Genomic DNA, 188,507 nt, shown 5'->3' with positions numbered 1-188,507 from the left:
AAACAGATTTTGCGGCGGTCATGGCCCGGGGGAGACGCCCGGTCCCATTCCGAACCCGGAAGCTAAGACCCGGCACGGCGATGGTACTGCACCCGACAGGGTGTGGGAGAGTAGCACACCGCCGCAACACACGTTACGAAAACCCCAAACCAATGGTTTGGGGTTTTCCCATATCCAGACAACAATGCACGGCCAGACTCCGATACGTCGGGGAGGCTGTTCTATCATGGCGGTCATGCACTTCTTCACGCCAAAGCGTTGCGCCACCTCATCCAAAATCATGTATCACGACAAGGCGCAGGCCGAGCATGCGGCGGAACAAAGCTTCATCGAACGCGGCGCACAACTCTGGGTATACCGCTGCCAATACTGCGGAACATGGCACCTCACCAGCCATTCACCCGAAAACTCATGGGTGCATGTGCCGCTGAACCAGCAGATCAAGCCGCATTCACGCAAGAAAGGCTACAAGCCACGGCGCCGCTGACTGTCATAGCTGGCGCGTAGGCGAGAGGCCGGTACAGGTTTCTCGACACACTCAAGGCCGTTCGGCCTCACTCCGGCACCTGCTTGGCAAGCCTAGCAGGTGCCTTCGCTGCTTACGGTCTGGAAACACATATCGCTCCTCCCGCTAGGTGGAGGCTATGGAGGGGCGGCTACTGGTGTGATAGCGGAAGCGTGGGCTCCCTTTGTCAGGGGAACTGGCCTGGGCTGGTCGGGCTGAGGCTCGAACCCTCGGCTCCCCTTGTCAGGGGAGCTGGTGCCGAAGGCAGACTGAGGGGTAGCGATTACTACACAGCCGGATTCACCTGTCCAAGCGGAACCCCTGACGGGCGGCCGGTTCTCCAACCGTGCGGCCGGTCATATCGGCCACGGCGTTCTTCGCAATCTGGTCGCTGAACGCATCCACCGGACGCTCAGTGTTCCGCAAATCATAGTACTGATGCACATCCGCGTCGAAATCAGCGATGGTTGTCAACACATCATCGAAACTCTGGGGATATTCATTTTCGAAGAACTGCACACTCTTCGGCATACGCGGCTTCAACGCCGGCTCCTGCGCCGGCTTGCCAATCGCCAAACCCAGCACCGGATACGTGTACTTCGGCAGCTTCAGCACATCAATCAACGCGTCCACATCATTCAGCAACGAACCCAGAATCACACAACCCAAGCCCAGCGAATATGCCGCGGTCTCCATCGCATGCAACGCCAGGACGGCATCGTTCTGCGCCTGCGAGAAGCGGTAGCTGCCGTTCAGCGTAAACGCATCGGAATCCACGTCCACGCCCTTCGCCGCGGCGATCTGCGCATTGCGATGCTCGTCCAGCACGAAAACATACAGCAACGGCGCCTGTGCGATATACGGCTGTTTGCCAATCTCAGCCAGTTTCGCAGCAGTCTTCGAATCGGAGATGCGAATAGCAGACCAGTCATTGAGATACTGGCTTGACGCCGCATGCTGCGCCACGGATTCCAACGTATCGACGACATCGTCCGGAATCGCCTCATCGGCGAACGCACGAATGGAACGACGATTCAGCAGCGTCTCGATGGTCGGATTATGAAGATCATATGAGGTATTTGCCATATATCGATTCTGGCACCGATAGCGGCCAAGCCGGAGGGGCATTTCATCATCGGTGAAGTGACGGGATACGGCAGACCGGTTTCAGTATTGTTGAATAGTTAGGGCGCACGTCACCAGTCATATGGTGATTATCGGAACAACTTTGGGGATACAGCCGGAATCAACGGTTCTTACGGTGACGACGATTCACCAGCGCTTGGGAACCATGCTCACTGGCCTGCGAGACCATTGCGCCCACGGCGGCCGAAATCCCCGCGAACACGGCCGAATTGACCATGCCGCGCACGACGCCGATCTTCGGCGCATGCTTGGGCGTCCCGTGGTTCCACATCATCTCCAACGCCTTGCTCGCCACAAAACCGGCGACCGCGGGAAAAGCGAGCTTGACGAGCTTGTCGATCGCATCATCGGGATCGGCTTCGAAATTCTTACGCATGTCGGTCACTTTCTCATTGAAGGCATCGATGCCCTCCACGATGTCGCGCGCGGTAGGGCTTAGTGCATCTTCACGGGAATCAGTCATACGCACCATTATCCCATGATTCCAATTTGCGGGTCTATCAGGTCGCGAAAAATGAAAGTGGGTCTATGCGTTCGCGAGGAAGGTGTTTTTGGCTTCCTCATGTATGTCGTAGACCCACAAACCCGTTAATGAACGGATAGACCCACGGTTATTGAATGGGCTAGGCCCACAAATCCCGCAGCGCAATCCGATAGACCCACAAGACCATTTCTTTAGACCCACAAAACCGGATAGGGAACGGGTGAGCCCACGAATCCGTTCCGTTGGACCCACGAATCCGTTTCATTAGGCCCACAAACCGATTAATGAACGGAGAGACCCACAAAACGGATAGTGACACAAAACGGAGAGGACCACAAAACGAATAGAGCCGCAACGCGGATAGTGACACAAAACGGATAGGGCTACAACGTTGGGAGAAGGGACGGCTATAGTTCGGCGAGACGCTCCTTGATGGCGTCGACGATGACCGGATCATCCTCCATCGTCGGCAGGAACACCGTATCGTCGTTCAACGCCTCCACACGGGCCTTGATCTTATTCGCCAAACGACCATCCGTCAGGAACAGACGCTCCACAATCAACGGACCCTGCGCCTCCGGATGCGCCAACGTATCCTCGATACGCGGCGAACCGATATGATTCGTGCAGATGATCGGCACACCGATACGGCGTTCGATATCCTCCGCCAGCGAGGTCAGCTGCTCGAACGGTTCCGGGAAATGCGGCGTGCCATGCGCCACCAGCAGCACCTTGCGCTCCGGATGCTCCTTCACCGCCCTGCCCAGCAAATCCAGCAGATAATCATGCACGGCCTTCGTCGTGGCCAACGGCTCCGTCACCTCAAGCGATACATTCGGATCGATGACCTCACGCGTACGCTGCGGAATGTCCCAGCGCATATGCGTCGCCGAATACAACAGCACCGGCACGATGACCAGATGGTCGTTTCCGGCCTGCAACACACGGATGCCATCCTCCAACGTCTGCTCCTCGCCCTCTAGGAACGCGATACGACCGTTCTGGCCGGCGTCCTTGATGAAATCGCCCAGCAGTTCGAGATTCGACTCGGGAATCTTGCCGCGGCGTCCATGCAGGACGTAGAGGTAGCCGGTGGTCATGGGGTGCTCCTTTGGACTGGTGAATAATGACGCGTTTGGGTGGTGCGAGGGCGCCGGTGGGACATATGGTGCCCGACACACTCAAGGCCGTTCGGCCGCCGTTCCGACGTCTGCTTGGCAAGCCTAGCAGACGCCTTCACTAGCTTACGGTCGGGCACCATATGCCCCATCGGCACTAGGGAGTACTTAAAACGCCGGCAGTCACGAGGATGTCATGACCGCCGGCTCTCGTACTTAGGGTTGGGGTGGGTGGCCTCCCCTCAGTCGGCTGTGCCGACAGCTCCCCTCCAAGAGGGGAGCCAAGAAGAGGCGCGTCGCATATCGCCCATCCCAGCGGACAGAGAGTAGATGCTCAGTCGGCGAGGGTCTTGGCGAGGGCCTTGATCTTCTCGATGGCGTCGTCATCGGGAGCGAGCTCGATCTTCAGCGGCTCGGCCACGAGTTCGGCGCCGTCCTCCTTGAGGAGCTTCTCGAAGATGTCCACCGCCGCGCAGAAGTGTGGGTAGCTGGTGTCGCCGGTGCCCAGCACCGCGACCTTCTTGCCGGACAGGTCGTAGCCGTCAAGGTCGTCGTAGAAGTCCACGATGCCGCCGGGGACCTCGCCGTTGTCGCCGTCGCTCCAGCTGGCCACGACGTAGTTGTCGGCGTCATCGAAGAACTCGTCGACTTCCACGCCGTCCTCGGCATCGAACACCTCAACGTCCTGATCGAGGTCCTGAAGGGCTTCCTCCAGAAGCTCGACGGCCTCCTTGGTGTTGCCAGTCGCGCTGGTGAAGATGATCTTGGTGCTCATTATCTCAGTACCTCCGTTGCGGGAATGGTTGCGGTGTAATTGTTCAAAACTTCCTGGAAGTGGTCCGTGCCGGTACGCGAGTAGTACTCGTAGAACGTCTCGGACCCCTCATGGTTGTCGCGGTAGTCGGCCAGCAGCGCCGAAATGGAATCGGCCAGCTGAGCCTGGGAGAACGTGCCCTTCAACTGCTCGTTGAAATGGCCGCCGTTCACCAGGCTGCCGCCCACCGACAGCTTGAAGCCCGGCACATGCTGACGGTCGGGCGTACGGGCGTGCACGCCCTCCACGCCGATGTCGGCGATGGAACGGTGCGCGCAGTTGTTGCCGCAGCCGGTCATCGTCACGTTCAACGGGCTGTCGAACGAGAAGCGGCTGTCAAGCTCCTCGACCAGCGGCTTGAAGATGGACTTCGTCAGCGTGTTGGCGAGATTGCAGTATTCGGCGCCCGTGCACGTGTTGCCGTAGTCGGCGATGAGATGCGGGTGCAGCGAGAACTTCTCGAAGATCGGCAGCGCCTCGACCTCCTTGATCCTGTCCGCGGGAATCCACGGGATGATCATGTTCTGGCAGTGGTCGAAACGGATCTCATCCTTGCCGTACTCACGGGCCACGTCCACCAGCGCCTTGAAATCATCGGCCGAAATACGGCCCGACGGCACGGAGACGCCGACATAATAGAAGTCCTTCTGCAGCTGGCGGTGCACGCCGAGCGCGTTGCCGTTGTTCCAACCCTTGGTCCGGTCGCGGCCCTTGGTCTGCAGGTCGGGCATGTACTCGCGCACCTTGTCCTCGAACTTCTCCGCACCCCAATCCTTGACCAGGAACTTGAGGCGGGCCTTCGAGCGGCTGCGACGATAGCCGTAGTCACGGTAGATGCGGCAGACCACCTCGGCCACGTCGGCCACACGATCCGGCGTCACGAAGATGTTGAGCTGCTGCGCCAGATACGGCTTCATGCCAAGGCCGCCGCCCACCTTCACGTTGAAGCCCTTGACCGTATGGCGGCCGATGCGCTTCGTCGCCGGCACAAACGCCAGGTCGTTGATCTCGGCGTCGGCGGCGTTGTACAGGTTGCTGCTGATGGAGATTTTGAACTTGCGCGGCAGGTTGGAATAGTCGTAGTTGCCCTGGAAGCGACGGTACACGTCAAGCACGGTCTGACGGGTGTCGAACAGTTCGTTCGGATCGATGCCCGACAGCGTGTTGTCGATGACGTTACGCGTGATATCGCCCTCGGCGCCGACCGTCGTCAGACCCACGTTCTCGATGCCGGCGAAGATATCGACCAGCTCGGCGAACGGAATCCAATGATATTGCACCGCCTGACGGGTCGTCAGGTCGATGACGCCATGGCCGTAATGCTCGCCGATCCATGCGATATGGTCGGCCTGCTTGATGTTGATGCGGCCACCGGGAATCTTGATGCGCATCATGAAGTAGCCCTCGTCCTGCGGCTTCTGCACCGTAAGACCGGCGTACTTGAAGTACATGAAGTAGCTTTTATCGACTTCCGAGAACGGCTTCTTCACCAGTTCGGGAAGGTCCTTGAACACGTCAAGGCCGTCCTCCTTGAGCTTGCTGATCTCGTTGGCGTTCAGTTTCTGATCCGCCCAGGTTGCGGTGTAACTCATGGCCCCGGCTCGTCCCCTTCCAACGCGTCGTCGATGTCGGTGTCGATGGCAGCGACGACTGGCCCTGTAATGTCTTGTAACAAGACGGAAGCGTACAAATCCGCGAGGGTGGCTGTCAAAACGGGCGAAGGGTGCCAAAAACGCGTCAAATCGTTGGAATTGCAACGATTATATGACGTCGGTCGTGTTACGTGGGCGTCGAATGCGGTGACGGTTCTATTTGTGAGTCGTTATCAATCGTTGGAATTCCAACGATTCGCGGGAATGTGGCATCGTTTCGCGGACGGGGATGAATCCGTATACTGACGCGTATCGTCAACCGTTTTCTTATGATTCATGGGGGATTTTCGATTATGAGCGATACCGATAACGTGACCGCGGACGGTGGAACGACCGACGTCGTGGTGATCGGCGGCGGCCCGGTCGGCATGTTCACGGCGTTCTACTCGGCCATGCGCAATCTCAGCGTGCAGCTCATCGACAGTCTGCCGCAGCTGGGCGGCCAGGTGGCGGCATTGTATCCGGAGAAGCCGATCCACGACATCGCCGGCTTCGTCTCCGGCACCGGCGCCGAACTCATCGCCAACCTGCAGCGGCAGATCGACTCATTCGGCGACCGCATCGGCGTACACGTGAACGAAGAGGTGCAGGGACTGGAACGGCTCGACGACGGCACGTTCGTATTGACGACGAAAACCCGTTCCGTGCACACGCGCAGCGTGATCGTGGCCATCGGCAGCGGCGCGTTCGCACCCCGACCGCTCGCCATCGACTACGACCGAGACGGACTCGACGGCAACAAGGTGTTCTACTTCGTCAAGAGGCTGGCCGACTTCGAAGGCAAGAACGTGGTCGTGGCCGGCGGCGGCGACGCGGCCATCGACTGGGCTCTCGAACTCGAGAAGATCGCGGCCCACGTGACGCTCATCCACCGACGCGACAACTTCCGTGCGCTGGAGTCCAGCGTCGCACAGCTCAAGGAATCCTCCGTGGAGATCCTGACCCCGTACAAGTTCGTGGACGTGGTGGACGAGAACGAGGGATTGCGCGTCGACCTGGCGCAGGTGAAGGGCGACGACCAGCCGTCGCTGCACGTCGACGCCCTGCTGGTGAACTACGGGTTCACGTCCGACAACCATCTGCTGCGCGACTGGGGACTGCCGGTCAAGCGCGGCGACCTGCAGGTGAACGAGTTCCTGGAGACGTCGGTGCCGGGCATCTACGGCGTGGGCGACGCGGTGAACTATCCGGGTAAGGTGAAGCTCATCTCCGCGGGCTTCGGCGAGGTGCCGCGCGCGGTGAACCACCTTTCGGAGGAACTGTATCCCGACCGCAAGCAGCCGCTGCACAGCTGACGGGGGCTTCGGCAGAACGGAAAAGGCCCGCGCGATGCATATTGCACCACGCGGGCCTTTTCGTACTCACTGCTGTCATCCTGAGCGAGCGGAGCGAGGCGAAGGATCTTTGCGTTGATTGAAGATCCTTCGACTCCGGCCTACGGCCTCCGCTCAGGATGACAAGGGTGAAGGGGGGCGCTCGCTCAGGATGACAGGGAGGGGCGCTCGCTCAGGATGACAGGGAGGGGCGCTCGCTCAGGATGACAGGGAGGGGCGCTCGCTCAGGATGACATGGGGCTATTCGCAGAATTCGTGGTCGGCCCAGGTGAGGACCTCGTCGAGGATATCGAGCTGCTCGTTGAGCTCGTCCTCGGTGATGATGAGCGGCGGGCAGACGTTGAGGTTCGACTCGCGGCCGAACGTGTAGAAGCCACGCTTCTTCAGTTCGGCGAAGATGGCGGGCATGCGGCCGTTCGCGGTGTGATACGGGGCCAACAGCTCACGGGTCGTCTTGTCCTTCACCAGCGTCAGCGCGGCGAACAGGCCGATGCAGCGGGCCTCGCCCACGCAGGCGTGACGCTCGGCGAACTCCTCAAGACGCGGCTTGAGCACGCCTTCGAGCTGCTTCACGTGGGCGCAGATGTCGTGGTCGAGGTAGTACTGCGTGGCGGCGACGCCGGCCGCGCACGCCAGCGGGTGCCCCGAATACGTCAGTCCGCAGGGCAACGGATGGCTTTCGAAGAACTTCGAGATTTCCTTGCTGGCAATCACGCCGCCGAGCGGGACCATCGCGCCGGTCACACCCTTGGCGAACGTGATGAGATCGGGCACGAGATCGAAGTTCTGCCACGTGAACATCTTCCCCGAACGCGCGAACCCGGCCATCACCTCGTCGCAGATCAGCAGGATGCCATGCTTGCGGCACAGTTCCGCAACGCCCTCCATATAGCCCTTCGGCGGAATCAGCACGCCGTTCGCGCCCACGATCGACTCCATGAGCACTGCGGCGATCGTCTCCGGGCCCTCATAGTCAATCTGCTGCTCCAGCTGGCGAAGATACTGCCGCGTGCAACGGGCCTCATCCTCCGGCGTACGGTCGAAACCGTCCTCATACACGCTCGGATTGAGAAAATGCACGAACGACGGGGCGGCGCCGCCCGTCTCATAGGCGAAACGACGCCAGTCGCCGCTGGCGAACGCCGAACCCAGCGTGGAACCGTGGTACGACCGGTAGCAGGAGAGAATCTTCGGACGTCCCGTATAGAACCGCGCGATTTCGATGGCGTTCTCATTGGAATCCGAACCACCCAGCGTGAAGAACACCCGCTGGAAATGCTCGGCGCCGGCGATGTCGACCAGCAACTTGGCCAGCCTGCCACGCGGTTCGACCGCGAAGCTCGGCGCGATATAGCACAGTTCGTCGGCCTGCTTCTTGATGGCGTCGACGACCACCTGGTTCTGATGGCCAAGGTTCGAGCACACCATCTGCGAACTCATATCGGCATAGCGTTTGCCGTCATAATCCCAGAAGTAGATGCCTTCCGCGCGCTTGACCGGCGTGGCCGGGGCACCTTGCTTGGCCCATGGTTGCAGCACGTATTCCTCATGCAGGCGCGCGACTTCCTCGCCGGACAGACTACTCATATGGACATCCCCCTCGTATGAAATAACGATTGCAAACACTACGATTGTCGTAGGCTGATTGGCAGTATACGCAGAAAACGATTTACGGAAAAAGACGACAACGACCTGTGTTTTACTAGGGAAATCAACGATTGGGAATACGTCATAGCGAAAGCCTATAAGCGTTTTCGCCATATCGGGCCTCGGGCCCATGCGGCGGGATTAATGTGGGGAGCAAGCTTTCCGGTTGGTTGGGGAAGCTGAAGATTTCAGGATGTCATGGGGATTCCGACTGCTCGCCTCCTCGTGATGCAACATCATGGGTCGCCGAATACGGGACGTCGGCGGAACGACGGCGGGACGCAATCGGAAACGCAGAAGGGGACGAACGACTATGACCGCAGTAAGCATACCTGCCGGCAAGGTGAAGGAGCGTATCAGCTCCATTGCGCCGGAACCTGGAAACAATGCCGTCGCGCGGAGAAAATTGCCGGTCGGCAAGGCGCAGGGATTGGTATCGCTGCTGGTATTCGTGGCGGCATGGTGGGCCGTGACGGCGGCGAAGCTCGTCAACCCGCTGTATCTGCCCAGCCCGGGCGCCGTGTGGAACGCGTTCGTGCGCGCCAACACGTGCAATCCCATTGCGGCGGGCTCCACGCGCATCGTCTGCGGTGTACAGCAGTACTTCCTCTGGCAGCATCTGCTCATGAGCCTCGAACGCATCGGCGTGGGACTTGCGTTGTCCATCGTCGTCGGCGTGGTGTTGGGATTCGTGCTGTCCGGCGTGCGCTGGCTGAACCGGCTCATCATGCCGTACATCAACTTCGTTCGTGCGCTGCCGCCGCTCGGCTACATCGGCCTGCTCATCGTCTGGTTCGGCATCGGCGACACCACGAAGATCTGGCTGCTGTTCCTCGCCGCGTTCCCGCCGATCGTGCTCGCCACCATCGACGGACTGAAAAGCGTGAACCGCGACCGCATCAACTCGGCGTTGTCGCTCGGCGCCAACCGGGCCCAGCTCGTGGCCCTGGTCATGTTCCCGAGCGCACTGCCGTCGGTGTTGAACGGCATCCGTCTGGCCGTCGGATTCGCATGGACGACCGTCGTGGCCGCCGAACTCAACAACGGCATCCCCGGCATCGGCGCGTTGGCGTACCTTTCCGGCACCGAGATGAACACGCCGCTGACCATCGCGTGCATCCTCGTGATCGGCGTGGCCGCGCTGGTGCTCGACGGCATCATCCAGCTCGTCATCCGCGTGCTCACGCCGTGGGTCGGCAAGGAGTAGGGCCGCGAGACGGGATGCGTGCCCGGCAGGGGCTCCCCTTGTCAGGGGAGCTGGCCGACGCATGTCGGGCTGAGGGGTGGTGAACGGTCTGGCGAGGCAACGTGTCTTCTCTCCCTCAGACCGCCTTCGGCGGCCAGCTCCCTCGTCAGAGGGAGCCGAGGTGGAATGCGTGGACGTGGCTCGCGTCTCTCCCTCAGTCAGGCGTCGCCTGACAGCTCCCTCGTCAGAGGGAGCCAGGGGTATGTGGAATGTAGGAATAACTAGGGGGATAACTATGTCTATCGGATTGAACAAGACTCTGACACGCAAGGCGCTGTCGTTGCTGGCCGTGGGGGCGGCCGTACTGTCGATGGCGGCCTGCGGGCAGATGAAGACCGCCGATCAGATAGCCGGCAACACGGGGGATTCCGGCGCGTCATCGGCCGCCGGCAAGTGCCCGACCGACGTGAACAACGACTTCACCGGCACGCTGCGGGTCGGCTGGCAGGCCATTCCGAACGCCGACCTGGTCGTCAAGGACCAGAAGCTGCTCGAGAACTGCCTGCCCAAGGCGAAAATCCAATGGAGCCAGTTCAACTCGGGAGCGGACGTATTGCAGGCGTTCGGCGCGAAGTCGCTGGATATCGCGCTGCTGGGCTCCAGCCCGTCGGTCAAGGCCGTGAGCAAGCCTCTCGACCTGCCGGTGCAGGTCGTATGGATCAACGATGTGATCGGTGATGCCGAATCGTTGGTCACCCGCGACTCCGGGGTGTCGTCCATCAAGGACCTCAAAGGCAAGACGATCGCCGTGCCGTTCGGATCGACGTCGCACTTCTCGCTGCTGTCGGCATTGTCCGACGCGGGACTGAACGATTCCGACGTGAAGCTCGTCAACCTCGACCCGGACAAGATGCCCGCAGCCTGGCAGCGCGGTGAAATCGACGCCGCCTGGGTGTGGGATCCGGTGCTCAGCGAACTCAAATCCAACGGCGGCAAAACCGTGACGTCGAGCGCCGAAACCGCGAAGACCGGCGCCCCGACCTATGATCTCGAACTCGCGACCAGCGCGTTCGTCAAGGCCAATCCGGGCGTGCTCAAGACCTGGACCGCCGTGGAGAACCATGCCGTCGGACAGGTGCGCGACGGTGACGCCGCCGCCATCGACTCCATCGCCGTGCAACTGAACGAAAAGCCTGATCAGGTGAAGCAGCAGCTCAAGGGGTATTCGTACCTCGCCGCCGCCGACCAGGAGAAGAGCTTCGCGCAGTTGCCGGACGTGTTCGCCAAAACCGCCAAGTTCCTCAAATCGCAGGGCGGCGTGGACTCGGTGAACAGCAGCTACGATTCGGCGTTCTATGCCGACGCCATAAAGGAGGTCTCCGCCAAGTGAGCGACAGCGACAACATCGCATCCGGAAGTACGACGGGCGATAATACGGTAGGTGCGGCAAACGACGTGGCCGTCGACATCCGGCACGTCGTCAAACGGTTCCACACCGACCGTGGCGAGGACGTGACCGCGCTGAACGACATCAACTTCGCCATCCGCCGGCACGACTTCATCACCGTTGTCGGACGTTCCGGCTGCGGCAAGACCACGCTGCTCAACATGCTCGCCGGATTCGAGAAGCCCACCGAAGGCGAGATTCTCATCGGCGGCGAGAAGATCGCCGGACCGAGTCCCAAACGCGGCGTGGTGTTCCAGAAGCCGCAACTGTATCCGTGGCTGAACGTTCAGCGCAACGTGGAGTTCGGTATGAAGGTCCAGGGCGTCGATGCGGCGTCGCGTGCGCGGACGGCCAAGGAATACCTGCATATCGTGGGGCTATCCGACGCCGCGGACCGTAAGCCGTACGAGCTTTCCGGCGGCATGCAGCAGCGTGCGCAGATCGCGCGCGTGCTGGCCGCCGACCCTGACCTCGTGCTGATGGACGAGCCGTTCGGCGCCCTGGACGCGCTGACCCGCGAAAATCTTCAGGTGGAACTGCGGCGCATCTGGCAGGAGAAACGCAAAACCGTGTTCTTCATCACGCACAGCGTCGACGAGGCGATATTCCTCGGCACACGCGTGATTGTGCTCAGCTCGCATCCCGGCACCGTGCTCATGGACATCCCCGTCGACATCCCGCGCGATCCGGAGCGTCCCGAGGACATCGAAGCGGTGCGGTCGACGCGCGAATACCGCGAACTGGTCACGCGCGTCGACGCGGCGATTCACCAGTAGGGGAGGGTGTGACCGGGTGCGGGGCATCGTGACCGGGTGCAGGTGTACCCGGTCATGCCAATATCAGATTGTTGCAATTTCAACGTTTTTCAATGACCGTGACCGGGTGCAGGTGTACCCGGTCACGCATGATATGCACCTGGTCACACGGACGTGCACCCGGTCACGCATACGCGCGGAAAACGACATGCAAAACAAAAAAGCCGTGATGGTTGTCGTCACAATCATCACGGCTTTTATATGACTTGGCTTGTTTCCTCGCCGGTCCGTCAATCTAGTCCGCGTAGAGAACGTAGGGCGGAGACGGCGACGGAACAATCCAAGCATCAACCGGGGCTCGTCAACCATGCGATGTGCACAATCGACGAAACTCTGGGGATAACGTTCGTGTCGTCGGGGAGAAAATCAGCCCTCGATGGCAATCTGGTGCTTGGCCTCGACCTGCGGCTTCGCCTCGATCTTCGGAACCTCGAGGCACAGCGTGCCGTTCTTGTACGAGGCGTGGATGTCGGACTCCTTCACGTCCTCGCCGACGTAGAAGCTACGAGAGCAGGTGCCGACGTAGCGCTCGCGACGCAGCCACTTGCCGGCGTCGTCCTTGTCGCCGTGGTCCTCGTCCTTGTGGGCGGAAACGGTCAGGTAGCCGTTGTTGAGCTCAACGTTGATGTCGTCCTTATCGAAGCCAGGCATATCGATATCGACGTCGTACGCCTTGTCGGTCTCACGAACATCCGTGCTCATCATCGTGGTGGGCATAGCGGCCGCGGCGTTGTTACCCGCGGAGCGCCAGCCCTCGAAGAACGGGTCGTCAAACAGATCCGAGAACATCGTGTCATTCATCAAAGCCGGAAACATAGCCATAATCAATACTCCTTGAATTGAAATCTTGGAGTAGGGCGGGTTGGCTTCCCAAGCTCCCTCGCGGGCGCTCGGTTTATCGTGGCCGTCCTCGGAACCCCTTCCGGAGCTCCTGCCTTGTCCTTTCACTTCACCCAACCGGTATTCCCGGATAGTGTTCCCGAATTTTGCTGGGAGTGAAAAAGTTGAGTGATGATGACTCAAGTTTTGGGTAGTCGGTCGTCGTCGTGGTAGAGGGCGTCGGCGGCGAGGCCGGAGGCGAGCACGTCGTCGCGGATCTCGTTGAACAGATCGTCGCTGAGTTTGACGGAGCCCATGGGGTATTCGCGGCCCAAGGCATGATACTTGCCCTCGCCGAAACGATGGTATTTCAACGGCTGATACGTGATGTTCGCATCGCGACCGCCAAGACCATGCAGAAAATCGATGATCGCGGCGATGTCCTCGCGCGAATCGTTGAAACCGGGAATCACGGGCGTACGGACCAGCTTCGGCATCTCGGGATGGTCGACGCACAGACGGGAGAAATTATCAAGGATGCGTTCGTTGCCGAAACCGGTCCATTCACGATGCACGGACGAATCCATCGACTTGATGTCGAACAGGATGGTGTCGAGATGCTCGGCGGCGCTCGCCAACGACGCGTAGGGCGCATAGCCGCAGGTCTCGATGGCCGTTGTGATGCCGCGCTCGTGGGCGCCGGCGAGCAGATTCGTCAGGAACGTGCGGTGTGCGAGCGGTTCGCCGCCCGAGACCGTGAGACCGCCGCCGGAACGGTCGAAGAAGACCTCGTCGCGTTCCACGACGTCGAGGACCTCGTCGACGGTCATCGGCTTGCCTTCGAGGGTGAGCGCCTTGGACGGGCAGGATTTGGCGAACGACGTGAGTTCGGTGAGGTCGAGACGGTCGAGAGTGGGGCGGTTGAGGGTGATGGGAGAAGTGGTGCTGTTGGGCGGGTTGACCCCCTCAGTCGGCTTCGCCGACAGCTCCCCCTGGGAGGGGGAGCCAGAAGGAATATTGGGTGTGACGGCGGAGGGGCAGGCGAGGGCGCAGCGGTCGCAGCCCATGGCGGCGATGCACTTGTCGGCCACATAGCTGACCTCGGGGCCGAACCGTTGCGATTCGGGATTGCTGCACCACGGGCAGCGTAGTGGGCAGCCCTTGAGGAATACGATGGTGCGGATTCCCGGACCATCATGCAGCGAATAATGCTGGATGTTGAACACCAGGGCCGAATCCTTGGGCATCAGGCGGCGCCATTCGCCGGTGGGGCGTGACGACTGCTCGCGGTCCGCGAGGATTCGGCTGGTGAGGGATTGCTGCATGATGGGTTTCTGTGGGGTGATGGGATGGAATCGGAATGTGGAATCGGCCTGTGGCCGATGGATGTTTTTTGCGGCTGTCGCCGCGGTCTCTCCCTCAGTCAGGCTTCGCCTGACAGCTCCCTCGTCAGAGGGAGCCGAGGCAAGAGGGGTGTCCTCGCGCTCGATGCTTCGCGCTCGCATCGCCTACGGGCAGTCCACTGGACCGCCCGCTTGACGGCTCAGCCCTCAGTCAGGCTTCGCCTGACAGCTCCCTCGTCAGAGGGAGCCGAGGCGGAATTGCTTTTTCGGTCATGCTGCGCATGGCGGCTTCCTCGTCGGAGGAAGCCGGGGGTTAGAAGGTTTCCTGCTCGTTGCGGGAGATGAGCTCGTCCTGCAGGTCCTTCGACAACTCGGTGAAGAACGCGGAGTAGCCTGCGATGCGCACGATGAGGTTGCGGTACAGCTCCGGATGCTTCTGGGCCTCACGCAGCGTATCGTTGTTCATCACGTTGAACTGCACGTGCCACAGCTTGAGGTCGCGCCAGGTCTCGATGAATTCCACGAGCTTCTCGGTGCCTTCCTTGCCGGCCACGCAGCCCGGGGAGAGCTTGATGTTCAGCAGACGGCCCGCGTGCTCGTTGTGGTCGAAGTTCTTGGTCAGGTAGTTCGACAGCAGGATGGCGGTCGGGCCCTCATGGTCGGCGCCCTGCGCGGCGGACGAGCCGTCGGAGAGCGGCGTGAACGCCTGACGTCCGTCGGGCGTGGCCGAAACGACCTTGCCGAAGGGCACATGGCTGGTGAACGGCACCAGACGGATGTCCATGTGCACGCCGATCTGCTCGGAGTACTTGGCGGTGAACTCCTGCGCCGTACGGTCGAGAATCTTGCCGATCTCGTCCGCGTACGGGTCGTCGTTGCCGTAGGCCGGGGCGTTCTTCAGCAGCTGGCGAATCACCTCGTAGCCTTCGAAGTTGTGCTCGCATGCCTCCTTGAGCTCGTGCAGGCTGAGCACATGCTCCTCGAACACCAGTTTCTTGATGGCGGCCAGCGAATCAATGACGGTGGCATAGCCCATGTACTCGAGATAGCCGAGGTCGATGCCTCCCGGGATCTTCGGCTGGTGCAGGTCGATGCACGAGTCGCGGCACAGCTTCTGCAGCATCGAGCCCAGCGGCGTGGCGAAGTGCTCGGCGCGCAGGCGGATGATCTCATGCTGCTGGATGAACGCGTGCTTGAGCAGGTTGTTCTGCTGCTTGAGGAACGCGGCGAACAGGTCGTCGAAGCTCGTGAAGTCCTCGAACTCGCCGGTCTGGAGACCCAGCACCTCGTCGCCGTACTTGAGCATGCGGCCGTTGTACATCACCATCTCCAGCGCGGCGGCGAAGTTGATGTACGCGTTCGGGCTGGTGTAGGTGTCGCGGTTCGGCATGCGGCATTCGGCGCAGCCGGAGACCGAGTAGTCGAGCGCTTCGTCGAACTTCGCGCCCTTGCTCAGCAGCAGCGGCACCACGTCCTCGTCGTTGAGCAGCTTCGGGAAGCCTTCGCCGCTCTTGATGGTCAGCGCCACCTCGCGCAGATAGCGCTTCGGGGAGCGCGTGTGGATGCGCGCGGCCAGATCGGGGTAGTTCAGCGGGAACTCGCGCTTCGACTTGAGCAGGATGTACGTCAGCTCGTTCGTCGCGTCATAGCCCTCCGGGGTCTGGCCTCCGATGGTCACGGCCTCCCAGTGCGCGTAGCCCTCGTTGAAGGCGCCGCCCGCGTCGGACAGGTAGAGGTCGATGTACTGGGCCATGTCGACCCACATGCATTCGAACAGCTCCTGCGCCTCGTCGGCGGTGATGCGGCCCGCCTCCTTGTCGGCCTTGTAGAACGGGTAGAGGTACTGGTCCATGCGGCCGTTGGAGATAATCGTGCCGGTCTTCTGCTCGATGCGGCTGAACAACTGCGTGAACCACTGGCTCTGCATGGCCTCGTAGAACGTGCGGGCCGGATGCTCCGGCACCCAGCGGCAGGTCTCGGCGATGCGGCGCAGCTCGGCGACGCGCTTCGGATCGGTCTCCTCGGCGGCCTGACGTTCGGCCAGGTCGGCGTGACGGTTGGCCCACAGGATGATCGCGTCGGCGGTCAAAATTTCCGCCTCGAGGAACGGGCGCTTCTCGCAGTTGTCGATTGGCGAGAACTCGTCCAATTCGGCCAGACGGGCCTCGGCCTCGGCCTTCAGGCCGCCGAACCCCTTCTTCAGCACGATGTCGTAGTCATGCACCCACTGGAGGCTGGAACGGAACGACGCGGTCTCGTTGACCACGTAACGGGAGGTCAGCGCCTCGTCGGGATTGTACGTGAGCTTCATGGTCTCGGGGCCGAGCGCCTTGGCCAGATCCTCGTGGAAGGTCTTGCCCTTCCAGTACGGGGCGATCTCCTCGACGATGATCTTCGCGTCGGCCGGGTCGATGTCGAACGGCGAGCTTTCGCGCGTCGGCAGCTTCTTGATGGCCAGGTCGAGCGTATCGCCGTCGAGTTCCGGATACAGCAGGCCGTAACGGCCCTCGCCGCCGCCGCGGCCGACGATCAGCTGGTCCTTGTCCACGTAGACGGTGGCCTTCTCGGCGTAGTGGTACAGCGCCTTCGCCCAGCGCAGCACGAGCGGCTCGCCTTCGGTCTCGCGGAAGCTTTCGGTGAACAGCAGGCCGCGTTCCACATCGACGTGCGGCTTCTCGGCGCGGATGCGGGCGAGGATATCGTTCGCGCGCGTATGATGTTCGAGCTTGACCGGCTTGTGCTCGATCTGCTCCTTGATTCGCGTTTCCTGCGGTGAAAGTACTGCTGTGGTCATCGGTGTTGGTCTCCCATCAATTATTTGGCGTCGTATCCGACATCCCAGCGAATACGACAATGATTTCAGCCTAACGGCGGCGACCGTATTGACGGGCCGTTTTATGCCGAATGCTGTATAGGAGTTGCTTATGATGCCTCATAAATCGTTGGGATTATTGGGGTTTGTGGGATTTGAGTGGGGGACTTATATCATCCTGGGTTATAGCGGGACTTATGTCATCCTGAGCGAGCCTTCCCCCTCCTGTCATCCTGAGCGAGCGTAGCGAGTCGCAGGATCTGTTGGGTGTGGTTGAGATCCTTCGACTCCGGCCTTCGGCCTCCGCTCAGGATGACAGTGGGAGGTACGGCGTCGCGCAGGATGACAGTGGGAGGTACGGCGCCGCGCGGGATGACAGTGGGAGGTGCGGCGCCGCGCGGGATGACAGTGGGAGGTGCGGCGTTGTGCGGGATGACAGTGGGAGGTGTGGCGTCGCGCAGGATGACAGTGGGGCGGTGTTGCTTGGGATGGCGAGGGCGGCTCCGCTTGGGGTGACGGTGGCTCGGCTCCCGCTGGCGGGAGCTGTCGGCGAAGCCGACTGAGGGTGGTTGGTGCATTACTGAGGTGGTGTCAGGCCACCCCCAGTCTGCCTGACGGCAGCCAGCCCCCGCCGGCGGGGGGCGGAGACATTTGCCCAGTCGGCCCTCTGTCGGCGGGGCTTGTGACGGCGGGGTCAGCGGGGCCAGATCTGGGTGCCGGATTTGTAGGTGCGCAGTACGCGAAGCCGGCGCAGCGATTCGTCGGGAACGCCGTCCGCATCGAGCGGCACGGCGAGCGGATTATGTTCCAGCACGCACAGGTCGGCCAGCTTGCCGACCTCCAGCGTGCCCTTGTCATGCTCCTCCCCGTACTGATACGCGGCGTTGGCCGTGATGGCGCGCAGGCCGTCTACCACGTCGACCCGTTGCGCCGGATTGAGTTCCACGCCCGACTTCGTCCGTCGGGCGGCCGCGCACCAGACCGCTTCCAGCAGGTTCGGCCGGATGATCGGCGAATCCGTATGGAACGTGTACGGCAGGGCGAAATCCGCCGCGTCGCGCACCGCGGAGATACGACGTCCGCGCTCCTCGCCGAAGTTCTTCAGATGCACGTCCCCCCAGTACCAGCAGTGCGATACAAAGAACGAAGGAATCATATGATAGTCGTTAAAACGTGAAAGCTGGTCGCGGCGCGTCAGCTGGCAGTGAATCATCACCGGACGCAGTTCGTCCTTGCGTGCGTTCGTCGACTCGTCGTACGCGCGGCCGTATTCGTCAAGGAACTGTTCGTTCGCCGCGTCGCCGTTGCAATGCGCCATCACCTGCAGACCATCGTCGATGGCCCATTTGGCGAACGCACGAACGTTGGCATCGTCAAGCGCCTGATTGCCGTGGAAGTCATCGCCCTCCGGACCGGGCGCATACGGTTCGCTCACCCAGGCGGTCCGTCCTTGCGGCGAACCGTCAAGAATCAGCTTGACGCCGCCGAACCGCAGATGATTGACGTAATGCGATCCCACATACCCGCGGTGACGGTCGAAAATGCCGTCGATGTCCTGACCATGCATCGGATACGCGACCGCGTCCAGACGCAGCCGACGTGCCGACGCCAGCAACGCGAGATTGTCGGCCCAGCCGGCCGTCGTCGCGCCATCCTGCGCGGTGGTGATGCCATGCGACAGATACTCGTCCTGCATGGCATCGGCCAAGACCAGCGGATTGATCTTCATACGGGAGTCGAGCGCACGATAGACGGCGAACATGGCGGCCGGCTCCTGGCACAGGCCGTCCGGCGTGCCGTCGGGCTCACGGCCGAAGCGCGCGCCCGCCGGGTCCGGCGTATCTCGCGTGATGCCGGCCATCGCCAACGCCTTGGAATTGGCGACGATCATATGGCTGGAGACGTGCACGGCCAGCACCGGCACATCCGTCGTCACCTTGTCGAGATCATGACGGGTGGGATGCCGATGCCCGGCAAGCGTGGTGTTGTCGTATCCGACGCCCAGAATCACGCCGTTGTCGAGCGGAATGTCGCTATGCGTGGCGAAGTCCTGCAGCCGGGTGACGATGTCGTCGACGGACGTGGCGTCGGTCAGGTCGGCGGCCGTGAAATACTGCGATATTCCCGAAAAATGACTATGCGCGTCGATGAGTCCCGGCAGCAGCGCGGCACCCCGCAGATCGACCTCGCGAACATGCGCCTCCATACGTGCGGCGCGCGTGCGGGCGTCGTCGAGCGAACCGACGAACGCGATGCGGCCGTCGGTGTCGGTGAGCAACGCTTCTGGAAGCGGACGATGCTCGAACCCCGGCGTCATCGTAAGGATGGCGCCGTTGCGGAAGAGCTGTGGAGTGTGGCTTGGCATATCAGTTTTTACGCTCCTCGGCCTCTTTGAACTTGGTGATGCCGCGGGTGGTGAACAGGCCGAACGCGACGATGACGGCGGCCACGATATACGCGACCCTCGTGACGTTGTAGCGTTCCCGGGCGTTGATCTTCACCAGTTCGGCCTTCTCCGCGGGCGTGGCGTCCACGTCGGCGATCTCCTGCTCGAACTGCCGGTCGCCGACCAGCGTGATGCTCTTGCTCGTCACCGCATTCGCGACCTCGGGCGAGATGACATCGGAACCGCGCACGGCATTACCCACGTTCGCGGTGATGCCGAACAGCAGCACCGCGCCGAGAATACCCACGCCCAACGCCTGGCCGATATTGCGGGCCACGCCCTGCACGCCGCCCGACTGCGAGGCGTCACGCTCGTTCACCGCCAACGCCACCACATTCGACGCCTGGGAATTGATCAGGCCGACGCCGATGCCGGTGATGATCGTGCCAAGAAACACTAGCCAACCAATCGCACTATGCAACGTGATCGAGAACGAGCGGATGATCAGCGCCGCAATCATGACGACATATCCCAACTGAATCACCCGCTTCGGATTCGCATCCGGCAACAGCTTCGGCAGACCAATCGCCACAAGAATCGTCGGCAGACCGGACAACACCGAAATCACGCCGACCTTGGCCGGCGACCATCCGGCCACCAACTGCAGATACGGTCCCATCAGAATGCCCTGCACACCAAGGAACAGGAACGTGATCAGCCACGCATACAGGCCGGCAAGCACCTGCGGCGTCTTCAAAAACGACTGCGGCAGCAAGGCCACGCCATTACGCTCCTCCACGCCCTTCTCCACGAAACCAAGCACGACCAGCACAACGGCGCCAAGCACGACCAACGGAATCGCCGGAGACAACCCAAACACCGTGAACGGCGCCTGCGGGAACGCCTTCGCCAGACCCCACGCCGAAATACGCGACAATCCGAACAACACCAGGAAGAACCCGATGGCAGCCAACGTAACGCCCGGCACATCGAACCGGTGATTGACCTCCGTCTTCGTGATCGGCGGCAGACGGAACGACAACAGCAGCAGCAGCACGATGAAATACGCGGCCAGCACGCCATACACCACGCGGAAACCGCTCACGCCCATGATGATGCCGAGCGCCAGCGGCAGAAACGACGAGAAACCGCCCGCGGCCGCGCCCACGCAACCAAACGCAAGCGTGCGCTGCGAGCCCTTGTAGATCTTCGGAATCAGACCGAGCACGGACGGAATCAGCAGACTCGCGCCAAGACCGACGAACGTACGCCCGCCCCAATTGAACACGTCGATGTTCGGCGAAATCGCGGAAATCAGCTCGCCGATCGCGCACAGAACGGCACCCGTGCGGAACGTGCGCTTCCAACCGAACAACGTGCCGATGAAGCCGCCGGCCACCATGAACGAGCCGGCGATCAGCGGATACATCATGTTCGACAATTGGATGCTCGCCATGTTCGCATGAAGTTGCGTCGTCAACGCCGACGTGGCGATGGCCAGGGCGCCGTTGTCTCCCGACGTGCCCATCTGCGCGAGAATCAGCGTGACGACCGGGAACACCAGGAATCTCGTGGCGGCCTTCGATTGCGATATCGGTTGCGATTGCGCGGCCGACGCATCGGCCTCGAGTGTGGTTGATCGTGTAATCGACGTCATATGACGTCCTTTCGTTGGGAACGTCGGCGGTTCCCCCGAACCGCCACGCGTTCAATTCATCCTCCGTCCGTTACCGGCCGGTCCCTTCGCCAACCACCGTAACGGACGTCGTCGGGTCGACAGGCCGCCCCGCTATAGCGGCTGCTTATGAAATCATGCAAAACCGCGGAATCGTGCCGGTTAATAAACCGCTCAAGATTTTTGGACTACCCCAATATGCCGATTTTCGTGGTCGCCGACATATTGCGCAGGAATAATGAAATCAAGCCGCAACGCATACGGTTCCCATCGAGGAACGCCGTACGCGGCGGTATATGACGGGGAAGCTCCAAAGTCCGAAACATCTTCGGCACAGGCGGTAAGGGGAACACATGCGGTCACGAATCGGCGGTGCGATCACACGCATCACGGCGGTCATACTGGCCGGCGTGATGGCCGTGGCGCTGGCCGGCTGCGCATGGCCCAGCGAATACATCGCCGACGCCGGCAGCAAGGCGATACGTAACGCCGGCTCCGACGGCAGCACCACGACCCTGCGCATCGCCGCCCAGCCTTACCCGCTTTACTCCGACGTCTGGGTGGCCCACGAGCTCGGCTACCTCAAGGAGGAGCTCGCCAAGGAGCACGCCTCCTACACGTGGGATTCGTTCAAAAGCGGCCCGCTCGTGAACGAGGCCATGGCCGCCGGCAACGACGACGTCGGATACGCCGCCGACCTGCCCGCCGTCATCGCGAAATCCACCGGACAGGACGTCACCATCGTCTCCAACGTGGCCTACGGCGAGAAGGCGCTCGCCATCATGGTCCCCAAAGACTCTCCAATCAAAACGGTCGCCGACCTGCGCGGCAAGAAGGTTGGCTACGCCACGGGTTCGTACGCGCAGCATCTGCTCGCGCTGCTGCTCGCCAAACAGGGCATGACCCTCAACGACGTGGACACCGCCAACCTCTCCGCCGAGGATCAGGTGGCCGCCATCCAGGCCCATAACGTCGACGCCATCGTCATCTGGGAGCAGTACGTCACCAAGCTCGAAACCGAGGGCACGGCCCGCGTGCTGGCCGACGGCACGGGCGTCAAGCGCGGCAACATGGTCTCCTACTTCACGACCAGCTACGCCAAGGCGCATCCCGACATCGTGCGCGCCTACAACCGCGCCGTGCAGCGCGGCGCCGACGAAATCAACAGCGACCCCGACAAGGCCGCCAACGCCGTGGCCAAGGACTTCGGCGTCAGCGCCGACCTGCTCAAGAAGATCTGGAAGCACTTCACGTTCACCACGGAGCTCAAGCCCGACGACATCGCCGCCATCCGCGAGGTCGCCGACTTCGCGTGGAAGAACGGCATTCTCAAATCCCAGGTGGACGTCGACAAACTCATCGACACCGGCTACCTGACCGCAAACGTCAACTCGAAAACCACGAATACGAACGATACGACTAAGGGGCAATGATCGCACATGGTGGAAAAGGTGCTGACAGGAATCTCATCGTTTACCGTCGCGGCGTCGAAGGCGGCCTCGGGCGTGACGACCGTCGTCAAGCCGAAGAAAACCGTTGACGCCGCCGTGAAGACCGGCGCCGCGGCGGGTGCCGCTGCAAAGCCCGTCGCCGTTCGCAAGACGGCGGCCGGGAACGGCGTCGTCGGCAAGGTCTCCGCCAAGGCCGGCAAATGGGCGCTGTACCTCGCGCTGCCCGTCATCCTCGTGGCCGTATGGGCGTTCGTCGGCGCACGCAGCGCCTCCTACGCCATGGCCACGCCGCAGCAGATCGTCTCGGCCACCATCGAATACGCGGGCAGCGGCGAGCTGTGGCTCAACATCGCCGTCAGCATCGCACGCGTGCTCGAAGGATTCCTCGTCGCGTTCGTCGCGGCCGCCGTGCTCGGCGTCGCCGCCGGCGTCTCGCGACGATTCGAACGCTTCATCGACCTGGTCATGCAGGTGCTGCGCCCCATCCCCGGCATCGCATGGATTCCGCTGGCCATCCTGTGGTTCGGCATCGGCGAGAACTCCAAGGTCTACATCATCTTCATCGGCGCGTTCTTCCCCATGTTCGTCAACTTCGTCGACGGCATCAAGGGCATCGACAAGCGCTACTTCGAACTCGGCCGCGTCTATGAGATTCCCAAGTGGCGGTTCATCCGCCAGGTCGTCGTGCCGGCCGCGCTGCCGCAGATGCTCACCGGCATCCGCCTCGGCCTCTCCGGCGCATGGATCTGCGTGGTCGCCGCCGAAATGATCGGCGCGACCAGCGGCGTCGGCTTCATGCTCTCCGACGGCCGTTCGATGTCCCGCCCCGACGTGGTCATCCTCGCCATGCTCATCATCGGCATCGTCGGCAAGCTCATGGACGACGTCGTCGAATGGCAGCGCCGCCGCATCGTCAACTGGCTGTGAGGCGCGCGGCATAACGCCGACGGCGCGCAAGACGCCGACCAAGGCACCGACCCGGAAAACGACTGGAAGCGTGGCATGAGCGACAACAACGACAACATCGACGGCGGCAACGCCGACAACATCATCGACATCAGACATCTGACCAAGGTGTTCCCCTCGGAACACGGGCCGGTCGAGGCGTTGCACGACGTTTCGATCTCGCTGCCGCGCGGAGGATTCACCTCCATCATCGGACCATCCGGCTGCGGAAAATCCACGCTGCTGCGCATCATCGGCGGCCTCGACACCGAATACGACGGCGAGGCCCTGATGGACGGCCGGCCGATTCCCGGCCCCGGCCGCGACAAGGGCTTCGTCTTCCAGGACCATCGCCTGCTGCCATGGTTCTCCGTGCGCGAGAACATCCGGTTCGCGCTGCCCGACTCGGAGAAGCACAACGACGAGCTGATCCAGGAGAACATCGATCTCGTCGGATTGAACGGATTCGAGGATGCGCTGCCCAAGCAGCTCTCCGGCGGCATGTCGCAGCGCGTGGCCATCGCCCGCGCGCTCGCCAACCGGCCGAAGGTCCTGCTGCTCGACGAGCCGTTCGGCGCGCTCGACGCGATTACGAAAATCAAGCTTCAGGACCAGTTGCTGCGCATCTGGCAGTCCGAAGGCATCACGATGGTGATCGTGACGCACGACATCGACGAGGCCGTGTATCTGGGCGAGACCGTCGTGGTGATGAAGCCACATCCCGGCGAGATCAAGCGCGTGGAGCACGTCGACCTGGGAACGCCGCGCACTCGCGTCGGCGAACGGTTCAACCGCGCCAAGGACTCGATATACCAGGAGTTCTTCGCGCAGGAGTAGGCGTCGTCGCGACCGGCTGTCGGGTGGGACGGTCGTCGCATCAACTGGGAAACTACGTAATAATGCGAATCTATCGCCGTATATAACAAAGTGCCGCTATCGGATTTTTCGATAGCGGCACGCTGTTTTTTCCACTAATTCCAAGCTTGCGCGCGGCCGATCCGCCCCGTTAGCATCGAAGACGAACACCGGATGACGGCCTGATATCGGGGGATGTCGATCGTCGTTCGGCGGGATTCGAATCAAGGGAAATCATCGGACCGACGCCGGAACCGGCGTCGCACCAACAAGGGGAGAGAGCATCGTGACTACATCCATCACGCCTTCCGCCGCTGCGGCGGCGAAGGCCAAGACCAAGGCCAAGGAGACCGTTCCGGCGGCCGCCGAAGGCAACAAGATCCTCGGCAGCGAGGACTGGTGGGCCGTGTTCATCGGCCTCGGCATCGTCGTGCTGGCGTTCGTGCTGTGGGCGGCCGGCAGCTCGCTGAACATCTTCGCCGCGAAGATCCCCAGCTGGGGATCCTGGTCGTTCCTGTTCGAGGGCGGCGACGTCGTGAAGAACGGCGCGACCACCCATGCGGCCGGTCTCGCGCAGCGCTGGCCGAACATCCTTGCGCTGTTCGCGCTGTTCGCCGTCGTGTTCGGCGTGGCCGCACGCTTCCTCAGGCTCAGGGTGCCGGCGTTCCTCGGCGGATTCGTGGCGCTGTTCGTGCTGAGCTTCGCCGTCAACGTGTTCAGCACCTCGAAGTTCGCCAACTCCTACAATCTCGAGGCGCCGCTGGTCGCGCTCGTCGTGGGCCTGCTGCTCGGCAACATCCTCAACCTCGAAGGATTCTTCGGCGGCAGCCTGCGTACCGAGCTTTATGTGAAGGTCGGCATCGTGCTGCTCGGCGCCACGCTGCCGTTCACCACCATCATCTCGGCCGGTCCGGTCGCGTTCCTGCAGGCAACGTTCATCGCCGTCTCCACGTTCCTCGTGATCTACTTCGCCGCCACCCGTCTGTTCGGCCTCGACAAGCGCTTCGCCGCGACGCTCGGCGCCGGCGGCTCCATCTGCGGCGTCTCCGCCGGCATCGCCGTGGGCAGCGCCGTCAAGACCCGCAAGGAGCACGTCTCCGCGGTGATCTCCATCGTGGTGGTGTGGGCCATCATCTCCATCTTCCTGCTTACGGGCCTCGGCAAGGCGCTCGGTCTGGCGGACGGCGTGGCCGGCGCCTGGGTCGGCACCTCCGAATTCGCCGACGCGGCCGGCATCACCGCGGCCGCCAGCTTCGGAGATCAGGGCATCGCGGCGTTCACCCTCATGAAGGTCGTCGGCCGCGACATCTTCATCGGCGTGTGGTGCCTCATCCTCGCGTTCGTGGCCATCACCTACTGGGACCGTCAGGACCGCGTGGCCGAGGCCAAGGCCGCCGGCAAGGACGTGACGAAGCTGCCGAAGCAGAAGCTCGACGTGGCGCAGATCTGGCACCGCTTCCCGAAGTTCGTCATCGGCTTCTTCGTGGCGTCGATCTTCCTCACCATCGTGATCGCCACTGCCGGCGCCTCGGCCTCGGCGGGCATCACAAGCGACCTGATCACGCCGGTCAAGGAGCTGCGTACGTGGGCCTTCACGTTCACGTTCCTCTCCATCGGTCTGACGACTCGCTTCAAGCAGCTGTCGTCGCTCGGGTGGAAGCCCATCGCCGCGTTCAGCATCGGCGCGGTCGTCAACATCATCCTCGGATTCGTGCTCTCGGCCGTGCTGCTGCCCGGCTTCTGGGCCAATATTCCGGTCGCCTGATCTTGCCGGCCTCGCAACCCAGGTTTTCGTCACGATACGAGTGTTCGTATCGTGACGAAAACCCGGGTTGCGAGGCCTTGATTCTTTGATAAAGAGAACCCCATGAATCTACCGGTCGTCTGGCATGTCATCGTCGATATCCCATTTACGGGCAGGCCGTTCCGCAGCACGGGACTGAGCATCGACGACGCGACGAACGACTTGCAGGAGCGTATCGACCGCGCGAAGATCGCGCAGCGCGTATTGGCGAAATTACGGGAATTGAGCCCTGCCGACGAGGACGGCGACTGGCAGCTGGCGCTCTCGTGGAAGGGGCTGCGCGCGGAACGCGACGGCGCCGCGTTCGAGCAGCTGGAACAGCAGCTGTACGACGCGGGGTTCACCGCCGATGATTTCGCCGTGCGCGTGGAATACGCGCGTTCGTGGGGAATGCTGTAAATTCCGTTTCTTCCTTGTACACGAATCGTCGGATGCCACGCGAAAAAAGGTTTTCGCGGCCGGTATCCGACGATTCGTGTACCTAGCGGTTGCCGATAATGAGCTCCACGGCCCGCCTCAGCACATCATTCGATTCGGGCACGATGACGATTCCGCCGTCTTCGCGGATGATATCCGCCGTACTCGGGCCCAACGCATAATACGTGGGATTCTCCGCGAAACGATGAGGGATTTTTCCGATGATCGCCCGCAGCCGCCGATACGACGACGGGCTCGTCACCAGAATGCGGTCGATGGGATGGGCCGCTCCGGCACCGTCGGCAATCGTCTCGATCGCCGACTGCTCCAATTCATCGTTCCACATATTCTCGTAGATGCGAATCCGCGGGATTTCCTCGGGGATATGGTCGTGCGGCACGCGCAGGTCGCCGCCGAGCATCGCCATGCGGGCGTGCGGCAGCGTCGCCAGCAGACGCGCCAGTCCCCGCTGGTTCTCCTCGTCGGGCGTCAATACGTGCGGCAGGCCGTATCGTTCGGCCTGCGTCGCCATCTTGCGGCTCAGCACCACGACCGTGGCCAGCCAGTTGAGATGCCGGTAACGCTCCAGATACAGCGTGAGTGCGAAATTGCTCGTGATGATCAGATAATCGCTGCTCGCGATCGCGCGCAGATCGGATTCGCTCGGCACGGTGGCCTGCAGCCTGCGCAGCGGGCAGTACACGACGCCTCCGGCAGGGCGCGCGGCGTCGTCGAGCCGCCGACGCAGTGCTTCGCCGATATGGTCCTGCGGATACGTGATCAGCACGGTCATGTCATCCTCCTTGCCGGTAGCATTCTCTCATTGCCGTATGTCGTTGTCGTGATGCCGTTGTCGGGATGCCGGTCGACGTCACCATTCATCGCGGTCGATGCGTGCGGCCACGTCCTTGGCGAAGTACGTGATGATGAGGTCGGCGCCGGCGCGTTTGATGCCGGTCAGCGTCTCCCTCACGATGCGTGCCTCGTCTATCCAGCCGTTCGCCGCGGCCGCCTTGATCATGGCGTATTCGCCCGAGACGTTGTACGCGACCAGCGGCAGATTGCTGGCGTTGCGTATGTCGCGGACGATGTCGAGGAACGCCATCGCCGGCTTGACCATGAGGAAGTCGGCGCCCTCGCGCTCGTCGCTGGCCGCCTCGCGCATGGCCTCGAGCCGGTTCGCGGGGTCCATCTGGTAGCCGCTGCGGTCGCCGAACTGCGGCGCCCCATCGGCGGCGTCGCGGAACGGTCCGTAGAAACTCGATGCATATTTAACCGAATACGACATGATTGGAACGTTGATATATCCGGCCTTATCAAGGCCTTGACGAATCGCCGCGACATAACCGTCCATGGCGTTCGACGGAGCGATGATATCGGCGCCCGCCTTCGCCTGACTGACGGCGATGCGAACGATGTATTCCAATGATTCGTCGTTGACGACCTCGCCGTCGCGCACGATGCCGCAATGGCCGGTGGACGTGTATTCGCACATGCAGTCGTCGGCGATCACCACCAGACCGGGGCAGACGGCCTTGATGACGCGGATGCCGCATTGCACGATGCCGTCGTCGCTCCAAGCGTCGGACCCGACGTCGTCCTTATGGTCGGGGATGCCGAACACGATGACCGACGTGATGCCCAGATCCTCGATGGCCCTGATCTCGTCGGGCAGCGCATCGAGCCCGTAGCGGTTGATGCCGGGCATCGAGGGAATCGGCGCGACGCCGTCGATCGTCGCGTCGACGAACACCGGCATGATGAGGTCGTTCTTGGTGACGGTCGTTTCGCGTACCAGACCGCGCATCGCCGCGCTGGTGCGCAGGCGACGATGACGGTCGAAAACCAATGACATGATGAATCCCCCTGATGTTTCCGACTTTCAAGAATATGCGGTGGATGGCGTGTTCGCCGGGCCGGGAAGGGTATAGCCTATATCGGTTAGTTATGACGGGCGATACATCGCCGGATTTGCGGTGTTGCGGTGCGTTGCGCGTGTGCGGAGGCCATGCCCGGCATGGTTGACAATAGATGGTTGAGATACGTCGAGTCATGGTGCGGAAGGAGATGTCATGAGTGAGCGGCAGGGTCTCGTGTCGTTGGTGGGAGCCGGACCGGGCGATCCGGAGCTGTTGACGCTGCACGGCAAGCGTCGGCTGGAGGAGGCCGATGCCGTCGTGTACGACCGGCTGGTGAATCCGGAGCTGCTGGAATTCGCGCGTGAGGACGCCGAACGCATCGACGTGGGCAAGTCCGCGCATCATCATCCCGTCAAGCAGCGGGAAATCAACGACCTGCTGGCGCGGCTCGCGCTCGACGGCAAGCGTGTGGTCCGGTTGAAGTCCGGCGACCCGTTCGTGTTCGGCCGCGGCGGCGAGGAACAGCAGTATCTGCGCGGCCTCGGCGTGCAGGTGGAGGTGGTGCCGGGCATCACCAGCGCCATCGCCGGACCGGCGTCGGTGGGCATTCCGGTGACGCATCGCGACTATGCGTCGAGCTTCCATGTGATCGCCGGCCATCGCAAGCGCGCGGGGCATGAGCTCGACTGGAACAACATCGCGCATATGGAGGGCACGCTCGTGTTCCTCATGGGCATGGAGTCGCTGGGGCGCATCGTCGGCGAGCTGCTGGCCAACGGCAAGCCTGCCGATACGCCGATCGCCGTGATCCAGTGGGCCACTCGCGAGAACCAGCGCGCCGTGAAATCCGATTTGCAGGGTATTGAGGCGACCGTTGAGAAGGCGGGATTGGGTGCTCCGGCGTTGATCGTGGTCGGCGGCGTGGCCTCGCTGCTGGAGGATGGGGCCGCCGGCGGCGACGCGGCCTCGTCATCGGACTCGGCCGGGTCGGGACGGTCGTGAGCGGCGTGGCATCGGGGCTTCCCGAGCATCCCTACCCCGTGAACATCGACATGCGCGGCCGGCTTGCCTTCGTGGTCGGCGGCGGTGCCGTGGCCGCACGCAAGGTCGGTACGCTGCTGCATTGCGGCGCGAAGGTGGTCGTCATCAGTCCCGCATTGGATCCGCGCATCGACCGGTCGCGTGTGGATTGGCGGGAAAAGTCCTACAAGTCTGGGGATATCCTCGCGGCCGGCGATGGGATGGCGGCCGACGTGCCGTTCGTCGTGCTGGCGTGCACCGACGACGCCAACGTGAACGCACAGGTCGTGCGTGACGCCCAGGCCGCCGGCGTTCCGTTGACCAACAACGTCGGCGACCCCGCGCAGTCGGATTTCTATAACGTTGCGAAAATCGAAACCGACGACTGCCTGCTCACCGTCTCCACCAAAGGACGTGACCCCGCCCGCGCGCGACGCCTCAAGCAGGAGTTGTGTGAATGGGTCGGGGGAATGATGTGATTTTGCAGTCTGTGTCAACTCCCCTCAGTCGGCTTTGCCGACGGCTCCCCTCAATCTTGAGGGGAGCCGGGGCTGAATGGTTCGGGGTGAAATGGCTACTGTAAATAGGTGAGGGCGCCGGCGGAGATCAGTGATTCGGCGGCCTGCTTGCCGAGATGGTCGGCCGCCGTTCCCGTGAGATGGCGGGTGAAGCAATGGCGGCCGTCGGCGGACGCCACCAGGCCGTCAAATGTGAGTTGATTGCTTTCGTAACGTGCGTATGCGCCGATGGGGAACGTGCAGCTTCCGCCGAGCGCGGTCATGAACTCGCGTTCGGCATGTACGGCGGCGCGGGTGGCATCATCGTCGACGGAGGCGAGCATCGTCAGTGTATCGGCGTCGTCGGCTCGGCATTCCACGGTCATCGCGCCCTGGCCTGCCGCCGGCAGAATCACATCGCGCAGCGACAGACGGTGATATCCGCTCAGATCCGGGCGCAGACGGTTCAATCCGGCTTCGGCGAGAATAACGCCGTCAAGATGCTCGGTTTCGATTTTGTGCAGACGGGTCTCCACATTGCCGCGAATCGGCACGATGACGATATCGGGCCGCAGCCGCAGAATCTGCGCCTGACGTCGCAGGCTGTTCGTGCCGATGCGGGCGCCCTGCGGCAAATCATCGATGCCGGAGAACGGCCGTGCGGAAATCAGACAGTCGAACGGGGAGTCACGCTTGGGAAAACAGCCGAGCGTCAACGATTCCGGCAGCACGGGCTGCACGTCCTTGAGGCTGTGGGCGGCGAAATCGATGGTGCCGTCAAGCAGTTCGCGTTCGATCTCCTTGACGAACACGCCCTTGCCGCCGATCTTCTGCAGACTGGAATTCAGGTCGCGGTCGCCCTGGGTGACGATCGGCCTGACGATGAACTCGCATTCGGGATGACGCTCGCGCAGGGCGTCGATGATGAGCTCGGTCTGGCGCAGCGCCAACCGGCTTTTGCGGGTACCGACCCGAAATACGTGTGTCATGCAAGCTCCTCGTCCAAGCGAGCCCCACTATAACATTTGGGCGATGGACGAGGAGCCGTGCGGCTATAGGGAAAAGTTATGCCTACTCCAGCAGGAGCCAGGCGGTGGCGTCCTGCGGCAGACGGCCATCCACCAGCGGGGCGGACGCGAGCTTCACCTCGCCTGCCGGCAGCGCGAGCGGTTCGGCGGCGAAGTTGGTGATGCTGGCGAACCGGCGGCCGTCCGTGGTCGGGCGCGAATAGGCGATCGCCGTGCGCGCGGCCGCATCCGCACCGGCGCCCACCTCGTCATCCAGCCATGCGAGGCCGATGTCGCCGGTCGGGGTGAGCAGCTCCTGGCGCAGCGCCAATGCCGCACGATACAGGTTCAGCATGGAATCGGCGTCGGCGTCCTCCGTGTCGGCCGCGAAATCCTTGAACCACAGCGGCTGCGGCAGATGCGGCTCCGCCTTCGAGCCGGCCGGCGAGAACCCGAACGTACCGGTCCGGCCGTCGCCGAACTTCCACAGGCTCGCGTTGCGGCCGTCCGCGTTGCTGTCGTCACTGCTGCCGATCTTCTCGTCGCTCCACGCGGCCAGCGACGGCTCGTCCGACGCCGTCCACGGCAGCGGCACACGGCAGCCGTCGCGTCCCTTCACCGCGAACTGATGGCGGCTCGTGCGCGAATACGGGTCCTCCAGACGGTCCCACGGAATATTCGCCACCTCGAACAGGCCCAGCTCCTCGCCCTGATAGATATAGGCCGCACCCGGCAGGCCAAGCTCCATCAGCGCCGCCGCGCGCGCACGACGCGTGCCCAGCTCGCGGTCCTCGTCGAACAGGTCGCCGTTGCGCAGCAGCCACGCCTGCGCCATCTGGTGATACACGTGCGTCTTCACCTGCGGCAGTGCGTAGCGGCTCGCCGAACGTGGCACATCATGATTGTTCATCACCCACGTGGTCGTAGATCCGGAACGGTCCGCCGAAGCCAGGCCCTCCTCGATGGCCGCGCGCATCGCAGCGCAATCCCAATCCGCCTTCGCGAACTCGAAATTGAACACCTGGCCCAATTCGTCCGGCGAGGCGTACAGCGCCTGATGCTCCGGCGCGATCCACGCCTCGGCGACCGCAAAGCGCGGCGGATCGTACTCGTTGAACACCTTGCGCCACTCGCGATAGATGTCGTGCACCTCGGCGCGGTCGAACAGCGGATTGTCGCCGTTCGGATTGAACTGGTCCAGCGTGGACCAATGGCCAAGCTCCTCCAGCGGCTTCGACTCCAGGTCCTTCGCCATGCCATGCGCCACGTCCACGCGGAAGCCGTCCGTGCCATGGTCCGACCAGAAGCGCAGCGTCTTGAGGAACTCCTCGTGCACCTCCGGGTTCTTCCAGTTGAGGTCCGGCTGCTGCTTGGCGAACAGATGCAGATACCACTGGCCGTCATCCACGCGCTCCCACGCCGGTCCGCCGAAGATCGACTCCCAGTCGTTCGGCGGGATCTCGCCGTGCTCGCCGCGGCCCTCGCGGAAGATATAGCGCTCGCGGGCGGCCGAGCCGCGTCCTGCGGCCAGCGCCTCCTGGAACCATACGTGCTTGTCGGCCGTATGGTTCGGCACGATGTCGACGACGACCTTGATGCCGGCCGTATGCGCGGCGGCGACCATCGCGTCGAAATCGTCCATCGTGCCGAGGCGCGGGTCGACGTTGCGATAGTCGATGACGTCGTAGCCGCCGTCATGCAGTTCGGACGGGTAGAACGGCGACAGCCAGATGGCGTCGACGCCGAGCTCCCTGAGATAGTCCATGCGGTCGGTCACACCGGCGATGTCGCCGAGGCCGTCGCCGTTCATGTCCTTGAAGCTGCGGGGGTAGACCTGATAGACCACCGCCTGCTTCCACCAGTCGTCATGCTCGTTGTTCGCCGTCATTGACGTCCCCTTTCATCATCGATTCGTGTGTTCGTCGCGCAATCCAATACTGACGTCGGTGTCGCAAGTGTTGGTCGCGATAGTGGAACGCATATTCGTCATGTCGATTTGAACGTTCTAACAGTACCTCGCAAGATGGACGGTTTATAGCCGGCGGCGATATCGGAAGACGGTATGGTATTTTGTCCGAATCGCTGAATTGTAATTTTTCGCAGAATATATACGAGGGGAATATCGAGGCAATGTCAGACATCGCACTCAACTGGGTGGCGCTCGGCGTCACCGTCGTCCTGTTCGCGGGACTTGGACTGCTGAGCGTGAAGAAGAAGGCCGGATTCACCGCGCGTGTGCTGCTCGCCACCGCGCTGGGCATCGGCATGGGCGTGCTGTTCAAGGGGCACACCGACTACGTGGCCGCGTTCGGCACCGTGTGGTCCAACGTGATCTCCGCCATCGTGGTGCCGCTGCTGCTGTTCAGCATCATCGCCAGCATCACCAACCTCGGGGAATCCATCCGACTGAAGAACATCGGCATCAAGGCCGTGTTCCTGCTGCTGCTCAACACGTTCACGGCGGCGGCGATCACGCTCGCCCTGTCGCTTGCGTTCGGCATCGGCAAGGGGTTCCAGTACACGCTGCCCACCGATTACCAGCAGCGCGAGGTGCCGGCCGTGCTCGACACCATCGTGAACCTGTTCCCCACGAACCTGGCCGCGAACTGGTCCGAGAACCAGGTGGTTCCCGTGGTGATCTTCGCCATCCTGGTGGCCGTGGCCTATAACGCCGCCGGCGCCACCGACAAGGCCCGCGCGGCCATCGCGCCGTTCAAGGCGTTCATCGACGCTGGCAACGTGGTGCTTTCACGCGCCACGCAGATCGTGGTCGGCTTCACGCCCTACGCCGTGCTCTCGCTCATCGCCGCGGCCGTGAGCGGCAGCGACGTGGCGGCCCTGCTGCCGTTGCTCGTGGTGCTGCTGGTGGCGTACATCGCCATGGCGCTGCAGCTGTTCGTGGTGCAGCCGCTCGTGCTGGCCGGCGTGACCCGCCTCAACCCGGTGTACTTCTTCAAGACGTTCTGGACCGCCGGCGTGGTGGCGTTCACCTCCGAAAGCAGCATCGGCACGATTCCGGTGACCGTGCGTCAGCTGCGCAGTGCGGGCGTGCCCGGCGACATCGCGTCGTTCGTGGCCGGCATCGGCGCCAACCTCGGCATGCCCGGCTGCGCCGGTGTGTGGCCCGTGCTGCTCGCCGTGTTCGCCGTGAACGCGCAGGGCCTGGATTACTCGCCCGCGCAGTACGGCTTCCTCGTGGTGCTGGCGCTGCTCGTATCCATCGGCACGGTGGGCGTGCCCGGTACCGCCACCATCACCGCCACCTCGCTGTTCGCCGCGGCCGGCCTGCCGGTGCCGTTCATCGCCATCACGCAGCCGATCTCGCAAATCGTGGACATGGGCCGCACCGCGCTCAACGTGGCCGGCGCCGCCAACACGGCCGTGGCCGTGGCGGCGAGCGAGAACCAGCTGGACGAGGACCTCTACTACCAGCGCAAGGAGTTCGTGGAGACCGAGGAGGATGCGATCGAGGCCGCCCGTGGCGCCGCCGCACTCGAATCCGAATCCGCGAACGCATCCGCCGCATCCACGTCCGCCGCGTCCGTGTTCGCCGCCACGTCGTCGAACCCGCTTGAGCTCACGCCGGGCGCGGTGCTCGCCGGCCAGGGCGAGGACCTGTGCGGCGTGCGTCTGCCGTCCAAGGCGGGTTCGTCCAAAAACGCCGAATAAATCATCGACGTAGCGGCCGAAACCAATAGCAATCGCAACGTCCCGTCCGGACTCAACATTCCGGACGGGACGTTGCGTATATATGGAGTCTGCGTCACACTCTGTAACCTGCCCGTCATCTTCGAGACGGAATCGAAATAATCGGGCAACACGTTCGATGCCGAACGTTGCCATGCTGTTCCCTGTTGCATTCATAGGGTAAAGGGGAGAGGAACGCATGGGCAGAACATCACTAGCGTTGCGCGCCGGAGCGGCGGCCCTCGCGGTCGCCGCGATCATGGGCCTCGGCGGCTGCGGATGGGGACGCACCGTCGCCGAAAAGGAGGCCCTCGACAAGAGCTCGGCGTCGAACGCCTCGGCCACGTCGTGCGTGGACACGTCGGGCAACACCATCAAGGTCGGTTTCGTGAACTCGCTTTCCGGAACGATGGCCATCTCCGAGAAAACCGTCAGCGATTCGCTGCACATGGCCGTCGACGAGATAAACGCGGACGGCGGTGTGCTCGGCAAGCAGATCCAGATCGAACAGCAGGACGGCAAGTCCGAGCCCGCCACGTTCGCCGAAAAGGCCCGCACGCTCATCGAAAAGCAGTGCGTCGCCGCCGTGTTCGGCGGCTGGACGTCCAGCTCGCGCAAGGCCATGCTGCCGGTCTTCGAGGAGGACAACGCGCTGCTGTTCTATCCGCTGCAATACGAGGGCATGGAATCCTCGCCGAACATCTTCTACTCCGGCGCCGCCCCGAACCAGCAGATCGTTCCCGCGCTCGACTACCTCAAGGAGCAGGGCCATAAAAAGCTGTTCCTCGTCGGATCCGACTACGTGTTCCCACAGACCGCCAACCGCGTGGTCAAGGCCTACGCCGAAGGCAACGGCATGGAGGTCGTCGGCGAGGAATACACCCCGATGGGATCGACCGACTTCACCACCATCGTCAACAAGCTCAAGTTCTCCGGTGCCGACGCCGTCGTGAACACGCTGAACGGCGACTCCAACGTCGCGTTCTTCAAGGAATACAAGGCCTCCGGCCTTTCCGCCGACAAGGTGCCGGTCATCTCGATGTCCATCGCCGAGGAGGAGGTCGCCTCGATCGGCGTCGACAACGTCAAGGACCAGCTGACCGCCTGGAACTACTATCAGACGCTCGACAACCCCGAGAACAAGAAGTTCGTGAAGAACTTCAAGGCCAAGTACGGCGAAAGCCGACCGACCTCCGACCCAATGGAATCCGCGTACACGTCCGTGTACCTGTGGAAGAAGATGGTCGAGAAGGCCAAGTCGTTCGACGTGGACAAGGTCAAGGCCGCGGCCGACGGCGTCACGTTCGACGCCCCCGAAGGCCAGGTGAAGGTCGACGGCAAGAACCACCACATCTACAAGACGTCGTACATCGGCAAGATCGGCTCCGACAAGCTGATCCACACCGTATGGAAGTCCGACGGGCCCATCGCGCCCGACCCGTATCTGAAGACCTATGACTGGGCGAAGAGCCTCAGCGCCAGCACGTCCGGTTCGGACGGGTCCGGCGAGTGATCGGGAGCCAAGGAGAGGAACCGCTATGAATATGTTGTTTCCGCAGATAGTCGCGGGATTGTCGAACGGATCGATTCTGCTGCTGGCCGCGCTCGGCCTGTCGCTGACCTTCGGCCAGATGGGCGTCATCAACAACGCCCACGGCGAGTTCATGATGGCCGGCGCCTACACGGCCTACGTGATGAGCTCGCTCATCGGTGGCAACGCGGCGTCGCTGGCGCTCGCGCTGGTCGTCGGATTCGTGGTGGCCGGCCTGCTGGGCCTGCTGCTCGATGTGCTGCTGCTCGAACGCATGCGCACCAGGCCGTTGGACACGCTGCTCGTGACGTTCGGCGTCTCGCTGGTATTGCAGCAAGTCGCGCGTGACATCTTCGGCTCGACCGGCGTGTATGCGCAGGCCCCCGAGGCGCTGACCAAGCCGGTGACCATCTTCGGCTACAGCTTCCCGGCCGCCCGACTGTTCATCTTCATCCTGGCCATCGTGTGCGTGGCGGCGTTGTACGCAGTGCTGAAGCTCACGCCGCTGGGACGCCAGATTCGCGCGACCTCCGAGAACCGCGACCTCGCCGAGGTGTCGGGCATCTCCACCAAGGCCGTCGACCATGTGACGTTCTTCATCGGCTCGGGCATCGCCGGCGTGGCCGGCGTGGCACTGAGCCTGCTGAACTCCATCAGCTACAACTTCGGAACCTCGTTCATCGTGCAGGCGTTCCTCGTGGTCGTCGCCGGCGGCGTCGGCCAGCTCAAGGGCGCCGTGATCGCGTCGTTTGTGCTCGGCCTGTGCCAGTCGGCCGTCGAACTGCCCACGTCGTCGTCCATCGCGCAGATGTCGGTGTTCCTCATCGTGGTCATCTTCCTGCAGTTCCGCCCGCAGGGCCTTGTGGCCATCCGTTCTAGGAATCTGGCGTAAGGGAAGGGGATTGCAATGAGCAACGGTATCGTTCAGGGCATCGGCAGCGACAAGTCGGCTGGCGCCGTATTCGAAAAATATCGTGTATGGGTGGGAATCGTCGTCACCGTGGCGTTGATCTTCCTCATGCCGGCCGTGTTGAGCGGCTACAGCCTCGGTCTGCTGTCGAAGTACCTGTGCTATGCGATGGTGGCCGTCGGCATCGGACTGGCCTGGGGCCAGGGCGGCATGCTGACGCTGGGACAGGGCCTGTTCTTCGGCCTCGGCGCATACGTGATGGCCATTCATCTGAAACTCGAGGAGCTTGGCCCCGGCCAGGTGCCCGACTTCATGGCGCAGTACGGCATCACCGACCTGCCGGGATTCTGGGACCTGTTCCGCAATCCCGTCGTCGCCGTGATCGGCGTGGCCGTCGTCCCCGGCGCGGTCGCCGCCGTGCTTGGCATCCTCGTGTTCGGACGCGGCGTGCGCGGCGCCTACTTCGCGATTCTTTCGCAGGCGCTGGTCGCGGCGTTCTCCGTGCTGCTCGTCGGACAGTCCAAGACCACCGGCGGCGCCAACGGCCTCAGTGACTTCTCCGGATTCTTCGGCTACGACCTCACCGACCCCGCCAACAAGCAGATGATCTACTACATCTGCGCGTTCCTCGTGCTGGCCATGGTGCTCATCGTGCGCTGGATCCGCAGGTCGTTCATGGGCGAGCTCATCATCGGCGTGCGCGACCAGGAGAACCGCATGAAGTTCCTTGGCTACAACCCCGCGTCCATCAAGGTTTTCGCGTTCTCGCTGGCAGCCATGTTCGCCGGCATCGGCGGCGCGATGTTCGTGCCCGTCGTCGGCATCATCTCGCCGTCCGACATCGGCGTGACGCCGTCTATCCTGATGCTCGCCGGCGTGGTGATCGGCGGACGAACCACGCTGCTCGGCCCGGTCGTCGGCACGCTGCTCATCCGCTTCGCCGAAACGCAGCTGTCGGACGCCTATCCGTCCGCCTGGACGTACATCGAAGGCCTCATCTTCATCCTCGTCATCGCGTTCGCACCGTACGGACTCGGCCAGGCCAAGGACCTGTGGCCGTGGCTGAAGGAGAGGTTCGGCGGAGGTGCCGGCTCGACCGTCGGTGACGTGGCGGTCGTGGCCTCCGAGGCGAAAGCGGTGGAAGCATGAGCGGAATCGACGGAACCGACGGAATCGATACGAGGGAAGAGGTGAGCGACGTGACCGAGAAGAACAACGAGGCCGGGAAGAACGACGTCTCCGATGCCGCGCAGCTTCGCGCCGAGGCACAGCAGCTGCGCGACGAGGCCCGACAGATGCGCGACGAAGTCAGCCGCATGAAGGACGAGATCGTCTCCGAACGCAAGCGCATGCAGGATTTGAAGGACGAGCTTTCCGTGCTCGACGACCGTGGCGGCCAGTGGAGCGACTATCTCGAAATCCAGGGCCTGCATGTGGAATTCGACGGATTCGTCGCCGTCAAGGACTTGAACCTTACGGTGCAGCATGGCGATCTGCGATTCCTCATCGGCCCGAACGGCGCCGGCAAGACCACCATCATCGACGCGATCACCGGCCTGACGCCGGCGACCGGCTCCGCCAAATTCCGCGGCGAGCAGCTGCTGGGCAGGAAGCCCAACGACATCGTCAAGCTCGGTGTCGGACGAACCTTCCAGACCGCATCGGTCGTGGAAGAGCTGTCGGTGCTGGAGAACCTGCAGCTGGCCGAAGGGTTCCGCAAGAAGACGCGCGACCTGTTCCGGCCGGTCAAGGGCGTCTCGCAGAACATCCAGTACATGATGGACGTCACCGGCCTGACCTCCGACGCCTACAAGCCGGCCGGCATCCTGCCGCACGGCAAGAAGCAGTGGCTCGAGATCGGCATGCTGCTCGTGCAGGACGCCCATCTGCTGCTGCTCGACGAGCCCGTCGCCGGCATGACCCCCGAGGAACGGCAGCAGACCGGCGAGCTGCTCAAGCGATGCAGCCGCAACCGCACGGTCATCATCGTCGAACACGACATGGAATTCATGCGCAAGTTCGCCGACTCCGTCACCGTGCTCAATCAAGGCGAGATCCTCGCCGAAGGCAGCGTTGAAGAGATTCAGAACAACGACGAAGTCGTAAGCATTTACCTGGGCGGAGGCGAAAACTAATGGCAATGTTGGAAGTGAACGGGCTGAGCACCGGCTACGGCAAGGTGACCGTGGTCAACGACATCAGCTTCGACGTGTCCGAAGGCAAATGGGTCAGCATCATCGGCAACAACGGCGCCGGCAAGACCTCGCTGCTCAAGGCGATTCTCGGTCTGCTGCCCGCCACCGGCGGCTCGGTGAAGTTCGACGGCAAGGACGTGACCAAGGCCGCGCCGAACCAGCGCATCCGCGCGGGCATGGCGTTCGTGCCGCAGGGGCAGCAGTCGTTCGGCACCATGACCGTCGACGAGAACCTGCATGTGGTCGCCGACCGCTACGGTTCCGAGGCGCAGGCCCGCTACGACGAGGCCGTGGAGGCGTTCCCCGTGCTGAAGGAGTTTGCCGGTCGTCGCGCCGGCCTGCTCTCCGGCGGCCAGCGTCAGCAGCTCTCGATTGCTAGGGCCTTGATTACGCGGCCGAAGCTCATGATTCTCGACGAGCCGACCGAAGGCATCCAGCCGAACATCGTGGCCGACATCCAGCGTTCGATCCGTTCGATGGTGGAGGACCGCGGCATCGGCGTTGTGCTGGTCGAGCAGAAGGTGCAGTTCGCCGTCGAACGCTGCGACACGTACCATGTGCTCGCATCCGGCCGGTTCATCGCCTCCGGCAAGGGCGGCGCCGACCAGGTCGAGACCGCGAAGGAAGCCATGCGCGTGTAGGTGCGGTGTGCGGTCGCGCGGCATGGCGGGGCGTGCGTCATACGGTCTGCTCGTTCCGCATGTCCCTCGACCCGTGCGATGCGCCGCATCTCGTGTGGCGCGCCTTTCAATGCTCCTTCCCTGACGCCGGCATCGAAGCCCGTCGGGGAAGGTCTGTTCCGGCGGGACGGCCGTTGCTGTAACTGTCCGTGGCAGCGACCGCCCCGCCTTTTTCTGTGTTGCCTGAAATCACATTATTCTATGATGTAAAATGTGATTGAATATTGCGGCTCAAGTGATTGCAGTCGGCGGTGATGACGGCCGGAGTAGGGTAAGTGCGGTGGAAGGCGGTATGCGATGACGGATATCAAGGAGCGTGCGAAGGCGTTGCGCGAGGCGGCAGCACCTGGTTCTCGCATCGGACTGACGGAATTGGCGCGGTCGAACGCGTGGCGTAAATCGTTGGTGGAGCAGGGCATCATGGAGATCGTGGATCGTTCCGATACGACGGGATATCTGGTGTCGGTCGATGCGATGAACGAACTGCTGGATTCCATCAACGTGCTGGAGTCTGAGGTGGAGCGCGTCGCCGTACAGCAGATGTTCATTGCTCGTGGAGCCAGAGAGGATTGGAAGTCCGGCGAAGCACTTGCGGCGGCCGCACAGGAGAGCCTTCTTCGACGCGGCAACAAGGTGCGTGAGTTCCTTGATGGGGTCGATGGGGATTCTTCGACCGGTGATGTTGGTGATACTGGTGATGCCCAGTCGGATGATGCGCGCGGGGTGGGCGAAGGTAAATCCGGCGAAGTTGGTGCCTGATGGCTATTCCCAATGCGTTGCTTACCGATGCCATTGCCATTCTCGCCGGAGTTGATGGTGTGGAAATGGATCCGGAATCGTTGTCCGATGACGTGATTCTGCTGGCATATGTGTGGCCGGACGAAGCCGAATTCAAGACCGCAGTCGTCAGTGTGCATGATGCACTCGCCAAACTCGTCGCCGGCCGCGTGGAAGGCGCTGCGTTGAAGTATGGTCTCGCGCAATGGCGGTCCTACCATTTTCAGCATCACCGCTTCCAGGGGGCTCGCGCCGACATGCGCATCGTGTATCGGCGTACGGACTTCGGCATCCGAGTGCGCGGCTTCGGAAACCGGCACCTGCCATCGGATATCTACCGACGCTTGGCTGAGGCGACTCGGTGATCTGAGAAAAGGGTAGTTAAAAGGTCTATTTAGGGGTCACAACGGGGATTGGTGTCGTTGTGGCAGAAACGTTGGAATATCAACGTTTATTCGGGTTTATGCCTTCCAACTTATAAAAGATATAAAACTTATAAAAAGATATAAAAGGGTGGATGTGTGGTTGGTGTTTGCGGCGGCCGCATACTGTTGCGGTATTGGACCAGCGGCGCCACTGCCGAGGTGGATTTCATCATGCAGATGAACGACAGTGTCGCCGGTGTGCCGGTGGGGTGAAGTCGTCCCGATAACACCAGATTGCGGAGTCTGTCGGTGTACCTAGGCAAATATGAGCCTGATAAGGTGTTGCGTCTTTCGGCCAAGAATTTCGGAGTCGACAACGGCATCCGCAGCGTACCGCTATATGCGGCGTTTTGTGTTGGGGAGTAGGGGATTGTGGGTGGTGAAAGTTGTTGATATGGATGAAAGATGATATGAAGGAAGATGAATATTTGCGGTGTGACGATACGCAAATATTCATCCTCACGTCAAACATTATTTAGTCCAATGAGTTTATTGGGGATTTTTAAATAGTCAGTTAGATGTTTCCGGGCTCCTGTAATGTGGTTTTCCCTCACAGATTGGTGTGCTAATTTCTGTGCTTGCGATGGGGAAACATTGTTATTTTGAGTGTAAGTATGAGTAAGAATGGTTCCTGTTTCCCCCGCCAATGACCGTAAATATTGGTTATTGAATATAGATTCTGGTGTGTTGATATACACGGCAAAATTTCCCGATGCAGTCATAGCCATTGCGGTTAATGCTTTGGCTGTTTCATCGACTTTCTTCTTATTGAGATTCTTGCGTATGAGTTGTATCTTTTTATCCTTACGTCTTGAAAAAGAAAGAACCATGGTGGTCCCGCGAATTGGAAAAATACATAAATGCATATCCTGAGTCGCTTGATCAAAAGCAAATAAGTTGTTTATATGATTGCCCCAGCAATCGTATTCAATAGTGATTTTCCCTTGAAAAGCTAAGGGGAAAAGACGATTATATTGATGGTAGAAATCTACTGTATAAAGTATCGTAGATGGCTTAGATTGTAATTTGGCTCTAATACTGCATGTGTTCTTGAATCCTTGAAAGCTGTCCTTGGCATTAGCTGTTTCTGCATCAAGCTGTTGGTTTAAGATTTGAATTCGACGGTTCAATTCTTTCCTTGATGTAAAGGAAGAGGTTTCCTCCTGCCGCAACTCTTTTTCTATTCGGGCAATCGTCTTTTTTGCGTCATAGTACGAATATAGGTAGTTTTTCATTGCAATTTCGTTGAGAATTGTTTGCAGGTTAGCGTTGCCAAGCAATGACTTTGTATAGATATCAGCGCGTTCGTAGTTTTGGAAACAGCTGCCATCGCATTTTTTGCATAATAGCGAAAAAGTGCCGGTGTTATTGCGGCCGTTAACTTTATTTACCCACGGAATTTGAAGAAACGAGTTAAGTGGATAAAATTGCCCTGACTTATCGTTGCCAGACGCGCCATTGTTAAGGCTCTTTAATACAAATTGCGGAATTGAATGTGAGTTGCATGGCCGTTGGTCCTGAAATGTTGTTCCGCAAATCATGCATTTTTCTGGGCGGTAAGAACCATAGGAACTTAAGCGTTGTCGTTGTTTGATTTCTTCGTCTTTGGACATTTTAATGTTGTGATCACTTAGATTGAAATCCGAGTGACTTTGGTAGATGTAATTGCTAGACACATGCTGTATTTTACTTTTTTATCAGGATTCTTCAGGAAACCTCCCGTTCTCATAGTCGCCATACAATATCCCCGAATTCGTGGCGGTGGCGGGGCTTGCGCGCTAATGCGCGGCGCCCCGCCACCGACGAAACAGGCATATCGAGCGATGGGGGTCTGATGAGACTTACTCCTAGGGAGATCGACAAGCTGCTGCTGCATCAGGCGGGCGAGCTTGCCAAGGAACGGAAAAACCGCGGCGTGAAGCTCAACTATCCGGAGGCTGTGGCGCTCATCAGCTCCGAATGCGTGGAACGCGCGCGCGAGGGCGCGACCGTCGCCGAGCTCATGCAGTACGGCCGCACGCTCCTCAAGCCTGAAGACGTGATGGACGGCGTGGCCGAGATGATCGACGTCGTTGAGGTCGAGGCCACGTTCCCCGACGGCACCAAGCTCGTCTCCGTGCACAACCCCATCGAGACCACCGAAAAGCTCAAGCCGGGCGAATACTTCTTCGCCGACGGCGACCTCACCATCAACGCCGGTCGTGAAAGCATCGAACTCGACGTGGTCAACACCGCCGACCGTCCGATTCAGATCGGCTCGCACTTCCACTTCTTCGAAGTCAACAAATACCTCAAGTTCGACCGCAAAGCCGCCTACGGCAAGCGACTCGACATCCCCGCCGGCACGGCCGTGCGCTTCGAACCGGGCGAATCGCACCGCGTGCAGCTCATCGACATCGCCGGCACGCGCGAAGTGCACGGCTTCAGCGCCCTCGTCGACGGCAGGCTCGACGACCCGACCGTACGCGAAGCCGCATTCGCCAAGGCCAAGGAACAAGGATTTTTGGGGATTTAAGGACTTGAAATCATGAGCAAGACGATTACACGCAGCGACTACGCCGGCATGTTCGGCCCGACGACGGGCGACCGCGTACGCCTCGGCGACACCGACCTCATCATCGAAGTCGAAAAGGACTACACGAACTACGGCGACGAACTCAAGTTCGGCGGCGGCAAGTCATTCCGCGACGGCATGGGCCAAAGCTCCGTGCAGCTCGACGCCGAATCGCCCGACACCGTCATCACCAACGCCCTCATCGTCGACTACACCGGCATCTACAAGGCCGACATCGGCATCAAGAACGGCAAGATCTCGGCCATCGGCAAGGCCGGCAACCCGCAGACCATGGACGGCGTCACGCCCGGCCTGGCCGTCGGCTCAGGCACCGAGGCTCTCGCCGGCGAAGGCATGATCGTAACGGCCGGCGGACTCGACACCCACATCCACTTCATCTCGCCGCAGCAGGTGCGCACCGCGCTCGCCGGCGGCGTGACCACCATGGTCGGCGGCGGCACCGGTCCGGCCGACGGCACCAACGCCACCACCTGCAACCCCGGCGCCTTCCACCTGGCCCGCATGATCGAAGCGGCCGAGGCGCTGCCCGTCAACATCGCCTACCTCGGCAAGGGCAACGACTCCTCGCCCGAACCGCTGCGCGAGCAGATCCGCGCCGGCGCCGCAGGCCTGAAGATCCACGAGGACTGGGGCTCCACGCCCGCCGTCATCGACACCTGCCTCGGCGTCGCCGACGAGATGGACGTGCAGGTGGCCATCCACACCGACACCCTGAACGAGGGCGGCTGCGTGGAGGACACCATCGCCGCGTTCAAGGGCCGCGCCATCCACACGTACCACACCGAGGGCGCGGGCGGCGGCCATGCGCCCGACATCATCCGCGCGGCCGGCTTCCCCAACGTGCTGCCGAGCTCCACGAACCCGACCATGCCGTTCACGCGCAACACCGTCGACGAGCATCTCGACATGATGATGGTCTGCCATCACCTCGACCGCAACGTTCCCGAGGACATCTCGTTCGCCGACTCGCGAATCCGCCCCGAGACCATCGGCGCGGAGGACGTGCTGCACGACATGGGCATCATCTCCATGATGAGCTCCGACTCGCAGGCCATGGGTCGTGTGGGCGAGGTCATCACCCGCACCATCCAGACCGCCGACAAGATGAAGAAGCAGCGTGGCCCGCTCCCCGAAGACGAGCACGACAACAACCGCAACGACAACTTCCGTGTGAAGCGCTACGTCTCGAAGTTCACCATCAACCCGGCCATCACGCACGGCATTTCGGATTACGTCGGCTCCGTGGAGGTCGGCAAGATGGCGGACCTCGTGCTGTGGCAGCCGGCCATGTTCGGCGCCAAGCCCGAGATGGTCATCAAGGGCGGGTCCATCGCCTACTCGCGCATGGGCGACGCGAACGCCTCCATCCCGACGCCGGAACCCGTGTACTACCGCGACATGTTCGGCGCTCTGGGACGGGCGTTGGGCAGCTCCTGCGCGACGTTCGTCTCGCAGGCCGCCATCGACGACGACATCAAGGGCAAGCTCGGCCTGCAGCGTCAGGTGCTGCCGGTGCACGGCTGCCGCACGGTCGGCAAGAAGGACCTCAAGTTCAACGACACGTTGGCCGATATCCAGGTGAACCCCGAGACGTTCCAGGTGACGGTCGACGGCGAGCTCATCCACTCCGATCCGGCGAACGAGCTGCCGCTCACGCAGCGCTACTTCCTGTTCTGAGACCGGCTGGGGCTGGTCTGGGGCTGGTTGAGATTGATTTGAGCCAGCCCCAGACCGGGAAATCGAAAAAGAAGAATATCGCCTTACGCGGCGATGATGCCGGCGGCCGACTTGATGAAATCGAAGGCGTCGTCGCCGCGCCTGGTGAGGATGCGGATGCAGATGCCGTTCGTGACGCGGCTTGCGCCGAATTCGCCCTCGAAGTTCGTTTCCTCGGCGAATGTTCGGATGCGTTCGATCAGCGCATCCTCGGCGGCCACGCGTGCGGCGGCGATGCGCTGGCGGGTATCGGGAATCAGCCTCGGGTCCTTCGAGCCGGTCGCCGCACCCGACGACGCGGCGTACGGTGAATGCTCGGCGTCGGACAGCGCGTCGGGGTCGTAGCCGGGGTCGGTTTCGGGAATGTGGGCGTACAGCACGCCGCAATGCGTGTACTCGCGCCACATGCCCATCTCCTCGTAATCGAAGTGCTCGGGTTCGAGCAGCAGCCGGTCGGCGAACACGAGCTGCGAACGATGCTCCGGCTTGCGGGGACGGCCGCGCTTCGGTTGGGGCTTCGACGCTGAATCCGCGGCGTGCAATGCCTCCCGATACTCCTCCGACGCCAGCGACTCGTCAAGCGTCACGCGCAGCCGGTTCGTGAAACGTCGCATCTGCCAGCGCTCGCCCATGCCCACGCGTCCGCATGTGACTACGTCCGCATATACGAACGTCGACTCGGGACTGATATGTGCCTTGGTTACATTCGTAAACGTGCTGTTATGGAACGGAATCACCGGGAACGGCAGGAACACGGCCTTCGCGTCGCCTCGCGCGGTCAGGTCGATGGTGCGGTTCGCCTCGCCGTCGGCCGTGTCCAGCACCTTCTCGTAGCTCTGCGTCTTCATCGTGGAATCGGTGCCGGGGCCGAAATCACATACGATATGCGCGTCGTCGCCCTTGAGGAAACCGGGCGAGGCGAGCATCACGATGAAGTCGGCATGACGGCCGTTCACGAACGGCGTCATGAGCTTGAACGGCGCCTCGAAATACACGTCGTCGATTTTGGTCCGGCCGTTGCGGAACGCGGTGGCGAGACGGAAGGTGCTGCTGGGCATGGTGATCCTCGAAACCTAAGGCATGGGCTATGGCGTGGAATGAACGGTTACTTGCCTTCGAAGAGGACGTCCTTCTTTATCCAATTGATGACGTCGTCCACGCCGGCGCCGCCCATCAGATCGGTGAAGATGTACGGGCGATCGCCGCGCATCTTCTTGCTGTCGCGGGCCATCACGTCGAGGTCGGCGTGCACGAGCGGCGCGAGGTCGGCCTTGTTGATGACCAGCAGGTCGGAGCGGGTGACGCCGGGGCCGCCCTTGCGCGGGATCTTGTCGCCCTCGTCCGTGGCGATCACATAGATCGTGGCGTCGGCGAGGTCGGGGCTGAACGTGGCGGAAAGGTTGTCGCCGCCCGATTCCACGAAGATGATGTCGACGTCCGGGTGCGCCTCGGCCATGGCCTCGCACGCCTCGAGGTTCATCGAGCAGTCCTCACGGATGGCGGTGTGCGGGCAGCCGCCCGTCTCCACGCCGACGATGCGGTCTTCGGGCAGGCGCGAGTTCGCGATGAGGAACTCGGCGTCCTCCTTGGTGTAGATGTCGTTCGTGACGACGCAGATGCTGTATTCGTCGGCCATCTTGCGGGTCAGGCGTTCGATGAGGGCGGTCTTGCCGGAACCGACCGGGCCGGCGACGCCGATGCGTACGTAGGACATGGGATTCTCCTTTGTGTTGTTTGATGCGGTGCGGCGTGGTGCCGTCAGCTCATATAGAGCCTCGAATACAGGGTCTCGTGCTGCATGGCGGCGATGTCGAGATAGGCGCCCGAGATGCCGAGGTCGTCGGGTCTGAGCGTGAACGCCACGTCGACCGCATGCACGAGGTTCGGGAACGAGTCGTGCAATGCCACCTGACCGGCGAACTGGCTGAGCGGAATCGCCTTCGCCGCGCACATGGTGAGCGCGCTGATGAGCGAATAGCCATACGTGACCGCCGCGCTGCGCAGACTCGCCGCATGGTCGGCCGCATACAGGCCCATCGCGATGGAGTGCAGGCCGCGGCAACGCCCGGCGGCGATCAGCGAGCGGTACGTCGACAGATGCGGGCTGCGCGAGTCGATGTCGGCATTGCCGACGCCCTGTCCCGCATCCATCTTGTCGACGAGCTTGATGAGCCGGGCGCACATGCGCTCGCTGCCCTCGCGAATCTCGCGTGCGGACTGCAGCGCCGACGCCAGCTCGTCCAATTCGGTGATCTTGCGTTCCAGTCCTTTCGCGGAGAGCCGCGCGTCCTGCGCGTACTTGCCGGCGATGACCATCTGGCCGATTTCCTTGTAGGGCGCGACCTCGAGATAGTTCTTGAGATACTGCTCGAAATCAGGGCCCTTGCGAAGGAAGTCGCGCTGCACGAACGTCTCCATGCCGTTCGACAAGGCGAACGCACCGATGGGGAACACGCTGTCGCACACCTGCAACATGGCGAGATGACGCGATTCGATCTCGTCGTCGCTCATGGTCGCGGTTGCCGCTTGCGCCATTGCTCCTCCTTTCGCGGAATCGGAAGTGCGGATGGATGATGGATGGGGTTGTGGCCGGTCAGTGCCTGTGCCAGGTGTGGCCGCCGTCGTGGCTGTGCGTGCCGTCGGGGCGATGCAGCACGCCGTTGACCTCGTATTCGCCGGCGACGTGCTCGTGCTCGCCATGCTCGTGATGATGTTCGCCGTGCGAGTGGTCACCGTGCTCGTGCCCGCCGTCATGCTCGCTCTTCCACGCCTCGTCGGCCGCGGCCTCCTGCTCCTCCTCGGCCACGTCGCCCGTGGTCTTGTTCGTGCCGGGGATGATGGTGCCCGAGCCGGCGTGCGCCTTGACGATGAGGAATCCGTCGAATCCGCCTTCGATGATGTGCGGCTCGAAGCCGATCTTCTTCGTGTATTCCATCGTCGGATGGTCGTACGGCACGAGCACGCGGTCGTCCTCCACCTTCAGACTCAGGTGGCGGTTGCCGAGCTCGAAGCAGAGGCGCCCCATCTCCTTCATCGATGAGACGGGGATCTCGATGAGCTGCGCGGTGTTGATCTTCGCGTAGTAGCGCTTGTCGTCGGTCTCGGCGAGCACGTCGCCGTCCTTGATGGTCCGGCCGACCATCACGCCGAACTCGGTGCCGTCCTCGGCAACCTTGGCCATGCGCTTCTTGTCGGTCTCGAACCAGTCGAACGTGATGGGCACGCTCAGCTTGCCGTCCTTCGGCGGGTTCTCGATGATGTTGCCGCTGATGTGGTCAGCTATCATGTGAATTCCTTTCGCGAGCATCGCCATGAAAATCTGCCGCCAAGAATAATGCCGAAAAAAACCGCTTATGTAACGGGAAAATCACCGACGGCGACCGTTGCCCCGCCGGCGTGTCCCATATGCCGGTATGCCTGATTTTCATTGGAATCGCAACGAAACAACGCATTGGATATGTGGCGTTTACACGCGTGAAATCGGCTTGTCTACCATATTTCTCGGGTCTTTGGGCCCGAAATCCTGAAGGAAAGGGCCGAAAATGACCACGTTCGACAACACCGCCACCCTGGCGATGCATATTCCCGATAATTATCTGTCGCCGTCGACGGGGCTGGTGTTCTTCCTCATCATGATTCCGGTGTGGGCATTGTGCCTGAAATATGTGATGACGCACGCAAACCACGAGAAGATGGCGTATCTCGGCGCCGGTGCGGCGTTCTCGTTCCTCATCATGATGTTCAACGTGCCGTGCCCCGGAGGCACGACGGCGCATGCGGTCGGAGGGTCGCTCATCGCCATCCTGCTCGGACCGCAGTACGCGACGGTCGCCGTTTCGGTGGCGCTGCTGCTGCAGGCGCTGCTGTTCGGCGACGGCGGGCTGATCACCTATGGCGCGAACTGCTTCAACATGGCGTTCGTGCTGCCGTTCGTGGCCTATGGCGTATACGCGTTATTGCATAAGATACTTGATGACGGATGGAAGACCCGCGTGGCGGTGTTCGCCGGCGCATACATCGGTCTTACGGCGGCGGCGCTGATGGTGGCGCTTGAGCTCGGCGTGCAGCCGGTGCTGTTCCATGATGCCGCCGGTCAGGCGCTGTACTTCCCGTATCCGATGGCGATTGCGGTGCCGGCCATGCTGATTCCGCACCTGCTCATGGCGAGCATCGTCGAGGGAATCGTGACCGTGGCGGTCGTGGAATTCGTGCGTCGTGCGGCGCCGGAGATTGTGGCCGATGCCGTTACGGAACGTGGGGGAGTCGCGACTCATGGTGCAGGCGGTCTGAAGACGCCGGTGTGGATTGGCCTGGGAGCGCTGACCGTCATCTCACCCATCGGACTGCTGGCCACCGGCACCGCGTACGGCGAATGGGGGGCCGAGGAGTTCAAGGCCGCGACCGGACTGGCATATGTGCCCGACCGGATCGCCAACGGATTCTCGTGGAACGCCTTGCTGCCGGACTACTCCATGCAGGGGCTTCCCGACTGGGCCGGCTATATACTCTGCGCCGTCATCGGCATCGCCGTGATGACCATTGTGTTCCGTCTGCTGGGTGCTGCGGTCGGCGGCGCGAACGGCAAGAAGACGGCGTGACCGGAGTGGATGGCGAACCGACGTCGTTCCCCGATTGGCTGGGCGTCTCCGAATCCTATGAGCCGGCCGATGACCGGTCGACGTTCGTGGAAAGGAACCTGGGCGTATTCGGCAGGACGCTGGCCGCCGTCGCCGATGGCGGCCAGCCCGAGCTGGTCGCCGGTCCGATCGACAGGGCGCTCGGAAACGTCTCCACGTCGTTGCGTCTGCTGGGATTGGTCATTGCCATCGTCTGCACCAATCTGACCAGCAATATGATATTCGATTACATATTGTTGGCCGTGGTGCTGGCCGTGCTGGCCGTGCGGCCGGTGCGTCTGATGCGAACCGTGGTGTTCGCCGGCCTGGGCATCGCCGCACTGAGCTCGCTGGTCGCCTTGCCGGCGATATTTCTCGGGCAATACAATTCGCCGATGCGGCTGTTCATCAGGGCGTTCATTACCGTGTCGCTGACCGTCGGGTTGGCGAGGACGGTGCCATGGAACCGGCTGATCGCGGGACTTCGCGGGCTGCATGTGCCGAACTCGGTGGTGTACGTCTGCGACGTGACCATCCAGTTCATCGACATTCTCGGCCGGTCGATGCTGTCGCTGCTCGACTCGTTGAGCCTGCGCAGCGTCGGCCGCGACCGGCGCAAGATGGCCTCGGCCGGGCATGTGCTCGGCGCCGTGTTCCTGCTGGCGAACCGGCGCGCCAGGGAGATGGGCGAATCCATGCTCTGCCGCGGGTTCGAAGGCGAATACCGCATACCGAAGCAACGCTGGCTGACCGCGCCGAACGCGGCCTACGCGGCCATGATTGCCGCGATGATTGCGGCGGCGGTATATTTCGGGTAGCGTCGGCCGTCATCGGCAACGGCGTTCCGTTGGCAACGTCAGCGGTAAGGCAGGCAATCGGCGTGGTCGAAGTCGGATTCGGGATTCAGGACCAAAGGAGCGATGGTGAGCACAGTGCGCGAGGCGGAACGGCCCTTGGCGGAGCTGCGCGGGGCATGCTTCGCGTATCCGGGGGTGGAGGGAGACCCGCCGCGTGTGGTGCTGCGCGACTTCGACATGACCATCGGCCGTGGTGAATCCGTGGCATTGCTCGGCCCCAACGGCAGCGGCAAGACCACCATCATGCGCATCCTCAACGGTCTGGAATTCCTCGACTCCGGCGAATACCGATTCGACGGCGAGGCCATCACCAAAGCCGCCCTCGCCGACAAGACGTTCGCCAGGCGTCTGCATCAGCGCATCGGCTTCGTGTTCCAGAACTCCGAAACCCAGTTGTTCTGCCCGTCGGTGGGGGAGGAGATCGCGTTCGGGCCCGCGCAGATGGGATTGCCGGACGATGAGATCCGGCGGCGGACCCGCGACGTCCTGCGGCTGTTCGAGCTCGAACGCTTCGCCGACCGCGCGTCGTACCGGCTGAGCGGCGGCGAGAAGAAGCGTGTCGCCATCGCCTGCTGCATGTCGCTCAACCCCGACCTGCTGGTGCTCGACGAGCCCACCGACGGTCTTGACGAACGCAACACCGCCCTCGTCGTGCGTGTGCTCAACCGGTTCGTCGCCGCCGGCAAGACCATCCTCGTCTCCACCCATCATCACGACATCGTCGAGGCGCTGCATTCCCGTCGCATCGCCGTCCGTCCCATCGAAGACTGACGGGAGGGCCGGAGGGAGACCGATGGAGGCCGGCAGAGGCCCGATAGGGGACTGACGCTGAATTCCGCGGCTTGATAAGCGTTGATAAGCAACGTCTATACGGCGGTTGGCGATTTTGGGGGTTTCGGCCCATGCGCGGGCGCCATAATGGCGATAGCCATGACGCACGCCGGGGGAGGCGTGCGCCGAAACCGCCGAACGCATCCCCGGTGAACGATGCCGCGAGGATGCCGCCATGAAAGGACGTCGCAGTGGGGACCAACGCCGCCAGCACCGAATCGAACGCAGCCAAACGACAGATTCATTTCAACGGATTCGTCAAGGACTGCGTGGGCCATCAGTCGTCCGGCATGTGGCGCTACCCCGGCGACCGTTCCGCCGACTACACCGACATCAACCACTGGGTCGAACTGGCGAAGCTGTTCGAACGCGGCAAGTTCGACTCGATGTTCATCGCCGACCTCGTCGGATACTTCGACGTCTACGGCGGCAACGTGGACTCCGCGCTGCGCACCGCCTCGCAGCTGCCCATCAACGACCCGACCACGCTGGTCTCGGCCATGTCGGTGGCCACCGAGAACCTCGGCTTCGGCGTGACGGCCGGCGTCTTCTACGAGCACCCGTACACGTTCGCCCGCCGCATGAGCTCGCTCGACCATCTGACGAACGGCCGCGTGGGCTGGAACGTGGTGACCGGCTACCTGCCGTCCGCTCTGCGCAACATGGGCCAGCAGGACATCCCGCACGACAAGCGCTACGACTACGCCGACGAATACCTCGAGGTGCTCTACAAGCTCTGGGAAGGCTCGTGGGAGGACGACGCCGTCGTGAAGGACAAGGCGAACGACGTGTACGCCGACCCCACGAAGGTGCATGAGATCAACCACCACGGCGAATACTTCGACGTGCCGGGCATCCACCTGTGCGAGCCGTCGCCGCAGCGCACGCCCGTGATCTTCCAGGCCGGTACCTCGCCGCGCGGCATCAAGTTCGCGGCCGAGAACGCCGAGGCCATCTTCGTCACCGGCCCGACGCCCGAACTCGTCGCCCCGCAGGTGAAGAAGGTGCGCGACGCGCTGGAGGCCGCCGGCCGCGGCCGTTACGACGCCCGAATCTTCATGATGCTCACCGCCATCACCGCGAACACCAAGCAGGAGGCGTGGGACAAGTACCACGACTATGAACGCTACGCCTCAACCGAGGGCGCGCTCACGCTCTACTCCGGCTGGATCGGCACCGACCTTTCGAAGTACGACCTCGACCAGCCGCTCGACGGCATCGACTCCAACGCCATCCAGTCCACGGCCGCGAACATGCAGAAGGTGACCGGCGACGACGGCAGGCGCTGGACGGTGCGCGACATCGCCGTGCGCCGCGCCATCGGCGGCAACAGCCCGGTCGTCGTCGGCTCCGGCGAGCAGGTGGCCGACGAGCTGCAGCGCATCGCCGAACTCACCGACGTGGACGGCTTCAACCTCGCCTACGTGACCAACCCCGGCACGTTCGAGGACATCATCGACTACGTGGTGCCGATCCTGCAGGAGCGCGGCGTCTACCAGACCGAATACACGCCCGGCACGCTGCGCAACAAGCTCTTCGGCAAGGGCGACTACCTCAACCCCAACCACCGCGGCTACCGGTACAAGGTGTCGAAGTAGGCAAGGTGTCGAAGTAGGAGGTCTTTGCCCCTGCTGGTAGATTGCTGTGTGGAAGCGATGTGCCAACGGGGGTGCGAGATGAGTGTTTCGGGTATTCCGGCGATTGACGATTTGCAGCCGTACGACGGCGACGATCTGGGGGCGATTCCCGACGGCGAACGAGCGGCGAGCAAAGGCGGCCGAGGCGGGGAAACGGAAGGCGCCGATCGCGATGGCACCACGTTCCGCGTATGGGCGCCGACCACCAGCCGCGTGGAATTGCGGTTGTTCCATGACGGCGGCGACTGCTGCGGCAGCGGCTGCGGCGTCGCCGGCACCACGGGCGTGCACGCCGAGTCGGCCCTGCCGCCGAGCACCAGCACCGGCGAGGAAGGCGACGCGGACGTCTCCCGCCAGCCATACGCCACCTATGCGATGGCGCCCGGCATGGGCGCCGACGGCCGGCCCGACGGCACATGGGTCGTGCATATCGACGGCGCCGGCCACGGCACGTTCTACGACTACGTGGCGTATTTCCCCGACGGTCACGTATCCCGCACGGCCGACCCATGGGCGCGCGCGGCCGGCGCGAACGGCCGCCGCAGCATGGTCGTCGACCTGCGACGGACCGACCCCGAGGGATGGGCCGACGACAAGGCCCCGACCATCCCGCTGAGCGAACTCGTCGTATGGGAGACGCACGTCGGCGACTTCAGCAACGACCCTCACAGCGGCATCCCCGCCGAACACCGAGGCACCTACCTGGCGTTCACCCACGACGAGACGAGGGTGGACGACACCAGCGAATTCCCCACATGCATGGCGTACCTGCGGCGCCTGGGCGTCACCGCCGTGCAGCTGATGCCGATATTCGACTTCGGCTCGGTGGACGAGGCCGCCGCGCGTGAGGCCTCCAGGCCGGATGCCGATCCCGCGCACAAGCCCTTCAACTGGGGCTACGACCCGGTCAACTACAACGTTCCCGAAGGCTCCTACAGCACCGACCCGTTCGACGGCGCCGTGCGCATCCGCGAATGCAAGCGGATGATCCAGTCGCTGCACAGAAACGGCTTCAAGGTCATCATGGACGTGGTCTACAACCACATGTATGGCGCCGACAACTGGCTGGAACGCATGGTGCCCGGCTACTTCTGCCGCCGGTACGCCGGCGGCGCGCTCTCCAACGGCTCCGGCTGCGGCAACGACATGGCCTCCGAACGGCCGATGATGCGCAAATACATCGTCGATTCCGTGGAATACTGGGCCCGCGAATACCATATCGACGGCTTCCGATTCGACCTGATGGGATTGATGGACGTCGACACCATGAACGCGATACGCGACCGGTTGGACGCGCTGCCGGGCGGCGCCGCGAAGATCATGTACGGCGAGCCGTGGGCCGCCGACATGACCGCCGTCTCGCCCGACGTCGTGCTCGCCGGCAAACGCGGCCTCTCTCGGCTCGACCCGCGCATCGGATTCTTCAGCGACGATTCGCGCGACTCCATCCGCGGCAACATCTTCCATCATCACAAGCCCGGCTACGTCTCCGGCGCGGCGCGCGAATTCGCGCCGGCCGTCCGCCACGCCGTCGACGCGTGGCGCGGCACCGAGGTCGAGGTGGCCAGTGTCGGCCAGTTCGTGCAATACGTCTCCTCCCACGACGACCTGACGCTATGGGACAAGCTGTGCATGGCCATGCGTTCGGTCGCGTTCGGTCATGTGGGGGAGTTCGGCGGCGGTTCGGGCGTCGATTCCGGCAGCGGCGTCTGGTCGGCCGAATCCGGCCCGACCGACGCCGAATACGACGCCGACCCCAGCCTGAGCGGCGACATCATGGAGGCGAACCGCATGGCCGCCGGCATCGTGATGATGTCGGCCGGCGTGCCGTTCATGCTCTCCGGCGAGGAATTCGCGCGCACCAAGCACGGCTGCGACAACTCATACAACCAGTCGGCCGCGCTGAACTGGCTGGACTGGCGTCGCGCCCGCCGACTCGCCGGCCTGGTCGACTATTACTCCGCGCTGATTCGATGGCGGCGGCGGAATCCGTCGGTGTTCGGCGGGTCGCGCATCGTGCCGCAACGCGACGACTCCGTGGTCGTGTTCCGCGTGGGCGGCGACTGCGTGACGGTCAACCCCACGAAGCAGATGGCATGGCAGAACGTCTCGGCGCTGCGGGCCATGAACGACTGGGGGCAGTTCGCGCCGCTCGACGACTCGGCATGGCAGTGCGTGTTCAGCTCTCGCGGGGCCGAGGCGTGCGGCGAGGCGAACTGGGAAAGCTATTCGCGTGGCCATGAGCGGCAGATCGCCATTCCGTCGCGTTCGTTCTGCATCTGGCGGTGCGAGTAGCGCGCGGTGTTCCCCGATTGTTCATGCGCCGTTTGCGGGGGTTCATCTCCCCGTCGTCCCCCGTCCGTGTTGCGGATGCTTTGGCCGGTTAGCGTGCCGGATAGGGAGCGATGCTCCCTCGACGCGGTGCGCGAGTCGGAATCCAGCAGCGTCCGGTGGTTTCGGCCGTCGTGCTCCGAACGTTCACTTCGCCGTATGAGACGGAAACGAGGTATGGAAGTGAACACTCGCAAAGCTTTGAAGGGGACGGTCGCCGCGCTTGTCGCGTCGGCCACGCTGTTCGGCTTCGCCGGTCTGGCCAACGCGGCCGACGGGCAGGGCGTCGAGCAGCTCAAGGAACACGGCGCCGCGCAGCGCATCGCCGGCATCTACGGCAACGCCACGGCCAAGAACGTCATCCTGTTCATCGGCGACGGCATGGGAGACTCCGAGATCACCGTGGCCCGCAACTACCTGCACGGCGTGAACGGCAGCTTCGACGGACTCGACAAGATCGGCCAGCCGAACCTGAACAAGGGCGTGGAGACCGGCACCGGCCAGTACACCACGTTCTCGCTGGGCAACAGCTCCAACGATTCGCTGATGGCCAAGGACAAGAACGGCCAGCTCACCGGCAGCAAGACCGCCGGCGTGATCACCCCGGTAACCGACTCCTCCGCCTCCGGCTCGGGCTGGTCCACCGGAACCAAGACCTACAACAACGCCGTCGACGTGGACGTCGAAGGCAACCCGCAGCTCAACCTCATCGAGCTCGCCAAGGCCGCCGGCAAGGCAACGGGCAACGTGACCACCGCCGAGATCCAGGACGCCACCCCGGCCGTGCTGGAATCCCATTCCTCCGAGCGCGCCTGCTACGGACCGCAGGGCAAGTGGGACGGCACCGACAAGAACGGCGACGGCAAGGTCGACCTCGAGGACGCCAAGGCGGCCGGCATCGGCAGCTGTCTCGCCAACCAGCTCAAGGCCAACGGCGGCATCGGCTCCATCTCCGAGCAGCTGCTCGACACCCGCGCCGACGTGACCATCGGCGGTGGCGCCAAGTACTTCAACCAGCTCGACCAGTCCGGCAAGACCCTGTGGCAGGACGCCGCGGACAAGGGCTTCCAGACCGTGAAGTCCGGTGACGTGGACGGCTTCAGGAACCTCGGCGAGGCCAACCAGGACAAGCCGGTCCTCGCCCTGCTCGGCGACGGCAACCTGCCCACGCAGTTCAACCCGTCCGTGGCCACCAAGCAGGATCCCGCCAAGGACGCCAACCCCACCGAGTGCAGCGTGAACGACAAGTGGCTCGGCAAGAAGGGCGCCTCCCTGGCCGACTTCACCAGCAAGGCCATCGACCTGCTGCGGAACAACAAGAACGGCAAGGACAACGGCTACTTCCTGCAGGTCGAGGGCGCGTCCATCGACAAGCAGGACCACAACGCCAACGCCTGCGGCCAGATCGGCGAGACCGACGACCTCGACAAGGCCATCTCCGCCGCGCTGAACAAGATCGACCTGAGCAACACCCTCGTGATCGTGACCGCCGACCACGCCCACACCTCCCAGATCGTGGAGTCCCAGCCGATCTACGCGCTGAGCACCGTGCTGAAGAACCGTGACGGCTCCAAGACCACCATCTCCTACGGCACCTCCGAGGAGGACCTGTACGGCAACGGCTCCGACACCAGCGGCGACGTCGAGGGCAAGGCCGACCCGAGCAAGGCCCAGGGCAACATGAGCCACACCGGCACCCAGCTGCGCATCGCGGCCTCCGGCCCCGGCGCCTCCCGCGTCGACGGCCTGACCGACCAGACCGACAACTTCTACACCATCGGCCACGCGCTCGGCCTCGCCACCGACAAGGCCGGCCAGAACGAGCTCTCCAAGGGCGCCGAGGTGAAGGCTCAGGACAACAAGAACCAGGTGTTCGACATCACCGGATTCAACGGCGACGCCGTGCTGCGCTACGAGCTCAAGGACAAGGACGGCAAGGTCGTCTCCGCATCCGACGCCTCCACGCCGCTTTCCGGCCTGCGCGTGCAGACCGCCGGCACCACCGTGCTCGACCTGAGCAAGTTCATCACCTCCGATGCCCAGTACAGCCTGACCGTCACCGGCCAGCAGTCCGGCAAGAGCGTGGAGATCAAGTCCTTCAACGGTCCGAACGGCACCGAGGGCAGCGGCAGCGCCCAGGTCACCCCGAACGCCGGCAACAACAGCAAGCCGGCCTCCGGCAAGGTGAACGAGGCCAGCCAGAACGGCCCGCTCGGCAAGACCGGCGCCACCGTGCTCGGCGTGCTGCTGTTCGCCCTGGCCCTGGTGGCCGGCGGCATGGCCGTCAAGTTCGCTCGTTCCCGCAACTGATCGACTGATGGACGGTCGGTCGATTGACTGACCGATCGACCGACCGTCATCATCCGGTCATCCGCTGAAATCCCCGAAATCCGCGATTGATGGTGCACAAAGGTCGTTTTCCGTCGGGAAAACGACCGGAAGGCATCGTGATTCGCGGATTTCGGCGTCTTGGGCCTGCATTGCCGGCGGTTTTCCGATAGCCCTCACCGGGCCGGCAAAAAATTTCCTGAATATCTGGAATAAAAGTTGGACTTCCAAAGTTGAGTGGTGTAGGCTCAAGTTTTGGAAAGCGAAAAAGCCTACCGGGCTTCGACGATCGACGCAGTCGGTCGCGGGGGTCGCCGAGGCCGGAAGCTTGAGCGATAAACGTAGAACGAACCTAGACCATAGGAGGACATTATGGGACGCGCAGTTGGTATTGATTTGGGAACCACGAATTCCTGCATCGCCACTCTTGAAGGTGGCCAGCCCACCGTTATCGTGAACGCCGAGGGCGCTCGCACCACGCCGTCGGTCGTGGCTTTCAGCAAGTCCGGCGAGATCCTGGTCGGCGAGGTCGCCAAGCGCCAGGCCGTGACGAACGTCGACCGCACCATCAGCTCGGTCAAGCGTCACATGGGCACCGACTGGACGGTCGAGATCGACGGCAAGAAGTGGACGCCGCAGGAGATCTCCGCCCAGGTGCTGATGAAGCTCAAGAGGGACGCCGAGGCCTACCTTGGCGAGCCCGTGACCGACGCCGTCATCACCTGCCCGGCATACTTCAACGATGCCCAGCGTCAGGCCACCAAGGACGCCGGCAAGATCGCAGGCCTGAACGTGCTGCGTATCATCAACGAGCCGACGGCCGCCGCTCTGGCCTACGGCCTTGAGAAGGGCAAGGAGGACGAGCGCATCCTGGTCTTCGACCTCGGTGGCGGCACCTTCGATGTGTCCCTGCTGGAGATCGGCAAGGACGACGACGGCTTCTCCACCATTCAGGTGCAGGCCACGAACGGCGACAACCGCCTCGGCGGCGACGACTGGGATCAGAAGATCATCGACTGGCTCGTCGGCGAAGTGAAGAACAAGTACGGCGTCGACCTGAGCAAGGACAAGATCGCCCTGCAGCGTCTGAAGGAAGCCGCCGAGCAGGCCAAGAAGGAGCTGAGCTCCTCGACCTCCACCAGCATCTCGATGCAGTACCTGGCCATGACGCCCGACGGCACCCCGGTGCACCTGGACGAGACCCTGACCCGCGCCCACTTCGAGGAAATGACCTCCGACCTGCTGGGCCGCTGCCGCACCCCGTTCAACAACGTGCTCTCCGACGCCGGCATCTCCGTGAGCCAGATCGACCACGTCGTGCTCGTCGGTGGCTCCACCCGTATGCCCGCCGTCAAGGAGCTCGTCAAGGAGCTCACCGGCGGCAAGGAAGCCAACCAGTCCGTGAACCCGGATGAGGTCGTGGCCGTCGGTGCAGCCGTGCAGTCCGGCGTCATCAAGGGCGACCGCAAGGACGTGCTGCTCATCGACGTGACCCCGCTTTCGCTGGGCATCGAGACCAAGGGCGGCATCATGACCAAGCTCATCGACCGCAACACCGCCATCCCGACCAAGCGCTCCGAGGTGTTCTCCACCGCCGAGGACAACCAGCCGTCCGTGCTGATCCAGGTCTACCAGGGCGAGCGTGAGTTCGCCCGCGACAACAAGCCGCTCGGCACCTTCGAGCTGACCGGCATCGCTCCGGCTCCGCGTGGCGTTCCGCAGATCGAGGTCACCTTCGACATCGACGCCAACGGCATCGTGCACGTCTCCGCCAAGGACAAGGGCACCGGCAAGGAGCAGTCCATGACCATCACCGGTGGCTCCGGCCTGCCGAAGGACGAGATCGACCGCATGGTCAAGGAGGCCGAAGCCCACGAGGCCGAGGACAAGAAGCGCAAGGAGGACGCCGAGACCCGCAACCAGGCCGAGTCCTTCGCCTACCAGACCGAGAAGCTCGTGAACGACAACAAGGACAAGGTCTCCGACGAGGTCGCCAAGGAGGTCACCGACAAGGTGAACGCCCTGAAGGAAGCCCTCAAGGGCGACGACATCGAGAAGATCAAGTCCGCCCAGACCGAGCTCATGACCTCCGCCCAGAAGATCGGCGAGGCGCTGTACTCGCAGCAGGGCGCCGCAGGCGCTGCGGGTGCCGCGGGCGCCGGTGCCGCCGGCTCCGCCTCCAACGGCGGTGACGACGACGTGGTGGACGCCGAGGTCGTGGACGACGATGACGACAAGGACAACAAGTAATCATGTCTGAGTTCAACAAGGACGATTACCTGAACGACATGGAGGATGCCGAGTCGCTGAAGAACGACCCGGCATCCGCCGGCTCTGCCGCCGCTTCCTCCTCGGAAGCCCCCGCCAGCAAGGATGACAAGGCCGACGCCGACGCCAAGGGCGCTGACGCCGCTGACGCCAAGGCCGGCTCCGGCGATGCCAAGGCCGACGACGCCGACGAGCTCACCCCGCTTGGCAAGGCCAAGAAGGAGGCCGCCGACTACCTCGAGGCCCTGCAGCGCGAACGCGCGGAGTTCATCAACTTCCGCAACCGCAGCGCCAAGGAGAAGGACGTCTTCCGCCAGCACGGCATCATCGACGTGCTGACCGCGCTGCTGCCCGCGCTCGACGACATCGACCGCATCCGCGAGCACAGCGAGATGGACGACTCCTTCAAGGCCGTGGCCGCGAAGATCGACAAGGCCTTCGAGAAGTTCGGCGTGGAGAAGTTCGGCGAGAAGGGCGAGGACTTCGACCCGACGAAGCACGACGCCATCCTGCACAAGCCGGATCCGGACGCCGAGAAGGAGACCGTGGACACCGTGGTCGAGGCCGGCTACCGCATCGGCGACCGCGTGATCCGCGCCGCCCGCGTCGTCGTCGCCTCCCCGCAGAACTGACCCTCCCTCCCAAGAGGCGTTATAAAAATCCTTTGCCGGCGGTCCTGATCAATGTGGATTGCCGGCAAAGGAACATTGCAGTGAATGCGGCTGTACCTAAGAGGGAGGGCGGCGTACGTTGCGCGATCGTAGGCTAGCGGCCGGCTTGTCCGGACGCGGGGCCGAACGGCCTTGAGTGTATCGCGCAATGTATGCCGCCCTCCCTCGACCACAGCATTGGAAACGAAATATCAATACATCAGATTCTTTTAGAAAGGAGACATGGAGATGGCTGAGAATGAATGGCTGAACAAGGATTTCTATAAGGTCCTCGGTGTCTCCAAGGACGCTTCCGAAGAGGAGATCACCAAGGCCTACCGCAAGCTGGCCCGCAAGTACCATCCCGATCTCAACAAGACCAAGGAGGCCGAGGAGAAGTTCAAGGACATCTCCGAGGCCTACGATGTGCTGAACAACAAGGAGCAGCGTCAGAAGTACGACGCCATCCGCCAGTTCGGCATGGGCGGCGCGCGCTTCGCCGGCGGCTCCGGCCAGGGCGGCTTCGACGCCAGCGGCTTCTCCGACATCTTCGGTTCGATGTTCGGCGGCGGTGCGGGCGGCCCGCAGGGCTCCTCGCGCATCCGCTTCTCCACGGGCGGCCAGGGCGGCCCCGATCTCAACGACATCTTCCAGGCGTTCGGCGGCGCGGCCGGCGCGGGCGGTCCGGGCGCCGGATTCGGCGGCGGCCGCAGCAGCTATCGCGAACCGCAGGAGCCGGTGCGTGGCAAGGACCGCAACTCCAAGATTAACCTGACGCTGCGTCAGGCGGTCAAGGGCGCCACGGTCTCGCTGAGCGTGGATGGCGGCAAGTTCAAGACGCATATCCCCGCCGGCGTGAAGGACGGCCAGAAGATTCGTCTGGCCGGCAAGGGCCACGCGGGCCAGTATGGCGGCGCGCATGGCGACCTGTACCTGGCCGTGCATGTGAAGTCCGACCCGAAGTTCAGCATGTCGGGCCGCGACATCGTCATGGACCTGCCCGTCACCGTCGCCGAGGCGGCGCTGGGCGGCAAGGTCTCCGCCAAGGACATCGACGGCAACGTCGTCACGTTCAAGGTGCCCGCCGGTTCGTCCAGCGGCGCCGAGGTCCGTCTCAAGGGCAAGGGCGTGGCCAGCCCGCGCGGCAACGGCGACCTGGTCGGCCGCGTGATGATTCAGGTGCCCGAGGGCCTGGGCTTCAAGCAGAAGAAGACGCTGAAGGAATTCGACGCCGCCAGCAGCGATTTCGCCGATCGCGTCGCGTCCGAACGTCTTGGCGAATAAGACGCGGTGATCGATTATGGCAAGGATCGCACCGAAGCTTCGCAAGGCGTACACGATGTGCGCCCAGGCCCTCGTGGCCGAGCGCGTCAGTCTTGACGCCGCCGAGGAGCTCGGTCTGAACGTCGATTTTCCGATCTTCAGCGTCGGACAGGCCGGCGAACTGGCCGACATCCATCCGCAGACGCTGCGGCAGTACGACCGTCTTGGGCTGATCGTGCCGCAGCGTACGCCGGGCGGGGCCCGACGTTATTCGCTGCGTGACATCGACAGGCTTTCCCAGGCTCAGCGCATGAGCCAGGAGGAGTCCATCAATCTCGCCGGCATCACGAGGATTCTCCAGCTGATGGAGGAGAACCGCCAGCTCAAACGGCAGAACCGCCAGCTGCGTCGCCGTATGGAGGGCAACGTCGTGTTCGAGGCGGGTGCCGACGGCGAGGTCATCGAGGTGCAGCGCGTGCGCCGCGTGCGCGAGCCGTCGCCGTACCGACGCACCATCCTGCAGATCACCGCACGATGATCCGCCGCCGATTATCGGCATACGCTCCTATCTGCTTGTCCGCGCGCGTTTTCGCGTGGTTCTCAACGCCGGTCGTTCCGCGACGACCGGCGTTTTTTCATTGTGCGGCAGGGCGCGACGTGATCAGACGTCCACCGGGTGCGGCTGGGCGCCGGTGTGGACGAGGTTGAGCGACCGCACCGTGCTGGGTGGCATGCCGTAGTGCTTGCGGAACAGCGTGGAGAAGTAGCTGGCGTTCGGATAGCCGATCATTTCGGCCACGCGTTGCACGGGGATGTCGGTGTTCGACAGCGCCTTGTACGCGTGCTCCATGCGGTAGGCGATGAGGTATTCGTTCGGCGTCATGCCCATCGCGGCCTTGAACGACCGGATGATGTAGCTCGAGTGCAGATGGAACGCCTCGGAAAGCGTGGCCGAGGTCACGTTCTCGCTGAAATGGTCATCGAGATGGCGACGTACCTTTTCGGCCAGCTGGAACGTGGTCGACTCCTCCTCGCCCATGATCTGCACGGTCTGCAATACGTCGAGAAACAGCTGCTGCGTCGGCCAGAAATTGTTCCGCATCGCGCTCGTGCTGGCGGAGAACAGGCGGTTGAACAGCGAATACAACGGCTGCGGCTCCTCGATTCGCCGCTGTCTGAGCAGATACATCGTCGGCTGCGGCGTGTGATAATGCAGGATCGGCACGTCGATCGACGAGCGCATGGGCGTCGGTTGCGGCCCGACGTCCCATGCGCTGGTGGCGGCGAAGTGCAGCCAGTAGTATTCCGTGGTCTCCGCGGTCGACTTCCATGAATAATGATGATGATTCGGCAGCAGAACGACGCTTTCGCCGGCGTCGACGGTCATGTTGTTGCCGTCCTCGGCGATGAACAGCCGGCCGTGCGTGACGACGATGAAGATGAAATACGGCAGCGTGCTGCGGTCGGGGTGCCGGTCGCCCGGCTGGAACACCGCGTAGTCGCCTTCGATGAAGGTCGGCGACGGAATGCACGATATCGATATGAATTCGCTGTTCATAGGTGCTCCTTCGAACGGTCGGGTCGCTGCCGGAGATGACGCTGCCGCCGGTCGGTGCCGCATCGTCGGATGATTCCGTCGAATCCACCGTTGCGCACGCGGTTGCGCACCTGAGCGGCAAGGTTCCGGCGGTTTCCGCGTTGTCCGCCGGTGCATGCGCGGTCTATCATAAGGCGTGATGCGCGGCGTCGGGCAGTGTCATATCTCAAAAGACTTTGTCATGATAGCAAAAGGAAAAGGCTTTTCGCAAACGCGAAAATAATTAATATGATTTTCGACAAACGTTCGCAACGAAAGCGAGAAAACTATGAGCAGCAACGTTAGCTCCTCAGTGAAACATTCTGTGAGGGAGAAAATCGCATACTCCTTCACTGATATGGCAGGCAACCTGCTGTACGTGACGATCTCGTCGTACATCATGTACTTCTACACCAACGTGTTCCACATCCCGGCCGCAGGCGCCCTGGGTGCGGGCACCATCCTGCTGGTGGCGCGCTTCGCCGACGCCATCTCCGCGGTCGTCTGGGGATCGATCGTGGACCACACCAACACCAAGTGGGGCCAGAGCCGTCCGTGGTTCCTGTGGCTGTGCATTCCGTTCGCCGTCACCGTGTTCATCGCCTTCACCGCCCCGAGCCTGCCGGAAGGCGCCCCGAAGTTCTGGTACGCGCTGATCACGTACATCCTCGCCGCCGGCGCCGTGTACACCGGCATCCAGACGCCCATCACCGCCATCCTGCCGAACCTCACCGACGACCCGGTTGAGCGCAACAACGCCAACTCCTTCCGTATGGCCGGTGGTCAGATCGGCTCCTTCATCACCTCGTCCTTCACCATCCCGCTTGTCGGCTTCTTCGGCGTGAAGTTCGGCGGCGGCGACAAGACCGGCTTCATGATCGTCACCGCGATCTGGGGCATCGTCGCCATCATCCTGCTGCTCTTCTCCTTCAAGAACCTCACCGAGCACAACTACCGTCCGGAACTCAACAAGCCGATTCCGCTCAAGGACTCCCTCAAGGCCGCCAAGGGCAACTGGCCGTGGATCATCCTCGTCGTCGCCTTCGTCATCTACTGGGTCGCCCAGTCCACCCGTAACGGCGTCTCCACCTACTACGCCCAGTACGTGCTCAACAACCGCGACCTGACCTCCATCTTCAACGGCGTGCAGGTGCTCGGCCTCGTCGGCACCATCGCCATGCCGATCCTCGCCAACAAGCTGAAGAACAAGACCCTCACCATGCAGATCGGCCTCATCATCGGCGGACTCGGCCAGGCCCTCATGCCGCTCGCCGGCCACAACGTGCCGCTGCTGGTCATCTTCTGGACCGTCGGCGTGCTCGGCGCCGCCATCGCCATCGGCATGCCGTTCGGCATGCTCGCCGACACCGTCGACTACGGCGAATGGAAGACCGGCGTCCACGCCGCAGGCTTCCTGACCGCCGTCGGCTCCGCCTTCTGCATCCAGGTCGGCTCCGGCTTCGGCGCCTTCCTCCCGCTCGAGATCATGGGCGCCGCCGGCTACGACGCCAATCTCGAAGTGCAGTCCGCCAGTGCGCAGTCCGCCATCAGCTTCTGCTTCATCTGGCTGCCGGTGATCGTGTACATCATCGTCGGCGTGATCATGTGCTTCTACCGCAAGTTCGAGAAGATGGAGCCGCAGATCAAGGCCGAGCTCGCCGAGCGTCACGCCAAGGCCGAAGCCGCCGCCAAGTAAGGCAGATATTTAAGGAACATCCATGACGTATTCAGCACCCAAGGTCGAGGTCACCTCCGCATTCTGGAAGAACTACCGCGACCTCGTCGCCAAGAAGGTCCTGCCCTACCAGTGGCAGGTCATCACCAACCAGATCGAGGTCGACCTCCCGCTCGACCCCGGCGGCAACCCCACCACCGGCGACACCCTCAGCTACGCCGTCGAAAACCTCAGGATCGCCGCCGACCAGGCCGAAGGCAAGTTCCACGGCATGCCGTTCCAGGATTCCGACGTCTACAAGTGGCTCGAATCCGCCGCCTACGCGCTGCAGGACCACGACGACGCCGACCTCAAGGAGATCGCCGACGGCGTGGTGGATCTCATCGCCGCCGCCCAGCAGCCCGACGGCTACATCGACACCTTCTTCCAGATCAAGTGGCCCGACCGCAAGTTCGCCCGCATCCAGCAGTCCCACGAGCTCTACACCATGGGCCACTACATCGAGGCCGGCGTCGCCTACTACGAGGCCACCGGCAACGAAAAGGCCCTCGACATCGCCAGGAAGATCGCCGCCTGCATCGGCGAGCACTTCGGCGACGAGGCCGGCAAGGTGCACGGAGCCGACGGCCACCCCGAGATCGAGCTCGCGCTCGCCCGCCTCGCCGAGGTCACCGGCGAAAGCAAGTACGCCGAACTCGGCCGCTGGTTCCTCCATGTGCGCGGCAAGGACCCGGAGTTCTACGACAAGCAGAACAAGGCCGACGGCTGGGACCGCGACTTCTTCGAACAGATCAAGTACCTGCCCCGCACCTACTACCAGGCCGCCGAGCCCGTGACCAAGCAGCAGGACGCCGAGGGCCACGCCGTGCGCGTGATGTACCTGTGCACCGGCATGGCGCACATCGCCCGCCTCACCGGCGACGACAGCCTGCTCAAGGCCTGCCACACGTTCTGGGAGAGCGTCGTGCACAAGCGCATGTTCGTCACCGGCCAGATCGGCACCACCAAGGAAGGCGAGTCGTTCACCTACGACTACGACCTGCCGAACGACGCCGAATATGGCGAGACCTGCGCCTCCGTGGGCATGAGCTTCTTCGCCCGCCGCATGCTCGAGCTCGAGCCCAAGGGCGAATATGGCGACGTGCTCGAAAAGGAGCTGTTTAACGGCTCCATCGCCGGCATGGCGCTCGACGGCCGCCACTTCTACTACGTCAACCCGCTCGAGGTGGACCCGCGCAAGCTCAAGGGCAACCCCGACTTCCGCCACGTGCTCGCCGAACGCGCCGGCTGGTTCGCCTGCGCCTGCTGCCCGGCCAACCTCTCGCGACTCATCGCCTCCGTGGATCGCTACATCTACGCGGTGCAGGACGACGGCACCATCCTCGCCGACCAGTTCATCGCCAACAAGGCCACGTTCCAGGGCGGCGTGGTGATCGAGCAGCGCAGCAACTTCCCGTGGGAGGGCCACGTCGAATTCACCATCGACAACCCCGAAGGCGCCGAATTCCGCTTCGGCATCCGCATCCCCGCATGGTCCAAGGGCGCATTCACGCTCGCGGTCAACGGCGAGGAGACCAGCGTGGAGCCCGAAGACGGCTTCGTGTACTTGCCCATCGCCAGCGAGAAGACCGACATCGCCCTCGATCTCGACATGACCGTCAAGGAGCTGCGTGCCAACACCCGCGTGGCAGAGGATGCCGGCCGCGTGGCCGTCACCCGCGGCCCGCTCGTCTACACCGCCGAATCCGCCGACAACGACGGCGACCTGTGGCTCTACGCCATCAAGCCCGGCTCCGGCACCTACGAATTCAAGCCCGAACTCCTCGGTGGCGTCGGCACCATCACCGAACAGGGCGTGCGCGAGATCCAGGACGAATCCGACGACCTCTACCTGCCCGCCGGCTCCCAGAAGACCGAGGCCGCGACGGTGAAGTTCATCCCGTACTACGCATGGGCCAACCGCGGCGAGGGCCAGATGCGCGTATGGCAGAGGACCATCTGATTTTCGTCGGATAGGTCGGGCCGGATATATGATTACCGACACACTCAAGGCCGTTCGGCCGGGAGGCTTCGCCTCCCAAGCTTACGGTCGGCAATCATATATCCGGCCCTCTGCTTCTCTAACCCGAATGCGGTTGGAGCGTGATTTTTACATCGGCAGGGTGGATTCGCGCTGGACCAGACGGCACGAAATGCTTTCCACGCCGTGATGGGGCCGCCCGTTGATGGCGTCGATCAGCGCACGCGCCGCCACATGCCCCAGTTCCTCCGGGCAGTTGTCGATGCTCGTGAGCGGCGGGTCGGCGTCCGGCGCCAGCATATCGCGGTTGTCGTGGCCGATGACCGCCACCTGCGAGGGGATGCTGATGCCGCGTTCCTTGAGCACGTCCATGCAGCCGCGGGCGATGCCGTCGCACTGGCAGACCACGGCGTCGAAATCCACGTTCTGGTCCAGCAGCAGTCGTGTGGCCGCGCGACCCCACGATTCCGTCCACTGCGAGAAACGAACCGGGCCCGCCGGCTCCAATCCGGCCTCATGCAACGCCTTCAGCGAGCCGTTGAGACGGGCCTGCGCCGAACTCGGCGATCCCAGCAGCAGATTATGCGCGTTCGGCGTCGTATCGCTGCCGCCGATGATGGCGATCTTGCGCTTGCCGCACGACAGCAGATGATTCACCGCCATCTCGCCGGCCTCGACGTTGTCGCATACGACGGAGCAATCGTCCGCGTTGTCCGACGGCGCGTACACGTAGACCACCGGCACGTTGTCCGGCACGTCGAGATGCGGACGCGGGTCGGTTTCGTCGCCCACGATCAGCAGGCCATCGACGTTGCGGGACAGCAGGAACGACAGATGATTGCGTTCGAGCAGCGCATCGCCGCGCGCATTGCACAGCAGCACCGTGTTCGAGGTGACGCCGAACTCGTCCTCGGCGCCCAGCAGGATCGGCGTGCAGAAGCGGCCGGTCAGATCGGATGTGATGACGCCAATCGAATTCGTACGTCCGGAAATCAACGACTGCGCCTGCGCATTGGGAATGTATGACAGCTTTTCCGCAGCTTCCTGAACCCGTCGTCGTGTGGCATCGCTTACGCGCGGCTGATTGTTCAGAGCCTTCGAGGCCGTGGCCAGCGAAACCCCGGCCGCAGCCGCAACTTCGGCCAAAGTGGTCTTGCGCGTGCCAGAATGAGGTGGTTCTACTGCAGTCATTCCCATGCTTTCTCAAGTTTCGTTCATCGTCATTGTAAACGAAAGGGGTTGTTTTCTCTTCGGCGGTGTCCGTTCCTTACAGCTTTTCCTTGATTTTCCCTTGTTTTCCGCCGGCGTGGGCGGAAATCGACGAGGGAGGGGGTGTCCGTGCGGCGACGACGCGTGCGGTGTGCCGGGGCCGTGATGCCCCTCTGACGGAAAATGGTTTTCGCGACCCGGCCGTATGACATTCAGCATTCGGTGACGTTGACGGCAAGGCCGCCGCGCGACGTCTCCTTGTACTTGCTCTTCATATCGAGGCCGGTCTCCTTCATCGTACGAATCGCGGAATCCAGCGACACGATATGCGAGCCGTTGCCCAGCAACGCCATACGGGCCGCATTGATGGCCGTGTTGCTCGCCATCGCATTGCGTTCGATGCACGGAATCTGCACCAGGCCGCCGATGGGGTCGCACGTCAGGCCGAGGTTATGTTCGATGCCGATCTCGGCCGCGTTCTCCACCTGCTTCGGCGTGCCGCCCAATACGGCGCACAATCCGGCCGCCGCCATCGAACAGGCCGACCCCACCTCGCCCTGGCACCCCACCTCGGCGCCGGAAATCGACGCATTGCGCTTGAACAGATACCCGACCGCGGCCGCCGTAAGCAGGAAATCGACGACCCCCGTGGGATTCGCGCCGTCGACCAGCCACCAGTAATAATGCAGCACCGCCGGAATGATGCCCGCCGACCCATTCGTCGGCGCCGTGACGATACGGCCGCCGCCGGCGTTCTCCTCGCTCACGGCCAACGCGAACAGATCGACCCATTCGGCGTCCGACGCGCGCGACAGCAGCATATTGCGGTCGGTGTGGCCGTCGAAGATATCGGCGCTGCGCGGCTTCAGCCGCTGATACACCGTCGCCGCGCGCCGCGGCACATGCAGCCCGCCCGGCAGCGTGCGCTCCGTGCTCGTGCAGCCGTTGCGCACGCAGTCGCGCATCGTCTTCCACACGGAATACAGCCTCACGCGTGTCTCCTCCTCCGGGCGGAACGCGGCCTCGTTGCGCCACACCACGTCGGCGATCGACAGCCGTTCGCGCTCGCAGATGGCGATGAGCTCGGCGGCGGAGGAGAAGGGGAACGGCACGGTCACGCCGTTGTCATCGGCGTTGTCGTCGTTGTGCCCGGCTCCGGCATTGCCGCTGCCGCCGCGTCCCTTGCCCCGGACCTTGCTCTGCAGCTCGTCCTCATAGGCGATGAATCCGCCGCCGATCGAATAGATGACGTCCTCGACGATCAGATGGCCGTCGGCGTCGAGCGCGCGGAACAGCATGCGGTTCGGATGCAGGCGCGGCGCATGCCAGGTGTCGAATTCGATGTCGGAACGGTCGAACGGAATCTCCTTCGTGCCGGCGAGCAGCAAACGGCCGGAATCCGAGCAGCGGTCCAGATCGTGGAGCACGTCGTCGGGGTCGACGGTCTCGGGCTGCTTGCCCTCGAGACCGGCGAGGGCGGCGCGGTCGGTGCCGTGCCCAAGGCCGGTCTGCGCGAGCGAGCCGTACAGCGTCACATGCACGCGGGCGGTTTTCGCCAGCAGGTCGCGCTCGACGAGCGACGAGACGAAGGCGCAGGCGGCCCGCATCGGGCCGACGGTATGCGACGACGACGGTCCGATACCGACGGAGAACATATCCAATGTGCTGAGCATCAACGCCTCCCTTGCCCAACGGCATTCCTGCAATATTCCTGCAATCGTCATATGCGCCTGTTTTGTCTGATTCGGTGCCGACGAAACCACCGGAATCCGAACTAGACTGAGTTCTAGCCGCACACTGTATCGGGAAAACCGTTCGGTTGGGTTACGACGCATGCCGTGAGGCGACGGCGTCGGTGCCGAATCGGCGTACGGCATTGCGGCAGTGCGACGCATGGCGCAAGACAAGGCGTGAAACACGAGGTGCAAAGGAGAACGCAGTGGCTGGAAAACGACTGGTCAGAAGGCGTGGAATCGGAACCGCGATCACCGGCGTGGCGATCACCGGCGGCGTGGCGGCCGGCATCGGCGCGTGGGCACTGGCGCCGCGTTCGCTCATCGACTCCCGGCAGAACAAGGTGCCGGCCATCCCGCATGTGAAGTACGCGCACCGAGGTCTGCACGACGCCGGTTCGGGGCTCGACGTCGGCACCGTGAACGAGCGTTGCGCCTACGTCGACCTGGCGCGCCGCTGCGCCATCAAGGCCGGGTACGCCGACGAATCGTTCGAGGGGCCGGTGGCGCCGGAGAATTCGCTCGCGTCGTTCGCGGCGGCATGCGTGGCCGGTTACGGCATCGAACTCGATCTGCAGTTGACCCGCGACGGACAGGTCGTGGTCGTGCACGACGCCGACCTGAAGCGTGTGGCCGGCGATCCGCGGAGGATCAAGGACCTGACGTATGAGGAGCTGAAGAACATCCCGCTGTTCCCCGCGCCGGCGAAGTCGGGCGACGCGACGGCCGTGGCGCGCGGCGACGGCAGGTGGGACGAGCGGCCGGAAGGCTACTACCAGCATGTGCCGCTGTTCTCCGACGTGCTGGACGTCGTCGGCGGCCGTGTGCCGCTGATCGTGGAATACAAGTTCGACGACTACGGCTGGGATGACGCCGCCGAGGAGCTGATGGAGAAGGGCGACGAACTGCTGCAGGCGTATCCCGGCGCATACGTGGTCGAATCGTTCCACCCGGGCGCGGTGAACTGGTATCGCAAGCATCGGCCGTCGGTGAACCGCGGCCAGCTTGCCGAGAACGTCGCGTTCGGCAAGGGCGACTGGCGTGAATGGCTGTGTGGTCTGCTGGCGTTCAACTGGCTTGGGCGTCCCGACTTCGTGGCGTACGACTGGCACGGCGGCGACCTGCCGCAGGTGCGCTTCGCCCGCAAGCTTGGCGCGAAGACCGTGTCGTGGACCGTGCGTAGTTCGTTGGAATTCCAACGTTCCGATGAGTATTTCGACTATATGATCTTCGAGGCCTTCGTCCCGGGGGTGTAGCCGGTCCGTCGCCGGCGAACCTACTTGTGGTAGGGTTCGCCGGCGTTGATTTTGTAGGCGCGGTAGATCTGCTCCGCCAGGACCATGCGCATGAGCTGATGCGGGAACGTCATCTTCGAGAAGCTGAGCAGATAGTCCGCGCGTTTGAGAATCGCGTCGTCGAGGCCGATGGAGCCGCCGATGACGAACTGGATATGACTGGTGCCATGCAGGCCGAGGTCGTTGATGTGTGCTGCGAACCGTTCGGATGAGAGCTGTTTGCCGTTGATGGCGAGGGCGATGACGTAGGCGTCGTCGCGCAGGTGCCTGGCGATGCGTTCGCCTTCCTTGGATTTGATGAGCCGTTCGACGCCGTCGCTGGCGTGTTCGGGTGTTTTCTCGTCGGCCACCTCGATGATGTTGAATTTGCAGTAGCGGCCGAGACGCTTGGCATATTCCGCGATGCCGTCGCGCAGATAACGTTCCTTGATCTTGCCCACGCCGATGATGTCGATTCGCATAGGGCCCAAGTGTAGTGGATTAATGGAGCGTCCTCGTCGTTGCGGAAGGTTCGACGTACTCTTGTACGCCTTCACCGTCCGCGCCTAGAGGCCACACGCATTAATCCGCTGCGACGGCGCAGCCGCCACCCACCCGGCTGAAGGCGTGCCACCTACTGGGGGCGACGTCGATTAATGTGTGTGTCTTCAAGGTGCAGAGGGTGAAGGCGTACATAAGGTATGTCGAACCCTCTGCAACGCGGAAGACGCTCCATTAATCGACGACGCCATAAAGGCGGTCGCCGGCGTCGCCGAGACCCGGCACGATATACGCCTTGTCGTTGAGGTGATCGTCGACTGCGGCGACGACGACCTTGAAGTTGATGGCGGGGTCGACTTCCTGCTCGAGGCGCTTGAGGCCTTCGGGGGCGGCGAGCACGTCGATGCAGGTGATTTCGCGGGCGCCGCGCTCGGCGAGGTAGTGGATGGCGTCTATCATGGTGCCGCCGGTGGCGAGCATGGGGTCGACGAGGAAGACGTGGCGGCCGGTGAGGTCGTCGGGCAGACGGTTGGCGTAGGTGATGATCTGGAGGGTTTCCTCATCGCGCTTCATGCCGAGGAAGCCGACTTCGGCGGTGGGGATCATCTTGGCCATGCCGTCGAGCATGCCGAGTCCGGCGCGCAGGATCGGGACGATGATGGGGCGCGGGTTGGCGAGCTGCTTGCCGACCATGGGGGCGACCGGGGTTTCGATGGGCTTGTCCTCGACGAGAATGTCACGCGTGGCCTCGTAGGCTTCGAGCATGACGATCTCGGTGACGAGTTCGCGGAAGGTGCTGGACGGCGTGTTCTTGTCGCGCAGCACGGTGAGCTTATGATCCACCAGCGGGTGGGAGACAACATGCAGTTCCATAGTCATACTGTTCAGCTTAGTGGGTGGGATGGTGCGTACACGCTGCCTTGCGCGGTCGGGATGCGAGTTTTGCGGTTTTGTCCGCCGATATTCGTCGTGATGGAGCCGGTTTGGGGCTGAAATCGACGGTGGGGCCGTTTGCGGACCGTAAAACCGCCGTATCGGAACCGCCGTATCGGGAAGCCGATTGGGGGAGACCTGGCGGGCCGGGTGAGCCGTGTTGGGTAGAGTTGGGCGCATGTGTGGCGAATATCGGCGAATCAGGGATCGGCGGATGATGGACGAGGCGCTGGCGTTGGCGGCCGAGGCGGCCGAACACGGCGATGTGCCGGTGGGCGCCGTGGTGGTGGATGCGTCCGGCGCGGTCATCGGCCGTGGGCGGAACCGCCGCGAGGAGGGCGGCGATCCACTGGCGCATGCCGAGGTGGAGGCGATGCGTGAGGCCGCGTTGGCGCGGGGGAGTTGGAATCTGAGCGATTGCACGCTGGTGGTGACGTTGGAGCCGTGCCCGATGTGTGCCGGCGCGGTGCTGACGGCGCATGTGGGTCGTGTGGTGTTCGGCGCGTGGGATGCGAAGCTGGGGGCATGCGGCTCGGTGTGGGATGTGCCGCGCGACCCGCATGTGGGTTCGATGCCCGAGGTGGTGGGCGATGTGCGCGAACCCGAATGCCGTGCGCTGCTCGCCGATTTCTTCGCCGGGAAGCGGTGAATGCTCCGCTGAACGGCCCGATATCGGTAACACCGGCGAAACCGAGGGGCAACGGGAACTGTGGTTTTCCCTCGTAGGTTGTGAATCACAACGGCGGACATGAATCCGACGATGGGCTGTGATTCACGATTCGTGAATATTCGTGAACTGGCGATTCGATTCGTGGTTGTTGTGATTCGTGGTCGGGGATTCGCTGGCCGACGTTGCGCGACTCAAATATGAGGGGAGATGAGCGCGATGGACGAGATGATGGTCAGCCGGATCGATATCTTCCGGTTCGTGGCGGACAGGTTCTTCGCCGCCGTGCCTGCGAGACCGACGAGAGCCATGGCTTCCTCGCAGGCCTCTTCGCCGCGGACGATTCACGTCACCGTCACCATGCCGGTCGACGATGTGACCGGGGAATCCGCATCGGATGCCGATTCCGTGGTGAAGTGATCGCGATGACCATATTGATTCTTGCCGTTCTTTGGCGTTCGCTGCACGAGTTCGCCAGGGGGCGGCATCCTTCGTTGCATTAGTGCGCGGTCGACGCGGCGCGGCTTCGCGCCCGCTGCCCGAATTGCGGGACGACCCCCGCGAAAACCGCTCTCGTTGTTGATGCGGCGCCCTAAGATGAACCCCATGGATCAGAAAGACGTACTCAAGAATCTGCAGCGCGACCACGCCGAGGAGCTCAAGCTCGCAGCGAAGCGACTCAAGGGCACCGCGCGGCACACCCGCATCATCGAATCCCCCGCGCTGTCGGCCATGACCGGCCATAAGATTCTGCTCAAGCCGGAGAACCTGCAGGTCACCGGCTCGTTCAAGATCCGTGGCGCCTACAACAAGATCGCATCGCTTTCCGAAGAGGAACTGGCCCGCGGCATCGTGACCGCGTCCGCCGGCAACCACGCGCAGGGCGTCGCCTACGCCGCCCGTGAACGCGGCGCCAAGGCCACCATCTGCATGCCGCAGATCACCCCGCCGCTCAAGGTCGACGCCACCAAGGCGTACGGCGCCGACGTGGTGCTCTACGGCGACGTGTTCGACGAGGCCGCCGCCAAGGCCCGTGAACTGAGCGAGCAGGAGGGCATGATCTACGTGCCGCCGTTCGACGACTACGAGGTGCTGTGCGGCCAGGGAACCATCGGCCTGGAGATCCTCGACGACGTGCCGGACGTGACCGACGTGGTCGTGCCGCTCGGCGGCGGCGGTCTCGGCGCCGGCGTGGCGCTCGCCATCAAGACGTTCCGTCCCGAGGTGCGCGTGATCGGCGCCATCCCCGAGGGCAGCCCCGCGTTCCTCAATTCGTTCCGCGCCGGCCGCGTGGTCGAGGCCGACCAGGTGATGACCTCCGCCGAAGGCGTGGCCGTGAAGCATCCGGGCGACCTGACGTTCGCCCTGCTCAACGAGTTCCTCGACGACCTCGTCACCGTGACCGAGCGTGACATCAACGAGATGATCCTGCTCATGCTCGAGAAGCACAAGCTCGTGGTGGAGGGCGCCGGCGCCGTCTCGCTCGCCGCGCTCGAGCACCTGAACCTGCGCTCGCGCAAGTTCGCCGCGGCCCCCGGCCCGCATGTGGTCGTGCCGATCGTCTCCGGCGGCAACATCGACACCGTCACCATGGGCGCCGTCATCCAGAAGGGCATGATCGCCCGCGGCCGCATCATGAACTTCGAGGTCGACCTGCCCGATACGCCGGGTCAGCTGGTGAAGGTGGCCACGCTCCTCGCCGAGCATCGCGCGAACGTCATCGCGCTGGACCACGACCAGTTCAAGGCGTCGAACCACTACACGAACGCCGTGGCGCTCGGCGTGACCGTGGAGACCAACGGCCCCGATCATATCGACGAGATCCTCGCCGCCCTGCGCGACGCCGGCTTCCAGCCGCGTCGTGTGTACTGATCGTCGTGTACCGATACATCGGCTGATGTATCGGGGATTGAAACGATGATGTAAAGAAAAACGATGATATAAACGTCGTCGCGTGCCCGAACCGTTCTGCGGTTCGGGCACGATTCGTATCCGGCGTCCGTAATGCGGGCGTGTCGTGCATATGGTTTCATGACGTATTCCCTCCAAGGGTGGATGTGGGGTAGTGCGTATTGCGGCCGTGATTCGATGAAGATTCATCAATGACGATGGATTTCCCAGCAAATGCAACGATATTCGTTCGGTGTGCCGTGATGGCCATCTTCGCCGCCTTGATGAATCAGGGGGAATGACGTGTGGTCGATTTCGCAATGGGGGGTGGTGGGAGAATTTCATATGTCGGGGGACGTCAATGTTATGTAAGACAATACGGACTTCGTGGAATGAGATTTCCTCCCGACAATCGGGTGGGGTGGGTATACTCGGTCTTTGTGCGAGGGGATTTCGCGGTCCGTGGGTATCAATGCCGACGAAGTCATACTCGCAGTAGGTTTTTGAGGTTTTCGCAGAGAGAAGACGGAAGAGGTCGGTATGAAGTTTCCGAAGAGTACATCCTCTCGGGGGGAGGGTATGCGTTTCTGGCGTTCGCTGAAGCCCAAAAGCTCGTGGCGTTCGCTGGTCGCCTCGACGGTAGCCGTCTGCACGCTGGGTTCCATGGCGATCACCGGCGTGGCCGCGGCGAGTACGTACGCATCCGAATCGCAGCAGACGGTGTCCGGGCAGGCGACGGGCCGTCAGACGGCGGACGCCCAGCAGGGCGCGACGTCGTCGGCCACCGATGATGCCACGAATTCCACGAAGTCCGACGCCTCCGCGACTCCTACGGAAGCCGCGACGCCGTCCGACACGAAGACCGGCGACTCCGCCAAGACGGATGACAAGGCCGCCGCGAAGCCGGACGATACGAAGTCAGCCGACACGACGACGAACGATGCCGGGAATTCCGACGCAGCCGGCACCAAGGCGTCGTCCAAGGAGTCCAAGTCGTCCAAGGAATCCAAGGACACCGAGGTTGCGGCCGCCGACGATGCCGAGCATTCCGACTCCGAACTGGTCGACTGCAAGGCATACACGGGCGACGACTTCAATCCCAACACGGAATTCAACTCGAAGCCGAACTGCAAGCGCCCGACGACCGGCGTGGACAACAGCATCTTCGATGACTACATCGAGACCGACGACGTGCGCAACCCGGCCGGCACCACCACGAACCTGTTCGGCTACTGGTGGTATTCGGAGAACGCCGCAGATGCGCAGTACTACCCGCGCATGTACTGGAAGACCGGCATCAACAAGGGCCACCAGCTCCAGTTCAACCGCGATGCGGCCGGCTGGTCGAAGGCCGATTGGGACAAGACCAATCCGGACTACAGCGGCGACATGGACATGTACAAGAAGTACAACTCCACCAGGAACAAGGCCCCTCTGGCGAACGGTCACTACCTTTCCGGCATGGTCTACAACACACTGGACGACGGCTTCCCGAAGCTCAAGGCCGGCGCGACCACCACGGGCCTTCTGCGCGACGAGTCGCTGGCGTACCTGTTCAACACGTCGGCGCAGAACGGCAAGCGCTCGTACACGAACGTGAAGGGCCTGTTCCAGCTGCAGGACGGCTACTACACGTACGACAGCCAGAAGAACTTCGCCTCCTACGACAAGTCCTCGAACTCGTTCCGCCTGTACAAGGGCAAGGCCGTGAACACGAGCTCCAACACCGCCCCCGGCCAGTTCTTCCCGTTCAATACGGCCGCCGACGTGTTCAAGACGTCCAAAGGCAGGCCGGTGACGGACTCCTCCGGCAACCTGGTGATGAACGACAGCGTCAAGTCGGCCGGTCCCGCGCTCAACCACTACATGGGCCTGAGCATGAACAGCCGATTCGTGCAGAAGAACGACGGACGCACCGTCGACGGCACCAACAAGGACGTCACCTACGAATTCTCCGGCGACGACGACGTCTGGGTGTACATCGACGACGTGCTCGTGGGCGACCTCGGCGGAGTCCACGACCGTTCCTCGCTGAACATCAACTTCCACGACGGCACGGTAACCCGCGCCACCCTGAACAAGAACAACCAGGTGGTGGGCTCCACCGAGACCACGACGCTCAAGAAGCTGTACGCCGCCGCGGGCAAGACGGGCAACGCCGCCAACTGGCGCGGCGACACCTTCGCCGACGACACGTACCACACGCTGAAGTTCTTCTACATGGAGCGTGGCCACCTCGATTCCGACATGGCCCTGAAGTTCAACCTCGTCACCGCTCCGGAGAGCAACATCGTCAAGGTGGACCAGGCCGGCAAGGCCGTGCCGGGCGCCGAATTCACCCTGTACACCACCGACGCCTCGTATCGCGACACGAGGGCCGCCGTCGCCTCGGGCAAGACCGACGAGAACGGTGATCTGGACCTCGTCGACCAGACCACCGGCGCCCCGATCTTCATGGACGAGGTCGTCAAGGACTACGGCACCGACCACTTCATCCTCCGGGAGACGAAGGTTCCGGACGGCTACCGGCAGTCGGGCGACATGCATCTCAAATACGAGAAGAACAAATCCACCGGCGCCGGAACGAGCATCGACACCGGCGTGCTCGTCAGCGATCCGAGCACATCCAGTGCGGACGGCAACGCATGGGACACCGGCTCCCTGGCCATGGCCCAGGTGCAGGTGTCCGCTCCCGACGCGGAGAACATGTACTACACCGAGAATGGCACCAGTCATTCGCTTGACGAAGACGATCTCAAGAACGGCACGCTGTTCGCCGTGGTGTTCCAGAAGGACAACGACGGCAAGTGGCGCGGCATCTACGGCAACCAGATCGATGGCTGGAACGTCACCGATTCGGAGAACCAGGGCGGCGAGGCGGACATGCCCGCCGTGATGCAGGCGTTCAGGAAGAGCCCGCACACGTTCAGCATGTCGTCCAGCGGATCCTACGACGTGCTGCTCAGCGACCTGCCGGGCGACATCCGCGACTACTACTACTGGAGCGGCGACGGCGACGCCGCCAAGTATTCCGTGGGCTTCTACTGGTCCTCGGCCGGTGACTCCAAGAGCGTCACCGCCGAGAACACGCATCTGCTGGCCGACGAGGGCAAGGCGTCGTTCACCCGCACCTTCGCCGTGAAGCTCTACGTGACGAACATCCGCAACGCCGTCTCCGTGCAGAAGACCGACGAGAAGGGCAACCCGCTCAACGGCGCCGGGTTCGCGCTGTACAAGGCCACCGGCAACGCCGACTGCGACGCCACGTCCGCCGAGACGGTGCAGCGGACCTGCGGCCAGCCGGTCGACACGCTGACCACGGCCGACCACAGGTCGACAAGCACCAACGGAGCCGGCCTCGTGGTGCCGAGATTCAACGGCAACGGCACGTTCCCGAACCACGACGGCGTGATGCTGAGCAACGACTCCACCTACTACATCGTGGAAACGAAACAGCCGAAGGGCTACCAGCTCAACACCAGGCCCGTGAAGGTCGTCATCAACGACTACGGCGTGTTCGCCGACGCCGGCCAGAAGGACGACGGCGTGACCGTGGTCCGCGGCGTGGGCAACCTCGTGAAGACCATGGCGACCTACGGCGCCTCCGGCTCCGTGGACGGCACGCTCACCTGGCTGAAGCTGAAGGCCGGCCTGTACTCCAGCGCGGAGGACGAGAACTCCTCGATTGCGTTCGGCGGCACCACCGGCAAGAGCGTGAAGACAGCGAAGGTGGTGAACGGCAAGGTCGTGGACAATGCCGAGGCCGACGCCGACACCACGATTCGCGTGAAGTACGGCAGCTCGCCCAACACCGTGCTCCAGTACGAGCCGCGCACCGACGGCGGCAACCTCGTGTACGTGACCGACACCGATTACCTCATGCCGACCACCACGCAGGATGATGCCGAAGGCAAGCCCGGCGTCGGCCGCGTCGATCTGGGCGAGAAGCGTCTCAATGCCCTCGTCACCGGTTCCGTGATGGCCCGCATCGCCGACCAGCCGAACAAGACGGTCGCGAAGTTCGAGTTCCGCAAGGCCATCAAGGGCCGCGATTGGAAGAGCGCCGCCGATGGCGACAGCTTCACCATCAAGGCCTCGCAGGATGCGAACGTCCCCGCCCCGAAGAACGCCGCCGTGACCGTCGACAAGACGACCGGCGACGGGCTCGAAGGCTCCGACTCGTACCGGCACGTGACCTCCGACTTCGGCGACATCACATACACGACCACCGACCTCGAGGGCGCCGAATCCAGGACGTTCACCTACACGCTGTGCGAGCTGACCGGCGACGCCGCCAGCGACTGCGTGAACGGCCGGCACTACAACGCCACGAACAAGCTCTTCTATGACTCCAGCCAGTACAAGGCCAAGGTGACCGTGACGCTGCAGGACGACGGCTCGCTGAAGGCCGCCGTGGCATACACGGCCGCCGACGGCACCGCACTGGCCGGCGACGATGTGCCGCCGATGTTCGTGAACACGAACGCCGAGACCGCAGCGCTGCCGTTCACCGGTGGCACCACCGCCATGAACTGGCTGCTGCTTGGCGCGGCGCTCGCAGTGATGGGCCTGCTGTCCGGCGGCATCTACCGCGAGTGGAGGCGACGCCACCAGACCATCAGCCTCTAAGGGGGTTGAACGCCCTTCGGGGGGTTAAGGCTCCTAGAATAAAAGGGTGGGTGCGTGAGCGGTCACAGCCGCTCGTCATAACCAAACAGGATTTGCGGATCGGGGAAGGCTCCTGAACGGGCCGGAGCCCTCCGCGATTGCAGAACAGCAACAACCAAACAGGAAGACAGAAAGGGAGAACTCATGAAGATGAGGAAGCTCTTCGCAGGAATCGCCGCTGCAGCCACGCTGCTCGGCGGTCTTGCCCTCGGCGGCGCCACCGCGAACGCGGTCGACGCCGACGCCAACACCGGCGTGGTGACCAGCAACGCCACGTTCAAGTTCACGGTGGAGAACGCCGCCCAGTGGAGCAACCGCTCGCTGAGCTACTACAAGCTCGCCGACTACGTGCAGTACGACGCCAACACCGCCGATGCCACCGCCTCCGCCTATGGCGTGCAGACGGTGAACGGCCACAGTGCCGCCATCGAGGCCGCGCTGAAGACCGCCGGCATCACCGTTCCGACCGGCGTCGATCCAATGGCCTACGCCATGGGCCTCGAAACCGGCGGCCTCAACCAGTCCGCCGCCAAGCCGTGGAACGAGGGCACCACCCGCAAGTTCGCCGACGCGCTGAAGAACGCCCTGGCCGCCACCGACCTGACCGAGGCCACGCTGACCGATGACGCCGACAACACCAAGACCGTCAGCCTGCCGGCCGGCGTGTACCTGTTCCTCGACACCGCCGCCTCCTCGACGGACAACGATGCCAAGGTCCTGACCGCGCAGTCCGCCGCCATGGTCGTCTCCTCCGGCACGCTCGACAAGACCAACAAGGTCATCACCGACCCGACGACCGCCGCCGAGGTGAACCTCAAGAACCACATCACCACCGTGGCCAAGACCGCCGATGACAAGGACAACACCGTCTCCACCGGCCAGACCGTGCACTATACCGTCACCACCCAGCTGCCCATCACCACCGGTTTCGCCGACTACACCTTCAAGATCGTCGATACGCCCGGCGCCGGCCAGGACGTGAACAAGGACGTCAAGGTCACCGTCGACGGCACCGAGGTCACCGAAGGCACCGACTACGACCTGACCTACGACGACACGACCGATGCCGCCAAGTTCACCGCCGATGGCGCCAAGTCCTTCACCATCGACTTCGCCAAGCTGCTCGCCAACGCCGAATACAACACCAAGCCCTACTACGGCAAGACCGTCGTCGTGACCTACTCCGCCAAGGTGACTGCCGACACCGACCCCGTCACCAACGACGTCTCGGTGAACAACAACGGCACCGAGGTCAAGGACCACACCAACCTCACCCTCGGCAAGTTCGACTTCGTCAAGACCGACGCCCAGGGCAACGCCCTCGACGGCGCCAGGTTCAAGATCGAAGCCGCCGATGACGATGACACCGACGACGTCGTGCCCGTGACCCCGACCAACGCCGAGGCCGAAGCCGACGCGAACGGCAAGGTGGAGTTCAAGGGCCTCGCCGACGGCCGCTACCTCGTCACCGAAACCCAGGCTCCGAAAGGCTTCGCCAACTTCATGGCCAAGTTCTACGTGACCATCTCCGGCGGAGAGGCCACGGACTTCGAGGGCGCCGACGCCTGGGGCCTCGCCCCGAGCCTGAGCGGCAAGACCGACGATGACACCTACGCCGTGAAGAACGTGCGCAACATCACCGAGCTGCCGAAGACCGGTGCCGCCGGCATCGCCCTGTTCGCAGCCCTCGGCGTGCTGCTCGCCGGCGCCGCGGCCGCCGTGTTCGCCAAGTCCCGCAAGGCCAGCCGCATGCTGAACGCCTGATCGCATGATTCCGCAGCCGGCCTGATCGGCCGCGAATCATGAATCATCAGTGGCCGGGAGTCCGATGGATTCCTGGCCACTGGCGTCTGTGCGCTGCCTTCGTGCCGTGCCATTAGCGCCATCCCATCGATGGCGCCTCATCCCATCCGTGTAATCCCGCCTATATTTTCCATGCAAAGGAGCGTCGCCATGGCCAACAAGGAAATCGATTCGGAGATGAAATCCTATCTGGAATCGCTGCCCGCGGTCGAATCGGTGATGAGCGACAGAATCTACTACAGCGACACGTTCAAGCGCTACGTAGTGCAGCGGTACGCCGCCGGCGACTCGCCTACGCGCATCTTCCGGGAAGCGGGCCTCGGCCCCTCGATCATACGCAAGCGCATCGAACGCTGCATCGCCCGCTGGCACGACCGCGCTGCCGAACTCGGCGTCGACATCAGTGCGAACGCCGAACCCGTCGCCAAGCCGTCCGACTTCGCCGCCATCTCCCCGGTGGAGGCCGATCTTTCGGCCGAAAACACCGACGACGGCCGTCACCTCGCCGAAATCGAAATGCTGATGAGGCAGCAGGTGCTCCTGCTCGAAAAGATTCGCCGCAGCCTGCGTTCGGTGGAGCATCGTCTCAACACCCTCGAAGCCCATGGCTGCAACGATGCCCGTCGCGACATCGGTGCCGCCGTCGGCACCGATGTTTCCAATCCTGTCGTCTGACTACGTAATCGACTTTCGCTGTTCATCCAAAGGCGTTGCGTGATTCATCTTCCCTCCGCGTTCCGTTGCCGTTGCGACGATAGCGTGGATTCGTATGGCGGATATCCGTCTACGGAATCAATAGGGGAAGAACATGGACCGATTCATCAAACGTATTCAGGGAGGGCTGCTGGCGGCGTCGATGCTGCTCGCCGTGGCGGTCATCCCCGTGCAGACGGCGGCCGCCGATGAGGGCGGCTCGCAGCCGTCCGCCGGCGCGTCGTCGTACGCCGGCGTCGTCATCAACGAGGCGTATCTTTCGGGCGGCAGCAAGGGCGCCGCATACAAGAACAAGTTCGTCGAACTGTACAACACGACCGACAAGGACATCGATTTGACCGGTTCGTCGCTGCAGTACCGTTCGTCGGCGGGCACGGGCGCGGCGAACTCCAGCGCCGACCTCGCCGGCACCATCAAATCCAAGGGATACTACCTCGTCAAGGCTGGGTCGAACGGCGACAACGGCGCCGATCTGCCGGCGGCCGACGTCGACGCTACCGGCCTGAACGCCAGCGGCACCAAGGGCACGCTGCTGTTCGCCGCCACCACCGACAAGCTCAGCCCCGCGACCGGCGACACCACGGCGAACGCGCAGATCGTCGACGCGCTCGGATACGGCGCGACGAACACGTTCGAGAAGGCCGCGGCCACGGCGCCGACGTCCAACACCGACGTCAAGTCGCTTGACCGCACGAACGGCGTCGACACGAACGACAACAGCAAGGACTTCACGCTCAGCGCCACGATCACGCCGGGCAAGGCCAACGTCACCGATGGCGGCTCGCAGCCGAACCCCGACCCCGGCACCCAGCCCTCTGAAGACAAGACCATCGCCGAAATCCAGGGCGATGGTGACACCAGCCCGTATGTCGACAAGACCGTGACCACCAAGGGCGTGGTCACCGCCACCTACCCGGACGGCGGCTTCAACGGCTACACCATCCAGACGCCGGCGACCGGCGGCGACGTGAACCTCGCCACGCACAAGGCGTCCGACGGGCTGTTCGTCTACGACGGCACGAACACGAGGAACCTCAAGGCCGGCGACTACGTGGAGGTGAGCGGCAAGGTCAGCGAATACTACGGCCTGACCGAGCTCAACGCCACGAAGGCCACCAAGCTCAATGACAAGGTCGCCGACCCCACGCCGGCGAAGGTCGCGTTCCCGGCCAACGACACCCAGCGTGAGAGCCTCGAAAGCATGCTCGTGGCCCCGCAGGGCGACTACACCGTCTCCGACGTGTACAACACGAACAAGTACGGCGAGGTCGGACTGGCCGCCGCCAAGACGCCGTTCCTCAACCCGACCGTCAAGGGACTCAAGGGCGACGCCAAGACCGGCGCCGCATACCAGGCCGAAGTCGACCGTCTGGAATCCGAAAGCGTCACTCTCGACGACGGCTCCAGCCGCAACTTCCTCGACACGAAGTACCCGGACAACGCCAATACGCCGCTGCCGTACCTGAGCAACGACCGGCCCGTGCGCGTGGGCGAAAAGGTGACGTTCGACAAGCCGGTCGTGTTCGACTACCGCAACAACTCGTGGCGTTTCCAGCCGACTACGCGCCTGACCGGCGACAACGCGAAGGACGTGCAGCCGGTGACGTTCTCGAACACCCGCACCGACACCCCGGACCTCAAGACCGTCGGCGGTGACGTGAAGCTCGGCACGTTCAACGTGCTCAACTACTTCTCCACCACGGCCGACGAGACCGGCTGCTCCACGAAGAACGCCTACGTGGACCGCGCCGGCAACCCCGTGACCGCGAAGAACTGCGACGTGCGCGGCGCCTGGGACAAGACGAACATGGAACGTCAGCGCGCGAAGATCGTCAAGGCCATCAACAAGCTCGGCGCGGACGTCGTCTCGCTTGAGGAGATCGAGAACTCCGCCAAGGCCGCCAGCGTGGTGCCGGACTCGTTCAAGGGCAACCGCCGCGACTACGCGCTCTCCACGCTGGTCGACGCGCTGAACGCCGAGGCCGGCGCCGGCACGTGGGCCTACGTGCCCAGCCCGAAGACACTGCCCGCCCTCGACACCGAGGACGTGATCCGCACCGCGTTCATCTACAAGCCCGCCAAGGTCGCGACCGTGGGCGAGACGCACATCCTCACCGACTCCGACGCCTTCAACGGCAAGAACGGCTACGAACACGGCCGCCAGCCCGACGCGCAGGCGTTCAAGGCCGCGGGCGCCGCGGACTCGAACGCGTTCCTCGTCGTGGCCAACCACTTCAAGTCGAAGGGCTCGGCCAGCAACGAGCAGAACCAGGACCCGGGCGACGGTTCCGGCAACGCCGACTACACGCGTCAGGCCCAGGCCGACGCGCTGCTCAAGTTCACCGATTCGGTCAGGTCCGAGCTCGGTCTTGAGAAGGTGTTCCTCGTGGGCGACTTCAACGCCTACTACGCCGAGAAGCCCATCCAGAAGATCGTGGGCGCCGGATACACCGACCTGAGCGAACAGGTGAGCGAGAAGACCGGCAAGTACACGTACGCCTACACCGTCACCGACGACAAGGGCAACACGAACGGAGGCGTCGGCTCGCTCGACCACATCTTCGCCAACGCGGCCGCGCTCAAGGACGTCACCGGCGCCGACATCTGGAACATCAACTCCGTGGAATCCGTGGCCCTGGAGTACTCGCGCTACAACTACAACGCGAAGAACCTGTATGTCGCCGACCAGTTCCGCGCCTCCGACCACGATCCGGTCGTCGTCGGCCTCAAGACCGAGGCCTCGCAGCAGCCCGGAGGCAACGGCGGTGAACAGCCCGGCGGACAGCAGCCGAACAAGCCGAACAAGCCCGGTCAGGGCAGTGTTCCCGGCAATGACAACGGCAACGCCGGTTCCAACGCCGGCACGAATGTGAACGCCGGTGCCAACGGACAGTCCGGTGCCAACGGCCCGGCCGCATCGAGCGGCGCGCTGTCGAAGACCGGCGCGGCGATCGGCGGCATCGTGCTCGCCGTGGTTGTCATCCTCGGCATCGGATTCGCATCCATGCGTATGGCTCATCGTCGCCGTCACTGATGTACGACGTGCTGCGCTAAACGCAACAACGTATGCCGTCGCCGACAAGCGGCGGCATACGTGATGGAAGCCGACTGCGACTACGTAGTCGGCTTCTGTTGTTCATATGGTGTTGCCCCGTCCGTTGCCTTCCCGCCGTATCGCGTTGTCGTAGCGGTCCTAGCGTGAATCATGTCTATGTGTACGTTCGCGTGGGTTATTCGATTCATGGCGGGACTACAGACAGGGGAAGAACAATGAGGATTATGAAACGTTTGCAGGGAGGGCTGCTGGCGACCGCGATGCTGTTCGCCGCAGTGGTCGTCCCCGCGCAGGCCGCGTCGGCCGCCGAGGCCAAGCCGGCCGCGGACGGCGACACCGCCACCATCAATCTGCTGAACGTCAACGATTTCCACGGCCGCATCGACACCGGCCTGACCGTGCCGTTCGCATCGACCGTGCAGCAGCTCAAGGCCGAATACCCGGATTCGTCGCTGTTCCTCGGCGCCGGCGACCTCATCGGCGCCTCGCTGTTCAACTCGTCGGTCCAGAAGGACCAGCCGACCATCAACGTGCTCAACGCCCTGGGCCTCAAGGCCTCGTCGGTCGGCAACCATGAATTCGACCAGGGTTACGACGACCTCGCCAACCGCGTGATCGGCGCCGACGGCGCACGCAACGCCAAGTGGGACTACCTCGGCGCCAACGTGTACAAGAAGGGCACCACGACCCCGGCACTCAAGGAATACAGCATCCAGGACGTCGACGGTGTGAAGGTCGGCGTGATCGGCGCCGTGACGCAGGAGACCCCGACGCTCGTCTCTCCCGGCGGCGTGAAGGACCTTGACTTCGGCGACCCGGTCGAGGCCGTGAACCGCGTGGCCGAGCAGCTCACCGACGGCGACGAATCCAACGGCGAGGCCGACGTGCTCGTGGCCGAATACCACGAAGGAGCCCCCGAGTCCGAGAACGTCGAGACCGGCAAGCCCACGATCGACGAGCAGAAGACCGCAAGCCCCGTGTTCAAGCACATCGTCGGCGACACCGACCCGTCCGTCGACGCCATCTTCAACGGCCACACGCACATGGCCTACTCCTACACCGACACCGCGCACAACAACCGTCCGGTCATCCAGACCGGCAACTACGCCGCGAACGTCGGCCAGGTCGTGCTCGACTACCACAAGCAGAGCGGTGCCGTGAGCTACGAGAAGTTCGGCAACGTGGCCGCCCCGAGCGTGCCGAGCGGCACGAGCAAGGCCGACTTCGACCAGCAGCTCGCCGACGCCGACAAGACCGGCGTGACCGCCAAGGTCAAGGGCATCGTGGATGCCGCCGTGGCCAAGGGCACCGAGGAAGGCAACAAGAAGGTCGGCTCCGTGGACGCCGACATCACCACCGCCTTCGCCGACGGCAAGCGTGACGACCGCGGCTCCGAGTCCACGCTCGGCAATCTCGTGGCCGACTCCCTGCTCGACTCGCTCTCCTCCGCCGACCGCGGCGGCGCCCAGATCGGCGTCGTCAACCCCGGCGGACTGCGCGCCGAACTGTGCAAGACCGGCGACAACGCCTCCTGCGCGCTCGCCGCCGACGGGTCCGTGACCTACGCCCAGGCCAACGCCGTACTGCCGTTCCTCAACAACCTGTGGACCACCACGCTTACCGGCGCCCAGTTCAAGGAGGCCCTCGAGCAGCAGTGGCAGACCACGACCGACGGCACCACGCCCTCGCGCCCGTACCTGCAGCTCGGCCTCTCCCACAACGTCTCCTACACCTACGATCCGAACGCCAAACAGGGTGAGCACATCACGTCCGTGACCATCAACGGCAAGCCGCTCGACCCGAAGGCCGAATACCGCATCGGCTCGTTCTCGTTCCTCCTGCAGGGCGGCGACAACTTCCGCGCCTTCGCCCAGGGCACGAACACCAAGGACACGGGCCTCGTCGACCGTGACGCCTGGATCGACTACATCTCCAAGAACTCGCCGCTCAAGCCCCGCTACGACCGCCGCGCCGTGGCCGTCACCGGACTGCCGACCGACGGCAAGGTGAAGGCCGGCGAATCCTTCACGCTGAACTTCTCCAAGCTCACGCTCACCTCGCTGGGCGTGCCCGCCGAGACCAAGCTCACCGCGAAGATCGGCGACGCCGAGGTCGGTTCCGCCGACGTCAAGGACGGCGACACCGCAGCCCTGACCGTGACCGTGCCCGCCGACGCCCAGGCCGGCGCCGCCACCCTCATCGTCACCGGTGCCACCGACGGAACCACCGTGACCCTGCCGCTCACCGTGGCCGCAGCCGACCAGCCGCAGCCGACCGAGCCGGCCATCGCGCTCGCAGACAAGGACGGCAACGCCCTGAAGTCCCTCACCCTGAAGCCGAACGACGAGAAGGTCGTGCGCGCCTACGTCAAGGGCGAGAACGTCGAAGGCGCGCCGGTCTACTGGAAGTCCTCCGACCCCAGCGTCGTGAGCTTCAAGCCGAAGGCCGGCGACCGGTCCGCGCAGAACGGCAAGAGCCGTGCCGCCTCCGTCGGCTACGACGAGCAGACCCTGCTCGCCCACAAGGACGGCAACGTGGTCATCGCCGTTACCGCCGCCGTCAACGGCAAGGAGCTGAAGGCCGAACTGCCGGTCGCCGTCCGTGACGGCAAGGTGGTCAAGCCCGCGCTCTACTTCACCGACACCAACGGCAAGAAGATCACGTCGCTCAAGCTCAAGAAGGGCGCGTCCCAGAAGCTGTGGGCCGTGGCCGAAGGCAAGAGCGTCGAAGGCAAGCCGGTGTACTGGAAGTCCTCCGACCCGCAGACCGTGAGCTTCGCCCCGAAGTCCGCGCAGAACAAGCCGAAGAGCGCCGCCGCCAACGCCGTGGCGTTCAACGAGCAGACCCTGCTCGCCCACAAGGACGGCAAGGCCACCATCACCATCACCGCCACCATCGACGGCAAGGCCCTCAAGGCCGAACTGCCGGTGACGGTCGGCGAGACCGCGGCCGCTCCGGTTTCGAGCCCGGCTTCGGCCTCCGCCGCGCAGTCCGGCAACAACGGACTGGCCAGGACCGGCTCCGACCCGACGATGCTGATCGTCGTCGCGCTGATCGTCCTCGGCGTGGCCGGCGGTGCCATCCACATCTCCCGCCTGCGGAGGTACTGATATCCGATGCCCCGGCGTCCATCGCCGAGGCTGGACAGGAAAACCAACAAGCCGGGCCGGTGCCGCCATCCTGTGCGGCACCGGCCCAGCTATGTCATATGGTCTTTACGGCATTCCATACGGGACGGTGATCGGGCATCATCTCCTATGGTGCGCCGTTCCTATTCCACGGTCACTTCCGCCTACTCCGTCGTCACTCCACGCGCAGCGTCTGCGACAGCGTATGGGATTCGCCCGGCGCGAGTGTGACTGGCGTGCCGTGGTTGTTGGCCGCCTCCACGCAGACGAATCCGGGCCATTCGTCGTTCGCGATGTCGCCGATGCCGGCGGCTCCCTGCTCGCCCGGGTTCCACACCACGGTGTTGTGCGAACCGCTCTTCTCCACCACGATCGTGCGGCCGAGCGTCTCGTCATGCACACGCACGACGGCGTTCTCTCCGTCGCTGGCGGCCTGATAGATGCTGTCGGTCATCGTGCCGTCGAACGTGATGGGCTCGTCCGGCTGCACGCGTGTCGGATGCCCTTCGATCGTCGTATCGAAATACGTCGCGCCTTCCAGGCCCGTGACGCTGATGCGGCGCACATCGCCCACATGCAGGTACGTGTGCAGCGCCTCGTCATAGGAGAACGGATGCTCGCCGTCGTTGGTCACGGTGAACGATGCCTGGAACTCCTTGCCGCAACGGACCTCGTACGTCGCGTGGAACGAGGCCTTTTCGCCGCCGCCCATCGTGCGCAGCAGGTCGTCGGGAACGTCGTCCGACGTCAACGTGTATCGTGCGACGGCGTTCGACGACGACGCCTCGTCGAAATGCCAGAACGAGATGCGGGCGAACCCGTGCTTGGGCTGCTTGTCGGCCACATGGCCGTTCTCGAAGCCGGAATTGAACCACGGGAACACAAGCGGGATGCCGCCGCGGATGGCGACCCCGTTCGACAGCGTGATGGCACGGGGGTGCCAGAGGACCTTCGGCTGGCCGTTGGGAGTCCAGTCGAGCACGTGGGCGCCGTAGTCGGTGATGGTTGCGGATGCGTCGTCATTGACGAAATCGCGAGTGATAAAGCAATCGTTCATGAAGCCAGTATAGCTTCGGCGGGGTGAGAAGCGGTGCCGGCGGTGGCCGGCGGTGGTCGGCCAGGGCGGCTGGGCGGCAAGTCAGCAGGGCAACAGGGTGGGTTATGGCGTGTCAAGGCGTGTCAAGGCGCATCAAGGCGCGGTGGACGACGCTGCGTTTGAGTTCGATTCCGTTGAGGCCCATCGGAATTCGTGGGAAGCATGCCGGCTTTGATGGATCGTGTTGCGATTTCTTGAATATGCAATGTAGTCCATCGAAACCTGCGTGATTCTGATGGATTGGACTGCGATTCGTCGATATTGCGGTGCAGTCCATCGGCAATCGGATGATTGCAATCGGGAATCATTGAAATTGCAACGTTTCTGATTTTCCGGTTCATGATTCGTGATGGACTGCGTTGTATTTCGCGCGAAATGCGTCATAGTCCATCAAAATTCCCTTGATTTCGATGGACTACGTTGCATATAGGCCGAAAATCGTCGCAATCCATCGGTATGTCTGGGCGCTGATGGCCGATGAATTGGCTGTGTTTTCAATTAATTAAGAGCTCATGCCATATCAGCGTTATAACGTTTGCGAGAACTGATGGCTCGTTACTCCTTTGATTCGCATTGATCGTTTCTTCTCACTTTTCGATTGAACGGGCACGGTATTCGCTGGGCGTACATGCAAATTCGCGATCGAACGCGCCTCGCATGGTCTGAGAACTTGGAAATCCGGATTCACGCACTATTTGATTAATTGGCATGTCCGTATTGGTGAGCAGATCGCAGGCTACCAGTAAGCGCACTCGCGTTACGTAATCTTTGAACGTTACTCCGGAGTATCTGCGGAATATTCTTGAGAAATGCTCTCTTGAATATCCGAATTTTTGAGATACCTGTGCGGTGGATAATGATTCACGATAATGACGCTGCACGTAGTGGCGTATTCGTTTAATGACTCGCCCATCCTGAAGTATGGTTTCGTCTTCGATGTTTTCCTGGGTTGATGCATTCAATGGCTTGGCATAGTTGAAGATGCTGGTAAGCATGGAGTAAAACCATGAATTTGCTTCGAGGAATCGTGTCTGTTTGCCGCTGGCCAACGCCACGAATATTTGTTCGCAGTATTCCATCAGCCGCTTATGGTTGTCCTCTCCAATGTGTTCATAATCCAGCTGTTGCTGGATTTGAGAAATATACGGGTATGACGGAAGCAGCTCGGTGGGGGAGATTGTTACGGAAAGTGCCTGTGGTATAGCAGATGGCTGCTGGGGATCCTGGATAAGTTCGATGCTATGCAGGCAGCGTGGGGGAACCAGCACTACATCGCCGGAATGATGCATTGAGCGTCGGGTGCCTTTCACCACTGTGGCCCGACACCGCCGAACGTACACTACTTCAAATCCTTCATGCCAGTGAAGTCGTGCCTTGTCGAACCCCTGATGCGCGATGACCAAGGCAGGGAATTGCGGCGATGCTGTCAATAGCTCCTGATTAGTACCCTCAACGTATTGCATATCGCTCCCTGCCTAGGCCACTGGTTTATGTACGTGCCGTCAAGACCTTACTGCATCGGCGAACCATGAGGTTATCGTCATGGGGTGGGTGATGGCAGTGCCGACGACTGCTGCCCAGGCGCCCATGCCTATGACTTTTGCTGCATCGGCAGGGGTATGTATTCTCCCCTCGCATATCACCGGTATATGGGGGTGCCGCTCCAGCATTTGAGCAAGCAGTTCATAATCCGGTCCTTCTGTCTTGACGCGTGAGCCCGTATATCCCGCCAGTGTGGTGGAGATGATATCGACCCCAGCGTCCACGGCAGCATCAGCGTCTTCAATACAGCCGCAGTCTGCCATCAATATTGCGCCTTCGCTCTTGAGCTGCTGCACGGTTTGTTGCAGTGTCAGGCCGTCCGGGCGTGGGCGATTCGTGGCATCAAGCGCCACGATATCGGCTCCAGCCATGATGCAAGCCCTGGCATGACGCAGTGTCGGTGTTATGTATACGCCGTCATCGCCCTCTTTCCAGATACCAATGACTGGTACCTTCACTTGACCCTTAATGGCGCTGATGTCGGCCAGCCCTTGGCATCGAATCGCGGCGGCGCCGCCGATTTCCGCTGATCGGGCAATCTGGGCCATGGTTTCGGGATGCCGCATCGGCTCACCTGGATACGCTTGACAGCTGACTATCAGTTTCCCATGAAGCGAATCAATGAGACGTTTGGAATAGGTGTCGCTGATGTTCATATTTCCGCTCCTTGCTTGATATTCGAGATTTTGTCGCACAAAGCTTCTGCAGCTCCGATTAGGGGGGCTTGCCCACCGAGTGTCCCCGCCAAGACAGGTGTTTTGGAAAGAAGACCCAGAGCTTGCCGTTGGATGCCATATTCCACGTACTTCATCCAACGTTCCCCGGATTGAACCACGGAACCGGAAAGAATTACGGCGTCGGGGTCAAAAACATTGATGAGTCCGCCAAGGACATCGCCAAGACTTGTGCCGGCTGTAGCGATGCTGCGCGCAGCTTCTGCATTACCATGGGTGGCCAGTTCGGCGACAGTACGTCCGTTGATATCGGATGGGAACGTGCCTTGTCCACGCTGTTGCATGATGCGTCGATAATTATCGGCGATACCTGTGCCGGAAGCGATTGATTCCACATGACCTTCATGTCCGCACGAGCAGGGTATCCCGCTGGCATCGGGATGTGGAAGATGACCAATATGGCCACAGGCGCCATGAACGCCTCGTATCAATTTCCCGTCGACGATTATCGCTCCTCCGATGCCTGTACCGATGGCGGCGACCAGCATCGATTGGTATTGCCGCCCGCATCCCCAGCGTGCCTCGCCTAGAGCATGCGCTTGTACGTCTCCGATAACAGCTACGGGCAAATCAAACGCTGTGGATAATTCGGCTTGCAGCCGGATGCCGGCCCATCCGGGGATTAGCGATGTAGCCGACAGTACCGATCCGTTGCCATCAATGACTCCTGCACTTGCTACGCCGATTCCCAGTAGCGGAAAGGGAATTTCGCCGGCGTCTAGACATTGCCGGATGGCTTGTGCAACTCGTTGCAATACGAAGGCGCCGCCAAGATGCGCTTCCGTCGGCAGAACACACCGTCGAATAAGTGTCGGTGCATTCTGTATCTTTGCTTGTTCATCAAGATTGGTTTGCATAAGACCGGCGGCGATTTTGGTTCCACCGATGTCCACGGACATTACCGTATGCTGATGGCTTATGCCTGCAAAACTCATGAGCACCTCCATTGGCGCGATTATGCGATATCGGCGGCTGCGCTATGTCAGTTCGCCTCCACTCTTATTGTTATCAGGCTTCCCTCAGGCGCGACAACAGAGCCTTGCGTCATAAGTCACAAAATCATTCATTTGCGTCACGCCCATAGCCCTGTCGCCGATGACCGGAGAATGCCCGCTCAATACGATTGGGGCTTACTGATGAACGACGAGGTTCATCATCAGGCAAAGGAGAATACCATGAGTCAACAGGCTCAGCCTCAAATCGATGGAAAGCTTAAAGGCAAGCTAATTGCTGTCTGCACGATCGGAGCCGTGGGAGGCTTCCTGTTCGGATACGATACTTCAGTCATCAACGGTGCCGTGACCGCAATCGCCAGTCCGGATTCCGGTTTTGCACTCAGCAGTACCATGAGCGGATTCTCGGTTTCCAGCGCATTGCTGGGATGTGTGTTCGGTGCCTGGTTCGCCGGCGTGGTCGCCGATCGCATGGGACGAATTCGCGTATTGGAACTTGCCGCCATATTGTTTGTGGCAGCTTCTTTGGTGACAGGCTTGACGACGAACTTTACCATGTTCATCATCTTCCGCATTGTCGGAGGTCTTGGCGTTGGTTTCACTTCGGCAATCGGTCCCGCCTATATATCGGAGATTTCCCCTGCGGCAAGGCGCGGTTTCTTCACCAGCTTCCAGCAGATGGCCATTGCTCTGGGCATTATTGCGTCGCTGGTCGTCAATGATATCTATGTCGTGGCATCCGGCGGCGCTGAAATGCCATTCTGGATGGGAATAGATGCATGGCGTTGGATGCTGGTGACCACGGCTCTGCCTGGCGTCATCATGTTCTTCCTGTGCTTCGCTTTGCCGGAGACTCCCCGTTATCTGGTCATGAAGGGTGAAATTGCCAAGGCTAGGGAGATTTTGGTCGATGTCATCGGAGACGAGAACGCCGATGTGACCATTTCCAAGATTCAGAAGTCGTTCCAGAGCGAAGAGAACGAAAAGAAGGTTTCCTTCAAGGAACTGCGTGGCAAGACGTTCGGTCTCAAAGGCGTGGTCTGGATTTCCATCATCTTCGTCCTGCTGGCTCAGGCCAATGGCCAGAACATCATCATGCTGTACGACTCCAGCTTGTGGAATATGCTGGGATTCAGTGAGCAGGCCTCACTGACCATCGCTGTTGTGCGTGCGACCCTCGCCGCCGTTGCCACAGTGGTAGGCATGGTGCTTATCGATCGGGTCGGTCGTCGCAACCTTATGAAATACGGCACATTGCTGATGACGGTGTTCCTTGGCATTACGGCTATCGGCTTCGGCCAGGGACAGCTTAATGCCGATGGCACGTTGAGCCTGTCGATTACGTGGACGTGGATTTCCATTATCTGCACCTACGCGTTCTTCCTGGTCTGCTGCGCCACCACGAACGTCGCCGTCTGGGTCATCATCAGCGAGATTTTCCCGAATCGTATTCGTGCCAAGGGCGAAGCCGTCGCTACTGCGGCGAACTGGATGTTCAACTTCCTTATCACCACAATCTATCCACCCATGCGCGACGGCATCGGTCTTGGATGGACATATGGTTTCTACACGTTGATGGCGCTGCTGGGCTTCTTCTTCGTCGTCAAGTTCCTGCCGGAAACCAACGGTGTAGAGCTTGAGGATATGAAGGCCGAGCTGAAGTGAGGTCGAAACGATGAATTATCGCGATGATGAGACAACGACGTTCTCTGTCAATGGGATCCCCTTTACGTTGGAAGACATCCATGCCACGAACGGAACTCGTGTTCTGACTTCACTGCAGGAGCGGCTGGCTCGGACATGGACCTATCTCGACGAAGATCTCCCCGACACCGCCGACATCCCGGATGATGACGACGAATATCGTGTTTTCGTTGAGTATGTGCGGCAGCATCGAGCAAGCTACGCGTTCAGTGATGTACGTCGGCTGGATTTCCGCAGCGCGTTACCTGATACCGTGATGAAATTCACGGATATCGACTATATGGTCGATGGAGAACGCGCTCATAAGCTGGACATTTTCCTTCCGAAAGACGCTTATTTGCGCGGCGATGGTGACATTCCAGTCATTTTCAATATTCACGGTGGTGCATTCTTCTATTCGTTCAAGGAAATTCAGAATGTATACGCGGCTCAGCTCGCCAGCCGAGGCTTCGCCGTAGTGTGCCCCAATTACACGCTGGCTCCTGGCGGTGATTTCCTTGACATGTTGGCTGACGTGTCATCGGCCTTGCAGTGGTTGTTGGATAACGGCGGTGGCTGGCAGCTGTCGGCGGAACAGGTGTTCTTGGTCAGTGATTCCGCCGGTGCGTTACTGGGAACGTTCCTGCTGGCGTGCGAGACCAATGAAGAGCTTGCTGCTCTTCTGGGAATTGACGGGCATCATGTCCGGTTCCAGTCGGTTGGCTTCACATCCGGCATGCTGGTGTATGACCATCTGTTCGATTCGTCCTATCCGGATTCCGGTGAATTGTTCGAAAAGCTGCGACCGGTGTTCCGGACGCTGATATCGCGGTTGAAAGGAACCCCATATGAGCGTACGGAAGCGTTGATGCGGAAGATTGCATATCCGCCGGTATGGCTTTCCACCAGTACCGATGATTTTCTGGAAAACGACTCGTTGTATGCAACGATGCTGCTGCGTTCGATGAATTGCGATCATGAACTGCATGATTTGCGGGCCGTCAACGGCAAGCGTATCCCTCATGATTATCCCCTGATGACGTGGGACTCCGGCAGTGGAGAACTCAATGACGCAATGATGGCGTTCTTCCACGAGCATCTGTCACCGCGCACGTCGCTCACGGCGAGTGTGTAGATGACGCTGCCGCCGCAGTCGTGAAAGCCGATGGCTGCGACTGCGGCGGCGTTCTCAACACCACTCCAACAGAAAGAAGGAATCATGGCGGAAGTCATCATCGTGAAGAACGAGGACGAGGCCGGCGAGATCTATGCGCGATGCGTGGCCGATCTCATCAAGGCCAAGCCGGACTGCGTGCTCGGACTGGCCACGGGTTCCAGCCCGTTGGCCGGATACCGGCATCTGGCGCAGCTCATCAAGGACGAGGGCATCGACGTGTCGGGAGTGCGGGGCTTCGCGCTCGATGAATACGCCGGTCTTGACCCGAACCATCCCGAATCGTATCGCAGCGTCATCACCCGTACCGTGGTGGAGCCGCTCGGCCTCAATCCCGATCAGGTCCATGTGCCGAACGGCAACCTCGACACCATTCGGGAAGCGGGCCATGAATACGATGAGGCCATCGCCGCTGCAGGCGGCGTCGACCTGCAGATTCTCGGCATCGGCACCGACGGCCATATCGGCTTCAACGAGCCGGGTTCCTCGCTCGCCTCGGGCACCCGCATCAAGACGCTCACCGAGCAGACCCGCATCGATAACGCCCGGTTCTTCGACGGGGACATCGATCAGGTGCCCACGCATTGCATCACGCAGGGCATCGGCACCATCATGAAGGCACGTCATCTGGTGCTTATGGCGTTCGGCGACGGCAAGGCCGAAGCCGTGGCCGAGACCGTCGAAGGCGGCGTCTCCGCGCTCTGCCCCGCGTCGGCCCTGCAGCTGCACCCGCATGCCACGGTCATCGTGGACGAGGCCGCCGCCTCGCGCCTGCGCAACAAGGATTATTACCGCTGGGCCTACGCGCACAAGCCGGCCTGGCAGGGCATCTGAGTCGAATCCTCCGATTTGATGACGTCGATATACCGAATGCAAGGAGCGCGAGGTCGTATGGGAATGGATTGTGAAACACAATCGGAGCAAACACAATCGGAACGGATGCAGGCGGAACAGACACAGCCGGAATGTGAGGCGGGGCTGTCGCGTCGCCGTCGTGCAAACGCCATCGGCGAGGCGTTGAGTCGACCTCCGGAATCGTTCGTGATTCGCGACGCGCGTAAGATCGACGCGCGCGGCGTGCAGGACCATTGCTGGATTGCGGTGCGAGACGGCGTCATCGTCGCCATCGACACTGATGACGCCGCCCCCACTCCCGAATCCGACGGCATTCCCGCTGCCTTCTCGAGTCTGCCGGTCATCGACGCCGCCGGCCGCATCATGACCCCCGGCTACATCGACATCCATGCCCATGGTGCATGGGGCACGGCCTTCGACGACGGCCCTGACGCCATCGCGCTCGCCCGAGCCGGACACATGACCCATGGCACCACGCGACAGGTGCTCAGCCTCATCACCAACCCTATCGATACGATGTGCGCCAACCTCGAGACCGTCCGCCGACTCATGCCGAACAGGCCGGATATTCTCGGTGCGCATCTCGAAGGGCCGTTCCTCGCGCTCGCGCGCAAGGGCGCGCACGATCCCGATTGTCTGCGTGACCCCGTTCCCGAACTGGTCGACCGTCTGCTCTCCGCCGCCGACGGTTGTCTGCGGCAGATCACCATCGCCCCGGAACTCGACCATGGCATCGACGCCATACGGCGGTTCGCCGCCGCCGGCGTCGTTCCTGCAGTCGGTCATTGCAGCGCTGACTACGAGACCGCCGTCCGTGCGTTCAACGCCGGCGCGAGCATCATGACCCATATGTTCAACGCCATGAATGGCCTGCATCATCGTGAGCCCGGTCCGATTCCCGCCGCCGTCGAAGACCCGCGCGTCACCATCGAACTCATCAACGACGGATTCCACGTGCAGAATCCCATGGTCTCGCTGGCCTTCGGGTTCGCGCCGCATCGCACGGCGTTCGTCACCGACGCCATGGCCGCCACCGACTGCCCGGACGGACATTATCGGCTCGGTGCGCTCGACGTCAATGTGGTCGGCGGTCACGCGCGACTCGTATCGAACAACGCCATCGCCGGATCCACGCTGGTTTTGGAGCGTGCGGTCAGCCGCGCCGTACTTGAACTGGGCATCTCTCCGGTCGACGCGGTGGAGGCCGCCACATTGACTCCCGCCAAGGCGTTCGGATTCGACCGTCCCAACGATGTCACCGGCGCACCCGTCGGCCTGCTCGCCCCCGGCTTCGCGGCCGATGTGCTGCTGCTTGATCCCGCCACGTGGCAGGTGCAGTCCGTCTGGTGCGATGGACGACGTTGCGTTTGAGCGAAAATGCAACGCGGTCCATCAGAATCGTGGACATTTCGATGGATTACGCTGCATTTTCTCGAATATGCAACGCAGTCCATCGGCAATCGGATGATTGCAATCGAGAATCGTTGAAATTGCAACGTTTCTGATTCGGTGATCCATGATTCGTGATGGACTGCGTTGTATTTCGCGCGAAATGCGTCATAGTCCATCAAAATCCGTGCGATTCCGATGGCCGGCAGCGCATTCGGTCCGCGACGACCGGAGGATTGCCTATACTGTGCGGAGGAATACGTGGCGGAGGCGGATGACATGCGGATGATTTTGCGGATTTTTCGGCGCGATCTTCTTCGTCTGCTGAGAAATCCGGTCGCCGTGGTCATCACGCTCGGCGTCGCGCTCATCCCCTCGCTGTACGCGTGGTTCAACATCATCGCGAACTGGGATCCATACTCGAACACCGGCAACATCCAGGTGGCCGTGGCAAACAATGATGCAGGCGCCAGCAGCGATTTCGCCGGCAGTCTCAACGCCGGCGAGCAGGTCGTCGAACAGCTGAAAGACAATCATCAGCTCGGATGGCGGTTCGTCGGCGAAAACGAGGCGCGGGACGGCGTCGCGTCAGGAAAATACTATGCGGCGATCGTCATCCCGCAGGATTTCAGCAAGGACCTGCTGGGCACGGTCGACGTGAAGGGCGCCTCCTCGAACTCCACGTCGACAAAATCCACGTCGGCAACGTCAACCACGGCAACGCAATCCGCCCGCCCGACCATCACCTACTACGTCAACGAGAAGAAGAACGCCACCGCGCCGAAGATCACCGACACGGGAGCGAACACCATCGACCGGCAGATCAACCAGACGTTCATCTCCACCGTCACATCGGCGGTCGTCTCCATGATTCGTCAGGCCGGAGGCGACCTGCAGTCCAAGGTCGACAAGGGCACGGCCGACATCGACAGGCAGCTCGGCCAGGGCATCGACGACGTCGCCGCCGCGCAGGACGCCATGGACTCCCTGACCGGCACGCTCGGCAGGACCGGCGACGCCCTCGACTCGGCCAACACGTCGCTGGCATCCCTGAAGCGGCAGATCTCCACCGCGAACACCGCGTTGAAGAACGCGAACGATGCGCTCGGCGAAACCCGCAAGCAGTCGCTGCAGTTCTCGAACACGCTCGACGCCGCCATGCTCAAGGGCACCGGCGACCTCGGCGGCATCCAGGTCTCCGCGAACACGGCTGCCGGCGGCCTCGTCAACGGCTTCACCGCCACGCAGAACGACATCGACAAGGCCGTCGCCGGTCCGAATGCCGCCATCGCCGGCGGCAAGACCACGGTCGCTGCCATACGCAAGCAGATACAGGATTCCGCCATACTTACCGAAGCGCAGAAAACCAAGCTGCTTGACCAACTCGACGCCGTCGACGCCAAGCTCGACGACCAGCAGACGCTGCTTGACTCCATTTCGTCCGGCAGCGCCACGATCACCGGTTCCGGCATCGACGCCACGAAGGGGCTGGCCTCCGCGGTCGGCACCGCCGCCACCAACGGCATCAACGGGCTGAACACCGCCCGCAACGGATTGAACACCACGGTCACGCCGTCGCTGCTTGCCGGCATGGATTCGTTCTCCGCCATGACCGGCACGTTCTCCGGCACGCTCGCCGGCCTGAACTCCACCGTCGGTCAGACGCAGGCGCTGGTCAAACAGCTGCAATCCACGCTCGACGAAACCAAGAGCACGCTCGCCGACACCTCGAAATCGCTCGACTCCGTGACCGAGGGGCTCAACACCACGCGCACCGACGTCAACGCGCTCACCAGCTCCGCCACATGGCAGTCCATCGCCAAGCACTTCGACCTCGACGGCAACGAGATCGGCGATTTCATGGGGTCGCCGGTCAAACTCGTCACGCAGACGCTCTACCCGGTGGCCAACTACGGTTCGGCCGTCACGCCGTTCTACACGAACCTCGCGCTGTGGGTCGGCGGCTTCGTGCTCATCGCCATCTACAAGCTTGAGGTCGACAGAGAGGGGCTTGGCAAGTTCCACGCATCCCAGGCATATTTCGGCCGTTGGCTGCTGCTTGTCACCGTCGGCGTACTGCAGGCGCTCATCGTGACCGTCGGCGACCTCATCATCGGCATCCAATGCACGAATCCGGCCGCGTTCGTGTTCGCCGGCGTCGTCATCTCGTTCGTCTACATCAACATCATCTATGCGCTGGCCGTCTCGCTCAAACACATCGGCAAGGCCGTGGCGGTGATTCTCGTCATCGTGCAGATCCCGGGCTCGTCGGGCATGTATCCGATAGAGATGATGCCCGACTTCTTCCGGCGGCTCAATCCGTTCCTGCCGTTCACCTATGGCATCAACGCCATGCGCGAGACCATCGGCGGCGCCTACGGCGGCAACTACTGGCATGATCTCGGCTCGCTCGTGTGGTTCCTCGCCGCCGCGTTGCTCCTCGGCGTCGTCGGCCGCCCGTACATGCTCAACCTCAACGCGCTGTTCGACCGCCGCCTGTGGGCCACCGACCTCATGGTCGCCGAGAGGAACACCATGACCAACGACCGATTCCGCCTCGTCGCCGTCATCAAGCTGCTTATGGGCGTCACGGAGTATCGCGACCAGATTCGCCGCCGTGCCCACCAGTTCTTCAAGATCTATCCGTACCTCATCCGCGCCGGCCTGATCATGATCTGCGTGCTTCCGCTCGTGTTCCTCGTGCTCATGTTCAGCGTGGAGTCGAAGATCATGATGCTCGTGGCGTGGATCACGTCCATCATCCTCATCGACATCTACCTCATCGTGGTCGAATACATGTACGAGAGCTTCGCCCGCCAGATCGACATGAGCGTGATGGAGGGAGACGAGTTCCGCCGTACCGTCATCCGCCGCCTCAACCCGCATTCGCACGCATACGCGCGGCACGGCGCGGAGGGGGAGAGACGTGCCGGAAGCCGGGCCGTGGAAGGCCAGGTCGCCGCCGATGCCGACGGTGAGCTGACCGAACGAATGAAGCCGACCGACCAGGCCGCACGAAAGGACGATGACGACTGATGCGCAACATCTGGCATATCTTCCTGCGTGACGTGCGCAACGCCACGGGCAACGTCATCGGCATCATCGTGACGATGGGACTGGTCATCGTGCCGTCGCTGTACGCATGGTTCAACATCGCGGCCAGTTGGGACCCGTACGGCAATACGAAGGACCTCAAGGTGGCCGTCGCCAGCGACGACGCCGGATACAAATCCGACCTCATCCCCGTGAAGATCAACGTGGGGGAGACGGTCATATCGACACTGCGCGCCAACAGGCAGCTCGACTGGGTGTTCACCGACTCGTCGTCGGCCGTCGACGGCGTGCGTTCCGGCGACTACTACGCGGCGATCGTGATTCCGAAAAGCTTCAGCGCCGACATGATGACGCTGTTCTCGCCCGAGGTCAGGCATACGCAGCTCAAGTACTATCTCAACGAGAAGGCGAACGCCATCGCGCCGCATATCACCGACCAGGGCGCGACCACCATCGTCAGCCAGATCGACAGCACGTTCTCGAAGACCATCGGCGAGGTCGGCATCGACCTCATGTCGACGCTGCTCAGATATTCGAACAGCGACGAGATGAAGAACTATGTGAGCACGGCCACCGGCCACATCAACACGATGGGACGCCAGCTCAGCGGCGCATCGGCGCAGGTGGCGTCGTATTCGAAGCTGCTCAAGGCGTCGGAAGACATCATCGCCTCCACGAACAGTCTGATCGCATCGTCCGGCTCGTCGGTCGACGGCGCGAAGAAGGGCCTGAACCAGGCCGTGCAGGGCGTCGAATCACTGGACGATGCGCTCGGCGGCACGGCCGACGTGCTCAACACGTCGCTGAAGCAGAGTGCAGCCGGCTACGACGCCGTCGACAAACAACTCGACGCGTCGTTCGACGCCATCGGCAAGCATTCCGACGCCGCGCAGACGCAGTTGGAGGCGCTCGCCAAACGCGTCGACACGTCGGCCGGCGGATACGACGATCTGATCGCCGCGCTCGAGGACCTGCAGAAGAACGACGGTGTCGGCGCCGACGCGGCCGCCGGCAAGGCGCTGGCCGCCGTACTCGACGCCGCGAAGAACGCACGGCAGTCGCAGAAGGACCTCGCCGCGGGCCTGCGCAAGGCCAAGGCTTCGCTGGCGTCCGGCGTCGACGACGCGGCCGCGCAGCGCAAGACGCTCAAGCAGCAGGTGGCGTCGGCGAAGAAATCCATCACGACGGTGAAGGATTCATACGAGGCCGACCTGAAGCCGAAGCTCGACGCATTGGCGTCGTCGATCGGCGACCTCAACACGCAGACGCGCGCCGTGGCCGACGATCTCGCCACGACGGTCGACGGATTGCAGGGCGTATCCGGCGACGCCTCGACCTCCATCGCCTCCATTCGCACGCTGCTCGACCGTTCGTCGAAGCGCCTCGCCGCCGCGTCCGACCGTCTGCAGACCCTGAGCAACCAGCTCGTGGCGTTCTACAACAACGGCGACCCCGCGAAACTCGGCAGTCTGACCAACGTCGACGCCGACACTCTTGCCACGCTGCTGTCGTCGCCGGTGAAGCTCGACCGAGTGGCCGTCTACCACATCGCGAACTACGGTTCGGCGATGGCGCCGTTCTACACGATCCTGTCCATCTGGGTCGGGTCCATCATCCTCGTCGCCATGATGAAGGTGGCGATGTCGGACCGCGGCCGCGATGACATCCGGGCGATGATGGACGACCGCCTGGTCCGCTGCCGTGCGCATCACGGCCTGCCTCCGCTGCGGCTGCACGAGGAGTATTTCGGCCGATACCTGACGTTCGCGGTGATGGCGGCGTTGCAGAGCGCGCTGGTGGCGTGCGGAGACCTGTACTATCTGCGCGTGCAGGCCATCGATCCGATGAAGTACCTGCTGGTGTGCCTTGTTTCGGGCATCGTGTTCTCGAACATCACCTATACGTTGGCGCTGTCGTTCGGCGACATCGGCAAGGCCATCGCCGTGGTGCTGCTCGTCATGCAGGTGGCAGGCTCGGGCGGCACGTTCCCGATAGAGACGCTGCCGCCGTTCTTCCAGGCGCTGTATCCGTTCCTGCCGTTCCCCCACGGCATCGCCGCCATGCATGCGGCGATGGCCGGGTCGTACGGCACGGAATACTGGCGTGAGCTGGTCATGCTGGCGTTGTTCATCATCCCGTCGCTGCTGCTCGGCCTCGTGCTGCGCAAGCCGGTGATCCGGCTGAACGATTGGATCATCCGCAACCTTGAAAGCACCAAGCTGATGTAGGACGTACGTCACGCAGGCCGTGCGGCCCATGCGGCGCGCCTCGGTCCATGCGCCGCCGCAACTGTGACCAACGGCACATATTGTGGAATGTCGTCGCGATTGCCGGCACATATAGTGGTTGTATGACTAACGACGAGAAGACGAATCTGATTGGACGCGAGTCCGACGTAGTGCCCGGCCATTTCGGAGACCCGCTTACGGTGACGCACGCGCAATGGTCGCGCGGCGACGGCAAGGCCAACCCCGCCAAGCCGATGTTCCTCATCATGCACGGCTGGGGGTCGAACGAGCAGGAGATCGCCGACCTCATGGGCTACATTGCGCCCTACAACGACTACGTGTCGCTGCGCGCGCCCATGCCGATGCCGCCGCAGTTCGCCGAATACGCCCCCGAAGGCTACACCTGGCTGCATGATTCCGTGCCCACCGGCGAGGACCTCGACTACGACGCCTACGCCGCCGCGAAGGCCGTGAACGACTGGGTGGCGGAGAACGTTCCGGCCGACCGCGAAATCGTGCCGCTCGGATTCTCGCAGGGCGGGCTCGTGGCCGTGCACCTGCTGCGCACGAACCCCAGGCGATACCGCGCGGTCGTATGCCTTTCCGGCTTCATGGCGCCGGGCATCGTCGCCGGCACCGCGCCCTACGACAATGCGCTTGCGGCGCTTGAGATCCCGGTGTTCTTCGCGTTCGGCGACAAGGACCAGGTCGTGCCGCGCAACCAGCACAACGCGTTGAGCGCATGGCTGGAGGAGAACACGTACCTCAAGCTCAAGGAATATCCGAAGCTCGACCACGCCGTGAGCCTGAGCGAGTTCGACGACACCCGCCAGTGGCTGCTCGACAACAACATCACCAGCGGGATCATGTAGCCCTACTCCTCGGCCAGCGGGGTGTGCAGGAACTTGAGAATCCGGCCGACGTACTGCCGCATGATCTCGTTGCGTTCGGTCGTCATCTCGTGGCGCGAGCCCCTGAGATGCACCAGCTGCGCCGGGCATCCGCCGGCACGAACGAGCGAGACGAAGCGGTTCTGCGGCTGCGGCAGCACATACGAGTCGTTGTCGGCCTGGAACACCAGCAGCGGCGCCTCCACCTCGGCGCACGCCGACGGCCGCAGCACCGACCGGTACATGCGCAGTCCCTCGCGCACCCAGCCGAACGTGGCCGCATTCGTATGGTATTCGGGATGCTTCACGCGCAGGTCATGCACCCAGCGGGCACGCGGCAGGCTCAGACCGCGATAGAACTGCTCGTCGAAATCCTCGCTGAAATACTGCTGCGTGGGCGCGATATGCTTGCTCAACCCGACGGCGCACGCCAGTTCCACGATCCACGGCGAAAGCCACAGCGGCATGCCGGTCTTCGGGGCGATCATCGGCGCGGAGAGCACCGCCTTGTCGATGATCGTGGGGTAGCGTTCCAGCATCGCCGCCGCGATGCCGCCGCCCATCGAATGACCATACAGGTACAGCGGCGAGCCAAGCGCATAATCCTGGCCGATTGTCGAACAGAACTTCGCAAGATCGTCGACGTAGCGATGCCAGTCGTCGATCCATACGAGGCTTTCATCCTCGACGTCGCGCGGCGAATACCCGTGGCCACGGTGTTCGAGGATGCAGACGCTGAAGCCGTCGAGCAGCAGATACCATGCCAGTTCGGCGAACCTTTCGGCGAACTCGGTGAAGCCATGCGAGATCACGACGGCGCCGCGGAACGTGGCCGTGGCCCCGTGCTCGCGGACGGCGTCGAACTTGGCGGCGTCGTAGCAGACGTAATGCAGCTGGCCGGTATGGTCGACGGCCTTCGCCGCGGCACGGTCGGCGTTGCCGGCGCCGACGTTGGCGTCCTCGGCGAAGCGTGCGTTGGTCGGGCTGTCGTTGACGTTGACGTTACGGATGCGGATGGCGTCGGCCTTGGCGCTGGCGTCGGCCTTGATATCCTCCTTGGCGTTGTTGATGACCTCGGCCAGCTCCCCGTGCTCGCCGAAGATCGGGCTGCCGGGCGTGCCGCGCTTCGGTTGCCTCGGAGTCGGGGCCGTTCGCAGCGAATCCAACGGCGCGAGGTCGGCGTCATGCGAAGGCTCCATCCATCCCTCGCTGCGGCAGGCCGCCAACGCCGGCAGCACGGTCTCGGTCATCGTCCTGGCGTAATCGTGCTCGTCAATCAACTGCAACTCCATACGACCGAGCCTAGCGCAGGAGGCTGTCACGCGAAGGAATCCGTTCGTTGGGGTCTGATTGCCGGTGTTCGATGGAATCCGTTGCATTTTCGACGAAATGCGTTGCGGTCCATCAAAATCGACGTATCGGATTTTTTACAACGTTGCAATTTCAACGATTCTGGAATTAGAGAACGGAAATCGTGATGGACGACGACGTTTTTTCGACAAAATGCATCGTAATCCATGGAGAAAGGGCGGATTCTGATGGATTACGCTGCAATATGCCAAGAATTGCGACGCAATCCATCGCCGTCAATCCGTTGAGATGGATGTGGGCGTGATTTCGTCGTCGTCAGCACGTCGTCCATCGGATGCGGTGGACGTGACGTTGGAATCGACACTGGCGGAGGCGGAATCCGTCGCGTTGGCGGCCTTCCTGTCGATGTTGCTGCCGACGTAACGCAGGGTCGGCTTGGCCTCGATGCTGGAGAGGCCGTTCCACGCGAGGTTCACGATGTATGCGGCGAGCTGGTCCTTGCCGAGTTTGCGATGCGTGGCCCAATACTGGCCGGTGAACACCATCATGCCGACGAGCATCTGCGCATAGTACGGCACGCCCTTCGCTGGGATCTTATGACGTTTGAACGCGGTGACGAGCAGGTCCTCCACGCGGATGCTCACGTCGCCAAGCAGGGAATTGAACGAGCCGGACGGGTCGGTGGTCGGGCGGTCGCGCACCAGCACCTGGAATCCGTCGGTGTGCTCCTCTATATACGTGAGGAACGCCATGGCCGCGTTCTCCACGATCTGGCGTGAGCCCTGCGCAGGACGGGAGAGCGTCTCCATCACCGATTCGGTGAGCGTCTGCATCTCACGGTCGACGACGACGGCGTACAGGCCCTCCTTGCCGCCGAAATGCTCGTACACGATGGGTTTGCTCACCTTCGCCGTGGCGGCGATTTCCTCCACACTCACCGCCTCGAAGCCCTTCGCCGCGAAGAGCGACCGCCCTACGGCGATGAGTTGCTCGCGCCGCTGCCATGCCGTCATTCTCGAAGTGGTAGCCATACTTTCGTATTGTAGTGACGTGCGGCGCGGCGGTGATGATGCGGTGGCGGACCGGCCTTGATAACGGGGGCGCAACGGTGATGTAAACAAGCGGCGATGATTACGTGTAGTTTTTGGGTAATCTCCGGATGAAGTGCCACAATGTTTGGTATGTCGATGCTTCTGGTGATTCTTGCGTGGGTTTGCGTGCTTGCGGTGCTCATTGTGTTCATTCTGCGCCAGGCGCGTCGTGATTCCCACAGCAGTGATTTTCTGTACACCATGGAGAACGAGAACGTGAACGGCAATCGCAAGCCGCGTGTGGTGGGCACGCATATCGCGTTCACGCCGTCCGGCAAGCGCGGGGATTCCGCGGCCGGTGCCGGGGAAGATTCGACATCGGAGACGCCGGTGTATGTGAACGATTCCACCGTGCTGGAGGTGCGCACCCTGCGTGACGCCGGTGATGCGGACGATGCGAGCGACGCGGAGCAGCAGGACGGTGACGAGGCCGGGACGGCCGGGGCAAAGGACGCCAAGCCCGCCAAGTAAGGCGTAGTCTCGCGAGTCCCGTTCCGTCATCGTACGGATACGGGTGGTGCCTTCGTCGTTTCAGTCGGATGCGTTGGGTTTTTCCGCCGCGCTGGGTGGGGCCGGGGCCGTTGGGTTCTCTTTATGCCATTCTGGGAGGGGACCGTTAACTCTCTTCATGTCATTCTGAGCGAGGCGAAGCCGAGTCGAAGAATCTTCTGTTTGCGTCAAGATTCTTCGACTACGGCCGACGGCCTCCGCTCAGAATGACAAAGTATGGGTGGGGTGCCTCGCTCAGAATGACAATGAGGGTGGGTGCCTCGCTCGGGATAATGGGCAACGTTACGCCTTACGTGGGATGACGGTGGGGTGTGTCTCTCGGGATGATTACACGGCTCGCGTAGGGTGTAACGCATCCTTGTGGCAAAGCCTACGCGGGGAATCGCCATCCGTAGTTTTTTTTTCGTAACCGTGCGTTATGACCCATGGCTGAGGGGTTTGGGAAGCATGGGCCGGATGGGGTTGGGCGCATGAGCTGGGTTGCGTGCAGGCGAGTGTTGGGTGATTATCCCCTCCGACACATAGGGTTGGGGATATGGATAGCATGACGTTATTGATTATCGGCATTGTCGCCGTGGTGGTCATCGCCGCGATAATCGCCGTGGCCGTGAACAAGTCGCGCAAGAGTGGTGCCGTGGGCGCTCCGGAGCCGGAAGCGGCGGAATCCGCGCAGGCCGTCGAAGCCGAACCGGAAACCGCTGCAGTTGAACCGGAGTCCGCTGAAGCCAAGACCGAGACGGCCGGGCCGGAGGCCGCAGAGGCCGAAAACGAGGCGGCCGAGCCGGAAGCCGAAGAGCCCGCACAGCCGGCGCAGACGGAGAAGGCGCAGCCCGAACCCGCGAAGCCGGCGCAGCCCGAACCCGAACCCGCCCCCAAGGCCGAAGTCGTCAAGCCCGAGTCGGCCGCGTCGCGCCTCACCCGCCTCAAGTCCCGCCTTGCCAACAGCGCCAACCCGTTCGGCAAGGCCCTGTTCGCCATCCTCACCAAGGACAACCTCTCCGAAGCCGACTGGGAGGACGTCGAGGACACGCTGCTGCTCGCCGACGTCGGCGCCGACGCGAGCGAACAGCTCGTCGAGGAACTGCGCAAGGACGCCCGCATCAACGACGAGAAGACGCCCGAAGCCGTGCGCGGCCTCCTGCGCGACCGTCTGCTCGACCTCGTTGGCCGCGACACGGACCGTTCGCTCAACGCCAGCCGTCCCCGTCCGGCCGACGCCGGCCCGTCGGTCATCATGATGGTGGGCGTCAACGGCACCGGCAAGACCACCACCGCCGGCAAGCTCGCCCGCCTGTTCGTCGCCGAAGACAAGAAAGTCGTCATGGGCGCGGCCGACACGTTCCGCGCCGCAGCCGCCGACCAGCTCGAAACCTGGGGTCGTCGCGTGAACGTGCCGGTCATCCGCAGCGAGAAGGACGGCGCCGATCCCGCGTCCGTGGCGTTCGAAGCCGCCAAGGCCGCCAAGGAGCAGAACGCCGACGTGCTCATCATCGACACCGCCGGCCGGCTGCAGAACAAGGCGAACCTCATGGACGAGCTCGGCAAGATCCGCCGCGTCACCGAAAAGACCCTGCCCGTCGAGGAGGTGCTGCTCGTCCTCGACGCCACCACCGGCCAGAACGGCATGGCGCAGGCCAAGGTGTTCGCCGAAGCCATCGGCATCACCGGCATCGTGCTCACCAAGCTCGACGGCTCCGCCAAGGGCGGCATCGTCATCAGCGTGCAGAAGGAGCTCGGCGTGCCCGTCAAGCTCATCGGCCTCGGCGAAGGCCCCGACGACCTCGCGCCGTTCGATCCGGAAGGCTTCGTGGACGGCATTCTCGGATGAGAGGTTTTTGCTGCTGAGGCGACCCCCTCAGTCCGCTGCGCGGACAGCTCCCCCTGGCGGCAGGGGGAGCCGGGATGGAAAGCGGCATTCTCGGATGAGAGGTCGCCGCTCCTGAGGAGACCCCCTCAGTTCCCGGCTGTCATTCTGAGCGAGGCGGACCGCGATTGTCATTCTGAGCGAGGCGGAGCCGAGTCGAAGAATCCTGGTGCGGGTTTGGGATCCTTCGACTCCGGCCTGCGGCCTTCGCTCAGGATGACAAGAAGGTGCCCGCGGCCTTCGCTCAGGATGACAAGAGGGTGCCTGCGGCCTTCGCTCAGGATGACAAAAACAGTGCTGGTTGCCTTCGCTCAGGATGACAAAAACGGTGCCTATGGCCTTCGTCTGGGATGACTGCAATCAGGCATCGTTCGGATGATTTCGGTATATGGACATCCTTTGGATGTCATATTGTGAACCAATGTGAATTCGCGACCCCGTGCGCGGCGTCATCGCCGCGACGGGGTCGAACATTATCCTCCCTCGTACGAATTCCAACGTTTTCGGCCGAAAAAACTTCCTGAAAACGCAACGGAACGATGTAACGGTTCCGTTGTCGGTTAACACCTCCGTAACACGACGTAATTGCTGGGGTAATGCGAGCGTCGTTTCATACAGACGATGGTTTCGCCGTTGACGGAACCGAATTTACGAATAACGGACAGATAGATACAAGAGAGAGGGAGGGTTTCATGGACACCGGTAATGCAGCATGGATGTTGACGTCAGCGTCCCTGGTTTTCCTCATGACGCCTGGTGTGGCGTTCTTCTACGGTGGCATGGTTCGCGCCAAGGCCATCCTGAACATGCTGATGCTTTCCACCGCGGCACTCGCCGTGACGGGTGTCATCTGGACTTTGTGGGGCTGGTCGATCGCCTACGCCGGCACTGACGTCGCCGGAATCTTCGGCGATCCCGCCTCCGGATTCCTGCTCAAGGACACGATGGTCGCCACGGATGGCGTCTTCGGCTCGGTCGACGTGAAGGATGCGGCCTACCCGCACAGCATCGACGTCGGCTTCCAGGTCACCTTCGCCATGATCACCGTCGCGCTGATCACCGGCGCGCTCGCCGAACGCATCAAGTTCAGCACGTGGATGATCTTCGTGGCCCTGTGGATCACGTTCGACTACGCCCCGATGGCCCACATGGTCTGGAACCACGGCCTGCTGTCTCCTGACGGCCCGATCTCCACCGCCATCGGCGCCGCCGCCCACGACTTCGCAGGTGGTACCGTCGTGCACATCAACGCCGCAGTCGCCGCGTTGGTGACCGTGCTCATCATCGGCAAGCGCAAGGGCTTCCCGAAGGAGCCGTTCCGTCCTCACAACGTGCCGTTCGTGATGCTCGGCGCCTTCCTGCTGTGGTTCGGCTGGTTCGGCTTCAACGCCGGTTCCGCCTTCGGCGCCAACGGCACCGCCGGCTACGCCTGGATGTCCACCACCGCCGCCACCTCCGCCGCAACGCTCGGCTGGCTGTTCACCGAGAAGATTCGCTCCGGCCACTACACCGCCATGGGCGCCGCCTCCGGTATGGTCGCCGGCCTGGTCGCCATCACCCCGGCCGCCGATGTGGTCTCCCCGCTGTGGGCCATGGTCCTCGGCTTCATCGCCGGCATCCTGTGCTGCTTCGCCGTTGGCGTGAAGTTCAAGCTCGGCTACGACGACTCCCTTGACGTGGTCGGCGTGCACGGCGTCGGTGGTCTCACCGGTACCGTTCTCATCGGCTTCTTCGGCGAAGGCACCGGCCTGTTCGCCGGCGGCGACTACAAGCAGCTGCTGGTCCAGATCGTCATCGCCCTCGTGGCCATCCTCTACTCCGGCGTCATCACCGCCATCATCTCCTTCGCCCTCGAGAAGACCGTCGGCTGGCGCGTCACCGAGGCCCAGGAAGTCGGCGGCGTCGACTTGGCGGATCAGGGCGAGCGTGCTTACGATTTCGCTGGTACTGCCAGCTCCATCCTGAAGGGAGTGAAGTGAGATGAAACTCATCACCGCAATCATTCAGCCGCATAAGCTCGACGAAGTCAAGGAAGCTCTCGCAGCCGCCGGCGTTCACGGTCTGACGGTCTCCGAGGCCAACGGCTACGGTCGTCAGCGCGGTCACACCGAAATCTACCGCGGTGCCGAATACACGGTCGACCTCATCCCGAAGATTCGCGTCGAGGTGCTGTCCGACGACGCCGACGCCGAAACCCTGGTGGACGTGATCACCAAGGCCGCGGCCACCGGCACCATCGGCGACGGCAAGATCTGGGTCGCACCGCTTGACTCCGTCACCCGCGTGCGTACCGGCGAGAGTGGCTCCGCCGCGATCTGATTATCGGATCGTCCGGATTCCATTCCGGTCGTTCTGATCGATGGCATTTGATGACAAGGTCCCCGCGACGGTTCGCCGTCACGGGGACTTCGTCGTATGACCACCATATCGTCCACGGCTCCGCCCCCGCTGGCGGGGGCTGTCCGTCGAACGACGGACTGGGGGTGGATGACATGGTCCGATGGCGTGATGATGACAACAACGTCGTAAATTTTTTCTAGAAGAAACGGACAACATAATGACCTCTGCAGTGGATGGTCTCAAAGCCAAACTGGTCGCCGTCAGCCAGCCGGATGACGACGGCGTATACCGCAACGGCGCGGAGAAACGCGCCAAACGCGTCGACATCGTCCTCGAATCATTACGTCAGCTCTGGTCCGACGCCCTTGAATCCATGGGTGCGGACGCTCCCGACCACGGCGTCGGACTCGCTGCCGTCGGATCGCTGGCCCGCCGCCAGATCGGCCCCTGTTCCGACCTCGACCTCGTCATCATCTACGACTCCCACGCCATATCCGACGCCAACGTGACCAAACTGGCCGACAAGCTCTGGTATCCGCTCTGGGATTCCGGACTCGACCTCGACCATTCCGTCCGTACGCGGCAGCAGTGCGAGGCCGTGACCGACTCCGACCTGCCCGCCGCGATGGGCTGGCTTGACGTGCTGCCCGTCGCAGGCGACACCGACCTCATCCGCGCGACCGCCGACTCGATTCTCGAACGATGGCGCAAGGCCGCACGCAAGCGACTGCCCGAACTCACCGACTCCGCCAAGGAACGCTTCGACCGGTTCGGCCAACTGCCGTATCTGAACCAGCCCGATATCAAGGAGGCGCGCGGCGGCCTGCGCGACACCGTGCTCGTCTCCGCATTGGCGACCTCATGGCTGGCCGACAGGCCGCACGGCAGCTACGACGATGCCGTCGAACATCTGCTCGACGCCCGTGACTGCATCCACCTGGCCGCCAACAAGGACACCAACATGCTGTTGCCCGCCTATCAGGTCAAGGTGGCGAAGATGATGGGCCTGAGCGACCCGACGATTCCCGACCCGGACCAGCGCGACGGCGAATCCATCGAGAACATGCAGACCGTGCTCGCCCGATACGGCCGCCGCATCGCGTTCGCCCTCGACTCCACGGCTTCGCGTGCCGCGCATTCGCTCACCCATGAGCAGCCGCGGTTCTCGTTCTTCCAGATCTTCCAGCCGCGCGGCGGCGGACGGCGCGAGGCCCCGCGCTTCGACATCATCGCCCAGGGCGTCGCCAAGCATGAGGGCGAGGCCGTGCTCGCGCCCGGCGCCGACCCGACGAAGGACCGCACGCTCGCCCTGCGCGTGGCCGTGGCCGCCGCCGAAAACGACCTGCCCATCGCCCCCGGCACGTTGACGAACATCAAACGCTGCGCATTGCGCGACACCGCATGGCTGCCCGAATCTCGCGACCGATTCGTCCGGCTGCTCGCCACCGGGCCGGCGCTGCTGCGCACGTGGGAGGAGCTCGACTTCGTCGACATCCCCGGACGGCTCATCCCCGAATGGCTGGGCATCCGCAACCGTCCGTCCGCCTCGGCCGCGCACCGGTACACCATCGACCGGCACATGGTCGAAGTGGTGTCGCGACTCGGCCGCACCGCGCCGACCGGCGAACGCTACGACGACGAACACTACACCGTGCTGCTCATGGCCGGCATCCTGCACGACATCGGCAAGCGGCCGCGCATCAGCGACCATGCGGCCGAAGGCGCGCGCCACGTGCCGGCCATCATGAAACGCATGATGTTCGACGAGAAGACCATCGCCATGGTGACGACGCTCGTACGCGAGCATCTGACGCTTTCCGAGTTCGCCACCACGAAAAGCCCCGACGACGAGGCGGCCACGGCCGAACTGGCCGAACGGTTGGGCAACGACCCGCTCATGCTCGACATGCTGTTCGACCTCACGCGGGCCGACGGTTCATCGCTCGGCGCCACGGCCGGCGAGCAGATCACCAAGAAATACGGGTGGTCGAAGTGGCGGGCGTCCCTCGTCGGCGCCATGTACTCCGCCGCCCGCGCCGACGCGGTACGGGCCAGAGACAAGGCCTAGGCGGGGGAGCAGGCCGGGAAGCTGAGTTGGTGTCCAACCACCCCCAGTCCGCCTGCGGCGGCCAGCCCCCGCCAGCGGGGGCGGGGGAGTAGGCCGGACATTTCAAAAACCCACCGCCCTCTCACCGCATCCACGCGGTGCCGCGGGCGCGTAGGCCGTTCGCCAGGCCGCGCCCGCCCATGAGCACCACGTTGAACGCCAGCCACAACACCGCCGTGCGCGCCACATCTCCGGGCAATGCCGGCACCACGAACCGCACGACCGCGAACAGCGCCGCCACATACACGACCGCCGTGGCCGTGCACGTGGCCGCAAGATACCGGAAATCACGTGCGCCGATGAGAATGCCGTCCAGCGCCATCATCCAACCCTGCAGCGGGAAGAACAGGCCCATCGTCACCATGCCGACGGCCGTGAGCAGCTGAATCGCCGGACTGGGGGAGAAGAAACGCCCGGCGAACAGGCCCACGCCCGCGAACGCCAGGCCGAGCACGGTGCCGACGACCAGTCCCGCGGCACCCGTCGCCCGGGTGAGCTCGCGCGCCCGGCGGCGATTCCTTGCACCGAGCGCCGCACCCACCAGCGTCTGGCCGGCGATGCCCACGGAATCCAGCACGTTCATCGCGAAGTTCCATGACGAGTTCACAGCCTGGAACCCGGCGAGCACGTGCGTGCCCATGCGGGCGGCGCTCGCCACCGTCATCACCATGGCCACGCGGATGGCCAGCGTGCGGACGAACAGCGGCAGTCCGTCGCCTCCCGCCGCCATGATTCCCGCCAATTGCGGCCGTAGGCTCACCCCATCGGCGCGAGACCACATCACCGCCGGCACCACCAGAAACAGCCCCATGAACCATTGTGCGATCAGTGTGGCCGCGCCCGAACCGGTGATGCCCCAGCCGAACACGATGACGAACAGCAGCTCCAGCACCGTGTTCACCACCGCACCGGATACTGCCGCCACCAAGGTGATTCGCACCTTCTGCAATCCTCGGAAGATGCCGTTCGCCGCGTACACGAGCAACATGCCGGGGGCGCCGAGCACCACGGCCCGCGTATACCGCACGGCCTGGTCGAGCACCGCGCCCTGCCCGCCAAGCGCCCGGCACAACGGTTCCGCGCCCGCGAACAGGCCGATGCCCAATACCACGCCGATGAGCAGCGCCAACCAGAGTCCGTCGATGCCGGCCTGCAATCCTTCGCGCCGCCGTCCGGCCCCGAGCAGATGGGCCACCTGCGCGGTGGTCGAATAGGCGAGGAAGATGCACAGTCCCACGGCCGTGAGGATGATGGTCGATCCGATGGAAAGCCCGGCAAGCGCCGCGTCGCCGATATGCCCGACGATGGCGGTGTCGATGAGGATGAACGTCGGCTCGGCGATGAGCTGGCCGAACGTCGGAATCGCCAATGCCGCGAGCCGGCGTGCGGTGGCGCCCCGCGTCTCGTTCGCCGTATCGTCGCGGGTCGTTTCGTCGTCCGTCTCGCCTTGCGTCGTCATGCCGTCTCCTTCATCATGCTGGTTGCTTCGTCCCTGTTCCTTCATCGCTGTCCATAACGGTTTATCAGTTGGCAACAACGACCATCAAAACGAACATGAATAATGTTAGGTTTTGGCGTAGCTGTCCTATATACGGTACGTAGTGAGTTGTCAACTCAGCGAATCATCCCCAGTGGATTATCCCCAAGTTTTCCACATGGTTATCCCCAGTATGTGGAAAACTTCGGGTGTTATCCACGGCAACACGCCTAAAATGTGAATAACTCAACTTTTTTATCCACATCATGTGGATAACCATGGGTATGACTGGGGATTTCTCCACAACGAAGTTACGGCAGGGTAAACACAACATCGGCATCGTTCACTCCCCGAACCGTTGTTTGCAGTATGAAATGTCTGCCGTATCCATCATCCACTACGTTGCATGGCAACAATCATGCATGCCGCAAAAGTGCATGTGCCGGGAATTCGCGATATCCGGCGGCGTATCCAACGATATCCGCCGGCATCCACGCCGGCGTCGTGTGATGTTCGTTTGTGGGTATGCGGCGGCGGCCGATGGAACCGCCGCGGCCGCATTACCATCGGGACCATGGCAGAACAGACGTTTGAGAGGAACGAACGCGGCGGCGACGGGGGATCGCACGCCGACCGCGACCCCATCTTCGACCGCATCCCACCGCACGACGACAACGCCGAAATGGCCGTGCTCGGCGGCATGCTCATGAGCAAGGACGCCATCGGCGAAGTCAGCCAGATGATCGACGTCACCGACTTCTACCAGCCGAAGCACCAGACCGTCTACGACGCCATCATCACCCTGTTCTCCGCCTCGCAGCCGGTGGACGCGGTGCTCGTGGCCAACGAACTGCTCAAGGAAGGCAACCTCGACAAGGTCGGCGGCGCGGACTATCTGCACAGCCTCGTCGCCTCGGTGCCCACCGCCGCCAACGCCACGTATTACGCCGACATCGTGCATCAGCGCGCCATCCTGCGCAACGTGATCGCCGCCGGCACGAAGATCGCGCAGATGGGATACTCGGCCGAAGGCTCGCAGGCCGAGGACATCGTGAACCTCGCCCAGGCCGAGGTCTACGAGATGAGCGTCGGCAAGGTACGGCAGGATTATCAGGCCATCGGACCCGTCGTCGAAGACGCCCTCAACCAGCTCGACGCCCTGCAGAACGGCCTCATCAACACCGGCGTCAAAACCGGATTCCGCGACATCGACAACGTGACGCAGGGCCTCCAGCCCGGCCAGATGATCGTCGTGGCCGGCCGACCCGCCATGGGCAAGTCCACGCTCGGCATCGACTTCGCACGGCACGCGGCGCTCCACGAGCATCTGACCACCGTCGTGTTCTCCCTGGAGATGAGCAAGACGGAACTCGCGCAGCGCATCATCTCCGCCGAGACCAACATCCCGCTGGGCGCGCTGCGCCGCGCCGACGAAATCACACCGGAACGGTGGAACACGCTCAACAACTTCTGGGGCACGCTCAAGGACGCGCCGCTGTTCATCGACGACTCGCCCAACATGAGTCTCATGGAGATCCGCGCGAAATGCCGCCGTCTCAAGCAGACCAACGACCTCAAGCTCGTCGTCATCGACTACCTGCAGCTCATGAGCTCCGGCAAGGCCGTCGAAAGCCGACAGCAGGAGGTCTCCGAATTCTCGCGAGCGCTGAAACTGCTCGCCAAGGAGCTTGAGGTGCCGGTCGTGGCCCTCTCGCAGCTCAACCGTGGCCCCGAGATGCGCAACGACAAGAAGCCGCAGCTCTCCGACCTGCGAGAATCCGGCTCCATCGAGCAGGACGCCGACGTGGTGTTCCTCGTGCACAGGCCCGACTTCTACGACAAGGAGGACCGTCCGGGCGAGGCCGACATCATCATGGCGAAGCACCGCAACGGTCCGACCGACACGTTCAACCTGGCGTTCCTCGGCGCGAACTCCCGCTTCCAGGACATGCCGCAGGACATGCAGCAGGGCGTGTGACCTCGGCTTGCTATGGTGGTGGCGAATCGGAAAGGCATGAGATGGTGAAAAGCAATGGTCAGGCCGGACTCGCGGCCGACGACGTCGATGTGAAGCGCACCGCGGCCCCGCGCAAACCGTGGAACGCGTTCGCCACGCCCGCCATAGGCAAGGGCGTGCGCGCGCTGTCGCGACTGCTCAAGCACGGCGGCAGCGCGTTCCCCGGCAAGGTCGTGGAACAGGTGGATCCGGGCTTCCTCGCGCGCACGCTCGCGCAGCTGCCGCTCGGCGTGGTATTGGTCTCCGGCACCAACGGCAAGACCACCACCACGCGCATGGTCGCCTCCATGCTGCGCAGCCTCGGACTCAGGGTGTTCACCAACCCCACCGGATCGAACTTCACGCGCGGCGTCGTCTCCGCGCTGCTCACCGAGGTCTCCATGGGCGGCCGGCTCGACGCCGACATCGCCGTGCTCGAACTCGACGAGGCCTACGCCGTGCATTTCGTCCGCCAGGTCAGGCCGCGCTATGCGCTGCTGCTCAACGTGATGCGCGACCAGCTCGACCGCTTCGGCGAAATCGACAACACCGCCCGCCTGCTCAGCCACGTGGCGGAGACCACGACCGGCACCGTCGTGCTCAACCGCGAGGACCCGCGCATCGCACGCCTCGCCGACGTCGTGCCCGACCATACCGGCGTCTATTATTTCGGACTCTCCGACGACCTGCGTTCGTTCTTCCCCACCGACGACGACATGCACAAGACGGACGTCGGCGATGGTGGCGCTGACGCCGGCCGACCTGCCAACGACGCCCTGCCCGCCGACGTGACGCTCACCAAGGTCGGCGACCATCACGCCGACTTCCTCATGGACGGCCGCGTCTACTCCACCAACGTGCGCCTCGAAGGCGTCTACAACCTGTTCAACGCGGCCGCGGCGCTCGCCGTCGTCCGCGCGGTCGCGGCCGACGCCATCGACGCGTCCGGCGTCATCGCGAAGGACATCCATCCGACCGACGACGACCTCATCGCCGCCGTCGCCGAGGTCACGCCCGCGTTCGGCCGCGGCGAATCCATCGACGTCAACGGCACGGACGTCGAACTCCTCCTCGTCAAGAACCCGATGGGCTTCCGACTGTCGCTCACGTCGTTCGACCCGGCCGGCCACGACACGATGATCGTCATCAACGACGAATACGCCGACGGCCGCGACATGAGCTGGCTGTGGGACGTCGACTTCACCGGCCTGCGCGGCACCGGCGTCGGCATGGTCTCCGGCGTGCGCGCATGGGACATGGCGCTGCGCCTCGGCTACGACGAGGTCGCGGTCGGCGACGTGAACCCCGACATCGACGCCGCCGTGGACGCGTTCCTCGCCAGGGACGCCGGCCGCCCCAAGCGCATCTACTGCACGTACACGTCCATGCTGAAGGTCCGCGCGCACCTCGGCCATCTGACCACGGTCGCCGACGCCGGCGTGGGACGCGAATAGCGGGAACGAAGGAGCTGATGATGACGAACGAAACGACGGCAACGGAACGTCGTCCCATCGACGTGATGAGCCTGTATCCGAACGACATGAACATCTACGGCGACTCGGGCAACGTGCTCGTCATCCGTAGGCGGCTCGCGTTGTACGGATACGAGCCGGTGATGCACTACTACAACCAGGGCGACGCATGGCCCGAACGCGTCGACATGATCCTCGGCGGCGGCGGGCAGGACAGCGGCCAGGGCAAGATCATCGACGACTTCTTCACCCGCGCCGACCTGCTGCGCTCGCTCGCCGAGGACGGCGTGCCGATGCTCATGATCTGCGGCATGTACCAGCTGTTCGGCGAATACTTCGAGACGTCCGACGGCAAGCGGCTCGACGGCATCGGCGTGATCGGCGCGTACACGGTCGGCCAGGGCGTGCGCATGATAGGCAACCTCGTGGAGCACTCCAGCGACTTCGGCGACGTCATCGGATACGAGAACCACTCCGGGCAGACGTTCCTGCGCGAGGGCGTGGCGCCGCTCGGGCACGTGAACGCCGAGGGGCGCGGCAACAACGGCGAGGACCACACCGAGGGCGCGCGCGTGCACAACGTCATCGGCACGTACATGCACGGTTCGCTGCTGCCGAAGAACCCGAAGATCGCGGACTTCCTGATCGCCAAGGCGGCCGAACGACGCTACGGCGCGTTCGAGCCGCATGTGGACGATGCGGCGCGGGAGGAGCTCGACCGGTTGGGGCGGTTCGCCGAGGAGGCGCGGCGCGTGGCCGCCAGCCGACCGCGGTAAGGGCGCATGCGCGGCGTGACTGGGTGCGGCATCGTGTGACCGGGTATACCCGTGCCCGGTCACGGTGTCGTCAAACCCTTGCAATTGCAACGTTTTGTTGAACGTGTGACCGGGTGCAGCCGTGCCCGGTCACGTAACTGTGCCCGGTCACGCATACGTATCCGGTCAGATTCGACAAAACCGGCCCGAGTGTCCGCAAACGCACCGTTTCGCTGCGGTAAAGTTGGAGACGATGGCGACGGCGTCATCCTCCGGCCCTACCGCCGCCGGTCGCAGGCCGCAACGCCTGCGGACGCCGCCGAAAACGACGTGAAGGAGCGACATCATGGCTGATTTCAACTTCAACGATCTGGGTGAGGGACTGCGTACGATCTTCCTGGCCGGCGTGGGCGCCGTGGCCACCGGTGCCGAAAAGGGCCAGCAGATCGTCGACGACCTCGTGAAAAAGGGCGAACTGACCGTCGACCAGGGCAAGGTGCTGAACTCCGAACTCAGCCGCAAGGCCCAGGGCGCCGCCAAGGACGCGCTCTCCGGCGCGCAGGACGCCGCCGCGAAGGCCCGCGAGACCGTGGACGATGTGAAGGAGGCCGCGCTCAAGGCCCGGCTCACCGTGATGAGCGACGAGGAGCGCGCCGCCTACGTGGCCAGGGTCGCCGCGCTCGCCGAGACCATCAAGGCCGAAAAGGCCGCGAAGGAGGCCGCCGCGGCCGCTTCGGAGACGGCCACGGGCGACGGCGAGGCCACGCCCGACGCGGCCGCCCCGACCGATGCGCCGGCCGAATCCGCCGGCGCCGACGACGACAAGCAGGCCGAATAAACCCGGCGATACGTATGTCAAGCCGGGCGGGTGTGCGGCTCCGCTCGGGATACACAGCCGACTATCATGGGTGAACTATGGCATTGGAGACGAAGGAGACGCATACGGTGACCTCGACGACGGGCGGCGCACCGTCCGATAACGACAACGCCACGCCGGTCACGCCGCCCGTCACCGACGCCCCCAACGACCCGTTGCTCACCGACGACCAGGTGCTCGACGCCATCTCCGGCACGCCCGTCAGCGAGGAACACGACGAGGCCGCCGCCGAACACACCATCGGCCTGTTCGGTCCCAAACGGCCCACGTTCGCCGAACAATACCATCTCACGCGCAAGGGCCGCCTCCACCGCCTCGCCGAAATCTTCGGCATCGCCCGGCAGTTCGACATCTTCCACGGCGTGACGCCCGTGAAAATGCGCCTCATGTTCGAGGCGCTCGGCCCCACCTTCGTCAAGGTCGGCCAGAACCTCTCCATGCGCAGCGAGATCCTCCCCCAGGAATTCTGCGACGAACTCGCCAAACTCCGCGCCGACGCCGACCCCATCCCCTACGAGACCGTGCTCGACACGCTGGCCCACGAATACCACCGCCCCGTCGACCAGGTCTTCGAATCCATCGACCGCACGCCGCTCGGATCGGCGTCGCTCGCGCAGGTGCATCGCGCCAGGCTCGTCACCGGCGAGGACGTGGCCGTCAAGGTGCAGCGTCCCGGCGTGCGCGAGACCATGGCGCAGGACATCGACATCATGCGGTCCGTCTCCCGCCGCGCCACGAAATACATCAAATCCGCCCAGATCATCGACCTCAACGGCGTGATCGAGGAGCTTTGGGAAAGCTTCCAGTCCGAAACGAACTTCCTCATCGAGGCCCGCAACCTCGTGGACTTCCGCGAATTCGCCAAGGACTACAAGTACATGGACTGCCCCAAGCCCTACATCAACCTGTGCACCGAACACGTGGTCGTCATGGACTACGTCGAAGGCATATCCGTCGCGCACCCCGACCAGCTCGTCGCCGCCGGATACTCGCTGGAGGAGATCGGCAACAAGCTCGTCGACAACTACGCCGCCCAGGTGCTCGACGAAGGCTTCTTCCACGCCGACCCCCACCCCGGCAACATCATCATCCGCGACGGGCAGATCGTCATGATCGACCTCGGCATGACCGGCCGTCTCTCCGCACGCACACGGTCCATCCTCCAGGACATCATCTTCGCCGTCGGCAAGCAGGACTCGCCCGCCCTCGCCGAGGCGTTCCTCCGCTTCGCCGGCCCATCCGACACCACCGAGGTCAACTATCCCGGCCTGCTGTCCGACCTCGACGCCATCGTGCAGGACTTCGGCACCGTCAGCCTCCAGGACCTCGACATCGGCGCGTTCGTCACCGCGCTCGTGCAGCTCTCGCGCAAGCACCACGTGGAACTGCCCGGCATCGTCACGACCGTGGCGCGCGGCCTCGTCACCCTCGAAGGCGTGCTCGACGAATTCCTCCCCGACACCGACATGATCGCCATCATCACCGCGCATATCGCCAACACACGCGGACTGCGCTCCGCCGCCAAGGAGGAGACGAAGACGCTGGCCATCGAAGGGCAGAAGGCGCTGCACGGCACGTTGGGCGCGCTCGCCGAGGCCCGCACCGCCGCACGGATGCTGACCCGCGGTCAGCTCAAGGCCAACGTGGAGATGGTCGGTTCCGAGGAGCCGATACGTCAGCTGAGCTATATGGTCGACAGGCTGACGATGGCGCTGATCGTCGTCGGCCTGTTCGTCGGATCGTCCATCGTGTACTACGCCGGCATGAAGCCGGTGATCTTTGGCATCCCCGTCATCGGATTCATGGGGTATGTGGTGGCGTTCCTACTGTCGGTGTGGATCGTCATCGACATCCTCCGCAAGAACCGCCCGAAAAAGCGGGGCTAGCGAGCTCCTCATGTCATTCTGAGCGGAGACTGATTGGGGTTTCCCATGTCATTCTGAGCGGAGGCCGTAGGCCGTAGCCGAAGAATCTGTCGAGGCGGTTTGGACGGAGGGGAGATCCTTCGGCTCGGCTGCGCCTCGCTCAGGATGACAGTAAGGGGCGTTCGCTCAGGATGACAATACGGGACGTTCCTCAGGATGACAGTATGGGGCGGCTCCCGCAGGGGCTCCTAGTGTGCGGAGGGGAGTGATGGCGTGGGCGGGGCTCCCGCAGGGGCTCCCCTTGTCAGGGGAGCTGGCCGCCGAAGGCGGACTGAGGGGTAGTCGATCTCCTCTTGGACGCTCCGCCCCATTCCGCCCTACCGCCCCATTCCGCCCTACTCCAGCGAAAACTCCTTCTTCAGCGTCTTGCCGTCGAGACCGGCGTACCCTTTGACGGACGTCGTCACCGGCTGCGAGCCGTTGCGCAGCTCGTACGCCATCGTCGTGGTCATCGGCACGTCCTCCATCACCGGCGCGTCGCGCGTCGCCACCGAATAGCCGGCGAACGGGTCCGAGAACACGGTCGGCTTGAGTTCCACGCCGTCCTGATAGGCCGTCGATGTCACGGCGTCGGTGAATTCCAACGGTATCGGCGTGCGGTTGACCCACTGGTACGTCACGATCACCGTGTCGACGCCCTTGTAGGTCTTTGGCCCCTTGACGGCCCGCACCGCCTTGATATCCACCTGCCGTCCGGCGCCGAGAATGTCATCGGACCGGTACGATGCGCCGGTCAGCCGCGTCATACCCAACGTAAAGCCCTGCGGCATGTCGGGTTTGACGACACTGCCGGGCTTGGTCACGTCGGTGGCCTTGGAATCCTTGGGCAGCGTGAACGAGGCGCCGATCGACGTCGGCGTGTTGCGCGCGTGGTTGGCGATGCGTACGTCGAACAACGTGTCGGTGTTATTGCGCAGCTCGTACGCCTGCATGAACCCCAGCGAGGAGCCGGGGGCGATCTTCCGCATCGTGTCGGAGAAGTCGTAGCCGTCCGGGTCGCCTCCCGCGAAGCAGCCGATATGCCGCAGTCCGATGCCGGAATCGTAGACGTCGAACGACAGGTACGACTGCATGTCGATGTCGGTTTTCGACGTGTTCTTCGCCTCGTATTTCACGAGCACGGTGTTCTGCCCGTTGCAGCTCTTCGGGCCGCGCTGGGCGGAGACGATGGTGAAATCGGCGCTGAGCGTCTTGTCGGACTGTTCGAGATACGTGAGGTTGCCGGTGCGGTCGAGGATTTTGTACGTGATGGGTTTCGTCGTCTTCGGCGGCATATACGACGATGTGGATGACGAGGTGCCGGAACGGCTGCTGCCGCCGCCGATGCCGAGCAGCCGTCCGATGCCGGAGAACACGTCGGTGAACAGATACAGTACGACGATGACGATGATGAGATTGCGGATGATGCGGATGGGGTGCTTGCGCTTCGCTGCGGTCGGGGCCGAGGCGCGTTGCATGGGGGTGCTGATGTTGCCGCCGTGGCCTTCGGCGTTGGCGTTGATGCCGGTGCCGGTGCCGCCTGCGTTGGAGCGGTACCGGGCGTTGCCGCGCAGTGCCGCATCGGCACTCGACGGGGGCCGTTTGGTGGCGTTGCCGCGTTTCCCGGCGTTGATATTGACGTTGCCGTAACCATGGCTGTTGGCGTTGATGGTGGCGTTGCCGTCGTCATGCGTGCTCGTATATGAGGAGTTGTTGATATTGACGTAATCCGACTGGTCGTCGAACGGGGAGACGTAGCCGTCCGAACCGCCGTTGGCGTCGTGGTCGCCGTCATTGCCCTTGCCGTTGCCGAACAATCCCATGATGACCCCCTTCGCTCACTGTGATTCCAGTGTACGGCACGGGTGCGGCGTGGCATACCGTGCCGGCCGGTCCGGCGTCGGCGTTCGTCGGGGTGTGTCGGGATTTCATCCGGGGTTTGTTGGGGCTGTTTTTTAGAGTTGGATTATGACGATTCTGACGACGACGTATGACGGCGTGCTGCCTCGCGCCGTGTTTTGGGATATGGACGGCACGCTCATCGATTCGGAGCCGATCTGGCATGAGGCCGAGCTGTGGTATGCCGAGCAGTATGGCGGCGACTGGAGCGAGGAGATGGGCTGGGCGGTCACCGGCACGCCGGTGCCGAACGTGGCGCGCAAGATGATCGAGCGCGGCACGAAGCTCGGTGTGGAGGAGCTCACCGAAGGCATCATCGCGTATGTCGCCAAGCGTGAGATGGAGCATATGCCGTGGATTCCCGGCGCCCTCGACGTGGTGTCGGCGTTGCATGCGGCCGGCGTGCCGAACGTGCTGGTCACGGCGTCGCCGCGCGCCATGGCGGAGTCGGCCATCGCACAGGCGCCCGAAGGCGTGTTCACCACGTATGTGTGCGGCGACGACGTGAAGGAGAAGAAGCCGAATCCCGCGCCGTATCTGGCCGCGGCCGCCAAGCTCGGCATCGCCGTGCCCGGTGAGATCGAGCAATGCGTGGCGTTGGAGGATTCCCTGGTCGGGCTGCAGTCGGCGGCCGCGGCCGGCGCGACCACCATCGCATTGACCGGCTACATCCGTTCCGACAACCCGCCGTCGAAGAACGGCCCGCAGTTCGCGTGCATCGAGACCTGGGACGGCGTGACCCCGCAGCTGCTCGGCGATTTCGTGAAGCGGCGTTTGGCCGGGGAGTCCGCGCAGTAGGTGTGCATGCCGTGTGACCGGGGTCGTGCAATGTGACCGGGCACGGGTATGCCCGGTCACATTGTTTATAAAACGTTGCAATTCCAACGATTTCGACGTGTCGTCACTCGGCGTGGGTGTACCCGGTCACGCCTCTCGTGCCGAGTGACGTATGTGTTCCGCTATTCCCGCGTGAGCACCTCGGTGAGGGCCTGGATTACGGACTGGGGCATGTGCGAGTCGTTGTAGCGGCTCTCGTCCACGCCATGCAGGTCCTCGAGGGTGGCCAGCCCCGGCAGGGCGGCGACACCGAGGTCGTCGACCATCGCCTTGGCCTTCTCCTTGGTCAGGTAGTACATCTGCGCGTCCTTGAGCACTTGGAACACGTCGGCGGACGTCGGGTTCTCGGCGACCGACGCACCGTCGGTCAGTGTGAGCGTGACGGTCTCGTCGGTCGGGGTCGGTGGGATCTCGACGATGAGACTCAGCGTCTCCTCGTCATAGACGGTTTCAGCCTCGACCGCCGCGCTGCCGTTTGCCGACACCGTGACGGCGGACTCCTTCATACCGCGGAACACCACGGTCCACGAGCGTTCGGCGGGGATGGCCGACGGGTCGCCGGCCGCCTCACCCGAGGCCGCGCCGATGACGAACGACGCACTGCCCGCGCCGGTGCCGCCGGCGATGTTCCACGTGAAACGCGTGGTCGCCGTGCGCACGGCGGATTCCGCGGCGCCGTCGTCCTCGACCATGGTGAACTCGCCGTCGGCACCGGGGAACACCAGCACGCGCAGCGCCTCCGGATTGGCCACCGAATTCAGTCCGGCACGCCCGCCATCCGCGCCACCGGCCTCCGGCAGCTCCTGCAGCGGCACGATCGCACCGGCCTTGGCGAACACGGGCATGCGATCGAGCCCGCGCCACGCCTCGATGCGCCGTCCATCAACGGGCTTCGACACGTAATGCCGTCCGTCGAAGAAGTCGAACCATGCGCCCTGCGGCAGCCACGCATCGGCCTTCGCCATCTGCACGTCGCGGTCAATCGGCGTGACGATCGGCGAGACCAGCAGCTCGGTGCCGAAGAGGAACTCGTCGGTGAGCTTGTAGGCGTCGCGGATCTCCGGGTAATCCCAATACAACGGCTGCACCAGCGGCTCCGCCTCGCGGGCCGCACGCCAGTTCATCGTATACAGGTACGGGATCAGCGCATGACGCAGCCGCAGCGTGGCGTCCATGGCGTCGCGCACCTCGGTGTGGAAGTTCCACGGCTCCTTGCCGTTGAACGGCGAATCGGTGGAATGCAGGCGGTTGATGGGGCTGAACGTGCCCAGCTGGTACCAGCGCGCCTCCAGCTCCTCGTCTCGGTAGCCGAACATGTGGCCGCCGATGTCGTGGCTCCACCATCCATAGCCGATGTTCGACGCCGTGGCCGTGAACTCGGGCTGGAACTTCAGCGACTCCCACGTCACCACGGTGTCGCCGGAGAACCCGATGGGGTAACGGTGCGAACCCGGCCCCGCATACCGTGAGAACGTGAGCGGGCGGGCGTCCATCCGCTGCGCCGGGTCGTCATCCTCGCCCGAACGCGCCGCGTCGCCACGCGCCGAATCCAGATAATGCAGATGGTTGAGCATCCACAACGGATCGAGGCCGCGCTGACGCGTCACGCCGCCCTGTTGCCAGTCCAGCCACCAGAAGTCGACGCCCTCGTCCTCCATCGGATGATGCAGCCTGTCGAAATACGCGGCCATGAACGTCGGATCGGTCAGGTCGAACTGTACGGCCTCGCCGGTCTCCGGGTCGACGCCCGTCGCCTCGGCCATGGCCGTGTAGGCGTCCTCGAACGCGCGCACGCCATCGCGCGGATGCACGTTCAGCGTGGTCTTCATGCCATGGTCATGCAGCCAATGCAGGAATCGTTCGGGGTCGGGGAAGAAATCCCTGTTCCACGTGTAACCGGTCCAACCGGAGCCGTACTTCGGGTCGACGTCGTCCACCAGATGCCAGTCCATGTCGATGACGGCCGTCGTGAACGGCAGCCCCTCGGCCTCGAACCGGCCCACCAATTCGCGGTATTCGGTCTCGGTGTAGCGATGATACCGGCTCCACCAGTTGCCCAGCACGAAGCGGGGCAGCAGCGGCGTCGGGCCGGTGAGCTTGATGAAGTCGTGCACGGCCTCGCGATAGCGGTGGCCGTAGCCGAACAGATACAGGTCGGTCGTCGGCTCCGGCTTCGGCACGACCCACGTGCCGAACGGATTGGCGTGGCCGCCCACTTCATCGGCCTCGATGATGATGTTGGAATCGGAATCGTCGATGACCGCCCATCCGTCGGTGCTGTTCACGCCGTCGTCCACGGGGATGCGGCCGTTCGCCCAGTCAAGCGTGCGGTACGTGCCGCCGAGATTACGCAGCTGCTCGTCGCCGTAATGCCACGTGTTGTCGATGGTGGCGACGCCCTTGACCGTGGCGTACAGCCCCTCCTTGGTGAACGGCTTCCGGTTGTACGAGATATGCAGGCTCGGCGTATCGATTTCCAGCCACCCGTCGCGTTCGACCACCGTGAAACGCGGGGCGTCGTCGCCATGCGCCGCCGTGAAGTCACGGTTGAACGCCATCTGCGTCGGCGAATCGACGAACCGGCCCGAATCGGACCATTCGAAACGGATGAGCGCATCGGTGATCAGACTGATGCGCCAGTGGTCGCCGCTGAGCACGGCATCGGGATTCGCGGCCGGGTGCGCGTTCAGCGCGGCCATCGAAAAGAGGGATGCATCTACCATGTATGGACTCCTTCGTCGCTGGATTCGGATTTCGGAATGGGGAAAATCGGTGAATCGTATGGTCGTAGATTGTGGTCGTATCACTGTGGATACGCTAATAATGATAGCGCTTGCGCAATTGTCATGCAAATCATGATGAAAATTACGAAATATAATACTGCAAACGTTTTTCTGATATCGATGACGGTGGCCGTGCGCCGGTCGGATGCCGGCGACGGCGCCATGACGGCCGCGCGGGCATGCACGGACCGTCGGGACGCATGCCGGCGCGGAACGGGCGATGAGCAAACGCTTGCCATGGTCCCGGCATTTGCATGTCCGACGATGATTGCGGTAAAAAGAGGAGGGATTGCGCAAATCTTGCGCAGACAAACGAAATGGCGGAGTCGGGGACATTGGCGGATTTCGTCCATGACACCGCCAGGGGAATGGCGAACGAAGAAGGAGAACGTCGTGACGAGTCTGAAGGATGTGGCACAGGCCGCGGGGGTGTCCGAATCCACGGTGTCGCGTGCGCTGCGGGGCACCGGACGCGTCAGCGCGGCGACCAGGGCGCGCGTGCAGGAGGTCGCCGACCGGCTGCATTTCACGCTTTCGCGCAGCGCCTCGTCACTGGCCAGCGGCAAGACCATGCGCGTGACCATGGTGTTCACCGATTCGCTCAACACCTGGTTCAACTCGGCGGCCATGCAAGGCGCCTACGAGGTGCTGTCCGACGCCGGCTACGACCTCGTGCCCCTCATCGTGCGCACGCAGGCCGACCTGCGCCGGTTCTTCGACCAGCTGCCCGGCAACCGCAACGCCGACGGCATGATCGTCGTCTCCATCATGCTCGACCAGCAGCAGGTCGGCATCCTCGAGGACCTCACCATCCCCTCGGTCGGACTGGACGCACGCGCCGTCGGCGGATACAGCGCCACCGTGCGCGTCGACGACATGAATGCCATGCGCCAGGCCGTGCAACTGCTCAACTCGCTCGGCCACAAGCGCATCGGATTCGTGGAGATGCCTGACAACCCCGACTTCCAATTCAGCGCCAAACTCCGTTCCGGCGCGTTCCTCGACGCCGCGCGGTCCATGGGCTACGAGGAGGACGACCTGAGCCTGTTCGAGGGCCGCGACTTCGGCAAGTTCCGCAGTTTCCAGGACGCCGTCTCCGAGGCCGCCAACCGCATCATCTCCAAGCGGGAGCGGCCCACCGCCGTATGCGTGGAGACCGACGACTTCGCCATCGCGCTCATGTATGCGCTGCGCAAGGTCGGGCTGCGCGTGCCAGAGGACCTGGCGATCGTGGGCTTCGACGACAACGCGCTCTCGTCGATGGCCGAACTCACCACGCTGCATCAGGATCCGCAGCTCATGGGGCGCATGTCGGCCGAGAAGCTCGTGACGCTCATGCAGGGCAAGACGCTCGCCGACCCCCATTCCATGCTGCAGGCGTCGCTGATCCTGCGCGCCACCGCCACGCGGGTGTAGGTAGGCGGGGCGCGCGGTCGTGCGTGCGGTCGGTCGTGCGCCGGGCAAAAAGAAACCCCGGTGGGTTGGGCACCGGGGTCGAGAGAGGAAGAGAGAAGAAAGAGGGGTTCAATTATTGTTATCGGATTCCAGAGGAGAAGAATCCCATCAACGTCCGCGCCTCGCGTTGCCGTTGTGGCGTTTCCGTTGACAGTTCTTATATAACCGCGTGACTCTTGGCGTAACGATGTGGAACTCTGGGATTTCCCTGAAGAAACCATGGCGGTTTTGTGGGTCTGGAGGTTTGTGGCTGAGGGCCTGTGGATCAATCCGTTCTTACAGGGTTTGTGGGTCTAACCGTTCACATTACGAGGTTTGTGGGTCTAACCGTTTGTGATGAAGTGTGCGGAGCCGATCACCTAGGTTTTGTGGGTCTATCGGCTTGGGTTTTGTGGGTCTAACCGTTCGCAATGCGGATTAGTGGGTCTACTACATTCATTAACCGTGGGTCAATCCGTTCATTAAGAGACTTGTGGGTCTGGGGTATACATGAAGGGCCCCAAAATCCTTTCTACGCGAACGATTCGACCCACTTTCCGATTTTCGCGAGCGGATAGGCCCACAAATCATGGGTTATAGGGTTATAGGCCAAAACCATTGAATCCGCCTTGCGGATGTGGATGAGGTAGGAAGACGATAATTGCCGCTCGCGTGGCAAAGGTGCCGAAACCGTTGGAATTTCAACGGAATATGAAAAAAAGGCCTTCCGCGGTGGAATGAATGCAGAAGGCCTTCGTGGAGCTAAGGGTAGTCGAAACCCCGACCTCTTCGATGCGAACGAAGCGCTCTACCAACTGAGCTATAGCCCCAAGGGTTTGTTGTGCTTTACGCGACAACTTGCCCTACTTTAATACGCAAATGGGAATCGTGCAATTCGTGTCGGCCGGAGGTCCACGATTCTTCCACATTGCGGGCATCTGGACGCTGCTACACGGATTTCATGAGGTTCAAGCGCCTTCCATTCCGCGAAAACTCGAGTTGTGAGGCTTACCGGGTGGAAAGCGTGGGAGGCGACGTTGGAACATGGCGGAATCGCTGGGCGACGATGCGCGGTTTCGCCGAAGAAAGCCTCATAACTCGGATTTTGGGGCTGTGCTTCCTCCATATTCTTCGTTTTCATTGCGAAAACTCGGGTTGTGGGTGTTTGCATTGAGGGGAATGCCATGGGCGGTGCCGGGAAATGGCGCAATTGCGTGGTGGTGACGTTGTATTTCGGAAATGGAACACCCACAACTCGGGCTTTGGACATGAAAACCCGTCCGGCGGGAGATTCCGGACGGGTTGTGCGCTCGGACCAGCAACCATCGGTGGCCGTTACGGCTGTAACGGTCGCATTGGCCCGACTTGGGTGACGCTCAGGCGGCGTGGCGCGGGGTGGAGTCGCTGAAGCCGGTGGCATCCACGGTCTCGATGGCTTCGACGCCGGCCGCACCAGCCGTGGCCGGCTTCTTGTTCTTGCCGAACTTCGCCTTGAGCAGTCCGATGATGGTCGGCAGCAGCGAGACGGCGAGAATCAGCACGATCACCAGCTCGAAGTGCTTCTGCACGGCGGGGATGTTGCCGAAGAAGTAGCCGAGGAACGTGAACAACGACGACCAGGTGAGGCCGCCGAGCACCGAGAACGGCGTGAAGCGGCTCCAGCGCATGCCGGAGATGCCGGAGATGAACGGCATGAACGTGCGGATGAACGGGAAGAAGCGGCCGAGGAACACGGCGAGCGGGCCCCACTTGTCGATCATCTTCTCGGTCTTCTCGATGCGTTCGGGCGTCATGGCCTTGACCTTGCCCGACTTGATGATGCGCCGGCCGAAGAAGTGGCCGATGAAGTAGTTGCACTGGTCGCCGATGATCGGGGCAAGCCACACGACCGGCAGCAGGATGTGCAGCGGCAGCGCGGACTGGCCGGTGGCGGCGTCGGGCGCCGCGAACACGCCGGCGGCGAACAGCAGCGAGTCGCCGGGCAGGAACGGAAAGAACACCACGCCCGTCTCGATGAACACGATGAGGAAGATGAATCCGCAGGCCACGCCCGGTCCCATGGCGATCCAGCCGGCGATGGCGGCGCGCGGATCCTTCAGCAGTTCAAGAATGAAATTGACGAAACCCATGACGATCCCTGATAAGCCCCTTAAGTCTTTGGATGGTATGTCGAACAATGTCCGTAATCGTGAACCACCCTAGCATCGTGCGGGGTTTTCGCCATGCCGCGCCGGAACTGCCGCCCAAATCCTTACAAAATCCGGGACGTTGGAATGGCGGCGGAACGCGGCCGGCGGGGGAGTGCTCGGCGGGGGAGGGGCCCATAATGCCGACTGGAGTCCTTGCCGAAAGACGTCAGGAGACCGAGCGATCTCCGGAGGGAATCAGCGCGGCGAGCGCCTCCAGCCGTGCCGCCTTGCTGGTGGCGTCGTTGCTGTATGCGTATATCGGGCGCAGGTTCATGCGGTCGGCGTCGGTCCAGGCCGCGTCGGACGACTGGGATTGGTCGACGCCGTCATGCGTCGTCGTGCCGTATGCCATAGTGCCGTCATGTATCTGCTGCGTCATGTCGTCTGCCCCCGAATCGCCGGTTTCCGCGGCGTCTTCCGTAGCATTGGAATGAACCGCCTGCCCTATTTTGCCACATTTTGCCTCGGGGGCACGCGGCGTGGCGACGGCATCCGGTCCGCCGATGGCGAACAGGTCCGGCGACGTCGTGGAACGTGATGTCGGAACGGCGTCCACATAGCGGTATACGGATGCGGGGCGGTGCCTGCCGATACGCAGTTTCTCCCCGGTCGGCTCGATTTGCTTGGAGGCGAGCATCTTGCGACGGAAGTTCGGCAGGTCTATCGGCTCGCCCGCGATGGCCTCGTAGACGTCGTGCAGCTGGGCGAGTGTGAACGTCTCGCCGACCAGCCGTGTGGCGATTTGAGGGTATTCGATGCGGTTGCGCAGCCGCCACAACGCGTAGTCGATGATGGTGCGATGGTCGAAGGCGAGCTCGGGCAGGGCGTCCTCGGGGAACCATGCGACGTTGTCCGCCGTCGTCAGGTCGCGGGTCTGCGCATGCTCGACCAGCGCCCAATACGTGATGGACACCATGGGCAGTCCGCCATGTGACCGCGACGGGTCTCCGAACGTGTAGAGCTGTTCGAGATATCGCGGATGCAGGTCGGTGGTGGATTCGAGGGCGGCGTAGGCGGCCTGTTCGAGTGAGCGGTCGGCGCGCAGTCCGCCGCCGGGCAGCGCCCACATGCCTTTGAACGGCTGGTGTATGCGGCGGACCAGCGGCAGCCACAGCCGGGGATGGGGGTCCCCGCCGGCTGTGGCGGACTTGGCGGCGGTCCGGCGGCCGGCGGCGGGTTCGCCGTCCGCTGCGGCCGTGGGGTCGCCGAGCGCGAGGATTACGACGGAAACACCGACCTGCGGCGGTTGGGCGCGTCGTTCCGAAACATTGCCAAGTCCCATGATGATGTCTTTCCCCGATTGTCGTGTCTGGTCATGCCGACCGGTGCCTGATCGTTGTTCCGCGGCGGTCGGTGGCCGTCCTGATACCCAGTTTAGAAAATTCGGCGCGCGATGTGTCGAGCGTGCCGGTCGCATATGTGGTTTGCAATGCGATGACGGCCATCATCAGATCCAACTCTCAAACCACATAAGCCGAGCCGTGCAGCAGACAGCCCGGTGGGCTGTCTGTAGGCGAGGGGCGCGCGATGTATCGAGCGTGCCGGTCGCATATGTGGTTTGCAATGCGATGACAGTCGTCATCAGATCCAACTTTCAAACCACATAAGCCGAGCCGTGCAGCAGACAGCCCGGTGGGCTGTCTGTAGGCGAGGGGCGCGCGATGTATCGAGCGCGCTGGTCGCGTATGTGGTTTGCAATGCGATAACAGTCATCATCAGATCCAACTCTCAAACCACATATGCGACAACCAGAATTCATACGGTACGGGAATCGCCGTCCATATGGGGTAGAAGAACGCCGATATCAATGTGATGATGAACAATACGCCGCCCATGATCCACCAGAACGAGAACGCGTCGAGCGACCGGTGCAGCCAGTCGGCCACGTATACGAATCCGAGGATGATCCACGGCAGGATGACGATGGCGTAGAACGTGAACGTGGTGCGATTGAGATACTGCGCCCATGGCAGCCATCCGCCGAGGAAGCCGGCCAATACGGCCCAGATTTTCCAATCCCCGCGGTTGACGATCGCGATGACGATGCCGATGATCACGCACAGTGAGCCAAGCCACCAGATCAGCGGATTGCCAAGGGAGGTGACGGCGGCCACGCATTTCGAATCGGGGCTGAGCGAGCACAGGCCGGGATGGCCGGCGAGCTCCTGCCAGTAGAAGCTGGTCGGCCGCCATTGGATGGGCCAGGTCAGCGGATTGGCCTTGTAGTTGTGCGGCGCGTCGAGCGTGGTGTGGAACTGCCACATCTGCACGTGGTATTCGACGAACGACCGCCATGATTCCGGCAACCAGGTGATGCCTTTGCCGGGGTTGGTCGCGGCCCAGTCGTGCATGTACGAGTCGGGGTGGGCGAACCAGCCGGCCCATGTGGTCAGATAGGTGAGCGCGTACACGGGCACCATGTAGACGGCGGCGAGGATGCCGTCCTTCCAGATGCCGGTGGCGAGCCAGCCGCGGAATCCGGCCCGGTGGCGTTCCCATGCGTCCCACAGCACGCTGATGACGCAGAAGACGGCGAAGAAGTACGTTCCCGACCATTTCACGCCGGTGGCGAGGCCCAGCAGCACCGCCGCGGCGAGACGCCACCACGAGAACGCGACGACCGGCCCGGTGGAGTCGAGGAGGAAGTCGGGAGCGGGGCGTGAATCTGCGTCGATGCCGGCGTCGGGGCCGGGGGCGGAATGGTGGGAGCCGTGTCGATGGGCGTTGCGGCGTCGTGGGCTGCCGCTGCCGGACGGGCGGGCGAACAGTGTGGTGCGGGGAATCCATTTGGCTTGGTATCGTCGCGATTCCCGCTCGTAGGCCTTGCGGAGGCGGTCGCGTGCCCAGTCGCGGTGGGCGAGCATGCAGGCGAAGGCGCCGAGCGCCAGCACCATGATGAAGTTGTCGAGCAGGCCGGTGCGGCTCAGCGTGATGCCCATGCCGTCGATCGCCATGAGGAAGCCGCCGAGCAGGGCCATGGGCAGCGAACGGAACAACCGCAGGATGACGCGGCAGAGGATGAGTATGGCGATGGTGCCGGCGATGGCCGTGGACGCGCGCCATGCGAACGGGTTCGACGCCCCTCCGAACAGCTGCATGCCGAGCGCGATGCACCATTTGCCGAACGGGGGATGCACGACGTATTCGGCGCTGGCCAGCCATCCGTTGAGATGCTGGCCGCTGGCGAACAGCGTGTCGATGGCGGTGCCGTTGATTTTCTCCGGCCAGTTGCGCGGCTCGCCGGTCATGATCATCGTCCACGCGTCCTTGACGTAATAGGTTTCGTCGAACACCACGGCGCGTGGCGAGCCGAGACGGATGAAGCGCAGCAGTCCGCCGAAGACCGCCATCAGGATGGGCAGCGCCCAGCCCAGCACGGTGGGGCTGCCGATGGCCCTGGGCAGGGTGGACAGGGGCTGTGACTGTGCAGCGGATTCTCCGCGTGACAGGGACGTTGCGCCGCGCCGCGTATGCGCGAATGGGCGTGCGTGCGGGGATGTCCGGTGCCGCCGTGCCTTCTGCGTTGTCGTATCCGTGTTCACCCTTCCAAGGGTAGCGGCTGAGTTGTGGACATGCGATGGGTGTGCGCGGGGCGATGGTGCGGTAGGGGCGCGCGGGAGAGGCACGCGGGGTGGGTGCGGAAGCGGCGCGCGGGGTGGGACGGCGCGCGGGGTGGGAAGGAAGGGCATGGGAAGGAACGGCGTGCGGATATGCAAAAGCCGGCCCCCGAATGGGAACCGGCTTTATGTACAAGCATCACGTACATGCGGAATCTCTACACAACATCGTCGTCGTGGCGGTAAGTCTTATATAATCCGCCCAACATCATTGACCTTGGTGATCATCTACTCTTGTGGGCTCCGCGCTGTTCTGTTTTGCTTGTAGTTCTATTATCCACCCGATGCGGTGTTTCGCAAGCCGTGGGCATCGGTTTTTCCATGGTTTTTTTGTGGGTCCGCCGTTGTGCGGAGGTGTTGCGGGGGTTCCGTGGCGTGAGGGGAGATGCGGCGTTCGGTTTTGTTTCGATGTGGGCGGATTCGATGCGTTCGGCATGGTCGTCGCGATATGTTCTGTGCGTTTGATGGATGATTGATGTCCGATGGCGGGGATCGTCGTCGATTTGTCGTTGACGTCCGACGCGCGAATGGTGGATGGAGCGTTCACAATGTGGATGGGGGCATGGCCGGGCGTGGGTGAGTGCCGCCGACGGTGGGCGGTTCTGGATGGTCATGAGTGGTCGTGGACTGGACGATTGTGGATGAGGACGGCTCCGGAATGTGGATAACTCGGGTCGAGGGTGGTCCATCCGTCAACATTGCCGAAAAACCCGGTGCCGGCATGACCGGCATTGCGACAATCGGACCATGAATGCTGTGCATATCGGGATGATCAACGATGCTGTGCGACCGGCGGGACGGGTCGCGGGCGCCGATGCGGATGCGGGCATTGGCGCTACCGGTGGCGGGAATCGCGGGGTTTCCGGAGGCGGCCGCGACATCCGCGGGGCGGGCGTCTCCGTCGGCGGCATCCCGCTGCCGGCGGGGATGGATTCGTTGCCGACACCGCGGCCGAAGCGGTTCTATGCGCGCTCCTCCCCGCCGGGGGCGGTGCCGCGTCGGACGGAACACGGCCGTGGGCTCGGGGATGGCCGTGGGCGCGAGGACGGTCTCGCGCACGGGAGCTGCCGCAGCCGCAGCCGCAGCCGCAGCCGTGGCCGTGATCGCGGCGGAGCGGATCGGGGAGCGGCGGCTCCATCGGGACACACGTTCGACGGTGGGCCGGGTTCCGGACGGATTGGCGGGCCGGGCATGGTGGTGTTCTCATCGGCGAGCGGTGGCATCGGCGTCAGCACGTTCGCGGCCATGTGCGCACGGACCCTGATGAAACGCGACCGGACATGTGTGGTCGTCGACATGGACTTCTCCGCGGGCGGAATCGATGTGCTGCTGGGGCAGGAATCCGAGGGAGGACTCCGCTGGAGCGGCGTCAGCGCGCCGCTGGGCAGGATCGAGCCCGAGTCGCTGCTGCATGAGCTTCCCCAATGGGAGGGGTTGCCCATGCTGGCCTCGGACCCTTGGAACGACGGTCACCCGGACTGGTGGGAGGTGGAGGCGGCCGTGGACGCGCTGACCCAATGCCGGGACGTCGTCATGGTGGACGCCGGCCATGCGACGGACTGGCGGAAGGTGCCCATCGCCCTGCACGTGATGCTGGTGGAGCTCAGCGTGCTCGGACTGGCGCGCGCCCGGGGAGCTTTGGCACGGATGAGGGACGCGGGCGCGCATGACGAGGAGGGCGCGGCCGTCATGCCGTCGGCGGATGCGCCGCTGCTGCTCGTTGGCGTCCGGCCGTTCGGGGCGGGCCGTGGCGGCGTGGTGACGGAACGCGACGCCAAGGACTATCTCAAGGTGCCTCTGGCCGGAGTGATACGGCGGAAAGGCAGTCTGGGCAAGGGACTGCTGGCCGGGCTGGGCATCTCCAGGATTCCTCGACGGTATCGCAGGCTGCTGGATGACATATGCGACCGGGTGGAGGAGAGGTGTTGCGATGGCCGCCGGCCTTGACGCCGGCGGCGGCCGACGCGCGACCGTGGTGTTCGGGCCGCTCGACGAAGTGCTGCGCGAGCCGGGCATCACCGACGTGGCGGTGACCTGCGAAGGACGCATATGGGTGGACCGCGGCGACGGCATGGAGGAGCGCGCCATGCCGATAGGGTTCCGCTCACCCCGCATCGTGCGCGACTACGCCGTGCAGCTGTGTGCCCAGCTTGGGCGCCGGCTCGACGATTCACGGCCGATAGCCGACGCCGCCACCCCGGATGGCATCCGTGTGCACGCCGTCATCGAGCCGTTGGTGGAGCAGGGAGCGGCGTTGTCCATCCGATTCCCGGACCGTGTGCCATCCGACCTGCCGACGCTGTGCGGCTCCGGCATGTTCCCCGAGACGTGGATGACGCTGCTCCGACGGCTGGTGGATGCACGGGCGACGATGCTCATCACCGGCGGCACCGGCACCGGCAAGACCACACTGCTCAAGGCGCTGCTCTCCGCGTGCGACGCCGGCGAACGCATCGTCAGCGTGGAGGAGATTCGCGAGCTCGGTGCTATCGACCACGGCAATCATGTGTCACTTGTGGCGCGGGAGGCGAACGTGGAGGGCGCCGGCGCCGTGGGACTGCCCGATCTGGTCAAGGCCACGCTGCGCATGAGGCCCGATCGTGTGGTGCTGGGGGAATGCCGTGGCGAGGAGATCGCGGACCTGTTGCGCGCGTTGAACTCCGGCCATCACGGCGGCATGGCCACGTTGCATGCCGATGGTGTGGACCGGGTGCCGGCCCGGCTGACCACGTTGGGTCTGCTGGCCGGGTTGCGCCCGGAGGCGTTGGCGATGCTGGCATGGGGTGCGTTCGATGCGGTGCTGCATCTGGAACGGCCGCACGGCATGCGCCGTCTGGCCCAGATCGGTGTGCTGGAGGTGGATGATGACGGCCGTCTGGTGGGGCGCGCGTTGTGTGAATGGGACGGTGTGGGGCCGGCGGCATACCATGCCGGATGGCCTGCGTTCGCCGAGCGGTGGGATGTGCCATTGGCCGGCGGGGGCGTCTCCCCGGCGCCCTGTCTGCCGGAGCGTCGCCGATGATGGCGGTGTTGGCCGCGGTGGCCTCGGGCCTGGCTGTGGGGTGTTCGCTATGGGATGTGACGTCGCCGTGGCGCAGACTGTGCGGCCTGGGCGACGTCGCCGTGCGGTCGGTGAGTCGCATGGGGTTGGCGGCCGCGCTGTCGTCGATGAGCGCGTTCATCCGCAATGGCGGCACCGCGTCCGGGGCGCTTGAGGAGCTTGCCGGCCGTCGGTTCGCCACGGCAGCCGTCACCGAGGAGCGTGCCGTGGAGGTGTTCGAGCATCGGCGCGGCGATGACGAGACCCCGGAGCAGGCCCGTCGCGTCGCCCGCGACGTGTTCGTGGCATGCCGGGTGAGTGAGCGGCTCGGATGCGAGACGGTGCGGTGCCTGTCTGCCGTCGCGTCATCGTATGCGCGCTCGCGGCTTGTGGAGGATCTGGAGGCGAAGGCGATGGCCATGCCCCGGTCCACGGTGAGGCTGCTGTCCGCGTTGCCGGCGGTGACCGTCCTGCTCGGCGAGATGCTGGGCGCCCGGCCGTTGGCGTTCCTGTTCGGCACCATGCCGGGGCTGTTGTGCCTGTCGCTGGGTGCGTTGTGCTATGCCGTGGGATTGGCGTGGGTGGGGGCGCTGATGCGTCGTCTGCACGACGATGTCGGCGGGCGCTCCGGCGGTGGAGCGGATGGTCGGTCGTCGCGGGGCGCTCGCGGGGCGTCATGATGCGGTAAGGGGGATTCGTATGGGAATGGTCTGGCAACTGCTGGCGGCCGGCATGGCCGGCATGGCGGCGTATCTGCATGTCGGAGGACATCGCGCCGTCGCGTTGGCGCGGTCGTCGTGCGATGGGGGCCCGTCGGTGCCGCTGCTGCTGGAGATGATCGCCGTGGCGGTGCGTCAGGGGGCGTCCATCCCCCGGGCATTGGAGGTCATCGGCGGCGTCCTGTGCGACGACGATGCGTCGGCCGCGCCGGATGATGACGTGTTGGGCGCGCATCTGATCGCCATCGCGGACGCGTTGAACCGTGGTGCGGACTGGGGCAACGCCTGGGGCGTGGTCGTGCCCGACAGTCGCCACCGCAGGGCGTTGGACACCATACGCGAGGCTTTGGCGCCATCGTGGAAGCATGGCATCTCGCCGCTGCTGCGCATCGAAACGACCATCGAGCAGATCGACAGGGACGAACGGCGCTCGATCGAGGAGAACGCCGCCAGACTGTCGGTGCGGGTGCTGGTGCCCATGGGGCTGTGCTTCCTGCCGGCGTTCATACTCATCGGAGTCGTCCCCTCCATCGTGTCGTTCGCCGGAGGGTGACGGAACCATCCGATGTGGATGGCCGTACGGTTATCCACAGTCTGGTTTTCCAAGCGGCAGTAGGGCTTATCCACGTTCGTCAACATTGTCGGAAAACCATGGGGAGGCGGCGCGGAATACGGCACACTGGAATCAGCTTCGAAGCCGGAACACACAGACCGATGCAAGAAAGGCGGACGATTGACCGCCGGAAAGGACGGACATGATGGAACGACTGCGATCAGACGGGCTGAATCATGGACCCGATATAAGCGGCCGGCCGGGAGACCTGACCCGGCGGGTGAGAACGACGATATGTCTCTGGGATGCGCGGCTGCGCACGTTGACCGCGGAACCGGAGAAAGGACTGGCCACGGCCGAATACGCCGTCGTCATGATCGCCGCGACCGGCTTCGCCGGACTGCTCGTGGCGATTCTGAAATCCGGAACCGTGAGGACGCTGCTGACCAATCTGGTCAAACAGGCCCTGAGCGTCTGACGCGAAAGGCAGGGACGATGACGAACGCCGCACGACGGGATGACATGGTACGCAATGGCATGGCGCGCAATGGCATCGCACGACGATGGCACCCGGTCCGACGCGGGCTGGCACGCTCGGACCGGGGGACCGTCACCGCGGAGTTCGCCGTGGTGCTGCCGACGGTGATGGTGGTCGCGTTGATGCTGTTCTCATCCGCACGGGCGGTGATCGTCAACATGAACTGTCAGGACGCCGCCCGTGCCGCCGCCAGGGAACTGGTCGTGGCCGGCGATGGGTCCGCCGACGTCGCCGGGGTCGTGGCTCGAATCGCAGGGAACGGCGCAAGTGCCACGACGACGGTGAATGGAGGCATGGTCATCGTGACGACGCGATGCCCCGTGCTGCCTGGGCCGTTGGGCGTGGTCCTGCCGGAAGGCAGGGGCGAGGCCGCGGGAATCCGGCATGAATAGCGTGGGATGCGGGGGCGTCGGCGCATGGATGCGTGCCGACAAGGGGTCCGGTACCGTCGTCGGCGTCGGACTGGTGATGGCCGCCGCCATGCTGCTGTCCACGATCCTGGCCGTGGGCAACGTGCTGTACTGCCGGTCCGTGGCGCAGACCGCGGCGGACCATGCGGCGCTCGCGGCGGCCACCGCGCTCTACGAATCCAGTGGCGACCCCTGTGCGGAGGGCGGCTCCACGGCGGCCGCCAACCGCGCCCGCCTGACCGGCTGCGCGATTACCGGCGAGGATGTGACGGTCACGGCCGCGGTGCCGACCCGTGTGCCGTTCGTCGTCGACGCCTCGGCGCGGGCCAGGGCCGGACCGAAGGACTGTGGCTGATGCGCCTGCGACGGGCCGCGACGCGTCGCCTCATCGTGCCGGGCTCGGCCGCGGTGCCACGGCATGGCCGGCCCCGTCGATGGATTGTCGTCTGGCTTCCGCTACTTGGCTGATGTGGCGGTGTCGTCGGCCGTCGCCGGGGCGTTGGCGCGTCGGGCGTTGACGAACCAGTAGGCGAGCGCCACGAAGATGGCGCCGCCGACGATGTTGCCCAGCGTGGCCGCCGAAAGGTTGTACAGGATGCCGGGCACGGTCACGGCCCCGGCTCCCGCAGCCGAGGCGCCGAAGCCCATGAGCTTGGCCGCGAGACCGACGGGAAGGAAGAACATGTTCGCCACACAGTGCTCGAAGCCCATGGCCACGAAGCCGGCGATGGGCAGCAGGATGCCGAGGACCTTGTCGCCGACGGAGCGTGCGGAGAAACCGATGCGCACGGCCAGGCAGACGAGGATGTTGCACAGGATGCCGCGGAAGAACAGCGTGACCCAGTCCGGGGTGATCTTCGAGGCGGCGGTGGCCACGGCGGTATTGCCTACGGCGCCGTCGTTGAGGCCCATGGTGCCGGCGAACACGATGAGCGTGACCAGCAGCAGGGCTCCGGCGAGGTTGCCGAACCAGACGATGACCCAGTTCTTGGCGAGCGCGCCCCAGCTGATCTTGCGGGCGGCGATGTCGGAGGCCATCAGCGAGTTGCCGGTGAACAGTTCGGCGCCGCAGCAGAGCACGAGCACGAGTCCCATGCAGAAGGCGAGGCCGCCGACGAACCGCTTCGGGCCCCAGGTCATGGCCGGGTCGCAGGTGACGATGAGGAAGAACAGTGCGCCGAAGCCGATGAACGCGCCGGCGAACATGGCGGAGACGAAGGCCTTGCCTCCGGTGAGATGCGTCTTGCCGACGCCGGCCTTCTCCACGGCCTCCTCGGTTTCCGCGGGGGTCAGGGCGTTGACGTTGATCTGCGGGGTGAGTATGGACTGCGTCGTCTTGATGGTCGGTGCGTTGTCGGCGTCGGTTGCTGGATTGCCGTTGTGCGGCATGGTGAGATCCCTTCTCTGGAGTCTTCGATGAACCGCACACCATATTCGCGCACACGGTTGACGCAGCCGCGCCTGTTCCCGTCGTTTGCCGACTCCGGCTTATGCGTCGGGCGGACCCTGCAAAGTAGTATGGTGACTTGCTGAGCCGTTAAGCAAACAGTCCGGTGGACTGTCTGTAGGCGATGCGAGCGCGATGCGTCGAGCGCGAGGCTTGGGCGAGATGGCATGGTGACTTGGTCCACCGTTGACAGTGGATTGGATTTAGGAAAGATTGGGTTTGCATTATGGCTTTGGCATTGTATAGGCGTTACCGCCCCGACACCTTCGACGGCGTCATAGGGCAGGACCAAGCTGAGCCGTTAGGCAGACAGTCCGGTGGACTGTCTGTAGGCGATGCGAGCGCGATTCATCGAGCGCGAGGCCTGGACGAGATGGCATGGTGACTTGGTCCACCGTTGACAGTGGATTGGATTTAGGAAAGATTGGGTTTGCATTATGGCTTTGGCATTGTATAGGCGTTACCGCCCCGACACCTTCGACGGCGTCATAGGGCAGGACCAAGTCACCATTCCTTTGTCCCGCGCCCTGGACGAGGGCAAGCTCACGCATGCCTATCTGTTCTCCGGGCCGCGAGGCTGCGGCAAGACCAGTTCGGCGCGCATCCTCGCCCGCTGCGTCAACTGCGCGAAGGGGCCGACCTCGCATCCGTGCGGCGAATGCGAATCCTGCAGGGACCTTGCCACCGGCGGCCCGGGCTCCATCGACGTGGTGGAGATTGACGCGGCCAGCCATAACGGCGTGGACGATGCCCGTGAATTGCGTGAACGCGCCGGCTTCGCGCCCGCGCGCGACCGCTACAAGATCTTCATCCTCGACGAGGCCCACATGGTTACGCAGCAGGGGTTCAATGCGCTGCTGAAGATCGTGGAGGAGCCGCCCGAGCATGTGATGTTCATCTTCGCCACCACCGAGCCGGAGAAGGTCATCGGCACCATCCGTTCTCGCACCCACCACTACCCGTTCCGTCTGGTGCCGCCCGAGGTCATGGGCCCGTATCTGGAGGAGATCTGCGGCAAGGAGGGCATCAAGCCGGAACCGGGCGTGCTCAGGCTCGCCATGCGCGCCGGTGGCGGATCCATGCGAGACACGCTGTCCGTGCTCGACCAGCTTATGGTCGGCGCCGTCGACAACGTCATCACCCATGATGCCGCCATCGCCCTGCTCGGCTTCACGCCGGATGCGCTGATCTCCGAAGCCGTGGACGCCGTGATCGACGCGGACGGCGAGAAGCTCTACGGCGTCGTGCAGAAGGTCGTGGTCGGTGGATTCGATCCGCGGCGGTTCGTCGAGGACCTGCTCTCGCGCGTGCGTGACCTGCTGGTGCTCACCATTGCCGGGGAACGTGCCGAATCCGTGCTCAGCGACGACGCCGAGGCCGAGGACATCGACGATCTGCGCCGTCAGTCCAAGGCCCTCGGTCTGGAGCGGCTGACGTCGATCGCCGACGTCATCAACTCGACGCTCGGCTCGATGAGCGGTGCCACGTCGCCGCGCATGCGGCTCGAATTGCTTGCCGCACGACTGCTGGTGCCGTTCCGGTCATCGCAGACGACCACTACGCCGGCCGCATCCGCGGAAACACCGGTGGCGCCTGCCGCCGCACCCCAACAGTCCGGTGCCGCGCGCGGAGGCTTCATCGGTCGTCGCCGCACGCAGCAGGCCCCGCAGCCCGGCGCCGAATCCCCCGCCGCATCCAAACCGGCTGCACCGGCGTCCGCGCACGCCCCGGTCGCTCCGGCCCCGGCCGCGCAGGCCCCGACGGAACAGCAGGCCCCGACGCAGGCTGACAAGACCACCCCGTCCCCGGACGCCGAACAACACCCGGCCGACGATACGCGAACCCCCGATGAGAAATGGGACGCCCTTGTCGCCGCCCTGCCGCAGGACGTGCGCCAATACGTGGACCGCACCAAGGTGCCGCGCGTCAAGCTCGCCCCGCATCCCAAGACCGGCAAGGTGTATCTGTGGATCAAATTCAACAAGCCGCTGGACAAATACGCCTTCGCGCTTGCCATGGCTGAGGAGAGCGTGGACGGTACCACCAAGGTGACGGACATCCTCCGCGCCGAGACCCGCAAGATGTTTGGCCCCACCGTGGGACTGGCTCCGACCAAGAAGATGGCGGACGGTCAGGAATCCGCGCCGTGGAAGAGCCTCAGCCCCCAGCAGCAACAGCAGATCAAGGCTCAGTTGCTGCAGGAACGGATGAGCGCCGCCGCGGTCTCCGGCACCGGGACCTCGGCCGCGTCACAGCCTCGCGAGCATGACGCCGCGACCGCCGACGCCTCTGCGGCGTCCGACGACGCTGACGTTCACCGGGTCGGCCGCGCCGCCGCCTCGCAGGCGCCAGCCCCGTTGCCCGACGACGACCCTTGGGCCGCACCCGCTCCCGCCACGACGCCGGAGAAATCCCCGTCATCCCCGGATGCTCCGTCCTCCCCGGCCGATGCGGCCATGCCGGCCGCGTCCGACGACCCCTGGGCCGTGTCCGCCCATCCGGCATCGTCGTATGAGGACCTGTCGCATACGGAGCCGCACCGTGGCACTCCCCAAGGCCAGACGCACACCAAACATGTGGCCGTCCCCGACCTGAGCGACGACACCGACCCCTGGGCCATGCCCACGGCCGGTGACGCCCCGCAGCAGGCCGCGACGGCTCCGCAGCAATCGTCCCCGGCCCAGCAGCCACCCGCACAGCCGCAGCAGATGCAGCACTTCCACCCGAACGCTCAGCGGACGGCCGCCGCCCCGCCCCGCCCGGCACCGGGAGGCCCCACGCCGGCGTCCGCCCCACAGCCCGCAGCACCCGCCGTGGACCCGGACGAGGACGAATACTCCATGACCGACGCCTCGCTCGGCTCCTCGAACGCCATGAGCCTTGATGCGCTCAAGCAGATGTTCGAGGTCAAGACCGTGGAGGACCTCGCCCCCGACGACCCAAGAAACCCGCGGAACATCGCCGCCAAGCGCAAGACCGACGCCGACGGCGACGAATGACGGCACGATAACCAACGGAAGGAACGACCATGGCATTGGCCTATGACGGCGCAATCCAGAACCTCATCGACGCATTCGCCAAACTGCCGGGCATCGGGCCGAAAGGCGCGCAGCGCATCGCCTTCTACCTGCTCGGCTCCGACGACCATGAGGCCCAGGAGCTCGCCGACGCCATCCAGGAGGTCAAGGCCAAGGTGCGGTTCTGCGAGATCTGCGGCAACGTGTGCGAGACCAGCCCCTGCTCCATTTGCGTGGACCCGCGCCGCGACCGCGGCATCATCTGCGTGGTCCAGGAGCCCAAGGACGTGATGAGCATCGAACGCACGCGGGAATTCCGCGGCCTCTACCACGTGCTCGGCGGCGCCATCAACCCCATGGCCAACGTCGGTCCCGCCGACCTGCGCATCCCCCAGCTGCTCAAACGCCTCGAATCCGGCGAGGTCACCGAGGTCATCATGGCGCTGAACCCCAACATCGAGGGCGAGGCCACCACCACCTACATCGCACGGCTGCTCGGCCCCCTGGACGTCAAGGTCACGCGGCTGGCCAGCGGACTGCCCGTCGGCGGCGATCTCGAATACGCCGACGAGGTCACGCTCGGCCGCGCGCTCGCCGGACGGCGCGAGGCATAGGCCCGGGCATCACCGACCCTCGTCGGGAAACGCCGTCGCCGTCGTATCGGGGTCCATCGGAATGCCGCATTAAACGATTGATGCGGTGCGTTTGACGCAACCGGTCATACGGTCCGCTCACAATGTGGAGAATCCAGTCGTCGATTCGTTACACAAGCCCTATAATCTTGCCGTTTGCGTACACTGTTGCGTACTTGTGCGCGCAGCGGCAACGGCCAGAACTGGCGCAGATTTTTCACGAGATTGGATTGACGTGGCACTTATCGTTCAGAAGTATGGCGGCTCGTCGGTAGCCGACACCGACTCGATCAAACGTGTGGCCAGGCGCATCATCGAAACCAAGAAGAAGGGCAACGATGTGGCGGTCGTGGTCTCGGCGATGGGAGACACCACCGACGATCTGATCGACCAGGCGCTCGACATCGACGCCAAGCCGCCGGAGCGCGAGATGGACATGCTCATGACCGCCGGCGAGCGCATCTCCATGAGCCTGCTCGCCATGGCCATCCACGCGCAGGGCGTGCGCGCCCACTCCTTCACCGGCCAGCAGGCCGGATTCCTCACCGACGCCCGCTACGGCGCCGCGCATATCCGCGCCGTCAAGCCGAAGCGCGTGGCCGAGGTGCTCAACCAGGGCGACGTCGCCATCGTGGCCGGATTCCAGGGCATCAACGTCAAGGGCGATGCCACCACGCTCGGTCGTGGCGGCTCCGACACCTCCGCCGTGGCATTGGCCGTGGCCCTCGGCGCCGACGTGTGCGAGATCTACACCGACGTCGACGGCGTGTTCACGGCCGATCCCCGCATCGTGCCGACAGCCCGGCGCATCCCCGCCATCTCCTATGAGGCGATTCTCGAAATGGCCGCCTGCGGCTCCAAGGTGCTGGCCCTGCGCTGCGTCGAATACGCGGAACGGTTCAAGATGCCGCTGCACGTGCGCAGCTCCTTCTCGCACCGTCCGGGCACGCTGATCCTGCCCGAGGGAGCCGATCCGCGCAGCATCCCGAACCTGCAGTGATCCACGGCGATCCGAACAATCCGTTAGCAAACACATCCGTACAACACGCGAAAGTAGTAATCATGACCAACGATAACCAGTCCATGGGCGACCTGTTCCCCGACCTCGGCCCCGAAGACCCGGTCGTCTCCGGCATCGCGCACGACAAGAGCGAAGCGCAGATCACGCTGCGCCGCATCCCCGACGTGCCCGGCGTGAGCGCCTCCGTGTTCACCAGCCTGGCCGAAGCCGGCGTGAACGTCGACATGATCGTGCAGGCCGCCGCCTCCACCGGCACTGCAGACATCTCCTTCACCGCCTCCGAATCCCAGCTGCGCCAGATCGAGCAGGTCCTTGACGAGAAGCGCGACGAGCTCAAGTACGAATCCGTCGACATCAACAAGGAAGTCGGCAAGGTCGCGCTCGTGGGCGTGGGCATGAAGACCCACTCCGGCATCGCCGCCACGTTCTTCCGCGCGCTGAGCGAGAAGAACATCAACGTGCTGATGATCTCCACCTCCGAGATCCGCATCTCCGCCATGGTGCCGCTCGCCGACCTCGAGGACGCCGTGCGCGCCATCCACACCAAGTTCAACCTCGACTCCGACCAGGTGGAGGCCGTGGTGTACGGCGGCACCGGCCGCTGATACGGCGACACGTCGCATAGGAATCGTGTAGGAACCAGTAGGGCAGAAGGGAACGAACCATGGTTCAGATCAATGACAAAGGTGTAAACGTAGCGGTGCTCGGCGCCACCGGCCAGGTCGGCATGGTGATGCGTCGCATCCTCGACGAGCGCGACTTCCCCGTGAAGGATCTGCGCTTCATGGCGTCCGCGCACTCCGCCGGCACCGTGCTCAACTGGCGCGGCCACGACATCGTGGTGGAGGACGTCGCCAAGGCCGACCTCTCCGGCATCGACATCGCCGTGTTCTCCGCCGGCGGCGGCACCTCCAAGGTGTGGGCCCCGAAGTTCGCCGAGGCCGGCGCCTACGTGATTGACAACTCCTCCCAGTGGCGTATGCACGACAACGTGCCGCTGGTCGTGGCCGAAGTCAACCCCGAGGACCTGGACGAGGTGCCGGACCGCATCATCGCCAACCCGAACTGCACCACCATGGCCTGCATGCCGGCCATGAAGGCCCTGTCCGACGCGTTCGGCCTCAAGCGACTGATCGTCAGCTCCTACCAGGCCGTCTCCGGCGCGGGCCGCGCCGGCGTGCTGCAGCTCATGAACGAGGCCAAGGCCGCCATCGACCAGGGCGCCGACAAGCTCGTGTTCGACGGTTCCGCCATCGACTTCCCCGAGCCCACCAAGGTCGTGCGCACCATCGCCTTCAACGCCGTGCCGTTCATCGGCGCCATCGTGGACGACGGCAGCGAGGAGACCGACGAGGAGCAGAAGCTGCGCAACGAGAGCCGCAAGATCCTGCACCTGCCGGAGCTCAAGGCCAGCTGCACCTGCGTGCGTATCGGCGTGTTCACCGCCCACGGCATGAGCATCAACGCCGAATTCGAGAAGGACGTCACCCCGGACGAGGCCCGCGCCGTGCTCGCCAAGGCCCCGGGCGTCGTGCTCGACGACATCCCCACGCCGCAGCTCGCCGCCGGCAAGGACCCGAGCTTCGTCGGCCGCATCCGCCAGGATCAGGCCGTCGACGGCAAGAAGGGCCTGTCGATGTTCATCACCAACGACAACCTGCGCAAGGGCGCCGCCCTCAACGCCATCGAACTCGCCGAGGTCGTCGCGAAGAAGCACTTCGCAGATCAAATCTGATCTGCGAACGATTAGCACTGTGCCAATCAGCTGTGATCAGCTGTCCTCTGTCATCCTGAGCGGAGGCCGTCAGGCCGTAGTCGAAGGATCTTGAACTCGCCATTGTGCGGGAAAGATCCTTCGACTCGCTGCGCTCGCTCAGGATGACAAAAGGTATGGCTCGCTCAGGATGACAATATGGCTCACTCAAGGCGACGGCAGACAGGGCTGCGTTCGCTCAGGATGACACAGAAGACGCCGTTCGCTCAGGATTACGGCAGAGACGCCGCTCGCTCGGGGTGGTCGGTTGCCGCATTCAGCCATCCGACCACCCCCAGTCTCGGCTTCGCCGAGCCAGCCCCCGCCGGCGGGGGCCCTCACTCAGGATGACGGCAGATGCCACATATGTCACTATCGCTGGGGATACTGTAGACATGTCTGAAGCATCTGTCGAAGCGCAAAAGCAGCTGGATCGCATCGTGGCCCTCGGCTACCCCGACGTGGCCGACATGACGGCGGCCGCGTTCCGTTCGCTGGCAACGCCGATCATCAACGCGTTGTCGAAAAGCGACCTCGGCGCCAACATCCTGCTCGTCCCCACGCGCGAGCTGGTCTCCCCGGAATCACTGATCGCGCGAACCAGCATCAACCGCATGGCGGGCTTCACCACCATGCCGCCGCGCGACATCGCCAGCTTCATGCCGCAGGACGGTTTCGAACCGCCGGAAGGCCCGTTCTACATCGTCGTGGACCCGCACACCGGCACCAAATACACGAACCGTGAGCCCGACATCGCCCGCAAGCTCGTCGAATCCGACGGCCGTCTGCCGCTGACCCTCGAGGAGGGCCTCGCCATCGCCACCCAGCATCCCGACTGGCTCGTGCACAAGAACGGGTTCAACCTGCTCGGCTCGCGCAGCAACGACGGACGCGTCCCCAGCATCTGGATGAGCCAGAACGCGCCACGTCTCGGCGCCGTATGGCCGACGAGCAAGCACACATGGCTGGGCAACGCATACTGCATGTCACGTCTCGGCGTCTCGCTGTTCCACTACCAGTGACCGGATGCCGATATTCGTATCGGCATCCGATTCATCGTCCGATTCAATACGACATCCGGTCATTCGTGAGCCACCATGGCGTTCACGAATGACCGGATGTCGTCGTATGCGTTGATGCAGACCGCATCCGTCGCGTACTACGCCTTCCGCGGTCCCGCCGCGCCGTCGGCCGCATTCGTCGCTTTCCTGCGACGAATGGCCGAGGCCACGCCGCCGATGACCAGCGCCAGACCAATCACCACGAGCGCCGCGATGGCCAGCATCGTCCAGACGGTCGGCGACATCGTGAAACCGAACAGCCACGTGCTGGCCAGCCCGCCGAACGCGAACAGCGCGAGCAGTGTGCCCCACACGACGGTCGCCGTGCTCGGTCCCTTCTTGTACTCCACACGAGGCGTATACGGCGCGCTCGGATTGCCGGCGTACTGGTTCCAGCCGGGATAGTTCACGTACTGCGGCCCGGCCGTGGCCTGTGCCGTCTCGCCCGATCCCGGGTACCCGTTGCGTTGCGCCTCATCGGCATAGCCCTGCGCGGCCGCCGCCTGCTGCCGCCACGCCGCCTGCGGCCCGGACGCGGGCCCGCCGGTCGCACCGGTGCCGGTGTTCGCATCATCGGAAGCCTGACCGGTGCCGGCGAGATTCACCGCCGGCTTGCCGATCATCGGCTGCGTCGGCAGGTCATCGTTTCCGCCGGATGCGGCGGCAGCGTCCGTCGTACGGTTGCCGTCCGTCGTGTTGTTGTCGTTCGTCGCGGCATCATCGGATTCCGATTCCGGCTGTGCCACGCTGGCAAGTTGGACATCCAACGGTTCCGTGGTGCTGATACGTTCGTTGATCGTCGTGTCGATGATCGGCGTCGGGGCGATTGGTTTCGTCAAGGTCTGCTCCGACGCCGTCCGTTCCGTCACCGCCGAATCCGTCGCAATCGCCTGCGTCTCGGCGACCGGAGGCATCGCCTCCGTGTCGGCCGACTGCGCGCGGACACGGTCCAGGTCGATCGCCTGCGTCGGCGCCTCCGACGCCGCGCGACGATCGACCGTCGCCGGGAACGTCTGTGTCGTCGCGCCGCTGGCCAGTGTCGTCGCGCCGCTGGCAGATGGCGTCGTGTCGGCGGCGGACGCGGCGGCGTTCGCCGTGACGTCGCCGCCGTCATCCGACTGTTTGATGATCATCGTCGGTTCATTGGAAAATCCACGGGGAAAACGCTGCATGGTCATGATGGTCTCGATTCATGATTGATGATTCGTCGGTATTTCGTAATATCGGAATTCGTACGGTCCGGTTCATGGAGTCAGTATTCGTACGGATCGGTGTAGGCGTCGTTCGAAGCCGATTCCGTGTTGGTGACGCTGACGCTGGAGAACGCGGCGTCGCCGACCAGCACCAGATCGTTGCTGACGTCCGACGCGCCCGACACGTTGTATGTGCTGGCGGTGCCGAACATCAGGTTCATGTTCGAGCGGGCCTGGCAGTTGTTCGGTATGATGACGCGCACCGTGCTCGACATCGCGTCGATGGGGAAGTCTCCGGCCGGGCAGTCCGACGACTCGGGGTAGACGGTGCGCCAATCCGACAGGTCGACGGTCACATTCGACGACACCGCCTGCAGGCCATTGCTGCGCAGCTGGTAGAAATCCGACGACGAATAGTGCGCGGTCGTACGGATCGCCGACTCGCCGTACCGTCCACTCACATGGTTCGCCACGGCGGTGTACGCCGGCATCGCTCCGTACGCGCACATCGAAGCGATCAGCGCGAGGATGGTGATGGGAATCAGGCCGCCCGACTTACGTCCGGAGAAGCCGACGATGATGGTGACGATGCCGAGTACGAACGTGGCGCCGAGGATCCACAGGCAGATCATCATCACCGGCGACGGCATGTCGGCGAAGCCGCCGAAGAACAGGAACCACAGCAATGCGGCCAGCGACAGGATCAGTAGTCCCGAGGTCACGCCGACCACGACCGGGCCGGCCGGCTTGCGACGGTATACGACCGGCGGCACCGGCCGCATCGCAGGGGCGGGACGGAACTGCGGGGCGGGCGATTGCGGCGCCGTGAACGGCTGCCGGGGGGCGCCGGATGGTCCGACGCCGGCGGGAGAGGCATTGGCATACGTGGCATATGGCTTCTGCGCCTTGGGCATGGCGGCTCCTGTCGTATTCGTGGCCCGGGAGTTGCCGCCGGCCCATCCGTTCCCCGCCGTCCCGTTCCTGCTTTTGTCGCGGTTGTACAGCACAGCGGCCACGATGACGAGGATGATGAACACGGGGATGGAGATGAACGGTATGGCGAACAGACTGCCGGGGCAGCCGATGATCATCATCACGATGGCGATCCAGAACGACGCCGGGAACTTCGCGCCGACCAGCGCCTCCTCCAGAAGAATCGTGCCGTCGCGTTCGTCCGGCAGCAGCAGCCAGGCCAGGCCGTAGAGCAGTGCGCCGAACCCGGCCGCGCAGAAGAACGCGAACCAGATGATGCGGATGATGATGGGATCCCAGCCAAGACGGCCGGCGATGGCGCCGGAGACGCCGCCGAGCCAGCGCTCGGAGCTGCGGTTGAAGCCCAGCGTGCGGATCCAGCTGAAGAACCCGCCGCCGAGCGGACGGTCGGGACGGTAGCCGTTGTTCGGGCCGGTGCCGGTGCCGTCTGGGCCTGCGCCGTTCGGGCCGGCGCCCATGTTCGGCTGCTGGGGCTGGTACGGCGGCGCCTTCGGACCGCCGGAAGGCTGCTGATTATAGGAGGTCATCTCGTTTCCAATCTCTTCGGATGGCGCTTCGCATGGCAATCGATTACGTCGTTGGTTCCATTCCACCGCAAAACCACATCCACGGCTATGGGGGAACACCCTGAACGTTCCCTGATTCAGGGGAGGAAACCCCGAAACGACGTCGGCGGGCGATGCGCGGATTGTTAGAGTTGGGGGAAGACCGTAGGCCGTAGTCGAAGGATCCCGTACCCGGTAAGGAGAGCTGACAGCGTCATGGATGAGCCCGTCCGGACCAACCGTTCCACAAAGGAAAACGGTGTAGGAGGCCCCGCCGCGCCCGAGCCCTCCTACGATTCGCCGCTGCGTCGCACCACGCTGAGTTCGCTGGTGGACGCCGCGAGCCGTTTGCGTGAATCCCAGCGCAACGTCAGGCCGGCGACCGTCGGCGTGGTAACGGCGTTGGTGGGCGTGCTCGCCGTTGGGCTGGCGGTCTGGGGCGTGATGGCGGGGCTCCCGGACCGTGTCGTGGTGGGGCTGGCCATGGTGTTCATCGGCGTGACCATCGGGTGGGCGCAAATGAGCTTCGTCATGGACGACCAGCTGCATCCGGAGACGCATACCAGCCGCATCACCATCGTCGTGACGGTGGCCAGCATGGTGACGACCATCGCCGGGGTGCTGGTCATGTTCAGCACGGTGCTGCATCTGGTGGCGCTGATCCAGGGTGCGGCGGCCGGGCTGGTCATGATCGTCGCGATCGGCGTGATCATCGCGCCATGGTGGATCAACCTGGTCTCCGACCTGGGGATGCAGCGGGCACGCACCGCCCGCGAGGAACTGCGCGCCGACATCGCCTCCCGGCTCCACGACTCCGTGCTGCAGACGCTGGCGCTGATCCAGATGCAATCCGGGGACGCCACCAAGGTGGCGGCGCTCGCGCGCGCCCAGGAGCGTGAACTGCGCGAATGGCTGTACGGCGACCCGGAGGCGGCGGCCTCCTCGATGGGCATGACCGGGCGCCCTGCGGGAGCGTGCGGGCCGGCGCCGACGGGCGTGGCGGCGATGGGACCGTCGGCCGTGGCGGGTCAGGGATCTGCGGGCCAGACCGTATCCGCCGGTTCGCCGATGGCAGGACCCGGCGTCGTGCCGCCTCCCGACGCCCAGGAGCCGTTGTCGCGCGTGGTCAAACGTGCGGCAGCCGGCGTGGAGGACGCAATGGAGAAACCCATCGAGGTGGTCGTGGTGGGGGAGTGCGCCTACACGCCGAATCTGGAGGCGTTGCTGTATGCGACCGTCGAGGCCATGAACAACGCGGCCAAACACGGTGCCGCGCCGATCTCCGTGTATATGGAGGCCGGTGGCGGACGCGTGCAGGTGTTCGTGCGCGACCATGGCGGTGGATTCGACGTGAACCGTCTGCCGGCCGGGCATCTCGGCGTGAAGGAGTCGATTCTCGGCCGCATGAAGCGTTCCGGCGGCACCGCGGAAATCGTCTCCCGCCCCGGCTGGGGCACCGAGGTGCGGCTCACCCAGCCGTTGAGAAGCTGAATGGGCGAGTTGTGGGTGTTTCTATTTGGCGAAACAGTGGTTCGGCGATGTGAAAACGTTGAAATTCCGTAGGCGTGAACGCTCGGATCGGAAAACAAACACCCACAACTCGAGGTTCGGCCATCATGGCCATAATGGGAGCGGAAAGGAGTGGCGACGATGGGCAGGAAGATACGTATCGGCGTGGTCGACGACCATGACCTGTTCCGTGCGGGCGTGATCTCGGCGATCACGGCATCGGCCGACGACATCGAAATTGTGGGGCAGGCCGGCGACGTGGAGTCGTCGGTGCGGATGATCGCCGAAACCAAGCCGGATGTGGTGCTGCTCGACGTGCACGTGCCCGGCGGCGAGGGTGGCGGCGGTTCGGAGATCATCCTGCGCAGCGTGCCGCATGCGCCGCGCACGTTGTATCTGGCGCTGTCGGTCTCCGACGCGCCGGCGGACGTGGGCGCGGTGATCCGCGCCGGCGCCCGCGGCTACGTGACCAAGACCATCACCGCCGACGACCTCATCGCCTCCATCCGCCAGGTGGCGGAGGGCTATGCGGTGTTCAGCCCGAAACTGGCGGGATTCGTGCTCAACGCGCTCGGCCCCGGCCAGCCGCAGTCGACGGCGTCGCAGGCCGCAGCACCGTCCCCCGACCTCGACGGCGACCTGGACGACGACATCGACATCGACGTGCTCAGCCCCCGCGAGCAGGAGGTCATGCGGCTCATAGCCCGCGGCTACTCCTACAAGGAGGTCGCCGCCGAACTGTTCATCTCCATCAAGACCGTCGAGACCCACGTCTCCAAGGTGCTGCGCAAGCTCCAGCTCTCCAACCGCGGCGAGCTCACCCGCTGGGCCGCCCACCGTCGCATCGTGTAGGCGCGCGTCGGATGCCTCGGTATTCGATTCGATGATTCGTCGCCGTCGCCGTCGTCGCGGGACGAATCGGCGGGAAGGCCGCGTATTCACCGATTCGTCCCGCCCACACGGTGTTTCTGTTGTCGCCGGCTTGTAGACTGGGGAAGTTGGCGGCAGCCGGCCGAATCTGCCGACTGGGCCGCCGAATGGAAAACGGCAGCGCAACCGGCGCTGCATTATACGGAAAAGGAGGAAGTTATGGGCCAGGATCATAACCCCGACGTTGAATCGGTATTCGATCTTGCGGCTGCTGCGGCGGCATCCAACGGAGGGAACAACGACCCGCTGCTGCCTCCCGCGCGATTCATCGGCACCCCGCAGAAGCCGAGCAGGATGCCGTACAACAAGTACGCGTCCTACGAACTCCAGGTGCCGTTCAGCTTCCCTGAACGCACGTGGCCGGACAAGACCTTCAAGCGTGCGCCGCGCTGGTGCTCCGTCGACCTTCGCGACGGCAACCAGGCGCTCGTCAACCCGATGGACTCCGAACGCAAGCTGCGCTTCTGGAACCTCCTCGTCTCCATGGGATACAAGGAGATCGAGGTCGGCTTCCCGTCCGCGTCGGAGACCGACTTCGACTTCATCCGCATGCTCATCGAACGTGAGCTCATCCCCGACGACGTGACCATCGTGGTGCTCACCCAGTGCCGCGAGCACCTGATCCGCCGCACCTACGAGGCGCTCAAGGGCGCCAAGCGCGCCATCGTGCACTTCTACAACTCCGTCTCCGTGCTGCAGCGCGAGGTCGTGTTCCGCAAGAACCGTGCGGAGATCAAGAAGCTCGCCACCGACGCCGCCGAACTGTGCAAGCGTCTCGAAGGCGAGGCCGAGGGCATCGACCTCTACTACGAGTACTCGCCGGAATCGTTCACCGGCACCGAGCCGGAGTACGCCGTCGAGGTGTGCAACGCCGTCATCGACGTCATCAAGCCGACGCCCGAGCACCCGATGATCATCAACCTGCCGGCCACGGTCGAGATGACCACGCCGAACGTGTTCGCCGACGAAGTGGAGTACGTCTCCACCCACCTCAAGGACCGCGACGCCATCGTGCTCTCCCTGCACCCGCACAACGACGAGGGCATGGGCGTGGCCGCCACCGAGCTGGGCGTGCTCGCCGGCGCCGACCGCGTCGAGGGCTGCCTGCTGGGCAACGGCGAGCGCACCGGCAACGTCGACCTCGTCACGCTCGGCCTGAACCTGCTCACGCAGGGCGTCGACCCGCAGATCGACTTCTCCAACGTGCCGGAGATTCGCAAGACGGTCGAATACTGCAACCAGATCAAGATCTCCGAGCGTCATCCGTACGCGGGCAACTTCGTGTTCACCGCGTTCTCCGGCTCGCATCAGGACGCCATCAAGAAGGGCCTCGAGGCCCGTCAGATGGCCGCCGACCGTGCCGGCGCCGACCTGAAGAACTTCGTGTGGCTGGTGCCGTACCTGCCCATCGACCCGAAGGACATCGGCCGCTCGTACGAGGCCATCATCCGTGTGAACTCCCAGTCCGGAAAGGGCGGCATGGCCTACCTGCTCAAGACCAACCACAACCTCGACCTGCCGAAGCGCCTTCAGGTGGAGTTCGACAAGATCGTGCAGAAGTACGCCGACGACACCAAGAAGGAAGTCAAGGATGAGGACATCTGGCGCCTCTTCAAGGACGAGTACCTTCCGGTCGAGTCCGGCGGCAAGACCGCTGCCGGTCATGTCGTGGGTGACACCACCGATGCGACGCTGAAGCAGTGGGGCCGTCTCAAGCTCCTCAAGGTCTCCGTCTCCTCCGGCGAGGACGGCTCCGACACCGTGCTCAAGGCCACGGTGCTCGACCGTGGTGCCGACAAGACGGCCGAGCCGGTCGAACGCCAGCTTTCCGGCGTGGGCAACGGTCCGATCGCCGCGTTCCTCAACGCCATCGGCGCGCTCGGCATCAACGTGTCGGTCATGGATTACGTCGAGCACGCCATGACCGCCGGCACCGACGCCATGGCCGCCTCCTACGTGGAGTGCGAGATCGGTGACGCGCCCGAATCCCAGGTGATTTGGGGCGTCGGCATCGATTCGTCCATCACGACGAGCTCGCTGAAGGCCATCATCTCGGCCATCAACCGTTCCGAGCGTTGAGCCGAGCCGAACGGCACCGGTAGACCACTAGCCGTATAGAGGCCGATACAGCTGAGAGGGGTCGGACCATTTCCATTTCGAGGAAGTGGTCCGACCCCTCTCGTCGTAAACAGGCAGGTCATTTACATCAGGTCATTGGATTTGTGGGTCCGTCCGTTCAAGTGGGAGCCGGTCTGTGGGTCTAACCAATCAGATGGAATCGGTTTTGTGGGTCTATTAATCGGTTTTGTGGGTCCAACCCGTTGCCTGACCGGTTTTGTGGGTCTATCTGGTCAAATGGAATCGGTTTTGTAGGCCTAGCCAATCAGGTGGAATCGGTTCTGTGGGTCTAGACCGTTACTTTGTGGGTCCAACCTATCGTCCGACCGGTTTTGTGGGTCCAGCCCATTCATTAACCGTGGGCCTAATCGTTCATAAAGAGGTTTGTGGGTCTACAGCATACACAGGGACCATCAAAACCGGTTCCTCACGTATGTCATAGACCCACAAACCTATCGGGACGACCTTCCAAGCCCACAAACTCCATGCTGGCGACCTGCCAGACCCACAAAACCGGATGATTGCCGGATTTGTGGGTCCGTCCGTTCAAGTGGGAGCCGGTCTGTGGGTCTAGGCCGTTATCCGGCCGGGTTTACAGCGGACCCAAACCCATCAGTGGGTCCAGCCCATTCATTAACCGTGGGTCTAATCGTTCATAAGGAGGTTTGTGGGTCCAGAGCATACATAAGGACGTCGGAAAACGTTTACTTATGAACCGTTGGACCCACAAACCCGTTGAGACGGCCCATCAGACCCACAAGCCCGTGTTGGGACGACCTGCCAGACCCACAAATCCAATCTATTCAATCCTTGCGTGGACGTGTGTGGACGTGTGTGGACGTGTGTGGACGTGTGTGGACGTGTGTGGACGTGTGTGGACGTGTGTGGACGTGTGTGGGAATGCACGCCCACGCGGCACTGGCGTCACTGGGAGTTGTTGTTGGTCTGGCCCTGCTGCTGGGAGGTGCTGCCGCCCTCGGTGGCGGTGCCGCCGGTGCTTGAGCCGCCGCCCGTGGTGCCGCCGCCGGTGCCGCCCGAACTGCCGCCCGTCTGCGTGGAGCTACCACCGCTGCTACTGCCGCCCTGCTGCGTGCTCGACGATCCGCCGCCGGATTCGGTTCCGGAGCCCGAGCCGGACCCCGACCCCTGCCCCTGCTGGCTGTTGCCGGATTCGCCCGACGTGTCGGAGCCGCTGCCGGATTCGGTGCCCGACCCGGATTCCGAGCCGTTGCCCGAGTTGTCGGAGTTCGAGTTCGAGCTGCCGCCGCCCGTGTACGAGGAGCCGGTGCCCGTGCCCCACGTGCCGTCCGGGCCGCCGACCGTGCCGTCGTCCGTGGCCTCGGGGAACTGCTCGTCGGCCACGCCCTCGAGCGCCTGCGACATATACAGCGTGAACAGGTGCGCCGGGTATCCCATGCCGCTCTGGTATCCGTCGAACGTCGGCATCTCCTGCGCGGAGCCGTCCTTCGCCGGGTTCCACATGGCGAAGATCGTGAGCGTGCTGGGCGTGAAGCCCACGAAGCTCACGGCCTTGGCGTCGTTTGCGGTGCCGGACTTGCCGGCCATGGTCTTGCCGATGGAGCTCGCCTCCGAACCGGTGCCGTACTGGATCACGCCCTCCATGGCCTTGACCACGAGTCCGACGTCGTTTGCGTCGAACACGCGTTCCGCGCTCGTCGGCCCCTTGTACAGCTCCTTGTTCGACGAATTGTTCACCTGCTGCACGATGTGCACGGTGGGCTTCTGCCCCTGGTTCGCGATGGTGGAGAATCCGCGGGCCATGTCCATCACGCTCAGGCCGGAGTTGCCGAGCGCCGTGTAGGCGTCGTTGGCGATCTTGCCCTTGATGCCGGCCGTGTGCGCCGTGTCGATGATGGTCTGCGAGCCGAGATGCTGCGCGAGGTCCATGTACACGGTGTTCACCGAGTTGGCCGTCGCCTGGTACAGGTTGATGTAGCCGTAGCTCGCCCCGCCGGAGTTGCTCATCGGCGTGGTGATGCCGGGGAACGTGCGCGGCGAGTTGCCGTTGAACACGGTGTTGAGGCTCACGCCCTTCTGCACCGTCGAGAGCAGCACGAACGGCTTCATCGTGGAGCCGACCTCGTAGGTGGCCTGCGTGGCGTTGTTGAGCTGGTGGGTCAGGAAGTCCTCGCCGCCGTAGATGGAGATGATGGAGCCGTTCTTCGGGTTCACCGAGATGCTGCCCACCTGCACGCCGGACGGTATGCCCTTGGACTGGTCGGTCGGCGTGGCCGTCTTGTACATGAGGTCCTGTTTGGCCTTGTCGATGGTGGTGATGATCTTGTAGCCGCCGGTGTCGATGTCGGTCTCCGTGAACGCCTTGGAGTTCACGAGCTCGTTGCGCACCATCATGAGCAGGTAGCCCTTGGTGCCCTGGTAGATGTTGTTGGTCTTCTGCTTCACCGTGTTCGGCAGCTTGGCCTCGCTCTTCTCCTTGGCCGTGATGTAGCCGTCCTCGCGCATGATGTTGAGCACGCGTTTGAACCGCTGTTCGGCCATGGTCTTGTTCTTGGCCGGGTCCCAGTTGTTCGGCGAGGGGATGATGCCGGCCAGCGTGGCCGCCTCGGAGAGCGTGAGGTCCTTGGCCTCCTTGTTGAAGTACGCCTTCGACGCCGCCTGGATGCCGTACGCGTTGCGGCCGAGGTAGATGGTGTTCATGTAGTTGCACAGGACCTTGTCCTTGTCCTGCGACTGGGCGATCTTCAGTGCGAGGAACGCCTCCTTGACCTTGCCCTTGTAGGTGGTGGTCTCGCCGAGGTAATAGCGTTCCGCATACTGCTGGGTGATGGTCGAACCGCCCTGGCGCGTGCCTTTGGTCACGTTGTTCACGAGCGCTCGTCCGATGCCGCGCAGGTCGATGCCGCTGTCGGACCAGAACGTGCGGTTCTCCGACGCCACGATGGCGTTGCCCACGTAGTCGGGCAGGGCGGAGCAGTCGATGATCTCGCGGTTCTGCTCGGCGAAGCTGCCGATCTCCGTCTTGCCGTCGTTGTAGTAGACGGTGGTCTTTTCTGCCATGGCGATCTTCTCGGGGTCGGGCACCTCCGTCGTCGCGTAGAGATACGCGAACGTGCCGGCACCCATCGCGATGCACAGCAGGAAGAACAGCAGGATGCCCTTGAGGATCCTATGCTTCTTCTTCCTCTTCGGAGGTCGATGCGACCCACCGGCGTTCGGCGTATGCGATGCCGGCCTGTTCACCGTGCTTCCCGCCATTCTGGGGGAGGAAGCGGCTGATCTGATTGATCGACGAGTCTGGGAAGCCATAACTTTCAGGCTACCCCGCAAATCTTCGGGATGTTCGCCGTCGTTGTCAAACGTTCATAGGATTCGTACGATTACCGGCCGTAAACGCTGAAATATCGTTGATATTTCACCGTCCGTCTACCGTACGCGTTACGCGAAACCCATGGAAAGGTGTATATTCTCCGCTTTTTTCAGGTTCGTTGGTTACACTGACCGCTTGGCGGAATACATTGACTGTGATTGACTGTGACCCGATATCCCCGATGCCGGTCGTCGATGGGTGTTGACGATATCACGATGGACGCGATATCACGATGATCAGAAGGAGACTGCGCGTGACCGTGGACCAGAACGTGCGCGATGACGGAAAACTGCCGGACGACGGCACGGACGTCGACATGCATGACGCCGCCGGCGCGCATGACGACGCCGGCGCGCATGACGACGCCGCGTCGGACGCCGGCGTCGCCGACGGCCGTGTGCGGCTGATCGAACACAAGCCGCTGCCGTGGTGGTTCTACGTGATCGCGTTCCTCGTCGTCGATACCGTGGCCGTGGGTCTGCTGCAGTGGAGCGCGTGGACGGTCGAGCCGCTGCGCGGCTTCGGCGGGTTCATCTCCAAGATGTGGACGAGCGGCGAGTTCCAGTTCCTGCTGAACATGCTGCTGCTCGGCATGGTGTATCTCGCGCTGCTGATGGTCATCAACCGGTTCTGGACGGCCACGCCCGTGTTCCTCTCCATCGTGGGGTTCTGCGCCGTGGCGGAACGGTTCAAGGTGGGCGCCCGCTACGAGACCATCAAACCGTCCGACCTGAGCTTCCTCAAAAGCGACGCCGGCAACATGACCGAGTTCATCCCGACCGGATCGGGACGAATATTCATGAACGCCGCCATATTCTTCCTCGCCATGATCGTGATCTGCTATTCGCTGCGGCATCGCGACGGACGGCGGCGGTTCGTCGACTTCGACGACCGCCGGCTCTCCATCACCACGCGCGTGGTCCTGGTCATGCTGCCGTCGCTGTTCGTCGGCCTGTTCGCCGCCGGCCTCGGCACGACCGGATCGTGGTCCAATTCGTTCGCCCAGTCGTTCGGCGATTCGCCGAAGCTCTGGGATTCCGTGCAGGACGCCCAGGCGAACGGCACGCTCATGGGCTTCGCACGGTTCGTCAACCCCAAGGTCATGGACGAGCCGGCGGACTACTCGCAGGCCACGATGAAGAGGATCGCCAAGAAATACGCGGCCGAGGCGGAGACCATCAACAAGGACCGCGAATCCAACATGCAGGACAGCACCGTCATCATGGTGCTGTCGGAATCGTTCTCCGACCCGACGCGTGTGCCCGGACTCAGCCTCAACAAGGATCCGATGCCGAACATCCGCAGGATCAAAACGACCACGACGTCCGGCAGGATGCTGTCGGCAGGCTACGGCGGTGGCACCGCCAACATGGAGTTCATGTCGATGACCGGCCTTTCCATGGCCAACTTCGACGCCTCCCTCAGCTCGCCCTATCAGCAGCTCATCCCCAAGCTCAAATGGACGCCCACCTACAACCAGCTGTGGAACGGCGGCAAGGACTCCCAGGCGTTCCACCCCTACGAATCCTCCATGTACTCCCGACGGGAGAACTACAAGAAGTTCGGGTTCGCGCACTTCTGGACGCTGAACGAGCCCGACGTGATCGCCCACCAGGACCGTATCGACAGCTCGCCGTACGTGCGCGACTCCGACGCCTACCAGAGCCTGCTCGAGAAAATAGACACCGACAAGAGCCAGTTCCTCTCGGTGCTGACCATGCAGAACCACATGAACTACGACAACTGGTACAACGACAACGAGTTCAAGGCCACCAGCACCACCGACTCGCCGCTCGGCCTCGACGAGACCACGCAGATCCAGACGTACGCCAAGGGCGTGGAATACACCGATCAGGCCACCAAGAGCTTCCTCGACCAGCTTGACAACATCAGCAAGCCGATCACCGTGATCTTCTACGGCGACCATCTGCCCGGCATCTACGCGTCCGCATCGTCGGATTCGAACAACTCCGTGGCGCTGCACGAGACCGACTACTTCATCTGGTCGAACAAGGCGTCGCAGTCGCACGGCACGAAGCTGCCGGCCGGCACATCGTCCATCACGTCGCCGAACTACTTCATGGCGCAGGCGGCCGAACACATGAACGCGAAGGTAAGCCCCTACCTCGCGTTCCTCACCGAACTGCACGACAAGGTGCCCGCGATGGAACCGCCCGTGGTGAACAAGATCCAGAGCTGGTCGCGCATCCCCGACGGGCAGGCGCTCTACCTCGACAAGAACGGCAACCGCGTGGACATCAGCAAGGCCGACGCCGCCACGCAGGAGCTGCTGGAGGACTACAAGCTCATCCAGTACGACATCACCGCCGGCGAGGGATACCTCAGGGACACGGCGTTCATGTCGCTGCCGCGCGAGAACCGGTCGGTCAGCCAACTCGAGGCGGAAAGCGAGATGCCCGAAGGCACCAAGAACGCGGCCGGCGTGCCCGACCCGACCATCGCGCCCACCGAGTTCAGCGACCACGACAGCGACGACCGCAAGAACGCGAAGGCGACGCCGTCGTCTTCGTCGTCCTCTTCGGCTTCGGCTGAGTCTTCGACGAAGTCCGCCGCCGCCACGCCGTCGCCCGCCAGAAAGGAGCACTGAGCGAGGTCCGCCGCCGGCGGTTCCTCTCCTCGCTTCGTCGTCCTACACTACGGAAGTAGGCATGAGAGCGAAGGGGGATATCATGAATTGTCCCAAATGCCACGCGAACATCGTCGAGGGCGACAGGTTCTGCCAGAACTGCGGGGCGCCGTTGCCGGCGGGTGACCCGGGCGGCGTCCTGCCGGCGGTCCCCTTCGTGCAGCCGACCCTCTGCCCGCGCTGCCATGCGACGGTGCCGGAGGGCAACAGGTTCTGCACGCAATGCGGGGCGGCGGTCGCGGGTGATGCGGCGGCCCCGGATGCGGCGACGTCCGTACCGGTCTCTGCCGCGGCTCCGGCTTCCGCGGTGTCGCCGATTGCCGCGGTGCCGGTGTCGCGGGCATCCCAGGTGGACCCGCAATCCGGACGGCCGCTGGCCGCCGAACCGCTGGCATCGGCCTCCGGTCCCATGGCCGCCGAAGGCACCCTGCCGGCGTCGGAGGGCGCCCGCGCCGACGTCGCATCGGCGGGCGGCGGCACCGGCACCGGCACAGGTGCCGCCGCCGTCAACGGCAATCGCAACGCGGGATTCGCCGGAGGGCTGGCGGTCGCCGTCGTCCTCCTCGTCGCGATGTTCGTCCTCGGGACGATGAGCATGCTGTCCATAGGACCATTCGCCAGCCATGACGGCACAGGCGCCACCTCGGCGGCGTCGGCGTCAGGCTCGTCCTCATCATCGGACGGCTCGTCGTCGCAATCCTGCGGCACCGAACCGGACATGAAGGTCGTATCGGTCGAAAGCGTGGGCAACGACCTGGTCGTCACCGTCCTCGTCACGTCGAACTGCCCCGACGACGCCCCGGCCACGCTTGACGACGCCGACACGCGCATCACCCTGCGCGACTCCGACGGCAATACCGTGGCCGACGCCATCTTCGACTTCTCCGGCGGCAACTCCCAATCCGTCACCGGCTCGGGCACGCAGATCAAACTCTCATACGCGCCCACGCAGTTCTACCGTCCGGCCAGCGAACTGGCGGATGACCCGTCCGAACTCATCATCAAGTACGTCTACGCCGCGAAAAGCGGCAACGGTTCGTCCACATACGACGGCCCCTCCGACCAGTCCGGCACGGTCGGCGGCGACAGCACCGTCGACGACGAGGCCGAGGAGAACGCGCGCAAGGCCCTCGAATGGCAGATCAAGCACGACAAGCCCGAGGCGCAGCGATTCTATTCCACCTACACCACGCAGCTGTCCAGCAAACTCAAGGGCGTGCACGTGGAAGGCAAGACGTGGACGTACCGCGACATCCTCGCCCAGTACATCTCGCTCAAGGACAAGCATCCGAACACACTGCTCATCTGGTCCGGCGACTGGCCCACATACGACGCCAACACGACGAAATACTATGTGATCCTCTCCGGCGAGGGCTTCGGCACCGTGGACGCGGCACAGTCATGGTGCGACGCCAACGGCTACGGCGAGGAGGACTGCCTCCCCGTGAACCTGGAGTAGGAGTGGCGGCTTTTCGGCCGTGACTCGCCTTGCGCGTCGTGATTTGGTGGCAGGGAGTTGCGTATTGATGCCGTCTTGGCGTTCCCTGACTGAATCCCGTGGTACGGAACGCAATCCTTTTACCATTGGCTGTCCCCTGCCGGGAATATGCGCCGATGCGGTTTGAACATCGTTGGAATCGCAATGAAGCTCTGATGGTGACGGCTGAGAATCGCGGCACGGAACTCACGGATTTCCTCTCCGGATGTTCCGTGCCACGAAATTTCGGCACGGAACGCAGACAATTCGCATTATTTCATTCCGTGCCACGTCCGGTACGGCCCGGACGCCGAAAACCTACTTGCGCAGCAGCGGGGCGACCTGCTCGTCATAGGCGGTCAGGGCGGTGTCGATCACCTGATGCATGTCGTAGTACTTGTAGGTGCCGAGACGGCCGCCGAACACGGTGTTCGGCTCCAGCGCGGCCTTCGCCTGGTACTGCGCGTAGATGGTCTTGTCGTCCTCGGTGTTGATGGGGTAGTAGGGCTCGTCGCCGCGGCGGGCGAAGCGCGAGTACTCCTCCCACACGACCGTCCTGCCGGGCTTGTACGAGTCCGCGCGTTCGGGGTTGAAGTTCTTGAATTCGATGGCGCGGGTGAACGGCACGTCGGCGTCGGCGTAGTTCATCACCGGGCAGCCGAAGTGGTCGTCCTCGTCGTAGCGGCGTTCCTTGAAGTCGACCGTGCGCCACTTGAGCTCGCCGAGCTCGTAGTCGAAGTACCGGTCGATGGGGCCGGTGTAGACCACCGGGATGCCGGCCTCCTGGATGGCCTTCTTGTTCAGCGGCTGCGATTCGTCGAAGAAGTCCACGCCGAGCGACACCTCGATGCGCGGGTCGGCGATCATCTTCTCGAACCATGCGGTGTAGCCGTCCTTCGGCAGGCCCTCCCACGTGTCCTTGAAATACCGGTTGTTGTAGTTGAACCGCACCGGCAGGCGGCGGATGATGCTCGCCGGCAGCTCGGCCGGGTCGGTCTGCCACTGCTTGCCCGTGTAGTTCTTGATGAACGCCTCGTAGAGCGGCTTGCCGATGAGCTTCTTGCCCTGCTCGTCAAGGTTCTTCGGCGTGATGTCGGCGTATTCGCCCGCCTGCTCCTCGATGAGCCTCTTCGCCTCGGCCGGCGTGTAGGCGGCGTGGAAGAACTGGTTGATGGTGCCCAGGTTGATGGGCAGCGGGAACACCTCGCCGTTGTGCGTCGTGTACACGCGGTGCACGTAGTCGGTGAACTCGGTGAAGCGGTTGACGTACTCCCACACGCGCGCGTTCGACGTGTGGAACAGGTGGGCGCCGTACTTGTGGATCTCGATGCCGGTCTCGTCGTCGAAATACGAGTAGGCGTTGCCGCCGATGTGGTCGCGCACGTCGATGATGTGCACGCGGGCGCCGGCATGCTCGACCGCCTGCTGCGCGACGGTCAGGCCGAACAGGCCCGCGCCGACGATCACGAGATCGGTGTTGCTGAAGTTGGATTCCATGGATTTCCTCGACTTTTCTCACATGGTTCGGTTGCTGTTCCATGGTACATGCCGGCTCCGGCCGGACGGGTGCACACCCGGGCGCTGGGCGTCACCAAGTGCGCGTTATGACCGTCGGTCGTGACCGGGTGCGTGTTATGCGTGACCGGGTGCACCTATGCCCGGTCACGTGATTCAGCAATCGTTGAAATCGCAACGGTTGTGGATGGCCGTGACCGGGTGCGCCCGCACCGGGTCACGTGGCTTGCGCCGGGTCACGCGGTTGGCCTGCGCCGGGTCACGCGGTTGGTCCGCACCGGGGCGCGTGGTTGTATTGTCGTCGGTCTTGCTGTATAGTGACTACTCGGCTCCTACGCGGCGTTACGCCGCCCAATCCCCCCAGGGCAGGAATGCAGCAAGGGTAAGCGGTCTCTGGCGGGTGCGTAGGGGTCTTTTTCTTCTCGATTATTGCTTCTCGATCATCGTTTTTCGATTCCTTGCCATTGCGCCTTGATGGCCTATACGCGCATGCCATGAGCCTATGCGGATGTTGACATGTGTTCACTCCGGTCGGCGCCGCGCCCTTGCATCCGTTCAATTTGCCGGCGGCGTCATAATCGTGCGGCGCAATGCCGTCGGGGAGTTCCCGCCGTGGCCTACAATGCTGGTGTAGCGTTTTATCATCATCGACTGCCAGCGACATCGACTACTGACGATATCGATTCATCGCCGCCGAGGGTGATATCGCCGATGCGCATATCGCGCAACGGCATGCAACGGGCAATGAGGATTCGTAAAGGAGCGAACATGACGAATACGGCGGATGCGACGAAGATCATCCTCGACTGCGATCCCGGACATGACGATGCGATGGCGATCCTGCTCGCCGTCGGCAACCCGAAGATCGACCTCATCGGCGTCACCACCGTGGGCGGCAACCAGAGCCTCGACAAGGTGACGTACAACGCGCGTGCCACATTGGAGGCCGCGCACGCCACGGACGTGCCGGTGCGCGCCGGCTGCGACCGTCCGATCCTGCGCCCGCTGAAGGTGGCCGCCGCCGTGCACGGCGAAAGCGGCCTCGACGGCGTGGAGCTGCCGGAGCCGAGCCGCCCGCTCGACGAGGGCCATGCCGTCAACTGGATCATCGACACCATCATGAACAACGAGCCGGGCACCATCACCCTCGTGCCGACCGGCCCGCTCACCAACATCGCCATGGCCGTGCGTCTCGAACCGAGGATCGTCGACCGCGTCAAGGAGGTCGTGCTCATGGGCGGCGGCTACCACGTCGGCAACTGCAGCGCCGTGGCCGAATTCAACGTGGCCACCGACCCCGAGGCCGCGCACATCGTGTTCAACGAGCCGTGGCATCGTCTGACCATGGTCGGCCTCGACCTGACGCATCAGGCGCTGTGCACGCCCGAGGTGCAGGGGCGCATCGACGCCATCGGCACCGACCTCGCGCATTTCGCCAGCGGTCTCATGGACTTCTTCCGCGAGGCGTACCGGGGCAACCAGGACTTCGTCGACCCGCCCGTGCACGACCCGTGCACCGTGGCCTACCTCATCGACCCCGACGTGGTCGCCACGCGCCGCTGCCCGCTCGACGTGGAGATCCACGGCGACCTGACGCTCGGCATGACCGTGGCCGACCTGCGCGGACCGGAGCCGAGCGCCGACGAATGCCATACGCAGGTCGCCGTCAAGCTCGACTTCGACGGGTTCTGGAACCTCATCATCGACGCCATCAAGGCCATCGGCTGACGTCTGTGAAGAAATTGTGACCGGCGTGCCGGGGTTCTTTGGCGACCCGGCATGCCGGTCATTGCGTTTCATTGCGATTATTGGCGACACGCCGTATGTAACGTCGAATTTGCGCAGAATTCATCACTGGCTTATTGTATTCGAGTCGTTCGGTTGGAACCCCGGTTCCAATGCGGAACATGCGCCAGTAGCCCAATGGATTAGAGCATCTGACTACGGATCAGAAGGTTGCAGGTTCGAATCCTGTCTGGCGCACTCAAGGCCTCGGAAACAATAGTGTCCGAGGCCTTTCCAATTTTCGGGCTGGGTAGATTCTTCGACTCGCTTCGCTCGCTCAGAATGACAATGACAGAGAAATTTTGCTTGCTCGGAGCGACAGAGAAATTTTGCTCGTTTGGAGTGATAGAGAGATTTTGCTTGCTCAGAGTGATGGAGATAGTTTGCTCGCCCAGGTGGAACGGTCTGTCATCCTGGGCGGAGGGGGTGCCGGGCACCGCTGTCATCCTGAGCGGAGGCCGCAGGCCGGAGTCGAAGGATCTATCCCCGTCCATCGGCCATGTTCCATGGTTTGAAAATTCGCGGGTCTGGTGAACAAAACGGGATGGTTCGGGTCGGGCGGGATCGTTTCGCCGCCTCCGGCCGTAAAGTCGTGACTATGAGTGACAAGAAGCGGACGAAACTGTATCTCGAACCGTTGGATGGCGAGCCCGAGGCGACGCCGGGCGCGCCCGCGGAACCGTCATCGACGTCGTCGACCGGGGGAGCGGCGCCGGCGGATGCGCCGGGGACGTCACGGTCGCCGATGCCGGTGTCGTTCGAGCCGATCGGGGGGCCGGCGCGACGACCGGGGGCGGAAGACACGGACCTTGCCAATACGAATCCCGCCAATACGGACGGCGACGACACGGAGGCCGATGCACGGCCCACGTCCCGCACGTCCCGCCGACGTCCGGCGTCCGAGACCCGCATCGACGTGGCCTCCGGCGCCGACCCGCTTGACACCCGCCCGCGCGGATCGAGCATCGTCCTCGCCGCCGTACTCGGCGTATTCGGCGTCGCCGCCGCCATCGTCGTCTGGTGGACGGCAGTGCAGACCATGGGCGGCCAGGAATACGACAACCTCGCCTACGCCGGCTTCGCCTCCAGCCTGCCCGGCTGGCTGTCCGCAACCGCCGGCCTCCTGGCGCAATCGATGTCGCTCGGCGGCCTGCACATCGCGTTCTCCGCCGTCATCGACGTCATCATCGGCATCGTGGCGGCCGTCATCGTCGTCTCGCGCAAACGCTGGCGGCTGCTCGTCCAGCTGCTCGTCCTCGCCGTGGTCGCGTTCGCGGCGGCCGAACTGCTCAAGGGCATGCTGCCAAGGCCTCTGCTCAACATGTCGCAGCTCAACGTCGGCAACACCGCGCCGTCCGGGCACACGGCCATGGCCGCCGTCGCCGCCGTCGCGCTCGCCTGCGCCGTGCCGCGCGTCCTGCGGGCGTTGTTCGCCATCCTCGGCGCCCTGTACACGGTCCTCGTCGGCTGCTCCGTCGTCGTCATCGGCGCGCACCGTCCGTCCGACGTCATCATGGCGGTGCTGCTCGTCGGCGGCCTGACGCTCATCATGCTCGCCTGCACGCGCGGCTCGGGCATGGACCCGCTCGGCACCCGCATGTCGTCCGCCACCGTGCAGATCGTGGGCACGGTCATGATCGTCGGCGGCCTGATGGCCACGGTCTACGGACTGTATCTCGTCTGGCAGCTCGGCCCCGGTCTGCAATACAGCGCGCGCTGGGCCGCCAACGGGGCGCGCGTCTCCGGCACGGTGCTGATCTTCGCCGTCGCCACGCTCGTCTTCGGCGCCGTGCTCGCGCTGCGCCACGTCACCGCCGCGCCGTTGTCGAAAGCCGGTCTGGTCGGCGCGCCGCCGGCGCCGCCGAAACGACGCTGACCGCCACCATGGTTATGATGCTCTGTAGCTGACAGGCTTACAGGCTGAACAAGAAGGAGAGGCCCATGACTACCGGTACCAAGCTCGTCATCGTCGAGTCGCCCACCAAGGCGAAGAAGATCGGCGGATACCTGGGCAAGGGCTACAAGGTCATGGCCTCCGTGGGGCATATCCGCGACCTCGCCCAGCCTTCGCAGGTGCCGCCGAGCCGCAAGGAGAAGTTCGGCAAGTTCGGCGTCGACGTGAACGACGGATTCGAGCCGTACTATATCGTCAACGACAACAAGAAGTCGACGGTCGCCGAACTCAAATCCGCATTGAAGAAGGCCGACGAACTCTATCTCGCAACCGATGAGGATCGCGAAGGCGAGGCCATCGCATGGCATCTCGTGCAGACGCTCAAGCCCAAGGTGCCGGTCAAGCGCATGGTCTTCCATGAGATCACGCCCGAGGCCATCAAGAAATCGCTGACCGCCACGCGCGACGTCGACGACAACATGGTCGACGCCCAGGAGACGCGACGCGTGCTCGACAGGCTCTACGGCTACGAGCTGTCGCCGGTGCTGTGGCGCAAGGTCGGGCCGGGACTCTCCGCCGGCCGCGTGCAGTCCGTGGCCACGAGGCTGATCGTCGAACGCGAGCGTGAACGCATGGCGTTCGTGCGCACCGCGTATTGGGACGTCATCGCGACGCTGGTCGCCGCGGAAGGCGCGGCCGCCGGTGACGCCGACGCCGGATTCGACGCGCGGCTCGTGGCGTTGGGCGGCAATCGTCTCGCCGTCTCCAAGGACTTCGGCGCCGACGGGCACCTGACCGCGGCCGCCGCCAAGGAATCCCCGGTCGTCATGGACGAGGCGCTGGCCAACGAGGTGGCCGCCGTCGTACGCGAGCGGCCGTTCACGGTGCGTTCGCTGGAGACGAAGCCGTATCGCCGTCGTCCGCAGCCGCCGTTCACCACATCCACGCTGCAGCAGACCGCCGGCAATCGTCTCGGCATGAGCTCGCGCGCCACGATGCGTGCGGCGCAGGGCCTGTACGAGAACGGCTACATCACGTATATGCGAACCGATTCGGTGACGCTCTCGCAGGAGGCCATCGCCGCGGCGCGCGACGCCGTCGGCTCGCTGTATGGCAGGGAATATCTGTCCGACGGACCGAAGCAGTACGTGACCAAGACGGCCGGCGCGCAGGAGGCGCACGAATGCATCCGTCCCGCCGGATCCACGTTCCGTTCGCCCGACGAACTCGCCTCGCGCGTGCCGCCGGACCAGCTGAAGCTCTACACGCTCATCTGGCAGCGGACGTTGGCCTCGCAGATGGCCGACGCCACCGGATCGACCGCCACCGTGCGGCTCGGCGCCGAAGCGGGTTCGCGCGGCGAGGCGTTGTTCCAGGCTTCCGGCACGGTCATCGAATTCCCTGGATTCCTGCGTGTGTTCGGCAAGGGACACGGCAATGGCAATGGCGGCAATGGCGGGGGTGATGCCGGCGCCGGCGCCGCGGCCAGGAAGAACGGCAGGAAGACCGACCGCACCGAAAACGCCTCGCTGCCGCCGATGAAGGTCGGCGACCGACTGGCCGCCGCCGGGGTCGAACCCGCCGGGCATGAGACCCAGCCGCCGGCCCGATACACCGAGGCCACGCTCGTCAAGACGTTGGAGGCCAAGGAGATCGGCCGTCCGTCGACGTATGCGAGCATCATCTCCACGATCATCGACCGCGGATACGTGTACGAGAAGGGCCGCGCGCTGATTCCGTCATGGCTGGCGTTCTCCGTCATCAAACTGCTGGAGACGAACTTCCCGCAGTACGTGGACTACCAGTTCACCGCGCAGATGGAGAACGGCCTCGACCAGATCGCCCGTGGCAAGGAGACCGGCAAGGACTGGCTCACGCACTTCTACTTCGGCACCGGCGCGGGCACGGTGAGCTCCGCCGAGGAGGCGCATCAGGGCCTGCAGCAGCAGGTGGCGCAGCTCGGCGACATCGACGCGCGAGAAATCAACACCATCGACATCGGCGACGGGCTGCACGTGCGCGTGGGCCGCTACGGCCCGTACCTTGAAGACACGAAGAACCTCGACGCCGACGGCAACCCGAAGCACGCCTCACTGCCCGACACGCTGGCGCCCGACGAGCTGACGCCCGAAGTGGGCCACGAGCTCATCGCCACGAACTCCGGCGGGCCGCGCGTGCTCGGCACCGACCCGAAGACCGGCGGCACCGTGGAGCTGCGCAAGGGACGGTTCGGGCCGTACGTGGCGCTCATCACGCCGGAGCAGCAGGCGCAGGCCGAGGCCGAACGCGCCGCCGCCAAGGCCGCCGAGGAGGAGGCCGCGAAGGAGGGCAAGCCCGCGCCGAAGCGGCGTTCCTCGCGCCGCACGGGCGCCGACGCCGCCTCCAAGCCGAAGATGGCGTCGCTGTTCAAGACCATGAACCCCGACGCGCTCACGCTCGACGACGCGCTGAAGCTGCTGTCGCTGCCGCGCGAGGTCGGCACGCTGCCGCAGACCAATGCCGAGACCGGCGAAGTCACGCAGGCCGTGGTGCTGGCCAACAACGGCCGCTACGGTCCGTACCTGACCAAGACCGGCGCGGACGGCAAGTCCGAGACGCGTTCGCTCGGTTCGGAGGACGAGATCTTCACCGTCGACATCGCCAAGGCCAAGGAGCTGTTCGACCAGCCCAAGTACGGCCGCGGCCGTGGACGTGGCGCCGCCAAGCCGCCGCTGCGCGAGCTCGGCAACGACCCGGAGACCGGCAAGCCCGTGACCATCAAGGACGGCCGTTTCGGCGCGTACATCACCGACGGCGAGACCAACCGTACGCTGCCGAGGCAGTATTCGCCCGAATCCATCGACCCGGCCGACGCGTTCCGCCTGCTCGCCGAGAAGCGTGCCGCGGGCCCCTCCACGCGAGGGCGTGGGCGCGGCCGAGGCGGTGCGAAGGGCCGGTCGGCGAAGTCGTCGGCCAAGGCCGCGCCGAAGGTCAGCGCCGTGGAGGCCAAGCGCGCCGAACGCCGCGCCGAGGTGAAGAAGTACGCCAGCAAGGGCTGGGCCAATACACGCATCGCCGAGAAGATCGGCTCCACCGCGTCCACGGTCAAGTCGGATATCGAATGGCTCGTCGCGAACGAGGGCTACGAACGCCCGGCCGTCGTCGCCAAGGCCCCCGCCGCCAGAAAGAAATCCAAGTAGTCCCAGGCCTACTGACTCGGGCTCGCTGGTTCTAGGTTTACTGGTTCTGGGCCCATCGGTTCTAGCCTTTCGCTCTAGGTCTGCCGGCTCAGATTCACCGGCTCTAGGTCAGACGGCTCAGACTCACCGGTCCCGGGCTCGCTGGATCTAGGCTTACCAGCTCAGATCCACTGGCCCGGTGGCAACCGTATCCAACGGGGCACCTTCGTGGCCTCGACCACTCGGACCCACTGGCTCGGGCTTGCTGACTTTAGACCCACAAACCCGGCGACAACCGGGTTTGTGGGTCTATCCGTTTTTGGGATCGGTTTTGTGGGTCTACACGCCGTATGGACCGTGGGTCTAATCGTTCATAAAGGGGTTTGTGGGTCTGCGGCATACATGAGGACCATCAAAACCGGCTTCTCGCGTATGTCATAGACCCACAAGTCCGTTGGGGCGGCCCATTGGACCCACAAACCCGTGTTGAAGCGAGCGGTTAGACCCACAAGCCCATTTGGGCGGCCGGGTCAGACCCACAAAGCCGGATGATTTCTGGATTTGTGGGCCTGCGCTCAAGTGGAATGAGTTCTGCGGCCGCGTCCGGCCAAGCGGAATAGGTTTTGTGGGTCTATCCGTTTTTGGGATCGGTTTTGTGGGTCTACACGCCGTATGGACCGTGGGTCTAATCGTTCATAAAGGGGTTTGTGGGTCTGCGGCATACATGAAGACGTCGAAAACGTGCTCCTCGTGAACGGATAGACCCACGAACCCATTGGGGCGACTTATTAGACCCACAAGCCCATTTGGACGGCCGGTCAGACCCACAAACCCATGGGGAGATGGGTTAGCTCCACTGTTGGATTTTGGGCTTACGTCATGCGGGAGCCGGCGCGTGCATTGCTGAGCAGCGGCAAACGCCGGGGCTGATTGTTGCAATCCGTGTCTGCTGGGGTGATTCTTCTCGTGTCGAACGGCTACCGCCATCTTCTGGGGTGATGAAATCCGGAACCCGAAGTATGACCGTTGATATTCCAACGGCGATACTCCGGGTTCCATCGAATCTCACCCCAGAAGTCGGAGATAGGCTTGCGAGGTCCTGCGACAGGACCGGAAAAAGTTGGCGTCGGCCGATACGGTAGGGGCATGGCTGGATTGTTTATTTCGTTTGAGGGCGTCGACGGCGTCGGCAAGACCACGCAGGTGGAACGGCTGCGGCAGTATCTCGAATCGCGCGGGCGCACGGTGCTCGTCACACGCGAGCCGGGCGGTACGCCGCTCGGCGCCACCTTGCGCCAACTGCTGCTGCGGAACGTGGCCGAGGATGCCGCCGACATCGCGCCGCGCGCCGAGGCGCTCATCTTCGCGGCCGACCGCGCCCAGCACGTCGCCGAAACCATCCTCCCGGCCCTCGAACGCGACGAGGTCGTCATCACCGACCGGTATCTCGACTCGTCGCTGGCCTACCAGGCCGGCGGCCGCGAACTGACTGCTAGGGAGATCCGCGACCTGAGCCTGTGGGCCACGAACGACCTGTTGCCCGTACGCACGTATCTGCTCGACATGGACCCGGCCGAGTCGCACGCCAGGCTTCAGCACGACGAGGACCGTATGGAATCGGCCGGTGACGACTTCCAGAACCGTACGCGCCGGGCGTTCCTCGACCTGGCGAAGGCCGAGCCGGAGCGCTTCCGCATCATCGACGCCGCGCAGCCCATCGAAACCGTATGGACGCAGATTCGCGTGGACATCGACGACCTGTTCGGCTACGGGGAGGCATCACGATGAGCGTCTGGGATGCCATCGTCGGGCAGCGGCCCACCGTCGAACTGCTGTCCCGCATCGCGAAGGACCCGGCGGACATCGCCCAGTCGTGGCTGATCTGCGGCCCTCCCGGATCGGGCCGGTCGAACGTGGCGCGCGCGTTCGCCGCAGCGCTCGAATGCCCGGACCACGGCTGCGGCGCATGCTCGACCTGCCGCCACGTGCTCGCCGGCACACATCCCGACGTCACCGTGCTCGCCACCGACAAGGTCACGATAGGCATCGACGCCGTGCGCGGGCTCATCGAGACGTCCGAGCAGATGCCCGCCACCGCGCCGTGGCGCGTCATCATCATCGAGGACGTGGACCGCATGCTCGAACGCACCACGAACGTGCTGCTCAAGGAGATCGAGGAGCCGGCCGAGCACACCATCTGGCTGCTGTGCGCCCCGAGCGCGCAGGACGTGCTGCCCACCATCCGCTCCCGCACGCGGGTCGTCAACCTCGCCGTGCCGTCGACGCAGGCCGTCGCCGAATTTCTCATGACCACGGTGAATCCCACGCTGCCGGAGAAGCGGCGGTTCACCGAACACGTGGCCGCCCGCGCCGCGCGCCTGTCCGAAGGGCATATCGGCATCGCACGGCTGTACGCCACCAACGAGCGTGTGATGACCGACCGTGACACGCTCGTCGTCGGTGTGCTGAATCTGGCGAAGGCGTCGGACGCCGTGCTGCTCGCCGACCATCTGATATCCGACGCCAACGCACAGGCCGCCGAGGAGATCGAACGTCAGGTGAAACGCGACCAGGTCGAGTTCCGCCGCGTCAACGGATTGGGGGAGAAGGACCGTATTCCTCCGAAGATCCGCGGCATGTACAACGCCATCGGCAAGAAGGACGAGGTCAAACGCAGGACCACACGCCGCAGCCGCGACGTGCTCGACCGCGCGTTGAACTCCATCGCCAGCGTGTACCGTGACGTGGCCGTATTGCAGAACGGCGCCGAAGACACCGTCGGGCTGATCAACAAGGAGAACCGGACGGCGATCGCGAACCTTGCTTCGCGATTAAGCCGCGAGGCCGCCATAGCGCGTGCCGAGGCCGTTGCCGTCGCACGCCGTCGGCTCGTCGGCAACGGCAATCCGCTGCTCGTGTTCGAGGCCCTGTTCTGCGCGCTGATCGTGTGACGCGCGGCGTCCGACTCCGTTGCGATGCCGCGGCGTAGCATGAAGAGGTGAAGGGCCGATGCGGGGGCCTGCCTCCGGGCCGTATGTGGTTGGACGGTGGCGGATGGCGGGACGGCATGGGGATTCTTCGGCATTCACCAGTGGAAGGGGTGGGCATGAGAGTCTGTACGCGGTGTGGCGCGCCATGTGCCGACGATGATCGACTGTGCAGGAGGTGCGGAAGCCCGTTGCCGGTTGCGCCGGGTCGTGCGGCGCAGTCGCCTATGCAACGACCGATGCCGGGAGCCGCCGCGCCGCCGGCCGGTCCCGCGGTTCGGCCTTGGCCGTCCGCGCACATGCCTGCGCCTGCTCCGGCCCAGCAGATGCCGGTCCGGCCGGCCCCGGTCCAGGCGGTGCCACGGGCAGCGGCCCGGCGAACGACCCGTCCGGAGTCCGTCCCCGCGCTGCGGGCCATGCGCGCGCCGCTGACGGGCATGATCGTGGGCGCGGTGTGCGGTCTGCTCTACAGTCCGCTGACGACGCTCGCGTTCATGCTGTTCCCCGGTCCGTCGGGCATGACGGCGGCGATGCTGTCCGGAGTCGTGGGCGGCGCCGCGTCGGGGCTGACGCTGTACATGGGATTGGCGCTGTTCATGCCGTTGATGGCTGACTCGGGGAACGGACGTGCCGGGCGCACCGGCCGGGCCAGGAGCGCGGGCGGCGGCCTGGCTCCGGCGCTCGTGCTGACGGCGCTGTATGTGGTGTGCATGGTCGTCAGGACGCTGGGCCGTGGCGCGTCGCGGCATTGGCTGTATGCGGCGATGACCATCCTGTTCGGGGTGGGACTGTGCGTGATGACGACGCTGCTGCTCACCGCATCCGCCCGCGCGAAGACGGCCCCGGCCAACACCGGGCACGGCGTGCGGGGCAGGGTGCTCACTGTCTTCGCCGCCTCCATCGTGAGCCTGCTGGTCTATACGTTCCAAGGCGTGACATACGGCACGGGACGGGTCTCGGCGGCCTGGGTGGTGAGCTCCAACCTGTATTCCGCCGTGAACGCGGTGATGCTCCTGCTCGCCGTATTCCTGCCGCTGACGGCCCTCGGCGGCAGACTCCGTTCCATCACCGGCTCCGGCTGGCACGTGATGCCGGTCGTCGGACTGGCGGTCGGCGCCCTGCTGCAGGTGGGAAGCGCCGGCATGTCCATCACGGGACAGTGGGCGACATACCGCATGCAGCGCCAGGAGATCGGTCCCGAGGAGTATGCCTCGCGGCTGGCGTCCGCCAACAGCATCAGTTCCATATTGGGCGCGTTGTTCTATCTGGTGGTCCTCGTGACGGCCATCGTCATGCTGGCCGGCGTGTCCAAGGCGGTGCGGGCATCGTCCTCGTCCGCCGTTCCCCAGACCCCCGCCGCTCCGCCGATGCCCGCCGTTCCGATGGGCGGCGCCATGCCGTATCCGAATCAGGGGCCCACGATGAGGGGCCCGGCGCCGTACATGCCCGCACCGCCCGCGCGTCGTTAACCCATTCTCGGTCGGTTCCCGTGCGCGCGTGCGAATGCCGTCGCAGGCGCGCCTCCGCATGATTATCCGCCATCAAGGGCCTGCAAAACCGACAAAAGATGCAAACGGGGTGCAAAACGGGTCATGGGCGCGCTCACGTTCCTATCATCATTGGCAAATCGTAAACAATGATGTTCAGAAAAGAGCGCAACGTGAACAGCAATGCAGCAATCGACGCCATGACGTCCGGCACGTCGTCCGAAGCGGTGGACCTTCCCGGCATCCCCGTCCATATCCGCATCAATGATCGCATCGCGCCGGTCGACTTGGCACCGGAATCGACGGTCGGCGTACGGTGGTGGTTCGACGTCGCCGACGACAACGCCGACGTCGTCGACTGGCGTTCGTACCAGATCATCGTCACCGACCATCCGCTGTCCGGCGAAACCATATGGGATTCCGGCCGCCGCGACTACGCCGGCGAATCAAACGTCGTCCTCGACGGGCTGGAACTGCCCGCGTCCACGCGCTACTGGCTGGCCGTGCGCGTCTGGGACGCCGACGGCCGCGTCTCCGCATGGTCCGAACCGGTAACGTTCGGCACGGGCGCCGGAGAACACTGGCGGGCCGCGCCCATCTGGGTGCCCGACGATGCGGCGGCCCCCGGCAACGTCGACGAAACCGCCGAATTCGACCTGCCCGAGGAAACCGAAGTCGCCACCGACGACTCGTTCTTCGTCGGCGACAAGAAAGCCGCCGACGAACACAACTCCCGTGGCTGGGCGTTCCTGCGCGGCCTCGCCGCCCTGCCCGACAAACCCATCGCATGGGCCACGCTCAACGTGACCGCCTCCAGCACGCGCGCCGCCCGCCAGTTCGTATATCGGATCTGGGTCAACGGCACGTTCGTCGGCTACGGGCCGACCTTCCCCATCGGCGACGAAGCCCGCTACGACGGCTACGACGTGACCGGCCTGCTACACGCCGGCAGCAACGCCATCGGCGCCATCGCCTACACCGTCGAGGACCAGCGGTTCATCGCCCAGCTCGACGTGCGATTCGCCGACGGCGAGACCGCCCACTACGGCACCGGCCCCGACTGGCGCGCCCTGCCCGGCACCGCCGTCTACCCCGACTCCGCATCCGTCGGCACGCAGTATTTCGAAGCCCCGGCCGAAAACGTGCAGGCGCGCAACTATCCATTCGGATTCGCCACGCCCGAATTCGACGACGCCGACTGGACGCCCGCCGCCGTCCGCGGCGACTTCGCCATGCTGCTGCCCACGCCCACCGACAAGCCGACCGTGCAGTACCACGTCCCGGCATCATCCCGCCTGACCGACGACGGCCATCTCATCCTCGACTTCGGGCGCACATGGGAAGGCGGCGTGCGCATCACGCTGTCCGCAGGCCACGGCCCCGCCGACCTCAAGATTCGTTACGGCGAGGTATTGAACCCCGACGGGTCCGTCAAATGGCATCTCAGCGCGTTCAACAACTACGAGGACACCTGGCATCTCGGCGACGGCACCACGGCGACGACCATGGAGACATGGGGCCTGCGCGTGTTCCGATATGTGGAGATCATCCCGTCCGTCGACTCGGCCGAAGCGGTGCGCCGGCTTGCGGACGGCGTCGCAGACAGCGACCGCAACGACGGTGCGGCCGCCGACGCCGACGACCGCGTCGAGGCCGCCGCGCTCATTTACCCGTTCGACCGGTCCGCGGCCTCGTTCACCTCGTCGAACGCCACATTGGAGGCCGTCTGGAACTTCTGCCGCAACACCATGGAAGCGACCAACGGCAACATTTACGCCGATTCATGGACGCGCGAACGCGCGCCATACGAAGGCGACGCATGGCTCCAGCAGCACGCGCACCTCGCCGTCGACGACGCGCCCGCGCTCGCCGAATACTCCGTCGACTGGCTGATCGCCAACCGCACGTGGCCCACCGAATGGCCGCTGTATCTCATCCTCGCCGCCCACGACGCATGGATGCGCACCGGTTCGACACGCCAGATCGCCGGCCAATACGACCGGCTCGTCGCCCTGCTGCCGGCCAAGCACCTCGACGAGGCCTCCGGGCTGATCGTCAAAGACCCGGGCGAATCCAGCCACACCGACGGCGACCTCATCGACTGGCCGCCCGTGGAACGCGACGGATTCGTGTTCGGCCGCGTGAACACGGTCATCAACGCGCTCTCGTCCCAGACGTTCGCCGACATGGCCGACATCGCCGCCGCGCTCGGACACGACGATGACGCTTCGCGATTCGCTCGCATCGCCGCCCGTATGCGCGCCGCCATGCACGAACGCCTCTACGACGCCGAAGCCGGCGCCTACGTGGACGGGCTGACGAACGACGCCTCAGGCGAGCGCATCGCCCACCACTCCCTGCACGCCTCGGCGTTCGCGCTTGCGTTCGGGCAGCTGCCCGCCGAGCAGCGGGGGCCAGTCGGTGCGTTCCTGCGCGGCAAGGGCATGGCGTGCAGCGTGTATGCGGCCAGCGTGTATCTCGCCGGCCTGTACGCCGCGGGGTTCGGCGCGGACGCCACGGCGCTGATCGCCGCGCGCGACGGGCTGCGCACGTGGACGAACATGATGGACAAGGGCGCCGGCGCCACTATGGAGGCATGGGACGTGGCGAACAAGCCGAACACCACGTACTCGCACCCGTGGGCCGCCTCGCCCGCGTACCTGCTGCCCGAGGGACTGCTCGGCATCCGCCCGACCGCACCCGGATACGCCACGTTCGAGGTGCGTCCGCAGTTGGGCGGGGCCGGCGAGCGCGGGGCCGTGGATTCGGCGGCCGCCACCGTGCCCACCGTGCGCGGGCCCATCACCGTGCGCGCCGAGCACGTGACGGCTGGCGGGGCCGGGGTTCCTGCGGCCGGTGCCGGTGCCGACGCCGGCGCGGTGCGTGTGACCATCGACGTGCCCGACCACGCCGAGGCCACGGTGCTGACCCCGGAGGGAACGGTCTCCACCGAGCATCTCGCCGCCGGTCATCACGAACTCGTGCTGTGACCTCGGACCAATCTCCGTCTTCTGGGGTGATTGACCGCATTGAGAGGACCTAACCCGATGTTCTGGGGCCTCGTACGTCGATATGCGAAGTAGGGCCGTTGGAATATGGGGCGTCATAGATTGAATATCCTCCGGAATCACCCCAGAAGTTGCGGATAGGTGGTCGCGGACCGTCTTCACCACCCCAGAACATCGAGTTTGCGGCCAGATGCCGGCTGCCGAACGCCCCGCGGCTAAGATGTGAGGTGATTCAGACAGCGTCACGGCGCGGCGGTGAGGCGGCACCGGGGGAGGAGATGGCATGAGCGACATGGCCGATGCGGTCGACGCCGGTTCGGGCGCTCCCTCCCGCCCCGTGCGCCTTGTGGACGTGGCCGCCGAGGCGGGCGTCTCGCCGTCCACGGTGTCGCGCGCGTTCAAGAACCCCGACCGGGTCAACCCCGCCACCGTGACGCAGATCCGCCAGGCCGCCGACCGGCTCGGCTACGTCTACCGCCCGTATCGCAAACGCCCGATGAGGAACTCGGGCATCATCAGCCTCGTCGTCAAGGACGCGGCCGCCTCGTCGGCCCTGCTGCGCGGCGCGCAGAACGAGGCGTACGCGTCGGGCCTCGCCATCAGCGTCATCGAATCGAACCGTGGCGGCCAATGGGAGGTGTCGTTCGTCGAGGAGGTCGCGGAAACATCGCGCGGCATCCTCATCGCCTCCGACCGCATGGACGACGAACGGCTCGCCCATCTGGCGCGACGCGTGCCGCTCGTGGTGCTCAACCGACCCGTGGACGGCGTCTCCAGCATCGTGCCGGATGCGTGCTCCGGCGCCGCCCAGGCGGTGTCGCTGCTGGCCTCGAACCGGCACGCGGCCGTGGTCTACGTCTCCGGGCCGGAATCGTGGGCCGACCGTTCGCGATTGCACGCCGTCCGCGCCGCCGCCCGGTCCTTGGGATTGACGGTGCGTCGCATCGGCCCCGTGGATTCGTCGGCGCAGGGTGGCGAACAGGCCGCCCGCATGATGCTCGACCACGGCATCGGACGGCATGACGGCTGGTCCGCCGGCCATTCCGTCGATGGGCTTCGCGACGACGGGTCCATGCCGACCGCGGTCATCGCCTACAACGACACCATCGCCGCGGGCATGACGGCATGGCTGGAACAGGCCGGCGTCCGCGTGCCCGATGATCTGTCGGTCATCGCGTTCGACGATTCGCCGATCGCGGCGGTCGTCCGCCCGCAGCTGACGGCCATCACCATACCCCGCGCACAGATCGGTGCGGTCGGCGTGCGCGCGCTGCTGCGTATGAGCGAATCGGGATTGTACGCGTTGAACACGTTCGGCGCCGACGACATGGCGACGCTGAGGCTGCCGGAAGGCCATGCGACGATTGGCGGCAACGTCCTCGCCCTGCCCACGGCGCTGCTCGTCCGCGGCAGCGTGGGGCCCGCCTCCTCGCCGCGCTGAGCGGGGGACTTGTTCATACCGGGCGTCGCTTCGTGTTCTATGCTTGGGTTATGAAGATTTCCGCCGATTTCACCACGATTCCCGACGTGTTCGCCAAGCATACCGACCCGGAATACCAGGCCGCCGGCGTGCCCGTCGTCTCCTTCCCGTTCTACGTCGATGACGTCGCGCCCGATGCGCAATACCTGCATTGGACGTTCACCGACCCCGACTCCATCCCCGTCTGCGGATTCGAATGGATCCATTGGACGGTCGCCAACCTGCCGATCGCCGCGCTGATGTATGACTTCAACGACTCCCATGCGCTGCAGATTCCGCCGGACTTCTCCCGGCAGATGGTAGCCATGATTCCCGAGGCGCTGCAGGGACGCACGTCGCAGGCGTCGCCGTTCGTCGGCGGCACCGATCCGGCCGCCACCATGCGGTACAACGGCCCGCAGCCGCCGGACAAGGACCACGACTACTATCTGCACGTCTATGCCACGAAGAAGCCGCTGCCCGGATTGAGCGGCGGATTCTGGATGAACGAGCTCGTCCACGCGCTGCGCAACGCCAACGCGGCGGGCGACGTGCCCGACCAGGACGCCATCTTCCTCACCGGCAAGGCGTGAGCCCATCCTCCCGGCCTCCCTACGTACGTATCAATATCACGAATCATCACGAGCAATCACCAATCAAAGGAGCAATACCACAGCCATGTCGTGCACCACGATTCTGGTAGGCAAGAACGCCAGCTACGACGGGTCGACGATCATCGCCCGCAACGAGGACTCCCAGCAGGGCGAGTTCACGTCGAAGAAGTTCGTCGTCGTCAAGCCCGACGATCAGCCGCGTCATTATCGTTCCGTCATCAGCCACGTCGAAATCGACCTGCCGGACGATCCGATGCAATACACGTCGGTCCCCGACGCCGTCAACAAGCAGGGCATTTGGGGCGAGGCCGGCGTCAACGAGGCCAACGTGGCGATGAGCGCCACCGAAACGCTCACCACCAACGAGCGCGTGCTCGGCGCCGACCCGCTCGTCGAGCTCGTGCCAGCGCGCGGCAAGGAGGGCGAAGACGGTTATGAGCCGGAGGTCCCCGGTGGTATCGGTGAGGAGGACCTGCTCACCATCGTGCTGCCGTACATCCGTTCCGCGCGCGAGGGCGTAGAACGCCTCGGCGCGCTGCTCGAACAGTACGGCACGTATGAGATGAACGGCATCGCGTTCTCCGACGTCAACGAGATCTGGTGGCTGGAGACCGTCGGCGGGCACCATTGGATCGCCAAGCGCGTGCCCGACGACGCCTACGTGACCATGCCGAACCAGCTCGGCATCGACGAATTCGACCTCGACGACGCGCTCGGCGACCAGGAGGAGCACATGTGTTCCGCCGATCTGGGCGAATTCATCGCGCGGAACCATCTCGACCTCGCCGTAGAAGGCGTCTCCCCGTTCAATCCGCGCGACGCGTTCGGATCGCATTCCGACCGCGACCACGTGTACAACACGCCGCGCGCATGGTTCATGCAGCGCTTCCTCAACCCGTACGACGAAGTGTGGGATGGACCCGACGCCGCCCACCGCCCCGACAGCGACGACATCCCGTGGGCGCGCCAGCCGGAGCGCAAGATCACCATCGAGGACGTTAAGTACGTGCTCAGCTCGCACTATCAGGGCACGCCGTACGACCCGTACGGCACGCTCGGCGACGAGCACACGCGCGGCAGCCTGCGCCCGATCGGCATCAACCGCCAGAGCCAGCTCGCCGTCATGCAGATCCGCCCGTACCGGCCCGAATCCTGCCGGTCCATCCAGTGGATGGCGTACGGGTCCAACGCGTTCAACACGCTCGTGCCGTTCTACGCCAACGTGGACGTGACGCCCGCATACCTCGCCGACACGACCGACCACGTCGACTCCGACAACTTCTACTGGGCGAACCGTCTCATCGCCGCGCTCGCCGACGCGAACTTCGCGGCCACGTCGTCGCTGATCGATCGCTACCAGGAGAAGACCGGCGGACTCGGGCATCGTATGCTGGCCGCCGCCGACGAGCAGGTGGCGCGCCTCGACGAGAACCCGGTCGATTTGGACGATCTCGCCGACGAGGAGGAGGCCGTGGAAGGGGAACGCGACGCCGACGCCATCATCGCCGCCACGCGCAACCCCGAGGTGCGCGGGGTGCTCGCCGCCGCCAACCAGACCATGGCCGACCAGCTCAAGGCCGAGACTGACGCGCTGCTCTCCGGTGTGCTCTACACCGCCAGCATGAACATGCGCAACGACTTCCACCTCAGCGACAACTAGGCGGCGCGGGCCGGACGGGCTGGCTGGCTGGGCGGGCGACGCGGGCGGCTAAGCGTCGCTGGCGTTCAAGTAAGCGTCGCTGGCGGCTGGCGGCGGGGCGCCGTGTCCTCCCGCTTGCCGGCCGTGTTCCCTGCCGGCCTGCCGTGTCCTCCCGTCGTCTAGTCTCGGGAATCCGCCCCCCGTAGTCCGGCTGTGTCCCCGTCGTCCGGTCTCGTGAATCCACCCCGCTGGCAGACAGGATAATCCCCTTGCGTGCTGGACTTTGCTGTGCGTGCTGGACTTTGCTGTGCGTGCTGGACTTGGCGTTGTGTGAGGGGAACAGAAACGTTGGAATCACGCCAATCGTGATTTTGCCGTCCCAGCACGTAACGCAGAGTCCAGCACATGAGGGGAAGTCCAGCACGTAACGCAGGGTCCGTCACGTGACAGGAAGTCCAGCACGTAGAGATACGAAGCGGGATACGCTGTGCCATTAAAGATGCGCTTTGCCGTATGGGGTCGCTTCCTGCGTTCCGATGGGCGAATCGGCTCCCGCCCTGCTCGGACTGTCCACCGCCCTGTCGCTTCCTGCGTTCCGATGGGCGAATCCCCTATTCTGTCGAACCAACTCGTGTTGTACGCTAGAAACGTTGCGAATCATACGGTCCGCATCGCGAACCGAACCGCATAACCTCGCATATCCACAGGAGAATCATGACCAATATCGATGATTTCACCAGCCAGTACGGCATCGTCAAGAAGATCGACGCCTTCGGCTACCTCGACTATCTGAAGAACAACCCCGACGCTCCGCGCAAGCACGGCAAGGTCGTGCTCGTCACCGCCGACACCCCGCTCAAGGCAAGCCGCGGCGAGGGCAAGACCACCACCACCATCGCGCTCATCGATGCGCTGCGCCACCACGGCATCGACGCCACCGCCGTGTTGCGCCAGCCGAGCATGGGCATCACCGCGGCCGGTTCCAAGGGCGGCGCCTCCGGCGGCGGCAAGGCCTCCCTGACCCACCCCGAGATCATCGACTGGGGCCTGTGCGGCGAGATGGGCGCCATCGAGGCGGCCCAGAACCTGCTCGTCTCCTTCGCCGAGAAGGCCGTGGACGAAGGCAAGCTCGACACCGTGCTCGTGCCGCGCGTCTCCGAGGTGCCGAGCCGTTCGCTGCGCTCCATCGCCGTGGACTACGGCAAGAACAAGAACAACGTGGCCGAGAAGATGGTCCTCACCCCGACCTGCGAGCTCATGCAGATCGTCGTGTTCTCCCGTTCCATGGACGAGATCGCCGAACGCGTCGGCAAGATGATCGCCGGCACGATCGACGGCGAGCCGGTGACGTTCGCCGAACTGACCGACATGTGGCGCATCACCAACATCCTCACCGACGCCGTCAAGCCGGCGCTCACCGAGACCGTGAACGGCTCCCCGGTGTACGTGCACGGCGGCCCGTTCGCCAACGTGTCCGTCGGCATCCCGACTCTGGTCTCCGTGGAGATGGCCTGCGCCCTGCACGACGTCGTGATCGTCGAGGCCGGCTACGGCGCCGACGCCGGTGCGCAGAAGTGGCTCGACATCGCCTCGCGCGAATACGGCGCGCAGTGGCCGTCCGCCGCGCTCGTCGTGACCCGCGCCACCACCTGGCGCGACGACCCCGACCGCCAGTGGCGCTACCCGTTCCACGTGAACCGTCTCGAGAAGCTCGGCATCCCGACCTTCCCGCTCGTGAACCTCTGGGAGGGCGAGGACGACCAGATTCCAGCCCTGCAGGAAACCGCCGCCGAACTCGGCTTCCGCAAGCCGATCATCGGCAACCTGTTCCGTGACGGCGGCGATGGCCTGCTCGACCAGCTCGACGGCTTCATCACCGCGCTCGACGCCGTCGACACCCCGTCGCAGCCCGCCAGCCACAAGGGCGAGGACGTGGTCGACACCGTGCGCTGGATCGCCGAGAACGCGTATGGCGTGCCCGCCGAGCGTGTGGTGTTCAAGCCCGGCTTCGAGGAGTCGTTGGCCGACGCCCGCGAGCTCGTCGCCAACCTCGGCCGCGACCTCAACGACTTCGCCGTGTGCGCCGTGAAGTCCCCGGCCACCATGACCGACGACGACACCGCCGCCGCCGAGGACCGCACGGTCACGCTGAAGAAGGTGGAGGTGCGCGCCGGCTCCGGCATCGTGCAGGTGAACCTCACGAAGTCCCTCACCACCCCCATGCCCAAGATCGTGTGATCCGGCTCCCTGCCTGACATCCAACTCCATCTTCTGGGGTGTATGAATGCAAACTTCGGGGTATGTCCATTGGAATTCCAACGGGCATACCCCGAATTGCTGTGATTGCTACCCCAGAAGTTGCGGATAGCTATTCGCAAAGCCGCCGTTTCACCCCAGAACATGAAGATAGCCATCAACAACGGGTGGCTGCCGTGCGCGAGGGCGGCCCGGGCTTCCCTACATGCACCGGGTGGCGCGTGAAATCGGCTCCCACGGCTGCACCATTACCGGCTTCGTGCCGAAAATCGCCTTCGTCGCGTCGTCGAGCACGTCGTCGTGGATGGCCACCTCGTTCACATAGTCGTCGAACCAGGCGTCGGTCGCGGTGAAGTAGCCGTCTCGGCCCGCGTCCTTGCCCCAGCTGTTCTCGATCTTCCAGCGGTTCGGCTTGCCATCGGCGTCGAGGTTCACGCCGATCAGCGTCATCGCATGGTTCGACGGGCTCACGCCGTACTCCAGACGGTCGCCCTTGCCCATCGTGTATTCGATGCCGAACAGGTCCTCCACGCGCACTGTCGCGCGGTCGAACACGCCCTCGCCACGCAGCGCGAACTGGTCGCAGTCGCAGGCGAACCAGACCGGCCGTCCGCCACGCAACTGGTCGATGATGGCCTTCTTGAACACGTCGAGCGGCACGTTCGCAAACTCGATTGGCTGGCCGCCGACCACGTTGCCGTCGTGCGCGAGCCGATACAGCCTGCCGAACGGCGTGCGCTTCATCGGCGCGTTGACCAGACCGACGTAGCGGTCGAGGTCCTGCTTCACATACTTGGCATAGAACGCCATCGGCGTGATGCCGTATTCGGCAATGACCTTGCCCTTTACGAAACCATCGTCAGGCTTCTTTGCGTCGGACTTCTTGGCGTCGGCGGAGTTGCCGCCGGAGTCTTTGCCGCCGGCCGTTGCTCCTGCGTCGGCGCTCTTGCCTTCAGCCGTCGCATCCCCGGTCTTCGTGTCTGCGTCATCGTCGTCCTTGCCGCGCACGACCCAGTCGAACGACCGCGGCGGCTCGCCCAACGCCACGGCCACGATGCGGTACACGACGTTCATCATCGCGCTCTTGCGGCCGCGCAGCTCGTCGGCGCCTTCCCCACGCGCATGGGCCGACCGCAGTTCGAGCGCGAATTCGCGCAGTTTGGCGTTGAGATACTGCGTCAACGCGTCCGAATCGCGCGAGTTCGCGTTCTCCGGATACGCGGACTTCGGCACGAGACCGTACTTCGCGGCCAGCGCGGCGAACATCGCCCACCATCCGCCGTCGTCGGCCGGATAGTCGTTGATGGCCTGGAACAGGCGCGAGTCGGTCGGCTCGTCCAGCGTCTCCAGCACCTTCTCGAGATAGTGGTTGGATTTCTCGAGTTTGTCGTAGAAGAAGAGGTATGTCTCCGAGAATTCGAAGTCGTCGAGGTTCCAGCGGCGCATGACGTCCTGACGCAGCACGTTGAGGCTGGCGAACATCCAGCAGCGGCCGGAATGACGCTGCGAGGTGATGGACCCCTGCTTGAGTTCGATGGAGAACTCGCGGGGCAGCGCGCGCAGGCCGCGGTAGTCGGTGGCCGCCTTGAGCACTCCGCTGCTGGTGGCCGCCGTCGCCGCCACGATGTTCGCGCGGTCGGCGTTGAACAGGGCGGAGTATTCGCCCAATTGGTTCGCCGTCAGCTCGGCGTTCTGCGGCAGGGTGGTTGGTGCGGTGGTTGCGTTCGTCGGGGCGGCTGCGGTGTCCGCCGGTTTGGCGTCGTTCGGTGTGGAATTCTGTTCTGTCATGGGAATGTCAATACCCCGCCCCGATGACGTTTCGGTTACGCCCAGGACAGCTCTTGCCGATTCACTCTTTTCCGGGGTGCTAAAAGAGTGAATTGCGAACGGACATTATCAATCATGGTTGTGTGGTTGTTGACGTATTCGGCAGGGAAACCGTGTTCATGTGCACACAAGCCGATGCACTCTTTCCCATGACCGAAAAAGAGTGCGTCGAAATCCGTTGAAAAACCTTGCGACACGCCGTAATTTGCTCCAGTCGAGTTTATGAGTATAGTTATCTCTCGTTGCGGCGGACACCGCAGCAAGGAACTGCCCCTTTAGCTCAGTTGGTTAGAGCAGCGGACTCTTAATCCGCGTGTCCAGGGTTCGAATCCCTGAGGGGGCACCATCAAGTAAGACCTCATCTTCGGATGAGGTTTTTTGTATTTCGCAGCTGTATTTCGCGGCTGATGAATATCCGCGCCGTGGGCCACGTCGGCGAATCCGTTCATGAAGGATCGGCTTGGGGCGTCCCTATATGTGGTGCGGGCCCAATTGCATCGGTTGCCGGGTCGTGGCCCGGTTCCTAGCTGTTACCCTTACTCTGATAAGGGATTATGCCCCCATTTTTCCGTTAATTCGGGCTAAGGGTCAAAACGTGGGTCTTATTCGCGCGTGTTGTTGGCGTGTTGGTAGGTTAGTGTGAGCGTCCGGCCCAGCCGGTTCTGATGCCGAACCCGCTTTCGTAGGCGTCGACGCCGGTGGCG

133 protein-coding genes, 3 tRNA genes, 1 rRNA gene, 1 other RNA gene and 1 pseudogene are annotated in these 188,507 nt (G+C 63.7%); 95 read left to right on the top strand and 44 right to left on the bottom strand.

The annotated features are described in order from the left end of the window. The first annotated feature begins 10 nt into the window (after positions 1-10). Both rrf and KIH77_RS10455 read left to right on the top strand, forming a co-directional pair. Positions 11-127, top strand: a 5S ribosomal RNA gene (gene rrf / locus KIH77_RS06620). Positions 128-235: 108 nt separating this feature from the next. After that, positions 236-487 (top strand): hypothetical protein, encoded by a 252-nt coding sequence (locus tag KIH77_RS10455; protein ID WP_236024528.1) that lies wholly within the window; start codon positions 236-238, stop codon positions 485-487. A 318-nt stretch (positions 488-805) separates the two neighbouring features. Here the strand turns inward: KIH77_RS10455 and KIH77_RS06615 are convergent, their stop codons facing one another. From KIH77_RS06615 to KIH77_RS06595, 5 genes are all read right to left on the bottom strand, one after another. Further along, the gene (locus tag KIH77_RS06615; RefSeq protein WP_219100262.1) at positions 806-1,591 is read right to left on the bottom strand and encodes a nitroreductase family protein; all 786 of its coding nucleotides are present in this window, start codon (positions 1,589-1,591) and stop codon (positions 806-808) included. A gap of 160 nt (positions 1,592-1,751) precedes the next feature. Continuing rightward, entirely contained in the window at positions 1,752-2,114 is a 363-nt protein-coding gene (locus tag KIH77_RS06610) for a DUF4235 domain-containing protein (protein WP_219100261.1), read from the bottom strand. 428 nt (positions 2,115-2,542) lie between these two features. After that, complete coding sequence (locus KIH77_RS06605) at positions 2,543-3,235, bottom strand: sirohydrochlorin chelatase (protein WP_219100260.1); 693 nt, start codon at positions 3,233-3,235, stop codon at positions 2,543-2,545. 352 nt (positions 3,236-3,587) lie between these two features. Continuing rightward, the gene (locus KIH77_RS06600) at positions 3,588-4,028 is read right to left on the bottom strand and encodes a flavodoxin domain-containing protein (protein ID WP_219100259.1); all 441 of its coding nucleotides are present in this window, start codon (positions 4,026-4,028) and stop codon (positions 3,588-3,590) included. After that, positions 4,028-5,659: a nitrite/sulfite reductase gene (locus KIH77_RS06595; RefSeq protein ID WP_219100258.1), complete on the bottom strand. Its 1,632-nt coding sequence runs from the start codon at positions 5,657-5,659 to the stop codon at positions 4,028-4,030. The genes KIH77_RS06600 and KIH77_RS06595 overlap by 1 nt, the downstream gene beginning before the upstream one ends. A 353-nt stretch (positions 5,660-6,012) precedes the next feature. Between KIH77_RS06595 and KIH77_RS06590 the strand changes: the two genes are divergently transcribed. Then, positions 6,013-7,014, top strand: coding sequence for an NAD(P)/FAD-dependent oxidoreductase (locus KIH77_RS06590; RefSeq protein WP_219100257.1), 1,002 nt, complete (start codon positions 6,013-6,015; stop codon positions 7,012-7,014). 279 nt (positions 7,015-7,293) lie between these two features. Here the strand turns inward: KIH77_RS06590 and KIH77_RS06585 are convergent, their stop codons facing one another. Then, positions 7,294-8,640, bottom strand: a complete 1,347-nt coding sequence (locus KIH77_RS06585; protein WP_219100256.1) for an aminotransferase class III-fold pyridoxal phosphate-dependent enzyme — start codon at positions 8,638-8,640, stop codon at positions 7,294-7,296. 373 nt (positions 8,641-9,013) lie between these two features. Here KIH77_RS06585 and KIH77_RS06580 point away from each other — a divergent pair, with 373 nt between their 5' ends. The 3 genes from KIH77_RS06580 to KIH77_RS06570 all read left to right on the top strand — a co-directional run bounded on the left by KIH77_RS06580 (position 9,014) and on the right by KIH77_RS06570 (position 12,109). Continuing rightward, complete coding sequence (locus KIH77_RS06580; protein ID WP_219100255.1) at positions 9,014-9,907, top strand: ABC transporter permease; 894 nt, start codon at positions 9,014-9,016, stop codon at positions 9,905-9,907. A 274-nt stretch (positions 9,908-10,181) separates the two neighbouring features. Beyond that, entirely contained in the window at positions 10,182-11,276 is a 1,095-nt protein-coding gene (locus KIH77_RS06575; protein ID WP_219100254.1) for a taurine ABC transporter substrate-binding protein, read from the top strand. Further along, complete coding sequence (locus tag KIH77_RS06570; RefSeq protein WP_219100253.1) at positions 11,273-12,109, top strand: ABC transporter ATP-binding protein; 837 nt, start codon at positions 11,273-11,275, stop codon at positions 12,107-12,109. Before KIH77_RS06575 ends, KIH77_RS06570 begins: the two co-directional genes overlap by 4 nt. Before the next feature lie 405 nt (positions 12,110-12,514). Here the strand turns inward: KIH77_RS06570 and KIH77_RS06565 are convergent, their stop codons facing one another. From KIH77_RS06565 to KIH77_RS06545, 5 genes are all read right to left on the bottom strand, one after another. Continuing rightward, on the bottom strand, positions 12,515-12,970 hold the full coding sequence (locus KIH77_RS06565; RefSeq protein ID WP_219100252.1) for an Hsp20/alpha crystallin family protein: 456 nt from the start codon (positions 12,968-12,970) through the stop codon (positions 12,515-12,517). 197 nt (positions 12,971-13,167) lie between these two features. After that, positions 13,168-14,292 (bottom strand): glycyl-radical enzyme activating protein, encoded by a 1,125-nt coding sequence (locus KIH77_RS06560; protein ID WP_236024520.1) that lies wholly within the window; start codon positions 14,290-14,292, stop codon positions 13,168-13,170. Positions 14,293-14,623: 331 nt separating this feature from the next. Then, on the bottom strand, positions 14,624-17,104 hold the full coding sequence (gene hpsG, locus KIH77_RS06555) for a (2S)-3-sulfopropanediol dehydratase (RefSeq protein WP_219100251.1): 2,481 nt from the start codon (positions 17,102-17,104) through the stop codon (positions 14,624-14,626). Positions 17,105-17,816: 712 nt separating this feature from the next. Further along, positions 17,817-19,487, bottom strand: coding sequence for an amidohydrolase (locus tag KIH77_RS06550; RefSeq protein ID WP_219100250.1), 1,671 nt, complete (start codon positions 19,485-19,487; stop codon positions 17,817-17,819). Position 19,488: 1 nt separating this feature from the next. Next, positions 19,489-21,165, bottom strand: a complete 1,677-nt coding sequence (locus KIH77_RS06545) for an MFS transporter (RefSeq protein ID WP_163200491.1) — start codon at positions 21,163-21,165, stop codon at positions 19,489-19,491. 371 nt (positions 21,166-21,536) lie between these two features. On the opposite strand from KIH77_RS06545, the gene KIH77_RS06540 reads away from it, so the two are divergent. The 5 genes from KIH77_RS06540 to KIH77_RS06520 all read left to right on the top strand — a co-directional run bounded on the left by KIH77_RS06540 (position 21,537) and on the right by KIH77_RS06520 (position 26,637). Next, positions 21,537-22,616 carry an aliphatic sulfonate ABC transporter substrate-binding protein gene (locus KIH77_RS06540; RefSeq protein ID WP_163200492.1) on the top strand — a complete coding sequence of 360 codons (1,080 nt, stop codon included), beginning with the start codon at positions 21,537-21,539 and terminating at the stop codon, positions 22,614-22,616. An 18-nt stretch (positions 22,617-22,634) separates the two neighbouring features. After that, positions 22,635-23,561, top strand: coding sequence for an ABC transporter permease (locus tag KIH77_RS06535; protein WP_219100249.1), 927 nt, complete (start codon positions 22,635-22,637; stop codon positions 23,559-23,561). Positions 23,562-23,636: 75 nt separating this feature from the next. Further along, complete coding sequence (locus KIH77_RS06530; protein WP_163200494.1) at positions 23,637-24,416, top strand: ABC transporter ATP-binding protein; 780 nt, start codon at positions 23,637-23,639, stop codon at positions 24,414-24,416. A gap of 304 nt (positions 24,417-24,720) precedes the next feature. Further along, complete coding sequence (locus tag KIH77_RS06525) at positions 24,721-26,199, top strand: YeiH family protein (RefSeq protein WP_204314012.1); 1,479 nt, start codon at positions 24,721-24,723, stop codon at positions 26,197-26,199. Positions 26,200-26,301: 102 nt separating this feature from the next. Further along, entirely contained in the window at positions 26,302-26,637 is a 336-nt protein-coding gene (locus KIH77_RS06520) for a hypothetical protein (protein WP_163200495.1), read from the top strand. 82 nt (positions 26,638-26,719) lie between these two features. Here KIH77_RS06520 and KIH77_RS06515 read toward each other — a convergent pair whose 3' ends face one another. Next, positions 26,720-27,448: a uroporphyrinogen-III synthase gene (locus KIH77_RS06515; RefSeq protein WP_163200496.1), complete on the bottom strand. Its 729-nt coding sequence runs from the start codon at positions 27,446-27,448 to the stop codon at positions 26,720-26,722. A gap of 78 nt (positions 27,449-27,526) precedes the next feature. Then, positions 27,527-28,510, bottom strand: coding sequence for a porphobilinogen synthase (gene hemB / locus KIH77_RS06510; RefSeq protein WP_163200497.1), 984 nt, complete (start codon positions 28,508-28,510; stop codon positions 27,527-27,529). A gap of 217 nt (positions 28,511-28,727) precedes the next feature. Between hemB and cobA the strand changes: the two genes are divergently transcribed. Then, positions 28,728-29,516, top strand: coding sequence for a uroporphyrinogen-III C-methyltransferase (gene cobA / locus KIH77_RS06505; protein ID WP_163200498.1), 789 nt, complete (start codon positions 28,728-28,730; stop codon positions 29,514-29,516). Between the two features lie 5 nt (positions 29,517-29,521). Then, positions 29,522-30,013 (top strand): precorrin-2 dehydrogenase/sirohydrochlorin ferrochelatase family protein, encoded by a 492-nt coding sequence (locus KIH77_RS06500; protein WP_219100248.1) that lies wholly within the window; start codon positions 29,522-29,524, stop codon positions 30,011-30,013. A gap of 95 nt (positions 30,014-30,108) precedes the next feature. On the opposite strand, the gene hemC is transcribed toward KIH77_RS06500, so the two are convergent. Together hemC and KIH77_RS06490 are read right to left on the bottom strand one after the other, a co-directional pair. Further along, the gene (gene hemC, locus KIH77_RS06495) at positions 30,109-31,020 is read right to left on the bottom strand and encodes a hydroxymethylbilane synthase (protein ID WP_163200500.1); all 912 of its coding nucleotides are present in this window, start codon (positions 31,018-31,020) and stop codon (positions 30,109-30,111) included. An 82-nt stretch (positions 31,021-31,102) separates the two neighbouring features. Beyond that, the gene (locus KIH77_RS06490) at positions 31,103-32,926 is read right to left on the bottom strand and encodes a glycoside hydrolase family 13 protein (protein ID WP_163200501.1); all 1,824 of its coding nucleotides are present in this window, start codon (positions 32,924-32,926) and stop codon (positions 31,103-31,105) included. Positions 32,927-33,168: 242 nt separating this feature from the next. Here KIH77_RS06490 and KIH77_RS06485 point away from each other — a divergent pair, with 242 nt between their 5' ends. The 8 genes from KIH77_RS06485 (at position 33,169) to KIH77_RS06450 (ending at position 41,183) form a co-directional block, all read left to right on the top strand. Further along, positions 33,169-34,707 (top strand): dicarboxylate/amino acid:cation symporter, encoded by a 1,539-nt coding sequence (locus tag KIH77_RS06485; protein ID WP_163200502.1) that lies wholly within the window; start codon positions 33,169-33,171, stop codon positions 34,705-34,707. A gap of 217 nt (positions 34,708-34,924) precedes the next feature. Continuing rightward, positions 34,925-36,238 (top strand): urea ABC transporter substrate-binding protein, encoded by a 1,314-nt coding sequence (gene urtA / locus KIH77_RS06480; protein WP_163200503.1) that lies wholly within the window; start codon positions 34,925-34,927, stop codon positions 36,236-36,238. A 25-nt stretch (positions 36,239-36,263) separates the two neighbouring features. After that, entirely contained in the window at positions 36,264-37,148 is an 885-nt protein-coding gene (gene urtB / locus KIH77_RS06475) for an urea ABC transporter permease subunit UrtB (protein ID WP_163200504.1), read from the top strand. Between the two features lie 15 nt (positions 37,149-37,163). After that, the gene (gene urtC, locus KIH77_RS06470; RefSeq protein ID WP_163200505.1) at positions 37,164-38,315 is read left to right on the top strand and encodes an urea ABC transporter permease subunit UrtC; all 1,152 of its coding nucleotides are present in this window, start codon (positions 37,164-37,166) and stop codon (positions 38,313-38,315) included. After that, positions 38,312-39,301, top strand: coding sequence for an urea ABC transporter ATP-binding protein UrtD (gene urtD, locus KIH77_RS06465; protein WP_225432988.1), 990 nt, complete (start codon positions 38,312-38,314; stop codon positions 39,299-39,301). Before urtC ends, urtD begins: the two co-directional genes overlap by 4 nt. Next, positions 39,301-40,002 (top strand): ATP-binding cassette domain-containing protein, encoded by a 702-nt coding sequence (locus KIH77_RS06460; RefSeq protein ID WP_219100247.1) that lies wholly within the window; start codon positions 39,301-39,303, stop codon positions 40,000-40,002. Before urtD ends, KIH77_RS06460 begins: the two co-directional genes overlap by 1 nt. A gap of 336 nt (positions 40,003-40,338) precedes the next feature. Next, on the top strand, positions 40,339-40,800 hold the full coding sequence (locus KIH77_RS06455; RefSeq protein ID WP_225432987.1) for a hypothetical protein: 462 nt from the start codon (positions 40,339-40,341) through the stop codon (positions 40,798-40,800). Further along, positions 40,800-41,183 (top strand): hypothetical protein, encoded by a 384-nt coding sequence (locus KIH77_RS06450; protein ID WP_163200506.1) that lies wholly within the window; start codon positions 40,800-40,802, stop codon positions 41,181-41,183. Before KIH77_RS06455 ends, KIH77_RS06450 begins: the two co-directional genes overlap by 1 nt. Positions 41,184-41,707: 524 nt before the next feature. On the opposite strand, the gene KIH77_RS06445 is transcribed toward KIH77_RS06450, so the two are convergent. Then, positions 41,708-42,856, bottom strand: coding sequence for a hypothetical protein (locus tag KIH77_RS06445; RefSeq protein WP_219100246.1), 1,149 nt, complete (start codon positions 42,854-42,856; stop codon positions 41,708-41,710). Between the two features lie 221 nt (positions 42,857-43,077). Here KIH77_RS06445 and ureA point away from each other — a divergent pair, with 221 nt between their 5' ends. Next, a complete protein-coding gene (gene ureA, locus KIH77_RS06440) occupies positions 43,078-43,758 on the top strand; it encodes an urease subunit gamma (protein ID WP_163200508.1) in 681 nt (226 codons plus the stop codon). A gap of 12 nt (positions 43,759-43,770) precedes the next feature. Then, positions 43,771-45,495, top strand: a complete 1,725-nt coding sequence (gene ureC / locus KIH77_RS06435; protein ID WP_163200509.1) for an urease subunit alpha — start codon at positions 43,771-43,773, stop codon at positions 45,493-45,495. 83 nt (positions 45,496-45,578) lie between these two features. Here ureC and KIH77_RS06430 read toward each other — a convergent pair whose 3' ends face one another. The 4 genes from KIH77_RS06430 to KIH77_RS06415 are packed head-to-tail and all read right to left on the bottom strand — an operon-like array spanning position 45,579 to position 48,820. Further along, positions 45,579-46,592 carry an urease accessory protein UreD gene (locus KIH77_RS06430; protein ID WP_163200510.1) on the bottom strand — a complete coding sequence of 338 codons (1,014 nt, stop codon included), beginning with the start codon at positions 46,590-46,592 and terminating at the stop codon, positions 45,579-45,581. A gap of 47 nt (positions 46,593-46,639) precedes the next feature. After that, a complete protein-coding gene (ureG, locus tag KIH77_RS06425; protein ID WP_163200511.1) occupies positions 46,640-47,248 on the bottom strand; it encodes an urease accessory protein UreG in 609 nt (202 codons plus the stop codon). A 44-nt stretch (positions 47,249-47,292) separates the two neighbouring features. Further along, complete coding sequence (locus tag KIH77_RS06420) at positions 47,293-48,069, bottom strand: urease accessory protein UreF (RefSeq protein ID WP_225432985.1); 777 nt, start codon at positions 48,067-48,069, stop codon at positions 47,293-47,295. A gap of 58 nt (positions 48,070-48,127) precedes the next feature. Then, on the bottom strand, positions 48,128-48,820 hold the full coding sequence (locus KIH77_RS06415; RefSeq protein ID WP_163200512.1) for an urease accessory protein UreE: 693 nt from the start codon (positions 48,818-48,820) through the stop codon (positions 48,128-48,130). Positions 48,821-49,076: 256 nt separating this feature from the next. Here KIH77_RS06415 and cbiM point away from each other — a divergent pair, with 256 nt between their 5' ends. The 10 genes from cbiM to KIH77_RS06365 all read left to right on the top strand — a co-directional run bounded on the left by cbiM (position 49,077) and on the right by KIH77_RS06365 (position 62,853). Further along, a complete protein-coding gene (gene cbiM / locus KIH77_RS06410) occupies positions 49,077-50,132 on the top strand; it encodes a cobalt transporter CbiM (RefSeq protein WP_204314013.1) in 1,056 nt (351 codons plus the stop codon). Beyond that, positions 50,129-50,968, top strand: a complete 840-nt coding sequence (locus KIH77_RS06405) for an energy-coupling factor transporter transmembrane component T (RefSeq protein ID WP_163200513.1) — start codon at positions 50,129-50,131, stop codon at positions 50,966-50,968. The genes cbiM and KIH77_RS06405 overlap by 4 nt, the downstream gene beginning before the upstream one ends. A 102-nt stretch (positions 50,969-51,070) precedes the next feature. Continuing rightward, positions 51,071-51,778 (top strand): energy-coupling factor ABC transporter ATP-binding protein, encoded by a 708-nt coding sequence (locus KIH77_RS06400; RefSeq protein ID WP_163200514.1) that lies wholly within the window; start codon positions 51,071-51,073, stop codon positions 51,776-51,778. Between the two features lie 251 nt (positions 51,779-52,029). Then, complete coding sequence (locus tag KIH77_RS06395) at positions 52,030-53,436, top strand: LLM class flavin-dependent oxidoreductase (RefSeq protein ID WP_204314014.1); 1,407 nt, start codon at positions 52,030-52,032, stop codon at positions 53,434-53,436. 78 nt (positions 53,437-53,514) lie between these two features. Beyond that, positions 53,515-55,770, top strand: coding sequence for an alpha-amylase family glycosyl hydrolase (locus KIH77_RS06390; RefSeq protein WP_163200515.1), 2,256 nt, complete (start codon positions 53,515-53,517; stop codon positions 55,768-55,770). Positions 55,771-55,989: 219 nt separating this feature from the next. Then, positions 55,990-58,116, top strand: coding sequence for an alkaline phosphatase (gene phoA / locus KIH77_RS06385; RefSeq protein WP_163200595.1), 2,127 nt, complete (start codon positions 55,990-55,992; stop codon positions 58,114-58,116). A gap of 390 nt (positions 58,117-58,506) precedes the next feature. Continuing rightward, positions 58,507-60,384: a molecular chaperone DnaK gene (gene dnaK, locus KIH77_RS06380; RefSeq protein ID WP_163200516.1), complete on the top strand. Its 1,878-nt coding sequence runs from the start codon at positions 58,507-58,509 to the stop codon at positions 60,382-60,384. A gap of 2 nt (positions 60,385-60,386) precedes the next feature. Next, a complete protein-coding gene (gene grpE / locus KIH77_RS06375) occupies positions 60,387-61,034 on the top strand; it encodes a nucleotide exchange factor GrpE (RefSeq protein ID WP_163200517.1) in 648 nt (215 codons plus the stop codon). Positions 61,035-61,301: 267 nt separating this feature from the next. Next, positions 61,302-62,336, top strand: a complete 1,035-nt coding sequence (locus KIH77_RS06370; RefSeq protein ID WP_100511747.1) for a DnaJ C-terminal domain-containing protein — start codon at positions 61,302-61,304, stop codon at positions 62,334-62,336. Positions 62,337-62,352: 16 nt separating this feature from the next. Beyond that, on the top strand, positions 62,353-62,853 hold the full coding sequence (locus tag KIH77_RS06365) for a heat shock protein transcriptional repressor HspR (RefSeq protein ID WP_100511694.1): 501 nt from the start codon (positions 62,353-62,355) through the stop codon (positions 62,851-62,853). 123 nt (positions 62,854-62,976) lie between these two features. On the opposite strand, the gene KIH77_RS06360 is transcribed toward KIH77_RS06365, so the two are convergent. Further along, positions 62,977-63,873 carry a helix-turn-helix transcriptional regulator gene (locus KIH77_RS06360; protein WP_163200518.1) on the bottom strand — a complete coding sequence of 299 codons (897 nt, stop codon included), beginning with the start codon at positions 63,871-63,873 and terminating at the stop codon, positions 62,977-62,979. Between the two features lie 2 nt (positions 63,874-63,875). Here KIH77_RS06360 and KIH77_RS06355 point away from each other — a divergent pair, with 2 nt between their 5' ends. From KIH77_RS06355 to KIH77_RS06345, 3 genes are all read left to right on the top strand, one after another. Further along, on the top strand, positions 63,876-64,052 hold the full coding sequence (locus KIH77_RS06355) for a hypothetical protein (protein ID WP_219100245.1): 177 nt from the start codon (positions 63,876-63,878) through the stop codon (positions 64,050-64,052). Positions 64,053-64,180: 128 nt separating this feature from the next. Continuing rightward, complete coding sequence (locus KIH77_RS06350) at positions 64,181-65,587, top strand: MFS transporter (RefSeq protein WP_219100244.1); 1,407 nt, start codon at positions 64,181-64,183, stop codon at positions 65,585-65,587. Positions 65,588-65,609: 22 nt separating this feature from the next. Then, positions 65,610-67,568 carry a glycoside hydrolase family 127 protein gene (locus tag KIH77_RS06345; RefSeq protein ID WP_163200520.1) on the top strand — a complete coding sequence of 653 codons (1,959 nt, stop codon included), beginning with the start codon at positions 65,610-65,612 and terminating at the stop codon, positions 67,566-67,568. 147 nt (positions 67,569-67,715) lie between these two features. On the opposite strand, the gene KIH77_RS06340 is transcribed toward KIH77_RS06345, so the two are convergent. Together KIH77_RS06340 and KIH77_RS06335 are read right to left on the bottom strand one after the other, a co-directional pair. Further along, positions 67,716-68,777, bottom strand: coding sequence for a LacI family DNA-binding transcriptional regulator (locus KIH77_RS06340; protein WP_100511690.1), 1,062 nt, complete (start codon positions 68,775-68,777; stop codon positions 67,716-67,718). A 230-nt stretch (positions 68,778-69,007) separates the two neighbouring features. Beyond that, positions 69,008-70,468: an L-serine ammonia-lyase gene (locus KIH77_RS06335; protein ID WP_163200521.1), complete on the bottom strand. Its 1,461-nt coding sequence runs from the start codon at positions 70,466-70,468 to the stop codon at positions 69,008-69,010. 299 nt (positions 70,469-70,767) lie between these two features. Between KIH77_RS06335 and KIH77_RS06330 the strand changes: the two genes are divergently transcribed. Next, positions 70,768-71,784, top strand: a complete 1,017-nt coding sequence (locus KIH77_RS06330; protein WP_163200596.1) for a glycerophosphodiester phosphodiesterase family protein — start codon at positions 70,768-70,770, stop codon at positions 71,782-71,784. A gap of 20 nt (positions 71,785-71,804) precedes the next feature. On the opposite strand, the gene rlmH is transcribed toward KIH77_RS06330, so the two are convergent. Next, positions 71,805-72,284 carry a 23S rRNA (pseudouridine(1915)-N(3))-methyltransferase RlmH gene (gene rlmH, locus KIH77_RS06325; protein WP_163200522.1) on the bottom strand — a complete coding sequence of 160 codons (480 nt, stop codon included), beginning with the start codon at positions 72,282-72,284 and terminating at the stop codon, positions 71,805-71,807. Positions 72,285-72,537: 253 nt separating this feature from the next. Beyond that, positions 72,538-73,176, bottom strand: a complete 639-nt coding sequence (gene upp / locus KIH77_RS06320; protein WP_100511686.1) for a uracil phosphoribosyltransferase — start codon at positions 73,174-73,176, stop codon at positions 72,538-72,540. 277 nt (positions 73,177-73,453) lie between these two features. Here upp and KIH77_RS06315 point away from each other — a divergent pair, with 277 nt between their 5' ends. The 7 genes from KIH77_RS06315 to KIH77_RS06285 all read left to right on the top strand — a co-directional run bounded on the left by KIH77_RS06315 (position 73,454) and on the right by KIH77_RS06285 (position 89,143). Beyond that, on the top strand, positions 73,454-73,885 hold the full coding sequence (locus tag KIH77_RS06315) for a nucleoside deaminase (protein ID WP_163200597.1): 432 nt from the start codon (positions 73,454-73,456) through the stop codon (positions 73,883-73,885). Positions 73,886-74,509: 624 nt separating this feature from the next. Further along, positions 74,510-75,775 (top strand): threonine ammonia-lyase, encoded by a 1,266-nt coding sequence (ilvA, locus tag KIH77_RS06310; protein ID WP_163200523.1) that lies wholly within the window; start codon positions 74,510-74,512, stop codon positions 75,773-75,775. A gap of 597 nt (positions 75,776-76,372) precedes the next feature. Beyond that, the gene (locus KIH77_RS06305; protein WP_219100243.1) at positions 76,373-80,422 is read left to right on the top strand and encodes a SpaA isopeptide-forming pilin-related protein; all 4,050 of its coding nucleotides are present in this window, start codon (positions 76,373-76,375) and stop codon (positions 80,420-80,422) included. A 183-nt stretch (positions 80,423-80,605) separates the two neighbouring features. After that, positions 80,606-82,225 carry a SpaH/EbpB family LPXTG-anchored major pilin gene (locus KIH77_RS06300; RefSeq protein WP_163200525.1) on the top strand — a complete coding sequence of 540 codons (1,620 nt, stop codon included), beginning with the start codon at positions 80,606-80,608 and terminating at the stop codon, positions 82,223-82,225. A 189-nt stretch (positions 82,226-82,414) separates the two neighbouring features. Further along, complete coding sequence (locus KIH77_RS06295) at positions 82,415-82,939, top strand: transposase (protein WP_163200526.1); 525 nt, start codon at positions 82,415-82,417, stop codon at positions 82,937-82,939. Between the two features lie 133 nt (positions 82,940-83,072). Then, positions 83,073-86,012 carry an ExeM/NucH family extracellular endonuclease gene (locus KIH77_RS06290; RefSeq protein ID WP_219100242.1) on the top strand — a complete coding sequence of 980 codons (2,940 nt, stop codon included), beginning with the start codon at positions 83,073-83,075 and terminating at the stop codon, positions 86,010-86,012. A gap of 245 nt (positions 86,013-86,257) precedes the next feature. Next, on the top strand, positions 86,258-89,143 hold the full coding sequence (locus KIH77_RS06285) for a 5'-nucleotidase C-terminal domain-containing protein (RefSeq protein WP_236024518.1): 2,886 nt from the start codon (positions 86,258-86,260) through the stop codon (positions 89,141-89,143). 193 nt (positions 89,144-89,336) lie between these two features. On the opposite strand, the gene KIH77_RS06280 is transcribed toward KIH77_RS06285, so the two are convergent. From KIH77_RS06280 to KIH77_RS06265, 4 genes are all read right to left on the bottom strand, one after another. Beyond that, positions 89,337-90,218 carry a D-hexose-6-phosphate mutarotase gene (locus KIH77_RS06280; protein WP_219100240.1) on the bottom strand — a complete coding sequence of 294 codons (882 nt, stop codon included), beginning with the start codon at positions 90,216-90,218 and terminating at the stop codon, positions 89,337-89,339. Between the two features lie 626 nt (positions 90,219-90,844). Beyond that, a complete protein-coding gene (locus KIH77_RS06275; protein ID WP_163200530.1) occupies positions 90,845-91,720 on the bottom strand; it encodes an AraC family transcriptional regulator in 876 nt (291 codons plus the stop codon). Positions 91,721-91,759: 39 nt separating this feature from the next. After that, positions 91,760-92,455, bottom strand: coding sequence for an N-acetylmannosamine-6-phosphate 2-epimerase (locus KIH77_RS06270; protein ID WP_163200531.1), 696 nt, complete (start codon positions 92,453-92,455; stop codon positions 91,760-91,762). Then, complete coding sequence (locus KIH77_RS06265) at positions 92,452-93,480, bottom strand: ROK family protein (RefSeq protein WP_236024517.1); 1,029 nt, start codon at positions 93,478-93,480, stop codon at positions 92,452-92,454. The genes KIH77_RS06270 and KIH77_RS06265 overlap by 4 nt, the downstream gene beginning before the upstream one ends. A gap of 189 nt (positions 93,481-93,669) precedes the next feature. On the opposite strand from KIH77_RS06265, the gene KIH77_RS06260 reads away from it, so the two are divergent. From KIH77_RS06260 to KIH77_RS06230, 7 genes are all read left to right on the top strand, one after another. After that, a complete protein-coding gene (locus KIH77_RS06260) occupies positions 93,670-95,151 on the top strand; it encodes a sugar porter family MFS transporter (protein WP_163200533.1) in 1,482 nt (493 codons plus the stop codon). 10 nt (positions 95,152-95,161) lie between these two features. Next, positions 95,162-96,304 (top strand): alpha/beta hydrolase, encoded by a 1,143-nt coding sequence (locus KIH77_RS06255; protein WP_163200534.1) that lies wholly within the window; start codon positions 95,162-95,164, stop codon positions 96,302-96,304. An 84-nt stretch (positions 96,305-96,388) separates the two neighbouring features. Further along, positions 96,389-97,177 (top strand): glucosamine-6-phosphate deaminase, encoded by a 789-nt coding sequence (nagB, locus tag KIH77_RS06250; RefSeq protein WP_100511667.1) that lies wholly within the window; start codon positions 96,389-96,391, stop codon positions 97,175-97,177. Between the two features lie 144 nt (positions 97,178-97,321). Further along, positions 97,322-98,569, top strand: a complete 1,248-nt coding sequence (locus tag KIH77_RS06245; protein WP_372445370.1) for an N-acetylglucosamine-6-phosphate deacetylase — start codon at positions 97,322-97,324, stop codon at positions 98,567-98,569. A gap of 297 nt (positions 98,570-98,866) precedes the next feature. Then, positions 98,867-101,623, top strand: a complete 2,757-nt coding sequence (locus tag KIH77_RS06240) for a YhgE/Pip domain-containing protein (RefSeq protein ID WP_219100238.1) — start codon at positions 98,867-98,869, stop codon at positions 101,621-101,623. Continuing rightward, positions 101,623-103,869: a YhgE/Pip domain-containing protein gene (locus tag KIH77_RS06235; RefSeq protein WP_219100237.1), complete on the top strand. Its 2,247-nt coding sequence runs from the start codon at positions 101,623-101,625 to the stop codon at positions 103,867-103,869. The genes KIH77_RS06240 and KIH77_RS06235 overlap by 1 nt, the downstream gene beginning before the upstream one ends. Before the next feature lie 122 nt (positions 103,870-103,991). Next, the gene (locus KIH77_RS06230) at positions 103,992-104,741 is read left to right on the top strand and encodes an alpha/beta hydrolase (RefSeq protein WP_163200539.1); all 750 of its coding nucleotides are present in this window, start codon (positions 103,992-103,994) and stop codon (positions 104,739-104,741) included. A gap of 2 nt (positions 104,742-104,743) precedes the next feature. Here the strand turns inward: KIH77_RS06230 and KIH77_RS06225 are convergent, their stop codons facing one another. Together KIH77_RS06225 and KIH77_RS06220 are read right to left on the bottom strand one after the other, a co-directional pair. Beyond that, positions 104,744-106,051, bottom strand: a complete 1,308-nt coding sequence (locus KIH77_RS06225; protein ID WP_219100236.1) for an alpha/beta fold hydrolase — start codon at positions 106,049-106,051, stop codon at positions 104,744-104,746. A gap of 294 nt (positions 106,052-106,345) precedes the next feature. Next, a complete protein-coding gene (locus KIH77_RS06220; protein ID WP_163200598.1) occupies positions 106,346-107,083 on the bottom strand; it encodes a TetR/AcrR family transcriptional regulator in 738 nt (245 codons plus the stop codon). Between the two features lie 168 nt (positions 107,084-107,251). Here KIH77_RS06220 and KIH77_RS06215 point away from each other — a divergent pair, with 168 nt between their 5' ends. From KIH77_RS06215 to KIH77_RS06195, 5 genes are all read left to right on the top strand, one after another. After that, entirely contained in the window at positions 107,252-107,632 is a 381-nt protein-coding gene (locus KIH77_RS06215) for a hypothetical protein (RefSeq protein ID WP_219100235.1), read from the top strand. A gap of 574 nt (positions 107,633-108,206) precedes the next feature. After that, positions 108,207-109,499, top strand: coding sequence for a signal recognition particle-docking protein FtsY (gene ftsY / locus KIH77_RS06210; RefSeq protein ID WP_219100234.1), 1,293 nt, complete (start codon positions 108,207-108,209; stop codon positions 109,497-109,499). Positions 109,500-110,227: 728 nt separating this feature from the next. Continuing rightward, positions 110,228-111,514 carry an ammonium transporter gene (locus tag KIH77_RS06205; protein WP_219100233.1) on the top strand — a complete coding sequence of 429 codons (1,287 nt, stop codon included), beginning with the start codon at positions 110,228-110,230 and terminating at the stop codon, positions 111,512-111,514. Between the two features lies 1 nt (position 111,515). Next, a complete protein-coding gene (locus KIH77_RS06200; RefSeq protein WP_219100232.1) occupies positions 111,516-111,854 on the top strand; it encodes a P-II family nitrogen regulator in 339 nt (112 codons plus the stop codon). Between the two features lie 238 nt (positions 111,855-112,092). After that, on the top strand, positions 112,093-113,943 hold the full coding sequence (locus KIH77_RS06195) for a [protein-PII] uridylyltransferase family protein (RefSeq protein WP_219100231.1): 1,851 nt from the start codon (positions 112,093-112,095) through the stop codon (positions 113,941-113,943). A 121-nt stretch (positions 113,944-114,064) separates the two neighbouring features. On the opposite strand, the gene KIH77_RS06190 is transcribed toward KIH77_RS06195, so the two are convergent. Further along, a complete protein-coding gene (locus KIH77_RS06190) occupies positions 114,065-115,441 on the bottom strand; it encodes an MATE family efflux transporter (protein WP_219100230.1) in 1,377 nt (458 codons plus the stop codon). Positions 115,442-116,033: 592 nt separating this feature from the next. Here KIH77_RS06190 and dnaB point away from each other — a divergent pair. The 5 genes from dnaB to KIH77_RS06165 all read left to right on the top strand — a co-directional run bounded on the left by dnaB (position 116,034) and on the right by KIH77_RS06165 (position 122,445). Continuing rightward, entirely contained in the window at positions 116,034-117,437 is a 1,404-nt protein-coding gene (gene dnaB / locus KIH77_RS06185; RefSeq protein WP_219100229.1) for a replicative DNA helicase, read from the top strand. Between the two features lie 41 nt (positions 117,438-117,478). Continuing rightward, entirely contained in the window at positions 117,479-118,909 is a 1,431-nt protein-coding gene (locus KIH77_RS06180; protein ID WP_219100228.1) for a Mur ligase family protein, read from the top strand. A gap of 20 nt (positions 118,910-118,929) precedes the next feature. Next, positions 118,930-119,703, top strand: a complete 774-nt coding sequence (locus tag KIH77_RS06175; protein WP_219100265.1) for a type 1 glutamine amidotransferase — start codon at positions 118,930-118,932, stop codon at positions 119,701-119,703. 325 nt (positions 119,704-120,028) lie between these two features. Further along, positions 120,029-120,520, top strand: coding sequence for a phasin family protein (locus KIH77_RS06170; protein WP_219100227.1), 492 nt, complete (start codon positions 120,029-120,031; stop codon positions 120,518-120,520). A 77-nt stretch (positions 120,521-120,597) separates the two neighbouring features. Beyond that, positions 120,598-122,445, top strand: coding sequence for an ABC1 kinase family protein (locus KIH77_RS06165; RefSeq protein ID WP_219100226.1), 1,848 nt, complete (start codon positions 120,598-120,600; stop codon positions 122,443-122,445). Positions 122,446-122,819: 374 nt separating this feature from the next. Here the strand turns inward: KIH77_RS06165 and KIH77_RS06160 are convergent, their stop codons facing one another. Further along, on the bottom strand, positions 122,820-124,286 hold the full coding sequence (locus KIH77_RS06160) for a DUF5067 domain-containing protein (protein WP_219100225.1): 1,467 nt from the start codon (positions 124,284-124,286) through the stop codon (positions 122,820-122,822). Between the two features lie 145 nt (positions 124,287-124,431). Between KIH77_RS06160 and KIH77_RS06155 the strand changes: the two genes are divergently transcribed. After that, the gene (locus KIH77_RS06155; RefSeq protein ID WP_219100224.1) at positions 124,432-125,160 is read left to right on the top strand and encodes an HAD family hydrolase; all 729 of its coding nucleotides are present in this window, start codon (positions 124,432-124,434) and stop codon (positions 125,158-125,160) included. Between the two features lie 161 nt (positions 125,161-125,321). On the opposite strand, the gene KIH77_RS06150 is transcribed toward KIH77_RS06155, so the two are convergent. Next, positions 125,322-127,922: a glycoside hydrolase family 31 protein gene (locus tag KIH77_RS06150; RefSeq protein ID WP_219100223.1), complete on the bottom strand. Its 2,601-nt coding sequence runs from the start codon at positions 127,920-127,922 to the stop codon at positions 125,322-125,324. A 453-nt stretch (positions 127,923-128,375) separates the two neighbouring features. Here KIH77_RS06150 and KIH77_RS06145 point away from each other — a divergent pair, with 453 nt between their 5' ends. After that, entirely contained in the window at positions 128,376-129,398 is a 1,023-nt protein-coding gene (locus KIH77_RS06145; RefSeq protein ID WP_219100222.1) for a LacI family DNA-binding transcriptional regulator, read from the top strand. 775 nt (positions 129,399-130,173) lie between these two features. Here the strand turns inward: KIH77_RS06145 and KIH77_RS06140 are convergent. From KIH77_RS06140 to KIH77_RS06125, 4 genes and pseudogenes are all read right to left on the bottom strand, one after another. After that, positions 130,174-130,246, bottom strand: a tRNA-Ala gene (locus KIH77_RS06140). Between the two features lie 546 nt (positions 130,247-130,792). Then, on the bottom strand, positions 130,793-131,545 hold the full coding sequence (locus tag KIH77_RS06135) for a DedA family protein (protein WP_219100221.1): 753 nt from the start codon (positions 131,543-131,545) through the stop codon (positions 130,793-130,795). A 586-nt stretch (positions 131,546-132,131) separates the two neighbouring features. Next, positions 132,132-132,887: pseudogene (locus tag KIH77_RS06130) on the bottom strand (NUDIX hydrolase); the annotation flags it as partial. Positions 132,888-133,320: 433 nt separating this feature from the next. Further along, entirely contained in the window at positions 133,321-134,955 is a 1,635-nt protein-coding gene (locus tag KIH77_RS06125) for a dolichyl-phosphate-mannose--protein mannosyltransferase (protein WP_236024522.1), read from the bottom strand. Positions 134,956-136,413: 1,458 nt separating this feature from the next. Here KIH77_RS06125 and KIH77_RS06120 point away from each other — a divergent pair. The 7 genes from KIH77_RS06120 (at position 136,414) to KIH77_RS06090 (ending at position 140,837) form a co-directional block, all read left to right on the top strand. Continuing rightward, positions 136,414-137,169, top strand: a complete 756-nt coding sequence (locus KIH77_RS06120; RefSeq protein ID WP_219100218.1) for a CpaE-like family protein — start codon at positions 136,414-136,416, stop codon at positions 137,167-137,169. Next, a complete protein-coding gene (locus KIH77_RS06115; protein WP_219100217.1) occupies positions 137,153-138,244 on the top strand; it encodes a TadA family conjugal transfer-associated ATPase in 1,092 nt (363 codons plus the stop codon). Before KIH77_RS06120 ends, KIH77_RS06115 begins: the two co-directional genes overlap by 17 nt. Then, positions 138,241-138,942: a type II secretion system F family protein gene (locus KIH77_RS06110; RefSeq protein ID WP_219100216.1), complete on the top strand. Its 702-nt coding sequence runs from the start codon at positions 138,241-138,243 to the stop codon at positions 138,940-138,942. Before KIH77_RS06115 ends, KIH77_RS06110 begins: the two co-directional genes overlap by 4 nt. Positions 138,943-138,961: 19 nt before the next feature. Beyond that, on the top strand, positions 138,962-139,534 hold the full coding sequence (locus tag KIH77_RS06105; RefSeq protein WP_219100215.1) for a type II secretion system F family protein: 573 nt from the start codon (positions 138,962-138,964) through the stop codon (positions 139,532-139,534). A 205-nt stretch (positions 139,535-139,739) separates the two neighbouring features. Beyond that, positions 139,740-140,012 (top strand): DUF4244 domain-containing protein, encoded by a 273-nt coding sequence (locus tag KIH77_RS06100; protein ID WP_372445369.1) that lies wholly within the window; start codon positions 139,740-139,742, stop codon positions 140,010-140,012. 17 nt (positions 140,013-140,029) lie between these two features. Next, on the top strand, positions 140,030-140,464 hold the full coding sequence (locus KIH77_RS06095; RefSeq protein WP_236024516.1) for a TadE/TadG family type IV pilus assembly protein: 435 nt from the start codon (positions 140,030-140,032) through the stop codon (positions 140,462-140,464). Then, complete coding sequence (locus KIH77_RS06090; RefSeq protein WP_219100213.1) at positions 140,457-140,837, top strand: Rv3654c family TadE-like protein; 381 nt, start codon at positions 140,457-140,459, stop codon at positions 140,835-140,837. Before KIH77_RS06095 ends, KIH77_RS06090 begins: the two co-directional genes overlap by 8 nt. A gap of 101 nt (positions 140,838-140,938) precedes the next feature. Here KIH77_RS06090 and KIH77_RS06085 read toward each other — a convergent pair whose 3' ends face one another. Beyond that, positions 140,939-141,871 (bottom strand): formate/nitrite transporter family protein, encoded by a 933-nt coding sequence (locus KIH77_RS06085; RefSeq protein ID WP_219100212.1) that lies wholly within the window; start codon positions 141,869-141,871, stop codon positions 140,939-140,941. 495 nt (positions 141,872-142,366) lie between these two features. On the opposite strand from KIH77_RS06085, the gene KIH77_RS06080 reads away from it, so the two are divergent. The 6 genes from KIH77_RS06080 to KIH77_RS06055 all read left to right on the top strand — a co-directional run bounded on the left by KIH77_RS06080 (position 142,367) and on the right by KIH77_RS06055 (position 149,374). Next, positions 142,367-144,928, top strand: coding sequence for a DNA polymerase III subunit gamma and tau (locus KIH77_RS06080; protein WP_219100211.1), 2,562 nt, complete (start codon positions 142,367-142,369; stop codon positions 144,926-144,928). A gap of 29 nt (positions 144,929-144,957) precedes the next feature. Next, entirely contained in the window at positions 144,958-145,560 is a 603-nt protein-coding gene (recR, locus tag KIH77_RS06075) for a recombination mediator RecR (protein ID WP_219100210.1), read from the top strand. 253 nt (positions 145,561-145,813) lie between these two features. Further along, entirely contained in the window at positions 145,814-146,578 is a 765-nt protein-coding gene (locus tag KIH77_RS06070) for an aspartate kinase (protein ID WP_219100209.1), read from the top strand. Between the two features lie 62 nt (positions 146,579-146,640). Beyond that, entirely contained in the window at positions 146,641-147,204 is a 564-nt protein-coding gene (locus KIH77_RS06065) for an ACT domain-containing protein (protein WP_219100208.1), read from the top strand. 59 nt (positions 147,205-147,263) lie between these two features. Next, on the top strand, positions 147,264-148,334 hold the full coding sequence (locus tag KIH77_RS06060) for an aspartate-semialdehyde dehydrogenase (RefSeq protein ID WP_219100207.1): 1,071 nt from the start codon (positions 147,264-147,266) through the stop codon (positions 148,332-148,334). 413 nt (positions 148,335-148,747) lie between these two features. After that, positions 148,748-149,374, top strand: a complete 627-nt coding sequence (locus KIH77_RS06055; protein WP_219100206.1) for a DUF5701 family protein — start codon at positions 148,748-148,750, stop codon at positions 149,372-149,374. A gap of 137 nt (positions 149,375-149,511) precedes the next feature. On the opposite strand, the gene KIH77_RS06050 is transcribed toward KIH77_RS06055, so the two are convergent. Both KIH77_RS06050 and KIH77_RS06045 read right to left on the bottom strand, forming a co-directional pair. Next, entirely contained in the window at positions 149,512-150,546 is a 1,035-nt protein-coding gene (locus tag KIH77_RS06050) for a hypothetical protein (RefSeq protein ID WP_219100205.1), read from the bottom strand. Positions 150,547-150,665: 119 nt separating this feature from the next. After that, positions 150,666-152,126, bottom strand: a complete 1,461-nt coding sequence (locus tag KIH77_RS06045; RefSeq protein WP_219100204.1) for a PspC domain-containing protein — start codon at positions 152,124-152,126, stop codon at positions 150,666-150,668. A 234-nt stretch (positions 152,127-152,360) separates the two neighbouring features. Here KIH77_RS06045 and KIH77_RS10540 point away from each other — a divergent pair, with 234 nt between their 5' ends. From KIH77_RS10540 to leuA, 3 genes are all read left to right on the top strand, one after another. Then, positions 152,361-153,635 (top strand): sensor histidine kinase, encoded by a 1,275-nt coding sequence (locus KIH77_RS10540; RefSeq protein ID WP_219100203.1) that lies wholly within the window; start codon positions 152,361-152,363, stop codon positions 153,633-153,635. A 159-nt stretch (positions 153,636-153,794) separates the two neighbouring features. Then, positions 153,795-154,505 (top strand): LuxR C-terminal-related transcriptional regulator, encoded by a 711-nt coding sequence (locus KIH77_RS06035; RefSeq protein WP_219100202.1) that lies wholly within the window; start codon positions 153,795-153,797, stop codon positions 154,503-154,505. Positions 154,506-154,742: 237 nt separating this feature from the next. Beyond that, positions 154,743-156,662 (top strand): 2-isopropylmalate synthase, encoded by a 1,920-nt coding sequence (gene leuA, locus KIH77_RS06030; RefSeq protein ID WP_219100201.1) that lies wholly within the window; start codon positions 154,743-154,745, stop codon positions 156,660-156,662. Between the two features lie 963 nt (positions 156,663-157,625). On the opposite strand, the gene KIH77_RS06025 is transcribed toward leuA, so the two are convergent. Next, positions 157,626-159,989 (bottom strand): transglycosylase domain-containing protein, encoded by a 2,364-nt coding sequence (locus KIH77_RS06025; protein WP_219100200.1) that lies wholly within the window; start codon positions 159,987-159,989, stop codon positions 157,626-157,628. Positions 159,990-160,282: 293 nt separating this feature from the next. Between KIH77_RS06025 and KIH77_RS06020 the strand changes: the two genes are divergently transcribed. Beyond that, positions 160,283-162,658, top strand: coding sequence for an LTA synthase family protein (locus tag KIH77_RS06020; protein WP_236024515.1), 2,376 nt, complete (start codon positions 160,283-160,285; stop codon positions 162,656-162,658). A gap of 82 nt (positions 162,659-162,740) precedes the next feature. Beyond that, a complete protein-coding gene (locus tag KIH77_RS06015; protein WP_219100199.1) occupies positions 162,741-164,156 on the top strand; it encodes a zinc ribbon domain-containing protein in 1,416 nt (471 codons plus the stop codon). Between the two features lie 336 nt (positions 164,157-164,492). On the opposite strand, the gene glf is transcribed toward KIH77_RS06015, so the two are convergent. Further along, positions 164,493-165,671: a UDP-galactopyranose mutase gene (gene glf, locus KIH77_RS06010; protein WP_219100198.1), complete on the bottom strand. Its 1,179-nt coding sequence runs from the start codon at positions 165,669-165,671 to the stop codon at positions 164,493-164,495. Between the two features lie 342 nt (positions 165,672-166,013). Between glf and ffs the strand changes: the two genes are divergently transcribed. The 13 genes from ffs to KIH77_RS05945 all read left to right on the top strand — a co-directional run bounded on the left by ffs (position 166,014) and on the right by KIH77_RS05945 (position 185,958). Beyond that, positions 166,014-166,108, top strand: an RNA gene (gene ffs / locus KIH77_RS06005) — signal recognition particle sRNA small type. Between the two features lie 349 nt (positions 166,109-166,457). Beyond that, positions 166,458-167,417 (top strand): uridine-preferring nucleoside hydrolase UriH, encoded by a 960-nt coding sequence (gene uriH, locus KIH77_RS06000; protein ID WP_219100197.1) that lies wholly within the window; start codon positions 166,458-166,460, stop codon positions 167,415-167,417. Positions 167,418-167,598: 181 nt separating this feature from the next. Beyond that, positions 167,599-167,672, top strand: a tRNA-Arg gene (locus KIH77_RS05995). 400 nt (positions 167,673-168,072) lie between these two features. Next, positions 168,073-169,350, top strand: a complete 1,278-nt coding sequence (locus KIH77_RS05990; protein WP_219100196.1) for a phosphatase PAP2 family protein — start codon at positions 168,073-168,075, stop codon at positions 169,348-169,350. 65 nt (positions 169,351-169,415) lie between these two features. Continuing rightward, a complete protein-coding gene (gene topA, locus KIH77_RS05985) occupies positions 169,416-172,547 on the top strand; it encodes a type I DNA topoisomerase (RefSeq protein ID WP_219100195.1) in 3,132 nt (1,043 codons plus the stop codon). 1,125 nt (positions 172,548-173,672) lie between these two features. After that, the gene (gene tmk / locus KIH77_RS05980) at positions 173,673-174,314 is read left to right on the top strand and encodes a dTMP kinase (RefSeq protein ID WP_219100194.1); all 642 of its coding nucleotides are present in this window, start codon (positions 173,673-173,675) and stop codon (positions 174,312-174,314) included. Then, on the top strand, positions 174,311-175,477 hold the full coding sequence (locus KIH77_RS05975; protein ID WP_219100193.1) for a DNA polymerase III subunit delta': 1,167 nt from the start codon (positions 174,311-174,313) through the stop codon (positions 175,475-175,477). The genes tmk and KIH77_RS05975 overlap by 4 nt, the downstream gene beginning before the upstream one ends. Before the next feature lie 392 nt (positions 175,478-175,869). Next, entirely contained in the window at positions 175,870-176,982 is a 1,113-nt protein-coding gene (locus tag KIH77_RS05970) for a hypothetical protein (RefSeq protein ID WP_219100192.1), read from the top strand. 191 nt (positions 176,983-177,173) lie between these two features. Further along, a complete protein-coding gene (locus KIH77_RS05965) occupies positions 177,174-179,990 on the top strand; it encodes a family 78 glycoside hydrolase catalytic domain (RefSeq protein ID WP_219100191.1) in 2,817 nt (938 codons plus the stop codon). A 301-nt stretch (positions 179,991-180,291) separates the two neighbouring features. Further along, positions 180,292-181,449 carry a LacI family DNA-binding transcriptional regulator gene (locus KIH77_RS05960; RefSeq protein WP_219100190.1) on the top strand — a complete coding sequence of 386 codons (1,158 nt, stop codon included), beginning with the start codon at positions 180,292-180,294 and terminating at the stop codon, positions 181,447-181,449. Positions 181,450-181,499: 50 nt separating this feature from the next. Further along, positions 181,500-182,060, top strand: coding sequence for a YbhB/YbcL family Raf kinase inhibitor-like protein (locus tag KIH77_RS05955; RefSeq protein WP_219100189.1), 561 nt, complete (start codon positions 181,500-181,502; stop codon positions 182,058-182,060). Positions 182,061-182,145: 85 nt separating this feature from the next. Then, positions 182,146-183,741, top strand: a complete 1,596-nt coding sequence (locus KIH77_RS05950) for a C69 family dipeptidase (RefSeq protein WP_219100188.1) — start codon at positions 182,146-182,148, stop codon at positions 183,739-183,741. A gap of 693 nt (positions 183,742-184,434) precedes the next feature. Beyond that, positions 184,435-185,958 (top strand): formate--tetrahydrofolate ligase, encoded by a 1,524-nt coding sequence (locus KIH77_RS05945; RefSeq protein WP_219100187.1) that lies wholly within the window; start codon positions 184,435-184,437, stop codon positions 185,956-185,958. A 219-nt stretch (positions 185,959-186,177) separates the two neighbouring features. Here the strand turns inward: KIH77_RS05945 and KIH77_RS05940 are convergent, their stop codons facing one another. Continuing rightward, on the bottom strand, positions 186,178-187,764 hold the full coding sequence (locus KIH77_RS05940) for a C1 family peptidase (RefSeq protein WP_219100186.1): 1,587 nt from the start codon (positions 187,762-187,764) through the stop codon (positions 186,178-186,180). 308 nt (positions 187,765-188,072) lie between these two features. Between KIH77_RS05940 and KIH77_RS05935 the strand changes: the two genes are divergently transcribed. Then, a tRNA-Lys gene (locus KIH77_RS05935) sits at positions 188,073-188,149 on the top strand. Positions 188,150-188,507: the final 358 nt, after the last annotated feature.

The organism is Bifidobacterium pluvialisilvae (assembly GCF_019331695.1).
GTDB classification, from domain to species: Bacteria; Actinomycetota; Actinomycetes; order Actinomycetales; family Bifidobacteriaceae; genus Galliscardovia; species Galliscardovia pluvialisilvae.
Note: the sequence above shows the minus strand (reverse complement) of the source record. Positions and strands in the feature narration are given on the sequence as shown.

Bases quoted from the DNA above. Each gene is read 5' to 3' on its own strand.
- KIH77_RS10455 (WP_236024528.1), top strand. From the start codon at position 236: ATGCACTTCTTCACGCCAAAGCGTTGCGCCACCTCATCCAAAATCATG.
- KIH77_RS06615 (WP_219100262.1), bottom strand. From the start codon at position 1,591: ATGGCAAATACCTCATATGATCTTCATAATCCGACCATCGAGACGCTG.
- KIH77_RS06610 (WP_219100261.1), bottom strand. From the start codon at position 2,114: ATGACTGATTCCCGTGAAGATGCACTAAGCCCTACCGCGCGCGACATC.
- KIH77_RS06605 (WP_219100260.1), bottom strand. From the start codon at position 3,235: ATGACCACCGGCTACCTCTACGTCCTGCATGGACGCCGCGGCAAGATT.
- KIH77_RS06600 (WP_219100259.1), bottom strand. From the start codon at position 4,028: ATGAGCACCAAGATCATCTTCACCAGCGCGACTGGCAACACCAAGGAG.
- KIH77_RS06595 (WP_219100258.1), bottom strand. From the start codon at position 5,659: ATGAGTTACACCGCAACCTGGGCGGATCAGAAACTGAACGCCAACGAG.
- KIH77_RS06590 (WP_219100257.1), top strand. From the start codon at position 6,013: ATGAGCGATACCGATAACGTGACCGCGGACGGTGGAACGACCGACGTC.
- KIH77_RS06585 (WP_219100256.1), bottom strand. From the start codon at position 8,640: ATGAGTAGTCTGTCCGGCGAGGAAGTCGCGCGCCTGCATGAGGAATAC.
- KIH77_RS06580 (WP_219100255.1), top strand. From the start codon at position 9,014: ATGACCGCAGTAAGCATACCTGCCGGCAAGGTGAAGGAGCGTATCAGC.
- KIH77_RS06575 (WP_219100254.1), top strand. From the start codon at position 10,182: ATGTCTATCGGATTGAACAAGACTCTGACACGCAAGGCGCTGTCGTTG.
- KIH77_RS06565 (WP_219100252.1), bottom strand. From the start codon at position 12,970: ATGGCTATGTTTCCGGCTTTGATGAATGACACGATGTTCTCGGATCTG.
- KIH77_RS06560 (WP_236024520.1), bottom strand. From the start codon at position 14,292: ATGCAGCAATCCCTCACCAGCCGAATCCTCGCGGACCGCGAGCAGTCG.
- hpsG (WP_219100251.1), bottom strand. From the start codon at position 17,104: ATGACCACAGCAGTACTTTCACCGCAGGAAACGCGAATCAAGGAGCAG.
- KIH77_RS06550 (WP_219100250.1), bottom strand. From the start codon at position 19,487: ATGCCAAGCCACACTCCACAGCTCTTCCGCAACGGCGCCATCCTTACG.
- KIH77_RS06545 (WP_163200491.1), bottom strand. From the start codon at position 21,165: ATGACGTCGATTACACGATCAACCACACTCGAGGCCGATGCGTCGGCC.
- KIH77_RS06540 (WP_163200492.1), top strand. From the start codon at position 21,537: ATGCGGTCACGAATCGGCGGTGCGATCACACGCATCACGGCGGTCATA.
- KIH77_RS06530 (WP_163200494.1), top strand. From the start codon at position 23,637: ATGAGCGACAACAACGACAACATCGACGGCGGCAACGCCGACAACATC.
- KIH77_RS06520 (WP_163200495.1), top strand. From the start codon at position 26,302: ATGAATCTACCGGTCGTCTGGCATGTCATCGTCGATATCCCATTTACG.
- KIH77_RS06515 (WP_163200496.1), bottom strand. From the start codon at position 27,448: ATGACCGTGCTGATCACGTATCCGCAGGACCATATCGGCGAAGCACTG.
- hemB (WP_163200497.1), bottom strand. From the start codon at position 28,510: ATGTCATTGGTTTTCGACCGTCATCGTCGCCTGCGCACCAGCGCGGCG.
- cobA (WP_163200498.1), top strand. From the start codon at position 28,728: ATGAGTGAGCGGCAGGGTCTCGTGTCGTTGGTGGGAGCCGGACCGGGC.
- hemC (WP_163200500.1), bottom strand. From the start codon at position 31,020: ATGACACACGTATTTCGGGTCGGTACCCGCAAAAGCCGGTTGGCGCTG.
- KIH77_RS06490 (WP_163200501.1), bottom strand. From the start codon at position 32,926: ATGACGGCGAACAACGAGCATGACGACTGGTGGAAGCAGGCGGTGGTC.
- KIH77_RS06485 (WP_163200502.1), top strand. From the start codon at position 33,169: ATGTCAGACATCGCACTCAACTGGGTGGCGCTCGGCGTCACCGTCGTC.
- urtA (WP_163200503.1), top strand. From the start codon at position 34,925: ATGGGCAGAACATCACTAGCGTTGCGCGCCGGAGCGGCGGCCCTCGCG.
- urtB (WP_163200504.1), top strand. From the start codon at position 36,264: ATGAATATGTTGTTTCCGCAGATAGTCGCGGGATTGTCGAACGGATCG.
- urtC (WP_163200505.1), top strand. From the start codon at position 37,164: ATGAGCAACGGTATCGTTCAGGGCATCGGCAGCGACAAGTCGGCTGGC.
- urtD (WP_225432988.1), top strand. From the start codon at position 38,312: ATGAGCGGAATCGACGGAACCGACGGAATCGATACGAGGGAAGAGGTG.
- KIH77_RS06460 (WP_219100247.1), top strand. From the start codon at position 39,301: ATGGCAATGTTGGAAGTGAACGGGCTGAGCACCGGCTACGGCAAGGTG.
- KIH77_RS06455 (WP_225432987.1), top strand. From the start codon at position 40,339: ATGACGGATATCAAGGAGCGTGCGAAGGCGTTGCGCGAGGCGGCAGCA.
- KIH77_RS06450 (WP_163200506.1), top strand. From the start codon at position 40,800: ATGGCTATTCCCAATGCGTTGCTTACCGATGCCATTGCCATTCTCGCC.
- KIH77_RS06445 (WP_219100246.1), bottom strand. From the start codon at position 42,856: ATGTCCAAAGACGAAGAAATCAAACAACGACAACGCTTAAGTTCCTAT.
- ureA (WP_163200508.1), top strand. From the start codon at position 43,078: ATGAGACTTACTCCTAGGGAGATCGACAAGCTGCTGCTGCATCAGGCG.
- ureC (WP_163200509.1), top strand. From the start codon at position 43,771: ATGAGCAAGACGATTACACGCAGCGACTACGCCGGCATGTTCGGCCCG.
- KIH77_RS06430 (WP_163200510.1), bottom strand. From the start codon at position 46,592: ATGCCCAGCAGCACCTTCCGTCTCGCCACCGCGTTCCGCAACGGCCGG.
- ureG (WP_163200511.1), bottom strand. From the start codon at position 47,248: ATGTCCTACGTACGCATCGGCGTCGCCGGCCCGGTCGGTTCCGGCAAG.
- KIH77_RS06420 (WP_225432985.1), bottom strand. From the start codon at position 48,069: ATGGCGCAAGCGGCAACCGCGACCATGAGCGACGACGAGATCGAATCG.
- KIH77_RS06415 (WP_163200512.1), bottom strand. From the start codon at position 48,820: ATGATAGCTGACCACATCAGCGGCAACATCATCGAGAACCCGCCGAAG.
- cbiM (WP_204314013.1), top strand. From the start codon at position 49,077: ATGACCACGTTCGACAACACCGCCACCCTGGCGATGCATATTCCCGAT.
- KIH77_RS06400 (WP_163200514.1), top strand. From the start codon at position 51,071: ATGGTGAGCACAGTGCGCGAGGCGGAACGGCCCTTGGCGGAGCTGCGC.
- KIH77_RS06390 (WP_163200515.1), top strand. From the start codon at position 53,515: ATGAGTGTTTCGGGTATTCCGGCGATTGACGATTTGCAGCCGTACGAC.
- dnaK (WP_163200516.1), top strand. From the start codon at position 58,507: ATGGGACGCGCAGTTGGTATTGATTTGGGAACCACGAATTCCTGCATC.
- grpE (WP_163200517.1), top strand. From the start codon at position 60,387: ATGTCTGAGTTCAACAAGGACGATTACCTGAACGACATGGAGGATGCC.
- KIH77_RS06370 (WP_100511747.1), top strand. From the start codon at position 61,302: ATGGCTGAGAATGAATGGCTGAACAAGGATTTCTATAAGGTCCTCGGT.
- KIH77_RS06365 (WP_100511694.1), top strand. From the start codon at position 62,353: ATGGCAAGGATCGCACCGAAGCTTCGCAAGGCGTACACGATGTGCGCC.
- KIH77_RS06360 (WP_163200518.1), bottom strand. From the start codon at position 63,873: ATGAACAGCGAATTCATATCGATATCGTGCATTCCGTCGCCGACCTTC.
- KIH77_RS06350 (WP_219100244.1), top strand. From the start codon at position 64,181: ATGAGCAGCAACGTTAGCTCCTCAGTGAAACATTCTGTGAGGGAGAAA.
- KIH77_RS06345 (WP_163200520.1), top strand. From the start codon at position 65,610: ATGACGTATTCAGCACCCAAGGTCGAGGTCACCTCCGCATTCTGGAAG.
- KIH77_RS06340 (WP_100511690.1), bottom strand. From the start codon at position 68,777: ATGACTGCAGTAGAACCACCTCATTCTGGCACGCGCAAGACCACTTTG.
- KIH77_RS06335 (WP_163200521.1), bottom strand. From the start codon at position 70,468: ATGCTCAGCACATTGGATATGTTCTCCGTCGGTATCGGACCGTCGTCG.
- rlmH (WP_163200522.1), bottom strand. From the start codon at position 72,284: ATGCGAATCGACATCATCGGCGTGGGCAAGATCAAGGAACGTTATCTG.
- upp (WP_100511686.1), bottom strand. From the start codon at position 73,176: ATGGAACTGCATGTTGTCTCCCACCCGCTGGTGGATCATAAGCTCACC.
- KIH77_RS06315 (WP_163200597.1), top strand. From the start codon at position 73,454: ATGGACGAGGCGCTGGCGTTGGCGGCCGAGGCGGCCGAACACGGCGAT.
- ilvA (WP_163200523.1), top strand. From the start codon at position 74,510: ATGGATCAGAAAGACGTACTCAAGAATCTGCAGCGCGACCACGCCGAG.
- KIH77_RS06305 (WP_219100243.1), top strand. From the start codon at position 76,373: ATGCGTTTCTGGCGTTCGCTGAAGCCCAAAAGCTCGTGGCGTTCGCTG.
- KIH77_RS06300 (WP_163200525.1), top strand. From the start codon at position 80,606: ATGAAGATGAGGAAGCTCTTCGCAGGAATCGCCGCTGCAGCCACGCTG.
- KIH77_RS06295 (WP_163200526.1), top strand. From the start codon at position 82,415: ATGGCCAACAAGGAAATCGATTCGGAGATGAAATCCTATCTGGAATCG.
- KIH77_RS06290 (WP_219100242.1), top strand. From the start codon at position 83,073: ATGGACCGATTCATCAAACGTATTCAGGGAGGGCTGCTGGCGGCGTCG.
- KIH77_RS06285 (WP_236024518.1), top strand. From the start codon at position 86,258: ATGAAACGTTTGCAGGGAGGGCTGCTGGCGACCGCGATGCTGTTCGCC.
- KIH77_RS06280 (WP_219100240.1), bottom strand. From the start codon at position 90,218: ATGAACGATTGCTTTATCACTCGCGATTTCGTCAATGACGACGCATCC.
- KIH77_RS06275 (WP_163200530.1), bottom strand. From the start codon at position 91,720: ATGCAATACGTTGAGGGTACTAATCAGGAGCTATTGACAGCATCGCCG.
- KIH77_RS06270 (WP_163200531.1), bottom strand. From the start codon at position 92,455: ATGAACATCAGCGACACCTATTCCAAACGTCTCATTGATTCGCTTCAT.
- KIH77_RS06265 (WP_236024517.1), bottom strand. From the start codon at position 93,480: ATGGAGGTGCTCATGAGTTTTGCAGGCATAAGCCATCAGCATACGGTA.
- KIH77_RS06260 (WP_163200533.1), top strand. From the start codon at position 93,670: ATGAACGACGAGGTTCATCATCAGGCAAAGGAGAATACCATGAGTCAA.
- KIH77_RS06255 (WP_163200534.1), top strand. From the start codon at position 95,162: ATGAATTATCGCGATGATGAGACAACGACGTTCTCTGTCAATGGGATC.
- nagB (WP_100511667.1), top strand. From the start codon at position 96,389: ATGGCGGAAGTCATCATCGTGAAGAACGAGGACGAGGCCGGCGAGATC.
- KIH77_RS06240 (WP_219100238.1), top strand. From the start codon at position 98,867: ATGCGGATGATTTTGCGGATTTTTCGGCGCGATCTTCTTCGTCTGCTG.
- KIH77_RS06235 (WP_219100237.1), top strand. From the start codon at position 101,623: ATGCGCAACATCTGGCATATCTTCCTGCGTGACGTGCGCAACGCCACG.
- KIH77_RS06230 (WP_163200539.1), top strand. From the start codon at position 103,992: ATGACTAACGACGAGAAGACGAATCTGATTGGACGCGAGTCCGACGTA.
- KIH77_RS06225 (WP_219100236.1), bottom strand. From the start codon at position 106,051: ATGGAGTTGCAGTTGATTGACGAGCACGATTACGCCAGGACGATGACC.
- KIH77_RS06220 (WP_163200598.1), bottom strand. From the start codon at position 107,083: ATGACGGCATGGCAGCGGCGCGAGCAACTCATCGCCGTAGGGCGGTCG.
- KIH77_RS06215 (WP_219100235.1), top strand. From the start codon at position 107,252: ATGTCGATGCTTCTGGTGATTCTTGCGTGGGTTTGCGTGCTTGCGGTG.
- ftsY (WP_219100234.1), top strand. From the start codon at position 108,207: ATGGATAGCATGACGTTATTGATTATCGGCATTGTCGCCGTGGTGGTC.
- KIH77_RS06205 (WP_219100233.1), top strand. From the start codon at position 110,228: ATGGACACCGGTAATGCAGCATGGATGTTGACGTCAGCGTCCCTGGTT.
- KIH77_RS06200 (WP_219100232.1), top strand. From the start codon at position 111,516: ATGAAACTCATCACCGCAATCATTCAGCCGCATAAGCTCGACGAAGTC.
- KIH77_RS06195 (WP_219100231.1), top strand. From the start codon at position 112,093: ATGACCTCTGCAGTGGATGGTCTCAAAGCCAAACTGGTCGCCGTCAGC.
- KIH77_RS06190 (WP_219100230.1), bottom strand. From the start codon at position 115,441: ATGACGACGCAAGGCGAGACGGACGACGAAACGACCCGCGACGATACG.
- dnaB (WP_219100229.1), top strand. From the start codon at position 116,034: ATGGCAGAACAGACGTTTGAGAGGAACGAACGCGGCGGCGACGGGGGA.
- KIH77_RS06180 (WP_219100228.1), top strand. From the start codon at position 117,479: ATGGTGAAAAGCAATGGTCAGGCCGGACTCGCGGCCGACGACGTCGAT.
- KIH77_RS06175 (WP_219100265.1), top strand. From the start codon at position 118,930: ATGACGAACGAAACGACGGCAACGGAACGTCGTCCCATCGACGTGATG.
- KIH77_RS06170 (WP_219100227.1), top strand. From the start codon at position 120,029: ATGGCTGATTTCAACTTCAACGATCTGGGTGAGGGACTGCGTACGATC.
- KIH77_RS06165 (WP_219100226.1), top strand. From the start codon at position 120,598: ATGGCATTGGAGACGAAGGAGACGCATACGGTGACCTCGACGACGGGC.
- KIH77_RS06160 (WP_219100225.1), bottom strand. From the start codon at position 124,286: ATGGGATTGTTCGGCAACGGCAAGGGCAATGACGGCGACCACGACGCC.
- KIH77_RS06155 (WP_219100224.1), top strand. From the start codon at position 124,432: ATGACGATTCTGACGACGACGTATGACGGCGTGCTGCCTCGCGCCGTG.
- KIH77_RS06150 (WP_219100223.1), bottom strand. From the start codon at position 127,922: ATGGTAGATGCATCCCTCTTTTCGATGGCCGCGCTGAACGCGCACCCG.
- KIH77_RS06135 (WP_219100221.1), bottom strand. From the start codon at position 131,545: ATGGGTTTCGTCAATTTCATTCTTGAACTGCTGAAGGATCCGCGCGCC.
- KIH77_RS06125 (WP_236024522.1), bottom strand. From the start codon at position 134,955: ATGGCGGTCTTCGGCGGACTGCTGCGCTTCATCCGTCTCGGCTCGCCA.
- KIH77_RS06120 (WP_219100218.1), top strand. From the start codon at position 136,414: ATGGTGGTGTTCTCATCGGCGAGCGGTGGCATCGGCGTCAGCACGTTC.
- KIH77_RS06115 (WP_219100217.1), top strand. From the start codon at position 137,153: ATGGCCGCCGGCCTTGACGCCGGCGGCGGCCGACGCGCGACCGTGGTG.
- KIH77_RS06110 (WP_219100216.1), top strand. From the start codon at position 138,241: ATGATGGCGGTGTTGGCCGCGGTGGCCTCGGGCCTGGCTGTGGGGTGT.
- KIH77_RS06105 (WP_219100215.1), top strand. From the start codon at position 138,962: ATGGGAATGGTCTGGCAACTGCTGGCGGCCGGCATGGCCGGCATGGCG.
- KIH77_RS06100 (WP_372445369.1), top strand. From the start codon at position 139,740: ATGGAACGACTGCGATCAGACGGGCTGAATCATGGACCCGATATAAGC.
- KIH77_RS06095 (WP_236024516.1), top strand. From the start codon at position 140,030: ATGACGAACGCCGCACGACGGGATGACATGGTACGCAATGGCATGGCG.
- KIH77_RS06090 (WP_219100213.1), top strand. From the start codon at position 140,457: ATGAATAGCGTGGGATGCGGGGGCGTCGGCGCATGGATGCGTGCCGAC.
- KIH77_RS06085 (WP_219100212.1), bottom strand. From the start codon at position 141,871: ATGCCGCACAACGGCAATCCAGCAACCGACGCCGACAACGCACCGACC.
- KIH77_RS06080 (WP_219100211.1), top strand. From the start codon at position 142,367: ATGGCTTTGGCATTGTATAGGCGTTACCGCCCCGACACCTTCGACGGC.
- recR (WP_219100210.1), top strand. From the start codon at position 144,958: ATGGCATTGGCCTATGACGGCGCAATCCAGAACCTCATCGACGCATTC.
- KIH77_RS06065 (WP_219100208.1), top strand. From the start codon at position 146,641: ATGACCAACGATAACCAGTCCATGGGCGACCTGTTCCCCGACCTCGGC.
- KIH77_RS06060 (WP_219100207.1), top strand. From the start codon at position 147,264: ATGGTTCAGATCAATGACAAAGGTGTAAACGTAGCGGTGCTCGGCGCC.
- KIH77_RS06055 (WP_219100206.1), top strand. From the start codon at position 148,748: ATGTCTGAAGCATCTGTCGAAGCGCAAAAGCAGCTGGATCGCATCGTG.
- KIH77_RS06050 (WP_219100205.1), bottom strand. From the start codon at position 150,546: ATGATCATCAAACAGTCGGATGACGGCGGCGACGTCACGGCGAACGCC.
- KIH77_RS06045 (WP_219100204.1), bottom strand. From the start codon at position 152,126: ATGACCTCCTATAATCAGCAGCCTTCCGGCGGTCCGAAGGCGCCGCCG.
- KIH77_RS10540 (WP_219100203.1), top strand. From the start codon at position 152,361: ATGGATGAGCCCGTCCGGACCAACCGTTCCACAAAGGAAAACGGTGTA.
- KIH77_RS06035 (WP_219100202.1), top strand. From the start codon at position 153,795: ATGGGCAGGAAGATACGTATCGGCGTGGTCGACGACCATGACCTGTTC.
- leuA (WP_219100201.1), top strand. From the start codon at position 154,743: ATGGGCCAGGATCATAACCCCGACGTTGAATCGGTATTCGATCTTGCG.
- KIH77_RS06025 (WP_219100200.1), bottom strand. From the start codon at position 159,989: ATGGCTTCCCAGACTCGTCGATCAATCAGATCAGCCGCTTCCTCCCCC.
- KIH77_RS06020 (WP_236024515.1), top strand. From the start codon at position 160,283: ATGATCAGAAGGAGACTGCGCGTGACCGTGGACCAGAACGTGCGCGAT.
- KIH77_RS06015 (WP_219100199.1), top strand. From the start codon at position 162,741: ATGAATTGTCCCAAATGCCACGCGAACATCGTCGAGGGCGACAGGTTC.
- glf (WP_219100198.1), bottom strand. From the start codon at position 165,671: ATGGAATCCAACTTCAGCAACACCGATCTCGTGATCGTCGGCGCGGGC.
- uriH (WP_219100197.1), top strand. From the start codon at position 166,458: ATGACGAATACGGCGGATGCGACGAAGATCATCCTCGACTGCGATCCC.
- KIH77_RS05990 (WP_219100196.1), top strand. From the start codon at position 168,073: ATGAGTGACAAGAAGCGGACGAAACTGTATCTCGAACCGTTGGATGGC.
- topA (WP_219100195.1), top strand. From the start codon at position 169,416: ATGACTACCGGTACCAAGCTCGTCATCGTCGAGTCGCCCACCAAGGCG.
- tmk (WP_219100194.1), top strand. From the start codon at position 173,673: ATGGCTGGATTGTTTATTTCGTTTGAGGGCGTCGACGGCGTCGGCAAG.
- KIH77_RS05975 (WP_219100193.1), top strand. From the start codon at position 174,311: ATGAGCGTCTGGGATGCCATCGTCGGGCAGCGGCCCACCGTCGAACTG.
- KIH77_RS05960 (WP_219100190.1), top strand. From the start codon at position 180,292: ATGAGCGACATGGCCGATGCGGTCGACGCCGGTTCGGGCGCTCCCTCC.
- KIH77_RS05955 (WP_219100189.1), top strand. From the start codon at position 181,500: ATGAAGATTTCCGCCGATTTCACCACGATTCCCGACGTGTTCGCCAAG.
- KIH77_RS05950 (WP_219100188.1), top strand. From the start codon at position 182,146: ATGTCGTGCACCACGATTCTGGTAGGCAAGAACGCCAGCTACGACGGG.
- KIH77_RS05945 (WP_219100187.1), top strand. From the start codon at position 184,435: ATGACCAATATCGATGATTTCACCAGCCAGTACGGCATCGTCAAGAAG.
- KIH77_RS05940 (WP_219100186.1), bottom strand. From the start codon at position 187,764: ATGACAGAACAGAATTCCACACCGAACGACGCCAAACCGGCGGACACC.